This is a genomic window from Brevibacterium sp. CFH 10365, from assembly GCF_009299785.1.
In the GTDB taxonomy this organism is placed as follows: domain Bacteria; phylum Actinomycetota; class Actinomycetes; order Actinomycetales; family Brevibacteriaceae; genus Brevibacterium; species Brevibacterium limosum.
Genome location: NZ_VIGO01000003.1, coordinates 1 through 230,686, shown reverse-complemented (window position 1 = coordinate 230,686; position 230,686 = coordinate 1). Strand labels below are relative to the sequence as shown.

At 66.0% G+C, this 230,686-nt stretch carries 201 protein-coding genes, 5 tRNA genes and 1 pseudogene (1 of these 207 cut by a window edge); 132 read left to right on the top strand and 75 right to left on the bottom strand.

Annotated features, from left to right (window positions below; translation table 11 throughout):
- From FHG09_RS07215 to ilvA, 5 genes are all read right to left on the bottom strand, one after another.
- Positions 1–806 carry the 5' portion of an HAD family hydrolase gene (locus FHG09_RS07215; RefSeq protein ID WP_227492612.1) on the bottom strand. 37 nt of this gene lie to the left of the window's left edge, so the window shows 806 of its 843 coding nt (coding positions 1–806); its start codon is at positions 804–806; the stop codon falls past the left edge of the window.
- Positions 803–1,378 (bottom strand): hypothetical protein, encoded by a 576-nt coding sequence (locus FHG09_RS07210; protein ID WP_152346974.1) that lies wholly within the window; start codon positions 1,376–1,378, stop codon positions 803–805. Before FHG09_RS07210 ends, FHG09_RS07215 begins: the two co-directional genes overlap by 4 nt.
- Entirely contained in the window at positions 1,375–1,986 is a 612-nt protein-coding gene (locus FHG09_RS07205; RefSeq protein ID WP_227492611.1) for a proteasome activator, read from the bottom strand. Before FHG09_RS07205 ends, FHG09_RS07210 begins: the two co-directional genes overlap by 4 nt.
- The gene (locus FHG09_RS07200) at positions 1,983–2,987 is read right to left on the bottom strand and encodes an NAD(P)H-quinone oxidoreductase (protein WP_152346973.1); all 1,005 of its coding nucleotides are present in this window, start codon (positions 2,985–2,987) and stop codon (positions 1,983–1,985) included. The genes FHG09_RS07205 and FHG09_RS07200 overlap by 4 nt, the downstream gene beginning before the upstream one ends.
- Positions 2,988–3,338: 351 nt before the next feature.
- Entirely contained in the window at positions 3,339–4,610 is a 1,272-nt protein-coding gene (ilvA, locus tag FHG09_RS07195) for a threonine ammonia-lyase IlvA (protein ID WP_193627324.1), read from the bottom strand.
- 196 nt (positions 4,611–4,806) lie between these two features.
- Between ilvA and FHG09_RS07190 the strand changes: the two genes are divergently transcribed.
- Both FHG09_RS07190 and FHG09_RS07185 read left to right on the top strand, forming a co-directional pair.
- Complete coding sequence (locus FHG09_RS07190; RefSeq protein ID WP_152346971.1) at positions 4,807–7,509, top strand: maltokinase N-terminal cap-like domain-containing protein; 2,703 nt, start codon at positions 4,807–4,809, stop codon at positions 7,507–7,509.
- A gap of 152 nt (positions 7,510–7,661) precedes the next feature.
- A tRNA-Ser gene (locus FHG09_RS07185) sits at positions 7,662–7,749 on the top strand.
- A gap of 194 nt (positions 7,750–7,943) precedes the next feature.
- On the opposite strand, the gene FHG09_RS07180 is transcribed toward FHG09_RS07185, so the two are convergent.
- Entirely contained in the window at positions 7,944–9,380 is a 1,437-nt protein-coding gene (locus FHG09_RS07180; protein ID WP_152346970.1) for an APC family permease, read from the bottom strand.
- Between the two features lie 427 nt (positions 9,381–9,807).
- Between FHG09_RS07180 and FHG09_RS07175 the strand changes: the two genes are divergently transcribed.
- Both FHG09_RS07175 and FHG09_RS07170 read left to right on the top strand, forming a co-directional pair.
- Complete coding sequence (locus FHG09_RS07175; RefSeq protein ID WP_152346969.1) at positions 9,808–10,890, top strand: MBL fold metallo-hydrolase; 1,083 nt, start codon at positions 9,808–9,810, stop codon at positions 10,888–10,890.
- 28 nt (positions 10,891–10,918) lie between these two features.
- The gene (locus FHG09_RS07170) at positions 10,919–12,151 is read left to right on the top strand and encodes a C45 family autoproteolytic acyltransferase/hydolase (RefSeq protein WP_152346968.1); all 1,233 of its coding nucleotides are present in this window, start codon (positions 10,919–10,921) and stop codon (positions 12,149–12,151) included.
- 28 nt (positions 12,152–12,179) lie between these two features.
- Here FHG09_RS07170 and FHG09_RS07165 read toward each other — a convergent pair whose 3' ends face one another.
- Genes FHG09_RS07165 through FHG09_RS19785 form a run of 3 tightly spaced genes read right to left on the bottom strand, consistent with a single transcriptional unit; the run spans position 12,180 to position 13,998 of the window.
- Positions 12,180–13,160, bottom strand: coding sequence for a hypothetical protein (locus FHG09_RS07165; protein WP_152346967.1), 981 nt, complete (start codon positions 13,158–13,160; stop codon positions 12,180–12,182).
- Between the two features lie 41 nt (positions 13,161–13,201).
- Entirely contained in the window at positions 13,202–13,858 is a 657-nt protein-coding gene (locus tag FHG09_RS07160) for a TetR/AcrR family transcriptional regulator (protein ID WP_152346966.1), read from the bottom strand.
- Positions 13,859–13,860: 2 nt separating this feature from the next.
- Positions 13,861–13,998, bottom strand: a complete 138-nt coding sequence (locus tag FHG09_RS19785; protein WP_193627303.1) for a hypothetical protein — start codon at positions 13,996–13,998, stop codon at positions 13,861–13,863.
- Between the two features lie 69 nt (positions 13,999–14,067).
- On the opposite strand from FHG09_RS19785, the gene FHG09_RS07155 reads away from it, so the two are divergent.
- Positions 14,068–17,010 (top strand): MMPL family transporter, encoded by a 2,943-nt coding sequence (locus FHG09_RS07155; RefSeq protein ID WP_152346965.1) that lies wholly within the window; start codon positions 14,068–14,070, stop codon positions 17,008–17,010.
- Entirely contained in the window at positions 17,007–19,397 is a 2,391-nt protein-coding gene (locus tag FHG09_RS07150; protein ID WP_152346964.1) for a YhgE/Pip domain-containing protein, read from the top strand. Before FHG09_RS07155 ends, FHG09_RS07150 begins: the two co-directional genes overlap by 4 nt.
- Positions 19,398–19,735: 338 nt before the next feature.
- Here FHG09_RS07150 and FHG09_RS07145 read toward each other — a convergent pair whose 3' ends face one another.
- Together FHG09_RS07145 and FHG09_RS07140 are read right to left on the bottom strand one after the other, a co-directional pair.
- Entirely contained in the window at positions 19,736–21,955 is a 2,220-nt protein-coding gene (locus FHG09_RS07145) for an FAD/NAD(P)-binding protein (protein ID WP_152346963.1), read from the bottom strand.
- On the bottom strand, positions 21,952–24,006 hold the full coding sequence (locus FHG09_RS07140; protein ID WP_152346962.1) for an LCP family protein: 2,055 nt from the start codon (positions 24,004–24,006) through the stop codon (positions 21,952–21,954). The genes FHG09_RS07145 and FHG09_RS07140 overlap by 4 nt, the downstream gene beginning before the upstream one ends.
- 804 nt (positions 24,007–24,810) lie before the next feature.
- Between FHG09_RS07140 and FHG09_RS07135 the strand changes: the two genes are divergently transcribed.
- The 9 genes from FHG09_RS07135 (at position 24,811) to FHG09_RS07095 (ending at position 33,669) form a co-directional block, all read left to right on the top strand.
- A tRNA-Ser gene (locus FHG09_RS07135) sits at positions 24,811–24,899 on the top strand.
- Positions 24,900–25,178: 279 nt separating this feature from the next.
- Positions 25,179–26,555: an NAD-dependent succinate-semialdehyde dehydrogenase gene (locus FHG09_RS07130; protein WP_152346961.1), complete on the top strand. Its 1,377-nt coding sequence runs from the start codon at positions 25,179–25,181 to the stop codon at positions 26,553–26,555.
- 172 nt (positions 26,556–26,727) lie between these two features.
- Positions 26,728–27,321: a short chain dehydrogenase gene (locus FHG09_RS07125; protein ID WP_152346960.1), complete on the top strand. Its 594-nt coding sequence runs from the start codon at positions 26,728–26,730 to the stop codon at positions 27,319–27,321.
- A 271-nt stretch (positions 27,322–27,592) separates the two neighbouring features.
- Complete coding sequence (locus FHG09_RS07120) at positions 27,593–28,306, top strand: GntR family transcriptional regulator (protein ID WP_227492610.1); 714 nt, start codon at positions 27,593–27,595, stop codon at positions 28,304–28,306.
- 380 nt (positions 28,307–28,686) lie between these two features.
- Positions 28,687–29,934 carry an NAD(P)/FAD-dependent oxidoreductase gene (locus FHG09_RS07115; protein ID WP_152346958.1) on the top strand — a complete coding sequence of 416 codons (1,248 nt, stop codon included), beginning with the start codon at positions 28,687–28,689 and terminating at the stop codon, positions 29,932–29,934.
- Positions 29,935–30,039: 105 nt separating this feature from the next.
- Positions 30,040–30,942 carry a dihydrodipicolinate synthase family protein gene (locus FHG09_RS07110; protein ID WP_152346957.1) on the top strand — a complete coding sequence of 301 codons (903 nt, stop codon included), beginning with the start codon at positions 30,040–30,042 and terminating at the stop codon, positions 30,940–30,942.
- Positions 30,943–30,982: 40 nt separating this feature from the next.
- A complete protein-coding gene (locus FHG09_RS07105; RefSeq protein WP_152346956.1) occupies positions 30,983–32,074 on the top strand; it encodes a proline racemase family protein in 1,092 nt (363 codons plus the stop codon).
- 30 nt (positions 32,075–32,104) lie between these two features.
- Positions 32,105–32,842, top strand: coding sequence for an SDR family NAD(P)-dependent oxidoreductase (locus FHG09_RS07100; protein WP_152346955.1), 738 nt, complete (start codon positions 32,105–32,107; stop codon positions 32,840–32,842).
- Between the two features lie 50 nt (positions 32,843–32,892).
- Positions 32,893–33,669, top strand: coding sequence for an SDR family NAD(P)-dependent oxidoreductase (locus FHG09_RS07095; RefSeq protein ID WP_152346954.1), 777 nt, complete (start codon positions 32,893–32,895; stop codon positions 33,667–33,669).
- Between the two features lie 77 nt (positions 33,670–33,746).
- Here the strand turns inward: FHG09_RS07095 and FHG09_RS07090 are convergent, their stop codons facing one another.
- From FHG09_RS07090 to FHG09_RS07080, 3 genes are read right to left on the bottom strand one after another with little or no spacing between them, the layout of a single operon-like run.
- Complete coding sequence (locus FHG09_RS07090; protein ID WP_152346953.1) at positions 33,747–34,595, bottom strand: amino acid ABC transporter ATP-binding protein; 849 nt, start codon at positions 34,593–34,595, stop codon at positions 33,747–33,749.
- Positions 34,592–35,323, bottom strand: a complete 732-nt coding sequence (locus FHG09_RS07085) for an amino acid ABC transporter permease (protein WP_152346952.1) — start codon at positions 35,321–35,323, stop codon at positions 34,592–34,594. The genes FHG09_RS07090 and FHG09_RS07085 overlap by 4 nt, the downstream gene beginning before the upstream one ends.
- Positions 35,324–35,348: 25 nt before the next feature.
- Positions 35,349–36,191 carry a substrate-binding periplasmic protein gene (locus tag FHG09_RS07080; protein WP_193627302.1) on the bottom strand — a complete coding sequence of 281 codons (843 nt, stop codon included), beginning with the start codon at positions 36,189–36,191 and terminating at the stop codon, positions 35,349–35,351.
- Between the two features lie 248 nt (positions 36,192–36,439).
- Here FHG09_RS07080 and FHG09_RS07075 point away from each other — a divergent pair, with 248 nt between their 5' ends.
- The 3 genes from FHG09_RS07075 (at position 36,440) to FHG09_RS07065 (ending at position 39,883) form a co-directional block, all read left to right on the top strand.
- Positions 36,440–37,477 carry an Ldh family oxidoreductase gene (locus tag FHG09_RS07075; protein WP_227492609.1) on the top strand — a complete coding sequence of 346 codons (1,038 nt, stop codon included), beginning with the start codon at positions 36,440–36,442 and terminating at the stop codon, positions 37,475–37,477.
- 484 nt (positions 37,478–37,961) lie between these two features.
- The gene (locus tag FHG09_RS07070; RefSeq protein WP_152346950.1) at positions 37,962–38,405 is read left to right on the top strand and encodes a universal stress protein; all 444 of its coding nucleotides are present in this window, start codon (positions 37,962–37,964) and stop codon (positions 38,403–38,405) included.
- Positions 38,402–39,883: an alanine/glycine:cation symporter family protein gene (locus FHG09_RS07065; protein ID WP_227492608.1), complete on the top strand. Its 1,482-nt coding sequence runs from the start codon at positions 38,402–38,404 to the stop codon at positions 39,881–39,883. The genes FHG09_RS07070 and FHG09_RS07065 overlap by 4 nt, the downstream gene beginning before the upstream one ends.
- A gap of 2 nt (positions 39,884–39,885) precedes the next feature.
- On the opposite strand, the gene FHG09_RS07060 is transcribed toward FHG09_RS07065, so the two are convergent.
- Entirely contained in the window at positions 39,886–41,646 is a 1,761-nt protein-coding gene (locus FHG09_RS07060; RefSeq protein ID WP_152346949.1) for a PucR family transcriptional regulator, read from the bottom strand.
- 110 nt (positions 41,647–41,756) lie between these two features.
- On the opposite strand from FHG09_RS07060, the gene FHG09_RS07055 reads away from it, so the two are divergent.
- The 5 genes from FHG09_RS07055 (at position 41,757) to FHG09_RS07035 (ending at position 47,617) form a co-directional block, all read left to right on the top strand.
- A complete protein-coding gene (locus tag FHG09_RS07055; protein WP_152346948.1) occupies positions 41,757–43,241 on the top strand; it encodes a CoA-acylating methylmalonate-semialdehyde dehydrogenase in 1,485 nt (494 codons plus the stop codon).
- 81 nt (positions 43,242–43,322) lie between these two features.
- Positions 43,323–44,756, top strand: a complete 1,434-nt coding sequence (locus FHG09_RS07050; protein WP_152346947.1) for an aspartate aminotransferase family protein — start codon at positions 43,323–43,325, stop codon at positions 44,754–44,756.
- A 301-nt stretch (positions 44,757–45,057) separates the two neighbouring features.
- On the top strand, positions 45,058–46,425 hold the full coding sequence (locus tag FHG09_RS07045) for an inorganic phosphate transporter (protein WP_152346946.1): 1,368 nt from the start codon (positions 45,058–45,060) through the stop codon (positions 46,423–46,425).
- On the top strand, positions 46,422–46,655 hold the full coding sequence (locus tag FHG09_RS07040) for a hypothetical protein (protein ID WP_152346945.1): 234 nt from the start codon (positions 46,422–46,424) through the stop codon (positions 46,653–46,655). The genes FHG09_RS07045 and FHG09_RS07040 overlap by 4 nt, the downstream gene beginning before the upstream one ends.
- Positions 46,656–46,954: 299 nt before the next feature.
- The gene (locus FHG09_RS07035; RefSeq protein ID WP_152346944.1) at positions 46,955–47,617 is read left to right on the top strand and encodes a hypothetical protein; all 663 of its coding nucleotides are present in this window, start codon (positions 46,955–46,957) and stop codon (positions 47,615–47,617) included.
- Between the two features lie 188 nt (positions 47,618–47,805).
- Here the strand turns inward: FHG09_RS07035 and FHG09_RS07030 are convergent, their stop codons facing one another.
- Positions 47,806–49,638, bottom strand: coding sequence for a phosphoenolpyruvate carboxykinase (GTP) (locus tag FHG09_RS07030; protein WP_152346943.1), 1,833 nt, complete (start codon positions 49,636–49,638; stop codon positions 47,806–47,808).
- 375 nt (positions 49,639–50,013) lie between these two features.
- Between FHG09_RS07030 and FHG09_RS07025 the strand changes: the two genes are divergently transcribed.
- Together FHG09_RS07025 and FHG09_RS07020 are read left to right on the top strand one after the other, a co-directional pair.
- Positions 50,014–50,086: transfer RNA gene (locus FHG09_RS07025), tRNA-Arg, on the top strand.
- Positions 50,087–50,183: 97 nt separating this feature from the next.
- Positions 50,184–50,897: a hypothetical protein gene (locus tag FHG09_RS07020; RefSeq protein WP_152346942.1), complete on the top strand. Its 714-nt coding sequence runs from the start codon at positions 50,184–50,186 to the stop codon at positions 50,895–50,897.
- A 34-nt stretch (positions 50,898–50,931) separates the two neighbouring features.
- On the opposite strand, the gene FHG09_RS07015 is transcribed toward FHG09_RS07020, so the two are convergent.
- The gene (locus FHG09_RS07015; RefSeq protein ID WP_227492607.1) at positions 50,932–51,756 is read right to left on the bottom strand and encodes a DNA alkylation repair protein; all 825 of its coding nucleotides are present in this window, start codon (positions 51,754–51,756) and stop codon (positions 50,932–50,934) included.
- A gap of 258 nt (positions 51,757–52,014) precedes the next feature.
- On the bottom strand, positions 52,015–53,436 hold the full coding sequence (gene argG, locus FHG09_RS07010; protein ID WP_152346940.1) for an argininosuccinate synthase: 1,422 nt from the start codon (positions 53,434–53,436) through the stop codon (positions 52,015–52,017).
- A gap of 167 nt (positions 53,437–53,603) precedes the next feature.
- On the opposite strand from argG, the gene FHG09_RS07005 reads away from it, so the two are divergent.
- From FHG09_RS07005 to FHG09_RS06965, 9 genes are all read left to right on the top strand, one after another.
- A complete protein-coding gene (locus FHG09_RS07005; protein ID WP_227492606.1) occupies positions 53,604–54,116 on the top strand; it encodes a GNAT family N-acetyltransferase in 513 nt (170 codons plus the stop codon).
- A 201-nt stretch (positions 54,117–54,317) separates the two neighbouring features.
- Positions 54,318–55,466, top strand: a complete 1,149-nt coding sequence (locus FHG09_RS07000; protein WP_227492605.1) for a CPBP family intramembrane glutamic endopeptidase — start codon at positions 54,318–54,320, stop codon at positions 55,464–55,466.
- 69 nt (positions 55,467–55,535) lie between these two features.
- Complete coding sequence (locus tag FHG09_RS06995; protein ID WP_152346938.1) at positions 55,536–56,024, top strand: DoxX family protein; 489 nt, start codon at positions 55,536–55,538, stop codon at positions 56,022–56,024.
- A 52-nt stretch (positions 56,025–56,076) separates the two neighbouring features.
- Complete coding sequence (locus FHG09_RS06990) at positions 56,077–56,718, top strand: GrpB family protein (RefSeq protein WP_227492604.1); 642 nt, start codon at positions 56,077–56,079, stop codon at positions 56,716–56,718.
- Positions 56,719–56,865: 147 nt separating this feature from the next.
- The gene (locus tag FHG09_RS06985; RefSeq protein WP_152346937.1) at positions 56,866–57,690 is read left to right on the top strand and encodes a siderophore-interacting protein; all 825 of its coding nucleotides are present in this window, start codon (positions 56,866–56,868) and stop codon (positions 57,688–57,690) included.
- An 80-nt stretch (positions 57,691–57,770) separates the two neighbouring features.
- Positions 57,771–58,337, top strand: a complete 567-nt coding sequence (locus FHG09_RS06980) for an isochorismatase family protein (RefSeq protein WP_152346936.1) — start codon at positions 57,771–57,773, stop codon at positions 58,335–58,337.
- A 140-nt stretch (positions 58,338–58,477) separates the two neighbouring features.
- Positions 58,478–60,766, top strand: a complete 2,289-nt coding sequence (locus FHG09_RS06975) for an MMPL family transporter (RefSeq protein WP_152346935.1) — start codon at positions 58,478–58,480, stop codon at positions 60,764–60,766.
- A 190-nt stretch (positions 60,767–60,956) separates the two neighbouring features.
- On the top strand, positions 60,957–62,387 hold the full coding sequence (locus FHG09_RS06970; RefSeq protein ID WP_227492603.1) for a sensor histidine kinase: 1,431 nt from the start codon (positions 60,957–60,959) through the stop codon (positions 62,385–62,387).
- On the top strand, positions 62,384–63,004 hold the full coding sequence (locus FHG09_RS06965) for a response regulator (protein WP_152346934.1): 621 nt from the start codon (positions 62,384–62,386) through the stop codon (positions 63,002–63,004). Before FHG09_RS06970 ends, FHG09_RS06965 begins: the two co-directional genes overlap by 4 nt.
- Positions 63,005–63,069: 65 nt before the next feature.
- Here the strand turns inward: FHG09_RS06965 and FHG09_RS06960 are convergent, their stop codons facing one another.
- Positions 63,070–63,504, bottom strand: coding sequence for a VOC family protein (locus tag FHG09_RS06960; RefSeq protein ID WP_152346933.1), 435 nt, complete (start codon positions 63,502–63,504; stop codon positions 63,070–63,072).
- 724 nt (positions 63,505–64,228) lie between these two features.
- On the opposite strand from FHG09_RS06960, the gene FHG09_RS06955 reads away from it, so the two are divergent.
- From FHG09_RS06955 to gap, 5 genes are all read left to right on the top strand, one after another.
- The gene (locus FHG09_RS06955; protein WP_152346932.1) at positions 64,229–65,719 is read left to right on the top strand and encodes a PQQ-binding-like beta-propeller repeat protein; all 1,491 of its coding nucleotides are present in this window, start codon (positions 64,229–64,231) and stop codon (positions 65,717–65,719) included.
- 273 nt (positions 65,720–65,992) lie between these two features.
- Complete coding sequence (locus FHG09_RS06950) at positions 65,993–67,861, top strand: serine hydrolase domain-containing protein (RefSeq protein WP_152346931.1); 1,869 nt, start codon at positions 65,993–65,995, stop codon at positions 67,859–67,861.
- A gap of 159 nt (positions 67,862–68,020) precedes the next feature.
- Entirely contained in the window at positions 68,021–68,389 is a 369-nt protein-coding gene (locus FHG09_RS06945) for a carboxymuconolactone decarboxylase family protein (protein WP_227492602.1), read from the top strand.
- A gap of 45 nt (positions 68,390–68,434) precedes the next feature.
- Entirely contained in the window at positions 68,435–69,493 is a 1,059-nt protein-coding gene (locus tag FHG09_RS06940) for a GlxA family transcriptional regulator (RefSeq protein WP_152346930.1), read from the top strand.
- 210 nt (positions 69,494–69,703) lie between these two features.
- The gene (gene gap, locus FHG09_RS06935; protein WP_152346929.1) at positions 69,704–70,699 is read left to right on the top strand and encodes a type I glyceraldehyde-3-phosphate dehydrogenase; all 996 of its coding nucleotides are present in this window, start codon (positions 69,704–69,706) and stop codon (positions 70,697–70,699) included.
- Between the two features lie 180 nt (positions 70,700–70,879).
- Here the strand turns inward: gap and FHG09_RS06930 are convergent, their stop codons facing one another.
- Positions 70,880–71,197: an XRE family transcriptional regulator gene (locus FHG09_RS06930; protein WP_152346928.1), complete on the bottom strand. Its 318-nt coding sequence runs from the start codon at positions 71,195–71,197 to the stop codon at positions 70,880–70,882.
- A gap of 267 nt (positions 71,198–71,464) precedes the next feature.
- On the opposite strand from FHG09_RS06930, the gene FHG09_RS06925 reads away from it, so the two are divergent.
- The gene (locus FHG09_RS06925; RefSeq protein WP_152346927.1) at positions 71,465–72,439 is read left to right on the top strand and encodes a hypothetical protein; all 975 of its coding nucleotides are present in this window, start codon (positions 71,465–71,467) and stop codon (positions 72,437–72,439) included.
- 55 nt (positions 72,440–72,494) lie between these two features.
- On the opposite strand, the gene FHG09_RS06920 is transcribed toward FHG09_RS06925, so the two are convergent.
- A complete protein-coding gene (locus tag FHG09_RS06920; RefSeq protein ID WP_152346926.1) occupies positions 72,495–74,351 on the bottom strand; it encodes a bifunctional sugar phosphate isomerase/epimerase/4-hydroxyphenylpyruvate dioxygenase family protein in 1,857 nt (618 codons plus the stop codon).
- Positions 74,348–75,673, bottom strand: a complete 1,326-nt coding sequence (locus FHG09_RS06915; protein ID WP_152346925.1) for an MFS transporter — start codon at positions 75,671–75,673, stop codon at positions 74,348–74,350. The genes FHG09_RS06920 and FHG09_RS06915 overlap by 4 nt, the downstream gene beginning before the upstream one ends.
- 252 nt (positions 75,674–75,925) lie before the next feature.
- Between FHG09_RS06915 and FHG09_RS06910 the strand changes: the two genes are divergently transcribed.
- The 3 genes from FHG09_RS06910 to FHG09_RS06900 are packed head-to-tail and all read left to right on the top strand — an operon-like array spanning position 75,926 to position 78,050.
- On the top strand, positions 75,926–76,675 hold the full coding sequence (locus tag FHG09_RS06910; protein ID WP_152346924.1) for an IclR family transcriptional regulator: 750 nt from the start codon (positions 75,926–75,928) through the stop codon (positions 76,673–76,675).
- Positions 76,676–76,677: 2 nt separating this feature from the next.
- The gene (aroQ, locus tag FHG09_RS06905; protein WP_152346923.1) at positions 76,678–77,193 is read left to right on the top strand and encodes a type II 3-dehydroquinate dehydratase; all 516 of its coding nucleotides are present in this window, start codon (positions 76,678–76,680) and stop codon (positions 77,191–77,193) included.
- A complete protein-coding gene (locus FHG09_RS06900) occupies positions 77,190–78,050 on the top strand; it encodes a shikimate dehydrogenase (protein WP_152346922.1) in 861 nt (286 codons plus the stop codon). The genes aroQ and FHG09_RS06900 overlap by 4 nt, the downstream gene beginning before the upstream one ends.
- A 3-nt stretch (positions 78,051–78,053) precedes the next feature.
- Here the strand turns inward: FHG09_RS06900 and FHG09_RS06895 are convergent, their stop codons facing one another.
- Positions 78,054–78,863 (bottom strand): DedA family protein, encoded by an 810-nt coding sequence (locus tag FHG09_RS06895; RefSeq protein ID WP_152346921.1) that lies wholly within the window; start codon positions 78,861–78,863, stop codon positions 78,054–78,056.
- A gap of 129 nt (positions 78,864–78,992) precedes the next feature.
- On the opposite strand from FHG09_RS06895, the gene FHG09_RS19780 reads away from it, so the two are divergent.
- The 10 genes from FHG09_RS19780 (at position 78,993) to FHG09_RS06845 (ending at position 90,543) form a co-directional block, all read left to right on the top strand.
- Positions 78,993–79,403, top strand: coding sequence for a hypothetical protein (locus FHG09_RS19780; protein ID WP_193627301.1), 411 nt, complete (start codon positions 78,993–78,995; stop codon positions 79,401–79,403).
- Positions 79,288–80,886 carry a sensor histidine kinase gene (locus FHG09_RS06885; RefSeq protein ID WP_227492601.1) on the top strand — a complete coding sequence of 533 codons (1,599 nt, stop codon included), beginning with the start codon at positions 79,288–79,290 and terminating at the stop codon, positions 80,884–80,886. The genes FHG09_RS19780 and FHG09_RS06885 overlap by 116 nt, the downstream gene beginning before the upstream one ends.
- Positions 80,883–81,542 (top strand): response regulator transcription factor, encoded by a 660-nt coding sequence (locus FHG09_RS06880; protein WP_152346918.1) that lies wholly within the window; start codon positions 80,883–80,885, stop codon positions 81,540–81,542. Before FHG09_RS06885 ends, FHG09_RS06880 begins: the two co-directional genes overlap by 4 nt.
- 97 nt (positions 81,543–81,639) lie before the next feature.
- Positions 81,640–82,905: a glycosyltransferase family protein gene (locus tag FHG09_RS06875; protein WP_227492600.1), complete on the top strand. Its 1,266-nt coding sequence runs from the start codon at positions 81,640–81,642 to the stop codon at positions 82,903–82,905.
- The gene (locus FHG09_RS06870) at positions 82,895–84,349 is read left to right on the top strand and encodes a glycosyltransferase family 4 protein (RefSeq protein WP_152346916.1); all 1,455 of its coding nucleotides are present in this window, start codon (positions 82,895–82,897) and stop codon (positions 84,347–84,349) included. Before FHG09_RS06875 ends, FHG09_RS06870 begins: the two co-directional genes overlap by 11 nt.
- Positions 84,346–85,641, top strand: coding sequence for a glycosyltransferase family 4 protein (locus FHG09_RS06865; RefSeq protein WP_152346915.1), 1,296 nt, complete (start codon positions 84,346–84,348; stop codon positions 85,639–85,641). Before FHG09_RS06870 ends, FHG09_RS06865 begins: the two co-directional genes overlap by 4 nt.
- A complete protein-coding gene (locus tag FHG09_RS06860) occupies positions 85,638–87,470 on the top strand; it encodes an ABC transporter ATP-binding protein (protein ID WP_152346914.1) in 1,833 nt (610 codons plus the stop codon). Before FHG09_RS06865 ends, FHG09_RS06860 begins: the two co-directional genes overlap by 4 nt.
- A complete protein-coding gene (locus FHG09_RS06855) occupies positions 87,467–88,771 on the top strand; it encodes a phosphotransferase family protein (protein WP_152346913.1) in 1,305 nt (434 codons plus the stop codon). Before FHG09_RS06860 ends, FHG09_RS06855 begins: the two co-directional genes overlap by 4 nt.
- Positions 88,768–89,907 (top strand): phosphotransferase, encoded by a 1,140-nt coding sequence (locus tag FHG09_RS06850; protein WP_152346912.1) that lies wholly within the window; start codon positions 88,768–88,770, stop codon positions 89,905–89,907. The genes FHG09_RS06855 and FHG09_RS06850 overlap by 4 nt, the downstream gene beginning before the upstream one ends.
- A gap of 9 nt (positions 89,908–89,916) precedes the next feature.
- Positions 89,917–90,543: a hypothetical protein gene (locus tag FHG09_RS06845; RefSeq protein ID WP_152346911.1), complete on the top strand. Its 627-nt coding sequence runs from the start codon at positions 89,917–89,919 to the stop codon at positions 90,541–90,543.
- A 51-nt stretch (positions 90,544–90,594) separates the two neighbouring features.
- Here the strand turns inward: FHG09_RS06845 and mgrA are convergent, their stop codons facing one another.
- Both mgrA and FHG09_RS06835 read right to left on the bottom strand, forming a co-directional pair.
- The gene (gene mgrA, locus FHG09_RS06840) at positions 90,595–91,635 is read right to left on the bottom strand and encodes an L-glyceraldehyde 3-phosphate reductase (RefSeq protein WP_152346910.1); all 1,041 of its coding nucleotides are present in this window, start codon (positions 91,633–91,635) and stop codon (positions 90,595–90,597) included.
- Between the two features lie 63 nt (positions 91,636–91,698).
- Positions 91,699–92,019, bottom strand: a complete 321-nt coding sequence (locus FHG09_RS06835) for a 4a-hydroxytetrahydrobiopterin dehydratase (RefSeq protein WP_152346909.1) — start codon at positions 92,017–92,019, stop codon at positions 91,699–91,701.
- Between the two features lie 270 nt (positions 92,020–92,289).
- Between FHG09_RS06835 and FHG09_RS06830 the strand changes: the two genes are divergently transcribed.
- From FHG09_RS06830 to FHG09_RS06810, 5 genes are all read left to right on the top strand, one after another.
- A complete protein-coding gene (locus FHG09_RS06830) occupies positions 92,290–93,090 on the top strand; it encodes a GntR family transcriptional regulator (RefSeq protein ID WP_152346908.1) in 801 nt (266 codons plus the stop codon).
- A complete protein-coding gene (locus tag FHG09_RS06825) occupies positions 93,087–94,298 on the top strand; it encodes an anhydro-N-acetylmuramic acid kinase (RefSeq protein ID WP_152346907.1) in 1,212 nt (403 codons plus the stop codon). The genes FHG09_RS06830 and FHG09_RS06825 overlap by 4 nt, the downstream gene beginning before the upstream one ends.
- Before the next feature lie 111 nt (positions 94,299–94,409).
- Entirely contained in the window at positions 94,410–95,921 is a 1,512-nt protein-coding gene (locus FHG09_RS06820) for a sodium:solute symporter (protein WP_152346906.1), read from the top strand.
- A complete protein-coding gene (gene murQ, locus FHG09_RS06815; protein ID WP_152346905.1) occupies positions 95,918–97,018 on the top strand; it encodes an N-acetylmuramic acid 6-phosphate etherase in 1,101 nt (366 codons plus the stop codon). The genes FHG09_RS06820 and murQ overlap by 4 nt, the downstream gene beginning before the upstream one ends.
- A complete protein-coding gene (locus tag FHG09_RS06810) occupies positions 97,015–98,133 on the top strand; it encodes a BadF/BadG/BcrA/BcrD ATPase family protein (protein WP_152346904.1) in 1,119 nt (372 codons plus the stop codon). The genes murQ and FHG09_RS06810 overlap by 4 nt, the downstream gene beginning before the upstream one ends.
- Positions 98,134–98,212: 79 nt before the next feature.
- Here FHG09_RS06810 and FHG09_RS06805 read toward each other — a convergent pair whose 3' ends face one another.
- Positions 98,213–98,656 carry a GNAT family N-acetyltransferase gene (locus FHG09_RS06805; RefSeq protein WP_227492599.1) on the bottom strand — a complete coding sequence of 148 codons (444 nt, stop codon included), beginning with the start codon at positions 98,654–98,656 and terminating at the stop codon, positions 98,213–98,215.
- 548 nt (positions 98,657–99,204) lie between these two features.
- Here FHG09_RS06805 and FHG09_RS06800 point away from each other — a divergent pair.
- The 5 genes and pseudogenes from FHG09_RS06800 (at position 99,205) to FHG09_RS20245 (ending at position 102,017) form a co-directional block, all read left to right on the top strand.
- Positions 99,205–100,575, top strand: coding sequence for an FAD-dependent oxidoreductase (locus FHG09_RS06800; protein WP_152346903.1), 1,371 nt, complete (start codon positions 99,205–99,207; stop codon positions 100,573–100,575).
- A complete protein-coding gene (locus FHG09_RS06795) occupies positions 100,572–101,141 on the top strand; it encodes a GNAT family N-acetyltransferase (protein ID WP_152346902.1) in 570 nt (189 codons plus the stop codon). Before FHG09_RS06800 ends, FHG09_RS06795 begins: the two co-directional genes overlap by 4 nt.
- Before the next feature lie 10 nt (positions 101,142–101,151).
- On the top strand, positions 101,152–101,403 hold the full coding sequence (locus FHG09_RS06790) for a PspC domain-containing protein (protein WP_152346901.1): 252 nt from the start codon (positions 101,152–101,154) through the stop codon (positions 101,401–101,403).
- Positions 101,404–101,425: 22 nt separating this feature from the next.
- Positions 101,426–101,704 (top strand): annotated as a pseudogene (locus FHG09_RS20250) (hypothetical protein); the annotation flags it as partial.
- A 127-nt stretch (positions 101,705–101,831) separates the two neighbouring features.
- Positions 101,832–102,017, top strand: a complete 186-nt coding sequence (locus FHG09_RS20245; protein WP_319803254.1) for a hypothetical protein — start codon at positions 101,832–101,834, stop codon at positions 102,015–102,017.
- A 19-nt stretch (positions 102,018–102,036) separates the two neighbouring features.
- Here the strand turns inward: FHG09_RS20245 and FHG09_RS06780 are convergent, their stop codons facing one another.
- Both FHG09_RS06780 and FHG09_RS06775 read right to left on the bottom strand, forming a co-directional pair.
- Positions 102,037–102,516, bottom strand: coding sequence for an RDD family protein (locus tag FHG09_RS06780; protein ID WP_152346900.1), 480 nt, complete (start codon positions 102,514–102,516; stop codon positions 102,037–102,039).
- 162 nt (positions 102,517–102,678) lie between these two features.
- The gene (locus tag FHG09_RS06775) at positions 102,679–103,152 is read right to left on the bottom strand and encodes an FABP family protein (protein ID WP_152346899.1); all 474 of its coding nucleotides are present in this window, start codon (positions 103,150–103,152) and stop codon (positions 102,679–102,681) included.
- A 181-nt stretch (positions 103,153–103,333) separates the two neighbouring features.
- Between FHG09_RS06775 and FHG09_RS06770 the strand changes: the two genes are divergently transcribed.
- Positions 103,334–104,269 (top strand): CPBP family intramembrane glutamic endopeptidase, encoded by a 936-nt coding sequence (locus tag FHG09_RS06770; RefSeq protein WP_152346898.1) that lies wholly within the window; start codon positions 103,334–103,336, stop codon positions 104,267–104,269.
- Between the two features lie 167 nt (positions 104,270–104,436).
- Here FHG09_RS06770 and FHG09_RS06765 read toward each other — a convergent pair.
- A tRNA-Lys gene (locus FHG09_RS06765) sits at positions 104,437–104,509 on the bottom strand.
- Positions 104,510–104,717: 208 nt separating this feature from the next.
- Entirely contained in the window at positions 104,718–105,656 is a 939-nt protein-coding gene (locus FHG09_RS06760) for a hypothetical protein (protein WP_152346897.1), read from the bottom strand.
- Between the two features lie 175 nt (positions 105,657–105,831).
- Between FHG09_RS06760 and FHG09_RS06755 the strand changes: the two genes are divergently transcribed.
- The 3 genes from FHG09_RS06755 to FHG09_RS06745 all read left to right on the top strand — a co-directional run bounded on the left by FHG09_RS06755 (position 105,832) and on the right by FHG09_RS06745 (position 108,396).
- Complete coding sequence (locus FHG09_RS06755; protein ID WP_227492598.1) at positions 105,832–106,419, top strand: hypothetical protein; 588 nt, start codon at positions 105,832–105,834, stop codon at positions 106,417–106,419.
- Between the two features lie 339 nt (positions 106,420–106,758).
- Positions 106,759–107,379, top strand: coding sequence for a DUF47 domain-containing protein (locus tag FHG09_RS06750; RefSeq protein ID WP_152346896.1), 621 nt, complete (start codon positions 106,759–106,761; stop codon positions 107,377–107,379).
- Between the two features lie 3 nt (positions 107,380–107,382).
- On the top strand, positions 107,383–108,396 hold the full coding sequence (locus FHG09_RS06745) for an inorganic phosphate transporter (protein ID WP_152346895.1): 1,014 nt from the start codon (positions 107,383–107,385) through the stop codon (positions 108,394–108,396).
- 82 nt (positions 108,397–108,478) lie between these two features.
- On the opposite strand, the gene FHG09_RS06740 is transcribed toward FHG09_RS06745, so the two are convergent.
- On the bottom strand, positions 108,479–108,937 hold the full coding sequence (locus tag FHG09_RS06740; protein WP_227492597.1) for a DUF4383 domain-containing protein: 459 nt from the start codon (positions 108,935–108,937) through the stop codon (positions 108,479–108,481).
- 130 nt (positions 108,938–109,067) lie between these two features.
- On the opposite strand from FHG09_RS06740, the gene FHG09_RS06735 reads away from it, so the two are divergent.
- Complete coding sequence (locus FHG09_RS06735; protein WP_152346894.1) at positions 109,068–109,295, top strand: hypothetical protein; 228 nt, start codon at positions 109,068–109,070, stop codon at positions 109,293–109,295.
- Positions 109,296–109,319: 24 nt separating this feature from the next.
- Here FHG09_RS06735 and FHG09_RS06730 read toward each other — a convergent pair whose 3' ends face one another.
- Positions 109,320–109,880, bottom strand: a complete 561-nt coding sequence (locus FHG09_RS06730; RefSeq protein ID WP_152346893.1) for a dihydrofolate reductase family protein — start codon at positions 109,878–109,880, stop codon at positions 109,320–109,322.
- Between the two features lie 122 nt (positions 109,881–110,002).
- Between FHG09_RS06730 and FHG09_RS06725 the strand changes: the two genes are divergently transcribed.
- Positions 110,003–110,683 carry a winged helix-turn-helix transcriptional regulator gene (locus tag FHG09_RS06725; protein ID WP_152346892.1) on the top strand — a complete coding sequence of 227 codons (681 nt, stop codon included), beginning with the start codon at positions 110,003–110,005 and terminating at the stop codon, positions 110,681–110,683.
- Between the two features lie 50 nt (positions 110,684–110,733).
- On the opposite strand, the gene pstB is transcribed toward FHG09_RS06725, so the two are convergent.
- The 4 genes from pstB to pstS all read right to left on the bottom strand — a co-directional run bounded on the left by pstB (position 110,734) and on the right by pstS (position 114,961).
- A complete protein-coding gene (gene pstB / locus FHG09_RS06720; protein WP_152346891.1) occupies positions 110,734–111,513 on the bottom strand; it encodes a phosphate ABC transporter ATP-binding protein PstB in 780 nt (259 codons plus the stop codon).
- 55 nt (positions 111,514–111,568) lie between these two features.
- Positions 111,569–112,708, bottom strand: a complete 1,140-nt coding sequence (gene pstA, locus FHG09_RS06715) for a phosphate ABC transporter permease PstA (protein ID WP_152346890.1) — start codon at positions 112,706–112,708, stop codon at positions 111,569–111,571.
- A gap of 14 nt (positions 112,709–112,722) precedes the next feature.
- Positions 112,723–113,745, bottom strand: coding sequence for a phosphate ABC transporter permease subunit PstC (gene pstC, locus FHG09_RS06710; protein WP_152346889.1), 1,023 nt, complete (start codon positions 113,743–113,745; stop codon positions 112,723–112,725).
- Between the two features lie 115 nt (positions 113,746–113,860).
- A complete protein-coding gene (gene pstS, locus FHG09_RS06705; RefSeq protein ID WP_152346888.1) occupies positions 113,861–114,961 on the bottom strand; it encodes a phosphate ABC transporter substrate-binding protein PstS in 1,101 nt (366 codons plus the stop codon).
- A 291-nt stretch (positions 114,962–115,252) separates the two neighbouring features.
- On the opposite strand from pstS, the gene FHG09_RS06700 reads away from it, so the two are divergent.
- A complete protein-coding gene (locus FHG09_RS06700; protein WP_152346887.1) occupies positions 115,253–116,062 on the top strand; it encodes a methyltransferase domain-containing protein in 810 nt (269 codons plus the stop codon).
- 104 nt (positions 116,063–116,166) lie between these two features.
- Here the strand turns inward: FHG09_RS06700 and FHG09_RS06695 are convergent, their stop codons facing one another.
- The 4 genes from FHG09_RS06695 to FHG09_RS20240 are packed head-to-tail and all read right to left on the bottom strand — an operon-like array spanning position 116,167 to position 121,239.
- Positions 116,167–117,141, bottom strand: a complete 975-nt coding sequence (locus FHG09_RS06695) for an NUDIX hydrolase (RefSeq protein ID WP_152346886.1) — start codon at positions 117,139–117,141, stop codon at positions 116,167–116,169.
- Entirely contained in the window at positions 117,138–119,282 is a 2,145-nt protein-coding gene (locus FHG09_RS06690) for an RNA degradosome polyphosphate kinase (RefSeq protein WP_152346885.1), read from the bottom strand. The genes FHG09_RS06695 and FHG09_RS06690 overlap by 4 nt, the downstream gene beginning before the upstream one ends.
- A gap of 11 nt (positions 119,283–119,293) precedes the next feature.
- Positions 119,294–120,343: a mycothiol synthase gene (mshD, locus tag FHG09_RS06685; RefSeq protein ID WP_152346884.1), complete on the bottom strand. Its 1,050-nt coding sequence runs from the start codon at positions 120,341–120,343 to the stop codon at positions 119,294–119,296.
- Positions 120,340–121,239: a winged helix-turn-helix domain-containing protein gene (locus FHG09_RS20240; RefSeq protein WP_413773143.1), complete on the bottom strand. Its 900-nt coding sequence runs from the start codon at positions 121,237–121,239 to the stop codon at positions 120,340–120,342. Before FHG09_RS20240 ends, mshD begins: the two co-directional genes overlap by 4 nt.
- A 114-nt stretch (positions 121,240–121,353) precedes the next feature.
- On the opposite strand from FHG09_RS20240, the gene FHG09_RS06675 reads away from it, so the two are divergent.
- From FHG09_RS06675 to FHG09_RS06580, 20 genes are all read left to right on the top strand, one after another.
- Entirely contained in the window at positions 121,354–122,157 is an 804-nt protein-coding gene (locus FHG09_RS06675) for an ammonia permease (protein WP_227492596.1), read from the top strand.
- A 230-nt stretch (positions 122,158–122,387) separates the two neighbouring features.
- Complete coding sequence (locus FHG09_RS06670; protein ID WP_152346882.1) at positions 122,388–122,987, top strand: FABP family protein; 600 nt, start codon at positions 122,388–122,390, stop codon at positions 122,985–122,987.
- Position 122,988: 1 nt separating this feature from the next.
- Complete coding sequence (locus FHG09_RS06665) at positions 122,989–124,200, top strand: YgfZ/GcvT domain-containing protein (RefSeq protein WP_152346881.1); 1,212 nt, start codon at positions 122,989–122,991, stop codon at positions 124,198–124,200.
- A gap of 207 nt (positions 124,201–124,407) precedes the next feature.
- A complete protein-coding gene (gene gabT, locus FHG09_RS06660) occupies positions 124,408–125,772 on the top strand; it encodes a 4-aminobutyrate--2-oxoglutarate transaminase (protein WP_193627300.1) in 1,365 nt (454 codons plus the stop codon).
- Between the two features lie 103 nt (positions 125,773–125,875).
- Positions 125,876–127,387 carry a hypothetical protein gene (locus tag FHG09_RS06655; protein WP_152346880.1) on the top strand — a complete coding sequence of 504 codons (1,512 nt, stop codon included), beginning with the start codon at positions 125,876–125,878 and terminating at the stop codon, positions 127,385–127,387.
- The gene (locus FHG09_RS06650) at positions 127,387–128,172 is read left to right on the top strand and encodes a response regulator transcription factor (protein ID WP_152346879.1); all 786 of its coding nucleotides are present in this window, start codon (positions 127,387–127,389) and stop codon (positions 128,170–128,172) included. The genes FHG09_RS06655 and FHG09_RS06650 overlap by 1 nt, the downstream gene beginning before the upstream one ends.
- Positions 128,173–128,230: 58 nt before the next feature.
- Positions 128,231–130,093, top strand: coding sequence for a PucR family transcriptional regulator (locus tag FHG09_RS06645; protein ID WP_152346878.1), 1,863 nt, complete (start codon positions 128,231–128,233; stop codon positions 130,091–130,093).
- A gap of 98 nt (positions 130,094–130,191) precedes the next feature.
- The gene (locus tag FHG09_RS06640) at positions 130,192–131,670 is read left to right on the top strand and encodes a diaminopimelate decarboxylase (RefSeq protein ID WP_152346877.1); all 1,479 of its coding nucleotides are present in this window, start codon (positions 130,192–130,194) and stop codon (positions 131,668–131,670) included.
- A 184-nt stretch (positions 131,671–131,854) separates the two neighbouring features.
- Complete coding sequence (locus FHG09_RS06635; protein WP_152346876.1) at positions 131,855–133,675, top strand: ABC transporter substrate-binding protein; 1,821 nt, start codon at positions 131,855–131,857, stop codon at positions 133,673–133,675.
- A gap of 89 nt (positions 133,676–133,764) precedes the next feature.
- Entirely contained in the window at positions 133,765–134,961 is a 1,197-nt protein-coding gene (locus tag FHG09_RS06630) for an ABC transporter permease (RefSeq protein WP_227492595.1), read from the top strand.
- Positions 134,961–135,872: an ABC transporter permease gene (locus FHG09_RS06625; RefSeq protein ID WP_227492594.1), complete on the top strand. Its 912-nt coding sequence runs from the start codon at positions 134,961–134,963 to the stop codon at positions 135,870–135,872. The genes FHG09_RS06630 and FHG09_RS06625 overlap by 1 nt, the downstream gene beginning before the upstream one ends.
- Positions 135,872–137,527: an ATP-binding cassette domain-containing protein gene (locus FHG09_RS06620; protein ID WP_152346875.1), complete on the top strand. Its 1,656-nt coding sequence runs from the start codon at positions 135,872–135,874 to the stop codon at positions 137,525–137,527. The genes FHG09_RS06625 and FHG09_RS06620 overlap by 1 nt, the downstream gene beginning before the upstream one ends.
- Positions 137,520–138,734, top strand: a complete 1,215-nt coding sequence (locus FHG09_RS06615; protein WP_152346874.1) for a S66 peptidase family protein — start codon at positions 137,520–137,522, stop codon at positions 138,732–138,734. The genes FHG09_RS06620 and FHG09_RS06615 overlap by 8 nt, the downstream gene beginning before the upstream one ends.
- Positions 138,735–138,796: 62 nt before the next feature.
- On the top strand, positions 138,797–139,597 hold the full coding sequence (locus FHG09_RS06610; protein WP_227492593.1) for a serine hydrolase: 801 nt from the start codon (positions 138,797–138,799) through the stop codon (positions 139,595–139,597).
- 163 nt (positions 139,598–139,760) lie between these two features.
- The gene (locus tag FHG09_RS06605) at positions 139,761–140,069 is read left to right on the top strand and encodes a DUF3870 domain-containing protein (RefSeq protein ID WP_152346872.1); all 309 of its coding nucleotides are present in this window, start codon (positions 139,761–139,763) and stop codon (positions 140,067–140,069) included.
- A 136-nt stretch (positions 140,070–140,205) separates the two neighbouring features.
- On the top strand, positions 140,206–141,363 hold the full coding sequence (locus FHG09_RS06600; protein WP_152347234.1) for a DUF819 domain-containing protein: 1,158 nt from the start codon (positions 140,206–140,208) through the stop codon (positions 141,361–141,363).
- A gap of 243 nt (positions 141,364–141,606) precedes the next feature.
- Positions 141,607–142,815 (top strand): dipeptidase, encoded by a 1,209-nt coding sequence (locus tag FHG09_RS06595; protein WP_152346871.1) that lies wholly within the window; start codon positions 141,607–141,609, stop codon positions 142,813–142,815.
- Positions 142,812–143,513, top strand: a complete 702-nt coding sequence (locus tag FHG09_RS06590; protein ID WP_152346870.1) for a type 1 glutamine amidotransferase — start codon at positions 142,812–142,814, stop codon at positions 143,511–143,513. The genes FHG09_RS06595 and FHG09_RS06590 overlap by 4 nt, the downstream gene beginning before the upstream one ends.
- Before the next feature lie 105 nt (positions 143,514–143,618).
- Positions 143,619–145,049 (top strand): APC family permease, encoded by a 1,431-nt coding sequence (locus FHG09_RS06585; protein ID WP_227492592.1) that lies wholly within the window; start codon positions 143,619–143,621, stop codon positions 145,047–145,049.
- Between the two features lie 221 nt (positions 145,050–145,270).
- Positions 145,271–145,666 (top strand): universal stress protein, encoded by a 396-nt coding sequence (locus tag FHG09_RS06580; protein ID WP_152346869.1) that lies wholly within the window; start codon positions 145,271–145,273, stop codon positions 145,664–145,666.
- 180 nt (positions 145,667–145,846) lie between these two features.
- On the opposite strand, the gene FHG09_RS06575 is transcribed toward FHG09_RS06580, so the two are convergent.
- Positions 145,847–146,845, bottom strand: coding sequence for an NAD(P)/FAD-dependent oxidoreductase (locus FHG09_RS06575; RefSeq protein ID WP_227492591.1), 999 nt, complete (start codon positions 146,843–146,845; stop codon positions 145,847–145,849).
- Positions 146,846–147,126: 281 nt separating this feature from the next.
- On the opposite strand from FHG09_RS06575, the gene FHG09_RS06570 reads away from it, so the two are divergent.
- The 4 genes from FHG09_RS06570 to FHG09_RS06555 all read left to right on the top strand — a co-directional run bounded on the left by FHG09_RS06570 (position 147,127) and on the right by FHG09_RS06555 (position 152,914).
- On the top strand, positions 147,127–147,735 hold the full coding sequence (locus FHG09_RS06570) for a helix-turn-helix domain-containing protein (protein ID WP_152346867.1): 609 nt from the start codon (positions 147,127–147,129) through the stop codon (positions 147,733–147,735).
- A 295-nt stretch (positions 147,736–148,030) separates the two neighbouring features.
- Entirely contained in the window at positions 148,031–150,385 is a 2,355-nt protein-coding gene (locus FHG09_RS19995) for an HNH endonuclease signature motif containing protein (protein ID WP_227492590.1), read from the top strand.
- Between the two features lie 54 nt (positions 150,386–150,439).
- Complete coding sequence (locus FHG09_RS06560; RefSeq protein ID WP_152346866.1) at positions 150,440–151,555, top strand: LLM class flavin-dependent oxidoreductase; 1,116 nt, start codon at positions 150,440–150,442, stop codon at positions 151,553–151,555.
- Between the two features lie 270 nt (positions 151,556–151,825).
- A complete protein-coding gene (locus tag FHG09_RS06555; protein WP_152346865.1) occupies positions 151,826–152,914 on the top strand; it encodes a C40 family peptidase in 1,089 nt (362 codons plus the stop codon).
- Positions 152,915–153,214: 300 nt separating this feature from the next.
- Here the strand turns inward: FHG09_RS06555 and pepN are convergent, their stop codons facing one another.
- Positions 153,215–156,301: an aminopeptidase N gene (gene pepN / locus FHG09_RS06550; protein WP_152346864.1), complete on the bottom strand. Its 3,087-nt coding sequence runs from the start codon at positions 156,299–156,301 to the stop codon at positions 153,215–153,217.
- A gap of 85 nt (positions 156,302–156,386) precedes the next feature.
- Here pepN and FHG09_RS06545 point away from each other — a divergent pair, with 85 nt between their 5' ends.
- Positions 156,387–157,535, top strand: a complete 1,149-nt coding sequence (locus tag FHG09_RS06545; protein ID WP_152346863.1) for an FUSC family protein — start codon at positions 156,387–156,389, stop codon at positions 157,533–157,535.
- A 12-nt stretch (positions 157,536–157,547) separates the two neighbouring features.
- Here the strand turns inward: FHG09_RS06545 and FHG09_RS06540 are convergent, their stop codons facing one another.
- The gene (locus tag FHG09_RS06540) at positions 157,548–158,336 is read right to left on the bottom strand and encodes a helix-turn-helix domain-containing protein (protein WP_227492589.1); all 789 of its coding nucleotides are present in this window, start codon (positions 158,334–158,336) and stop codon (positions 157,548–157,550) included.
- A gap of 66 nt (positions 158,337–158,402) precedes the next feature.
- On the opposite strand from FHG09_RS06540, the gene FHG09_RS06535 reads away from it, so the two are divergent.
- From FHG09_RS06535 to FHG09_RS06505, 7 genes are all read left to right on the top strand, one after another.
- On the top strand, positions 158,403–159,233 hold the full coding sequence (locus tag FHG09_RS06535; RefSeq protein ID WP_152346862.1) for an AzlC family ABC transporter permease: 831 nt from the start codon (positions 158,403–158,405) through the stop codon (positions 159,231–159,233).
- Positions 159,230–159,664 (top strand): AzlD domain-containing protein, encoded by a 435-nt coding sequence (locus tag FHG09_RS06530; protein WP_152346861.1) that lies wholly within the window; start codon positions 159,230–159,232, stop codon positions 159,662–159,664. Before FHG09_RS06535 ends, FHG09_RS06530 begins: the two co-directional genes overlap by 4 nt.
- A gap of 137 nt (positions 159,665–159,801) precedes the next feature.
- Positions 159,802–160,113, top strand: a complete 312-nt coding sequence (locus FHG09_RS06525; RefSeq protein WP_101554646.1) for a DUF2516 family protein — start codon at positions 159,802–159,804, stop codon at positions 160,111–160,113.
- A 47-nt stretch (positions 160,114–160,160) separates the two neighbouring features.
- On the top strand, positions 160,161–160,970 hold the full coding sequence (locus tag FHG09_RS06520; RefSeq protein ID WP_152346860.1) for an alpha/beta fold hydrolase: 810 nt from the start codon (positions 160,161–160,163) through the stop codon (positions 160,968–160,970).
- 34 nt (positions 160,971–161,004) lie between these two features.
- Complete coding sequence (locus FHG09_RS06515) at positions 161,005–162,390, top strand: glycosyltransferase (RefSeq protein WP_227492588.1); 1,386 nt, start codon at positions 161,005–161,007, stop codon at positions 162,388–162,390.
- A 50-nt stretch (positions 162,391–162,440) separates the two neighbouring features.
- Positions 162,441–163,133, top strand: coding sequence for a YbjN domain-containing protein (locus FHG09_RS06510; RefSeq protein WP_152346859.1), 693 nt, complete (start codon positions 162,441–162,443; stop codon positions 163,131–163,133).
- A complete protein-coding gene (locus FHG09_RS06505) occupies positions 163,130–163,315 on the top strand; it encodes a hypothetical protein (protein ID WP_152346858.1) in 186 nt (61 codons plus the stop codon). Before FHG09_RS06510 ends, FHG09_RS06505 begins: the two co-directional genes overlap by 4 nt.
- Before the next feature lie 13 nt (positions 163,316–163,328).
- Here FHG09_RS06505 and FHG09_RS06500 read toward each other — a convergent pair whose 3' ends face one another.
- Complete coding sequence (locus tag FHG09_RS06500) at positions 163,329–163,955, bottom strand: GNAT family N-acetyltransferase (RefSeq protein ID WP_152346857.1); 627 nt, start codon at positions 163,953–163,955, stop codon at positions 163,329–163,331.
- A complete protein-coding gene (locus tag FHG09_RS06495; protein ID WP_227492587.1) occupies positions 163,952–164,995 on the bottom strand; it encodes a bile acid:sodium symporter family protein in 1,044 nt (347 codons plus the stop codon). Before FHG09_RS06495 ends, FHG09_RS06500 begins: the two co-directional genes overlap by 4 nt.
- A 200-nt stretch (positions 164,996–165,195) precedes the next feature.
- Here FHG09_RS06495 and FHG09_RS06490 point away from each other — a divergent pair, with 200 nt between their 5' ends.
- Positions 165,196–165,939, top strand: a complete 744-nt coding sequence (locus tag FHG09_RS06490; RefSeq protein WP_152346856.1) for a phosphoglyceromutase — start codon at positions 165,196–165,198, stop codon at positions 165,937–165,939.
- Between the two features lie 81 nt (positions 165,940–166,020).
- Here FHG09_RS06490 and FHG09_RS06485 read toward each other — a convergent pair whose 3' ends face one another.
- The gene (locus FHG09_RS06485; protein WP_152346855.1) at positions 166,021–166,938 is read right to left on the bottom strand and encodes a LysR family transcriptional regulator; all 918 of its coding nucleotides are present in this window, start codon (positions 166,936–166,938) and stop codon (positions 166,021–166,023) included.
- 71 nt (positions 166,939–167,009) lie between these two features.
- Between FHG09_RS06485 and FHG09_RS06480 the strand changes: the two genes are divergently transcribed.
- Positions 167,010–167,954 carry an EamA family transporter gene (locus tag FHG09_RS06480; protein ID WP_152346854.1) on the top strand — a complete coding sequence of 315 codons (945 nt, stop codon included), beginning with the start codon at positions 167,010–167,012 and terminating at the stop codon, positions 167,952–167,954.
- A 197-nt stretch (positions 167,955–168,151) separates the two neighbouring features.
- On the opposite strand, the gene phoU is transcribed toward FHG09_RS06480, so the two are convergent.
- Positions 168,152–168,814 carry a phosphate signaling complex protein PhoU gene (gene phoU / locus FHG09_RS06475; protein WP_152346853.1) on the bottom strand — a complete coding sequence of 221 codons (663 nt, stop codon included), beginning with the start codon at positions 168,812–168,814 and terminating at the stop codon, positions 168,152–168,154.
- A gap of 266 nt (positions 168,815–169,080) precedes the next feature.
- Between phoU and FHG09_RS06470 the strand changes: the two genes are divergently transcribed.
- Together FHG09_RS06470 and FHG09_RS06465 are read left to right on the top strand one after the other, a co-directional pair.
- On the top strand, positions 169,081–170,460 hold the full coding sequence (locus tag FHG09_RS06470) for a sensor histidine kinase (RefSeq protein ID WP_227492586.1): 1,380 nt from the start codon (positions 169,081–169,083) through the stop codon (positions 170,458–170,460).
- Positions 170,457–171,140, top strand: coding sequence for a response regulator transcription factor (locus tag FHG09_RS06465; protein ID WP_039208435.1), 684 nt, complete (start codon positions 170,457–170,459; stop codon positions 171,138–171,140). Before FHG09_RS06470 ends, FHG09_RS06465 begins: the two co-directional genes overlap by 4 nt.
- 141 nt (positions 171,141–171,281) lie before the next feature.
- Here FHG09_RS06465 and FHG09_RS06460 read toward each other — a convergent pair whose 3' ends face one another.
- Positions 171,282–171,848, bottom strand: a complete 567-nt coding sequence (locus FHG09_RS06460) for a hypothetical protein (protein ID WP_152346851.1) — start codon at positions 171,846–171,848, stop codon at positions 171,282–171,284.
- Positions 171,849–172,222: 374 nt separating this feature from the next.
- Here FHG09_RS06460 and FHG09_RS06455 point away from each other — a divergent pair, with 374 nt between their 5' ends.
- The 3 genes from FHG09_RS06455 to FHG09_RS06445 are packed head-to-tail and all read left to right on the top strand — an operon-like array spanning position 172,223 to position 175,033.
- Positions 172,223–172,705 (top strand): CarD family transcriptional regulator, encoded by a 483-nt coding sequence (locus FHG09_RS06455; protein ID WP_025779034.1) that lies wholly within the window; start codon positions 172,223–172,225, stop codon positions 172,703–172,705.
- The gene (gene ispF / locus FHG09_RS06450; RefSeq protein ID WP_227492638.1) at positions 172,699–173,997 is read left to right on the top strand and encodes a 2-C-methyl-D-erythritol 2,4-cyclodiphosphate synthase; all 1,299 of its coding nucleotides are present in this window, start codon (positions 172,699–172,701) and stop codon (positions 173,995–173,997) included. Before FHG09_RS06455 ends, ispF begins: the two co-directional genes overlap by 7 nt.
- A 16-nt stretch (positions 173,998–174,013) precedes the next feature.
- Positions 174,014–175,033, top strand: coding sequence for a hypothetical protein (locus FHG09_RS06445; protein ID WP_152346849.1), 1,020 nt, complete (start codon positions 174,014–174,016; stop codon positions 175,031–175,033).
- Between the two features lie 72 nt (positions 175,034–175,105).
- Here the strand turns inward: FHG09_RS06445 and FHG09_RS06440 are convergent, their stop codons facing one another.
- From FHG09_RS06440 to FHG09_RS06420, 5 genes are all read right to left on the bottom strand, one after another.
- Complete coding sequence (locus FHG09_RS06440) at positions 175,106–176,515, bottom strand: amino acid permease (RefSeq protein ID WP_227492585.1); 1,410 nt, start codon at positions 176,513–176,515, stop codon at positions 175,106–175,108.
- Between the two features lie 171 nt (positions 176,516–176,686).
- The gene (locus FHG09_RS06435) at positions 176,687–177,358 is read right to left on the bottom strand and encodes an MBL fold metallo-hydrolase (RefSeq protein ID WP_152346848.1); all 672 of its coding nucleotides are present in this window, start codon (positions 177,356–177,358) and stop codon (positions 176,687–176,689) included.
- Entirely contained in the window at positions 177,358–178,449 is a 1,092-nt protein-coding gene (locus tag FHG09_RS06430; RefSeq protein WP_152346847.1) for an S-(hydroxymethyl)mycothiol dehydrogenase, read from the bottom strand. The genes FHG09_RS06435 and FHG09_RS06430 overlap by 1 nt, the downstream gene beginning before the upstream one ends.
- Before the next feature lie 309 nt (positions 178,450–178,758).
- Entirely contained in the window at positions 178,759–178,872 is a 114-nt protein-coding gene (locus FHG09_RS06425; protein WP_152346846.1) for a methionine/alanine import family NSS transporter small subunit, read from the bottom strand.
- Between the two features lies 1 nt (position 178,873).
- Positions 178,874–180,433: a sodium-dependent transporter gene (locus FHG09_RS06420; RefSeq protein ID WP_152346845.1), complete on the bottom strand. Its 1,560-nt coding sequence runs from the start codon at positions 180,431–180,433 to the stop codon at positions 178,874–178,876.
- Between the two features lie 247 nt (positions 180,434–180,680).
- On the opposite strand from FHG09_RS06420, the gene cysS reads away from it, so the two are divergent.
- Both cysS and rlmB read left to right on the top strand, forming a co-directional pair.
- Positions 180,681–182,132, top strand: coding sequence for a cysteine--tRNA ligase (gene cysS, locus FHG09_RS06415; protein ID WP_152346844.1), 1,452 nt, complete (start codon positions 180,681–180,683; stop codon positions 182,130–182,132).
- 61 nt (positions 182,133–182,193) lie between these two features.
- On the top strand, positions 182,194–183,132 hold the full coding sequence (gene rlmB / locus FHG09_RS06410; RefSeq protein ID WP_152346843.1) for a 23S rRNA (guanosine(2251)-2'-O)-methyltransferase RlmB: 939 nt from the start codon (positions 182,194–182,196) through the stop codon (positions 183,130–183,132).
- Positions 183,133–183,198: 66 nt separating this feature from the next.
- Here the strand turns inward: rlmB and FHG09_RS06405 are convergent, their stop codons facing one another.
- The 4 genes from FHG09_RS06405 to FHG09_RS06390 form a co-directional block, all read right to left on the bottom strand.
- Complete coding sequence (locus tag FHG09_RS06405; protein ID WP_152346842.1) at positions 183,199–184,704, bottom strand: APC family permease; 1,506 nt, start codon at positions 184,702–184,704, stop codon at positions 183,199–183,201.
- Positions 184,705–184,840: 136 nt separating this feature from the next.
- Entirely contained in the window at positions 184,841–185,752 is a 912-nt protein-coding gene (locus FHG09_RS06400) for an SDR family NAD(P)-dependent oxidoreductase (protein WP_227492584.1), read from the bottom strand.
- Positions 185,753–185,887: 135 nt separating this feature from the next.
- Entirely contained in the window at positions 185,888–187,129 is a 1,242-nt protein-coding gene (locus FHG09_RS06395) for a DUF4032 domain-containing protein (protein ID WP_152346841.1), read from the bottom strand.
- Positions 187,130–187,204: 75 nt separating this feature from the next.
- Positions 187,205–187,903, bottom strand: coding sequence for an ABC transporter ATP-binding protein (locus FHG09_RS06390; protein WP_227492583.1), 699 nt, complete (start codon positions 187,901–187,903; stop codon positions 187,205–187,207).
- Between the two features lie 200 nt (positions 187,904–188,103).
- On the opposite strand from FHG09_RS06390, the gene FHG09_RS06385 reads away from it, so the two are divergent.
- A complete protein-coding gene (locus FHG09_RS06385) occupies positions 188,104–189,165 on the top strand; it encodes a LacI family DNA-binding transcriptional regulator (protein WP_152346840.1) in 1,062 nt (353 codons plus the stop codon).
- Positions 189,162–190,304, top strand: a complete 1,143-nt coding sequence (locus FHG09_RS06380; protein WP_152346839.1) for a LacI family DNA-binding transcriptional regulator — start codon at positions 189,162–189,164, stop codon at positions 190,302–190,304. Before FHG09_RS06385 ends, FHG09_RS06380 begins: the two co-directional genes overlap by 4 nt.
- 45 nt (positions 190,305–190,349) lie before the next feature.
- Here FHG09_RS06380 and FHG09_RS19990 read toward each other — a convergent pair whose 3' ends face one another.
- Both FHG09_RS19990 and FHG09_RS06370 read right to left on the bottom strand, forming a co-directional pair.
- Entirely contained in the window at positions 190,350–191,390 is a 1,041-nt protein-coding gene (locus tag FHG09_RS19990) for a trehalose-phosphatase (RefSeq protein ID WP_152346838.1), read from the bottom strand.
- 10 nt (positions 191,391–191,400) lie between these two features.
- Positions 191,401–192,990 (bottom strand): alpha,alpha-trehalose-phosphate synthase (UDP-forming), encoded by a 1,590-nt coding sequence (locus tag FHG09_RS06370; RefSeq protein ID WP_152346837.1) that lies wholly within the window; start codon positions 192,988–192,990, stop codon positions 191,401–191,403.
- Positions 192,991–193,055: 65 nt separating this feature from the next.
- Here FHG09_RS06370 and FHG09_RS06365 point away from each other — a divergent pair, with 65 nt between their 5' ends.
- The 3 genes from FHG09_RS06365 (at position 193,056) to FHG09_RS06355 (ending at position 196,581) form a co-directional block, all read left to right on the top strand.
- Positions 193,056–195,155 carry a serine/threonine-protein kinase gene (locus tag FHG09_RS06365; RefSeq protein WP_152346836.1) on the top strand — a complete coding sequence of 700 codons (2,100 nt, stop codon included), beginning with the start codon at positions 193,056–193,058 and terminating at the stop codon, positions 195,153–195,155.
- A 231-nt stretch (positions 195,156–195,386) separates the two neighbouring features.
- Complete coding sequence (locus FHG09_RS06360; RefSeq protein WP_152346835.1) at positions 195,387–196,247, top strand: DsbA family protein; 861 nt, start codon at positions 195,387–195,389, stop codon at positions 196,245–196,247.
- Between the two features lie 258 nt (positions 196,248–196,505).
- A tRNA-Thr gene (locus tag FHG09_RS06355) sits at positions 196,506–196,581 on the top strand.
- Positions 196,582–196,856: 275 nt separating this feature from the next.
- Here the strand turns inward: FHG09_RS06355 and FHG09_RS06350 are convergent.
- On the bottom strand, positions 196,857–198,869 hold the full coding sequence (locus tag FHG09_RS06350) for an ABC1 kinase family protein (protein WP_152346834.1): 2,013 nt from the start codon (positions 198,867–198,869) through the stop codon (positions 196,857–196,859).
- Between the two features lie 125 nt (positions 198,870–198,994).
- The gene (locus tag FHG09_RS06345; RefSeq protein ID WP_227492582.1) at positions 198,995–200,320 is read right to left on the bottom strand and encodes an MFS transporter; all 1,326 of its coding nucleotides are present in this window, start codon (positions 200,318–200,320) and stop codon (positions 198,995–198,997) included.
- Positions 200,321–200,436: 116 nt separating this feature from the next.
- On the opposite strand from FHG09_RS06345, the gene FHG09_RS06340 reads away from it, so the two are divergent.
- From FHG09_RS06340 to FHG09_RS06325, 4 genes are all read left to right on the top strand, one after another.
- Positions 200,437–201,708, top strand: coding sequence for a low temperature requirement protein A (locus tag FHG09_RS06340; RefSeq protein ID WP_227492581.1), 1,272 nt, complete (start codon positions 200,437–200,439; stop codon positions 201,706–201,708).
- A gap of 63 nt (positions 201,709–201,771) precedes the next feature.
- A complete protein-coding gene (locus tag FHG09_RS06335) occupies positions 201,772–202,878 on the top strand; it encodes a M4 family metallopeptidase (protein WP_152346833.1) in 1,107 nt (368 codons plus the stop codon).
- A complete protein-coding gene (locus tag FHG09_RS06330; RefSeq protein ID WP_152346832.1) occupies positions 202,875–203,195 on the top strand; it encodes a protealysin inhibitor emfourin in 321 nt (106 codons plus the stop codon). Before FHG09_RS06335 ends, FHG09_RS06330 begins: the two co-directional genes overlap by 4 nt.
- A gap of 17 nt (positions 203,196–203,212) precedes the next feature.
- Positions 203,213–204,190 (top strand): tryptophan 2,3-dioxygenase, encoded by a 978-nt coding sequence (locus FHG09_RS06325; RefSeq protein ID WP_152346831.1) that lies wholly within the window; start codon positions 203,213–203,215, stop codon positions 204,188–204,190.
- A 9-nt stretch (positions 204,191–204,199) separates the two neighbouring features.
- Here the strand turns inward: FHG09_RS06325 and FHG09_RS06320 are convergent, their stop codons facing one another.
- Positions 204,200–204,964 carry an alpha/beta hydrolase gene (locus FHG09_RS06320; protein ID WP_152346830.1) on the bottom strand — a complete coding sequence of 255 codons (765 nt, stop codon included), beginning with the start codon at positions 204,962–204,964 and terminating at the stop codon, positions 204,200–204,202.
- Positions 204,961–205,857, bottom strand: coding sequence for an SGNH/GDSL hydrolase family protein (locus tag FHG09_RS06315; RefSeq protein WP_152346829.1), 897 nt, complete (start codon positions 205,855–205,857; stop codon positions 204,961–204,963). The genes FHG09_RS06320 and FHG09_RS06315 overlap by 4 nt, the downstream gene beginning before the upstream one ends.
- Positions 205,858–206,094: 237 nt before the next feature.
- On the opposite strand from FHG09_RS06315, the gene FHG09_RS06310 reads away from it, so the two are divergent.
- Entirely contained in the window at positions 206,095–207,375 is a 1,281-nt protein-coding gene (locus FHG09_RS06310; protein WP_152346828.1) for an amidohydrolase, read from the top strand.
- Positions 207,372–209,321: a threonine/serine ThrE exporter family protein gene (locus FHG09_RS06305; RefSeq protein ID WP_152346827.1), complete on the top strand. Its 1,950-nt coding sequence runs from the start codon at positions 207,372–207,374 to the stop codon at positions 209,319–209,321. The genes FHG09_RS06310 and FHG09_RS06305 overlap by 4 nt, the downstream gene beginning before the upstream one ends.
- On the opposite strand, the gene FHG09_RS06300 is transcribed toward FHG09_RS06305, so the two are convergent.
- Positions 209,312–210,013 carry a uracil-DNA glycosylase gene (locus tag FHG09_RS06300; RefSeq protein ID WP_152346826.1) on the bottom strand — a complete coding sequence of 234 codons (702 nt, stop codon included), beginning with the start codon at positions 210,011–210,013 and terminating at the stop codon, positions 209,312–209,314. The genes FHG09_RS06305 and FHG09_RS06300 overlap by 10 nt on opposite strands.
- 509 nt (positions 210,014–210,522) lie before the next feature.
- Between FHG09_RS06300 and FHG09_RS06295 the strand changes: the two genes are divergently transcribed.
- The 6 genes from FHG09_RS06295 to FHG09_RS06270 all read left to right on the top strand — a co-directional run bounded on the left by FHG09_RS06295 (position 210,523) and on the right by FHG09_RS06270 (position 216,584).
- Complete coding sequence (locus FHG09_RS06295) at positions 210,523–211,989, top strand: aldehyde dehydrogenase family protein (RefSeq protein ID WP_152346825.1); 1,467 nt, start codon at positions 210,523–210,525, stop codon at positions 211,987–211,989.
- Between the two features lie 187 nt (positions 211,990–212,176).
- The gene (locus FHG09_RS06290; protein ID WP_025780444.1) at positions 212,177–212,443 is read left to right on the top strand and encodes a DUF3263 domain-containing protein; all 267 of its coding nucleotides are present in this window, start codon (positions 212,177–212,179) and stop codon (positions 212,441–212,443) included.
- A 2-nt stretch (positions 212,444–212,445) separates the two neighbouring features.
- Positions 212,446–213,009: a LytR C-terminal domain-containing protein gene (locus FHG09_RS06285; RefSeq protein WP_152346824.1), complete on the top strand. Its 564-nt coding sequence runs from the start codon at positions 212,446–212,448 to the stop codon at positions 213,007–213,009.
- A 414-nt stretch (positions 213,010–213,423) separates the two neighbouring features.
- A complete protein-coding gene (locus FHG09_RS06280) occupies positions 213,424–213,627 on the top strand; it encodes a cold-shock protein (protein WP_152346823.1) in 204 nt (67 codons plus the stop codon).
- 695 nt (positions 213,628–214,322) lie between these two features.
- Positions 214,323–215,966: a chaperonin GroEL gene (groL, locus tag FHG09_RS06275; protein ID WP_152346822.1), complete on the top strand. Its 1,644-nt coding sequence runs from the start codon at positions 214,323–214,325 to the stop codon at positions 215,964–215,966.
- Between the two features lie 234 nt (positions 215,967–216,200).
- Positions 216,201–216,584, top strand: a complete 384-nt coding sequence (locus FHG09_RS06270) for a nuclear transport factor 2 family protein (RefSeq protein WP_152346821.1) — start codon at positions 216,201–216,203, stop codon at positions 216,582–216,584.
- A gap of 9 nt (positions 216,585–216,593) precedes the next feature.
- Here FHG09_RS06270 and FHG09_RS06265 read toward each other — a convergent pair whose 3' ends face one another.
- Positions 216,594–217,361 (bottom strand): DUF1707 domain-containing protein, encoded by a 768-nt coding sequence (locus FHG09_RS06265; RefSeq protein WP_152346820.1) that lies wholly within the window; start codon positions 217,359–217,361, stop codon positions 216,594–216,596.
- A 76-nt stretch (positions 217,362–217,437) separates the two neighbouring features.
- Between FHG09_RS06265 and FHG09_RS06260 the strand changes: the two genes are divergently transcribed.
- The 3 genes from FHG09_RS06260 (at position 217,438) to FHG09_RS06250 (ending at position 219,329) form a co-directional block, all read left to right on the top strand.
- The gene (locus tag FHG09_RS06260; protein ID WP_152346819.1) at positions 217,438–218,187 is read left to right on the top strand and encodes a sulfite exporter TauE/SafE family protein; all 750 of its coding nucleotides are present in this window, start codon (positions 217,438–217,440) and stop codon (positions 218,185–218,187) included.
- A 102-nt stretch (positions 218,188–218,289) separates the two neighbouring features.
- On the top strand, positions 218,290–219,111 hold the full coding sequence (locus tag FHG09_RS06255; protein ID WP_152346818.1) for a hypothetical protein: 822 nt from the start codon (positions 218,290–218,292) through the stop codon (positions 219,109–219,111).
- On the top strand, positions 219,111–219,329 hold the full coding sequence (locus FHG09_RS06250) for an RNA-binding S4 domain-containing protein (protein WP_152346817.1): 219 nt from the start codon (positions 219,111–219,113) through the stop codon (positions 219,327–219,329). The genes FHG09_RS06255 and FHG09_RS06250 overlap by 1 nt, the downstream gene beginning before the upstream one ends.
- Before the next feature lie 183 nt (positions 219,330–219,512).
- Here FHG09_RS06250 and pspAB read toward each other — a convergent pair whose 3' ends face one another.
- The 10 genes from pspAB to FHG09_RS06195 all read right to left on the bottom strand — a co-directional run bounded on the left by pspAB (position 219,513) and on the right by FHG09_RS06195 (position 229,393).
- Positions 219,513–220,112: a PspA-associated protein PspAB gene (gene pspAB, locus FHG09_RS06245; protein ID WP_152346816.1), complete on the bottom strand. Its 600-nt coding sequence runs from the start codon at positions 220,110–220,112 to the stop codon at positions 219,513–219,515.
- A gap of 46 nt (positions 220,113–220,158) precedes the next feature.
- On the bottom strand, positions 220,159–221,070 hold the full coding sequence (gene htpX / locus FHG09_RS06240) for a zinc metalloprotease HtpX (RefSeq protein WP_152346815.1): 912 nt from the start codon (positions 221,068–221,070) through the stop codon (positions 220,159–220,161).
- Between the two features lie 85 nt (positions 221,071–221,155).
- Complete coding sequence (gene pspAA / locus FHG09_RS06235) at positions 221,156–221,440, bottom strand: PspA-associated protein PspAA (protein WP_152346814.1); 285 nt, start codon at positions 221,438–221,440, stop codon at positions 221,156–221,158.
- Complete coding sequence (locus FHG09_RS06230; protein WP_152346813.1) at positions 221,437–222,186, bottom strand: PspA/IM30 family protein; 750 nt, start codon at positions 222,184–222,186, stop codon at positions 221,437–221,439. The genes pspAA and FHG09_RS06230 overlap by 4 nt, the downstream gene beginning before the upstream one ends.
- Before the next feature lie 179 nt (positions 222,187–222,365).
- Positions 222,366–222,653 carry a WXG100 family type VII secretion target gene (locus FHG09_RS06225; protein ID WP_035321190.1) on the bottom strand — a complete coding sequence of 96 codons (288 nt, stop codon included), beginning with the start codon at positions 222,651–222,653 and terminating at the stop codon, positions 222,366–222,368.
- A gap of 181 nt (positions 222,654–222,834) precedes the next feature.
- On the bottom strand, positions 222,835–225,018 hold the full coding sequence (locus FHG09_RS19770) for a trypsin-like peptidase domain-containing protein (RefSeq protein ID WP_193627299.1): 2,184 nt from the start codon (positions 225,016–225,018) through the stop codon (positions 222,835–222,837).
- Positions 225,015–226,964: a sensor histidine kinase gene (locus FHG09_RS06210; protein ID WP_227492580.1), complete on the bottom strand. Its 1,950-nt coding sequence runs from the start codon at positions 226,962–226,964 to the stop codon at positions 225,015–225,017. The genes FHG09_RS19770 and FHG09_RS06210 overlap by 4 nt, the downstream gene beginning before the upstream one ends.
- A 30-nt stretch (positions 226,965–226,994) precedes the next feature.
- Positions 226,995–227,753 carry a response regulator transcription factor gene (locus FHG09_RS06205; RefSeq protein WP_152346812.1) on the bottom strand — a complete coding sequence of 253 codons (759 nt, stop codon included), beginning with the start codon at positions 227,751–227,753 and terminating at the stop codon, positions 226,995–226,997.
- Between the two features lie 212 nt (positions 227,754–227,965).
- Positions 227,966–228,766, bottom strand: a complete 801-nt coding sequence (locus tag FHG09_RS06200) for a hypothetical protein (RefSeq protein WP_152346811.1) — start codon at positions 228,764–228,766, stop codon at positions 227,966–227,968.
- A 15-nt stretch (positions 228,767–228,781) separates the two neighbouring features.
- On the bottom strand, positions 228,782–229,393 hold the full coding sequence (locus FHG09_RS06195) for a CGNR zinc finger domain-containing protein (RefSeq protein WP_227492579.1): 612 nt from the start codon (positions 229,391–229,393) through the stop codon (positions 228,782–228,784).
- A 311-nt stretch (positions 229,394–229,704) separates the two neighbouring features.
- On the opposite strand from FHG09_RS06195, the gene FHG09_RS06190 reads away from it, so the two are divergent.
- Positions 229,705–230,673: an EamA family transporter gene (locus FHG09_RS06190; protein ID WP_152346810.1), complete on the top strand. Its 969-nt coding sequence runs from the start codon at positions 229,705–229,707 to the stop codon at positions 230,671–230,673.
- The last annotated feature ends 13 nt before the right edge of the window (positions 230,674–230,686 follow it).

Sequence of the window (230,686 nt, the reverse complement as noted above, 5' to 3'; positions counted from 1 at the left end):
CGGGCGAGGCCATCGTCGTCGACGGCCTCGGTCACGGCTGCGGCGATCGCCTTGACCGAACCCAGAGCATTGCCCATCGCCACGCCGTGTCCGGCCCACGAGAGCATCTCGATGTCATTGGGCATATCCCCGAACGCCATCACCTGCGACCTCTCCACACCGAGGTGGCCGCACAGGTCCTCCAGCGTCTTCGCCTTCGTGATCCCGAACGGCGCAAGTTCGACGAGCCCGTTGTCCGGCTCGGAGAACGAGGCATGGCAGGTGCCGTCGACGAGGGGATCGATGAGGTCGTGCATCGCCTGAGAATCGCTCGTGTCCAGACGTACGAGCACCTTGACGACGTCCTCGCCGGCGAGTTCGGAGACATCGTCGATGATCCGGGCCTCGCGCGGTCGGCCGGTGACGAACTCCCGGTCGATGAAACCGCCGTTGAGAGTCTCGTAGGCGAACCGGGCCTCGGGATGGTCGGCTCGCACCGCTGCGGTGATCTCCGCCATCGTCTGCGCATCGATGCTGTGAGCATCGACGACGGATTGGGAGGCGATGTCATAGACGACGGCGCCATTGAGACACACGACCCGACGAAGGTCCGGGATCTGCTCGGCAATCGGCGTCAGCCAGCGCATGGGTCGCCCGGTGACGAGGACGAAGGGGATTCCCGCGTCCTGGCAGCGGTGGATCGCATCGATCGTGGCCGTCGAGATCGGCTTCCAGTTCAGCAGCAGAGTGCCGTCGATGTCGCTGGCGACAAGACCGAGATCGAAGTCATCGGGCGGCAGAATATCGGGGCTGATCGGAGGTCTCATGATGCCTCTACCCTAGCGAGAATCTCCTGCGCCCGCCCCAGCAGCTCCCCGGCGTCGGAGATGAACCGCACCGTGGCCTCGGCGCTCGAGTCGATCGGCCGCCCGGACGGGCCCTCCGATCGTGCCATCGATGCCGTGAGCACCGCCTCGCCGACTTTCGATGAGGCCTTCGTCAGCAGCTCCGGCACGTCGCCGACGGCCCGCCGCGCGGGCCCGGGGACCACCTGGCCGGTGACGGGATGACGGGTGTGGAGGGCCGCGGTCAGATCATCGACGACCTCGACGAGTGCGTTGAGCCGGTGGGTGCCGTCGACGATGACGTCGATCGGATCCTTCGCCGAGGCGGCCATGGCCTCGTCGTCGATGTCGGGTGACCCCGCCGAGGCGGCCCCCGACGCGGTGCCACCGGAGTCCCGTGCCTCGTGGAGGGCCACCGCAGTGGAGTAGTAGCGGTCGACTGCGCGGATGAAGCGGTCACGGTTGTGCCGCCACAGCCCGGTGCCGAACCGGTCATCGTCCTTGACAGCGGTCTTGCCCGCCTTCTTGCGCAGGCCGGAGAAGAATCGCTTCACAGATAGTTGCCGGTGCCGCGGTCCGATTCCTGTGTCTCTTTCTCGCCGGGCTGTCCCTCAGCTGGTGTCATCCCGGGCGGGACCATGCCCGGTGGCAGCTGACCGCGACCGGCCATCTGCTGGGCCATGGCCTGCTGAGCCATGATCGCAGTCTGGATGCCGTGGAAGAGACCTTCGAGCCAGCCGACGAGTTGGGCCTGTGCGATCCGCAGCTCCGAGGTCGTCGGGGGACCGTCGGCCGAATCGAAGGGCAGATCGAGGCGTTCGAGCTCGTCGATGAGATCCTTCGACAGGCCCTCTTCGAGTTCGTCGATGGAGCGGCGGTGGATCTCGGCGAGGCGTTCGCGTCCCTTCTCATCGAGCTCGGTGCCGCGGACCTCCTCGAGCAGCTGCTTGACCATGGTGCCGATGCGCATCACCTTCGCCGGCGATGAGACATCCGCCTGATCCTGCTGTGCCCGCGCCAGCCCCTCGGCCCGTGCATTGTCGCCTGACTGAGCTGCGGCATCGGCCGACTCACCGCTGCCGTCCGGCGTACCCGCCCCAGTGGGAGCAGTCTCGCCGTTCTGAAACCCGTCTCCCGTGTCGTGGCTCTCGGTCATTGTCATGCCCCTTCCTCATCGACGATGAGCAGAACCTTGCCGATGTTCGCCCCGTCCTCCAGCGTCTGATGGGCCCGGACGACGTCGGTCAGCGGCATGGTTTCGTGGATGATGGGGCGAATATTGCCCGAGATCACGGCCGGCCACAGCTGCTCGGCCACCTCGGCGACGATGGCGATCTTCTGTTCCTTCGGTCGCGCCCGCAGGGTCGTGGCGGACACGGATTTGCGGGGCTGCATGAGCCAGCCGAGGTTGATCTCGGTCTTCGTTCCGCCCTGCATGCCGATGATGACGAGGCGGCCGTCGGTGTTCAGGGCCTTGATATTGCGTTCGAGGTACTTCGCGCCGATGATGTCGAGGATGACATCGGCGCCGGTCGATCCGTCGTCGTGGACGCAGATCTCGCGCACACGTTCGACGAAGTCCTCTTCGCGGTAGTTGATGACCGCGTCGGCGCCGAGCTCGCGGCAGAATTCGGCTTTCCGTTCGGACCCGACGGTCACGGCGATCTTCACGCCGAGGTGGTTCGCGATCTGGATCGCGGCCGTGCCGATTCCGGATCCGCCGCCGTGGACGAGCAGCCATTCGCCTGCCTTCACCTGCCCGCGTCCGACGATGTTCGACCATACGGTGGACAGAACCTCGGGCAGGGCGGCCGCCTCGGTGAGGTCGAAGTCAGCGGGGACGGGAAGCAGCTGACCTGCGGGGACAGGGACGGATTCGGCGTAGCCCCCGCCGGAGAGCAGGGCCGCTGCTCGGTCGCCGACGGACCAGCCGGTCACGTCTGCGCCGAGCTTCTCGATCGTGCCGGAGATCTCGAGGCCGGGGATCTGGGTGGCCCCGGCCGGAGGATCGTAGAATCCGCGGCGCTGCAGCAGGTCGGCCCGGTTGACGCCGGCAGCATGGACGCGGATGAGGACCTCGTCGGCGGCGATGTCGGGCGTGGGTTCGTCGGAGACCTGCAGGACCTCGGGGTCACCGGGGGAGGAGATCGTGATAGCGCGCATGCTTCCACTCTAGTGGCTGGGCGCGGAGGAGGGCAGGGGAGTCCGGGCGGTGGTGCTGGGGCGTCTGAGTGACTGGGCGCGGTTGTGCAGAGAGTTTCTGCTCAAATGTAGGTCGCAATCGGACATCGGAGCTCAAACAAAGGTCACTATCGGATAGTTCTGGGGCGGCTCAGAAGTATCCGATAGTGACCTCTATTTGGCGGCGAAGGCGGGCTTCCCGCACTGTTTCGCGGGGCAAGGGGGCGCTCATGGCACTCAGCCGAAGCGCACCGCGGTGCCTGTCCAGACCGCTACCGAGCCGAATTACGCGGTGGCAAATGCACCCAGCCCGCCAGCCCGCCGCCCAGCCCCTCAGGCGAAGAGACGGAACATCGGTGAGTTCTGGTGCACGCGCTCGACCTCGATCGATGAGGCTTCCATCCGCTCGAGCAGATTCGGCAGGTCTTCGGCATAGCCGAGCTGAATGCCGACGAACGCCGGTCCGGTCTCCCGGTCGGAGCGTTTGACGTACTCGAACATCGCGATATCGTCCTCGGGCCCGAGCACCTCGTTGAGGAAGCGGCGCAGCGCCCCGGGCTCCTGCGGGAAGTCGACGATGAAGTAGTGCTTGAGGCCCTCGTGGACGAGTGAGCGCTCGAGGATCTCCGGGTAGCGGGAGATGTCGTTGTTGCCGCCGGAGACCAGGCACACCACGGTCGACCCCGGTTCGATCGTGATCGGCTTGTCCGAATCCGGTCCGCCGATTCCCGCCGAGGCCAGGGCTCCGGAGGGTTCGGCGATGATTCCGTCGACCTGGTACATATCGAGCATCTCGGTGGCCACCGCGCCCTCGGCGACGGGACGCAGGTCGAGGCCGAGTTCGGCGATGACGTCGTAGGTGATGTTGCCGGCCCGGCGCACAGCGGTGCCGTCGGCGAAGCGGTCGATGTTCTCCAAGGTCACGGGGTGGCCGGCCTTGAGAGCTGCGATCATCGAGGCGGCACCGGCGGGTTCGGCGCCGATGACCTTCGTGTTCGGCATCCGTTCGGCCGCATAGGCGGCGACTCCGGCGAGCACGCCGCCGCCGCCGACGGGCACGATGATGTAGTCGGGGTCGGTCTCGAGCTGAGCGTGGATCTCCGCGGCCACGGTGCCCTGACCTGCGATGGTGCGCATATCGTCGAAGGCCGATACCAGGAGAGCTTCGTTGCGTTCGGCGAATCGGTGGGCCAGCGCCGAGGCGTCATCGTAGGTGGAGCCGGCGATCTCGATCGTCACCTGCTCCCCGCCGAAGTGGCGGACGCGCTCGATCTTCTGCTTCGGCGTCGTCTTGGGCACGAAGATCGTGCCCTGGATGCCCAGCTCCCTGCAGGCGCGGGCGAAGCCCTGGGCATGGTTGCCTGCCGAGGCGCACACGACTCCGCGAGCGCGCTCGCCGGCATCGAGCTGGAGCATGAAGTTGAAGGCCCCGCGGATCTTGTAGGACCGCACCATCTGCAGGTCCTCGCGCTTGAGGTAGACCGTCGAGCCGGTTGCGGTCGTCAGCCGCTCGCAGATCTGAAGTGGCGACAGGATGACGGAATCGGAAATTCGCAGCGCAGCCGCCTCGACCTCGTCGGCGAGTGTGAGCTTCTGGGGAGTCATGTCTGTTTCAACCACCAGACTATTGTGCGCCCTTTGTCTTGCCATTTGGCAACTCGTATCGACATGAGGACGCCTCGTGCCCGCCCATCCTGCGTGATTCGGCTCCCGACTTCGGGGTTTCGGGTGCGCCCTGGACCGCCTATACCCCATATCATGATTGGATGGAGGATGCCCGTAATCCCTTCTAGGAGACGTCATGGCCATCAGCAGTGAGCTCGAACAACTGTTAGCCAGCTGGATACCCCGACAGCCGTGGTTCCCCAAGCTCGCAGCAGATTTCGGGACCGACCCCGACATCACGCCCATGTCGGTGGCCCGCGCGTTCACTTATACCGCCGAGGAGCTCGGAGGCTTCGCCGGTCTCGTGACCGTCATCTCCGTCGGCGACGGCCCCACCCTGCGTCGCCTCAACATCCCCCTGACCCTGCGCGGTGCCGAGGACATGCACCTGCGCCACGCCCTTATCGGACGCGTCGACGACCTCGCGCTCGGCACGGTCTACGTCTATGACGGCGCCGCTGATCCAGTCTTCGTCAACCTCATGGCCGACGCGATCACGAAGCGCAAGGTCTTCGACGGCGGGCAGCTGTCCACCGAATCCCTGCGCCACAGTCAGGAGAAGACCGAGGCCCGGGACCGAGCGCCGATGCCGTTCCCGGTGACCGCGAACGGGGCGGCCGCCTCGGCGAATTCGACTGACCACACCGCCGCCGAGGCGGTCCCTCCGAAGCCATCGATCGGTGACCTCACAGTGGGGGCGGAGGACGTCATGCCCGTCGAGATCCGACCGATCGAGGTCTCGGACTCCGGGCCGCACAAGTCGACCGTCATCATCCACGACGAATACGAGCCGATGGAGCTCTCTTTCTTCCGTGTCCTCGAGAATGGGATGCCGTCATCGCTGACGATCCCCGTCCTGCTCACCGAGGCGGGTTCGCGCAGCGTGCCCGAGGTCATCGGCTGGGGCTCGGGTCGCTGGTACGACATGTTCGAGGTCCAGGAGATGGAGGCGCCGATGGCGCTGCTCTCCCACGTCGATGTCGACGCCGAACCCGCGTGGCGAGAGGCCGTGAACACGGTGTGCGCCGTCGATTCCGGTTCGATCGGGGCGTATAACGCCCATGCCGCGGAGATGGGTCGGCGCATCGGCGAACTCCACACTGACATGGCCGCCGAGTTCGGAGTCGTCGAAGGTGCCGGCGAACCGACGAAGCAGCTGGTGCAGAAGTGGGTCGAGCGCATCGACTGGGCGCTGGGCCGGGCACCTCTGGCACTGGATTCGCTGGTCCCGGAGCTGCGCGGGCACCGTGCGAGGCTACAGGGACTCGAGACCATCGGCACCCTGCAGAAGATCCACGGCGAGCTCACGCTGGACCATGTGGTCAGCTCCTCGACCGACGGCTATTCAGTCGTGAAGTTCACGGATTCGACGAATTCGGATCCCAAACCGGCCGCCTTCGACCTCGTGGCGCTGCTGCGCAGCATCGACTACGCCGCCGGTTTCGCTCGTCTGCAGCGCACCGACGCCTTGGACTCCGAGGACGGCTCACTGGTCGTCAGCGGCTTCGGCAACGATCCGGGGGCACTTCGCGCGATCTTCGACTCGCCCGAATACCTGTGGGCCTCGCAGGTGCAGAACTCGCTGCTGTCCGGGTATTCGCGAGCTCGCGGCGACAGCATCGGGCTGAGCGATCCGGTGCTGCGGGCGGCACTGATCGACCGACTCCTCGTCGAGGTCGTCACCGAGCTGCGCAACCGCCCGAACTGGCTGTCCGTCCCGCTGGCCACACTCTCCCTTGTGCTCAAGGGCAAGCCGTCCCGCGCCGAGGAGGCCGCCGCCGAGCCCGCCCCGGGCTGGGCCGGTTCCGGTGAGTCGGGTTCCGGCCAGGCCGATTCTGATCAAGGCGAAGAGTCGCGCGCCTCCGGCCCCGCAGTCGGTGCCGCGGCTGCTGGGGACTCGGCCGCTGAAGGTGAGTCGGGTGATTCGTTCGCTGTGGCGCCGCCTGCCGACGAAGCGACGGCCGCCGATTCGGAGTCGGTCGGTGCTGCTCCCCGAGGTACGTCCGGTGCCGTCGCGGCAGCGATCGCGAACTCGGACGTCGAAGACTCGGACTCCGAGGATTCTGGCGCCGAAGTGCCGACGGCGAAGAGCGACGAGGCTTCCGACGCGGAGCCCGAAGCTGCTGAGGCACCCGGAGCAGAGACCGTGGTCGGCGAGGATCCCGCGGCAGAGCACGTCGCCGGTGAACCCGAGACCGGCGAGTCCGACGTTGGTGAACTCGAAGCTGACGAGTCTGAAGCCGGTGATCCCGAAGCCGAAGAGGTCGCCGATACCGCCGAGAACACCGTCGACGCGGTCGCTGATCCCGACATCGACGATGTCGAGGACTCCACTGTGGTTCCGCCCCAGGACGACGTGCCCGAAGCAGCTCCGGCCGCCGGGTCCGAGAAGCCTGTGGAGGCGTCAAAGCACACGGACGCCTCGAAGCAAGCGGATGCATCTCGGTCTGCGGAAGCCGCGAACGCACCTGAGTCTGCGGAAGCTGCGAAGCCCGCGAACGCTTCGAAGCCCGCTGGCGACGAAGAGTTCGTCGACGAGGAAGAGGCTGAGGTCCCCGTCCAGCGGGTGCCTGCGACGTTCGCGGCGCGCGGTGCCACCTCGGAGGACGCCGACAGCACCGGACATCAGGCGCAGCCGTCCAAGCCGAAGGACGCGCCGAAGCTCGGCAAGACCTGGAGCGATCGCCTCGAGGAAACGGCCAGCGCTTCCGGCAAGCCCAGTGGCCGCGCCGCCGACAAATCGGGCGCCGGCTCCGAGCCGGAGAGCCGTTCGGTCTTCGACGACCTTCTGGGCACGGAGCGCAAGCGCAATCGAGCGAAGAAGCGCAAGAAGGACTGACCCGGTCGCGCGCCGGACCGCACTGATGTCGGTCGGGCGCTGAACGACCAATTGGCAGATGCTGATCCAGTTGTGAGAAACTATGGTGGCTCAGCCTTGTGCTGGGCAGGCCGGGTTCTCATCGTTGCTCTCACATGCATCGATGAACCGAGGGAAGCGTGTCCGAGCGGCCGAAGGAGACGGTCTTGAAAACCGTTGTGCGGCAACCCCGCACCGTGGGTTCGAATCCCACCGCTTCCGCCCAGTGAAGAGCCCCCGAATTCAACGTCATCAGCGAAGAGTTCGGGGGCTTTCGCTCGTTCAAGGCCAAGTGCGCTTTTCGCTAGGCAGACCTACCGATAACCGCGCTTGGCCTTGAACGACGGGATTTCTGCGATGCAGCGCTTGAACGACGGTCCGAGTGGTGCCGCTGCCGCAGGCCCAGTCGCGCAGCCTCAGTCCCGCACGGGCGCTCCCTGCTCAGGACCGCCGGAACCGTCGTGTGTCCCAGCGCCTTCGCCAGCCTCGGTCACTTCGGGTTCGGACATCTTCGCGTCGGCCTCGGGGTCGTCGAAGCTGCGCACTGAGCGGCGGAATCCGCGGGTCATGATCGCCAGGTAGATGACGCCGATGGTCAGCCACACGAGGCCGCCGATGAGTGCCGTCTCGTGCAGGCTCACCCACAGCACGCCGGTGAGGATCGCACCGATCGCCGGCATGACGACGAAATCGAACGCCGTCTTGAAGTCCTTCACCTGCCTGGTCCGGAACGCATAGTGGGCGATGACCGTGAGGTTGACGAAGGTGAACGCGATGAGTGCACCGAAGTTGATGAGCGCAGAGATGAACTCGAGACTGAACGACATCGCGAGCAGGCACACGGCGCCGACGAGCACGATGTTGAACACCGGCGTGTGCGTCTTCGGGTTGATGTAGCCGAAGGCCCTGCGCGGCAGCACGCCGTTGCGCCCCATCACCAGCAGCATTCGCGAGACGGATGCGTGTGAGGCCAGCCCCGAGGCGATCGTGGCCGCGAACGCTGCGGCCAGGAAGAAGCCCTGGAAGACGTGACCGCCGGTGAGGAAGCCGATCTCCGGCAGCGGGTCGTCGACGATGGTGAACTGCGAGTTGTCCGGGAAGAGCAGCTGCGCGAAGTAGCTGGCGATGAGGAAGATGGCACCGCCGGCGACGACGGTGAGCATGATCGCCTTGGGCATGAGGTTCACGTGCTTGGCCTCGTTCGTGTACATCGTCACGGCGTCGAAGCCGATGAACGAGAAGCACACGACGGTGGCGCCGGTGAGCAGCGTCGAGAGCTTGACTCCCTCGTGGACGAACGGTTCGGGGCTGAATACGACTCCGGCGCCGTCGCCGTTGGTGAGGTTGACGACCGCGAAGATGCAGAAGAGGGCGACCATCGTGACCGCGAAGATGAGCAGCACGGCGTTGAAGTTCGCCGTCCCCCGCATAGACGAGGTGACGATGCCGGTCATGACGACCGTATAGACGACGACCCACACCCACGGCGGCGCATCGGGCACGAGCGACTCCATATAGAGGCGAGCGATGAGGCAGTTGACCATCGGCAGCAGCAGATAGTCCATCAGAGATGTCCATCCGACGAGGAAGCCGAGCCCCGGCGACATCGTCTCCCGCGTATAGGTGTAGGCCGAGCCCGCGGTCGGGAAGATCTTGACCATCTTGCCGTAGCTGAACGCCGTGAAGATCATGACGACGAGAGCGATCAGATACGCCGAGGGCACGGCTCCCGCGGTCTCGTCGGACACGATTCCGAACGTGTCGAAGACGACCGTCGGCGTCATGTAGCCGAGCCCGAGTCCGACGATGGACCACAGCCCGAGGTTGCGCTTCAGTGAGCCAGAAGCAGCCATATCAATCCTCCCCAATGAGTCTTGCTGCCTGCCGGTCCGCGATCATCGGCGTCGACGAGGGCCCGGCAGTGATGTGCGTCATGATCTTAACGCTGAAAGTACTGAAAACGAAAGCTGTCGAGGAGAATCTGCAGACAATCAGTACTGATTAGATGTCATAGCGACGAAATCGATCATGGCGATCGACGATATCGGTAGTGCTCAATCGCGGATCCGAATCCTTCCCTCGCTGAGGCGGCTAGCCACTCACCGTTGCCCAGTTCGCAGCCGCGCAGACCGTCGTCCCCTGCGCTTCGCCGACCGACTGCACCTCAGGTGCGGCCCACCCGCCTCGGCCATTGATCGAATGCTTTTTCAGCAACGATCGGAAACGGAGTAGATTGCAGTCAACGGACAATGTGGCCCCAGCGAGAGGTGTGAGAGAAGTATGGCGATCGAATCGCTCAGTTCCCAGCAGTCGGCGGCATGGAAAGACCGAGTCCTGCCTCCTGTCGAACAGGTCGCCGAGGGTGTCTGGGCCCTTCCGGTCCCGATCCCGAACAACCCTCTCGTCTTCACCTACTGCTATGCCATCGCCGACGGCTCCGGCGTCGTCCTCATCGACCCGGGCTGGGACGGCAAGGACCAGTACCTGGCGCTCACCTCGGCGCTGGCCGACCTCGGCTTCACCGTCGCCGATATCCGCGGGATCGCGATCACCCACTACCACCGCGACCACATCGGACTCGTGCCCGCACTGCTCGCGAAGAACCCCGACGCCTGGGTCGCCATGCACGGCGAGGACCTGCGCGCGATCAGACGCTTCTACACCGACGCCGTCGACCTCGGCACCGGCATCGACCCCAACCTCAACATCGCCCGCGCCTACGGAGTCCCCGAGGACCGCTGGGCCGAAGTCGAAAGCCTCCAGGTCGGATCGAGCAAGGGCGGGGCCAAACACGACTCGATGAGCCTGTACAAGCAGGCGATGAGCCGGCTGCCCGAGAACATCCACGTCCTCGACGACGGCACCGACCTCCCTCTCGACGAGGGCCGAGTGACGGCAATGTGGACGCCAGGGCACACCTACGGGCACTCGGCGTTCGTCCGCGACGAGGACAAGCTGTTCTTCTCCGGCGACCACGTGCTGCCGACGATCACCCCGAACATCGGCCTCGATTCCGGCGCGATCACGCACAGCCTCGGCGACTATCTGCGCTCGCTGGAGAAGATCGGCGGGCTCGACGAGGATGTGGCGGTGCTGCCGGCCCACGGATTCCGCTTCAGCGGACTGCACGACCGCAAGGTCGAACTCGTCGAACACCACCACGAACGACTCGGCGAGATCCGCGCCCGCATGGAGTCCACCGACGACCACAGCGTCTTTTCGATCGCGGCGGGCCTGCACTGGTCACGCGGCTTCGAGAGCCTGCACAACTTCAACCTCTTCGCCGCCCTTGCCGAAACTGCCGCGCACATGCATTATCTCGGTATCGACATCGGCGTCGGCTCGCTCGTCGGCACGGACTGAGCCGATTTCGACTGAAGGAGGAGTCGTCATGAGCACCGAATTCGTTCCCGCCGCCGAGGTGCGGCCCACGACCTTCGCCGTCCGCGCGAGCGACCATATCGAGCGCGGTCACCGCCGCGGCCAGGAGCTGCGCACGGGAATCGAATCCACCCGCAGAGCCTATCGCCGTTACTTCTCGCATCTGTCCATCCCCGAGGCGGCCGTGGAATCCGCGACCGTGGCGAGTCTTGAGCGACTCAGGCAGTGGTGGCCGACCGGCGCCGAGGAGGTCGAAGCCGTGGCCGCGGGTGCGGACATCGATGTCATAGAGCTCATGGAGATCATCGCCCGCACCGAGATCATGACCCAGGCGAAGGCCGCACCGACCGAATGCTCGACCGTCAGCCACACGAGCCCGGGCGCCTCCGTGGCCGCGCAGAACTGGGACTGGGCCGCGGACTTCTCCTCGCTGTGGCATTTCAACGACGTCGGTTCCGTGCCTGGTCAGCACCGACATGTGGGCATCGCCGAGTTCGGAATGCTCGGCAAGATCGGTCTCAACGAGGCCGGTGTCGGGGTGCTGCTCAACATCCTCAAACACGCCGGCGACGAGGCTGGGGGAGTGCCCATCCATATGATCCTCGCCCGGGTCCTGGCCGAAGCCGGCACTCTCGACGAGGCGCTCGAGATCATCCGAAGCGCCGCGACCTCGTCCTCGTCGGTGATCACCGTCATCACCGCCGAGGCGGCCGTCCAGGTCGAGATCGCCGGTGCACTCAAGCGCGAGCGGCGGGCCCGCGCGGGCAGTGCGGCCGACGGAGAGACGGGGGAGTCCGGGTTCCTCCTCCACACGAACCATTTTCTGCACCCGGATCTGCTCGACGGTGCGCTTGAGCTGCGCCCCGATTCGACCTCGCAGGACCGCTATCGGCACCTCGAGGGCGCCGTCGCCGACTTCGAAGCCGAACGTGCCCGGGCGCGTACCGGCGAGGCCGCACCCGACGAAGCCGCTGCACCCGACGACGCCACTGCACCCGACGACGCCGCCTCACCCGGCGTCGGCGAAGGGCACGCGGCCGTCACGGTCGGCGACCTCACGAAGTTGCTGACGACGGGACCGGGACAGGCACCCGTGTGCTGCATTCCGGCACCCGGCGCCGCCTACGGGGATCGGTCGGCGACGCTGGTGAGCGTGCGCATCGATCCGGCGCGCAGGCAGATCGACCTTGCTCCCGGGTCGCCGGCCGAGGGTCTGCGCGGAAACCGCCGCTTCCAACTCTGAGCCGGCGGCGGTCCCACACGCGGTCGGTTCAGTCGGACTTCTCGGTCGCCTCTGCGGCTTCCTGCTCGCGCATCTCGATGACCGCGTCGAGGGCGGAGGCGATCGCATCATCGTTCTCCAGCGCTGCCTGGATGAGGCGCCATGGCACGAGGTCGAGGTTCTGATCGCCGATGACGAAGCGGATGAACGGCTGCTTGCTGCGCGGATCATCGGCTTCGAGTCCGGCACCGTAGCGCCACTGACCGAAGGCGGTTCGGCGCACCGTCTCACCGATGAAGCGCATGGCACCGGCGGTGAAGGGAGTCTCGTCCTCGGCGATCATGTCATCGGGGCCGTCGTAGCGGACCGCGACCTGTCTGCCCAGGCGGGCCAGGCTCTCCCGGTCGAAGCCCCACGAACTCGGGTCGGCCTGCTCCTGGGTCCAGGCGGCGATGCCCGGTTCGACGGTGCCGATGAAGCGAGAGAGGAATTCGACTTCCTCCTCGCTGGAATTCTCAGCATTGAGCACGCCGAGTGAGAGCCCCGTGCCTCTGCGCCGCGGCCGGCCGTCGCCGCCGAGGAGCTCCCGGGCCTTTTCGAGCACTGCGGTGAATACCTCGGCGCTGCGCTGATCGACGGCGGTCAGCACAATGCCGACCAATGGGATCGGCTCACCGGCGGCCGGGCCGTCGGCGTTGTCTGGCCGGATGAACGGCATCCCGCTGCCCGTCGACTCGTCGTGGTCCCAGACGCCGCCGATCGCGCGCAGGTAGGTTTCGCCGAGGTAGCGGATGAGTCCCTCGAAGAAGCGGCGGTGCTCCGGTTTGAGGATCTCTTCGGTGTTCGGGAACTTCGAGAGCACGAAGAGTTCGAGCATCGGCAGCGATTTCGGCCCGAAGTCCTTCGGGAACGCCACGGTCTCCCCGTCCTCCTTCTCGAAGGTCTCGGGCAGGTCGGCGAGGACGAACGCGCCGAGGCGGACGTCCATGTTGTTGATGAAAGCAGAGAATTCGCGCTGGAGTTCGTTCACGGGCACCACCTTAGTGCCTCGAACCACGTCGGTGAGCCTGCTCAGTCCCCGTCGCCGGGACAGAAGTCGATGAGATGCATGAGCACCTCGACGATGAGACCCGGGTCGATGTCGACGTGTTCATCCATCGCCTTGCCGGCCGCCGCGGAGAGCGCGATCCGGTTGAACACGGAGATGATGACCGTGAGGAAGTCGCCGATCGGCTGCTTCGGTGTGGCGCCGGCGACGTCGAGGGCCGTGGTCACCAGGGCCGCCAGCCGCTCGAACTGAGAGGCGTTGAGCTCGACGTAGCGGGCGTGGAGGTGGGGCACCCGCAGGCAGTAGAGCTCGATCTCCTGCTCGGTGATGGTCTCGGCCACGGTCTGCTTCTTCTCGTTGAAGACATCGTCGATGAACGTCGTCATCAGCGCCTTGATCTCCGGCGCCTCGGTCGTCGCGGTCAGCTGCTCTGTCCAGCGCTGAATCGTGGCGTCGAGACGATCGAGATTCTCCGAGGTGCGCATCTCGATGATCGCGAGCACCAGATCGTCCCGGCTGGAGAAGTTCGAATAGAACGCCCCGCGGGTCAGCCCGCCGGCCTCGCAGATCTCCTCGATCGAGGCGCCGTCGATGCCGCGCACGGCGAAGACCGAGGTGCCGGCTTGAACGAGGGTGGACCGGGTCTGGCGTCTGCGGGGACTGAGTTCGTCTGTGTTCATCGTCATTTCGTTGCAGTGGTCTCGGCGAGGGCCATGGCGGTGCAGGTTGCGGCGCCGGCGGCAGGGCCGGCCGTGATGGAGGGTCGGCGGGCAGGGCGGCTGAGCATCTCATGAGAATCCCCGCTCAATCTGGGATCCATTTGCATGGAGGGTGGGTATTGCACAACAATACAATACTGTATCCAATACACTTTTGTATCGAGGTCATCGTGTCAACTTTCCTCTATGCCCTGGGGCGCCGTGCGTATCAGGCACCCTGGCGGATCATCGCTGCCTGGCTTGTGATCTTCGCGCTCGTCGGCGCCGGAGTCGCCGCGTTCGCCAAGGACTTCGACGACGACTTCACGCTGCCCGGGTCCGAAGCTCAGACCGCGCTCGACTCGATGAAGTCGACGTTCCCCGAGGCGGCCGGTGTCGCGGCCTCCGTCATCGTCGTCGCCGATGACGGGGAGAAGGTCACGGACGAGAAGTACAGGGACGCGATCGCCGAGGAGGTCGAACGGCTCGAAGACCTCCCGCACGTCGACACGGTGACCTCCCCGTACTCCGACCTCGTCGAGGGCGCCATCAGCCAGGACGACTCGGCGGCCATGATCTCCGTCCAGTACGACGGCACTCAGCAGGACGTCGGCGAGGATGCCGGCGACAATCTCCTCGACGCCCTCGACCCGCTGCGGGCCGACCTGCCCGGGGCGCAGGTCGAAGGCGGCGGCGAACTCTTCCAGATCACCGGTGTCGAGATCTCCTGGGTCGAAGGCATCGGCGTCGTCATCGCCTTCATCGTCCTCCTGCTCACCCTCGGCTCCTTCCGCGCGGCCGGCATGCCGCTGATCACCGCGCTCATCGGCGTCGGCATCTCCGTGCTGCTCATCGTCGGGGGCACCGCATTCGCGACGATCAACTCCTCATCGATCATGCTCGCGCTCATGCTCGGACTGGCCGTGGGCATCGACTACGCCCTCTTCATCGTCTCCCGAGCCAGAGACCTCCTGGCCGAGGGCCACGACCCCGTCGAGGCGGCCGGACGAGCCGTCGCCACCGCCGGATCCGCCGTCGTCTTCGCCGGTATGACCGTGATGATCGCTCTGTTCGGACTCGCCCTGGCCGGTATCCCCTTCCTCACGATCATGGGCATCGGTGCCTCCGGCTCCGTCGCCGTGGCCGTGATGATCTCGCTGACGATGGTCCCCGCCCTGCTCGGCCTCGTGAAGTCGAAGATCACCCCGAAGCCGACGAAACGCTATCGGAAGGCCCACGCCGCGGCCGCTCGGCGGGCGAAGAACGGCACAGCCGCCTCGGCGGAGGACTCATCGACCGGCACCGAGGCGACCGCCGGTTCCGCGTCCCCCCTCGCCGAGGTCAGCGACCCGGCAACGCGGGAGCAGATCGCCGCGGAAGCTCGCGCCGAGGCCGGCGACCCGTACCCGCCGACGATCATGAACAAGTTCTTCGCCGGGTGGCTCAGGGCGGTGACGAAGATTCCGCTGCTGACGATCATCGTCATCGTCGGCGGGCTCGCGCTCTTCGCGATCCCCGCCACCCAGCTCCAGCTGTCCCTGCCCACGGCCGGCGACCAGGAGGAGGGCACGCCGGCTCGCGCGACCTACGAGCTCATCGACGAACACTTCGGACCCGGCTACAACGGGCCCCTGGTGATGACGAGTCAGATCGTGACCAGCGACGACCCGCTCGGCGACGTCGAGGACATCGAGAAGCGCATCGAGGACGTCGACGGCGTCGAAGAGGTCATCATGGCCACCCCGAACCGCGACGCCACGACCGCGCTGTTCCAGATCATCCCGACCACCGCCTCCGATGACCCGGCCACCCTCGACACCGTCGACCGGCTGCGCTCCCTCAGCGACGAGATCGAGGACGACTTCGACTTCGACACCGCCGTCACGGGTGCCACCGCGATCCAGATCGACGTCTCCGACCAGCTCGGCAAGGCGCTGCTGCCCTTCGGCATCTTCGTCGTCGGACTCTCCATCATCCTGCTGATGATGGTCTTCCGCTCGATCGCGGTGCCGCTCAAGGCCACCGGCGGCTTCCTCCTGTCCGTCTTCGCCTCCTTCGGCACGGTCGTCCTCGTCTTCCACGACGGACTCTTCGCAGCACCGCTGGGCATCGACTCGACGGGGCCGGTCATCAGCTTCCTGCCGATCATCGTCATGGGCATCCTCTTCGGACTGGCCATGGACTACGAGGTCTTCCTCGTCTCCGGAATGCGCGAAGCCTATGTCCACGGCTCGTCGGCCAAGGACGCCATCAGGGCCGGATTCGCCTCCTCCGCCCGCGTTGTCTCAGCCGCGGCGATCATCATGTTCTCGGTCTTCGCGGCCTTCGTCCCCGCGGGCGAACCGATCATCAAATCGATCGCGCTCGCTCTGGCCTCGGGCATCTTCGTCGACGCCTTCCTCGTGCGCATGTCGCTCGTGCCGGCGATCATGCAGCTCCTCGGCGACAAGGCCTGGTGGCTGCCGAAGTGGCTCGACCGGCTCCTGCCCAGGCTCGACGTCGAGGGTGAGGGCCTCGCCCACGAGGTGGCCCTGCGCGATTGGCCGGAACCGGACTCGGACTACCGGGTCTACGGACGCGGAATCGGCGTGTACTCCGGTGACCGCGGCTTCGCCCGCGTCGACATCTCCCTGCTGCCCGGGCAGATCCTCGTGGCCAGCGGCGCCGCCCGCCGGGCCCTCCTGCTGGCCGTCTCCGGCCGCGTCGGACTCACGGCCGGAGAGATGAAGATCGGAGCGCACGTCCTGCCCGAGCACGCCGGACGGGTCCGCCGTCAGGTTCCCTACCTCGACCTCAATGCCGGTGACGGCAACCGGGGGATGCGTTCACGGGACCTGTCCCGGTGGGCCGCCTCGGCGCCGGATCTCATCGTCATCGACGGTGCGCAGCACCTCACCGAGGAGGCCGGACGCGGGCTGCGCGACCTCCTGCCCGATCTCGCAGCCGACGGCACCACCGTCGTCCTCGGCCTGCCCGACGGGGATGTGACCGGGATCCTCAGCTCCGAAACGAACTACTTCCACCTCGACCTCGACGAGGCTCGACCCGATGAGCGAGGCGGAACCGACAGCGAATCAGGCGGCGAACACACTCACGCCGTCGACAGCACCAACATGGAAGGCGTGCAGTCGTGAGACTCGAACGTGCGAACTCGAAGCGGCCGGTGAACTGGCTGTCCCTCCTCGGCCTGGTCCTCATTCCGATCATCGTGGCGGCCGGATTCATCCTCGCCACCTGGAAGAGCGGCGATCGTCTCGAGACCATCGAAGCCGCCATCGTCAACAACGACGACGGGGCGAAGGTCGACGGCGAGACCGTTCCGATCGGACGGCAGCTGACCAGCGGACTCGTGGGTGAGGACGCGAACAACATCCACTGGGTCATCACCGACGAAGAGGATGCGCAGAAGGGGCTCTCCGACGGCTCCTACGCCGCGCAGCTGACGATCCCCGAAGGTTTCTCCCGCGCTGTGACCTCGGTCGACGATGCACAGTCGGCGACGCAGACGCAGCTCGACGTCGACGTGTCCGGCACCGCTCCGGCGCTGGATACGCAGATCTCCCGCTCCGTCGCCGAGGTGGCCCGGACGACGTTCAACACGGAGATGACAGAGACCTACCTCGACAACATCTACCTCGGCTTCAACAAGATGGGCGAGCAGATGAAGGACCTCGGCGACGCCGCCGGGGAACTCGACAAGGGTGCCGAAGGACTCAAGGAAGGCACCGGAGAGTCCGCCGAAGGTGCCGGTGAACTGTCCAAGGGCATGGACGAGCTGGGCCGGTCCGGCGGCGAACTCAAGACCGGTGCGACCGACCTGTCGAAGGGCGCCGGAGACCTGTCGAAGGGCGCCTCGGAGATGTCCGGGGGGCTGAACAAGCTCGACGAGCAGACGTCGAAGCTGCCCGACAGCACGCAGAAGCTGGCCGACGGGTCCGGTGAGCTCTCCGACGGTGTCGACGAATACACGAAGTCCATCGACCAGATCATCAAGGGCTTCACCGGTTCCGGTGACTCGGGTGAAGGCGGCCTCGGCGAGATCACGAAAGGCGGCAAGGAGCTCGAGAAGGGCGCCGAGGGCGTGTCCGAGGGAGCCACCGGCCTCTCCGACGGACTGCACCAGTACCGTGACGGTCTGCAGGAGGGCGCCGACCAGGCCGACCAGCTGGCCGGTACGAAGCCTGATCTCGACGGGCTCGTCAAAGCGGGCATCATGACCGAGGCCGAGGCGAACCAGGCGCGGGCCGAGATGTGCCCGACCGGCACGCCCGACCAGGTCTGCAAGGGCATCGAACAGGCCTATGCTCAGGGTCTCCTCAACGGCACCTCGGGCGGTCTGAACCAGGCCGTCGACGGTCTCGAACAGGAGAAGGACGGTTCCTCCCTCCTCGGCGGGTCCGATGACCTCGCCAAGGGTGCTTCGGAGCTCTCCGACGGTGTCACCAAGTTCGTCAAGGGACTCGAGGACGGCCTCGGCGACCTGATGAAGGGCATGGAGGACATCTCGAAGAACGCCCCGAAGCTGCTCGAAGCCTCGAAGGGTCTGCGGCAGGGTGCCGCCGGAGTCGCCGACGGCAACGAGCAGCTCGCCGACGGCATGCCTGCCCTGTCCAAGGGCATCGGGAAGGTCGCCGACGGTTCCTCCGAACTCTCCGACGGCGCCGGTCAGCTCAGCGATGGGCTGAACGAATACAGCACCGGGGTCGGCAAGTACACCGACGGCGTCTCCGAAGCCGCGACCGGCACCTCCGAGCTGGCGGCGGGACTGGACAAGCTCGATGAGGGCACGGACAAGTACGCGAAGGGCGTGAGCAAGTTCGCCGACGGCGTCGAGGACGGCGCGGACGAGGTGCCGTCCTACACGGCTCCGGAACGTGACCGCTTGGCCAAGGTCGCCTCGGCGAACATCGAAGCTCCCGACACGGACAGCGTGACGGATGTGCTGGCCGGATCGACGATCGCCCTGCTGATCATGCTCGCTTTGTGGATCGGCGGGCTCGTCACCTACACGGTGCTCAAACCGATCCCGGCCTGGGCGCTGCTGTCGACGAAGTCCTCGTTCGCCGTGTGGGCGCGCGGACTGCTGCCCGGACTGGTCGTCGGCGTGCTGCAGGCACTCGTGCTCTCGATCCTCGCGGTCACCGTGATGGACATCGACGCAGTCCAAGGTTTCGACATCGCGGTGCTCACCTTCGTCTCAGCGATCGTGTTCATGATCCTGAACTTCGCTCTCGTGGCGTGGTTCGGAGGAGTGGGTCGGTTCCTCTCGGTCATCGCCGTGGTGTTGGCCGTGGCGGGTCGGACGATTGGAGCGGTGCCGCAGTTCTTCGATCTTCTCGCGCCGATCCTGCCGCTGACCCCGGCGATGAACGGCTTCGCTGCGATCGCCGCGGGCACGACCGGACAGGCTGCCGCCTACGGCGGACTGTTGGCCTGGGCGGTCATCGGCATCGTGATGTCGCTGCTGGCCATCGTCCGAGCCCGGACCACGAAGCCCGAAGCCGCCCTCGAAATGGCGTAGCCGCGCGGGGTGCGGGTCGGCGCGGCCCGGCCCGGCGCGTCTGCGAACAGCCCAGTGTGAGTTGAATAGCCCACGTTTGAAGCTGGGCAGTTCACCTAAGACTGGGCTGTTCGCGTTTGGTGCTCGGCTGCTGAAGGCTGTTGTGGTCCGGGTTCCTCTGGACGCATCACGTTCTTCGGTGAGCAGTTCAGAGGAAGATGTACCTTTTCCACTCCCGAGCCTTTCGCCCCCGAGCCATCGGGCAACACCGGCACGGAGGCCGCGGGTGGAGCTTCCCGAATCGGTGCCCTGCCTCGCATCGTCTCAGCCCCTGGTACCCGGTGAGAGCCTGCGGGACTTCAGAGGAGGTCGAGGATCGCCTGGGCGGCGGCGTGCGAGTCGTGGAGCGTGGCCGCATCGGTGCCGGGGTTCGCGGCGATCGCCAGACCCCACTGCTTCGACGACAGTTGGATCGACAGTGCGAATCGGCGCGGGTGGACGTTGCCTTCGACGTCGATCGTGCGATAGGGCCGAGGCGTGAGCGCGAGCCCGTTGAGGAACTTCTCCCGACCGTCGTCCAAGGTCAGACGGGCTGCGGTGAGCTGACCGCGCTCAAGCATCCCGTACAGCAGGACATCCGCTGCGCGCGAGACGGAGTTCGTCGGGGACGCGGCATCGATGACGACGCTGCCCGTGATCTCGCCGGCGGCCTGCGCCGAGGTGACTGTGAAGATCTCCGGTCGCGGCCCTTGCGCCTTCGCACCGGGCACCGCATCGGCGTCCGGTTCAGGCGCGACGAGCGCATCCGGGTTCTCCTCAATGCGCATATCGGGGCCGATGAACGACACGATTCCCGCCTCGGCGAGGGCGAGCAGTTCGGCGATCCGCTGCGGGGGAGGCCCATCGCAGATGCCGGAGACGAAGCCCTCGAACCAGCCGAGGATCTCCATATCGATGCTCACGCGGTCGATGTGACCTGCGACGATGAGCTCCTTGAGCAGCAGCCGCGACTGCCACAGAACAGTGAAGAGCGCCTTCTCCGGGCTGCCGGTCGGACCCGCCAGGGAGCTGCGCAGGTCGGTGCGCAGGAAGTCGAGCATCCACTCGTGCAGAGACCCGGGCTCGCCGGGTTCGCGGCTGGTGAACAGCTCACCTTCGAGCGGGTTGAGCAGAGTGTGCAGGGACATGCGGTCGGCGGGATCGGGCACGAGTGCCTCTTCGATCTCCGACCAGGCGAAGGCTTCGCGGGTGACGCGACCGTGGCGGGCGGCCTCCTCGGTGGTCGTGGCGCTCGCCGCTGCACGAACGGCTGCAGCGGCCCGAGCCTCGGAGGCACCGCCTTCACCCGCTGCTTGCGGGTGCGTCTCCTGCCAGGTGCGGCGGGTCAGGTGGCGCGAGACCGCTTCACCGATGGCTTCGCGCAGCTGGCCGGGATCATCGGTGAACGCTTCGGGGCGGACCTGTGAGAGCGTGTGATAGTACGCCAGGCGCAGGTCGGCGAGGATGAGCGGCCACAGCTGATCGTTGAACCGGGCACCGGCCCTGCGTTCCCCGTCGAGGTCCTCGAGCCCGGCGAGCAGCGCGATGTTGTCCTTCGTGAAGTACCGCAGCGGCCAGTCTCGGCGCGGGTGTTCGTGACAGATCGGTTTGCTGCGATACGGGATTCCGCGTCGCGAACCCAGCGCCAGCCGCGGTTCTTCACCGCTGGGCACATAGCGCAGCTGACTGCCGGGTTCCGGTTCGAAGCGACCGCCGCGCTCATGAGTGAACAGGGTCTGCAGGTCGAAGTAGTTGAGCCCCATGCCACGGACGATGACCCGCTCCCCTGGGGCCACCTCGGCGACGGGGGTCTCCGCGGGCAGACCCTGCGGCAGGTAGAGCCCGCCATGCAGTTCGGCGAATGCGGCGAGGCGGGCACGCTCCTCCGGCTGGGCGCTGGGAATGTGGCCGACGGCGAGCACGACGGCGCCGGCCACGATCGTCGTGCCGTTCTGGCAGCGCACGAGCTGTTCGGGAACCGTGGCCCGCGATCCCTGAGACGCCGGCTCGGGGAGGTCCATCGTGGGCAGATCGATGACGGATTCGGCCCTCGTCGGGTGTTCGATGATCTCGATGAAGTCCGGTGCACCGGCGCGGATGCGCCGGTAGGCGTCGCGGAGGTAGCGACCGTAGAGGCTGCGGCTGGGGAAGGTCGAATGGAGGGGTTCGGTGCCGCCGTCGGCGAGGTACCACTCGCCCATGGACGGCCCAGTCGGTGCTTCGCCGGGGTCGAGGAAGGTGCAGCTGGAGTCGGGGAAGACGGTCTGCTCGGCGATGGTGGTGTTCATCAGCAGGGACTCGGGCTGGTCGGTGCGCCACACGATGCCCGCACCTGGTGGGTACGGATCGATGAGGTGGATGGTCAGCGCGGGCTCGGCGGTGCCGTCAGCTGAGCGGCGGGACACGCCGGATCCGCTGCCTGCGGGCTCGGCGCGGTCAGCGAAGCGTCTCGTCGCCAGCGCCACGAGCCGCTCCAGAACGGTGAGACCCCGCGGTCCGACCCCGATGATCGCGACCGCGGGGACGGGAGATTCGTTCACCCCTGCTCGCCGGTTCCGCCGTTGGGCCCGGGGTAGCCGGGGAAGTCGTCACCGGGCTTGAACCCCTTCGGGTAGCACTTGCCTTCGGCGTTGGGCTCACCCGGCGTCGCCGCTTCGGTGGCGTCCGCCTCGGCGCCGGACTCATCGGTGGAACCATCCGCGGAATCGGCCGTGTCCTCCGTGGTGCTGTCCTCAGCGGCGCTGTCCTCGGTCGAATCCGCGCTGTCCTCGGACTCCTGGGACTTGCTGCCGTCGTTCGTCGGCTTCGGGGTCTCTTCGCCGTCGGATGCGCCCTTGACCTCGCCGCGGATCCAGTCGTGGAGGACGTCGTAGTCGGGGTCGTAGGTGGGGGTGACGTCGTTGTTGATCTGCACCGTGGTGACGTCTCCCTTCTGCATCATCATGGCGAGTTCGATGAACGCCGGGATCTCGTTCTGCGGAATCGAGGTGGCGATGTTCCGCGTCGCGGAGTTCGCGAGCTTCGGATAGGCCGTGGCGATCTCCTGCGGGTCGACCTGCTCGAGCGTGGTCTTGAGCATGCGCTGCTGGCGGCACATGCGGTCGTAGTTGTCGCTGCCTTCGCGGGAGCGGACGTACCAGAGTGCGTCCTTGCCCTTGAGTGTCTGCGGGCCCGGATCGACCCAGCCGTAGACCTCGTTCTTCACACCGGACATCGACTTTCCGCCGCCCATGGGGATCGGGCGTTCGACGTCGATCTTGACTCCGCCGATGGCGTCGACGACGTCTTCGAACCCGGCCATGTCGACCGAGGACCAATAGTCGAGTTTGAGGCCCAGAGAGCCTTCAACGGCCTGCATCGTCGCCCACATTCCCGGTTCGAGCCCGTGCGGGTTGCCGATCTGGTCGGGGTTCTGTTCGCCCCACTGCCATACGGCGTTGATGAGGTCTTGGGACGAGTCACCGGAGGGTCGGAATCCGTCGGGCCAGGCTTCTTCGAGTTCGCTGCCTTCGGGGAAGACCGGGAACGCGAGGTTTCGGGGGACGGAGATGAGCGCGGCATTGCCGGTCTTCGTGTCGATGGAGGCCACGAGCATCGTGTCCGGGCGGGTGCCCTCACGGTCGTCGCCGTTGTCGCGGCCCATGAGGAAGACGTTGATGTAGGGCTTGTCCGCCCACAGGTCCTCGGCACTCTCGGACTTCCCGGTGCTGTCGCCGAAGAGGCTGGCCACCGTGTCGGACTGCACGCGGGCGAAGACGGACCCGACGCCCAGCGGGATGCCGATGATGAGGGCCAGGGAGACGACGAGGACGCCGGCCAGCTTATTCTGCCAGGGCCGGTATCGGTGCCCGCGGCGCAGCCCGAGGTGGGACACGATCATCACGAGGATCCAGATCACGGCCACGAGCACGGCGGCAATGGCGAGGAAGTTCAGCAGCGAGGGGCTCGCGACGACCGTGGCGACCGCGCGAACCGGTCCCTTGACCAGCAGATAGACGAGACCGACGAGCAGAGTGAGAACGAAGAGCCCGAACACGACGAGACCCGCGGGCCGGAAGCGTGTGCGCAGCAGTCCGACTCCGGGCAGGAGGGTGCTCAGCGAAGTCCAGCCGACGAGGCTGGGGAACGTCTCGCCGAGGCGGGAGGAATGACGGCGTGCCCGTCCCGGTGCGCGACCGGTCGGCTTCCCGTCGGAAGTCGAGTTCGCGCCCTCGGAAGCGGTTCCGGCAGATGATCTCCCGGCAGAGGCAGCTGTGGTTCCCGCGCCGGCCGCTGCTGCGCCGGCCGCTTTCCGGCCTGCCCGTGCCCCGGACGCCGATCTCCGGCCTCGGCCCCGGGACTCGGCTGAGCGCTGCTGACGGGCATCGCGGCGCGTCGTCGGAGCGGAGGCTCTGTCGGCACCGTCGTCCGAACGGTCGGAGTCGTGGGAATCCCTCGCCGAGGCGGCCGATTCGTCCCCCGCGAATGTGCGCGGGGCGTCGTGCGCAGAATCAGGGTCCGAACCGGTGCCCGATTCGTCTTGTGTGTTCGAGCTTGCCGCGGCGGCCACTCCGGCTGCCGAAGCGCCGCTGGCGGCGGCAGCACGCAGCATGCGGGCTTCGCGGCGAGTGCGCGGAGCGATAGGGCGCGGCGGCGGAGCGTGCGGCGACCGGACCGGTGATCCCTCCCCGCGGCTGCTCTCGCCGAGCCTGTAGCCCGACGAGTCGCCGGATGGGCGAGAGTCCGTCCGGGAGGAGCGGTCGGCACGTGTCTCGGAGGTCGTCTCGGGGGTCCGGTCGGAAGACTGGCCGGAATTCGTGCGGGACCGGCGAGGATTCACTGCCGAGGTGGGCCGCTGCTGCGAGTCACCGTGCCGGGAATCCGGCCCCTGAGGGTTCGACTGCGGTGTCGAGTCACTGTCACTGGCGGCGGTGTCGCCGCGGAAGCGAGGGCGAGAGGAGGCGCGGAGCCGACGACCTGTCGTCCGGGAATCGGGGTCGCTCCCATGCGGTCCGCGCTTGTCAGGGGGAAACTCTGGCAAGTTGTCTACTCCTCAAAAACTGTCTACTCGTGCAGTACGGCCCGCTCGCCGTTCTCGTTTCCGGCGCAGGGCACACCGCGGCAATCGGATTTCCGACCGGTGTTCCTGCGGGAAAATGAGTTCAGACCGCAAAGCACTTCACGCCGATTTTACGCCCGGACATTGATGAATGCTGGAATTCCGGTGTGGGGGAGCGGTACAAAGGGGACGTTCGGCCCGAATTCGCGCGCGTCACAGGTCGACTCGACTATGACGAAGCCCACTCTCGGCGTTCGCGCTTTGCCCTGGATGGCTCCTTTCCCTTAGGCTGTATTCCGTAGTGCTGGAGGGTCTGTTACCGCGCATTTCGCCGGAACGGATCACTGCATTGCAGATGGAGTCGTGGCTGAGCGGCCGAAAGCGTCACCCTGCTAAGGTGAAGTCCTCCAATAGGGGGACCGTGGGTTCAAATCCCACCGACTCCGCGTTGTGCAGAACCCCTGCGATCCGAATCAGATCGCAGGGGTTTTTGCGTGCCCGACTGTCTTCGCCGGGCCGTGGCCTCCTCGCCCGGTTCCCTTTGAATCCAGTTTGTCATACAATGCTTGGAAGAGCGTGCCATAGTGTTCGCTGATTCCACCGAAACGATATCTCGCGGTCGGCCGTGCTCGCGACTGCCGCATCAAACCGCTGTATACGACCACCGCGCGACCGATCTGAACCACCGGACAGCGATCGCGATGACTTCCGAGGAGCCGAATTCAATGTCGAACTATCGCGTCCAGAATCCCGCGACCGGGCAGGTCCTCGAGACCTTCCCCGAGGCCACGGACGCTGAGATCGAGTCCACCGTCACCGCCGCTCACACCGCGTACCTGACGTGGAAGGACACTGATATCCAGGAACGGGCGGGGATCGTGCGCCGGGCCGCGGAGATCTTCCGCGAACGCAAGGACGAGCTCGCGAAGACGATCTCTGCCGAGATGGGCAAGTCCTATGCCGAATCCGTCGACGAGGTCGAGTTCGCCGCCGACATCATCGACTACTACGGAGTCCACGGTCCCAGCCTGGCCACGGACTACCAGATCCCGTCGACGATTCCGGGCACTGCTCGGATCGAGGCTCTGCCGATCGGCGCACTGCTGGGTGTGATGCCGTGGAACTTCCCCTACTACCAGGTGGCCCGGTTCGCGGCCCCGAATCTCGTGCTGGGCAACACGATCATGCTCAAGCACGCCGACATCTGCGGGCGTTCGGCGCTGCTCATCGAAGACATCTTCGGCGCCGCCGGTGTGCCTGAGGGCGGATACTCGCACCTGTTCGCCAACCACGACCAGATTGCTGCGATCATCGCGGACCCGCGGGTGCAGGGCGTGTCTCTGACCGGATCGGAACGTGCCGGTGCGATCATCGGTGCCCAGGCCGGCCAGAACCTCAAGAAGGCCGTGCTCGAGCTCGGCGGGATCGATCCGATGGTCGTTCTCGACGCCGACGATGTCGCCGCGGTCGCCCGCGGGGCCTGGGAGTTCCGGACGTACAACGCCGGGCAGGTGTGCAATTCGAACAAGCGGCTGATCGTCATGGATGACATCTATGACGACTTCGTCGCCGAACTCGTCAGGCTCGGCTCCGGGCTCACCCCGGGCGACCCGGCGAACCTCGGTGAGGGCGAGTATGTGCCGCTGTCGTCCCGTGCTGCCGCGGAGACGGTTGATGCGCAGGTGCGTAAGGCAGTGTCCGAGGGTGCCCGGGTGCTCATCGGCGGGGAGCTGGGTGAGGGTCCGGCTGCGTATTATGCGCCGACGGTGCTCGTCGACGTGCCCAGGGATTCCGAGTCGTATGGGGAGGAGATCTTCGGCCCCGTGGCTACCGTGTATCGGGTGGCCAGCGACGAGGAGGCTCTCGAACTGGCCAACGATTGTGCCCTCGGCCTGGGTGGTTCGGTGTTCTCGACCGATGAGGGTCGTGCCGATCGGGTGGCCGCTCGGTTGGAGGTCGGGATGACGCACGTGAACACGATTGCCGCGGAGGCTGCAGAGATCCCGTTCGGTGGGGTGAAACGGTCCGGGTTCGGTCGCGAGATGGGCCCGATCGGAATGGGCGAGTTCGTCAACAAGCGCCTCCACTTCATCGCGAAGTAGACCCCGGCGATCGACGTTCGGCCGCCGGCACGGGAGGCGACCGGGGAGAGGGCTGGTCGAACCGAGAAGCATCCCCTAAACTCAGGATTGTCAGTCAAAATGCCGATGACTGACAATGCAGCACATTGACCGAACGGTTGATGAGACGTCTGAACCAAGCAAGGAGGTCAGGATGAAGATTCTGTTGGTAGGATCCGGCGGGCATGTCGGAGGCGTGGCACGCGACGAATTCGAACAGCGCGGTCACGACGTCATCAGCGCCACCCGTTCGACCGACCCGGGAGTCGACACCTCGGACGCCGAATCGATCTCGAACCTTCTGCGGTCGGTCGGCGCCGTGGATGCGATCGTCATCGCCGTTGGTGCGGCTGCATTCAAGCCGGTCACCGAACTCACCCGCGAGGACTACGTCGCAGCGTTCACCTCGAAGACACTCGGGCAGATCGAATTCGTCACCCAGGGTCTTGATCACCTGACCGATGGCGGTTCGATCACTTTCGTCACCGGAGTGCTCAGCCGCGAGCCCATTCCGACCGCCTCCGCTGCGGCCATGGCCAACGGCGCAGTCGAATCATTCGTCATATCTGCAGCGCCCGAGCTTCCGCGCGGGATCCGCATCAACGCGGTCAGCCCGAATGTGCTCGCGAACTCTCCGCACTATCACGACGCCTTCGCCGGAATGACCCCGGTGACGGACGAGGCGGTGGCGAACGCCTTCGTGCGCTCTGTCGAAGGCAACGTCACCGGTCGCATCCTGACTGTCTGAGCCGGTCAGGCTCTTGTCGACAGGTCGTTCTGCGCTCAACAGACGAACTGTTCCTTCTGGGGCCGGTGAATTGCTCCGACGCTCTCGAGGTCCTCAGCCTCAGCGTCGGGGCGATCTGCCGAAATCCGTCCGATCGGCAGCAGTTCAGTACAATTGCTTTCGGGCGGTCAGACAATGTGCAGGAAGACGCGCGCCGGTTGAGTCGGCGTCGCATTCCTGAAGCGACACCAGCCCGATATCGGATCAGCCGCAGCGAGAAAGCAGTCGAAGAGTGGAGCCGCTGGACACAGAGAGAGGCGCGACAGACCGTGTATCCTCGCGTCGTCCCGCGTCGAACACCGAGCGCCGACAGCGCGTGATCGACGAGATCAAGCGCCGCATCGTGCTCGGCGAGCTCACTCCCGGTGAGAGGATCATCGAGGCCGACCTGACGTCATCGCTCGACGTCAGCCGCCCCACCGCTCGGGAAGCGCTCAACCAGATGGCTCGCGACGGTTTCCTCATCCAAGAGGCCTACCGAGGCCTGCGGGTGGCGAACATCGAGGTCGATTCGATGCTCGAGATCGCTCGCGTTCGCGTCGCCCTCGACACCGAAGCCATCGACGAGATCCTCGATGACCCCACGGGGGAGCGGATGGCTCGCCTCGAGGAGATCTGGGAGCGCTTCGAAGGCGAAAGCAGCGAAGCCGATCCGCTCGCCGTCCATGAGGCGCACATCCGATTCCACCGCGGCATCTGGGAAGCCGCGGACAACTATCTGCTCATGCGCATCTGGCCGGTCGTCGAAGCTCAGATGACGATCATCCTCGCCTACGACCAGTTCACCAGACGAGATTCCGGACGTGCCCACGCCATCCACGCAGCGCTGATGCGCGCGATCCGCAGCGGCGACCGCAGCCGCATCCGCACCGCGCTCGATGTCCACACGATGGACAGCGCGCAGGAGCTCGCCCTCTTGGTCTCCGGCGCCGCCGACAAGGACTGATTCCTGACCGCGCGATCGCCGCATTCCTGACATTGCCGTCCACACCGGTGCTCCTCTTCCCTCTTCGCAGACTGGCGAAGGAGGAGCGCATGTCGCCGGCGAGAGCTTCGGAATCAGCGGACCCCACCTCGCCGAGGCGGGTCCTCCGGCACGTCGCTTCATCGTCTGTGCCGACTCTTCGCGCCCGACCGGGTCCGCTGTCCGCCGACCCGCCTCCGCACTGCACGGGACTCGCCCGGACAATGCCCATCATTCACAGAGGCGAGAGGGATTGACGCTTCTGTGAACTGTGCGTAGCGTATTCCTCAAGAGATTGTCATACAATAATGGCATAGACAGCGTGGCTGAATGACAGCCAGGACACCAATGGAGGGAACCGAATGAGGACTGTCATCGTCGGAGGAGGCGTGGTCGGGCTGACCACGGCCTATGAGCTGGCCAGGCGCGGCCATGACGTCACCGTCATCGAAGCCGGACGCTGCGGAGCCGGCGCCTCCCACGGAAACGCCGCGAAGATCGCCATCGCCGAGAGCACCCCGGTTCCGGCCCCAGGGGTTCTGCTCCAGGGAATTCGGTGGATGCTGAAACCCGACAGCCCGCTGTCGATCCGACCGTCGCTTGCTCCCGGCTACCTCAAGTTCCTGCTGCAGATGGCCACACACTGCAACGCGCGTGACTTCGAAGCCGGGCTGGACCTCCACCTCCGCCTCGGCGAAGACGCGAACGATCTCTTCGACGAGTACCAGACTCAGGGCATCGACTTCGAGATGCACGACCGCGGTGTGCTGCTGGCCTTCGAGACTCGGGAGCGCTTCGACGAACACTGCGCGAGCCTGCCCGCGTTCGAGGCCGCTGGTCACCGACCGCAGCGACTGCACGATGACGAGGTCCGCGAGGCCGAACCGGCACTGAGCGACCGGATCCGCCACGGTCTCTTCTTCCCCGCCGACCGGCAGATCGAACCCGACTCCCTGACGGCGGGCCTGCTCGCGAAACTCGCTGATCTCGGCGTCGTCGTGCGGGAGAACACCCGTGTCGGACGCTTCATCCGCTCCGGCGACGCCGTGACCGCCGTTGTCACCGCAGACGCCGAGGTCATCAGCACCGACGCGCTCGTCATCGCCGCAGGTGTCCCCTCGGGTGCCATGGCGGCCGAACTCGGGCAGAAGCTCCCGATCTACTCGGGCAAGGGCTACAGCATCGACTACTCACCGGCCCCGATCCAGCTGCGCACATCACTGACACTCGAAGACGCTCGCGTCGCCGTCACACCGCTCGACGGCATGCTCAGGCTGGCCGGCACGATGGAGTTCGGCAGCAAAGACGACGGGGTCAACGACGTCCGTGTCGGCGCGATCCGCCGGTCTGCTCAAGAAGCTTTCCGCGACTGGGGCGAGGGCGCCGGCGAACAGGCCCCGTGGGCCGGGTCGCGGCCCATGACCCCGGACGGCCTCCCCGTCATCGGCCGGATCGATTCCGTGAACAATGCGTATATCAACTCCGGACACTCGATGCTCGGCCTGACGCTGGCACCCGGCTCTGCCCGGCTGCTCGCCGGACTCATCACCGACGGCGGCTCGACTCTGCCCGACGACCTTCTCGATCGCGTGTCCCCGAACCGCTTCTGAACGCAGACTGCTTCGCCTCCTCGACGACCCAGCCGCCACCATCACCCGGTCCCATCGCCACTTGACCCCAACACCGCACATTTCCGAACAGAGCAGGAGAGATCCATGACCACACAGCAGTTCACCGGCGTCCTCGCCGCCGTCGTCACCCCGTTCACCGCCGACGGATCGGCCATCGACGTCGACGGCATCCGCCGCCAGGTCGATCACATCGTCGCAGGCGGAGTCCACGGCCTCGTGCCCGGCGGATCCACCGGGGAATTCACAGCCCTGACCGTCGAAGAGCGGAAAGCCTCCAACCGCGCCTACATCGACGCCGCGGCGGGACGCGTGCCTGTCGTCGCCGGCACCGGAGCCCTGAACACGGCTGAGACGATCGAGCTCACGCGCGACGCGAAAGACGCCGGTGCCGACGCCGTGATGATCGTCCCGCCCTTCTACGACGCTCCCGACTTCGACGCTCTCATCGCCCACTACGCGTCCGTCACCGAGGCGGTCGACATCTCGATCATGTACTACAACATCCCGGCCGCGACCGGGGTGGAACTCAGCGCCGAACAGCTGGGTGAACTCGGCCGTCGCACAGGTGTGACCAGCTATAAGGACACCGGCGGAGACTTCCCGAAGTTCACCGAGGTCCGATTCGACCAGGCCGAGGACATCCAGGCGCTCAACGGCTGGGACACACTGACCTTCGCCGCCTTCGCCCTCGGTGCAGAAGCGGGAGTCTGGGGCGCCGCCAGCATCATCCCCGGTCTCTGTGCCGAGCTCTATCAGGCCGTCGTCGTCGATAAGGACCTCGATCGCGGTCGTGAGCTGTGGGCGAAGATCAATCCGATCTGTGTCTTCCTCGAGTCGCACAACTATGCTGGCGCCATCAAGACGGGAACGGCTCTAGTCGGCGTCGACGCCGGCCCGACCCGGTTGCCGATCCTGCCGCTGGCCGACGAATACGTCGACGAGCTGCGCGGTCTGCTCCGTGACGCAGGCGTCACAGTCGTCGCCTGAGACGAACAGAGACCGGCAGGAGCTCCTGAATCGAGGAAGCGTGAAGAACAGACAGATCATCCAAGCCGTCGATGTCCATGCCGCGGGAGAACCGGGCCGAGTGCTCCTCGGCTCGAACCTCAGGGTCAAGGGTTCGACCATGGCCGAGAAGCTGCGCTACTGCGAACAGAATCTCGAGGAGTTCCGAACCCTCATCCTGCAGGAGCCGCGCGGCTATCCGGGTCTGTGTTCGCCGATCGTCGTCGCTGCGACAGATCCCAGCTGTGACTTCGGGATGATCGTCATGGAGCAGGGCGGGTTCAAACCTATGTCCGGGTCGAATCTCATCTGCACTGTCACGGCCCTGGTCGAAACCGGCTCCGTCGACGTCACCGAGCCTGTCACCGAGCTGCGTGTCGACACGGCGGCAGGCGTCGTGACCGCTCGCGCAGAGGTGGTCGACGGCCGTGCGAAGAAGGTCACTTTCGACAATGTGCCGGCCTTCGTCCACGGACTGGATCTGCCTCTCGACGTGCCCGGCTACGGAACGGTCCCCGTCGATGTCGTCTTCGGGGGTCAGTTCTACGTGCAGACCGCGGCGGAGAACCTCGGAGTGGATCTGGAAGCGGAGAATGCGAAAGAGATCATCCGGGCGGGCAGCGTGCTGCTGCAGGCGGCGAACGAGGCGTTCGACGTCCGGCATCCGCTCATCCCGGAGATCGACAGGATCGGGCTGCCGATGCTCCACGGTCCCGCCCGGACCGCCGGCACCGATGGTCGCAATGCCGTCGTGCTGCCCAGCGGCGTCGTCGCTCTCGACGACCCGAGCACGTGGACGGGCACCCTCGACCGTTCTCCGTGCGGAACCGGCACGAGCGGTCGCGTGGCCGCCAAACATGCTCGCGGTGAGCTCGCTGTGGGACAGGAGTTCGTCCACGAATCGATGATGGGAACGACGTTCACCGCCGAGGTGAAGGAGACGACGACACTCGAAGGACTGCCCGCCGTGATCCCGTCGATCAGCGGTCGCGGATGGATCACCGGCTTCCAACAGCTTGTCGTCGAGGCCGATGATCCGTTCCCCGCCGGTTACACCGTCGGCGACATCTGGGGCCGTGGGGTCGGTCGGACGACGGCCGGCACCGACGGCTGAGGACACTGAACGGCAGGAGAAGAGCCACTCATGGAACTGCAGAATCGCACGATCATCGTCACCGGGGCGGCCGGCGGCATCGGCTCGGCCATCACCGCCGCCTGCGCCAGGCAGGGAGCTCGGGTGGCCGCAGTCGACCGTGTCGAACCCGCGATTCCGGACGATATCCCGGCCGACACGGTCGTACCGTTCCTCGCGGACCTGTCCGAGTCCGCCGGCTGCGCGGATCTGATCGCCGAGGTGGCCGACCGCCTCGGCGCCGTCGATGGGCTCGTCAACTGCGCCGGGGTGATGCGCAGAGGTGACCTGCTCGAGATCGACGAGGATGACTGGGCGGCGACCTATGCCGTCAACGTCGACGCCGTCATGCGGCTGTGCCGGGCGGCGCTGCCCTCGCTCAAGACTGCCGAGTCTGCGTCGATCGTCAACATCGCCTCGCAGTGGGGACTGCAGCCGGCCGGCGGGCACATCGCCTACAACAGCTCGAAGGCCGCTGTTGTGTCGCTGACTCGCAGCCTGGCCCGGGATTTCGGCGCACACGGGGTGCGGGCCAATTCGATCTGCCCCGGTGAGATCCTCACCCCCATGCTGCAGCAGAAGCTCGATGACCACGGCATCGCAGAATCGGAACTCGCCTCGTCGATTCCGCTCGGGCGCCTCGGTCGACCCTCCGAAGTCGCCGAACTCACGACGTTTCTGCTCAGCGACCGTGCCTCGTTCGTCTCCGGTGCGGCAGTCGAAATCGCCGGAGCTGCGCAGGTGGGCTGAACCGCGGCCTCACACGGTGGGGCAGTCATTCCCCGGGAACAGGAGAGACCATGTCTGAACACACGACCGGGCCCTTGCAGGGCAGACGGATCCTCGTCACCGGAGCGTCGAAGGGAATCGGCGCCGCGATCGCCCGCGCCGTCCATCGTGACGGCGCCGAGGTGGCCGTCCATTTCAATTCGGACCGAACCGGCGCCGAGGCGCTCGCCTCCGAACTCGGCGATCGAGTCCACCTCGTCCACGGCGACCTGTCCGACCGCGAAGCTGCGACCCAGGTCTGGTCCGCAGCATCCTCGGCGATGGGCGGAGTCGACACCCTGGTCAACAATGCCGGTGCCTGGATCGCCTCACCGCTCGAAGCGGAGGACGCCCGAGCCGATGGGAAGGATGCGTGGGCAGAGGGGTGGGATGCGAACATGCAGCTCAACCTGCTCTCCGCCGCCGATCTCTGCCGGGAGGCCCTGCTGACGTTCCGTGAGCAGGGCGGGGGAGCGGTCATCAACATGACGAGCCGCTCGGCCCATCGCGGCGACGACGCCGAGCACCTGGCCTATGGTGCGGCCAAGGCCGGTCTGCTCAGCCTGACGAAGGGGATCGCGCGAGGCTACGGCCGCCTCGGTGTGTGTGCCTATGCGATCGCACCGGGCTGGGTCGATACCGGACTGGCGGCCGGAGCGGTATCGGACGAAGTGCTGGCGGGGCTGCCCCTGCGCGAAGTCACCCCGCCGGAAGATGTGGCCGAACTCGTCGCGTTCCTCGCCTCGGGCCGGGCTCGCCACCTGACCGGCCCGACCATCGACGTCACAGGCGCGGACTACGTGCGCTGACTTCGGCTCGTGAGCGACCTGCCCGCCTGAAGCGCTTGGGCCCCGAGACCGTCCGGTCCCGGGGCCCAAGCTGCGGTTCAGAACCGCACCGCTTCGACGAACTTCTTCAGTTCGGGGTCTTCGGTATGGTTGAAAGCCTCGTCCGGCGTCGCGTTCACCGCGATCTCTCCCTCGTGGAAGAACACCACACGGTCTGCGGCCTTCGAGGCGAAGGCCATGTCGTGGGTGACGAGTGCGACGGCGATGCCCTCCTCTTCCTTGAGCCGGCGGAGGACATCGAGGACCTCGGCGGCGACCGGAGGATCGAGCGCCGAGGTGATCTCGTCACAGAGCAGCAGCTTCGGCTGCATCATCAGCGCCCTGGCGATAGCCACCCGCTGGCGCTCACCGCCGGAGAGCTGGACGGGCTTCGACCGGATGTGATCGGACATCCCCACCTCGGCAAGGGCCTTCTCGGCGCGTTCGAGAGATTCGCTCTCGGACATGCCGAGGCGCTTCCTCGGCGCCAGTGTGAGGTTCTTGAGCACGTCCATATGGGGCCACAATGTGTAGCTCTGGAAGATCATGCCCACATGGGAGTCGACCTGTTTCCAGGCCGGTGTCCGCTTCTGCTCCGAGAAGACCACTTCACCGTCGAAGGTCATCTCCCCATCGTCCGGGTCGGTCAGACCGGCGATCGCGCGCAGCAGAGTCGACTTCCCCGATCCCGAACGGCCGATGATGACGGTGATATCGCCCGCGCGCATATCGAAGTCGATGCTCTTCATCACCTCCCGATCGCCGAAGCTCTTGCGCAGACCACGGCAGGAGACGAGCACATCGCCGATGTTCGCCGAGATCGCTCGGCCGGCATGTGCGCGAGACGTGCTCGTCTGACTGTCGTCGCTCGGACGCGAACCCGCAGCGGCAGTCGAGGTCTCGTTCATGGCTTCACCTTCACTTTCCCGCCGGGCATCATCTGCACTGCAAGTCCCTTCTTCTTCCTGACGCTGCTTCCGACCATGAGATTCCGTTCGATCTTGCTGAGGATGAGCGATGCCGGGAACGCGATGACGAAGTACATCAGCGCGGCCACGGTGAGGATCTCGAGCGCCCGGTACGACTCGGTCGAGATCTTGTTCGCAGTGAACATGAGATCGGCGACGGCGATGGTCGAGACCAGAGCCGTGTCCTTGAACAGCGAGATGTTGAGCGAGAGGATCACGGGCAGCTGCTGTTTGAGTGCCTGCGGCACGATGATGTAGCGAATCTGTTGGAACCGGGAGAGCCGGAGCATCTTGCCCGCCTCGACCTGTTCAGGCGGCACCGCCTGGAACCCGCTTCGATAGGCCTCGGCCATGAAAGCGGTGAGGTTGAGGGTGAGCGCGATGATGGCTGAGATCGTCCCGGGGATGGTGATGCCAGTCAGTGTCGGCAGGGCGTAGTAGACCCAGAACAGCTGAACGAGCAACGGTGTGCAGCGGAATATCTCGATGTAGAGCTGGGCCAGCCAGCGCACCACTTCGATGTTCGACATCCGCAGGAATGCCACCGGGATCGCCAGGATCATACTCAGCGCGATGACGATGACTGCGATCTCAAGAGTGAGCACCAGACCATCGAGCAGCCGGGGGAAGTTGCTCGTGACGACGGTCCAATCGAATTGGTAGTTCATGATGACTCCTCGTCGAACCTGCTGATCACTTCATCTCAAGGTCGCCGAGGTCGTTGGGGTCCACAACTCCGGCCTTGTCGAGAGCAGCCTGGAAGGAACCGTCGTTCTTCGCGTTCTGGATCGCGATATTGATCACCTGCAGCGAACGGTTGTCGATGTCGGGACTGACCCCGTAGTTCGAATCGCTCTTGAAGATGACCGGCTTGGGGCGCACGATCTTCAGGGACTTGTTCTTCTGGGCGGCATCGGCGAGAGTCGGGAGATCGCCGAAGGCGGCCACTGCACGGCCGGCCTCCATCGCCGAGATCGACTGCGGAATCGCTTCGGCATTGACGATGTCGACACCGAGATCTTCGACCCGTCGTTCATAGGAGGTGCCGGTGGCCACGGCGATGCCCTTGCCCGAATCGACGATGTCTTCGGTGGACTTGAGGCCGGAGTCGGCCTTGACGATCCAGACTCCTTCATAGGTGTAGACCGGATCGGTGAATTGTATGGCCAGAGATCTCTCCGAGGTGGCGTCGAGGTAGGCGCCGACATCGAAGCGATCGGCTTGGAGGCCGGAGACCATCTTCGACCACTCGGCGGCCACCGGGGTGAACTTCACACCCATCTCCTTGGCGAGATTCTGCAGCGGCAGGACGTTGGGACCGCCCATCTTGCCGTCTTCCTGCTCACCGGTCATCGGCGGGGCGGAAGCGATGCCGACCCGCAGCTCGCCCTGGTCTTTGATCTTCTGAATCCACGCACCGTTCTCGGTGCCGCCTGCTCCGGAGCCTGAACGGAAGCCGGCGCCGAAGTAGCCACCGGCGAGGGCGAGGACTATGACCCCGACGATGGCAATGATGATCTGACTGGTTTTGGACATCGTTGTCTCTTCGTCATGCCCCGGTACGGTCATCGGACCAGGGTGCCGGATGTGTCGACGGGACTCCGCGTCGGTGCGAAGCGACACTTCAAACCGTCAAGTGTCATACAATTCACTCTATAGCGAGTCTTCGTGATTTGCGACACATGTGAGCCAATTTGACACACAACAGTTACATTGAGGGCGCCGCGCTCAATCTGACGGCGCCTTGTCAGACAATCGACGTCGAATGTGGTGGAGGCCCTCGAGTGAATGCCAGCGGAATGACCGGCTCGACCGGGGAAGCCTCAGGGACGAATCGAATCGCCTTCGACGATCTCGTCGCGGCCATCGAAGCCGAACTCACCGCGGCAGGAGCCTCCTCGGCTGTTGCGAGAGTGCTGGCGACCAACTGCGCCGCCTGTGAACGGGACGGTACTCTCAGCCACGGTGTCTTCCGGGTGGCCGGCTACCTCGATTCTCTGACCCGCGGCTGGGCGGACGGTGCTGCGGAGGCGAGTGTCGACGTCGTAGGTCCCTCCTATATCCGCATCGACGGACGCAACGGCTTCGCCCAGCCGGCATTGGCCGAGGCGCGGCCGACGATCGACCGGGCGCTGACCGACACCGGCGTCGCCGTCATCGCCCTGTGCAACACCCACCACTTCAGTGCCCTGTGGCCCGATCTGGAGTCCTTCGCTCGAGACGGTCGGGTGGCGATGGGCATGATCGCCAGCGGCAAGCTCGCCGTCGTCCCCGAGGGGGCGACGCGGCCGGTCTTCAGCACGAATCCCTTCGGCTTCGCCACCCCTGTGGCAGATGGGGACCCCATCGTCTTCGACTTCTCCACTTCGTCGATGTCCCATGGGGACCTGCAGCTGCTGCGCGCCGAGGGCCGGGAGGTTCCGATCGGGACCGGAGTCGATTCGACCGGCGCGGACACCACGGATCCGAACGCCATCCTCGACGGCGGCGGCATCCGCCCGATCGGCGGGCACAAGGGCGCGCTGCTGTCGTTCATGATCGAAACACTGGCCGCAGGGCTGACCGGCGGGGCCTTCACCTACGAGGTCGACGCGGAGGCCCCCGCGGGCGCCCACACCTTCCGCACCGGCCAGCTCTTCATCGTCATCGACCCCGAACGCGGCGGCAACGACGCCTACCTGGACCGAGTCCGCGATTTCGTCGACATGCTCCGCGACGCGGGCATGGACCGTCAGCCCGGTGACCGTCGCTACGCCAATCGCGCCGAGGCGGCCGACCGCGGAATCCCCGTCACCGACACGATCCGCTCCCTGTTCGATTGACCTGCGCCGACTTCAAGCCGCGCGCTTCTCAAGTGCCCTCGAGCCGCGTGCCCCTCGGCTGACTTGCGCCTTCGAGGGTCTCGATGCCGCTTTCCTGTGGCCTTGGAGCACCTCATTCGGTCGATGTCGGCGCCGTCCCGTCGAGCTGTTCGGCGGCGCCGCCTCGTGCCCGCGCTCCGATGTGGCGCAGAGGACGCTTGTCGGACAATCGAGTGAGGTCCGGCAAAGCCGTGCTCCGGTGCGGGCTCCCGCCTTTTCATGCCGTCTGATCACGCGAATCGGCTGATCGCGACAGTTCTCACCCATAGCAACGGGCCTGTGCGCCGCCTTTGCGGAAGACGGGTGGGCGCTGGGTGGTTCCTCCATTTTGCAGGATCCTCTCGTCTTCACGTCGATTGTATGACAAACTGTCTACCGGTTCCTTGACCTGGACGCCGGCAGAACATGCCGTCGTCAGTGTTCGACGAAGAGACAGGGAGTGAACATGGAATCGATATTGGTCGGAGTCGACCACAGCCAGGATTCGGTCCGAGCGGCGCGGTTCGCCATCGAGCGTGCAGCGCTGACCGGAGGCAGAGTCGCCATCGCACACGTCGTCTATTGGTCGAAGTTCGCCTTCCCGACCACTGTCGAGAACGAGGCGCGTCCCGGGCAGGTGGTCCGCGAACGAGAGCGCGCCAGAGCCGAGACCCTCGACCCGATCACCGAATGGGCCGAGGCCGAGGGGCATCTGGACAAGATCGAACTCGTATCCAAGGTCCTTCACGGGCGCCCGTCCGAGGTGCTGGCGGATCTGGGGCAGAGCGGTGACTACGACATGATCGTCGTCGCCCGCACCGGAGAGTCCCATCTGCGCAATGCGATCTTCGGCTCAACGGTCGATCGTCTCGTCCGCCACGCGCCGGTGCCGGTGGTGGTGGTCCCGTGATACAGGCCTCCAGCACTCCTCCTGCCGGGATCGATGCCTTCCTCGAGCAGCATTTCCGCCCCTTCGCCGAGGCGGTCGAATCCGTCGTGTTCTTCCCGCTGCCGGTCTTCGGCACCGAGGTCCCGATCATCGTGCTGTGGCTCGTGGCGCTCGGTGTCTTCTTCACCCTCTGGTTGAAATTCCTCAACGTCCGCGGGATGAAGCACGCCATCGACCTCGTCCGCGGCCGCTACACCACCGCCGATGCGGTCGGCGAAGTCAGCCATTTCCAGGCCCTGGCCACCGCTCTGTCCTCGACCGTGGGCCTGGGAAACATCGCCGGCGTGGCCGTCGCGATCAGCATCGGCGGGCCCGGGGCGGCCTTCTGGCTCGTCGTCGCCGGCTTCTTCGCCATGTCGACGAAGATGGCCGAGTGCTTCCTTGCCGTCAAATACCGCCGCGTCCACTCCGACGGAACCACCTCGGGCGGGCCGATGTACTACCTGCGGGACGGCCTCGCCGAGCTCGGCAAGGCCAGGCTGGGTAAGATTCTCGCCGCACTCTGGGCGTTCTTCATGATGCTCGCGGCTCTGGGCACCAACGCCTTCCAGACGAACCAGGCCGTCGCCCAGCTCGTCGAGGTCTCCGGTACCGGAGCCTTCGGCACGTGGCTGTCGGACAACCGCTGGCTGCTCGGGGTCATCCTGGCCGTCATCACCGGACTCGTCATCATCGGCGGCATCCAGTCCCTGGCCAAGGTCACCGGAGTTCTCGTTCCGGCCATGGCGGTCCTCTACATCGTCGGCTGCCTTGTCGTCCTCGTTGCGAACTTCACCGCGATACCGCAGGCCATCGGCGAGATCCTCGGCGGTGCCTTCAACCCGCAGGGCGTCGCCGGCGGCGTCATCGGATCCCTCATCGTCGGCTTCCAGCGGGCGGCGTACTCGAATTCGGCCGGCGTCGGCGATGCTCCCATCGCACACTCGACCGTGCGGACGAACCGCCCGCAGACCGAAGGCTTCGTCGCCTCACTCGAACCCTTCGTCGACACCGTGATCGTGTGCACGATGACCTCGCTCGTCGTGGTCATCACCGGAGTCTGGAGGTCGGCCGATCCCGATACCATCAGCGGCGTCACCCTGACTTCGCAGTCCTTCGCGACCGTCGCCGACTGGTTCCCCTACGTGCTCGCCGTCGCCGTCGTCCTCTTCGCGTTCTCCACGGTGCTGAGCAACACCTTCTACGGGATGAAGGGATTCGGCTACCTCTTCGGCGATCGAAAATCCGCGGAGAACGTCTACAAGATCGTCTTCCTCTGCTTCACCGTCATCGGAGCATCGGTGTCGCTGGGCCCGGTCATCGTCTTCACCGACTCGGTGTTCTTCCTGCCGGCGATCTGCAACGGCATCGGCCTCTACCTGCTCGCGAAGGTCATTCGCGGAGACTTCGACGACTACTGGCAGAAGCTGCGGGCGGGAGAATACGCACGAGTCGCCTGAGTTCAGCCGTACATCCGCCACCACAGCAGAGCCAGGTGCAGCGCCGTGCGCGACTCCGCGTCATCGAGCGAGACGCCGAGGCGGTCCTGCAGTCGCGTGATCCGGGCGTAGAGTGCGGGCCGGGACAGGTGCCCGGCCCGCGCCATCGCCGACTTGTTGCCACCATGGGAGAGATAGAGCTCGAGAAGATCGAGCAGCTCCTCGTCTGCGGAATCCGAGGGTGACTGCAGAACACCGCCCCGACGTCCGTCATCACCGGTCGAATCGGCGAGCAGCGGTCCCAGCTCTCCCTCGGCGAAGGCCCGGACCCGCGAGTCCTCGGCCAGCAGAGAGAGCAGTCCGCGAATGCGAACGTCGGAGGAGCGATAGAACGAACGCTCGCGCACATCGAGAGTCGATGCGACCTCGGCGACGTGGGAAGCCGTTTCGAGACCGGCGACCGCACGAAGCAGGGAGGTGCTGCTCCGACCGACGCCGACCACCCAGCTCGCGGCGATTCCCTCGAGCTCGGTGAGGAGGCGGTTGAGACGGTCATCGGCGTTCTCGGCAGCGAACGGACTCGCCTGCGCGGTTCCGTGCCCATCGGAGTCAGTTCCTGCCAGGGGAGCCCGCCGCTGTGGTCGTCGGTTTCTCCCGAGAGCCGGTGCCAGGACGAACCCGAATGCACCCGACTGCAGGCTCGTCATGAGCAGGCACATGTTCAGACGCGAGGCGGCGGAGGCGATCTCCTGCGTCAGACCCCGCTCCTGCAGCTGCACGCGAGTCGGATCGGTGTCGGTCTGCCGAACGATGCGGACGACCACCGGGGTCAGCTCGGCCTTGTCGGCGGGAGTGAATCCCAATGAGCGGGCGCGCTGACGTGCCGAGCGTTCGTCGAAGCCCTCCGAGTCCGTGATCTCGCGGATCAGTCCGCTCTGGGCCTGCAGCAGCAGATCCTGCTCATCACGATCGGCCATTCGAGTCAGCGTCAGGGCTTCACCGGCGCGTTCGATGACCTGATCGAGATCGGCGAGGGACTCAGACGCGGCGGGCACGACGAGCCGACCCCACCTGCGTGAGCGCAGACCGACCGGCGTCTGCCGCCACTGCGCCGAGCCATGCTCACCGGGTGCCGTGCTCGCTCCGGTGACGAGATCCATCCACTTCTGCGTCAGCGTGTGCGAACCACGCCCGGAATGAGCGAGAACACGATGCGAAACATCCTCGAGGACCACCGCTGTGCCCAACAGCTCGGCCGTACGGTCGACGATCGTCTGAACCCCTGCCCGATCGAGGCTCAGCTGTGTATAGGTCTCATGGATCTCCCGGGCATGTTCGAGCCGCGAGATCTGCTGCGCGAGAAGGCTCCGGTGCGCGAGCTCGGTGATTCTGACGAACTTCACCCGGCGAAAGAGCACGACGACAGGCAGGTCGCGCTCGGAGGCGGCCGCCCGGACGACTGTCCCGGCCGCCGCATCGGGCTCGGAGTCGTCATCGACGAGTTCGATGATCGTCCCGGCAGCCCCTGCTCGCTCGAGCTGGTCGAGGAACTCCGACATCGCCGCTTGCGAGTGGCGGAAGGTCGTGGCGGTGGTCAGCACGAGTTCCCCGCCCTCGAGGAAGCGTTCGACGTGTTCGGAGTCGGCGATGTGGACCCACCGGATCGTCCGACCGAGACCCGCGTCGCCGGCGAGCACATCAGGCTCTGCGGCCCTGATCTCCTCGAACTCGAGCAGACCGGCGATGCTCAGCGCTTCTCCACTCGACTCCTGCGCAGTATCCATTGACACAGTGTAAAGCCAGGGCGGAACTTTCTGACATTCTGACACTTTCGGGATCGGCGGTACGGACAGAGGATGGACTCAACCTACACATCGACGACGAAGGACACTCCATGGCAACGCTCTCTCACTGGATCAACGGACAGACCGTCACAGCGGACACCGACACCCGCCTCGGCGATATCACGAACCCCGCCACCGGCGTCGTCAGCGGACAGGTGGCACTCGGATCGAAGGCGACCGTGGAATCGGCGATCGCCGCTGCGGCTGCCGCATTCCCCGGCTGGCGCGACACATCCCTGGCCAAGCGGACCGCTGTCCTCTTCAACTTCCGCGAACTGCTCAACGCCCGGAAGCAGGAGCTGGCCGAGATCATCACAGCCGAACACGGCAAGGTTGTCTCTGACGCCCTCGGGGAGGTCGCGCGCGGCCAGGAGGTCGTCGAATTCGCCTGCGGCATCGCCGGACACCTGCGCGGCGGTCATACGGAGAACGCCTCGACGAACATCGACGTCCACTCCCTGCGTCAGCCGCTCGGCGTCTCCGCGATCATCTCGCCGTTCAACTTCCCGGCCATGGTCCCGATGTGGTTCTTCCCCGTCGCCATCGCCGCCGGCAACACCGTCGTGCTCAAGCCCTCGGAGAAGGATCCGACGGCGGCGAACTGGCTCGCAGAGCTGTGGAAGGAAGCCGGCCTGCCCGACGGCGTGTTCAACGTCGTCCACGGTGACAAGGAAGCCGTCGACACGATCCTCGACAGCCCCGACGTCGCCTCGGTGTCCTTCGTCGGGTCGACCCCGATCGCGAAGTACGTCTACGAGAACGGCACCGCCGCCGGCAAGCGCGTCCAGGCGCTCGGTGGAGCGAAGAACCACATGCTGGTCCTGCCCGATGCCGATCTCGACCTCGCCGCGGACGCCGCCGTCAACGCCGGCTACGGTGCCGCCGGTGAGCGCTGCATGGCGATCTCCGTGGTCGTCGCCGTCGATTCGATCGCCGACGCGCTCGTGGCGAAGATCGCCGAGCGCACCCGCACCCTGCGCATCGGCGATGGAGCGACCGAGCCCGATATGGGGCCGCTGGTCACCGCCGCCCACCGTGACAAGGTCGCAGGCTACATCGATGCCGGCGCCGAGGCGGGTGCGACGGTCGTCCTCGACGGTCGGGAGAACACCCCGGCCGACGGGTTCTTCCTCAACCCGACCCTGTTCGACGACGTGACCACCGACATGTCGATCTACACCGACGAGATCTTCGGACCCGTGCTCTGCGTCGTCCGCGTCCCCGGCTACGACGAGGGCCTCGACCTCATCAACGCCAACCCGTACGGCAACGGCACCGCGATCTTCACCAATGACGGCGGCGCCGCCCGCCGCTACGAAAACGAAGTCGAGGTCGGCATGGTCGGCATCAACGTCCCGATCCCCGTTCCCGTGGGCTACTACTCCTTCGGCGGGTGGAAGAACTCGCTGTTCGGAGATACCCACGCCTACGGCGACGAAGGCGTTCACTTCTTCACACGCGGCAAGGTCGTGACCTCACGCTGGCTCGACCCCAGCCACGGAGGACTCAACCTCGGCTTCCCGACCAACGACTGACACCCACGCCACACAGAACCACCTTGGCGGCCGATGCGCTCAACGGCGGGCGCATCGGCCACTGACGAAAGAAGGACTGACATGACCACTATCGACACCACCCCCGCCGAGGCGGCCGCCTCGGCGCGTTCGACAGCGGAGTCCCAGCCGCGGATCGGTGAGGACGTCCTCGCCGCCGGGCGACGGGCCCATGAGCTCGACCGCGCCCACGTCTTCCATTCCTGGCAGGCGCAGGGACCGTTCCAGCCGATGACGATCGTCGACGCGGAAGGCTCGTACGTCTGGGACGGTGAGGGGCGGAAACTGCTCGACATGTCCTCGCAGCTGGTCAACACCAACATCGGGCACCAGCACCCGACAGTCGTGGCGGCGATCCAGGAGCAGGCAGGCAAGCTGTGCACGATCGCCCCGCAGCACGTCAACGACGCTCGTTCGGAGGCAGCCCGGCTCATTGCCGAGCGCACCCCGGGCGACCTCGACCACGTGTTCTTCACGAACGGCGGCGCCGACGCGAACGAGCACGCGATCCGGATGGCCCGGCTGCACACGGGCCGGACGAAGGTGCTCTCGGCCTACCGCAGCTACCACGGCGGCACGCAGCTGGCCGTCAACGTCACCGGCGACCCGCGCAGGTTCGCCAACGACTACTCCGCTGAGGGCATCGTCCACTTCATGCCCGCCTACCCCTACCGGTCGTACTTCAACTCGACGTCCGAGGCCGAGGAGACACAGCGGGCGCTGGCCCATCTCGAGGACATGATCACGCTTGAGGGGCCCGGCAATATCGCGGCCCTCATCCTCGAGACCGTTCCTGGCACAGCGGGCATCTATGCCCCGCCGGCCGGTTACCTCGCCGGTGTGCGCGAGCTGACTGCGAAGTACGGGATCGTCTTCATCGCCGATGAGGTGATGGCCGGGTTCGGTCGCACCGGTCGCTGGTTCGCCCTCGACCGCTGGGACGTCACCCCGGACCTCATCACCTTCGCCAAGGGCGTGAACTCCGGATATGTCCCCCTTGGCGGGGTCGCCATCTCCGAGGCGATCTTCGAGACCTTCCGCGATCGGGCCTACCCGGGCGGACTGACCTATTCGGGACATCCGCTCGCCTGTGCGGCAGCGGTCGCGACGATCACCGCGATGGAATCCGAGGGGATGATCGCCAACGCGGACCGCCTCGGCGAGGACATCATCGGTCCGGGTCTGCGGGAGATCGCTGGGCGTCACCCCTCGGTCGGGGACGTGCGGGGAATGGGGTGCTTCTGGGCCGTCGAACTCGTGAAGGACCGAACGACGAAGGAGCCGCTGGCGGCCTACGGCGGCAGCTCGCCGGAGATGAACGAGGTCATCGCGGCACTCAAGGCCGAAGGCGTGCTGCCGTTCGCGAACTTCAACCGGATTCACGTCGTGCCGCCGCTCAACACCCCGGATGAGGATGTCAGGTTCGGGCTCGCCGCCCTGGGCCGGGCACTCGACGTCGCGGATCGGTACGTCACGGAGCAGATTCGGACCGCCTGAGGGAGGCGCCGCCTCGGTGAGGGCGGGCCGCGGATTCCGGAGAGCGGGAGCCGGCGGCCGCCTCGGCGAGGGGACTGCTGGGTTCGGGCCCCCGTTCGGAATGTGAGAGGAATTGCACTCTCAGCCGGGCGGGGCCCGTTTGCGCACGTCAAAAGTGAACAAAAGGTGAATGAGGTGGAGTAGGGTCGAATTGCGGGTGAAGAGCAGTTGAATCTGTGGGTAGACTTCTGCGGGATAGTGATGGCTGGCCGTCAGCTGCATCATCCACGGTCCGAATAGTGTCTACACCCAAGGTCGATTAGTGGAAATCATCTTCGTCGTCGTGCTCGTCATCGCACTGGCACTGTTCTTCGACTTCACCAATGGCTTTCACGATACGGCCAATGCCATGGCCACCCCGATCGCGACCGGGGCCATCAAACCGAAGACCGCGGTCACGCTCGCCGCGATCCTCAACCTCGTCGGCGCCTTCCTCTCCACCGAGGTGGCCAAGACCATCTCGGGCGGCATCATCAAAGAAGGCGGCGGGGGAGTGCAGATCACTCCCGACTTCATCCTCGCCGGCCTCATCGGCGCCATCATCTGGAACATGGCGACATGGCGCTTCGGCCTTCCGTCCTCCTCGTCCCACGCACTCTTCGGCGGCCTCATCGGCGCGGCCATCGTCGGTGCCGGACTCAACTCCGTCGACTACGGAGTCTTCCTGTCCAAGGTCGTCATCCCGGCTCTGGCGGCCCCGCTCATCGCCGGCTTCAGCGCCTACCTGTGCACCCGCATCGCCTACGCGATCACCCGCCGCAACGAAGAGGGCAAGACCGCTCGCCGCGCACCGTTCAAGTACGGACAGATCTTCTCGTCCTCGCTGGTGGCACTCGCCCACGGCACGAACGACGCACAGAAGACGATGGGCGTCATCACCCTCGTGCTCGTCTCCGCGAACCTGCAGGAGCACGGAACCGGCCCGCACATCTGGGTCATCACCGCGTGTGCTCTGGCGATCGCACTGGGCACCTACGTCGGTGGCTGGCGCATCATCGACACCCTCGGCACGAAGCTGACGACGGTCAAGGCTGCTCAGGGGCTGTCGGCCGAGACGTCGACGGCTGCGGCCATCCTCGCCTCCTCCCACCTCGGCTTCGCCCTGTCGACGACGCAGGTGGCCTCCGGCTCGGTGCTCGGTTCGGGACTGGGCCGCAAGGGCGCCGACGTCCAGTGGTCGACGGCCGGCCGGATCGCCTCCGGGTGGCTGCTGACGATTCCCGCCGCCGCCATCGTCGGTGGGATCGCCGCCGGAATCGCTCATCTGGGAACGATCGGCGTCATCGTCGACACGGTCATCGCCGTCATCGTGGTGCTGTGGATCTACCTCAGCTCGCGGCGGGTCGAGGAGACCGATATCTCGAACTTCGACACCGTCGGCGAAGCCGTCAACATCCGCGGTCGCAAGCGCAAGCTGCGCAAGGACCGCAACCGCAAGCGTGCTCAGGTGAAGAGGGAAGCCCGCTACGCAGCCTGGGAAGAGAAGCGGGCAGCCAAGGAGAAGCGCCGCGCCTCGCGGGGTGCGGAGAAGAACGGGGCAGTGCCGGCCGAGGCGACGAAGACCGGATCGGCTTCGACTGGAGCCGATGCGAGCCGGGCCGATGCGAGCGATAAGGGAGACGCGAGATGATCGAGTGGAGTTCGTTCGCCATCGTGGCGGCCGCGACATGGATCTCGGCCATCATCGTCATCACGCTGTTCTCCATCGCCGTGCGGATGCGCGCCACGCACCTCGACCGGATCGACGAGGGCCGCAGCGGTTCAGCCCTGCCGGTCGCCTACTGGACGGTCTTCGGCATCTGCGGAGCCGTCGTGGTCCTCGGCGTCTACCTCATCGTCCCGGCCCTCCACGGCGCCTGACGCTTCGTGCGGATGGGTGCCGGGGTGCATCCCCCACCGCTCGTGTCATAACGCACCGCTGGTAGGCCATCGGTCACCACTAGTGCCAGCTCCTACAGTTGCACCGAGGCGATATGGCACTGCGACGGTGTTTTGCGACTGCCGCGTGGGTGTGAGACTCACGCGAGGGAGTGACGCTGCCGCGTGGGTGTGCCGCCGCCGGTGTGGGATGCCCAAGGGATTGCGCTGGGGTGTTTCGGGCAGAGGAGCTGCGTGACGCTCCTGATGGGCAGCCGGCGGCTTCGGCTTAGACTCGTGCTGTGAGAACTCCGCCGCACAATCCTCGACATGCCGCCGATCTGCAGAAGGAGATCGCCAAAGCCGATCGCCTACGCGTCGAGCAATGGCATGCAGCGATGCGACGCGATGGACGCGTCGTGCTGCGAACGAACCTGTTCAAGACGTTCGCAATGGGACTGATCTGCTGGCTGTTCGTTGGAGCGATCATCCTCATGTTCTCCGTCACCCCCGGCTCGACCTGGAACCCGCTGTCCCCTGACTTCGGCGGATGGCCGGTGTTCTTCTTCATGCTGGTCTTTGCCTTGGCCTTGCTGATGTTCGGCGTGGGCGCGGTGGCGTGGACATTCATCTTTCCTTTCGTACGACCACAGGTAGTCGTGTCGCAGTGGGGTGTGGAATCCTCATGGTGGAAGCCGGGCGGACGCGTCAGGCAGTTCGCAGCCCCATGGTCAGGCATCGTCGATATCGGGGGAGAATTCCAGTGGAGGAAATGGCCGCTTCCGGACGCGCTGATCGTGACGATCACCGCCCACGGGGCGACCGCTCATCAGAACGCGCTGATCGGCAACGTCAGGAAGCCGGAGATGGTCACCTACCGTGTCCTCAGAGAACTCAAAGCGCGGCCGCGTGATGTGCTGGTGTTTCTCATGCAGATCCGAGGAGCGCAGACGGCGCACTGCTGAGTCCCCGCTGCCTCATTGGTATAGTCGCGAACCAACCATGGAACTCAGGCTGGCCCTCAGACGGGACAACCCCGCACCCTTCACGGAACATGACAATCCCCCAACCACCTCGGCGGCGGTTGGGGGATTGTCATCGGTCGGACGGCTCGGGCCGTCGGCGACTCAGGCGAGGGCCTCGGTCAGGAGGCTCAGGCGAGGCCGAGGCGCTGACGGAGGTTGTCGACCTCGGCGCGCAGTTCGGCTGGAACCGAATCGCCGAGCTCGGCGTACCATTCCTCGATCAGGCCGAGTTCGGTCTCCCACTCTTCGGGTTTGATGGCGAGAGCCTTGCGCAGCTGCTCATCGGTGAAGTCGAGGCCCTCGGTGTCCAGACCGCCCTCGACCGGGGTGAGGCCCAGCGGTGATTCGACGGCCTCGGCGGTGCCGGTGACGCGCTCGAAGACCCACTTGAGAACGCGAGAGTTCTCGGAGAATCCGGGCCACAGGAACGAGTTGTCGTCGTCGCGGCGGAACCAGTTGACGTAGAAGATCTTCGGCAGCTGGGCGCCGTCGGTGTTGCCGATGTCGAGCCAGTGCTGCAGGTAGTCACCGACGTTGTAGCCGATGAACGGACGCATCGCCATCGGGTCGCGGCGGACGACACCGACGGCACCGGTCGCGGCGGCGGTGGTCTCCGAGGAGAGCACCGAGCCCATGAAGACGCCATGGGTCCAATCCTTGGTCTCGGTCACGAGCGGCATCGTGGTCTTGCGTCGACCGCCGAAGAGAATGGCCGAGATCGGCACGCCGTTCGGGTTGGTCCACTCGGGTGCCAGGGTCGGCACGTTCGCGATCGGGGTGCAGAAGCGCGAGTTCGGGTGAGCGGCGGGGGTGTCGGACTCGGGAGTCCAGTCGTTGCCCCTCCAGTCGGTGAGGTGTGCCGGCGCCTTGTCGGTCTTGCCTTCCCACCACACGTCACCGTCGTCGGTCAGGGCGACGTTGGTGAAGATGTTTCCGCCTTCTTCGATGGCGCGCATCGCGGTCGGGTTCGTGGTGTATCCGGTGCCCGGAGCAACTCCGAACAGCCCGAACTCGGGGTTGACGGCGTAGAGCTGACCGTCCTCGCCGAAGCGCATCCATGCGATGTCGTCACCGAGGGTCTCGGCCTTCCAGCCGGGGATGGTCGGTTCGATCATGGCGAGGTTCGTCTTGCCGCAGGCCGAGGGGAATGCGGCGGCGACGTACTTGACGACTCCTTCGGGGTTCGTCAGCTTGAGGATGAGCATGTGCTCGGCCAGCCAGCCTTCGTCGCGGGCGATTGCGGAGGCGATGCGCAGCGCGTAGCACTTCTTGCCCAGCAGAGCGTTGCCGCCGTAGCCGGAGCCGAAGGACCAGATGGCGCGATCCTCGGGGAAGTGGGTGATGTACTTGGTGGTGTTGCAGGGCCAGGCGACGTCGTCCTGTCCCTCTTCCAGCGGAGCGCCGACGGAGTGGACGCACTCGACGAACTTCGCGTCCTGGGCATCGATCGCGTCGAGGGCGTACTTGCCCGAGCGAGCCATGACGAGCATGGAGAGCACGACGTAGGCCGAATCGGTGACCTCGATGCCGAACATCGGCTGATCCGCCTCGGCGTGGCCCATGACGAAGGGGATGACGTACATGGTGCGTCCGCGCATCGAGCCGTCGAACAGCGGATTGAGGGTTTCCTTCATCTCCGCGGGGGCGACCCAGTTGTTGAGCGGACCGGCATCCTTCTCGTCCTCGGAGCAGATGTAGGTCCGGCCCTCGACGCGGGCGACGTCCTCGGGGTCGGAGGCCGCGTAGTAGGAGTCCTTGGTGCCGGTCAGGCGCTTGATGGTGCCGGCCTCGACGAGCTTCTCAGCGATCTCGTTCTTCTGTGCTTCGGAACCATCGATCCAGACGATGTCGTCCGGGGTGGTCAGGGCGGCGATCCGGCCGACGAATGAGAGCACCGACTCGTTGTCGGTCGGTGCGTTCTTCAGCTGGTCAGCGACGACATCATGGTCGAGGACAGTCATGAGTGGTCTCCTGGTCAATCGGGTGTGGGGTTTTCGTCTCAGGCGGCTGGCGTCCGTCGAGCGGTTGATACATATCCACCGTAGGATGGGAGCGGAAGCGAAAAACGCCGGTTTCGGTCACTCAAAGATGTGCATTGGATCACAGCCGGAGGGTGATTGACGTGAATGGAACAATGTCGTGACGTGTTGTTTCAAGTGATTGACGGTTTGTTTCACCGGTGATGCACGGCTGAAATCTGCGATTTCATCCCCTCTCGCCGAGGCGGCATCGACCGTTCGTGTGAATGTGGCGAAGCGCACGTGGGTGCGATTTGGGCTTCGGTGAAACGGGTGTGTATAGTTGTTCGAGTTGCAGGGCGTGAGTCCGAGCGACATGCGCCACTAGCTCAACGGATAGAGCATCTGACTACGGATCAGAAGGTTGGGGGTTCGAATCCCTCGTGGCGCACCGAAAGAAAGTCCCTCACCTGGCAGGTTCGCTGGTGAGGGACTTTTTCGTGTGCGGATGAAACGCCGAACTATTGATCCGAAGGTTGGGTTCTGTGATGAGAAAGGCCCGTCGTCATCGTGAGGAGCTCGGCGACGTCATCGAAGTCTTCGCCGATCGCCCAGGGCCGAAGACCGTGACGGCGTTCGTCCTCGGCTGGGCGCTCTTCACCGGTCTGACGTTCATCAAACCGGGGGAGACGCCGCTGCTGACGATTGCTCCGGGCATCATCTTCGCGGTGATGTTCGGTCTGATCCTTCTCTATCTCTCGGGTGAGCGGCTCATCGTCTGCGAACGAGGGATCCTAGTCGGTTCCATTGCTCCGGGTATTCATCCCTACGCCATTCCCTATGGGCAGATCACGCCCGGCAGCGTTGCCGGGGTCGCCGGCGCGAACAGATACCTCAAAGAGGTCGGACTCCAAGGACAGATCGCGCAGTCAACGCTGCGAGCGTCCTGGTGGACGAAGAACGGTGTCCACTTCGTCGCCTGCTCGGCCGAGGACGCCAGGCGCGGGCGCAGGCGTTTCACACTGGCCCTCGACCCGATTCCACGGTCGATCGACGGCCGCTGGATCTGGTTCGCGGGCACGGGGAGGCAGTCCCCGAGGCGCGCGGTCGAGGCCATCGCCCGGGCCGCCTCGGCGGCTGGGTATCCGCAGTTGGCTCAGGCCGCGCTCGACCGCGGAGTCGTCGAGCTGACCGGCAACCCCGCGGATGCGGCACGCCAGCTGCCGGGCCACCCGCCGGTCGGCAGGGGTGGAGTCAGATAGTCGGGACTCGGGTCACCTGCGGCCGAGGCTTGTGTCACCTGGCGTCGAGCACGGCTTCCCGCTGTTCGGCGGACAGGCGCTTGACCGCCTCGCGGATCGTCACACTTGAGGTGCGGTGAGCGCGCGGCAGGATCCATTCGAAGACGAGATCCGGGCGTTTGCGTGAGGTGTCGCGCAGGACCCAGCCGATGGCCTTGCGGATGAAGAACTCCTTCTCCTCGAGCATCGCGTCGGCGAAGCGGGAGAACCGCCCGAAGTCGCCGCGGCCCTGCCGCAGGGGCACGAGATGTGCCAGAAGAGCCGAGCGGCGGATCCAGAAATCTCTGTCGGCTGCCCACCGCTCAAGTACGGGGTCGACGGCGGCGTCACTTTCGCTCAAGGGACCGATGAGGTCTCCGGCCAGTGGATCGACCAGCGCCCAGGTCTTCGCCCCGCGAAGCATGTCCTCGATGAGGTCGGCATCCCCGGCGCCGAGGCGGTCCTTCGACTGGATGAGCACCATCGTGGCCGCGGCGCGACGTTCGTGGACTGGCGCGGATGCTCCTGTCGGCGGGGTGGCGTCAACAGCCTGCTGCGCTTTGCCAGCTGATGTGTCGTCGCCGGAGGAAGAGCCTTCCGGTGTCGGTGCGGCCCAGAGGAGTCGTGTCAGCTCGATGACCTCGTCGTGGCACAGTGCCGTCCCGCGCAGAGCCTCACGAACGACGGCGCGAGTGTCCGGGACACTCACTCCAAAATGGATGAGTTCGCTTTTGAGATAGGCCTTTTCCTTCTGAGCGCGTTCGCTGCGGCCACGGGCACGCAGATCTCGGTCGACCGCCTCGGCGAGGGTCTGGACGTTGTTCCGGGAATCGGAAGTCATGGAACGAATCATTCCATGGCCGCGCCACCTGCGGGTACGCGCATTGCATCGTGCGGTGAATGCGAAACGGCCGACAGGTGGACTCCGTCGATCACGCTGATCGTGGAGCCACCTGCCAGCCGTTCTCTGTTCTCAACCGGAGGCCGCGAGTCTCATGCTGCGCGGTACCTCCGGAAGTTCTGGGGACCTCCGGCGCGGGAGGGCCTCAGCCCGACCGGGACTATCGTCCGGCGCGGTACCTCAGCCCAGGCGCGGACCTCAGTCCGTACCGGCGTCGAAGGCGGCGGACAGTCCGGCGAGGTCGCCTGCTTCGTCCACATCGGCGTTGGAGTTCGCGATCTCTTCGGCGCCACCGGCCTCGAGCGAGCCCACGAGCTCGGATGTCGGGCCGGACACGATGCCCATGGCCGCGTACTGCTCGAGGCGGGCACGCGAGTCGGCGATGTCGAGGTTGCGCATGGTCATCTGACCGATGCGGTCCTCGGGGCCGAAGGCGGCGTCGCCGACGCGCTCCATCGACAGCTTCTCCGGGTGGTAGGACAGGTTCGGACCGGTCGTGTTGACGATCGTGTAGTCGTCGCCGCGGCGCAGGCGCAGGGTGACCTCGCCGGTGATCGCCGAGGCGACCCACCGTTGCATGGATTCCCGCAGCATGAGCGACTGGGGGTCGAGCCAGCGTCCCTCATACATCCGACGGCCGAGGCGGCGGCCCTCTTCGTGGTAGAGAGCGATGGTGTCCTCGTTGTGGATGGCGTTGAGCAGGCGTTCGTAAGTCACGTGCAGCAGGGCCATGCCCGGAGCCTCGTAGATGCCGCGGGACTTCGCCTCGATGATGCGGTTCTCGATCTGGTCGGACACGCCGAGCCCGTGGCGGCCGCCGATCTCATTGGCCTTGAAGACCAGGGCGACAGGGTCGTCGAATTCTTCGCCGTTGATGGCGACGGGACGGCCGGCCTCGAAGCGGACCGAGACCTCTTCGGACTTGACTTCGACGTCATCGCGCCAGGCGGCGACGCCCATGATCGGTTCGACGATGTCGAGTCCGGCGTCGAGGAACTCCAAGGTCTTCGCCTCGTGGGTGGCGCCCCAGATGTTCGCGTCCGTCGAGTAGGCCTTTTCGGCCGAGTCGCGGTAGGGGTAGCCGTGCTCGACGAGCCATTCGCTCATCTCCTGCCGACCGCCGAGCTCATCGACGAACTCCGAGTCGAGCCAGGGCTTGTAGATGCGCAGCTTCGGGTTGGCCATGAGGCCGTAGCGGTAGAAGCGCTCGATGTCGTTGCCCTTGTACGTCGAGCCGTCGCCCCAGATGTCGACGCCGTCTTCCTTCATGGCCCGCACGAGCATGGTGCCCGTGACGGCGCGGCCCAGGGGAGTGGTGTTGAAGTAGGTCTTGCCGCCGGAGCGGACGTTGAACGCACCGCACTGGAGGGCGACGAAGCCCTCTTCGACGAGCAGGCGCTTGGCGTCGACGAAGCGCGCGATCTCGGCGCCGTATTCCTTCGCGCGTTCGGTCACCGAGTCCAGGTCGGGTTCGTCGTACTGGCCGATGTCGGCCGTGTACGTGCAGGGGACGGCACCCTTGTGGCGCATCCACGCAACCGCGCAGGAGGTGTCCAATCCGCCGGAGAAGGCGATTCCAACGTGCTCACCGACTGGGAGCGAAGACAGTACTTTCGACATGGCACCAGCGTAACGTCATTGAGCGACGATTGTCGAATTGTTATACATAGGAATGTATTTTTATGTGAGTGGTGCGGGTGGACGCGGTGCTGAATGGGGACAGTGCCGCGGCCCACGCTCCCTCAAGGCCTCGCCGAGGCGGCCCTGCCGATTGCTATCGTGTGTGGGTGACGAATCCTCCCGCGCCTCAGCTCACCGTCCGCCCCGAGACTTCCGGCGACATCGACGCCATCCGCGTGCTGACGACCGCCGCGTTCGACCGGACCGATGAGGCCGAGATCGTCGACGCCCTCCGCACATCCGGCAATGGCCTCGAGGGCCTCTCGTTCGTCGGTGTCCTCGATAGTGAAGTCATCGCCCACGCCATGCTCTCCAGGTGCTTCGTCGGCGGAGTCCCGGGAGTCTGCCTTGCGCCCTGCTCCGTGTGGCCTAAGCGTCAGCGCACCGGTGCCGGCACCGCCGTCATCGAGGCGCTCCTCGCCGAAGCGGCCCGCCGCGGTGAGGCATTCGCCGTCGTCCTCGGCCACGCCGACTACTACCCGCGCTTCGGCTTCACCCCGGCCTCAGGCTTCGGCATCACCCTGCACGTCGACGTTCCCGAAGAGGCGCTCATGGCGATGCCGCTGGCCGGCAAGGTGCCCGCAGGTGGCCTGGCCTTCGCCCCCGAATTCGGGGTCTGAGGCTCGTCCCCACCTGCCCTGCCCCGTCCTGTCTGCCCCGAACTGCCTGCCCGGGGCGTGTTCGCACGATCCTCGTCCGCGCGGCTGATCACGATTTCATCCTCGCGGCGGAGGTGCCCGACGACGGCGGGTCATAGCGTGGAATCACAGGCACGGACCATCGCCGAACCGGTGATCACAGTGCAGGAACGAGGAGGAACCGTGAACACGCAGACGCACAGTCAATCGGGATTCGCCGAGGTGGCCGGACCGGCCGCCGAGACGCCGGGTTCGAATCCGGCTGAGTCCGGCCCGGCCGCATCCTCGCCCGACCAGTCCACCCTCACCGAGTCCCCGTCCGACGGGTCCGTCCCCACCGAGGATGTCGACGCGAAGGGGCGGCCGCTCGCCGTCGTGCCCGCCCGGGTCCCGTGGCTCGAGATCGGCATCTTCGCCGTCACCGCATTCGGGCTCGCTTGGCTGGCCTGCCTGCCGCTGTGGTTCTCCGCGGAGGGGATCGGAGATCCCGTTCTGCTTCTGGCCTGCGGCAGCGCCATGATGTTCACTCCGCTCATCGCGAGCATCATCGCCTCCATCGTCCAGCGCCGCCGCGCCCGTGCCAGGGGAGAGGTCCTGGCCAGTGCTCCGCGCTACTTCGGCTTCTGGCCGGTGCGCAGCTTCGGCCGAGTCATCGGGATGACCATCGCCGCCTTCTTCGGAATCATGGTGCTCGTCGTCTTCGGCTACCTGGGCAGCGCGGCCATCGGATGGCTCGCCCTCGATCTCGACGGGCTGTCCGGGTTCAAAGCACAGCTGGAGTCGATCCCCGGCACGGACTCACTGCCGACTGCCGCTGCCATCGCCATCTACCTGCTGCTCATGTTCGTCAGCTCGGCGGCCAATGTCGGTGTCACGATCGGCGAGGAATTCGGCTGGCGAGGATGGCTGCTCACCAGTCTGCGTCCCCTGGGCACCTGGCCCGCACTGCTCACCATCGGCGTCGTCTGGGGACTGTGGCACTCACCGCTCATCCTGCTCGGCTACAACTTCGGCCGCCCCGACATCGCCGGTGTGGGTCTCATGGTCGGCGGCTGCATCATGGTCGGCATCCTCTTCGGCTGGCTGCGCCTGCGCACCGGATCCGTGTGGCCGGCCGTATTCGCCCATGCCGCACTCAACGGCTGCGGGGCCATGTTGCTGGGCCTGTTCGTCGATGCAGGTGCGCCGACTCCGGATCCGGCACTTGTCGCGTTCCTCGGAGTCGCAGGCTGGATCATCTCCGCGATCGTCATCGCAGTACTCATTGTCACCGGCCAATTCCGCAAGCAGCCGGAGCTGGGCCTCAAGGCGAAGGCCGGCCGCGAATCTTGAGGCTCGGCCCCGGCGTCGGCTAGGCTCAAAACCCGATCAACCGGAATCCCAAACTCACAGGAGCCTCATATGACCTTCGGACCTTCGCTGCTGCAGACCGCCGGACGCGTGTTCACCGCACCGATCTTCATCAGCGGCGGATACTCGGCCGTCACTGATCCGGCAGGCAAGGCGGCGATGGCCGAGTCGACCCTGGACACCATCCGCGAATACGTGCCCGGGCTGCCCGATGACAACGAGCTGCTCGTGCGCATCAACGGCGGCGTCCAGATCCTCGCCGGCACCACCCTGCTGTTGGGAATCAAGCCGCGCCTCTCGGCACTCGCACTCGCCGGGTCCCTCATTCCGACTACGCTCGCCGGACACTCCTTCTGGGAGATGGAAGGCGGAGAGGCGAAGGCTCACCAGACCCAGTTCTCGAAGAACCTCGCCGCGCTCGGCGGACTGCTGCTCCTCATCGGAGCCGGTGAGAACCAGAAGGCCATCGACAAAGCGGCCGCCAAGGCTGCCAGGAAGGCTGCAAAGAAGGCCGAAAAGCGCGCCCTCAAGCAGGCCTGAGGCATGACACAGCCGTCCGCCGATGGCGCCTCCGCGCAGAATGCCGCGGGCGGTGTGTCCGCCGATCCGATGTCAGTCAGCCGCTATCGCTGACATCATCACCTTCAACGACGTCAAAGATCCCGAGCTCTGGACGCGACCGACCGAGCCGTCGGCCGCGATCGAGATCGTCGACCACGACCCCGCCTGGGCCGACCAATTCGCCGAGGCGGCCCACCAGATCCGCGGCGCGCTGACCCCGAGCGGTGCGTTCGGCGGCATCGACCGCGTCGGGTCCACCTCAATGCCGGGATTGCCCGCGAAGCCGATCATCGACATCGCCCTCGTCGTCGCCGACCCCTCTGCCGAAGACGACTATGTCCCCGCGCTCGCCGAAGCGGGATCCGGTCTCACCCTCCGCGAACCCGTCTGGTACGAGCATCGGATGTTCAAACAACTCGACTCGGATCCCGGGCAGCCGGGATGCAATCTCCACGTCTTCGGACCCCGGTGCGCGGAAGTGGCACGGATGCGGCTCTTCCGAGATCGGCTGCGGGAGCATGCGGGCGAGCGCGGGGCCTACCAGTCGGTGAAGCGGACCTCGGCCGCGGAATCAAACGCGGTCGGGGAGACGGTCATGGGCTACAACGCCCGCAAGCAGGCCGTAGTCCGCGAGATCTACCACTGCATCTTCGAAGCTCGAGGCTGGGTCTGATCCACTCCACTGATGCACCAGTTCCGATGGGTCTGATCCACTCCACGTATACGCCCATCCCGAAGCGTCTGATCCGCTGACTCACACACCCGTCGTCAAATGCTTAGGGTAGGCTAAGCAAAGACTTGCGAACGATGGGTGGAGCGAATGGTCAACTGGCAGCGCGGCGTGATGCGGCTGATGCGCATCACGAATCACGAAGTGGTCGTCACCGGGGTCAAGGACTTCACGCCGACCTACCGGCGGATCCATTTCTCCGGTCCCGAGCTGCTGACCCAGCTCGATGAGGTCTTCCCAACGCTGTGGACCCGTCTGTGGTTCCCGCATCCGGAGAAGGGTGAAGGCCACCTGAGCCAACGCGGCTACACCTTCTCGGCCGTCGACCTCGAAGCCGGGACGTTCAGCCTCGACTTCGTCCTCCACGGTGACCTCGGCGAAGCCGATTCGGCGGACCCGGCAGCCTCGTCAGACCCGGTCCGGGCGGAATCCAACGCCGACATCGGTCCCGCGGCCCGCTGGGCGGCGCATGTCCGCCCAGGTGACACCATCGAAGCCGCTCTTACCCCGGCCCGTCTCGACCTGCCCGACGACACCTCCCACCTACTCCTGGTGGGGGACCTCACCGCGCTCCCGGCCATCAATTCCTGGTGCGAAGCCGTCCCCGCCGACATTGCCATCACCGTGGCGATCACCGCCGACCCGGCCGAGGTGACAGGGCTCCCGCAGTCCGAGCACCCCAACGCGACATGGCACTGGGTGAATCACGCCGCGGCCCCGCAACATCGAACGGTTAGACCTGTGGCCGATCACCTGCGCGGACTCGACCTCGATACCGCCGGACTGTACGTCTGGGCGGCGGGGGAGAGCAGCATGGTCAAAGAGGTCCGTCGCTTCGCCAAGGGCGATCTGGGGCTGGGGCGTTCGCAGCAGTTCTCCCAGTTCTACTGGTTCGCCGACAAACCCACCGGCTGATCCGCGCCGACACGAATCGCTCTACCCTCCCGATCCGCCACACCCCTGGAATTCCGCGCAGAAGCGCCTATGCTCGAGACATGGCCAAGGCACTCCTCATCGTCGATGTCCAGAACGACTTCACCGAAGGCGGCGCGCTCGGCGTGACCGGAGGTGACGCTGTCGCTGAAGGCATCAGCGCCTACCTCTCCGCCCACGCCGGGGACTACGATGCCGTCATCGCCTCCCGCGACTGGCACGATGTCGACAATGACAACGGCGGCCACTTCAGCGACACCCCGGACTTCGTCGATTCCTGGCCCGTCCACTGCGTCGCAGACACCGACGGTGCGGCTTTCGACCCGCTGCTCGACACCGCTCCCATCACCCACGAGGTCCGCAAGGGCCAAGGCAAACCCGACTATTCGGCTTTCCAGGGAATCACGGAGACGGGGAGCCGCCTCGGCGAGCTGCTGGGCGATCTCACCATCACCGAGGCGGACGTCGTCGGCATCGCCACCGACCATTGCGTACGCGCCTCCGTCCTCGACGCAGTAGGCTCGGGGGTGCTGGTTCGTGTCTTCACCGACCTCGTCGCCGGAGTCGGCGAGGACTCATCGCGGGCCGCTTTGGCAGAGATGGAGTCCGCAGGCGCCGAACTGGTCTGAGGCCCGCGAAACTCGATCGCGGCCTCCATCGAGGAAGCGAACGTTATAGCTGGTCAGCGCGTTTTCTCCATCGAAAGTTGCAGATCGAATCCGAACTCACAGGCGATGTGTGTGACTCCTTAGATTGATGGACTGGAGTCATGAACTCACCACTGGCGAAAACCGCACATACGCTGACATCGAAGCGCGGTTCGTGGCTCGTCCTCGGCGGAATCGTCGTCCTCGTCGCTCTGATCTTCGGACTCCTGTCCGGGGCAGGGGAGGACAGGGCCAACGAAACCGCACCGGCCGACTCCGAATCCACTCAGGCACAGAAGATCCTCGACAGATTCCCCGAGGCGGACAAGCAGTCCGTCATGGTAGTGGCCTCGAACCAGGACGGATCCGAACTGTCCGCCGACGACCAGGCCGAACTGAAGACGCTCGGCGGTTCGCTCGGCGACTCCGTCGGTGACGAATCCACCGAAACCGTGACTGGGCCGATCCTCAGCGACGACAAGCAGGCCGCGCTGCTCATGGTGCCGATCACGGTGGGTCTGACGAATTCGGACACCGCCGAGACCGTCGACGAGCTGCGCACCGCCATCGCCGACGACCCGACCGCCTCCGGACTCACAGACGATGGTGTGTCCCTGCTGGTCACCGGCGGTCCCGCGATCGGCGCCGACATCGCCTCGGCGTTCAATGGCGCGGACTTCACCCTGCTCATCGTCACCATCGTCATCGTCGCACTCCTGCTCATAGTCACCTACCGCTCGCCGATCCTGTGGCTGCTGCCGCTCATCGTCATCGGCACCGCCGACGGACTCGCCTCAACCGTGACCGCGGCCGTCGGCGACTGGCTCGAACTGCAGTTCGACGCGGGCATCATCAGCGTCCTCGTCTTCGGCGCCGGCGCGAACTACGCACTGCTGTTCATCTCCCGCTACCGCGAGGAGCTGCGCCGCTTCGCCGACCACCGCGTCGCGCTCGCCGAGGCCTGGACGCATACCGCGACGACGATCCTCGCCTCGAACCTCACCGTCGTCCTGTCCCTGCTCAGCCTCGTCTTCGCGATCATCCCCGGCACCCGCGGCTTGGGCATCACCGCGGCCGTCGGCCTCCTCATCTCCGCAGCCGCCGTGCTGTTCGCCCTGCCGCCCGTGCTCGCGATCTGCGGCAAGAAGATGTTCTGGCCCTTCATCCCGACGCTCGAGCGGAGCTCGGAGGAGGAGCTCACCCTCGCCGAGGCGGCCAAGCCCTCGATCTGGCGCACCATCGCCACTCGCGTGGTCCGCCGACCCGGGCTCCACCTCGGTGCCGGAATCGTCATCCTCGGCGTCATGGCCACCGGCTTCATCGGCGCCTCGATCGGCCTCGACCAGACCGAGAAGTTCCGGGTCCAGTCCGAATCGGCGCAGGGCCTCGACGTGCTGGCCGACCACTTCCCGCCCGGCGAATCCCAGCCGATCTGGATCCTCGCCGACACCGACCACGCGGATGACGTCGTCGATTCGGTCAGTGATATGAATGGCGTCGTCCGCGCCTCGGCGATCGAGGACACCAACATCGACGGCACCTCGGTCACGAAGATCATGGTCACAGGCGTTTACGAACCCGACAGTGCGAAGGGCCTCGACCTCGTCGCGGACATCCGCAGCGACGTCCACGCCATCGACGGAGCGAACGCCCAGGTGGGCGGTGCCGCGGCTACGGAGCTCGACGCGCGCGACGGAAACCAGACGGACTTCTTCACGATCGTCCCGATGATCCTGGCGATCAGCTTCATCATCCTGCTCGGCATCCTCCGCGCCCCCATCGCGGCGTTCACCCTGCTGCTCGTCAACGTGGTGTCCTCGGCTGCGGCGATCGGCCTCGGCGCGTTCCTGTCGAGGACGATCTTCGGACAGTCCGCACTCGATGCGCAGGTGCCGATCCTCGCATTCCTCTTCCTCGTGGCGCTCGGCATCGACTACTCGATCTTCCTCGCCCACCGAGCGAAGAAGGAGGCCGTCCTCCACGGGGGACGTCAGGGCATGATCGAAGCCGTCGCCCACACCGGCGGTGTCATCACCAGCGCCGGCATCGTCCTGGCCGGAGTGTTCGCAGCCCTCGGTATGCTGCCGCTCATGGTGCTCGGCCAGCTCGGCCTCATCGTCGGAGTCGGCGTGCTCGTCGACACGATCATCGTGCGCACCGTCATCGTGCCCTCGATCTTCGGGCTCGTCGGCAATCGGATCTGGTGGCCGAACACGTCGATCACCCACTTCGGTCGGGGTGGCGCCGCGGCCGATGCCGGTTCGGTGAGCGCCGAACAGGCGGGTGATGCCGGCCGCGCAGCCGGTGCCGGTGAGTTCGACGGATCGGCTGTCGACTCGGAGCCGACACACCTGCTCGCCGAGAAGGAACACGCGATCAGCGGCTTCGACTCGCACCACGGCAGGCACTGAAACCGAATGCCGGGGCGGGGAGGCGTCGAGCCGCACCTCGAATGAGGAGCCCGCGCAAGGCCCGCCCGACACCACGGCCACGCCGGTGTTGAGACGCGAGGCTCGGGCGACGAGGAGACTCGTCCCCCGAGCCTCGCGCTTGTCATACCGCAGCAGCCCGGGATGTGGTTGAGTTGGCAGGGAGAGAATCGTGAGTTTGGAACAGCATCGCTTCGGCCACCTGGCCGCCGAGGCGGATCTGCAGGAAGGTGGCGGCGTGGGCGCGCGCAAGTGGACAGAGCGGACGATGGAGATCGGCCAGCACGCCATCGCGCTCGTCCTTACGATCATCTCCTGCCTGCGCGCCGTGACCACTGGGGCCCCGATGCTCGCCGCGATCACCGTGAGCGTGGTCTTCCTCGCCTGGTACGCCCTCGGCGCCGTCCGTGCCGCCCGCACCGGAGCGCTCGTGCTCGCGAAATGGTGGCTGATCGTCCTCGCCGCTGCCTGGCTGTGCACCCTGCTCGTCTCCGCCGAGTTCATCTGGGTCGCCTTCCTCCTCTGGCTGCTCGCCGGTCACCTCTTCTCCCTGCGCATCGCCATCGTCTTCACCGCACTCACCTACATCGCGACCATCGTCGCCCCGCTCGCCCACTACGGGCAGGTGCCGACGCCGAGCATCATCGGCTCCCTCATCGGCGCCGTCTTCGCCCTCGGGCTCTCCCGCGGCTACATCGAACTGCTGCGCGAGGGCCGCCGCAGGGAGGAGCTGCTGCGTTCTCTCGAACTGGCCCATCAGAACCTGCTCGACCTCCAGGACGAACTCGCCCTGACCCAGCGGCACGCCGGCGAGATCCAGGAACGCACCCGCGTCTCCCGCGATATCCACGACACGATCGCGCAGTCGATCTCGTCGATCCGTCTCATCGCCCACGCCGAGGCGGAACGCACCACCGATGATCACGCCGGTCAGGTGCTCGCCCAGGTCGAGGATCTCGCCGCGCAGAGTTCCCGGGACGTCCGGCGCATCATCGCCGCCCTCGCCCCGGCCGAACTCGAGGACGGGGCGCTGACCGCGGCCATCCGTCGGCTACTCGCCCGTCTCGAGGACGACAGTTCGATCCGCGGCAGCCTCGATGTCGACGAGACCCTGCCGACCCTGTCCGCCGAGGTGGAGGTGGCGCTGCTGCGGACCGCACAGTCGGCGCTGGCCAATGTCCGGCAGCACTCGCAGGCCACACGAGTGATGGTCAGCCTCATGGATCTCGACGGGGCGATCAGAATGGACATCGTCGACGACGGGGTCGGGATGGCCGATCCGCACAATCGGCAGCGGAATCCGGAATCGGGCTTCGGTCTCGACTTCATCGGCTCCAGAATGCGCGAACTCGGCGGTGAACTCGTCATCGAATCGAGTCAGGGAGCCGGCTTCGCGATCTCCGCCACCCTGCCCAGCCAATCACAGCTGCACACCCGGGGTGAGGGACTCGGCGGCGCCGTCGAGGGCACGAGGAACGGCAGTGAGAGCCGCCTCGGTGAAGGAGAGGGAACACGCACCGAGGTCACGGACGCGGATTCGGCGGGCAGCCTCGGCGAGGGCGAGGTCACGGGCGAGAACACCGACACCGGAGAAAAGGCATGAGCATTCGAGTCATACTCGTCGACGACCACCCGGTCGTGCGGGCCGGTCTGAAGTCCGTCATCGAGGCGCCGGACAATATCGCCGTCGTCGGTGAGGCCGGCAGCGGCGAGGAAGCGCTGACGATCGTCGACGAGCTCGACCCTGACGTCGTCCTCTGCGACCTGCGACTGGGGGAGGGGATCGACGGCATCGAAGTGACGAAGCGGCTGCGAGCGAAGCCGAATCCACCGGCGGTGCTCATTCTCACCACCTTCGATCTCGACTCGGAGATCATCGCCGCGATCAATTCCGGGGCCTCGGGGTACCTGCTCAAGGACATCGACCCGGGTGACATCTCGACGGCGATCGAGAAGGCGGCGAAGGGGGAGACCTATATGCCGCCGGAGATCTCGTCGAAGGTCTTCGCAGCGATGCGCAATCCCAGTCCGAAGCTGACTCGGCGGGAGCGCGATGTCGTGAAACTGCTGGCCACAGGGGCCTCGAACGTACAGATCGCCCAGGAGCTCTTCGTCACCGAGGCGACCGTGAAGAGCCACCTCGTCAACGTGTTCACGAAGCTCGGTGTGGATTCGCGGGCCCGCGCGATCCGCGTTGCGGAGGATCAAGGGCTGGTTTAGGGGCTGGGCGTTTCTTGCAGTCTCCGCCGAGAATCAGGTGAGTCTCGCACGCTTGCCGAGTTCGTTTATTCTTTTGCGAACCGAGTGAACTGCGCTTCATCGTTGACCGAGGTCCCTGGGTATTCGGCTTGTTGTCCGCTCGGAACCAAGTCTTGGTAGTAGCCGAGCTGATTGCCCCAGGGGTCTGCGAAGTCAACAAAGGCGACGACACCAGGCAGCTGTGTCGGTTCGGACCGCTCTATCCCGGAGGAGTCGAGAAACGACAATGTCTCGCCCAGATCGAGTACACGAAAGCGGACCCTATTGAGCAATGGGGGTGCTTGGTCTTTCCCCGACACCTGAAACCAGCATTCCTGGCCGGCGATTGGCGACCACTCGAAGAAGTCGTCGTGAGGCTCGAACTCCGGCTCGCGACCAAACAGCGAACTGTAGAACGATCGCGCTGCGGCGGTCTCGTCGGTCGGCACGTAGACCTGCAAAGTGATTCCCGTGGTCTTCAAGGTAGAAACTCCCGAATCATTTCTCATGGCTCAGCTCAGGTCGTTCGCTCATCGAGTGCGTCTCCGAACCAGGCTCGCGGAACGGCGTCCTCCAGCCTCGTCAGGTCAAGGTATCGGAGGATGATTCCTTCCCGGCGTGATGCGGCATAATTGCCGACCGGCACCTCTACTGGTGAAATGATCCAAGAGGCGGCGTCATCCTGGCTGATCGTCGCTACATCGTTGACCAGCAGTACCGGACCTGACCCTAGCGCCATTTCGGATGAGTCGTCTTCAACCATTACGCAGGCGCGGTCGTTGACTCCCAAAAGCGCAGTCCGCGGATCAGGCCGCCAATAGACGTTGAGCCCGCCCGCTACGTGGGCGGAAACTGCACCAGCTAGATCATCCGTGGGACCATGGTGAAAGCGTGCGCGAGAATCTTCATATCTCTGTCCTCATCATGCTGAACAGGGAATCGACGTTGACATCCCAGTTCTCAGGGTCATTGTACGTCGAAGCTATCTAGCCGGCTCCGTCTACAGCCGCCTGGCAACACCACGAACCTAGGTCATTAACGGATACTTCTGAGCGCAGAAAGTATCCGATAGCGACCCATTTTTGCTGGAGAAGTCCGCTGTCCGATGAGCGGGTGATGTCTGATCGGACTACCCATGGAGTGAGACGGAGGGATCGCCGCATATGATCGAGCTATGAATCGGGGTATGAGCAGGAGAAACGCATCATGAAGCGGATGTGGGCAGCGGTCGCAGCGGCGGGCTTGGTGGCATTGAGCGGCTGCAGTGACGGAGCCGGCGAGCCGGAGGGGACACCGTCGCCGACGACAACCCCGACCCTGGCCGAGCCGGTCGAGCTCGACTACTATGCCTCGGTGATCACCGACAACGGAGCGGACCTGGCGCTCGTCGGAGACTGGATGAGCCAGAAGCTGCGAGTCGTCGACGCCGAGGGCGACGAGAAGTGGAGCATCGACTCCAACACCAACGAAGACGACGGAGGTGGCACTGAAGCCTACTCGGCAGGCGAGAGCATCATCGTCCACGACTACTCGGGTACGACCACCGCCTACTCGTGGGCCGACGGTCAGGAAGTTTGGTCCTTCGACCTCCCCGGCAGCGCTGGCTCCTGTCGCCCGGCCCAATCCTTCGGATCACAGTCGACGAGCGGGGGCAGCCACCTCGGCGAGGGTGACCTCATCCTCCTCGAGAACATCTGGATGGACTCCGAGGAGAACTGTGAACCCTCAGCCGAAGGGGACATCGTCCTGTATGCGCTCGACCCGGAAACGGGGAAGGAAGCCTGGCCGGCACTGTCGGTCGGTGAGGACGGACGGACCTTCGGCGGTCGCCTCCTCGAACTGGCGCCAGACCGGAAAACCGGGATCATGTCCTGGATGGACGGCGATGAGTCGATGATCACGCGGATCTCCTTCGACAACGGCACGCACGGGTCGATCCCCATCACCGAGGCGCGCGAGATCAACGACGCCGGAGGCGACTACTTCACCGTGTACCCGACGGCCGATCCCAGCAGCCTGACCTACGTCTACGGATCCACGGAACCCGACGACCCGATGAGCTCAGCAGTGACGCGGACGGCGAAACTGAGCGTCCCCGCAGATCTGAAGGCATCCGACTCGGCCACGATGGCAGCCGCCGAACACTCCGCCGACGTGAGCATGGAAGACACCTTCGACGCCGTGTGCAGCACCGAACTGCGCTTCACGGCCGAAGGGAAGCCGGCGTGCCTGCAGACCCAGCTGTTCGCCTCGGCGGTGAAGTACCAAGGATCGGACGGCGCCGTCGACGGGTGGCATGCAGACGCTCCCGAGGCCGCAGTCGCTGTCATCGGCGGTCTCGGCGGTCCGCAGTGGGAGCCGGTCGACCACGGCGATCAGACACTCGTCGTCGTGCCGGCCCCACGGGACGGAATCGCCGCACTCGACGCGGCCACCGGCAAAACAGTGTGGACGACAGACGGGCCGAGGCTGAAAGAAGAAGGCGAAACGGGCCGCTGGGGCGGGCAGGGGATTCTGCCGGACCTCGGGCTGATCGTCGTCACCGACAACAAGAAGACGACGTTCTTCGACGCGAAGACGGGCAAACCGGTCAGCGACCATCCGGCCGGGGACTATTCCGACCAGAGCTCGAGCGGGCGTTTCGTCATCGCGACGAATGAGGACACGAGCACGATGTGGGCCGTCGTCGACACATGAGAGGTGTCAGGGAGGAGCTCGGGGCCCTGCCGCCTCGCCGGCCCGGATCCGCCCAGTTGTTCCGCCCAGATGTCAGGTGAATAACTGATTGGTAATGATCTGTATCATCGCACCTGGTGAGGACTTCAGAGCGCCCGCGCGATTCATACGATGTCGCCCGGATCGACCTGTTTCGACTACGGAGTTTCACCTCCTCCAGGTAGTCTGTTCCCTGCGCATCGGGACAGTCCCGCGCATTCGCAGAGACGTTCGGACCGAGACAGTGGAGGTGACATGGCAGGCGAGGACGAGTCGTTTCCGCCCCGCCCGGTGACCTCGCCGAACCGTCGTATCGGTGCGCTCTCCGGCAACACCAGAGGCATCGGCACCGGCTCGGATGTCGGTGCCGAACGACCTGAGAAGACTGCCCGTGGCAATGCTGAATCAGCCGCGGCAGAGACTGCCCCCGACGCGGCCGGCACAACGGGCTCTCGTGTGCCTGGCCCCTCTGCAGCAGCTGCGCCCGGCGAGCCCGGCATGCCCGACGAGCCCGGTACGCCCGACGGATCCGACAGTCCCGCCTCGGCGCCGGATATCACTCTCCCGCACGTCGGGGAGCTCGCATCGGCGAGCGAAGACGCCATCGTCGACCCCTCCGAAGCGGTGCTCGAGAGCATCGACCTCGACACCTGGAAGTGGTCGGAGTTCTTCGCCTTCGCGCTGACCCGGATGCAGGAGATCTTCCCGACCGGCGGCATCCCGCGGGGCATCGGACCGGTGCGCGAATTCGTCACCGAAGACAACGATTTCCGCCCCTTGGCCGTCGACCGTGAGAAATGGCCGGCGATCGACGAGGACTGGGCCACCGTCGGCGACGTGCTGGCCAATACCCATACAGACGCGTGGCTCGTCACCCGCAATGGGGTCGCCCTGGCCGAGGAATACGCGTGGCCGATGAAGCCGGCCCGCCAGCACATGCTCTTCTCCGTGAGCAAATCCATTGTCGCCACCGTCATCGGTGCCCTCGCCGACGCCGGACTGCTGCGCCCCACAGACCTCGTCACCACGCATGTCCCTGCCCTGGCGAAGAGCGGCTACGCGGGAGCGACCATCCGCGACCTGCTCGACATGCGCTCGGGCATCAAGTTCTCCGAGGAATACCTCGAGGATGGCTCAGAGATCCGAGCCCTGTTCGAAGCGGTCGATTTCGCGCCCCGGACAGCCACCTCGGCGAAGGGGATCAAGGACTTCCTCACCGGGCTGACCAGCGAACGCGACCACGGAACGGCGTTCGTCTACCGCAGCTGCGAAACCGATGTGCTCGCCTGGATCGCCGAGGCGGTCACCGGCCAGCCGTTCTCCATCGTCGCCAGCGAATACGTGTGGTCGCAGATCGGCGCCGCCCATGCCGCCCAGGTCTGCCAAGACCGGTGGGGCGGGTCGATCGCCGACGGTGCCATCAGCGCCACCCTGCGTGACCTCGCCCGCTTCGGCGAGATGATCGCCCGCGGCGGCACGACCTCGGGCGGCGAACGCGTGCTCTCGGCGGAATGGGTCGATGACATCTTCACCGGTGCCGAGGACTCCGCGAAGGTCTTCGCCGCATCCCCGTCGGGACGCTCGTATCCGGGCGGAATGTACCGCAGTCAGTTCTGGCTGCCCTCGGCCGACCGCGACGTAGTCATCGGCATCGGCATCCACGGGCAGATGCTCTACATCGACCGCGCCACGCAGACCGTCGGCATCAAGCTCTCGAGCGACCCCGAACCGGTGAGCCTCGCCGCCCAGCACGGCACTCTGGCCATGTTCGAGGCCATCGCCGAGGCGGTCCCGCCGATCCCGTCGGAACCCGCTTCCCCTGCACCCACCGAGGCGACTTCCCGAGAAGGTGCCCCCGTTGCTCCATCTGCCGTGCCGACTGCGGGACCCAACGAGCAGAGCTTCGGCACACCCGCAACTGAGACCGCCGAGGCGATGGCCGCCGAAGCCGGACCCGCGGCGCACGTCGAAACAGTGACAGTCGAACCTGCGGCGTCGGCCGAAGCACAAGTCGCTCCTGCCCCGGCGGCCCCGATCGTTCCGGAATCGCCGGCGGCGCCGCAACCACAGCCCGTTGCCCCGCCCGCCCCGGCGCCCCTCATCGGTCAGAACGCGCTCTACTGAGCCCGTGCCGCGAGTTTCTCCAGCGGGCAGATAAGATCTGCAGATCCGGCGCGAAACAGCGCGGATGATCGAGGCGGAGCCACCCAAGAGGACAAGCGGTGTCCTCATATGACGAAACCGGTGCGGCCGAGGAACGATATCGGTAGCGTGAGGATCGGAATGACACCGATCACAGGAGGCATCACGATGTCCGACTTCTTCGACCGCGAGAACGACGCGAAGTACGACAAGGCCTACAAAGAGACCACGCCCGACATCCTCAAGGCGTTCGGCGGATTCAACGACGCCGTCTTCGCCGCAGAAGGCCGCGAGATCCCGCTGAAGTACCGCGAGCTCATCGCCTACGCCGTCGGCCTGACCACCCAGTGCGCCTACTGCATCGACGCACACTCGAATGCCGCCGTCAAGGCCGGCGCCTCGGAGACCGAACTGGCCGAGACCGCCTGGACCGCCTCGGCGATCCGCGCCGGCGGAGCCTTCGTCCACGGTCGTCTGGGCTTCAAGTTCACCGGGGTCCACGAGCACTGAGTTCGCCCCGGGGTGAGTCCCGATTGCCTAGACTGAGAGGCGATCATGACTGACGAGCCCCGCACCCTTCCGCGCAGAACACCCCGTTCCCGCCCGCACCGTATCCTCGTGCTGGCGTTGGACGGGGTGTCTGCCATGGACCTCGGTGTCCCCGTCCAGGTCTTCGGCCGTGAGTCGAATGCCGCCACTGCCCGCACCCGAGCCGAGGTGCCGCCGGCGATCCAAGACCGGCCCACGGCAGTCCCCACCGGGATCTGGCCCTACGAGGTCGAGGTCTGCGGCATCACCGCAGGCAGGATCACCGGATCGGACGGGCTCGACTACTCCGTCGACCAGGGACTCGAGGCGCTGGAGACCGCGGACACAGTCATCCTGCCAGGTGCCACCTCGGCGGTGGCGGAAGAACCGCCCGCCTCGGTCGTCGGGGCCCTGCTCTCGGCCTTCGAACGCGGTACGCGGATCGCCGCGATCTCCACCGGCACCTTCGTCCTCGCGCGCACGGGACTGCTCGTGGGACGACGAGCCACCACACACTGGTCGACGGCGAAGGAACTCGCACGACGGTTCCCCTCGATCAAGGTCGACGAGAACGTCCTCTTCATCGACGAAGGACAGCTGCTGACCTCGGCCGGAGCAGCCTCGGCGATCGATCTGTGCCTCCACCTCATCCGCAGCGATCACGGAGTCGGCCTGTCCAACCAGGTCGCCCGGCGCCTCGTCGCCGCCGCCTACCGCAGCGCGGGCCAGGCGCAATACGTTCCGCGCAGCGTGCCCGACCCACTCGGCGAAGACTTCGCCGACACCCGCGAATGGGTGCTGCAGCACATCGGCGAGAAGATCACCCTGCGTGACCTCGCCGCCAACGCCGGAGTCTCCGTGCGCACCTTCTCCCGACGTTTCGTCGAAGACACCGGCTATACGCCCATGCAATGGGTGCTCAGAGCCCGAGTCGACCTCGCCAGGGAGCTCTTGGAGAACTCCGACCTGGGCATCGAACAGATCGCTGACCAGGTGGGACTCGGAACGGGTGCGAATCTGCGCATGCACTTCCAACGCATCCTCTCGACCTCCCCGAACGATTACCGTCACTCCTTCCAGGGCTGAGAAGACGCCCTTCCGCACCACATTTCCGGGCCTCCTTCGTTCCTTTTCGGCGACCCAGATCACAGTGGCGAGAAACTTTCGGCATCTGGCAATACAACTGGCGAGAACCTTGCGTAGATTGTCTGTCTGGCCACTGTTGCCGCGCGTGCAGATCGCCCATGATGGAGATATCAAGACGAATCCCGTGTTCAACGTGTACAAGGAGTGACATTGACTCGCATCGCCATCAATGGTTTCGGTCGCATCGGACGCAGCACCCTGCGGGCCCTGATCGAGCGCGGCAGCGAGCTCGAGGTCGTTGCCATCAACGACCTCGGCCCCGTCGACGATCTCGCTCGGCTGCTGAAGTTCGACACCACCCTCGGACGCTTCGACCACAGCGTCGAGGCCACCGAAGATTCCCTCGTCATCGACGGCAAGACCATCAAGGTCTTCGCGAAGAAGGATCCGGCCGAACTGCCCTGGCGCGAGCTCGACATCGACATCGCGCTCGAATCCACCGGACGCTTCACCAAGGCCGAAAAGGCCCGCGCCCACATCACCGCCGGCGCGAAGAAGGTCCTCGTCTCCGCTCCCTCGAAGGGTGCCGACGTCACCCTTGCCTTTGGCGTGAACAGCGAGGCCTACAAGCCCGAGCACACCGTGATCTCCAACGCCTCCTGCACGACGAACGCCTTGGCCCCGCTGGCCAAGGTCCTCGACGACCTCGCCGGAATCGAGCAGGGATTCATGACCACCGTCCACGCCTACACCGGTGACCAGATGGTCCAGGACGGTCCCCACAAGGATCCCCGCCGGTCCCGTGCCGCCGCCGAGAACATCATCCCGACCTCGACGGGTGCGGCCAAGGCCATCGGCCTCGTCCTCCCGCAGCTCGACGGCAAACTCAGCGGCGATGCCATCCGCGTGCCCGTCCCGGTCGGTTCGATCGTCGAGATCAACACGACCGTGTCCCGTGAGGTCACCCGCGACGAGGTGCTCGACGCCTATAAGAAGGCCGCCGACGGCGAACTCAAGGGCATCCTCGACTATGAGACCGAACCCGTGGTCTCGTCCGACATCGTCGGACAGGCCGCCTCGTCGATCTTCGACGCAGCCCTCACCCGCGTCGACGGCAAGCACGTCAAGGTCGTCGCCTGGTACGACAACGAGTGGGGCTTCTCCAACCGCGTCGTCGACAACCTCGAGTTCATCGGCAAGAACTGATCTTCACCGGCGATATCCGCCGGTGACTTCGAACGTCGCCGAGGTGGTTGCTCGGTGCCGACGGATGCACCTGTGGCCTCGAACCTGCATCGAGCAGGTTCGAGGCCACAGTCGTCTTGCCAGGATTTCGGAACGGGGATTCCCCGCGCCGAGGCGGCTGTCCGGTCGTCGCGAGTGTGTTCAGACGTCATCGGCGCCGGGGGTGCCGCCTTCGTCCTCCCAGCGTTCGATCGCCCGGACCTTGGCGCGGCTGAACTTCAGGCGAATGCCGTAGCCGCCCTCTTTGCCGTCGGGAATGAACCGTGCGCCGTACTGCTCGAGCGCGAGAACGAGTCGACGCTCCTGTTCGGCGGTGAGGTCGGTGATCCCCTTCTCATAGTCCTTGAGTTCGGACTTCTCGATCTCGGCCTTGTCCGCCACATGCTTGGCCGCGACCTGGCAGAGTGCCCGCGTCGCGCGCACCAGGGGTCCGTCGATGATGATCTCTTCTGTGCTCATGGCTCCACAATGCCAGAGGCCATCATGACTGCCAAGGCTGGGGTTGCCTGCAGCTCCCACTTCGGTGTCCGCAGCGAGGCGGGATCGGTGGGTGCGCTGTATTTCGAGATTTTCTGTTGTCGCAGGTGAACTCATAAATTACTGATATTCGATTCTGTGGCGAGCAGGCTATGTCAGTGCCTTCGTCTAATGTTCGTCTCATGCTTCCGCCATCGGAGTCGGAAGCGGCGCGTCGCAGGGTGCGGCGCATGACGGAAGGTCAGAACAATGGAGATCAAGACCAGAAGCATCCGCAGCCTGGCGTATCGCTGCGAAGAGTTCCTCGATGAGAGTGGGCGGCCGCGCTCGATCAGTTACCCGAACAGCCTCGCGCTGTGCATCCTCGACGCGCTCTTCATGACGGGCTCCCATCCGACCGCGATCGACAACGTCGTCGACCGGTACACCGCCAGGCATGGCGGTGCCGACGGTGCGAAGTCGCTGCGCTATTCGATCGCCGCGGCCGGAGGATCTGAGCGGTGGGCGCGGGAGGTGATCTGCAACCTCAAACCCGCCCATACCCAACCCGGGGCGATGCTCAGAGCCGAGGTCGTCGACCGTGCCACACGGGTGATGGCCGATCACGGCATCGACACCGTCGACGACCTCCTCGCGGCGGTCGGTGACGAACCGTCGACCGGGCGGCATGCCAACGAGGTGGCCCGTGCCTGGAAGGAACTGCCGAGCCAGAAGTCGGGGATCTCCTGGCGGGCACTGCTCATGGTCGCGGGGTCCGATCACTTCGAGATCGGCTACCGGGTGAGAGGATTCTTCGACAGGCCGTTTGGCAGCTTCCCTCGGATGACGGACGACGAGGTGCTCGAGCTGATCTCAGCGACGGCCGACTACCTCGAGGTCGACGACAGGGTGGTCAAGCAGATCGTCTGGCAGGTCTCGCATCGTCGTCTCCGGCCGGACCCGAAGCGCAAGGAGTTCTACCTGCCGTATCCCCTGGATGACGAGCTCGACGAGGAGCCGGATTGGTGGCTTGGGGTGTACGCCCCCGAGGTTCGCAATGAAGCTGGTGAGTGGTCGTCGATCTTCGAACCCGAATTCAGAACTGCCTCCTTCGAGTCCGAGGAGGCGCTCGAATCCCAGCGAGCGTTCGAACCCAAGGGAGAGTTCGCGCCAGCAGACGAGGACGAAACTGACTGGGCAGCGCCGTATCCGCTGTCGGGCACGACCGGTGCTGCTCCTTTCTGACTAGGACGAACGGCTGGTCGCCGACCGGGTTCGGTATCGTTCCGACCCGGTCGACTCAGCCGCCCTCGTTGCGCCGGTGCTGTGCAGCCAGCCGCACCGGCGCATTCGGGGCACCGTAGCCCTGGTAGTCACCTCGGCGTTCGACCATTTCGAAGAACACCGACCCGATCGTCGACGTGTAGAAGTGGAGGAATGCGCCGACGTCGTCTCTGTCGTAGAGGATGTTGTTCTCACGCAGCCGCTCGAGAAGGTCGGGGGCGAGATCGAAACGCGCCTCGAGGTCTTCGTAGTAGTTCTCAGGAACAGGGAGGAAGTCCAGCCCCCGCGAGACTGCGGTCGCGGCCGCAGTGAAGATGTCGTCGCAGGCGAGGGCGACATGCTCGGGATAGCTGCCGGTCGCCGGGGATTCGGCCGCGCGCGGAGCCAGGTTGAGAGGCATCCGGATCGCCCCGTCGGAGCTCGCCATCACCTGAGAGCGGATAAGGCCCGAAGGGCTGGGCACATCGTTCGAGGACTGAGCGTGGAGAGCGAGGAGCGAGGTGTAGAAGAGCACCGCTTCGTCGTAATGGTGCGCGGGCTGCGCCAGGTTCACGTGATCGATTGCCGAGAGTCGGTCATCGGGGACGTTGCCGAACTCCTCGGTCCATGTCGGATCGATGCCGGTCCCATCGCCGAAGAAGACCTCGGAGCCGTCGGGAGCGAACACGCCGCGCAGAACTTCCTCGTCGTGGGCCTGATCGCGGGGCACTTCCGCGGCCTGGAGCAGGATCGCCCGCTCCATGGCGGCGTCGGCATCGGCGACGGCGAAGCCGATGCCCCGCAGATGGGTCCCGGATTCCGCGGATTCTGCTGTCGGATCGGTGGGTACGACAGCCGGATCGGTGGATTCGGTGACGACGATTCGAGCTTGGCCGCGTCGCCACAGCTGCACATGCGGCTTCGTGCGATGGAAGCCGACGAAGCGGAAGCCGAGCTGGTGGATCTGCCGAGTGAGCGCGCCCAGATCATCGGTGTTCAGTTCGACGTAGTCGACACCGCGCGGTTCCGCGACCTGCGGCAGCGGCTGCAGGTCGAGCCTCACACGGTCGCCTCCGGAGTGAGCGGCGGACACATTGGCTTCGAGCCACCGCAGCGAGCGCAGGCCGTCGACGGCGGTGCGCTGAGTATCGGCCTGCCGGAACGAGTCATTGAAGACCTCGAGTGAGACCGGCCCGGCATACCCGGTGGCAGCGACACGAGCGAGGAAGTCGGTGAGATCCCACGAGCCTTCGCCGGGGAAGACTCGGTGGTGGCGGGACCAGCTGAGGACATCCATCGACAGGGCCGGGGCGTCGGCGAGCTGGAGGAAGAAGATCTTCTCACCCGGAATCTCGGCGATGCGGGACAGATCCGTGCTGCGGGAGAGGATATGGAAGCTGTCGAGGCAGGTGCCGATGCGCGGATGATCTGCGGCCCTCACCAGGTCCCACGCGCGATCGTACTCGGAGACGAACCGGCCCCAGGCCAACGCCTCATAGGCGACGTCGATGCCGTATCTCTCAGCCAGATCGCCGAGGCGGCGCAGCTGATCGACGATCACCTCGTCATCGCCGATGGTCGCGGTGGCGACGTTCGAGCACAGCAGGATCATGGTCATGCCGAGTCGCTGCATCAGCTGGAACTTCGCTTCGGCCCGGACCAAGTTGGCGGCGAACTGCTCATCATCGACGCCTTCGAAGTCACGGAAGGGCTGATAGAGATCAAGACTCAACCCGAGCTCTGCGGCCAGCGCCGCGATCGCCTCAGGGGAGTGGGGAGAGACGACGAGATCCTGCTCGAAGATCTCGACCCCATCGAATCCTGCCCTCGCGGCAGCCTGCATCTTCTCTTCAAGCGTGCCCGACAGGCACACTGTGGCGATCGAGGTTCTCATCGTGACCTTTCCTCATGGACGACATCGATCTCTTCCAAGCTCAGTCCCTTCGTCTCCTTCGCCGTCATCGCGACTAGACCGACGACGATGCAGACGCCTGCGGTGAACGCAGCGACCGACACCCAATTCTCTCCTCCCGCGCCGGCGACGGCGGAGGCGAGCACCGGAGCCAGGCCGCCGGAGACCGCGAATCCGACCTGAGTGCCCAGGGCCAGGCCGGTCACTCGTGCCGTCGTGGGGAACATCTCGGCGTAGAACGAGGGCCAGATGGAATTGGCCAGAGAGTACGCGCAGCCGGACATCAGGGCGCCGAAGACGAAGATGAGCGGCCAATTCCCGGCCGAGACCGCACCCAGGTACGGGAACATCATCAGTCCTGACCCGACGGCGCCGGTGATGAAGACCGGTTTCCGACCGAACCTGTCCGAGAGCAGCGCAGCCGCCGGAATCGCGAACAGCGCGACACCGTTGGCGATGACCGAGACGAGCAGCATCGTCGAACGCTCGAGTCCGACGATCGAGGTGGCGAACGACAGCGACCAGACGGTGAAGACCATGTTCACGGTATTGACCATGGCGCACACGGCCACACGGACGACCGCGGCCTTGTGCCACCGGAAGACCTGCATCAGCGGCGGGTTCTCGACCCGGGACTCCTTGAACGCCGGCGGCTCCTCGAGTCCGCGGCGGATGAGCCAGGCGGTGAGCACGACCAGCGCCGACAGCCAGAACGGCACCCGCCAGCCCCAGCTGAACAGGGCCTCATCGGGCAGGAGCGCGGTGAAGGGGATGAAGACCGCGGTCGCGAGCAGGGTTCCGGCCTGAGTCCCGTGCAGGGTCCAGCTCGTCGTCCACGACCGCTTCTCCTCTGCCGAGTGCTCGAGGGAGACGGAGATCGCGCTCGCCTGTTCGCCCGAAGCCGACAGGCCCTGGATGACTCGGCAGAGTACGAGCAGGATCGGAGCCAGCATGCCTACCTGCTCATAGGTGGGAAGGCAGCCGACCACGAAGGTCGAGACTCCCATCATGAACAGAGTGAGCATGAGGACGAACTTGCGGCCGAATCGGTCACCGAGCGGTCCCATGATGAGCGCACCCAGCGGACGCACGACATAGGCGACTCCGACGGTGCCCATGGCCAACAGGATGGCGATTCCCGGTGCAGTGGTCTCGGGGAAGAACAGGGTATTGAGCACCAGGGCCGCGGCGGTGCCATAGACCGCGAAGTCGTAGTACTCCAGCGCGGAGCCCGTCCAACTCGACAGGGCTGCGCGCAGCGGTGTCTTCTTCGTGGGGCGAGCTTCCTCGGTCGCGTTGCTCATGCTTCCTCGCATCTCTCACTCTCAGGGACAGTCGACGGCCTCAGCGCTGTCGAGCGCTCATCGGACCGATGCTGTATTGCCATACTGTGGCAATCGTTGTTACATTGTGGTTTACAGTGTGATCGAGATGACATAGCCTGTCAACGTGGAACGCAGAGATCATGCTCCCGGACATCACACCCGTCCCGGACACTCGGCCTTCCGCACGGCCCAGCACCAACGACCTGCCACAGCAGCGCAAGGAGGCGAAGCATGCCGCCCAAGGGTTCGAACTCGGTGACGAAGACCTTCGAGATGCTCGAGCTTCTCGGTCAATCACCCGAGGGGATCAGCGCCGCCCAGGCCGCCGAGACCACCGGATACCCGTTCTCGACGGCCTACCGTCTCCTCGGCGGGCTCGTCGAATCCGGCTATGCCAGCTTCGATGCGCGCACGAAGATCTACACCCTCGGGATGGAGGTCTTCCGCCTGGCGCAGAAGGTCGCGCACCGACAGGGGCTGTCCGGAGCGACGAAGGATCTCCTGCAGGAGCTGACGAGGTCCACCGGCGAATCGAGCATCCTCGCCGTCCGCCGCGGCAACGCCGCTCTCACCGTGCTCACCGTCGACGGCCCCCAGTTCCGCACGACCACCGATCCCGGAGACGAATCTCCGCTGCACACCTCGGCGCTCGGCCAGGCGCTGCTCGCCCACGACCCGCACGCCGATGCCACGGTCGATGCCCTCGAACTCGTCGCCCGCACTCCGAGCTCGATCACCGATCCCGAGCAGATGCGCAAACGCCTCGAGAAGATTCGCACCGACGGGTGGGCAGGGCAGTCCGAGGAGAACGACATCGGCATGAACGCCCTGGCCGTGCCCGTCTTCGACCTCGACGGAACACTGCTGGCCTCGCTCGCTCTCGCCGCTCCGGTCTTCCGCCGCAGCCTCGACGAGCTCATCGAGTTCGTCCCCCAACTGACCGAGACCGCGGCCTCCATCGCCGCCCGATTCCCGAGGTGAGCATGCCCGAATCGCACACCACGCCCGAGCCGGCCGATCGCGAGGCGATCGATCCCGAAGAGGCCAGCCCCGAGATCCTCGTCCTCAACGGACCCAACCTCAACCTCCTCGGTGAGCGCGAACCGGAGATCTACGGCCGCACCACCTTGGCCGATATCGAGGCCATGTGCGCCGACACCGCCGCCGAGGCGGGGCTGAGCGTCCGCTGCCTCCAGACCAACCACGAGGGCGGGCTCATCGACGCCGTCCACGAGGCCCGGCACACCACGGTCGGGGCGATCATCAACGCCGGAGCGTATACGCACACCTCCCTGGCGCTGCACGATGCGCTGAAGTCCTACGACCACCCGATCATCGAGGTGCATCTGAGCAACCCGCATGCGCGGGAAGCCCTGCGGCACCACTCCTACCTCTCACCAGTGGCGGCGGCCGTCATCGCCGGAGCCGGCGCCCAAGGCTACGTCCACGCGGTCGAGATCCTCATCGACCACCTCACGAACGCGAAAGCGAGACAATGACCTCATCCCTCCTCCTCGGCCTCATCGGCGACGGCATCTCCGCCTCCCGCACCCCGCGGATGCACGAGAACGAAGGCGCCGCTCACTCCATCCCCACGATCTACCGCACTATCGACATCAGCAGCCCCCGCCTCGCCGAGGTGGGACTCGACGAGCTGCTCACCGCGGCGATCCGGCTCGGCTTCAACGGACTCAACATCACCCACCCGTTCAAACAGGAGGTCATCGGCCTCCTCGACGACGTCGAACCGGTGGCCGCGCGCATCGGTTCGGTCAACACCGTCGTCATCGACAGCGCCGGCCGGACGACCGGATACAACACCGACGTCACCGGTTTCGCCGCCGGGTTCCGCGCCGGATTGGACGGCGCCGCCACCGAGGCGGTCGTGCAGATCGGTGCGGGCGGAGCCGGCCGTGCGGTCGGGTTCGCCCTCGCCGAACTCGGAGTCGGCGACCTCATCATCGCCGACACCGATGTGCGACGTGCCGAAGGTTTGGCCGCAGATATCGTCGAGATGAGTGCGGTCGGCACTCGGGCGCGGGCGACCGGGCTCGATGAGCTCGAAGGGGCGGCCGCCTCGGCGCAGGGGATCGTCAACGCCACCCCGGTGGGGATGACGGCCTATCCGGGAACCCCGGTCGACACCTCGGTGTTCGGGTCAAAGACCTGGGTGGCCGACGTCGTGTACTTCCCGCTCGAGACTCAGCTTCTCGCGGAGGCCAGGGCGAAGGGGTGCCGCACGCTCGACGGATCGGGGATGGCGGTCAATCAGGCCATCGACGCGTTCGAACACTTCAGCGGACAGAGGGCGGAGCCGCAGCGCATGCGCGAGACGTTCCTGTCCTTCGGCGCCTGACGTTCAGCCCTGCTCCTTCTTCTGTTTGCGGTATTCCTTGAAGTAGCTGAAGGCGAAGATGCCGACGATCAGGGCCAGGGTCAGCCACAGCGCGTACTTGTCGATGATCTTGAGGATGTCGACGGCGGCCTCCCCGAGCTGATACCCCAGGAACGTCCAGATGAGAGTGAAGATGAGGCAGCCGAGGAGGTCGGCTATGAGGAACAGCGACAGACGCATCCGCGTCCACCCCGCGACGATGTAGACGAGCGTGCCGGGGATGCCCGGGCAACGCGAGATCAGTGTCATGAGGAACAGCGCCCAGTTCGGGATCTTCTTCAGCTGGTTGATGCGTTTGAGCTGGCGTTCGTTCTGCGCGAAGAGCCGCAGCACTCCGTCGCCCCACCGGCGACCGGCCAGCCAGAACGCCCAATCGAGTTTGGCCATGCCGACGAAGCCGGCGACGATGACCAGCCACAGCGGGATCTCACCGACCCGGGCATAGGCGGCGGCCGCGACGATCGAGGTCTTCGCGCCGTTGATGAATTCCTGGACGACCGGGGCATTGACGAGCATCCACGGCCGCAATGGCATGAGGCCGAGGTAGATGAGCGGGACGCCGATGATGATGAACAGCAGCAGCTTGTCGAGGCCGGCCGCCTTGCCCTGCCAGGGTTTGAGCGCCGCCCACGGGTTCTCCTTGGGCTCCGCATCAGTGCCGGCGGCGTCTGCCTCGGTCACGTCAGGGGGCGATTCTGCCTCGGCACGGTTCGTCGATGAGGAGTCTGCGGATACGGGTTCGGCCTCGTCGCGGTCCGCGCGATCGTCGCTCATCGGTGGGCTCCTGCGGGTCGTCGGGGCGGTCGGCGCTTACGGTATCACAGGCACCCGAACACCCCACTTAAGAAGACTCTCATCGCCTCCGGCTCGACTTTGCCGCAGGCCTTGGGCAATGTGGTCGGTATGGGTGGACGATCGAAGATCCTCGGCTGGGTCGTGGCTTGTCTCGTCATCATGCTCGCAATCCTCACCGTGCTCATCGTGCGCAACACCACCCAACCGGAACAGCCGGATCTCAGCCCGGTGGAAGTCACCCCCGGGCCGACGGAGACATCCGAGCCGAAGAAGACCGCCCCCGATGCCGACAGTTCTGCAGACGATGACTCCGGCGGCAGCCCGGCCGACGGCAGGGATGACGCGGACTCGAGAGAGCCGCAGGAGATCGAGCATTCCTACGAACCGGTGCCGAACCCGCCGCGTGAAGTCCCCGACAGCGACGACGACGGGGACGACGACGGCGATGACGCTGTCGGCGATGACGGCGACGATGACGATGATGACGACGGCGATGACGGGGACGATGATGACGACTGAACGGCGCGTCGGGCTGACCGTTCAGAATCGCCTGACACTGGCCGTGGCCGCACTGTCGGTGGTCACCCTCTCCGTCGTCGGTCTCATCCTCTATACGGTCGAGTCGAGCAACGTCTCCAGTCGAATCACCGCGTCCATGGCCCAGGAGATCGGGGAGATGCGGACCTTCTCCGAGAACGGGATCGACCCGCAGACAGGCAGACCATTCACCTCCGTCGATGAGATCCTCAGCAATTTCCTCGCCCAGAACAGACCCGATGAGGATGAGGCGCTTTTCGCCTTCCTCACCGACGGGCGAGTGCTCTATCAGGGCGAGCCCGAGGGCCTCCTCGGCGGTTCGAAAGCCTTCGAGGAAGCAGTGGCCCACGTGGCCGAAAAAGGCGGGGAGATCAGCCTGACCGTCGGTGACGTCGAGTACGAAGGGTTCGTCCTGCCCATCACCGGCACCGAGGCGGGTGCGAACACCGACACCCGGGCCGCGCCCACCGATTCGACGACCCGGACCAAGGGCGTCGGCGAAGTCGCCGGCGGGACGGCGGCGACGAACGGGCTCGGAGCCTTCGTCGTCGTCCACAATGTCTCGGCCAGCCAAGGCGACCTGGTCCAGATCATGCAGATCTACGTCGTCGTCGCCCTCGCGGCAGCGCTCCTCATCTCAGGGATCTCCTCACTCCTGGCACGTCGGCTGCTGTCGCCGGTGACCGAGCTGCGGCGGACGGCCCAGTCGATCTCCGGCGGTGATCTCAGCAGCCGGCTGGCCACGAAGGGCCACGACGACATCGCCGAACTCGGACACACGTTCAACGACATGCTCGACCGGCTCGAAGCGGCCTTCGAGGCCCAACGCCGTTTCCTCGACGACGTCGGACATGAGCTGCGCACCCCGCTGACCATCCTCGGCGGTCATCTCGAGACGATGAACGCCGAGGACGTCGACGATGTCGAGGAGACCCGCACGATGCTGCTCGATGAGACGGACCGGATGGGCCGCCTCGTCGAGGAGCTGCTGCTGCTCGCGCGTGCCCGGCGTCCTGATTTCGTGCGCCTCGCCGAGGTGGATCTCAGCGGAGTCGTGTCCGACTCCCTGGCGAAGGCGAAGGGACTGGGGGACCGGGAGTGGGGCCTTGAGGTGCCCGAAACGCTGAGCTTCCGCGGAGACCGACAGCGCCTGACGCAGGCGCTCCTGCAGCTGGCGGCCAATGCTGTCGACCACACCGAGGACGGACAGAGGATCGTCTTCGGAGCCGGGGAAGACTCGGAGTCCGTGCACATCTGGGTGCGCGATGAAGGCAAGGGTGTGCCCGACGAGATCGCCGAGGACATCTTCGACCGTTTCTGCCGCGGGTCGACGGACGGGGCCGGCTTCGGTCTGGGACTGTCGATCATCACCGCCATCGCCGAGGCGCACGAAGGGACGGTCGTCCTCGACCAGACCACCGTCGGCGCACAGTTCCGGATGATCCTGCCGAAAGGACAGAAGTGAAGAGCATTCTCGTGATCGAGGACGAACAGCGGATCTCCGCCTTCATCTCGAAGGGGCTGACCGCCGCCGGATTCAGTCCGCAGACCGCCGCCGACGGCTTCACCGGTCGGGACCTGGCGTTGACGGGAGACTTCGCGCTCGTCATCCTCGACATCGGTCTGCCCGGTCTCGACGGCTTCACCGTGCTGGAGCAGCTGCGTGAGCGGCGACCCGAACTCCCGGTGCTCGTGCTCACCGCCCGGGACAACCCGGACGACACGATCTACGCGCTCGAGTCCGGGGCGGTCGACTATATGATCAAGCCCTTCCGGTTCGCGGAGCTGCTGGCGCGGGTCCGCCTGCGGCTCAAGGAGAGCCCGCAGGGGCAGGAGGTCACGGAGCTCATCCGCGACGAGGTGCGCATCGACCTGCTCAAACGGCAGGTGTGGGTCAAGGACAGCCTCGTCGAACTCTCGGCTCGGGAGTTGTCCCTGGCCGAGATACTGCTGCGCAACCGCGGCAACGTCCTCTCACGCGAACAGCTGCTCTCCCATGTGTGGGGATTCGACTTCGACCCCGGCTCGAACGTCGTCGACGTCTACATCGGATACCTGCGCAAGAAGCTCGGCACCGATTTCGTCACCACCGTGCGCGGCTTCGGGTACCGAGTGGACTGAACCCCGGAGCCTCAGCGGCCCAACCTAAGATCTTTCTCATCCGCGTCTTAATTCCATCTTAATCACAGCCGACAAGCTGAGATGTATGAGAAGACGATTGAGAATCGCACTGTTCTCCCACGACTCGCTGGGACTGGGCCACCTCCGCCGCAACCGGGCTCTGGCCTTTGCGCTGGCCCGGGACCTGCCGGCGTTGACCGGCCGGGAAGTCTCCGGTCTGCTCATCGCCAGCAGCCCCGAGGCCGCGCGATTCGACCTGCCGACAGGATGGGACTGGGTGATCCTGCCCGGAGTCACCCCCGCCGCCGGCGGTTATGCTCCGCGTGCGCTCGCCTCCTCGATGCAGGGGCTCAGGGCACTGCGGGCGGCAGCGATCTCGGCGATCCTCGACCAGCAGCGCCCGGAGCTCTTCATCGTCGACCGGCATCCGTTCGGCATCGGCGGCGAACTCGCCGAGGCCATCGACCAGGTCCGCGGCCACGGCTGCCGGACCGTGCTGGGCCTGCGCGAAGTCCTCGACACCCCGTCCGTCGTCGATGCCGAATGGGAGAAGGTCGGTGGGCCCGCCCACGTGGCCGATTCCTTCGACGAAGTCTGGATCTACGGCGACGCCGACGTCTACGATCCCCGGTCCACCGGTGAAGTCCCGGCATCGCTGGCTGCCAAGGCCGTCACGACCGGCTACCTGTCACAGGACCGTGCCGATGACGGCGGCGACAAACCGGCAGGCGTCGAGGCGGCAGGGATCGGGGCCCAGCTTTTCGTCCTCACCTGCCTCGGCGGCGGCTCCGACGGCGGCAGCCTCGCCACCATCGCCGTCGACGCGAGACCGCCCGACGGGCACCGCCACCTCATCGTCACCGGTCCGCAGATGGATGCCGAAGAGTTCGACCGACTGCGTGCGCGTGCAGGTGCGGACACCACCGTCATCCGCCACTGCGACGACATTCCCGGCCTCGTCGCCTCCGCCGAGGCGGTCGTGTGCATGGGCGGCTACAACACTCTGGCCGAGCTGATGTCCACGACCACCCCCGCGCTCGTCGTCCCGCGCAAGGGCCACCGAGCCGAGCAGCCCAGACGGGCATTCGCGCTCTCCGCGGCCGGAGCCGTCGACGCCCGCACGATCGACAGCCTCAGCGCAGACGTGCTCAGCGAATGGTTCGCCGGTCGAGCCGGACGGCTCACCGACCGCTCCCACATCGACCTCACGGGACTGGCCACCGTTCCCCGCCTGGCGGCCGAACTCATCGCTGGCGCCAACACCGAACGGCACTCGACGGTCGCTGACCTCACCTCCGAACCGGCCGCCGGAACGACCACTAGTTTCCCTACCAAATCCGAGGAGACCAGCCATGCTGTCTGACACCACCCCGGCACGCCGATCTGCCGGTCGCCGCGCCTATGTGCTCAAGATGTACCCGCGGTTCTCCGAGACCTTCATCGTCTCCGAGATCCTCGCCCGCGAAGCCGCCGGAGAAGACCTCGTGATCTTCTCCCTGCGTCCGAGCACCGACACCCGCTTCCACCCCGAACTCGGCCGCGTGCGTGCCGAGGTCATCCACATCGACCGCCCCTCGAGCGCACGCAGCTTCTGGCAGACCTTCGCCGAGGCCGCAGCGGAACCGCGCGTGGCCGCGGCACTGTCGGGCCGCCTCGGCGAACTCATGGAACTGGGTCACGACGATGCGATCCAAGCGCTCAGCCTTGCCCGGCTGGCCCTCGACCACGAGGTGACGCACCTGCACGCGCACTTCGCCTCAGTGGCGACGACCGTGGCCCGGGCCGCCTCGGCGCTGACGGGAATCCCGTACTCTTTCACCACGCACGCGAAGGACATCTTCCACGAGGATGTCGTGCTCACCGACCTGGCCCGCAAGACCGCCGACGCCGATCATGTGATCGCGATCAGCGCATTCAATCGTCGCTACCTGTCGACGGTGCTCGGGCCGGAGTTGGCCGACCGCATCGTCGTCGTGCGCAACGGCCTCGAACTCGACCGCTTCCCCTACCGGCCCAGGCAGGGCGCACCCGACGGTGCTAAGTCCGATCGCGCACCGAGCACCTCGGGGGAGGTCCCCTCGCTGCTGGCGGTCGGCCGCCTCGTCGAGAAGAAGGGATTCGCCCACCTCCTCGACGCGCTCGCCCGCCTCCGCAGCGAGGGAACGGCCTGCCGTCTCGACCTCGTCGGCACGGGCCCCCTCGACGAGGAGCTGCGGGCACAGTCGCGCAGGCTCGGACTCGCTGACCTCGTCACGTTCCACGGAGCGCTGACCCAGGCCGAGGTGCGCGAGATGCTCACCGACCACGACATGCTCGTCTCCCCGTTCGTCATCGGCTCCGACGGCAACGCCGACGGCCTGCCCACCGTGCTCCTCGAGGGCATGGCCACCGGCATTCCCTGCATCGCCGGGTCCGTCACCGCCGTGCCCGAGATCATCGACCACGGCCGCACCGGATGGCTCGTCGACGGCACCGATGAGCAGAACCTCGCCTCCACCATCGCCGAGGTGGCCGCCGACATCCGTACCAACCCCGCCGACATCCGAACCGTCACCGATGCCGCCCGTGACCGCGTGTGCCGCATGCACGATTCGGCCGCCCAGGCCCGCGAACTCGCGGATCTGGCCGACAGAGCAGCGATCGCAGCGGGTACCGCAGCGCCCGGTGCGCCCGCAGCGCCCGCAGTCCCCGGAGCGCCCGTGGGCGCGTCCGCCGCATCCGGTGCCGCCGGGCGCTGCGCCGAGGCGACGGAGACCGACGCAGCCCCTGCAGTCCCGACGATCCGTGAGATGGAGTCAGTGTCATGAGAATCGCCTATGTCCTCCTCGACCCCGGCATCGGGGTCTTCGGTACGAAAGGTGCCAGCGTCCACGTCCAAGAGGTCGTGCGCACCTTCCGCGCACTCGGCCACGAGGTCAGCGTGTTCTGCACCCGCACCGACGACGACATCCCCGCCGACCTCGCAGACCTCGACGTCACCCGGCTCGAGGTGCCGCGGGGACTCGACCGCTCCCAGCGTGAGATCGCTCTGCTGCGCCTGTCCGATATGCTCGCCGACCTGGTCACGGACACGGTGGCCGCCTCGGAGCAGGGATTCGACCTCGTCTTTGAGCGGTATTCCCTGTTCTCCACCGCCGGTGCGCGCATCAGCCAACGACTCGACGTGCCAATGATCATGGAAGTCAATGCGCCTCTGCTGGACGAACAGCGGACCCACCGGGGACTCGTCCACACAGAACATGCCGCCCGTGCCACCGCGGCGAGCTTCGCCGGAGCCGACCGCATCGTGTGCGTGAGCGAACTCGTCGCCGACTGGGTCCGCACCGACTATCCCGGGCTCGACGACGTCAGCGTCGTCCCGAACGGAGTGAACACGGAACGGATCACACCACGCAGCCGTCACGACCACCTCGGCGATGGTGCCTTTCAGGAACACAGGCCGGTGCGGATCGGGTTCGTCGGCACACTCAAACCCTGGCACGGCACGGATCGGCTCATCGCCGCCTGCGCGGGACTGGTCGGTGACTTCCGCGTCGACATCGTCGGCCACGGCCCCGAAGCCGATGCGCTTGAGGAGCAGGTGCGTGCACTCGGCCTGAGCGGTCGCGTGCGCTTCCACGGGGCGGTGGTGCCGGAAGCCGTGCCGCAGACGCTGCGCGAATTCGACATCGCGGTCGCCCCGTACCCGGCAGGGGAGAACTACTTCTCACCCCTCAAAGTCTACGAATACCTCGCGGCGGGGCTGCCCGTCGTCGCCTCGGCGGTCGGCGCGATCCCCGGCGTGCTGGGAGGCACCGGGGCCGCGATCCTCACCGACCCGGCCGACACCGCGTCTCTCACCGGTGCCCTGCAGCAGCTCATCGACGATTCCGAACTGCGCGCGGACATGGGCGTTCGGGCCCGGGCCGAGGCTGTGGCCCGGCATTCCTGGACGCAGCGATGCCGACAGATCCTCGCTCCGGTGACAGGAGCTGGTCCCGTCGAGGCCGGCACTGCCCCCGTGCATACCGGCGCTGATCCCGCCGGACCCGACGCCGCCTCCGTCGCCACGGAACAGTCCGTGTCGGGACGGCGTCCCACCTCGGCGGTGAGAGCATGAGTACGAAGAAGCTGTCGGCCTCGGCGCTGCGGCGGACCCTGCGGATCATCCGCCCCCACCTGCGCCGACACACGTGGCTGATCATCGGCGGAATGGCCGCACTGCTGGCCGACGTCGTCTTCCGCATCCTCGAGCCCTGGCCGATCAAGATCGCCGTCGATGCCGTCACCGCCGCACTGGGCGCACAGATCGCACCGACCTTCGGCCTCCACGCCGGAGTGGGCACGACGCTCGCGGTCGTGGCCATCGGCCTGGCCGTCATCGTCGGCGGACGAGCTGCGGCGAACTACGCAGCGACGATCTGCTTCGCCCTCGTCGGGGCCCGCGTGGCCACCCGGCTGCGCTCACGCGTGTTCGACCACGTCCAGTCCCTGTCGCTGCGCTACCACTCGAAAGCCTCGATCGGAGACACCTCACAGCGACTCGTCGGGGACATCGGACGGCTGCAGGAAGTCGCCGTGACCGCTGGGCTGCCGCTGGTCGGCAATGTCATCACCCTCGCCGTCCTCCTCGTCGTCATGGTCATCCTCGACCCCGTGCTCAGCGCGATCGTGCTCGCCACCGCCGCCGTCTACGGGCTGCTGTCGAAGGTCACGACGCCGAAGATCACGAAGGCCTCCCGATCCACCCGCAGGGGCGAAGGCCGCCTCGTCGGATCCGCCGCCGAGGCGCTCGGAGCCATCCGCGTCGTCCAAGCCTACGGACTCGAGAAGACCGTGGCCCGCGACTTCGCCGACGGCAACGAACGCGCACTCAAGGCAGGAGTCAGGGCACGCCGACTGGCCGCCGGACTCGAGAGATCCACCGATGTCCTCGTCGGCATCTCGCAGGCCCTCGTGCTCGCGTTCGGCGGGTGGCAGGTGCTGCGCGGGGCGATGTCGCCGGGCGACCTCGTCCTCTTCCTCCTCTACCTCAAGATCGCGATGAAACCGCTGCGGGACATGGCCAAGTACACCGGCCGCATCGCCCGCGCGGCCGCCTCGGGGGAGCGGATCGCCGACCTCCTCGACGAACCCGTCGAGATCGCCGACGCCCCCGACGCCGTGGCCATGGGACCGGTGGCCGGTGACGTCGTCTTCAACCGCATCACCTCGACCGATGCGCATGGTCGACCCCTGTTCGACGAGTTGGATCTGCTCATTCCGGCCGGACAGAAGGTCGGCATCCTCGGTGCCTCCGGGGCGGGAAAATCGACCCTGATGAGCTACCTGCTGCGGCTGTCGCAGCCGGACTCCGGGTCGATCTACCTCGACGGCTACGACACCCACAACGTCACCCGCGCCTCCCTGCGGCAGAACGTGTCGGTCCTCCTCCAGGAGTCCGTGCTGTTCGCCGCGAGCGTGCGCGAGAACATCCGCTACGGTCGGCTCGACGCCACCGATGCCGAGGTGGTCGCCGCCGCCCGCGCGGCCCGCGCCGATGAGTTCATCCGCTCCCTGCCCGACGGCTACGACACCGAACTCGGCAACCGCGGGGACACGCTGTCCGGCGGACAGCGGCAGCGCCTGGCCATCGCCCGGGCCCTGGTCCGCGACGCTCCGGTCGTCGTCTTCGACGAAGCCACGACCGGGCTCGACCCGCAGACCCGCGCCGAGGTGGCCGACTCCGTCTCCGCGCTGACACGGGGACGCACGAGCATCGTCATCAGCCACGACGTGGCGATGATCCGCGGGCTCGACCGCGTGGTGTGGCTCGAGGACGGACGGATCGTCGAGGACGGAGCACCGAGTGACCTGGCCGCTGCTGCCGACTCACGCTTCTCCCGGTGGATCCGCTCGCAGGCCGACGAGACCGGCAGCACACCCACCTATGCAGGAGCCTCAACATGACCGCATCGACGTTCGGGTCCGTGGACGACCCAGTGGACACGAGGTTCGCAATGCTTCCCTACATCGACGAGCTGCGATCGGCGGAAGGACTCTCCCGACGCCTGGGCTTCGCGGTCCGCCCCCGCCGGATCCGCGTGAAACCGGGACGCAGCGCCATCGTCGCCTGGCAGCGGGAGAAACCCGGCCACCTCGGTGAGTTCGCCGACTGGGGGTTCACCGCGGCGATGACGAGCCCGGACAAACTCGCCAACGCACGGCGGCGGGCCGCCCGCCATGGGCAGGAACTGACCGTCCACGAGGCGATCGACCCGCGTGCGGCAGGCGCGACCGGTGCCGTGCTGGTCAGCGGCAGCGTGCTGGCCGACCCCAGGATCGGCAAGCATGTCGCGCGGACGCTCGACCACCTCGGCGGCGACATCGACATCATCGGATACAACCCGGCACGGCGGCTGCTGCTCAAGCACACCCCGGTCCAGGGGGTGCCGGAATTCGTACGGATCGGTGCGGAATCCCAGCGCCACCTCGCCGAGGCGGCCCATCGTTGGCGGCAGGCACAGCTGCCGAGCCTGCCGGTCGAGTTCATCGGACGGCGTCACACCGCCACGCGTTCGCCGTGGTGGGGGACCGGTGACCTGCACGGACACCCGGACCCGAACGTTGCCGAAGAGGTCGGCGTGATCATCGCCGAACTGCACCGGGATATGCCGGACCTGGTGAGCGGACGGGGCAGCGACGCAGACAGGCGGGCGCTCGGCGTCGACGCACTCGCGGTCGGCGAACCGATCGAGCAGGTCGAGACCGTCAGTCGGTCACTGGTTCGTCTGCTGCCGGAGCGAGCGACGGACGTCGCTGAGCTGCTCCTTGAACTGACCGGACGCATCGGATCGAGCCGGGAGCTGCGGGAGATCCACGGAGATCTCAGCCCTGACCAGGTGCTTCTGGCGAACTCCGACTGCCGGATCATCGACCTCGACCGGTCAGGACTCGGACCGATCGGGATGGATCTGGGCCGGTGGATCGCCGCCTGCCGCACCAATCCCGGGCTGGACGAACTCGAGCAGCCCTTCCTCGACGGCTACCGTTCAGCCGGCGGCGAGACATCCGACCTCGGCGCTTGGACGGCCTGGGCGATGCTCACGGCCGCACTCGAACCCTGGCGCAGCTGCTCCGAGACCTGGAGGGACGAGACGATGCAGACCGTCGACGCGGCACTCAGCGCACTTGCCGGCGAATCACACAGTCCGGGAAGCGGAACACAGAGCCCGGGGAGCGGCACCCACGTCGAAGGAGCGACGGTATGAGCGCGCGGAATGAAGACATCGCGCTTGGCATCCCTGCGGCGATCACCATCGACGGTCTCGACTGGCAAGTGCGTCGAGCCTGGCCCGCAGGACCGGGCCGCATTGCCTGGGAAGCAGAGCACTCAAATCGCGGGATCCGGGTCGGCTACCTCGACGAAAGCGGAGTGAAGGTCCTCGATGCCGATCGCGACCCAAAGCTTCCGGGTCTCGCAGGTCTGCTCGAGCAAGGAGGCCGACTCATCTCGCACCGATCGGGCAAGCGCGCCGTCGTCCGTCTGTCCGACGGCAGCTTCGCGAAATGCGTTCGTTCGGGCCGAACTGCGGCAATCCTCGCGGGGCAGCGCCGAGCACAGGCGTTCGCCGTCGGGTTCGCACTGCCGGAGGTCCTCGCCGCCGACGACTCGACTGTCGTCCTCTCCCGACTGCCCGGAGTCGAACTCCACGATCCGGCCCGCCTCGGTGAGGACTGGAAACGGGCGTGGTCCGAATGCCTCGAGGCCTGGGCCCGGGCCGGCTCGGGTGACCAGAGCTGCGATGCAGCGCATGCCGAAACCGCGACGGGCGCCGGGTTCAGAGGAACCGAGACGCCCGTGCACACTGCGGGCTCGGAGATGCGTGTGCTCGCGGAATGGCGAGAGCGGGCCGCGGATCTTCTCGGTTCCCTTCGCCGCCGAGTCGATGGACTCATCGCCGAAGTGAGCACTGAGCTGATCGACCAGGTACCCGAAACAGTGGAAGGGCGCGAATCTGGCTGGGGCCCGATCCATAGGGACCTCCACGACAAGCAGCTGATGTGGGACCCGGTCGCGGGCCCGGGCCTGCTCGACGTCGACACGGTCTGCCTCGGGGAGCGCGAACTCGACCTCGGAAATCTCGCGGCCCACGCCCGCTGGCGATGTGCGCAGGGGATCTGGACCGATTCGGAAGCCGAGGTCGTGCTCGAAGCCATTCGCGCGACTGCCTCGGCGAGCGGATCGGACACAGCACGGGTGCGCACCTATGAGCGGGCTGCCCTGCTGCGGCTGGTCTGCGTCTATGCGTTCAGACCGCGGTGGAGCGATCGCACGGGAATCCTTCTCGACGCTGTCGAGTCGATCCCGTTTGAGGCGGTGGGGCGGCAGGCGTCGACCCGCTAGTCTGGACGCATGTTGGTGCGTGACCGGAACGGGTGGGTGCTTCCGGCGGATCCGCGTGCGGTGGGCAGGATCTCACGGTTTTCCCGGGTCGTGGGCATCGGCTGCGCGATCATCGGTGGGTGGGCGCTGCTCTGCGGCCTCGGTTTCCTGCTGTTCGGAGGTCTCATCCTCGACGCTGTCTCCACAGCCGATCCGGGCAACAGGAACATCGCCCGGTGGGGGATCGGCGCAGGGATTACGGTGTCCGGAGTGGTCTTCACGATCGTCGCCATCGTCATTCTCACGCGGCACCGCAGGGCCCCACAGCAGCCGGTTCTCACCGTCGGCGCGTGCGGCGTCTCAGTGGTCGGAATGGGATCGGCCGACTACGCGGATCTCGTCTCGATCCACGCTCGCATCGGACCCAGGCCGATCCATTGGTCCACGACCATGGCCAAGACCGCAGGCAATGAGCTCGCCGCCACACTGGTCGGTCGGGGCCGAATCGTCCACGAGCTCGTCATCCGCCGACGCAGCAGGTCGGATATCCGAGCCGACCTGTCCATGCACACGAGTCCAGCGAGTTTCACGCAGCTGGTCGATCAGCTGCGGGGGCTCCTCGCTCCGTCCTCGATTCCCGTCGAGTTTCGACGCTGAGTGCGGCCGTCACAGGACTGAGGGCGACGTGTGGGCGTCAGTCTGCCGCTCTCATTCGGCGGTGCTGCGGCGAGCATCTCCCCAGATGTCGACGCCGGAGTCGACGGCGAACTCGTCGATCGCCCGCAGCTCATCGACACTCAGCGGTGCCGCGTCGAGGGCCGCGACATTGTGCTCGAGCTGCTCGACGCGGCTGGCCCCGATGACCAGCGAGGACACCCGGTCGTCGCGCAGAGCCCAGGACAGGGCCATCTGCGCCAGGGACTGACCGCGGGCGGCGGCGATGTCGTTCAGTCTGCGGATGCGGGCGAGGTTGTCCTCGGACAGGAAGCCGTCTTTGAACGACGGTTTGGCCTTGCCGGCGCGCGACTCCGCGGGCACGCCGCGAAGGTACTTGTCGGTGAGGAGGCCCTGGGCGAGCGGGGAGAAGCAGATGACCCCGAGGCCCTCGTCGTTCGTGGTCTCGAGCAGCCCGTCGTCTTCGATCCACCGGTTGATCATCGAATACGACGGCTGGTGGATGAGCAGGGGAGTGCCGAAGTCGCGAGCGAGCTGCGAGGCGCGGGCCGTGTCGGCGGCAGAATATGAGGAGATGCCGGCGTACAGGGCGCGGCCCGACCTGACGGCGGTGTCGAGGGCGCCGATGGTCTCCTCGAGCGGGGTCGAGGCGTCGGGGCGGTGGGAATAGAAGATGTCGACATAGTCGAGGCCGAGTCGGCGCAGGGACGCATCGAGGCTGGCCAGGAGGTACTTGCGACTGCCCCCGGGGCCTCCATAGGGTCCGGGGTGCATGTTCCAGCCGGCCTTCGTCGAGATGATGAGCTCATCGCGGTAGGGGTGGAGGTCCTCGCGCAGCAGCCTGCCGAAGTTGATCTCCGCCGAGCCCGGAGGAGGACCGTAGTTGTTCGCCAGGTCGAAGTGCGTGATGCCCAGATCGAAGGCCCGCCGGACGGTGTCGCGCTGGTTCTGGAAGGCGACGTCATCACCGAAGTTGTGCCACAGCCCCAACGACAGGGCCGGAAGGACGAGTCCGGACCGGCCGACCGGGCGGAAGGTCATCGAGTCGTAGCGGTTTTCGGCTGCGTGAAACACACACTCTCCTGGTCACGAGGCGGCTGAGCCTCCAGCCTAGTACGAACCCGGGTGACCGGCCGCTCAGTCCGCGTTCGAGTCAGCCTTCACCCCCGCCGAGGCAGCCAACTTGCTGATCGTGCCCGCGAGGTCGAGGTCGCGTTCGGTCACGGCACCGGTGTCATGGCTGGTCAGCTGAATGTCGACGTGAGGGAACGTCAGAGTGATGTCGGGGTGGTGGCCGGCGTCCTCTGCCGCGGCACCGATCTTGTTGACTAGGTCGAGACCGGTGGCGAAGTCACCGGTGAGCAGACGGGCGGCGATTGAGTCCTTTCGGGCCTGCCAGTCGGCCAGGCCCTTGTCGTTGAGAGTATCGAGCAGTTCCTGTCCAGTATATGCAGTCATGCTTCCATGCTAGGAACCGCAACGGCATCCGTGAACCCCCTGCTCCTGTTTCTGGTTCTCGCCGCCCAAGACGCCCCTCGAGCCGAAAGCACCTCAGGTAACGCGAAGCTCGAAAAAGTCGTCACCGGTGACGACTCTTTCGAGCTTCGCGTTACCTGAGGGGTGTGCGCACGGATTTCGCGAGAGTGGCGACAGAGAAAACGCCTCGAGCCATCGCGAAATAGACCAGTGGTCTTGATTTCGTGATGTGTCTTATGCCTCAATGGTGTCGTGACGAAATTCCACGCCATCCGCGACCAGCTCCTCGACCGGCTCGAGGGCATGGCTGCCGGCGAGCAGTTCCCGCCGGAACGGCAGCTCGCCGAGACCCTGGGCATTTCGCGGATGACCCTGCGCCGAGCCATCGACGAACTCGTCGCCAAAGGGATGGTGCGCAGGCGTCACGGCACGGGAGTCTTCGCCCTCAGCCCGAAGCTCGACCAGCCGCTGGCTGCGAGCTCCTTCACCGAAGACATGCTCGCGCGCGGAATGCGTCCCGGCTCGCACAACCTCAGCTTCGACACCACCCGGGCCGGCGCGCACATCGCACGGCGCCTCCACCTCGGCGAAGACGACGAGGTCATCGCTGTTCTGCGCCTGCGCCTGGCCGATGACGAGCCGATCGCCCTCGAAGAACTCCACATTCCCTCCGCCCTCGTCCCTGGGCTGAGCGCCGGCGACCTCGAGAACCAGTCCTTCTACGAACTGCTGCGCAGCCGCTTCGGCATCCGCCTCAACCACAGCGTGCAGACGATCGAACCGACCCTCCTCGACGCCGCCGAAGCCCAGCACCTCGGTGTAGAAGAACTCTCCCCGGCGCTGCTGTTCGAACGCATTTCCCGCGGTGCCGATGACCGGCCCTTCGAGTTCGTCCGCTCCGTCTATCGCGGCGACCGGTACAAGGTCCGCACCGAACTCACCGTCCCCGGCCCTGCTGCCGCCACTCAGGCAGATCCTGCCGTTGCCGTCCCCGCCACAGACACCGCGCCCGCCACCCCAGCACCGAACAGCACAGGAGGAGAGCAGCCATGATCATCGCCGGACTCATGACCGGAACCTCCGCCGACGGCCTCGATCTCGTCATCGCCGAGTTCCTGCCCGATCCGACCGTCGGCTCCGACCTCGTCGGCGCCGACCCGACAACTCTGACCGTGCGCATTCTCGCCGAACGCGAAACCCCCTTCGACGAGGAACTCGCCGCCGACATCCTCCGCCTCCTCGAACCCACAGACATTCCGCTGTCCCTGGTCAGCAGCGTCGACGCCCGCCTCGGCCGCTTCTGCGCCGACGCCCTGTCCGAACTCTGCGCCGACCACGACCTCTCACCCGACCTCGTCGTCTCCCACGGACAGACCGTCCGCCACGACATCACCGACGGGCAGGTCACTTCGACCCTCCAACTCGGGCAGCCGGCCTTCATCGCCGAGCGGCTCGGTATTCCCGTGCTCTCCGATGTGCGCTCCAGCGACGTCGCCGCCGGCGGCCAGGGCGCCCCGCTTGTCGGGCTGCTCGACTCCCTCCTGCTCTCCGAGGTCGAGGCTCCGACCGCGGTGCTTAACCTCGGCGGGATCGCGAACATCACCGTCATCACTCCCGGTCAGGACCCCATCGCCTTCGACACGGGCCCGGCCAACGCCCTCATCGACATCCTCGCCCGCCGCATCACCGACGGCCGGCAGGGGTACGACCGCGACGGTGCGCTCGCCGCGGCCGGAACCGTCGACGAGGACCTGCTCACAGATCTCCTCGCCGAACCCTTCTATGCACGAACCGCCCCGAAATCGACGGGCAAGGAACTCTTCCACGCCGCCTACCTCGACTCATTCCTCGAATCCCGCCCCCACCTCGGCGACCATGATCGGATCGCCACGGTCACCGCGCTGACCGCGCACACCATCGCCGAGGCGGTCCGCAGCTACGATGTCACCACCGTCATCGCCTCGGGAGGTGGGACGCGCAATCCCGAACTCATGCGCCGCCTCGGCGGGGAACTGGGCGAGAACATCGAGCTGACCAGCACCGACGCCGCCCTCGGGCTGCCCGAAGGAAGCAAGGAAGCACTGCTCATGGCACTCCTCGGATGGCTGAGCTGGCACGGACTCGACGGCACGCAGCCCAGTCTGACCGGAGCGAGAGGCCCGCGCATCGCCGGGCGCTTCACTCCCGGGGACGGGCCGCTGCATCTGCCCGAGCCCCTCCACCGACGACCCACCCGGCTGCGACTGACGGACAGAGGCTGACCGACTGAACCGCGGTCGGCTCCGACACCGCCCGTACGGCCCCACCGACAAACCGACCACGACTCCACAATCGAACCCGACACACTCCACACCCCCAATAAGGAGAGACCAATGCAGATCATCGACGTCCTGGTGATCATCGCCTATCTCGTCGCAACGGCGTGGCTGGGACTGGCGCTGAGCGGAAAGCAGAGCAACCTCAAGGGCTACTTCCTCGGCGGGCGCGACCTGCCGTGGTGGGCCGTCTGCCTGTCCGTCGTCGCCACCGAGACGAGCGCGCTCACCGTCATCGGCATCCCCGTCATGAGCTACCTCGGCGACCTCAACTACCTGCAGCTGGGCTTCGGCTACATTCTCGGCCGCGTCGTCGTCGCCTACTTCATGCTCCCGCGCTACTACGACGGTGAGATGATCACCGCCTACGCCTACCTGGGCAAACGCTTCGGCCAGTCGACGCAGACCACGGCCGGCGTGACCTTCCTCTTCACCCGTCTGCTCGCCGACGGCATCCGCGTGCTCGCCGCGGCCATCCCGCTCAAGGTCATCCTCGACGGGCTCGGCATCCACACGAACTACTTCGTCATCATCGTCGTCCTCTCGCTCGTCACGATCGTCTACACGTTCATCGGCGGCATCAAGGCCGTCGTCTGGGTCGATGTCGCGCAGATGATCCTCTACGTCCTCGGCGGGATCCTCGCGATCATCATCATCTCGGCATCGATCGGCGGCGGCTGGTTCGCCGAGGCGGTCGAAGCCGGGAAGGCGAACATCTTCGTATTCGAAGGCAACCCGATCTCCGCGGATGCGTCGTTCATCCCGTCGTTCCTCGGCGGCGCGGTCTTCGCGATGGCCTCGCACGGATCCGACCAGCTCATCGTCCAGCGCCTGCTGTCGTGCCGGTCGAAGCTCGAGGCGCAGAAGGCGCTCATCACCTCCGGCGTCGTCGTGGTCGTTCAGTTCGCGATCTTCCTCCTCGTCGGACTCGCGCTGTGGGCCTACTACGACCACGCGCTGCCGGCGGATCTCGGCCTGACCCGCGACGACGAGATCTTCCCGCTGTTCATCATCGAAGGTCTGCCCACCGGAATCTCGGGCCTGCTGCTGGCCGGCATCCTCGCCGCCGCGATGTCGACGCTGTCCTCGTCGCTGTCGGCTCTGTCGTCCTCGACGGTCAACGACGTGTACGCGAAGCTCAAGCGCACCCCGATGACCGACGAACAGGGGTTCAAGGTCGGCCGCTGGGCGACGATCGGCTGGGGCATCGCGTTCATCCTGCCGGCCACCGTCTTCCAAACTGACGAGGGCAACATCGTCATCCTCGCTCTGGGCATCGCCGGCATCACCTACGGCGGTCTGCTCGGTGCGTTCGTCTTCGGCATCGTCAACAAGCGGGCCCGAGCTGTCGACGCGAACATCGCGTTCGCCCTGGCCGTGGCCGTCAACGCGTTCTTCTTCGTCATGGAGAAGTACGTCACCGGCGAGGTGTGGGTGGCATGGCAGTGGTACCCGCTGCTCGGCGTCATCGTCACCTTCATCGTCGGCGGGCTGCTCGGCCTGCGTCACAAGACGAAGGTCGTCGAAGAGCCCACCATCGCCGAGGTGGAAGGAAGCACCCGCCCATGACCTCCTCCCAGCCGGGTTCGGCCCAGCCCGCCCCGATCCCGTCGCCGGAGTCGACGACTTCGACGGCGGAACCGACGTCGACCGGACGCCCCCTGTCGCCGACCGAGCAGCGCAATCCGGCCAGCTCCGGCCTCGATGACCTCGACACCCTCGGCGTCCTCCAGGTCCTCAACGCCGAAGACCACGCCGTGATCGACGCGGTCGCCGCGGCCCTCCCGCAGCTCGCCCGCCTCGTCGACATCGCGGCGGAGCGCATGCGCCGAGGCGGCCGTGTCCACTACTTCGGTGCAGGCACGTCGGGGCGGCTCGGCGTCCTCGACGCAAGCGAACTCCTGCCGACATTCAACCTCGAACCTGGCCGGGTCATCGGGCATATCGCCGGTGGCCAGGCGGCCCTGGTCAACGCCGTCGAGAACGCCGAGGACTCCGGGGCCGACGGATCCGCGGCCGGTGCGGAGCTCGGGCCTGACGATGTGGCCATCGGCATCGCAGCGAGCGGGTCGACCCCGTACGTCGGCGGGGCGCTCGACGCGGCGCGGGCGAACGGCGCGCACACCGTCCTCATCTCGAACAACCCGCACGCACCCGTGGCCGAGAAGGCCGATGACCATATCGTGCTCGACACCGGGCCCGAGGTGATCACCGGGTCGACGAGGCTCAAGGCCGGCACCGCTCAGAAGCTCACCCTCAACGGGTTCTCGACCGCGCTCATGGTCGCCCTCGGCCGGACCTGGGACAACCTCATGGTCTCCGTCGTGGCGACGAACGCGAAGCTGCGCGAACGCACCGTGCGCATCCTCCGCGAGGCCGCTGACCTCGACGATGCCGACGCCCGGGATCTGCTCGAGCGCTGCGATGGTGACCTCAAGACGGCGATCGTCGTCTCCTTCACCGAGGCGGCCCCCGCACTGGCAGCATCGACGCTGGAATCCCATGACGGTTCGGTCCGAGCCGCGATCGCCGAACTCACCGGGACAAGTGCGTCAGGCAATTCCGACCGGTCCGCCGCCCGCGCTCCGGGTGGAACCGGTGGATCGGACGACGGCGGTCCGGGTGGAAGCACCGGGTCCGACGGTCCGGGTACCGTGGGCGCATGAGTCTCATCCTCGGCATCGACATCGGCGGCACCGGCAGCCGGGTCGCGCTCGGCGAAGTCGATGTCGTTGCCGAACCACTTGGCAGCATCGACAGCGAGCCGACCGTGAAACTTGGAACTGCCGTCGGCACCGGCTTCGTCCCGCGCATCATCGACCAACTCACCGGCTCGCGCATCGAGATCGGGCCGAGCGGCAGCAACGTTCTCCGGGTGGTTCGGGAACTCGTGAGGACGGCCGCGGAGACCTGGCCCGACCGCTTCTCCGAGGTCATCGGCATCGGCATCGGAGCCACCGGCATCGCCTCCCTCGCCGAGGACCCGTCGGATGCGCTCGCCGCCGTCTCCTCGGAGTTCGGGGTGTCGACAGTCGCCGCCATCGATGCCGTGACCGCTCACCTCGGCGCCCTCGGCGGAACCGGCGGGGCGATCACCGTGCTCGGGACCGGAGCCATCGCCATCGCCCACCCGGGTCCAGGCGATGAGGGAATCTGGTCATCCGACTGGTCACGTGCCGACGGCTGGGGCCACCTCTTCGGCGACCGCGGGGGAGGGGCGTGGCTGGGCCGCCACGGCCTCGAACTCGCTCTGCGCACCCATGACGGACTCGATGAGCGCGGGCGTGCACTGCTCGAGGCGGCCACGCGTCGTTTCGGACCACCAGCATCCTGGCCGAGCCAGTTCTACACCCGCAATGACCGAGCCGGACTGCTCGCCGAGTTCGCCGTCGACATCGCCGACTGCGCTCGCGCCGGTGACGTTGCTTCGGCCGAGCTGCTCCGCGGTGCCGGCCAGGAAGCCGCCTGCAGCGCCGTCGCCGCCGCACGCGCCGACTCCGGTGGCAGATCATTCCAGGCCGGCCAGGGCGGCTCAACCAGCGCCGACGTCGTCTCGGAGCACGGCCGGACTGCCGATTCGCCGATCCGCATCGCGCTCACCGGGGGAGTCGCGGCCGCGGGCGGCCGCCTCTTCGAGGGATTCCGCACCGAAGCCGCACGTCTGCAACCGAACGTCTCCATCGTCGAGCCCGCCGGCGGGCCGCTCGATGGTGCACTCACGCTCGGCCACCTCGGTGCCGGTGGGAAACTGCGCGGCCAGAGTCGGATCGTCTGGACCTGACACGGGCTCAGGTAACGCGAAACTCGAAAGAGTCGTCTCCGGCGACGACTTTTTCGAGTTTCGCGTGACCTGAGGCGAATTAAGCCCGTGCCGGCCGCACCATCCTCACTTCGCGCACGCCGTCGTACTCGTCGGTCTTGACGGTGCCGTCCGCGACGAAGCCGTTCTTCGAGTAGAAGGCCTGAGCACGCGGATTCGGGTCGGCCACCCACAGCGCAGTCGTCACGGTCGGGTCGATGACGGCGTCGAGGAGGTCCTGGCCGACGCCCGTTCCGTGCATGGAGCGGTAGGCGTAGAGGACGTAGAGGTGGCGGGCTTCGGGGCGCGCAGTTCGGCTGAGCCCGCGCTCGGGGTCGCCGGCGAGGATCTGCGTCCACATCCGCTGTCGGCGATCGAGGAGATCGGGAGCATCGAGGAGGTCGTCGGGCATGATCCCGCGGTAGGTCTCGAGCCAGGTGTCGACGTGGACGCGGGCCATGGCTTCGGCATCGGCGGGTACGGGTGGGCGGACAGTATGTGCCATGACTGGATGCTACCGGCCGATCGATCCTGTGGGTGCGGTCATCGGCACGAAATATTCATCTGACTCCGACGGTCCGACGGTGCATGCGACGTGGGTACCGGTGTTTGCCTGCTCACCGCCTGTTACCGCGAACGCTTCGACGGCACGGAGAAGAGGGCCGGCGGGCAGCCTCGCTGACCAAGTGCCGATCCGCGGCATGTCATCGACAGCACACCAAACTGGCGCATCGACAGCACACCAACTGGCTCAAAGTGTGAGTGCCCAGCTTTAATGTTGCTCCTGCGCTTTGAACCAGCTGTCACCTCCGCCACCGAGGCAGCGGGCAGCGAACCGGTCGGCATTAGCGCGCATCCCATTTCCTCCGTCGGGATCGAGGTCTACGCTGGGAAACGAGCCCCAGCGCTCACTGAGTCAACGGCGCCGCCGGGCCCAGCGCTCACTGAGTCAACGGCGCCGCCGGGCCCAGCGCTCACTGAGTCAACGGCGCCGCCGGGCCCAGCGCTCACTGAGTCAACAGCGTCGAAGCGCCGAGAGCCGAGGAGAGTGTCATGTCCGACACCGACAGCACGCACGCCACCCGACACGACACCGAACACGTCGATTGCGTCATCTCCGGAGGCGGCCCTGCCGGGATCGTCGCCGGTCTGCTGCTCGCTCGCGGCGGGGTGAAGGTCGTGGTGCTCGAGAAGCACGAGGACTTCTTCCGCGACTTCCGCGGTGACACCATCCACCCCTCGACCCTGCGACTGCTCGACGAGCTCGGTCTCTACCACGAGTTCGCCCGCATCGCGCATCGTCGCGTCGAGGGCGTGACCCTGGCCGGGAGGGACGGCGAGGACGTCCTGCTCGCCGACTTCACCCGCCTCGATCTGCCCCATCCGTTCATGACGATCGCACCCCAGTGGGACTTCCTCAACCTGCTTGCGAAGGCAGGGGAGTCCGAGCCGAACTTCGACCTGCGGATGGGTGTCGAGGCCGCCTCGTTGATCTGGGACGGCGGCCGTGTGGTCGGTCTCCGTGCACGGAATTCCACCCTCGCCGAGGCGGCACCTCCGACTGCGGACACCGTCGGTCCCGGCGTGGAACCGACCACCAACGCCACCGCTTCTGCCCAACCAGCCACCCCGCACACCCTCGAATTCCGCGCCTCGCTCGTCATCGCCGCCGATGGGAGGTGGTCGAAGGTCCGCGCCGAGGCGAGGCTGTCCATGAGAGAGCTGCCGTCGACGATCGACGTGTGGTGGTTCCGCATCGACACCGAGGCGGTCCTGCCCGATTCCGTCGCGCCGCGGGGAGGTGACGGAAAGGTCTTCGTCGCGATTCCCCGCGACGGACACGTGCAGATCGCCCGCCTCATCCCGAAGGGTGCGGACGAGCGCCTGCGCGCCGAAGGCATCGAATCGCTGCGTGACGCAGTCGCCGCGACCTATCCGCAGCTGGCCGACGACGTCGACGCCGTCGACTTCGATGATGTGAAGCTCCTCGACGTTCGGCGCAATGAGGCCAGACGATGGTTCGCCGACGGTCTGCTGTGCATCGGCGATTCCGCACACGCGATGAGCCCGCTCGGCGGGGTCGGGGTCAACCTCGCGGTACAGGACGGAGTCGCCGTCGCACGGATGCTCGCCGAACCGCTGCGCTCAGGAACGGTGAACTCGTCGGATCTGCGGCGCCTGCAGCTGAGACGACTCCCGACCACCCGCGCCGTTGAACTCCTGCAGTCAGGCATCCACCGGATGGTCGAACCCGCCGTCCACGGATACCGGCCCATCCGACCGCCGGCACCGCTGGAGTGGCTGCTGACTACCTTTCCCGGGCTCACCCGAATACCGGCGCGCATCCTCGGCGTCGGCATCACCGCCGAACACGCCCCGGAGTTCGCCCGGCGCGAGGAACCGACCTTCGAAAGAGCACGATGAGCGAAATTCTGCGATTGCGTCCATTGGCGCCCACCGATGAGGCGGAGCTGCGCAAGTTTCATGAGCAGCTGCGCGCCGACGACTTCGAATTCCTCCAGGCTGAGGGCACGTGGGACGACATCATCGCCTCGCACGAGCGCGAGGCCGGCGGAATCGACCTCCCACCCGGGCGGGTGCGCGCGGAATTCCTCGTCGCCGAGGTGGCCGACCGTCCCGTCGGCCGTACCTCCATCCGGTACGAACTCAACGATTTCCTTTTCTCACTGGGCGGGCACGTCGGCTATGCGGTGGCTCCGGAATTCCGTGGCCGAGGCTACGCCCAACAGATCCTGTCACGCTCGGTCGAACGTCTGCGAGCGAGCGGAATCACAAGTGTGCTCGTCACCTGCGATGAGACGAATGCCGCCTCGGCGAGGGTGATCGAGCGCTGCGGAGGAGTTCTCGAGGACGTGCGCGAAACCGGTGACGGTCCGGCCAAACGTCGCTACTGGATCGGCGCGGATTCCGGTTTTCCTCAATCGGTCTCGACGGTCACCACTAGTGCGACGGGGACGGCGGATCCGTAGAGTCATAGACATGAACTCACTATTCGACTCCATCCGCAAAATCGGCTTCCGTCGCGGCCCCGACCGCATCCTCGGTGGTATCGCCGGTGGCCTCGCCGAGGTGACCGGCATCAATGTCTGGATCATGCGACTCATCGTCCTCGCCTCGTTCCTGCTCCCCGTGCTCGGAATCGGTGCCTACCTCGTCGCGTGGATCCTCACCCCGTGGCAGGACAATTCGATCCCGCTGCAGCAGGTCTTCGGCGGTCGTTCGCTCGAGTGACAACCGCGGCAGTGATCGCTCGATGCGTCAGAATGAGTGCATGAGCGAACGCGAACCCTCTGCGCCGGTCAATCGCTATCCGGCAGCCGAAGAATGGCAGGCGGTCGCCGGTTACCTCACTGAGATGCTCGTCGGCGAAGACGCAGCCTTGGCCGCAGCACGCAGGTCCGGTACGGCGACGACTATGCCGAATGTCGAAGTCGCGGCCAACCAAGGGGCGTTGCTCGGGCTCCTGGCCAAGATCGCCGGTGCGAAACGCGTCCTCGAGTTCGGCACTCTGGCAGGCTATTCGACCATCTGGCTCGCGCGATCAGTGGGAGCGAGGGGACACGTCGTTACGCTCGAACTCGAACCGCAGCAGTCGCCCAGCAGAACTTCCTCGCCGCGGGCGTCGCAGAGCGCATCGAGACGATCGTCGGCCCGGCGCAGTGATCGTCATCGACAATGTCGTCCGAAATGGGGCAGTCGTCGACGGCGGCAGCACCGATCCGCGGGTCTACGGTGTGCGAAGCGTCTCCGACGCCATCGCGGCGAATCCCGACCTGGACGCCACAGCTCTCCAGACCGTCGGCGAGAAGGGATGGGACGGACTCATCATCGCGCGTCGGCGGTGATCGGCGTCGAGATCCGGATCTACCCGACCTGCGGCGGCCTCCGGTAGTACACATCGATCGGATCCAGGTCCATCGTCGGCGCGTCGAAGAACATCCAGACGGACAGCACGATGGTGATCGGGAAGAACGCCACCGCCACATAACGCGTCATTCCCCTCCAGAACCCGACGCGCCTGCCGCTGTGCTTGAGAGTGACGACTCCGCACAGCGCCTGGCCAGGGGAGAACGTGCAACCGTAGAAGGCGCCGAACACCAGTGCCATCAGCGGGTAGCTGATGAGGGCGACTTTGGTGGCATTGTCGATCGAGATGATGTTCACCGCGGTGAGGGCCAGCGCAATGCCGATGACGACACCGGTGAAGAAGAGGACGAAGACCGCGTCGAGGATCCTCGCCCACCAGCGTCGAACCGATGGCGCCGGCTTCAGCGGGCCGCGGTTGCGCCAAGGGCCAGGGCCGTGGATGGCAAGCCCAGCTGGGGTGCGGTGATTCGAACTCATGGGGCTGGTCTTCCTTGCCGTGGCAGCGGTTGAGCTGGAGGGAGTGTCAGGAGAAGTCTATCCGTCTGGCAGGATTTCCTCCCGAATCAATCCGGCAGGGAATCACCCGGGCCGATTCCGAGCCGAGTTCGTCAGCGGCCGCATTCGGCAGACTCAGAGGTATCAGCTGACTCTGCACATCTCCGACGCCAGATGATGAGTCATCGGGACCCCGACGGCGGCCATCGCGAAACTCGTCGTGAGGACGTCACCAGCCAGTTCGATCGTGCGGCGGGTCTCGTCGACTTGTTTGGCCGACGCTGAGCTCATCACTCGAGAGTGCAACTCGCAGCTGAAGCCATCGGCCGCAGGAATCAATGTCCCCTCCGCTAGCTCGGTCTGTCCGGTCGGCTGAGAGAGGACGAATTCCAGTGCCGAACCGTCAGTGACTCGCAGATACCCGGTCTCCGTGTGCATCGGGGTCCCCTCGGGTGACCACGTCTTCTGCACATAGAGGAGGAACGGCTTCCCTACCTCGGTGAAGGTGACCTCCTCTGTGTACTCGAACGAGTCGATCGTCGGGTACTCCCCACGGCCGTCACCTCGCCAGGTGCCGATCAGTCCCGATGCGGGACTCAAAGCGGGATGCGGGGTCATGACAGTTCCTCCAGAAGTGACCGACCGCCGTCGGCCTCGATGCAGATCATTCGATAATCCTGTCTGCAATGTATCAGTACTGGTCACTGCATCTTCGACGCACTGAGGTTCTGAGTTCCGAAAGCTGTCGCATGAGGCGATAGTCTGACCGCGGTCAGACTCTACGACAAGGAGAGGTGCTTTGAACGCAGATACTCAATCGAATCGGCTGAAGACCGTTCCGTGGCGCGCTGTCGGAATATTCGTTCTCGTGTCGTTCGGCCTGGCATGGCTGATCATTTTGCCGTTGTGGCTCAACGAAACCGATTCGTCTGCGTTCGGCGAGCTGTCCGGGATTCTGCCCTCGGTCATGATGTATTCGCCGCTGGTGGCGGTCGTGGCGGTGTACTGGGTGCGAGCACCGCGCGGTCAGCGTCTGAGATTCCTTGGGATCTGGCCCCTGCGACCCGCAAAGCGGGTCGTATGGTTCATCGTCACTGCGGCGATCGTGCCATTGATCCTCGTCGTTGCCAGCCTCGGAGTATCTGTGTTGTTCGGCTGGATAAAGCTCGACTTGACTGAATTCTCGGGCATGCAGTCGCAACTGGATACCCCTCTTGATGGCGAGGTTGTGCGTGCGGTCGTACTGATGCAACTCGCGATGATTCCGTTGGCAGCGGTCTTGAACTCAGTCGCCACCTTCGGTGAAGAGATCGGCTGGAGAGGATGGCTGCTTCCAACACTTCGTCCGCTGGGCATGTGGCCGGCGCTGCTGCTCAGCGGGGCGATTTGGGGACTGTGGCACGCTCCGGTGACATTGCTCGGGCACAACTTCAATGAACCGAACGTCTCGGGAGTTGTGCTTATGACGGTCGGCAGCATCGGATGGGGAATCGTGTTCGGCTGGTTGAGGCTGCGCAGCGGTTCTCTGTGGCCGGCAGTCGTCGGACATGGCGCGCTCAACGCAGCGGGCGGCCTCGTCCTCATCGTCGGTGATGCGGATACTCCGCTGGAGCTTGCTCTGGTCAACCCGCTAGGTGTGTCCGGATGGTTCGTGCTTGCTGTCATGATCGCGGTCCTCGTCCTCACCGGGCAGTTCAATAAAGAACCGCAGCTTGCGGTGAAACCGGCGGAGTAAGTTGTCAGGGCAGTCAATTTCCGGCCGGCACATATTCTGAGTATTCCCCCCATTGGTCCGTGGTCGAAGGGAAAGCTGAATCGCCTGTGCAGAATCTGTTCAAAATGATGCAACCCCAAAGCGGTGAGCTTCGGGGGTTGCGATGTCTCATGCCTGGTCAAACTGGGTGGGCCCCGTGGGGATCGAACCCACGACCCGCGGATTAAAAGTCCGCTGCTCTACCAACTGAGCTAGAGGCCCCGCCCCACCACACGCGCACGAAAGGCCAGATAATGCATGGTGGAGACGAGTTAATAGTAGAGGCAGGCGCCCAGATTACTCAAACCAGGCCCCGCCGTCGCTATGAGTCCGCCGGCCGCCGAAATCCGGCCACCGAATCCCGACTACCGAAGTCCGTCAGCCGAAACCCGGGCTTGCCGACCGCCACCCCCGGCCAACACCGGCGGCCCTACTCCTCCAGTCCGCGCCGATCCTCACCCGTGTAGGTGCGAGGCAGCCCGTCCGGTGCTTCGAGCTCCTCGGGATCCGTCGGCTCGATGACGGTGGATTCGATGGCCTTGTTCTTCTTGACCTTCCCGAGCAGAGCCGAAACGTACTTCAGGCTCGACAGCAGCTTCCGGTCCTTCTTCGGAGCAACGTATTCGGGATCGGTCTCGATGGGGAAGATCGTCGGCGAGGCACCGAAGGCCTCCTTCGACTCCGCGGCGACCTTGCGCGCCATCTGCCCGTTCACCACGGCACCGATGACCGCACCGACGCCGAAGGGCAGCAAGCGTCCGACCAGAGAACCGCCGGCGCGAGTCGCGAACTTGCGGATGAAGGTCTTGCGCAGCTTGCGCACGAGCAGATCGACCAGGGGAGCAGGCAGCTGCTTGGTCACGGTCGCACCCCAGCTGCCTAACATCGACTCCACGCCGCCGTTCTGCTTGCTGAACTTCTGGATGAGGTTCTTCCCGTCCTTGCCCAGCATCAGGCCGAGCACCAACGCGTTCGCCCGCTTGGCATCGGCCACCGGGAGGCCGTGGATCTCTGCGATCGCCTGTGCAAACAATGCAGTGCCTTCAAGGAAGCCTGCGGTCTCGACGCTGGCGACACCCAAGGCGGCCGTCGTGCCCAGACCCGGAACGGCCGCGGTCGCACCGACAGCGGCGCCGCCCGAGGTCGTCAGGGTCAGGTAGTGCCGGCGAATGATCGTGATGAGCTCTTCGGGGGTGGCGTCCGGATGCCTGCGGCGCAGACTGCGCACGTATGCCAGCGCGACGGGCCGCTGCACGGACAGCAGACGCGACAACATCGACTGGGCGCGGGGATTGAGGGTGCCGTCGTCATTGACTGCCAACTTCGCAGCCTTGTCGAGGCCCTTCTTCGCCACTGATGATTTTGCCACGAGAGTTCCTCCTCGTTTCGGTCACTCGCGACTGCGGGTCGCAGACGCGAATCAGACCTAAGTTTAATAGCGGCCGTTGTGAGTCAGGGGAGCGGAACCTGACTGCGCGGCGAAAGCCCGAATGTGCTCCACGTCCTAGTCCTCGCACCCTCGCAAGGACTAAACTGCCCTGACCATGTCACAGCGCGCATTCCACCGTCCCGTCCCCTTGGCCGACCTCGACTCCGTCGGGGCCGTCGATGACCCCGTCGCCCGTTCGGAGACCTCGCACGCCACCGCGGCACTGCTGCTCGGCGATTCCGAAGGCAACCGCGACGAGGCAGCCACCAGGCGCTTCGTCGAACTCGCCGATGACATCGGATTCGAGATCATAGCCGAGATGTGGTCCGCCGCCCCCGCGGTCTCCGCACCTGGCGCACTGTGGCGCCTCTACGCGCTGCGCCAATGGATCAGATCCGCACCCCGCGAACTCTCCGAGATGTTCTCCGCCGGCCAGCGCCGCATCACCGAGGGCATCGGCTACGACGAGATCCTCGCCGGCGTCGAACTGCCCGCCGGGCCCGATGAAGTGGCCCACGCCATCGACGAGATCCTCGTCGGCGCCTTCCGTGGCGACGTCGTCATCGCCCTGCTGCGCGCCGCCGCCTTCGTCGGCATCTGCGCGGCAGGCACCGACGACCACGGCACCGGTGCCCGCCTGCGCCAACTCTCCCAAGATCTGTCCGACGCCGCCGTCGCCCATCGCCGAGGTGGCCTCGACTGATCGTCGGATCACCGACCTTGCCCACACCGAGGCGGCCGCGACCGATCGCGTGGGCCCGATCCCCGTCGGGACCGGATATTCCCACCCGACCCGTCATCGACTGTGAGATTCTCAACGACCGTCAGGCCGCCTCGGCGGTGGATTCATGAGCGTGAACGAGTATCGTAGGAGGTGGCCTTCGGGCCACCGGACGCTGGATCGCTGAAGCCCCGGGCTCCAAATTCAGCCGCTTCGAGCGGCCTTTCGCCGAGAGGCGCTCTCGGTCCAGCGTCCGGCACATACCACCTAGGCAACATGCATATTCGTCCGGCTCGTCCGGGCCCCGGGCAGGAGGAGCGCATGCGGCTCAAGCGGGTACCGCAGGACACTGTCTTCTACGAGCGATTGTCCGATCTCGTCTCTCAGATGCGGCAGTGCAACTTGGTGCTCGCCGAACTCTCCGGAATCGAAATCAGCGAACGACGCGACGTCGCTGACCGCCTCCGCGAGATCGGGGACAAAGCCGATGAGGATATGGGCGCGATGCTGCGTGCACTGCGCGAGAACTACATCACCCCCTTCGACCGCTACGACCTCTACCTGCTCAGCCACCACATGCGCGAGATCTGCCACCGGCTCCACGGAGTCGGATACGTTCTCGCCTCCGGAGCCTTCGACCCGCTGCCCTCCGGCGTCCCCGAAACCCTGGCCGTTCTGTCGAACCAGACCGACCACACCTCGCGGATGATCACCCGGCTGCCGGGCAAACTCGACCAGTGGGACTACGTCGACGCGATCAACCGGCTGACCTATCAGGTCGAAAGTCTGCAGTGGCGCATGTCGGACGCGGTGCCGAACTCCAAACGCGGGCTCACCTACATGGCGGCCGTGTCCCAACTCGGTCAGGCCTTCGTCCGAGCTGCCCACGGGTTCACCGAACTCGGCAAGGTCGTCGCCGCCATCGCGATCAAGGAGTCGTAGTTCGTGGAGCTGCTCTTGGCGGCCGTCATCGTCGCCGCGGTGATCTTCGCCGGCTCGAACGGTTTCCATGACGCCGCCCTGACCGTCGGCAACGCGGTCGTCGGACGGGCGATGCGCCCCGGCTGGGCGCTCAGCCTGGCCGTCATCTTCAACTTCATCGGGGCGCTGCTCGGTGAGGGGATCGCCATCGTCGTTGCCAACCAGATCGTGCTCTTCTCCGGTTCGGCCGACCTCATCCTCACCAGCCTGATCATCGCCTTCGTGGCGGCGACGACCTGGAGCCTGTTCACCTATTACTTGGCGCTGCCGGTGTCCTCGACCCACTGTCTCATCGGCGGTCTGCTCGGCGCGGGAATCGTCTTCGGCTTCTCCGTCAACACCGGTGAGGCGATGGACTCCGTGGTGTGGCCGCTGGTGCTCTCACCCATCCTCGGATTCATACTGGCCTGGGTGCTGACGCTCGTCATGTCGAAGGCACTCGCCTCCACCCCGCCGAAGCCGCTGTTCCGCGGCGCACGCATGGTCGACTCCGTGCTCACGGCGGCCCTGTCGCTCGTCCACGGAGTCCAGGACGCACAGAAGGTCGCGGCGCTGGTCATGGTCGGCATCCTCGCCGTCGAGGCGACCCCGCAGGACGGTCTGTCCATCGTCGAGATCTCCTGGCCGGTGCGCCTCCTCATCGCCGCGGCGCTGGCTCTGGGCACCGGACTGAGCGGATGGCGAGTGGTGCAGACGCTGTCGGTGCGCATGGTCCGACTCGATCCCCTCAAATCCTCCGTCGCCGACGGTGCGGCCACGATCCTCATGTACACCGCAGCTTTGATCATGCGAGTTCCCGTGTCACTGACCTTCGTGCTCGGCTCATCGATCCTCGGCACCCAGTACGCCGGGCGCAGAGGCCACGCCAGAGCCCGGTACTTTCTGCCGATGTTCGGTGTCTGGCTGCTGACGATCCCGGCCGCAGCACTGCTTGCGGTGGTGCTCGGATGGGTCGTCAAGGCCGCCGTCGGGCTCTGACCTCCCGTGCGCTGCTGCGAAACGGGGCCCGGTCCCGGAGCTCGGAGGAGTCCGGGCCGAGCCTGACGAGATCGCTGACGAATCAGCTGCGCGCTTTCCGTCCGAAGACGAAGCCGGTGGTGATCATGGCCGCGGCGAGGACGAAGTGCAGCCAATTGTCCGCGGTGTTGAGCCCGACGAAGTTGCCCATCGACTCCATCGGAATCACCATGCCGTAGATCCACAGCACCGCATAGATGATGCCGCCGACGATGAGATAGTTCTTCGCCAGTGCGCGCGAGCGGAGTCCGAGCATTCCGACGATTCCGAAGAGCAGGTGGACGATGTTGTGGAGCACCGTGACCTGGAAGAGACCGAGCAGCGCCGCATCCGTGTGATGCCCGGCGAAGCTGATCGAGCCGAGATTCGCGGTGATCCCCGGGACGAATCCGAGGATGCCCACGAGCAGGAAAACAGCGCCGAAGAGCCCGGCGACCATCTGCAACTGCGAACGCGCACTGCGTGAGGCGGCGGGCGACTGCGACGACATCGAGATATTCATGACGATCCTTTCCCAAAGGTGACTGGTATCGATGATTCGGAGCAGAAGTCGATCCGGATGGCTGCTGCGCGCAGATTCTCGGCAGCGTCCTCATGCCAGTCGATGGCTCGGTCCTCTGGGCGGGAAACGGGTGCCGATCACTCTGGAGACGGTTCCTGCCACGGTCGTGTCACTGACGATCGTCACCCGCGGAGTTCGACTGGTGCGCAGAGTCTTCGCAGTCACACCCGAGGTCTTCGCCGACAGCTGGTGGGTGACGATCGGGCCGACCCTGCTCTTCCCTGTCTGGGCCGTGGGCCTCGGCTGGGCGACCTTTGCCTACCGGGAGCGCGGGCTGCCTGATGAGGCGGAGAAGTGACACACGAACAGGGAGCTCTCACGGTCAGTCGGCGAAAGGTCCGTACGTGGCCAGCAGATTGCCTCTGCTGGTGCGCTGCACGTCCTTGAGTGCCAACCGAGTCGTCGTTCCTCCTTCGAAGAGAGATCGTCCGCTGCCGGCGAGGGCCGGATGGATGGCCAGAGTCAGCTCGTCGACGAGGCTGGCTTCGACGAGCTGGCGGACCACCGACATCGACCCTTCGACGGCGATCTTGCCGCCGTCGGTGCCTTTGAGATCACGGACGAAATCGACGAGGTCTCCTTGGATGAGCGTGGAGTTCTCCCATCGGAGATCCCCCTGCGACAGAGTCGTCGAGGCCACGTGCTTGGGCGTCGAGTTGATGAAGTCGGCGAACGGGGCGTCCTCGCCTTCGGTGTGGTTCGGCCAGTAGTTCTCCCACTCCTGGTAGGTGACACGGCCGAGAAGGCAGTCGTCGACTCCTCCGATGGCCGTGGTCATCCATTCGCCCACCTCGTGATCGAATGAGTTGAACTGGAACTTGAACGGGTCGGATGCGATGCCGTCGAGCGACTGGAACAGTGCGGCGATGACGGTGCGGCTCATGATGATCTCCTCGTTGAGTGTCGTGCTTGAGTCTCGTGCGTGCCGAGCTTGGAGCAGCCCATATCAGTATAAAAAATGAACTGCAGTTTCAATAGTGAACTATCGCTGTTAGGCTGTCAATCATGAAGTCGTACGGACAGTACTGCGGTTTGGCCAGGGCGGCCGAGGTTCTGGGCGAGCGATGGTCCCTGATCATCCTCCGCGATCTTCTCGTGGGCGCGAAGCGCTTCAATGAACTGCGTCAGGGCATCCCCGGCATTCCATCGAATCTGCTGACCACTCGATTGCGCGAACTCGAAGCTGCCGAGATCGTCGAGCGCAGCATCGATGGGCGCAGCGTCGTCTATCGACTCAGCGAGTACGGTGCGGATCTCGGCCCGGTCCTCATCGAACTCGGCCGCTGGGGGGCACGCCGCCTGGCCGCTCCTCGCGAGGATGAAGCGCCCACCGACAGCTCGCTGGCAGCGGCTCTGCTGACGTCCCGCACCGAGGCGAGAGTGCGGCCATTCACCGTGGAGGTGACCGCGGGGCCGGCAGTGGCCCATGCAGTCGTGCACAAGTCGGGCGTGGACGTGGCCGAAGGCGCTGATCCGAGCGCACGGCTCTTCATCGGTGGCCCGGGCCTGCGGGGTCTGCTTGCCGATGGCGAAGCGGAGTCGGCCGTGGCAGCTGGAACGGTGACGGTCGCCGGTGACGAAGCCCTGCTGCCCGAGTTCGTCCGTGCCTTCCGAGCACCACTCGACGACCCGGCCAGGTCGACGCAAAGTGGTCGTTCTGGTCACGCCCCACTGAGCAGAGCGTGACCAGAACGACCACTTAGCGACGCGAAGCGCCACAGCGACGCAGCCTCAGATCATCCGAAGCGGCCGGAGATGTAGTTTTCGGTCTCTTCCTTGTCCGGGTTCGAGAAGATCGTCGAGGTCTCGTTGAACTCGATGAGCTTGCCGGGCTTGCCGGTGCCGGCGATGTTGAAGAACGCGGTCTTGTCGGACACACGAGCGGCCTGCTGCATATTGTGTGTGACGATGACGACCGTGTACTTGTCCTTGAGGTCGTTGATGAGGTCCTCGATCGCCAGGGTCGAGATCGGATCGAGAGCCGAGCACGGTTCGTCCATGAGCAGGACCTGCGGCTCGACGGCGATGGCACGAGCGATGCACAGGCGCTGCTGCTGACCGCCGGAGAGCCCCGAACCGGGCAGGTTGAGACGGTCCTTGACCTCGTTCCAGAGGTTCGCGCCGCGCAGGGCACGCTCGGTGAGATCGTCGGCTTCGGACTTCGACAGGCGTCTGTTGTTCAGGCGCACACCGGCGAGCACGTTCTCCTTGATGCTCATCGTCGGGAACGGATTCGCGCGCTGGAAGACCATGCCGACCTCGCGGCGGACGTTGACCGGGTCGACGCCGGTGCCGTAGATGTCGTTGCCGTCCATGAGCACCTCACCGGAGACGCTGGCACCGGGGATGACCTCGTGCATGCGGTTGAGGGTGCGCAGCACGGTGGACTTGCCGCAGCCGGAGGGGCCGATGAAGGCGGTGACGGAGCGGGGCTTGATCTGCATCTGCACTCCGTCGACGGCGCGGAAGTCGCCGTAGAAGATGTCGAGATCCTTGATGTCGATCTGCTTGGACATTGTGTTTCCTATCCGTGGAAATGGGTGAGTCTGAGAGTCTGTGGGCAGTCGCCGGTCAGCGTCCGGCCTTCGGTGCGAGCACCTTCGCGATGATGCGGGCGAGCAGGTTGAGCACCATGACCAGGGCGACGAGCACGAGGGCCGCGGCCCAGGCGCGTTCCGAGCTGGCCAGGGCGGCGGCTCCCGGCGAGACCGGGCGCAGCTGCGAGTCGTAGATGAACGTCGGCAGCGTCGACATCCAGCCGGAGAAGAGGTTCCAGTTGAGTGTCTTGGCGAATCCGGCGGTGACCATGATGGGTGCGGTCTCACCGATGACGCGGGCGATGGCGATGGTGACGCCGGAGAGGATTCCCGACACCGAGGTGGGCAGAACGATCTTCACGATCGTCTTCCACTTCGGCACGCCCAGAGCATAGGAGGCCTCACGCAGATCCATCGGCACCAGGCGGAGGATCTCCTCCGTGTTGCGCACGACGATCGGAATCATCAGCACCGACAGCGCCACGGCCGCGGTGAAGCCGGTCTTCGCAATTCCCGCAGACGAGGGCATGAGCACATTCGCGATGGTGGAGAACAGAGCGAAGGCGAAGAGGCCGGCGACGATCGAGGGGATTCCGGTCATCACGTCGACGAGGAAGGTGATCGCCTTGCCCAGGCGGTTCTTGTTCGAGTACTCGACGAGGTAGATGGCGGTGAGGACGCCGACCGGGATCGAGATGATGCAGGCGGCCGCGGTGATGAGCACGGTGCCGACGATGGCGTGGTAGAAGCCGCCGGCCAGCGTCGCCTCACCGGCGACGTACTGCTGGTCGAGGACGCCCTTCATCCCGAGCATGGTGCGGGTGAGCAGGTCGCCGCTGATGGCGGCCCCGCCCTTGGACGCGGTCAGCCACAACAGCGATATGAGGGGAACGCATGCGAGGACGAACGTCGAGGTCACGACGGTCGTCGCGATCCGGTCGACGGCCTTGCGGCGGCCTTCGTAGGCCGCAGAGACCGCGAAGATCGCGAACGCGTTGATGAGTCCGGCGAGGACGGCCACGACGGGGATGTTGAATCCGCCGAACGCGATGAAGCTGATGAGGATCGCAACGAGGACCGAGGCGACGGCGACGATCCACGGGGTGGCTTTCGGCAGCTGCTTCGAGGTCAGCTTCCGCGGTTTCGATGCAGCTGCCTCGGTGGTGGTGTTCATGGTGGTCATCGTTCTCAACTTCCCTTCACCGAGGTGCGGGCGACAATGGCGCGGGCTCCCATGTTCACCAGCAGGGTGATGACGAAGAGCACGAGGCCGACCGTGATGAGCTCGGACAGGCGCAGACCCGCGGCCTCGGGGAAGTTCTGCGCGATCTCGGATGCGATGGTCTGATTGCCGCTGACGACGAGCGAGGCGGTGAGGACGCCGGGCGAGAGGATCATGGCCACAGCCATGGTCTCACCGAGGGCGCGGCCGAGTCCGAGCATGGTGGCCGAGACGATTCCGGACTTGCCGAAGGGCAGCACAGCCATGCGGATCATCTCCCAGCGGGTGGCGCCGAGGGCCAGGGCAGCCTCTTCCTGCAGGCGCGGGGTCTGGAGGAAGATCTCCCGGGTCAGAGAGGTGATGATCGGCAGAATCATGATCGAGAGCACGAGTGAGGCGGTGAGCAGCGTGCGTCCCGTCTGCGACACGGATCCGTCTTCGGCCGGAGCGAAGATCGGAATCCAACCGAACCACTTCGACAGCCAGAGGTAGAAGCCGGTGAGGTTGCCGGCCAGCGCGATGCCCCACAGGCCGTAGACGACCGAGGGGATGGCCGCGAGGAGATCGATGACGTAGCCGAGCACCGGGGCGAGCCTGCGCGGGGCCATATGCGTGGTGAACAGTGCGATGCCCAGTGAGAAGGGGGTGGCGACGATCAGCGCGAGGGCCGCAGAGATGAGCGTGCCGATGACCAGCGGCCAGACATAGGAGAGGAAGCCCTTGCCGCCGGTGATCTGGGAGGGGTCGCTGATCTGCGCGGCGATGGTGTCCTTCGACTGTGCGAGAAGGAACAGGGCGACCCCGGCGAGGATCACCAGGATCAAGATGCCGGCGATGAGCGTGGCCGCGGAGAAGACGCGGTCGCCGGGCCGGACGACGGCCTTCTGCTGCCGAGGCGCGGGACTGCTGCTCTGCGGCTTCTGCCCGGACTCGGGCGTGGAGCCCGGCCCTGTGGGGCCCGGCTCAGTTGTCTGTGTGCTGGTCGGCACAAGTGCTCCTCATGTGACTTGTGGTGGAACTGGGGTGGTGCCACAGGCGCGGAAAAGCGGCGCAGGGCTTCTGCGCCGCTCCCGACTGGCTATGTCTCCAGGTCAGAGGCCGAAATCAGCCTGCGACCTTGATCGAGTCGATGACTTCTTCGATCTGCGTGCGCAGGTCGTCCGACAGCGGGGCGGACCCGGCGGAATCGGCGGCGGACTGCTGTCCCTCCTCCGAGACCACGAACTTCTCCCACGCCTTGACCATGTCCACGGTCTCCTGGTCCTTGTAGGACGAGCAGACGAGGTGGTACGACACGAGCACGATCGGGTAGGCACCCGACTCGGAGGTGTCGCGAGCCAGGTCGAAGGCGAGGTCGCCTTCGCTGCGGCCTTCGACCTTCTCCGAGGCGTCGACGACCTTCGAGGCCGCCTCGGGGGAGAGCTCGACGAACTCCTCGCCGACCTTGACCTTCGCGGTGGACAGCTCGCCGACCGCCGAAGCATCCGCGTAGCCGATGGCTCCGTCGGTGTCCGAGACGGTCTGGATGACACCGTCGGTGCCCTGCGCAGCCTCGCCGCCGTACTCCTTCGGGAAGTTGCCGTCGACCTCGGCGTCCCAGTCCTTCTCGGCGGTGGCCTTGAGGTACTCGGCGAAGTTCTCCGTCGTGCCCGAATCGTCGGCACGGTGAACGGCGGTGATCTTGAGGTCCGGCAGGTCGGCGTCCGGGTTGTCGGCCTTGATGGCCTCGTCGTTCCAGTTCGTGATGTCGCCCTTGAAGATCTTCGCGATCGTGGCGGGGGAGAGGTTGAGCTCGTCAACGCCCTCGACGTTGAAGGTCACGGCGATGGGGGAGATGTAGACGGGGAACTCGTAGGCTCCGTCGGCGCCGCAGGCTTCCTCTCCGGCCTTGACCTCGTCGTCGTCGAGGTGGGCATCGGATCCGGCGAACTGCGCGTTGCCGGCGAGGAACTGTTCACGGCCGGCGCCCGATCCGTCAGGGGAGTAGTTGACGGTCACGCCGGAGTTCTGCGAGGTGAAGTCCGCTGTCCAGGCATCCATGGCGGCCTTCTGCGAAGAGGCGCCGATGCCGGTCAGGGTGCCCTGCAGGTCGCTGTTGCCGCCGGAGGCCTCTTCGCCGGTGGCGGAGGTTCCGCCGCAGGCCGAGAGGGTGATGGCGCCGACCGCGAGGATCGCGGCGGAGGGGGCGAGATGCTTCATCTTCACGAAGATGCCTTTCATGTTGTGGACACAGCTCGAGAGTTCTCGATTGCTCGTCATCAACGCTAAGGATCACGCGTGAAGTGCAAGGAGTTGGAACGTGAATGGGAAGTGAACGAGCGGCGAAGGGTTGGAACCGCTTTGAGTGCTTGATCACAGACGGCCCCGGTTTCGTGAAAGGATCGTTGTCGGGACCGGCATTCCCTCGCCGAGGCGGCCCGCCCGGTACGCGTGCACGCTCGCTGAGGTTCGTCGATTCCTTGCCCCCGACCGACCCCGATCTCTACGGTCGCTTCCATGACCGAACAGAACCGCTATGTCCTCGGAGAATCCGCGGGCGAACATTCACGGCTGCGCGACCAATCGGTCGTGTTCGACCCACTGACCAGACAGCTGCACAGCGAAGCGGGAATCGCTGCGGGCATGAGCGTCCTCGACATCGGCACCGGCGCCGGAGACGTCGCTGTCATCGCCGCCGATCTCGTCGGCCCGGACGGACACGTGCTCGCCGTCGACCGTGACCGCACCGCCCTCGACGGGGCCCGGAGCCGACTGGGGCATCGGCCGGAGATCGAGTTCGCCGAGGCGGATCTCGGCTCCCTCGACCTCGACCGACAGTTCGACGCGATCGTCGGCAGGGCAGTGCTCATGCACCTGCGCAGCCCCGTCGAGGTGCTCGAGCGTCTCGCACGGCATCTGCACCCCGGAGGTCTGCTGGTCATGCACGAACTCGACCTCTCTCACGACTGGGCGAGTGCGGACACGCCGCTGCTGGAGCGCGTGAGGGAACTGGTGCTGCAGGCCTTCGACTCTCTCGGGATCCACAGCAGGATGGGACGCGACCTCTTCGCGGGCTTCCGCGCAGCCGGGCTGCCCGACCCGCACCTGACCGTGAGCGCCCCGGTGGGAGGCGGGGCGGAGGCACCGAGCTTCGGCTGGGTCAACGCCCTGGCCGCACTGCTGCCCTACCTCGAAGGGCAGGGGATCGTGAACGGCGACGAGCTCGGAATCGACTCACTCACGCAGCGGCTCACCGACGAGTTGGACGCCGAAGACGCCACGCTCCTCGGACCGGTCATGTACGGCGCCTACTGCACCGTCGCCTGAACCCGGCCCTCGCCAAGGCGGACCACCGTCGGCTGAACCCGGCCCTCGCCGAGGCGGACCACCATCACGGGCCGATCGGTTCGTTCGCGATGTGAGCCTCCCGGCTAGCTGTCGATGGGGCGGACGCGTTCGATCTCGACGATGCGCGGCACCGGTCCGGGCCGCACATAGGCGATGAGGACCTCACCGGGCTTGAGGTACGGGTCGTCCTTCGGCAGCTGCGCCACCACCCGTTTCGGGGCATGAGCGGCGTAGACGGCGAAGATGGTCGGCAGCACCGGCCGGTGCGTGCAGTAGATGACGGGTCTGCCTTTCGCCAGCAGCTTCTCGATGTAGCGGGCGGTCTTGTCCGGGTTCGCCGCGGTCGCCTTCTCGCTGAGCGTCGACACCTTCTTGATCGGCTTGCCCGTCGCCGCAGACAGCGGCGTCAGCGTCGCCATGCACCGCTTCCACGGACTCGAGACGAGCTTCGGCACACCCCAGGCTCCCAGCAGCCCGGTCAGTGCCATGGCCTGCCGGGTGCCGAGCTTGAGCAGCGGCCGCACATGCTCGGTCTCGTACCACTTCGAGCGCGGGAACGCCTTCCCGTGGCGGACGAGGATGAGCGGCCACGCCCGCAGCGCATCCGTCTCCGCGAACTTCTCCAGCGCATCGAGCTGCTCCCGATCGGCGAACGAGGTCAGCTTCGACCGGGCTCTGTCGACCGGGAACCATTCGGCAGTGTCGACCTCCCGTCTGTTCATCGGGGCGAAGGCGGACTCATCCTTGACCTCGGCCGACCAGTAGAAGACCTTCTTCAGCGTGTTCTTGCCGACCGTGTATTCGGCAGACGGCAGGGGGATGCCGAGGTGGATGTCGAACCCCGTCTCCTCCTTGACCTCGCGGACCGCGGTCTCCGGAAGAGTCTCGCCCGGGTCGACCTTGCCTTTGGGCCACGACCAGTCGTTGTACTTCGGGCGGTGGATGAGCACCACCTCGAGTCCCTCCGGCCCGCGCCTCCAGCACACGGCCCCGGCGGCGAGGACGTCGGCCGTCACGCGCGATGACGCCTGGGCCGAGGAGACCTCGGAGCGACTCACGCCTCATCCCCGATCCGCCGACGCTTCCGGTGCCGACGGATGAGCTCCGTCTGATAGTCGGCGAGGAGGCCGCCCTCGTCATCGTGGGTCCGTCGGGTCCACTTGCCGTCACCGGCGAGATCGAACGCCGAGGTGGTGGGGGCGAAGGCGAGATCGAAGAGTTCGATGATCTCTGCCCGGTGGCCGTCGTCGACGATCTGCACGAGTGTCTCGACCCGACGGTCGAGGTTGCGGTGCATCATATCGGCCGAACCGATGTAGACGATCGGGTCGCCGTTGTTGCCGAAGACGAATGCGCGGGAGTGTTCGAGGAAGCGTCCGAGCACGGAGCGGACGGTGATGTTCTCGCTCAGCCCTTCGATTCCGGGGCGCAGGGCACAGATCCCGCGGACGAACACCTCGACGGCGACTCCGGCCTGAGACGCCCGGTAGAGGGCATCGATGATGGCCTCGTCGACGATCGAGTTGACCTTGATCCGCACCTGGCCCTGACCGCCGGCCTTCGCGATCGCGATCTCGGAGTCGATGAGGTCGGTGAGCCCGGAGCGGACAGTGCTCGGAGCGACGAGGAATCGTGAGTATTCGGACCGGGGCGCGTAGCCGGAGAGCTGGTTGAACAGCTTCGTCAGATCATCGGCGACGGCCCGGTCGCGTGTCAGCAGCCCGAAGTCCTCATAGCCGCGGGCTGTCTTCGGATGGTAGTTGCCGGTGCCGACGTGGCAGTACCGGACCAGCCCCTCGGCCTCCTGACGGACGACGAGGGAGAGCTTCGCATGCGTCTTGAGTCCGACGATTCCGTAGACGACGTGGACGCCGGCGCGCTCCAGCTTGCGGGCCCACGTGATGTTGGCCTCCTCGTCGAACCGGGCCTTGATCTCGACGACGGCGAGCACCTGGATGCCGGCCTGTGCGGCATCGACGAGGGCGTCGATGATCGGCGAGTCGCCGGAGGTGCGGTAGAGCGTCTGCTTGATCGCCAGCACGTTCTTGTCCGACGCGGCCTGCTCGAGGAAGGCCTGCACACTCGTGGAGAACGAATCATAGGGGTGATGCAGCAGGATGTCCCGGCCGGCCACCGCGTCGAAGACATCGACCTGGTCGCTGGACTCCCGCAGCGACAGGTCCTTGTTCATGTGCGGGACCATCTTCGGGTAGTGCAGATCATCGCGCGGCACATCGGCGATATCGGACATGCCCGACAGGTCCAGCGGGCTGGGCAGATGGTAGATCTCGGAGTCGTGGATGCCCAGTTCGTCCTTGAGCATCTCGAGCACGCGGGGGTGGATGTTCTCCGTGATCTCCATGCGCACGGCCGGACCGAACCGGCGTCGCAGGAGCTCCTTCTCCAGAGCCTTGAGCAGGTTCTCCGCATCGTCCTCTTCGACCTCGAGGTCCTCGTTGCGGGTGACGCGGAAAGTCGAATGGTGGACGATCTCCATGCCTTCGAACAGCGTGCCCAGGTGTTCGGCGATGATGTCCTCGAGGGCGACGAAGCGGGCCGGGACGTCGCGTCCGGCGGGTCGGTCGGTCGCCTCGGCGACGTTGAAGAACCGGGGCAGACGCGGGGGAACCTTGACGCGGGCGAAGAACTCCTTGCCCGAATCCGGCGACCGCAGGAGCACGCCGAGGTTGAGCGAGAGGCCCGAGATGTAGGGGAACGGGTGCGCCGGATCGACGGCCAGCGGGGTGAGGACGGGATAGACGTGGCCGAAGAAGAATTCGTCGACGCGATGCTGCTCATCCTCGGTGAGATCCTCGACCTGGACCTTCGTGATCGATTCCGAGTCGAGGCGGGGGCCGATATCTTCCTTGAGCAGCGCGGCGTGCCGGCTCATCAGCTCGAATGCGCGCACCCCGATATCGTGCATGACCTGCGCGGGCATGCGGCCGGTGACGCTGGGCACGGCCAGGCCGGTGTTGATGCGGCGTTTGAGGCCGGCGACGCGAACCATGAAGAACTCATCGAGGTTGGTCGCGAAGATCGAGAGGAACCGGACGCGTTCGAGCAGCGGGATCTCCGGATCCGAGGCGAGGTCGAGGACGCGTTCGTTGAAGGCGAGCCAGCTGAGTTCGCGATCGAGGAAGCGATCGGCCGGGTCGGGCAGACCCAGTTCTTTCCCGGACGCTGCGATGTCGTACAACGCTCTACTCCTTACTCGTTCGACGCCGTGCTCGCAGAATCAGTGCCGGGGGCCTCGGCGGAGGCCGGTGCATAGGCCACGTGCGCGACCGCGACGTGGAATCCCAGTCGCTCGTACAAGCCTAGCGCCGGGGCGTTGTCCGATTCGACGTAGAGTTCGATCGTCTCGGCTCCGGCGGCCACCATCCGCCGCATCCCCTCGATCGTCAGCGCCTTGCCCACGCCCTTGGCGTGGATGCGCGGATCGACGCCGACGACATAGACCTCGCCGAGGCGGCCCTCGGCATCCGTGTCCGTGATCTTCGTCTGGTGGAACCCGATGATCTCACCATCCCGGACGGCGATGATGAAGGTGTCCGGGTCGAAGTCCGCGGCGGTGACGACGGCGTCGATGTCGGCGCGGGTCTGGCCGCCCTGTTCGGGATGCCAGTCGAAAGCGGCGTTGTTCACGGCCAGCCAGCCGTCCTCGTCGCCGGGCGCGAAGGAGCGGATCTCGACTCCCTCGGGGCTCTGGGCCGCGGGGAGACCGTCGAGGCTCAGTCCGGTGTCGGTGCGCATCTGGTAGAGCACGCGGTCACGGCCGAGCCCGTGCTTCTGTGCGAGGTGCGCAGCGGCCGGATGGTCCCCGTGGGACCAGCACCAGGCCTCGGGCTCTTCGTCCAGGATCGTCGTCAGCAGCTGCTCGCCGAGCCCTCGGCCGCGTTGGTCGGGGGCGATGAGGAATTCGGCGGCGTGACGATCACCCTGCAGAGCACGGATCCCGAACCCGATGAGTTCGCCGGACGAGGCTCCGACATTCGAGGGGGCTCCGGCGTCGGAGGTGCCGTCTGCGGCGGCGTCGGCGGAGGAGCCCTCTGCGGCGACGTCCGAGCAGATGCGCCACACGCTCGCGGCGGTCTGCGCCTCGTGGGCGGTGTCCTCACCGGTGGCGATGGCCATGAGCCCACCGGAGATCTCGGGGGCGCCGTCGGCTGCCGCCACGTCATCGAGGAACGTCAGCTCATCCTCGGTGAGGGTGTCGATCGGGGTGGAGGTGATTGCTCCGCTGGCCTGGATTCTCATGCCGTCACGTCCTCTGAGTCTGTGTCTGTGACGCTGTCGGCGCTGAAACGGTAGCCGACGTTGCGTACGGTGTGGATGGCGTTCTCAAGGTCTTTGCCGAGTTTCGCACGGAGGCGGCGAACATGCACGTCAACCGTGCGGGTGCCGCCGAAGTAGTCGTCGCCCCACACGGTGAGCAGGATCTCGTCGCGGGTGAAGACCCGTTCGGGGTGCATGGCGAAGAACTTCAGCAGGGCGAATTCTCGGTAGGTCAGGTCGAGGCTGCGTCCGCCGAGCTCGGCGGTGAACGCGGTCTCGTCGATGCGCAGGGCTCCGGTGACGACGATCATCGGCTCGCCGTCGGCATTCCACGGGCCGCCCTCGCCGAGGTGGCTCGACGGTCCGAGCCCGCTTCCGCGGGCCGTGCCGATAGGCCCGCGCCCGGTGCGGACCGGCCCCCATCCGCCGGCACCGCTCGCCGCGCCGAGGCGGCCGGTGCCTGCGTGCGCCGCGCCGGGGAATCCGCCGCCGGAGGAGGCGGACGAGGATGCGGCGTGACGGTCACGGGCCACGCGCAGCCGTGCTTCCACCTCGGCGGGGCCGGCCGTGGTGAGGATGAGATCGGCCACGTTCCATCTCGCCGAGGCCGTCGCCAGTCCGCCCTCGCCGAGGACGACGATGACGGGTGCGGTGATCCGCGCCTCGGTGAGGAGTTCGGCGATGCGCGGGGCCAGGGACAGGTCGAGGCAGGCATCGGCGATGACGACATCGATCTCGGCGGACTCGGACGCGTGGTCGGGCAGCTCGTCGGGATCGCAGCGGTCGATCCGGTGGCCGAGGTACTGCAGGGATTCGGGAGCGATGGGAGCCTCGAGTCTGGCTGCGGGGCAGATGTGCAGAATCCGCATGTGCTGCATCCACCTCCTCGGCGCCCGTCGTCTGAGCCAGATTATAGCGAGAGTCGGCCGGAGACAGGGACGTCACCGACGCGGGGTTACCGCGGGTGTCGCCGGATGAGGCACGATAGTGCTGTGATCAGATGGATTCGAGTAGCCGTCGCCCTGGTGCTGGTGTTGGCCCTCAGCGCCTCCGTGTACTGGGGCTATACGCTGTTCCTGTTCGCGACCGGGCTCATCGTCCTAGGCGTCGCCTATGGGTGGCCGCGCCTGACGGACTCCCCGCAGCCGCGGGCGACCTCGATCATGCTCGCCCTCTTCGGAGTCGGCGGACTCTACGCCGCCTGGCAGGACTCAACGGCTCCCTACCTCGACTGGCTGCCCGTCCTGGCGGGCCTGGGTCTGCTGTGGACGTTCGTGCAGAACCTCACCCGCGGAATCGGTGCCTCCTATGCGGTGGCGAACGTGTCCGCGCAGGTCTCGGGTCTCGTCATCGTTCTGTCCGCGAGCACCTGGGTCGCGGCGATCACGGTTCCCGGGGACAAGGAGGCCATCGTCATCGGTCTGGCCTCGCTCATCGTGGCGCAGTGCATGACCGCGCTGCCGTGGCCGGCGATCTACACCTCGCCGTTGGCCATCGCCATGTCCACAGCCGTGGCGGGGATCCTGTCGGTGCTCGTGTTCTCCGCGGCGATCTCACTGACCGCCGCGCTCGTCCTCGGTGTCGTCATGGGTCTGCTCGTGGCCGCGGTCGACCGGATGCTCGGGCTCGTCGCCTATGCGAAGTTCCAGGCGGCCAACCTCGAGGCCTCACAGAACATCGAGGTGAAGAAGAACGTCGAGAAGGCCCGCAGCTTCGCCGTTCAGCTCGCCCTCGGTGCCGCTCCGATCGCCCTCGGCGGGGTCGTCGTCTACGCTCTTGAGCGCGTCGCCTCCTGAGCTGCATCGCGAGGGCCGCTTCCGAGGGCCGTTCCCTGAGTTCGCGGCCAGGGTCGCGTCCGTGGGCTGAATGCACATCGCTGTGCCGGGAACTGTAGACTGGGAGCATGGAAAATCTCGTTGCTCTCGAAATCGTCTTCTCCAGCCTCGTCGGCCTCGCCGCTCTCGGTGCCCTGGGCGTCGGGATCAAGGTCGTCACAGCGCTGTTCAAAGACAACCGCTGATCTCCCATGATCGAACTTGATGCCTCGGTTCATCCGGAGCTCGTCCCCCTGTCCTGGCTGATCGGGTCATGGGAGGGCGTCGGCGTCGTCGGCTATGCGGACACTCCTGAGAAGCAGTTCGGACAGCGCATCGACTTCGTCGCCCATGAGGGCACACCGTTCCTCCAGTACAACGCGCATGCGTGGCTGCTCGACGAATCCGGTGAACTCGAATCGACCCTGACTCTGGAGACCGGCATCTGGCAGCTCGTGCGCCAGCACGACGCCGGAGACGTCGGCCCGGGCATGATGGTGCCCACCGAACCGCAGAGCTTCACCTCGGCCGCCGCGGTCGAGACCCTGCGCACGAACGACGACGCCTTCGAGATCGAAGCCGAGATCGTTCACCCCCACGGAGTCATGGAACTCTACGCCGGCACCGTCAGGGGCCCGCGCATCGATTTGGCCACCGACGTGGTGGCTCGGACGAAGACAGCGAAGGAGTACACCGCCTCGACGCGGATGTACGGCCTGGTCGGCGGCGAACTCATGTGGGCCTGGGATATGGCAGCCATGGGCCACGAACTCGCCTCCCACTCCTCTGCCAGATTGAAGAAGCTGTCCTGAGATGACTGATCCCGTGTCGCCGAATTCTGATGTCTCCGATTCGCCGTCGCCGGAGAACACCGACGCCCCCACCGCGGCGGCTCGGCGCTCGTCCCTTGCTCGCGGATTGAGCTCCACCGCGGTGCTCGGGGCCGGCGAACTCGCCGAGACTCCCATCCACTACGGGGCCTCCCTGCGTGAGCAGCGCGTGCTCGAGGAGAAGGACGGTCTCGTCGACCTCGCCCATCTCCGCGTGCTGCGTCTGAGCGGACCTGACCGCCTCACCTGGCTGAACTCGATCACCACGCAGAAGATCGACACTCTGGCCCCCGGTGTGTCCACCGAAACCCTCGTGCTCGACCCGAACGGTCGCATCGAGGGCTGGCTCAGGCTCGTCGACGACGGTGAGGCGCTGTGGGCGATCAGCGATCTCAGCACGGATGGGACCCTGGACTTCCTGCGCAAGATGGTCTTCATGATGCGCGTCGAGATCGAGGATCTCAGCGACGACTATCAGTGCTTCGGCGCCGTCACCTCTCTGCCGGAGGCGCTGCCTGTCGCCCGGACCTGGTCCGATCCGTGGCCGCACATCGGAAGCGGTTCGGCCTCCTATGCGCAGATCGACATCGGCCGGGAAGTCGCCGGCACCGACCATCCCGGCCTCGAGACTCCGTTCGTCATCGGCATCGTCAAACGCTCGGACCTGCAGGGGCTGTCTGCGAAGAACTTCGACATGGCCGGCTTCGACGCCTGGGAGGCCCTGCGGATCGCCGCCTGGCGACCGGGTCGGAACGAGATCGACCACAAGGCACTCGTCGGGGAACTCGACCTGCTGCGCACGGCCGTGCACCTGGCCAAGGGCTGCTACCGCGGTCAGGAAGCGGTGGCACGCGTTCACAATCTCGGTCAGCCGCCTCGTCGATTGACCTTCGTCCATCTCGACGGGTCGGGGCATATCGCCCCGGATCCCGGCACCGAGGTGCTCGCCGAAGTCCGCGGGTCCGAACGCCCAGTGGGCACCCTGACCTCGGTGACCGTGCACTGGGAGCTCGGACCGATCGGTCTGGCCGTGGTCAAACGGAACCTGTCCCCCGAGGCGCAGCTGAGCTTCGAAATCGGCGACGGGGAACGCGTCGTCGGCGCTCAGGAGACGATCGTCGTGCCCATGCGCGAACACGAGCGCGTGCTTCCGGAACGGAACAGGGACGTCGACGCCCGCAGCCAGAACCGCTGATCCGGGCGGTCGTCGAGCCGGGCCGGGCGCTGATTCCGCTGCCGGTCCCCGCAGTCCGAAGAGAGGATTCGGCTGCCGGTGCACGGCAACGGATTCCGTACTCTCTCTGCGCCGAATCCGTGGGTTTGTCTCTCCGCGGAAGGCGATTCTGCTCAGCCCTCGGACGGTAAGTGACAAAAAGCGTCGAATACCCCTATTCTTCCCCTTATGACAGCTTTGGAAATTGGCGGCGAAGCTCTGCCGCAGGAACGTAAGATCGTCACCGAGATTCCGGGACCGAAGTCGCGTGAGATCGAGGAACGTCGCAAGTCAGCCGTGGCGACCGGTGTCGGTTCGAGCCTGCCCGCCTATGTGGTGGCGGCCGGCGGCGGCATCCTCAAGGACGCCGACGGCAACCAGCTCATCGACCTCGGATCGGGCATCGCCGTGACCACCGCCGGCAACTCGAACCCCCGCGTGGTCGAGGCCGCGAAGGCCCAGCTCGAGGCCTTCACCCACACCTGCTTCATGGTCAACCCCTACGAGAGCTACGTCGAGGTCGCCGAAGCCCTCAACCGCCTCACCCCCGGTGACCACGAGAAGCGCACCGTGCTGCTCAACTCCGGTGCCGAGGCCGTCGAGAACGCCGTGAAGATCGCACGCGCCCACACCGGCCGCGACGCTGTCGTCGTCTTCGACCACGCCTACCACGGTCGGACGAACCTGACCATGGCGATGACCGCGAAGGCCGCCCCCTACAAGGCCGGTTTCGGTCCCTTCGCCGGTGAGGTCTACCGCGCACCCATGTCCTACCCGTACCGCGACAACGATGCGGCCGCCACGAAGATCAGCGGTGAGGACGCAGCCAAGCGCGTCATCACGATGATCGAGAAGCAGATCGGCTCCGAATACGTCGCCGCGATCGTCATCGAGCCCATCCAGGGTGAGGGCGGCTTCATCGTCCCGGCCGAGGGCTTCCTGCCCACGCTCGTCGACTACGCCCGGGAAAAGGGCATCGTCTTCGTCGCCGACGAAGTGCAGGCCGGATTTGCCCGCACCGGCAAGATGTTCGCCTCCGAGTGGGAGGGCATCGTGCCCGACCTCATCACCACGGCCAAAGGCATCGCCGGCGGTCTGCCGCTGTCGGCCGTGACCGGTCGCGCGGACATCATGGATTCGGTCGGACCGGGCCGCCTCGGCGGAACCTACGGAGGCAACCCCGCCGCCTGTGCCGCATCACTCGGCGCCATCGCCGCCTATGAGGAGGACGGACTGCCCGAGCGTGCACTTGCCATCGGTGAGATCATCGTCGACCGTCTCACGAAGCTGCAGTCGAAGTACCCCGAGGTCGGCGACATCCGCGGCCGCGGCGCCATGATCGCCGCCGAGTTCGTCGAGCACGATTCGATCGAGCCGAACGCGGACCTGGTGAAGAAGATCGCGGACCACTGCGCGAAGAACGGTGTCCTCGTGCTCACCACGGGAACCTTCAGCAACATCCTGCGCTTCCTGCCGCCGCTGACGATCTCCGACGAGCTCCTGAACGACGCCTTCGACGTCATCGAGGCCGCCCTCGCCGAACTCCTGGCCTAACCCCACCCCAATTACTACCTGACGGCGGCCCAGCAACCTCGCGCGAGGTTGCTGGGCCGCCGTCAGGTAGTTCGGGGGATGCAGTTGTAGCACAATAGGGGCCATGACTTCAGAAATCGACGGATCGACCGGCTCGTCCGCGAGCGTCCCGGCCCGAGTGTGGAACTGCCTCAGGGGACCGCGCTTCATCGATCTGCCGATCCGCCTGCTGGCTCTCATCATGGGTCTGACGATCCTGGTGCCCGGGTCCTTCGAGATCACCGAACCCCGCTACTCGGCACTGCTCATCCTCGCCTACGGGCTCATCGTCTTAGCCAGCTTCCTGCCGCTGAGCATCGTCGTCGCGACGACCGGACTGGGCATCGTGTTCTCCATGCTCTACCCGGATCTGGAGAACATGTTCCCCGAGGCGCTCATCCTCGCCACCGCCGTCCTGATCAGCCGCCGCCGCTGGATCGGCTTTGCGCTGGGCACCATCGGACTGGCCGTCTACCTCGGCGCATCGACAAGGCTCGGATCCTATGACGCCGGTTTCGAAGGGCTGACCGACCTCGGCTACGGCTGGCTGACCTACTCGATCCTCGGTCTGTGCGCGTCCTTCGTCGAAGCTCGGATCCGCAGTGAGATCGACCGTCGCGAACGTGCCGCCGTCGACCACCAGAAGTCACTCGACGCGATGCGTGCCCGGTTCACCAGCGATATGCACGACACCATCTCGCACTCCCTGACCACCGAATCCGCGATCATCCGCACTCTGGCGAAGCAAGGCGATGCCGAGACCGCCGACCGCCTCCTGGCCGAGCTGGCGCTGGTCAACGCCGAAGCCACCAAGCGGCTCCGGCAGCTGGTGACGAGCCTGAGCAAGTGGGAGACCGAGAGCTGCACCGGCAACTCCGCCGCCTCCCGGATCCGATTCCGCGCCGAGGCGGAGCAGCTGACGACCGCGATCGAAGACGGGTGCTCGGCCGGTTCCGTTCCGCTGAACACCGAACTCTCCGTCCTGCCGACCTATGCGACCGGCACGCTGTCGCACCATTTCCGGGCCGTCATGCTCGAACTCGCCACGAACGTCATCCGCCACTCCGCCCCGGGCACTCCGGCCACCCTCGCGGTCGAAATGCGAGGTGAGAGCGGCGACCGGGCCGAACTGATCTGCCGCAGCACGAACGAATCCCCGACCGAACTGACCGAGGCCCCGCGGTCGCTGTCCCGCCGTGCCACGGCCGTGGGCGGCGTCTGCCGGGTCAGCGCGGAGGACCGGAAGACCACCGTCGTCGAGGTGGCCCTGCCGATCCGATTCATCTCATCTTCCGCAACGGCTCCCTCCACCGGAACATCGGCTCCCTCCACAGGAACCGCAGACTCGCTGGGCTCCGCACCGTCCATGGGCACTGCCGCTGCGGGTGACATGATCGACGTCGTCGATGACGACTTCGACACCAGCACCGAGACAGCTTCTTCTTCGACAGTCGGCACCGGTCGCACCATCTCCCGGGACGAGACCACGGACGGCGCAGACACTGCGAAGTCGCCCGACTCCTGCACCGGCTCCGAGCCCCAGGGCACGGAGGCCGAACACCGCCGCAGCGGTGACCGCAACAAGGTCGACGTCTGATGTCTTCGGCCCCGGAAGCGAACCCGCCGGCGACCCCGGAGGCAACGCCGGAAGCGAACCCGGAGGCGACCCCGGAGGCGACCCCGGAGGCGACGCCTTCACCGGCTGGCCAGGACGAGACCCCGGAGTCCACCGAGCGCACCTCCGTCCTCGTCGTCGACGACGATTCCTGGACGACGCGAGCAGTGGCAGCGACGCTCAGCGATGCAGGTACCTTCCGCGTCCTCGCTCCCGTCCACTCCGGCGAAGAGGCCGTAGCCGCCTTCGCCGGAGAGCGTCCCGACCTCGTTCTCATGGACGTCAACATGCCGCCGGGAATGAGCGGCGTCGACGCAACGGCAGCGATCATGGACCTCGAACCCGACGCCCGCGTCGTGCTGCTGACGACCGTGTCACCGGGGCCGGGCCTCGCACGCGGGCTCGAGGCCGGCGCACTCGCCGTACTCAACAAGACGGCAGGGGAGAGGGAACTCGTCTCGATCGTGCGGGCCGCCTCGGCGGGGGAAAGCCCCGAACTGCTCACAGGCCTGGCCGAGGACCTCGTCATCAGCGGCGACCACCTGCCCGACGCCCCCGGCGCGGCACCGCAGCTGACCGCCCGCGAAATGGACCTGCTCGCCCTGCTCTGCCAGGGCCACGGCTACGAAGAGATCGCCGCCGCCCAATCGGTGGCCATGTCCACCGTGAAATCGCACGCGCGCAACCTGCGCACGAAACTGGGCGCGCGCAACCTCGCCCAACTCGTCGTCCGCGCCCTGCAGTTCAAATTCTTCTCCCCGGAATAGCCGATCCCGCCGAAACGGGTCCTCCCGACCGAGGTCGGTCGTTGACTACAGTGGGAGCATGACCGAGACTGCGAGCCCGCGACTGTCCCGCCTGATCCGGGACACGGAGGGGTTCCTCCTGCCGCTCACCGAGGTGGCCGACGACGTCGCGATCACCCGAGTCGAATTCGGATTCGATCTGCCGACGACTCCTACCGAAACGCCGGCCGCGACGGTCGGCCGCGGCTCCCTGGCCGGAACGGTCGTCCTCGTCACCGAACCGATGCGCGGCCCCTCCGGGCTCGACGCCGTGCTGACCGACTATGCGGGAGCCGCGGCGCTGGTCGTCGCGTCCGGAACGCACAGCCACCTCGGTGAGGGGATCGACCTGCGAGGGAGTGCGGACCAGGCTCCGGTCCTCCTCGAACGGTCGCCGCATGTGACGTGGTCGGAGATCCTCGTCCATCTGCGACAGCTCACGGAAGGCGCAACGAGCGCCCTGGCCTGGCCCGATGTCGACGATCTCAGCGCCCTGGCCGCCGTCATCGCCGAGACCACGGGTGCGTCGATCACGATCGAGGACCCAGCCTCCCGCGTGCTCGCCCACGCCAACCTCGGTGACGAGCTCGATGAGATCCGACGCGAGACGATCCTGTCCGGGGCCATCCCCGAGTGGCGGATCGCCGAGCTCGAGGAGTCCGGGTTCCTCGGCACGATCCGCGGGTCGACCGACGTCGTCGAACGCCCCGCCGAGGGAACTTCGCCGGCCCGGTCGGTCATCGCACTGCGCAGCGAGGGCGAGCTCATCGGCACGATCTGGGCGGCCTACCCGGCCGAGGTCGACCCCGAACCGCTGCGTGAGGTGCTGCGCGACGCAGCCCGCGCGGCACTGCCGGTGATGCTGCGGACCCTGCGCCGGTCACCGTTCGAAAAGCGCATCCGCCGGGAGGCACTCGGTGCGATCCTCGCTGGTTCGGCCGACCTCGGACCGTCGGCGACCCTGTTGTCCCTGCCGTTCTCCGGGAACTTCTGCGTCCTCGCCTTCACCGAGGTGGCCCCCGATCGGGAACCCGTCCTGCGGTTCCATCTGCGGGCCGCCTTCGCCGATGCCGTGCTCGCGCATGTGAGTTCCGCGCGTGCCGGGTCGGCCGGTGGCGGTTCCGCACGTGTCGGTTCGGCAGGTGTCGATGTGGCAGGTGCCGGGTCGAGCGGAGGGCGAGTCGGTGAGCGGACGCACCTCGCGGCGTTGGTGCAGATGAGCGAACCGATGAGCGGCGAGCAGGTGCGCGCTCATGTGATCGCCGCTCTGCGGAGGTCTCTGCCGAAGACGGAGACTCTGTGTTTCGGAGTCGGCTCACCGGTCGATCGACTCGATGCCGTGCACCGGTCGTGGACGGAGGCCGCGTATGTCGTCGACGCCGTGCGAAGCGACACTGGCGACGAACAAGGTGCGGGTGACGCTCGAGGCGCGAAGACACGCACGCGTTCGGACGCGGACGGACCCCTCGACACCCAGGGCCGGATCGTCGGCGCGACCACCCGTGACGTCGCCGCAACGGTCGTCGGTCTGCAGGTCGCCGATGTGCTGCTGGCCGCAGACCGCCGGGCGATCGGTGCTGGGCGCCCGCGGGGCGGTGAACGCGTGACCGCAGACGGTCGGGCACCTGCGGACGCACGGGTCCCCGCAGACGCCGGTGTGCTCGGCCCGGCACAGGCGCTGGCCGCTCACGACGGACAGCACAACGGCAGCCTGCTCGAGACCCTGCGCGTCTACTTCGCCACGGTCGGCAACTCGGCCGAGGCGTCCCGCCGTCTTCATGTGCATTCGAACTCGCTGCGACACCGTCTCGGTCGCATCGAGGAGATCACCGGTCTCTCGACGGCAGAACCGGCCGAGCGGCTCTGGCTCGAACTCTCGGTCCTCGTTCACGACCGGTCGTGAGAAACCTACAACCAGCCCCCATGAAGATTGGCGAATAATCGTCCGTTCTCCGAGGTCAGCCGTCCTAAAGTGACAACAGACTTCGAACAGAGGACGTTATGCCCAGCCATCACCATGCGATTCCGAACCGTCGCGCCCGAGCAATCCGAACGATCGCCGAGAACAGCGTTTCGTCTGCTCGCTCTGCCGATCCCGTGCTGTCGGACAATGCTCCCGCACTGCCGGACAATGCCGCTGCGCAGTCCGGCGCCGTTCCCGCGCTGACCGATGAGTCACCCGTGCTCGGGCTCATGGATCTCGACTGGGTCGATACCGCCTTCGACCGACTGACCGCGGCGTTCGCATCGGATCGCGAGGTGCTCCACGCGGTGGCGTGCAAGGCCGTCCCGCTGCCGTCGCTGCTGCGCCGCTTCGCCGAGGCGGGGGCCGGCTGCGAGGTCGCCAGCCCCGGCGAACTCGAACTCGCCCTCTCGGCCGGGTTCACGCCCGACCGCATCGTCTTCGACTCCCCGGCCAAGACCTGGGCCGAACTGCGCCGGGCCGTCGACCTCGGCGTTTCGATCAACGTCGACAACTTCGACGAACTCGCCCGCCTCGACGAGCTCCTCGACGATCGGGACGGCACGGCCGCCTCGGCGAGGATCGGATTCCGGATCAATCCGCAGTCGGGCACGGGCGCGATCGGCGCCCTGAGCACCGCCACCGAGACCTCGAAATTCGGTGTCGGGCTGGCCGACCCCGGCACCCGAGAGGCCCTCATCGAGGCCTATCTCGACCGCCCCTGGCTGGGACAGATCCACGTCCACTCCGGCTCGCAGGGCATCAGTCTCGACAAGGCCGCCGTCGGAATCCGCGCCGCCGTCGACCTCGCCGAGGAGATCAACGCTCGGGCCTCCGGTCGGCAGATCACACGCATCGACATCGGCGGGGGACTGTCGGTGAACTTCGACGGCGAGGACATCACCCCGACCTTCGCCGACTACCGCGCCGTGCTCGAGACACAGGTGCCGAGCCTGTTCGACTTCGACATCGTCACCGAATTCGGCCGCGCGCTCCTCGCCAAGTCCGGCACCGTCCTCACCCGCGTCGAATACGCGAAGACCACCGGCGGCCGCCGCATCGCGATGACCCACGCCGGCGTCCAGGTCGCCACCCGCACCGCCTACGCCCCGAACGACTGGCCGCTGCGGATCCTGCCGTTCACCCCGGAGGGAGACCCCAAGATCGCCGAGGCGGCCGACACCGAGATCGTCCCGACCGATGTCGCCGGTCCCGCCTGCTTCTCCGGTGACCTGCTGGCTCGTGATCAGCTGCTGCCGCGCCTCGACGCGGGTGACCTCGTGGCCGTGCCCGAAACCGGTGCCTATTACTTCTCGAACCCGTTCTCCTACAACCTGCTCCCGCGTGTGCCCGTCTACGGATACCGCACCGCGGCCGACGCAGGCACTGAGTTCTACCTCATCCGCCGCGGGCAGACGATCGCCGATGTCCTCGCCGAGGCGGGGGAGACCGAACTGCACGCGCTGAGCCCGGACGACCGGAAGACTCCAGTCGAATCCATGGCGCCGGGCAGCTGACTTTCGCGGGACCTGTGGCATCTGCACAGTGACCTGCAACCAGATTTGTGTGTTGTGGTGCCGAAATCACGTCACTTCGAACGTAGAGTGATGAAGAGCACATCTGTCCTGACCCGGGCGAATACCCAGATTCGCCGGGTTCAGGGGATGACAAGTGAATTACCGCACGAGAAGAAAGACAAAGATGTTGACTTCACACTCAATGCGCAGAGGCTGGCAACGGTGCCTGGCCGGCGTCGCAGCACTGGCCCTGGCCGGATCGATGGCCACCTCACCGGCGCAGGCCGCCACCTCGGAGGCCCCGGCCTCCGAGAACGTGCTGCGGATCGCCACCGACGGATTTATCGACTCCTTCAACCCGTTCACCTCCTTCTACCTCGTACCGACGAACACCTTCCGGTACATGTACGAGAACCTCGTGGCCAACGACGCCAAGGACGGCTCGGTCACCGAGGGACTCGCCACCGAATGGAACACGGACTCCGAAGGCAAGGTCTGGACATACACGATCCGCCCGGACATGAAATGGTCCGATGGTGAACCGCTCACGGCCGACGACGTCGCCTGGACCTACAACCAGATGATGGAGAAGGAAGAGATGGCGGTGGCCAACGGCAGCCTCGTCGAGAACTTCGACAAAGTCGAGGCCCCCGACGAGGGCACCGTCAGGATCACCCTGAAGAAGCCGCAGGCGAACAACCCCGGCCAGGAGATCCCCGTCGTGCCCGAGCACGTGTGGTCGAAGGTCGACAAGCCCGGCGAATTCAAGAACGACGAGAAGTCCGTGGGCTCGGGGCCCTTCCAGCTCGAGAGCTACGAAGCGAACAAGTCGATCACCCTCAAGGCGAACCCGAACTTCTGGCGCGGCAAGCCCAAGCTCGACGAGATCCAGTACCGCTACTACACGAACTCCGATGCGCAGGTGCAGGCGATCCGCTCCGGCGAAGTCGACTTCATCACCGGTCTCACCCCTGACCAGTTCACGGCACTTGAGGGGGCTGACAACGTCGAACTCAACGACGGCAACGGCCGCCGCTTCAACGGCATCTCCATCAACCCGGGAGCCGCCGACGCGAAGGGCAAGGAATTCGGCACCGGCCATGAAGCGCTGAAGGACAAGAAGGTCCGCCAGGCCATCCGCGCCGGCATCGACGCAGAGACCCTTCGCAAACAGGTCATGCAGGACTATGCGCAGCCGGCCACGAGCTTCATCCCCGCCGTCTACCCGAACTGGGCGCTCAAGTCCGACAACTCCGTCATCAGCGGATTCGACGTCGACCGTGCGAAGAAGCTCCTCGACGATGCCGGTTGGAAGGAAGGATCCGACGGCATCCGCGAGAAGGACGGCGAGAAGCTGCAGCTGCGCTTCCTCACCGACGCCGACATTCCGACCGAACAGAGCACCGCGAAGTTCCTGAAGCCATGGATGAAGGACATCGGCATCGATCTCAAGAACGAGTCGACCGACGCCGACACCGAGTCCGAGCGCACCACCAAGGGCGACTATGACATGTACTTCTCCGGCTGGTCGATCAACCCCGATCCCGACTACCAGCTGAGCATCAACACCTGCGGGCAGCGCCCCGACGCCGAAGGCAACGGCGGCACCAGCCAGGACGGCTGGTGCAACAAGGAATTCGACGAGCTCTATCAGGCCCAGCACGTCGAACTCGATCAGGCCAAGCGTCAGGACCTCGTGCAGAAGGCCCTGGCCATCCACTACGAGGAAGCTCCCTCGGTGACGCTGTGGTACCCGAACCAGCTCGAGGCCTACCGCTCCGACCGGTTCGACAACTTCACCAAACAGCCCACCGACGGCGGCGCCATCGCCAATCAGGTCGGCTACTGGGGCTACACCTCGGTCGAACCCGTCAGCGACGAAGAAGCCACGAGCGGCGGAATGGGCGCCGGCGGTTGGATCGGCATCGCGGCCGCGGTCATCGTCGTCCTCGGCGGAGGCGGGTGGCTGCTCAGCCGTCGCAAGAAGTCCGACGACCGCGAATAGTCCCAACGCCCACAGCTCGGGTGCCGCACAATCCGCACCACCTGCGGCACCCGGGCCCACGGGCCTGTCCCACCACCTGGAGCACCACAGTGAGCACACCCACCCACGATCCCCATTCCGGGGATCGCCCTGCCCGGGGAACGGCCTCGGAGAATCCGGGCGCGGGCCCCACGAATCCGCCCGGACCGGGCACGGGCCCCACACCCGCCCCACCGGGCACTGACCCCACGAACCCGAGCCCCACCTCGGCGAGGGGATCCGCCGGCGCCGCCCATGCGAACACTGCCGCCGATATGGACGAACCACCGGCCGGTGGATCGTTCGCCCGCTACTTCCTGCGCAAGCTCGGCGGGGCTGCGACCTCGATGATCCTCGTCATCGTGCTCGGCTTCTTCGCCTTCCGCATGCTGCCCGGCGACCCCGTGCTCAAGATCGCGAAGGAACGGCCGATGTCCCCGGCGCAGATCGCCGAACTGCGCAGCCAATACGGACTCGACAAACCCGTCATCGTCCAGTTCTGGGACTACCTCGTCGGCATCGTCACCGGCGATCTCGGCGAGAGCTACGTGTACCGGAAATCCGTGTCCGCGCTCATCGGCGAATACCTCGGACCGACCCTGCTGCTCACCGCAACAGCGGCCGTCATCGCCATCGTCCTGGGCCTGTGGCTCGGGCAGATCTCGGCCTGGCGGCGCAATTCGCTGTTCGACAAACTCGCGTCCTCGACCTCGCTGATCTTCTGGTCCGTGCCCACGTTCTGGCTCGGACTCATCCTGCTCATGATCTTCGGCGGCACCCTCCAGTGGCTGCCCACAGGCGGCATGATCACCCCGGGCCTCGACCCGTGGTCGTTCGCCGGGATCATCGACGTCGTCAAGCACCTCATCCTCCCGGTCGTCTCGCTCGTCGCCGTCGTCTACGCGCAGTTCCTCATGATCATGCGCGCCTCCCTGCTCGAGGAGATGAGCGAGGACTACCTCACGACCGCCCGCGCGAAAGGGCTCACCGAGGATGAGGTCCGCCGCCGTCACGCCGTACCCAATGCGCTGCTGCCGACCGTCACCGTCGTCTTCCTCCACATCGGCGGACTCATCGCCGGCGCGGTCACCGTCGAAGCCGTGTTCTCCTGGCCGGGGCTGGGCAAACTCACCTTCGAAGCCATCCGCGGCCCCGACCTGCCGCTGCTGCAGGGCACCTTCGTCGTGTTCTCGGCGATCATCATCGTGATGAACCTCGCCGCCGACATCGTCTACCGATTCCTCGATCCCCGCGTCAGGAGGGCCTGATGAGCGCGAACACCCCCGCCGTCGACGGCGCGAAGCTCGTGCGCGAACGCCGGCTGAACAACGCGAAGAAGAACTGGGCGCTCTTCCGCTCCGACGTCCCCGCACTCATCGGCGCCGTCGTGCTCCTCTTCTTCGTCGTCATCGCGATCGCCGCCCCGCTCATCGCCCCGGCCTCGATGCTCGATGTCACGAAGCAGCTCGACGTGCCCCGCTATGCACCGCCGAGCCTCGACCACCCGCTCGGCACCGACGACCTGGGACGGGAGATGTGGGTGCGCATCCTCTGGGGAGCCCGCGTGTCGATCCTCGTCGGCGTCGCCGCGACCGTCATGTCGATGGTCATCGGCACCATCATGGGTCTGGCCGCCGGTCACTTCACGGGACTCTTCGGCGGGATCATCATGCGCATCGTCGACTTCTTCATCGTCCTGCCGTCCCTGCTGCTCGCGATCGTGCTCTCCTCCGTGCTCGAACGCGGGGTCTTCACGATCGTCGTCGCGATCGGGCTGACGTCATGGGCGTCGACCGCACGGATCGTGCGCTCGCAGACCCTGAGCGTCGAATCCCGGCTCTACATCGAACGGGCGCGCATCCTCGGTGCCGGTCATTCCCATATCCTGTTCCGGCACCTGCTGCCGGCCGTGATGCCGCTGGTGCTCGCGAACACGACCCTGACCGTCGGTGGGGCGATCATCGCCGAATCGACGCTGTCGTTCCTCGGCCTCGGCGATACGTCCAAGGAGTCGTGGGGCACCATCCTCAAGAACTCGATGGACGTGTCGGCGGCGACCTCGGGCTACTGGTGGTACGTGCTCACCCCGGGTATCGCGATCCTGCTGGTCGTGCTCGCATTCACGATGGTCGGGCGCGCATTCGAGGCCATCATCAACCCCGCCCTGAGGAGCCGCTGATGACCGATCTTCAGTTCGAGAACGTCTCGATCACATACCGGTCCTCCTCCGACCGCGGCGATGTGGTCGCCGTGAAAGAGGTCAGCCTCGACCTGCCCGCCGGGGCCACTCTGGGCATCGCAGGGGAGTCCGGTTCGGGGAAGTCGACGCTGATCATGTCGGCTCTGCGCCTGCTGCCGAAGTCGGCTCGCCTCGATGGTCGGGTCCTCCTCGGCGGGCAGGACATCCGGGAGCTGAGCTTCGGCCAGATCCGCGCGGTCCGGTGGGCGCAGGCGTCGATCGTCTTCCAAGGCGCCCTGCACTCGCTCAACCCCGTCCGCGAGGTCGGGCAGCAGATCATCGAAGCCCTCGAACACCACTCGAAGGGCACGTGGACGACTCCGCAGAAACGCCGGGACCGGATGTTCGAACTCCTCGCCGAGGTCAACCTCGAGGCGGAGAAGTCGAGTGCGTATCCGCACGAGCTCTCCGGCGGGCAGAAGCAGCGGATCATGATCGCCATGGCGCTCGCCTGCGAACCCGATATCATCATCGCCGACGAACCGACGACGGCACTCGACGTCATCGTGCAGAAGCAGATCCTGACCGGCCTGGCCCGCCTCGTCGCCGAACGCGGGATCTCCCTGCTGATGATCAGCCACGACCTCGCCGTGCTCTCGTCAGTCTGTGCGGATCTTGCGATCATGCGCCACGGCCGCCTCGTCGAATACGGACCCAGCGACGACGTGTGCCTGTCCCCGCAGGAGGACTACACGAAGCAGCTGGCCGGTGCGTTTCCGCAGATCGGGGACCCCGAATCCCGGCTGAATCCGAAGACCCAGAGACCCGCCGAGGTGGCCCGGGCCGAACCGTTCGCCATGACCGACGAGGTGGTGCTCGAGGCGAAGGATCTCAGCGTCTCCTTCGACACCCGGCGGGGCCGTGAACGGGCGGTGCGCGGGGTGGACCTGGTGCTGCGGAAGGCGGAGATCCTCGCCGTCGTCGGCCAGTCCGGCTCAGGGAAGACGACTCTGGCGCGGTCGCTGCTCGGTCTGCAGGAGGTGGAGGCGGGTTCGCAGCGCTCGTTCGCGGGCAAGCCGCTGCCGCGGAAGGCGAAGGAGCTGCGGATGTTCCGGCGGCGGGTGCAGATGATTCTGCAGGACCCGGCCGGATCGCTCAACCCCAAGCGGAGTGTGTACGAGGCCGTGGTCGAGGGCTTGAGGGTGCAGGGGATCAAGGACCGTGAGTACGAGCGCGTCGTCGGCGCCCTCGACGCCGCCGAACTCACTCCGGCCGCAGACTATCTCGAATCGATTCCGCAGGAGCTCTCGGGCGGACAGCGGCAGCGCGTCGTCATCGCCGGAGCCCTGGCTCTGGACCCGCAGGTGCTCATCGCCGATGAGCCCGTGGCATCGTTGGACGCCTCCGTGCGCGGAGAGATCCTGTCGCTGTTCCTCGCGCTGAAGAAGAACCTCGGGATGAGCGCACTCATCATCACCCACGATCTGGGACTGGCATGGAACATCGCGGATACGGTGGCCGTGATGAAACGAGGGGAGATCGTCGAATACGGTGAGGTCGACAGGGTGCTGTCCGATCCGCAGCACGAATACACGCAGGAGCTGCTCGCTGCGGTTCCCCGACTGGGAAGTCAGAGCTTGGTGAGGAATGAGTGAGTCCCATGAGGCCAGTCGCACGGCCGAGGTTGAGTTCGTCGGTGTGAGTGCGTCGAGCCCTTATCTGAGCACCGCGCCCTTGGCCGCAGGTGACACCGTTCGGCTGATCGCGCCGTCGGGCCCCACCGATGAGGAGTCGCTGCAGCGCGCGATCGCCCAGCTCGGATCCTGGGGCCTGAACGTCGTGCCTGGTGGCAACGTCCGCGCCCGCCACCCTCGAGTGAAGTATCTGGCCGGCACCGACGCTGAGCGCCGCTCCGACCTCGTCGATGCCTGGTGCGATCCGGACACGGACGCGGTCATCGCGCTGCGTGGAGGGTTCGGGGCGATGCGGCTGCTCGACGGCATCGACTTCGACCTCATGCGCCGGCACATGCTGCGCCGAGACGGCCGTCCCAAACTGCTCACCGGCTCCTCGGACATCACCGCACTCCACCAGGCATGGGAGCACCACCTCGGGGTGGCGACCCTGTTCTGCCCGATGGTCGGAAACGACCCGTTCAAGAACTCGGCAGTGGTCCCCGACGAGGTGGCCTCCTGGCTGTTCCGCCCCTGGGGCGGCCGCGAACTCGGCTTCCCCGCAGAAGACGAGACGGCGGAAGTGGGCGCTGCTCCCTCTCCACGCGAACAGTGGTCGCAATCGGACATTTCCGGACGGCGGCCCGAGAAGTATCCGAATGTGAACACTTCTCTGCCGGAGGAGACCGCTGCGACTCGTCCGCTCAGCCGGGCGCAGACGCTCGTCCCGGGGACGGCGAAGGGCCGCCTCGGCGGGGGAAACCTCAGCCTCATCGCCGCCGGGATGGGCAGTCCCGAGCTCATCGACGTGCGGGAACGGCGGGAGCGGCGCGGCCCGAGCATCCTGCTGCTCGAGGACGTCGACGAGGAGCTGTACCGGCTCGACAACCTCATGGTGCAGTTGGTCCGCGGTGGGTGGTTCAACTCGGCGGATGCGGTGGTGCTCGGGTCATGGAAGGACTGCGCACCCGTCCACGAGGTGGAGGCGCTGATGATCGACTATCTCGGGGGCTCAAGGATTCCGATCGTGTCGGAGATGGGTTTCGGCCACGATCCCGATGCTCCGAGTGCCCCGCTCGGCGTCGACGTCACCCTCGACGCGGAGCCCGGGGAGCGGCCGCGACTGTGGGTGGATGGAGCGGATGGACAGACAAGACGGGACGGCCGCTCCGCGGACGGTCCGGCATGACTGAGCGACGGGCGCTCCGCGGATGAACAGACAAGATTGAAACGAGACTGACAGGAGCGATGATGAGCGAACTGAAATTCGATGGACTGCCCGGAGTGCGCTTCAGTGCTCTGGCCTTCGACGTCGACAGCGGGGAACGGGTGTTCGCCCACAACGAGAACGACGAACTCGACACCGCCAGCATGGGCAAGGTCTTCCTGCTCCACACGGCCCTGCAGATGTATCAGGACGGCACGCTTGACCTGGAGGAACGACTGCACCGGAGGCCGTCGGAGAGAGTCGACGAATCCGGGATCTGGTACCTCATGGAGCAGGACGACCTGAGCATCTTCGACGTCGCTCTGCTCATCGGTGCGTTCAGCGACAACTTCGCCACGAACGTGCTCATCCGCCGGGTCGGTCTGGCGAATGTCGCCGGTCAGGTGGAGAAGCTCGGGTACCGGAACTCCGGCCTGCACGACTTCCTGCGCTGGCCGCGACCGGCCAATGCCCCGCGGACCCTGTCGACGGGCACGGCCGCCGAGATCAGCGACTTCATGGCCCGGCATGCCAAGGACGAGTTCTGGGACGAGTCGACGAACGAGGTCTTCCGGCGCTGGTTGGGAGCCGGTGCGGACACCTCGATGGTCGCCTCGGCGTTCGATCTCGACCCGCTCGCGCATTACAACTACCAGCGCGACGTGTGGGTGTGGAACAAGACCGGCACGAACGGGACGATCCGGGCCGATGCCGGGATCGTCATGACGCGGACGCGCCGAATCGCCTTCGCGGTGTTCGCGAACTGGGAGCCGGGCACCGACCGCGTCGTCGACGTCATGCCGGTCATGCGCGAAGCCGGCGACGCGATCCACCGGTTCCTCTGATCGTGACTGCCGTCGAAGGGGCTTCGCCTGTCGCCGCACGACCGTCGTCTCCGGTCGAGCGGACCTCGTCTCCGGTCGAGCGGACCTCGACTGCGTCCGATCGACGTTCGACTCCCACTGCACCACCCCCGGCGCGGAGAACCGTGGGGTAGTCTGGTGGGCGATGTCCGAAACGATCTTTCTCACAGGCGAAGCGAAGGCTCCGTCGAACAACCCGATCACCAGTCAGTTCGGTCTGTTCTACGTGGCTTTCGAGATCGAACCGGACACCCACCGCATCCTCGATGTGGACTGCACGGCGACGTTGGCTCTGACCCGAAACTTCATTCGGAGCCTGTTCGTCGATGCCGACATCACGGACCCCGGTCGACTGATCGAGCGCATCCAGCGCCGTTACCACGGTTCCTCGCAGAAGGCGCTGATCACAGCAGTGAACAACGCCGCGAAGAAGTACCGCGAGGTTGCCGCTTAGGCAGCGCGTCCGACCACCGCGATTGCCCGGCCCCTCACCGGACCGGATCCGATCGACAACTGCACATTGCTTCATCCCCGGCACCGCCAGCGGTGCCGCTGTCGGGATGGACGAATTCAATGAGGAAGTGTCGTTTGTGATCACCGACGGTTATCTATTCATCAGCCTGCTTCTGGCGATCTCCGCAGCGCTCGTCGTTGCGGACCGGAGCGGGCGTTTCAAGCTCTTCAAGTATGTGCCCGGCTTCGTCATCCTCTATATCGTGGCCGCGCTGCTCAACACCATCGGCGTCTTCGACCACACCGGCGGGGACATCGACGACGTCGGCGACACTCTGCGCACGGCGCTGCTGCCCGCGATGATCCTGCTCATGCTGTTCAAGTGCGATATCCGGCAGATCATCAAGCTCGGACCGAAGCTGCTGCTGACCTTCGCCGTGACCGCGGCGAGCATCATCGCAGGCTTCATCGTCAGCTACCTCATCCTGCACTCGAGCCTCGACCCGGAGGCGTGGAAGGCCCTCGGCGCGCTCAACGCCTCCTGGACGGGCGGTTCGGCGAACATGGTCGCGGTGCAGGAAGTCCTCCACGCCCCTGAGGACGTGTTCGGCTACGTCCTCATCGTCGACACCGTCCTCTACTCGTTCTGGCTGCTGCTCATCTTCTCCTCCGTCACGGTCTCCGACGCCTTCAACCGGTGGACGAAGGCCGATATGTCGAAGCTCGACTTCACCGACCGCGTCGACGCTGAGGAGGAGAAGCCGATGACCCTGTCGTCGACCTTCGGCCTCATCGGATTCGCGCTTCTGGCCTCGGCACTGGCGATCCGCCTCGGCGAACTGCTGCCCGAGGTCGGAGTGGTCATCAACGCCACGGCCTGGACGATCCTCATCGTCAGCATCCTCGGCCTCGTCATCGGATCGACTCGCTTCGGCAAGACCGCCGGATCCAATGAGCTCGCCTCGATCCTGCTCTACCTCATCATCGGAATCATCGCCTCCGGCTCGGACTTCACGTCTCTGGCTGAAGCACCGCTGTACCTGGTGGCCGGAATCATCGTTCTGGTCGTCCACATCGCCATCATGCTCATCTACGCGAAGCTCACCCGCACCGAACTCTTCAGCCTCGCCGTGGCCAGCACCGCCAACATCGGCGGCATCGCCTCGGCACCGGTCGTCGCCGGTGCCTTCAACCGGCAGCTCGTCCCGGTCGGTGTGCTGTTCGCGCTGATGGGAACGTTCCTCGGCACGTTCCTCGGTCTGTGGTCGGCACAGATCCTGTCCGGACTGGCATGATGGACGGACCGACACACCTCCGCCGAGGAGGCCGACCTCCCCATCGCGGGCGCGCGGATCCGTGCACGCCCCGACCATCTCGCACCGGCCCGTCCGCACCTGCACCGACCTCACCCGCTCGCGTCTCACGCGCCCTGACCGCACCCGCCCGTATCGCACCTGCCGTGACCGTACCCGTCGTGACCCCACCCGCCTTGACCGCAGTCGCCTTGACCGCAGTCGCCCGACCGGAAGGACCCAACCATGACCGCATCCGCCACTGATTCCGCACCCGCCGCCGTCGACGTCTTCGACGGACACAACGACCTCGCCTGGTACCTGCGCGAGGAACATGACTACAGCGTGGAGGGGCTCAACGACCCGAGCGTCTCCCCGTTCACCACGATGGATCAGCTGGCCGCGGGAAATGTCGCCGCACAGTACTGGTCCGTCTACGTCCATTCCTCGATCACCGGGGCGGACGCGATCAAGGCCACCTGGGAGCAGATCGACGCGGTCCAGCGCTTCGTCACCGCCTACCCCGAACGACTCGCCTTCGCCCGCACCGCCGCCGATGTCCGTGCCGCTCGCGCCGTCGGCAAGGTCGCCTCCCTCATGGGCGTCGAGGGCGGACAGCAGATCGACGAGTCCCTGGCCGTGCTGCGCTCCTATGCCCGCGCAGGGGCCCGGTACATGACTCTGACCTGGTCGACGACGCATTCCTGGGCCGACTCGGCCACCGACGAACCGGTCCATGGGGGCCTGAGCGAGTTCGGCCGCGAGGTCGTGGCGGAGATGAATCGGGTCGGCATGATCCTCGACCTCTCCCATGTCGCGCCCACCGTCATGCACCAGTCGCTCGACCAGTCGACCCTGCCGGTGCTCTTCACCCACTCCTGCGCGTTCGGGCTCAACCCGCACCCGCGCAACATCCCCGACGACGTCCTCGACCGCGTGCCCGGCAACGGGGGAGTGGCGATGATGACGTTCGTGCCCTCCTTCGTCTCGAACGCCCGCCGCGAATGGGTCGACGCAGGAGAGCAGGGGACCGCCCCCGAGGTGACCGTGGCCCAAGTGGCCGACCACTGCGATTACGTACGCGAGCGGATCGGCATCGACCATCTCGGCCTCGGCGGCGACATCTGCGGAGTCGACGAGCTGCCGACCGGACTCGGCAACGCCGGCCAGTACCCGAACCTGTTCGCCGAGCTCACCTCCCGCGGCTGGTCGCAGACCGACCTGCGCAAGCTCGGCTTCGACAATGCGATGCGCGTCCTCGACGCACACGAGGACGCGTACACGGCATTCCTCGGCTCCGCGGACGACGCGCCGTCCGCCACGGGCGGCGCAGCTGCCGACGCACCGTCCGCGGTCGCCGGAACGGCCGCCTCGGCGAGGGAAGACGAAGGCGTCGCAGGCAATTCCGCTTCCGGGGCCGCCGGGACGGCCGCCTCGGCGAGGGCGGAATCATGACGCGGCTGCTCGTCATCGTCAATGACATCGACTCCCAGCCGGGGCTGCTGACACGGTGGATGATCAGCGAAAACGTCGAGTTCGATCTGCGCATCGGCGGGGTCTCACCACTGCCGTCCCCGGCCGAGCTCGACGCCTACGACGGGCTCATCATGCTCGGCGGCGGGTACATGCCCGATGAGACCGACCGGGCACCGTGGCTGGCCGACGAGGCCGAACTCGTCCGTCGTGCGTTGGACACGGACCTGCCGCAGTTCGGGATCTGCCTCGGCGGGCAGCTCATCGCCCACGTCATCGGGGGCGATGTGCGCGCCCGGACCGGGGCGCCGGAGAAGGGGTACACGCGGATCGACACCACCGCCGAGGCGGCCGCGGACCCCGTGTTCTCGGCGATCCGACCGCGGACGTCGTTCGTCGAAAGCCACGTCGACCGCATCGTCGCCCTGCCTGAGGAGGCGACCCTGTTGGCCACGAGCGAGGCCTGCGAATTCCAGGCGTTCCGCGTCGGTCGGGCGTGGGGCACGCAGTTCCATCCGGAGTCGACGCGGGCGAACATCGAACGCTGGAATGCGGAGAAACTGCAGACATTGGGGTTCGATAAAGATACCCTGTTGGCAGAGGCGACGGAGCTCGGTCCCGAGAGCGAATGTGATTCGAAGGCTCTGTTCTCGGCGTTTCTCACAGTGGTCCGAGACTGAAGCTTGTGTCTGAGGCTCGTGTCTGAGGCATACTGGGCGAGGCTCTGACCACAGTCAGGGTTGCCAGGCATGCGGCACAGCCGCCGCAGTGGACACGGAGGAATCGTGAGCGACAAGAAACCCACGACCACAATCGACCCCGGTGACGGAGACCAGCCCGAGACCCTCAAGCGGGTCATGGGGCCGAAGCTGCTGCTTCTGTTCATCGTCGGAGACATCCTCGGAACCGGTGTCTATGCGCTGACCGGCAAGGTGGCCGGGCAGGTCGGCGGTGCCGGTTGGGCACCGGTGATCCTCGCCTTCCTCATCGCGCTGATCACCGCGTTCTCCTATATGGAGCTCGTGACGAAGTACCCGCATGCCGCGGGTGCCGCGCTGTACACGCACAAGGCGTTCGGGATCCACTTCGTGACGTTCCTCGTCGCCTTCGCCGTGCTCAGCTCAGGAATCACCTCGGCCTCGACGGCATCGAATGTCTTCGCCGCCAACCTCGTGGCCGGCTTCGGTTGGGACGTATCGGGCAGCGGGGTGATGTGGATTGCGCTGGGCTTCCTCACCCTCATCGCGCTGATCAACCTCCGCGGTGTCGGCGAGAGCGTGTGGTTCAACGTCGTCCTCACCCTCATCGAACTCAGCGGTCTGCTGTTGGTCATCGTCGTCGGGTTCTTCGCACTCGGTTCGGGCGATGCCGACTTCTCGCGCGTGATGATCTTCGAGACCGAGGGTGACAAGAGCGTCTTCCTCGCGGTCACCGGTGCCACTGCGCTCGCGTTCTTCTCCATGGTCGGATTCGAGGATTCGGTCAACATGGTCGAAGAGACGAAGGACCCGCGGGTCTTTCCGAAGATCATGCTCTCGGGCCTGACGATCACCGGCATCATCTACGTCCTCGTCTCCCTCGTCACCGTCGCGGCAGTGCCCATCGGCGTGCTCACCGAGAGCGAGACGCCGCTGCTCGAGGTCGTCCGCGAGGGTGCCCCCGGACTGCCGATCGATACGATCTTCCCGTTCATGACGATGTTCGCCGTCGCGAACTCGGCACTGATCAACATGCTCATGGCCAGCCGTCTGCTGTACGGAATGGCCAAGCAGAATGTGCTCCCGCCCGTGTTCGCGAAGGTCATGGCCGGCCGCCGTTCGCCGTGGGTGTCGATCATCTTCACGACGCTGATCGCCTATGCGCTCATCTTCGTCGTGACCACGATCCTGCCCGAGACGGTGACCGCGTCCCTGGGCGGCACCACCTCGCTGCTGCTGTTGGCCGTGTTCGCCGTCGTCAACGTCGCGGTGCTCATTCTGCGCAAGGACAAGACCGTTCACGATCACTTCAAGGCGCCGACGGTTCTGCCGTGGATCGGCGTCATCACCTGCGTGTTCCTCGTCGGTCCGTGGGCCCGCCTCGATGAGCTCATCCAGTATCAGATCGCAGCGGCGCTCGTCGGCATCGGCGTCGTCCTGTGGGGTGTGACCTGGTTCTGGAACCGTTCGACGAAGGGTACGAGCACCCGGTTCCGCAATCCCGAAGAGCTGACGTGAGCCCATCCCCTCGCCGAGGCGGTGCTCCGTCCCGTGCGGATGTGCACCGCGGTGGCGGTGCGCTGTCCCGCATGTGCGCTGCCTTACCGAGGGGTGCGGCTCCTCGCCGAGGCGGGCGGGGCCGCCCGCCGTCCCATGTCCGTATCGCTCGATATGCTGGGACGGTGGGTACTCGACCTGCGTACTCGGATCTGTACAGCTCAATCCAATGAAGGTGAAAAATGACAGTACTCGTCGGTTACGTCAACAATCCCGCCGGACATGCTGCTCTCGATGCCGGCATCGCGCAGGCGAAGAAGGACGGGAGGGAACTCGTCGTCGTCAATGCGTCACGGTCGGCGCAGCGCAACGATTCCTACCGCCTCGGCGAGGGTGAGCTCAAGTCGGTCAACACCTATCTGGCCAGGGCGGACGTCGAGTTTCGCGTGCTGACTCTGGGCAGCGAATTCGACCCGGCCGAGCAGATCCTCGACACCGCCACCGAGGTGGGAGCCGAGCTAATCGTGCTCGGCACCCGGAAGCGCACCCCGGTCGGGAAGTTCCTGCTCGGGTCGACGATCCAGAAGGTCATCCTCGACGCCGAAGCCCCGGTGCTGTGCGTGAAGGCCGCGCACTGAGGACTTGACCGCAGTCGCCGTGGCCCGCGGAAACGGGCCACGCCGCGAGTGCGTGGCGCCCGCGCTCGCTCCGCTGTGGGGCGCATGAGGACGCGCCAGCCAGACCCGCCTCGTCATGATGCACCTGCTTACGGCTTGCCCCACCCGAGCGACTCCGTCCTCACCCGAGCAACTCCATCCTCACCCGAGCGACTCCATGATGAGGTCGGCGTTGACATGCGCGCCGGCCAGCACGCCGCTGGCGGTGCTGGCCACGACCATCGCCGATACGTCTGCGGCGTTGCCGACCGCCCAAACTCCGGGCACATCGGTCTGCCCGGCCATCTGCGTGGGGATATAGGTGCCCATTCCGCTCGGGTGCGCGACGACTTCGCCGCCGAGCTGGGAGAACAGATCGGCATTTGCTCGCGCATACGCACCGACGGCGAGTGCATCGAAGGTGAGCGCGTTCGCTCCGTCCACGGAGTCGCCAGCCGCGAGTGAAACGACGGTTCCGGACTCGGTGCGGGCCGCCTCGGTGACGGTGGAATCGATGTACTCGATGCCGAGCGTTTCGAGCATCGCCTCCTGTTCGGAATCAGGAGCGGGAGCGTTGTGGCGGATGAAGCTGACTTGGTCGCTGAGCTGGGAGAACAGCATCGCCTGGTGGTATGACATCGCCGTCGTGCCGATGACCCCGATGCGCTGTCCGCGCACTTCGTAGCCGTGGCAGTAGGGGCAGTGCAGAACGGTGTCGCCCCAGCCATCGGCGAGGCCCGGAACGTTCGGAAGCTCGTCGCTCAGACCGGTGGCGATGATGATGCGGCGGGCCGCGACCTCAACTCCGACCGAAGTGGACAGTTCGAACCGATACTGCGGGGCCTCCTCGGCGGGGCCGGCGTCTGGATCACGGGTGTGGACTGTGGTCACGGTCGCTTCGATGAAGGTCACCCCGTACTCTTCGGCCTCGGTGCGCCCCTTCGCCACGAGATCCTGCGGTCTGATGCCTTCGTGACCGAGGAGGTTGTGTGCATGGGCGCTCGAGGAATTGCGCAGCTGACCTGCGTCGATGACGATGACGGAGCGCAGCGACCTGGCCAGGGCGATCGATGCGGCGAGGCCCCCTGCGCCACCGCCGATGACGGCGACATCAAAGGTGGTCTGCGCAGATTCGGGGGGCGAATCGCGTGCGTCGGACACGGAAGGCCGCGCACCTTCTGATGCGGACGGTCGTGAGTTCTTGTGTGCGGAAGGTCGTGAGTTCTCGGGTGGGGTTGGGGCGGTCATGATTCTCCTGAATGCAGATGAATGGTCGGAATTCGGTGCCGATTCGAGTCTGTGGCCCTCTTGCTCGGAATTGCAAACGTCTTTGCAGAAACAGCAAATTCTGCCATGCTGTGGATATGGAAGAGCCACAGGACTCAGATGAACGGGTGACTCGCGGCGCCTTGAATGAGCGGGGAGCTCATGCGGCGGGCCGAATGTCAGAGATTCTCGCCGAGGGGCCTGCGCCGATCGAAGCACAGGAAGCCATCAGGCAATCGTTGGCGGGGGTCGGCGCCCGCCTGCGAGGACTGCGGCAGGAGCAGAAACGCACCCTCGACGAGGTGGCCGAGCAGGCCGGAATGTCGTTGAGTACGCTGTCGCGCCTGGAGTCCGGGAAGCGCAAGCCGAGCCTGGAGCTGCTGCTGCCGCTGGCCGGTGTCTATGGGCTCCCGCTCGACGAGCTCGTGGGGACTCCGCCGATCGGGGACCCGCGCATCCACATCTCACCGCGGAAGTTCCATGGTCAGACCATCTTGCCGCTCAGTCGTGGAGCGATAGGAGTTCAGGCCTTCAAACACATCGTCGATGGTCGGCAGACTCCGAAGCTCGGTTCGCTGAAAACTCATCCCGGGTTCGAGTGGGTCTATGTGATCCGAGGTCGACTCACCCTCATCCTCGGTGACCGGACGATGGTCCTCAGCGCCGGCGAGGCCGCCGAGTTCGATACTCGCACTCCTCATTGGTTCGGGGGAGCTGACGACGACGGGGTCGAATATCTCAGCCTCTTCGGTCCCGAGGGGCAGCGCGTGCATATGAAGAGCTGAGCCGGGCCGCTGCTGATCTCGCGTCAGCGGCGCGCCGTAGCCTGTTGTCGTCAGCAGATCGACCTGTCTTTCAGTGGTCGAGCTGCACTGGATCCGGATCACTGCGCAGTCGTTGCCGCGGATCAGCGGCGCACACTGAGTGGAACACCTCATTTGACCTCGACAAATAGAAACCAATAGTACACAAAGAAATTAAGCTGAAATAAATAGGACAGAACTGTGGTTTTTGTTCTAATGATGAATTAGAATAGAGACAAGCCGAACCCATCAACGATGATGAACGGACACAGAGAAAATGGCTCTCATCCCCGACCGAAGGCACGACGAGCACAACAATCCCGAGGTAGGAAAGCCCTCGCCGGAACCACCCCCACCGATCTCTCCGCCTGAATCCTCGCCACCCAAATCCCGACTTACCGATTCCCCACCGGCCATTCCCCGGCCAGCGGCAGATCCTGCGTCTTCGCCTCCTGACGGCAGGAACGAATCCGCCGGGCAGACCTACCGAGAGCTGCTGGCAGAAGCCGGTCTTGATCTGACCGGCCACCCCCTCGCTGATCGGTTCGACGGCATCGCCGAAGACCCGTTCGACGACGAAGATGCTGAAGGTGGCGATCTCGCTGCGACAGTCGCAGTCGCCGAGAACAGCAACGAAGCGAGCGCCGGCGAGGCAGACGCGACTGGATCATCTCTTCCCGGCGGCGTTGTTCGCAGCGGGCAGGGACTCTGGTCGAGCAGGACGACGCTGCCGGAGACCGAAGAGGAAGTCCAAGCGTGCATCAAAGAGATCGAAGCACGCCAGAGCGCGTGGATGAAGGCGAAGCGCGAAGAACGTGAGGCGCAGCGTGCCGCAGAGCGTGAGGAATATCTGCGGAAGAACCCTCAGGATCGCGGGGAGAGCGAGGAACTCGAACGCGAAAGAGCCGAGTGGAAAGCACGCGTCGAGCGCTACGAAGAGAGGAAGAGGGCAAAGGAGGAAGCCGAACGTATCGCCGAGGCTGAACGCGCTGAACGGCACAGAGCGCTTGCCGAACGCTATGATTCGGCAGCCGACGCCCACCCCCTTCTCGACGAGTATCGCTGGTCGGACCTCAGACATGCAGCTCCAGAGGTCACTGAAAGCATCGACAGCCTGCAGAGTCTGCTCGAAGGGCTTCACGACTTCACTCGTCCCATGGGGCCTGACGATGCGGTGACGCTCCTCGACGGTCTCGAGACCTTGAACCGTCTGACGGAATCGCTGTCGGTCGTAACGCTGTCAGTGTTCGAACGTGTCGGTACGCCCCGTGACTATGGCGCGAAGACGACGAAGGCGCTGGTCCAGCACCGGCTCAAGCTGTCTTCGCAGGAGGCCGGCCGTCGCACTCAGCTCGCGGAGTGCTTGGGGAAGCGGACCAGCCTGAGCGGAGAGTCGATCGAAGCGCAATTTCCCGTCCTCGCGGCTGCTCTGCGGGAAGGAGCACTGTCGGCGAATCAGGCTTCGACGATCTCCAAGTGTTTGAAGAACCTGCCGGCGAACGTGTCGGAAGACGACAGGATCAAGGCTGAAAGTCTGCTCGTCGAGAAAGCTCAGGTGGTTCGCGTCTGCGATATCCATGCACTGTTCCAAGAGATTCTGGGCTGGATCGATCCTGACGGGCAGGAACCGAAGGAAGCGGCAGACCGGGACGATTTCAATGTCAACCTGCGGCAGATGAAGGACGGAACGTGGACTCTCAAAGGCCGCCTCGACGAGGAGACCGGAGGCGTCCTCAACGGGCTGCTGACCTCGCGCATCAAAACCGGTTCACAGTCGGACGAGGAAGGCTGCGCGAATGCGGCAGGCGTCGATGGCGGTGCCGATCCCGTTGACGGTGCACGCCCAGCCGCCGGAGACGGTGCTGAGAGCGAGAGCACCTTCGACCAGGAAGTCGTGACTGCCTACAGGGAAGTTCTGCGCGGTGACCGCTCGGACTGCCTCGACCCCTCGCTCGACTTCACCCAGCCGCAGATCGGTGCGAATGGAGAGGTCCCGCAAGGAGCCGGTGTGAAGCAGGACGGCACCCTGGTGGCTATGGCCGCTGAACAGCCGAGTGTCCGCCGTCGTATCTACGAGCGCTTCTCCAGCGTCATCGGCAGCATCGAAATGAACCGCATCAAGGCCGGAGCGGCCTACGCGCTGGTTGTCACCGCCAAGGCCGAAGACCTGGCGAACCGGACGGGCCAAGCCGTCACCGGAGCAGAAGCACCGTTCCCGATCGACTCCGCTGCTCTGGAGGGGCTGAACGGCTCGGTCTTCTTCCATCTCATGAGCGAGCAGACGAAATCGATGGCTCTGGCGACCGAAAGACGTTTGGCCACCGAGAAACAGCTGGCGATCCTCGCCAGCCGCGACCAGGGATGCACATTCCCCGGATGCGACACTCCTCCCGGATGGTGCGAAGCGCACCACGTCGTCCCGTGGGCGCGAGGAGGCAAAACGAACGTCAACAATCTCACGTTGGCGTGTTCCGCTCATCACCACCTGCTCGACAACACCGAGTGGGATTGCAGGATGCTCAAAGACGGCCGCCCCGCCTGGGTGCCGCCAGCCGTGATCGACCCGGCGCAGGAGCCGGTGCTCCACGCTCGGTTCATCGCGCGCGAGATCGGAGAGACTCTCTTCGGCTGACCGCCACACCGGTGAGGAACGGAATGTTCCGTTCGCGCACGCTGTTGCTTCGGTATGAAGCTTTCCATCCTTGACCTCGTTCCTGTCCGCGCGGGACAGACCACAGCAGATTCGTTCGCCGCCTCAAAGCAGATCATCGACACGGCAGACAAGCTCGGCTTCACTCGCTATTGGGTGGCCGAGCACCACAACATGCCATCGATCGCCTCGACGATGCCTGGGCCCGAACTCATGCACCTCGGCCAGGGGACACGGCAGATCCGCCTCGGCTCCGGTGGAGTCATGCTTCCCAACCACGCCCCACTGGCAGTCGCCGAGCTCTTCGCCCTGCTGGCGGCGGTCTACGGCGACCGCATCGACCTGGGCATCGGACGTGCACCGGGGACGGACCCGATCACCTCGGCGGCAATGCGGGGCCACCTCGGTGAAGGAAGGATGGTCGATCGTGAAGGGCGCGCCATCGACCCCGTCGAACAGTTCCCCCAACATGTGATCGACACTCTCAGCCTCATGCAACCCGAAGGGATGCGAGTCCCACTCCACGGAGGGCGCGAACATGTGCTCAAAGCGACTCCCGCCGCAGAGCCGGGAACGCAGCCCCTGCCTTGGCTGCTCGGGTCATCCGGCTACTCGGCCAGACTGGCAGCTGAACTCGGCATGCCCTATGTCTTTGCCAACCACTTCGCATCCGGTGCCACCACCGGAATGAAGATCTACCGCGACAATTTCACTCCTGGAGCCTACGGCGACAAACCGCAGACCTTCGTCACAGTCAACGTCGTCGTCGCACCCACTGAAGAAGAGGCACAGCTGAGATCGGAGCCCTTCATGCTGCAGATGTCCCGAATGCGCACCGGCGGACCCATGGAGAAGCTGCACCTGGCCGGTGACGACGTGCGTTCGGTGATGACCGACCAAGAGCGCATGGTCGGCGAAGAACTCTCAGGGAACTGGATCATCGGGGACCCGAAATCCGCGGCCGCGCAGCTCGAAGAGCTCGCAGAGCGCTTCGATGTCGACGAGATCATGATCCAGCCGATCGCCGGTGCCATGGAGGGCGAAGACGTGCGAGAAGACCCGGGGCGGATCCAGACGATCGAGCTGCTCGCCACCGAATTCCTCGGTGCCTCCGGTGCTTCCGGTACCGCTGATGCAGACGCCGATATCTGACATACGCTGCTGCTCGAGTCTCAGCTCAGCATCGATTCGAGCAAGTGGGCTTCAATCCACGGCCAGTCCGCGCTATCCTGTCACAGTGTCATGAATGCTGACAGTCGCGTGACAGCCAGTAGAATCGACACCGTTCAGAATCTCGTTTCAGGCGGGCCGCTTCTTTCGGAGCGGTCGAACCAGTAACGAAGACTGGACGCCGAATGCGCTCGCGCACCTTCGGAGACTTCCCCCACGCGGGCCTGCCGCCCGCAGACCGAAAGAGAAATAATGCGTACCAAAATTGCTGTTTCGGCAGCACTTGGGGTCGGACTGGTTTTCGGCGCCGGTGCTCCCGCACTGTCGAGCAATCTGTCCTCGACCGACGCCGCAAAAACGTCCGGCATCTCCGCTGATGTCGTTCCCGGCCAAGAACTCGAACGAATCACCGACGGCAAGATCGAAAAGGGCGAAACCGCCTACGTCGATGTCACCGTAGCGACGCTGTGGACCGACCCGAAGGCTCCGCGCAAGGTTGACAAGCCTGCGCTCCAGCACCCCGTCGACCTCAAGAAGTGGAACAAGAACCTCGAATCCACCGACGTGCGCCGAGGTCTGACAGGCAAAACCGAGACCCAAGCAACCTTCGGTTCGGAAGTCTCCGTGCTCGACATCAAGGGCAGCTGGGCCAAGGTTGCCGTCACCGACCAGAAGACCCCGAAGGACAAGAAGGGCTACCCGGGTTGGCTGCCGAAGAAGCAGCTTGTCGAAAACGACCGGTTCGGAGAACTCCGCGAAGACCAGCCCCGCGCCGTAGTCACGAAGCCCAAGAGCGAACTCGAAGGCATCGAATTCACCAAGGACACCGGTGCTGACGTCAGCTTCAACGTCGACCTGCCCCTCATCGCCCAGGACGTCGACGACGTCCGCGTGGCTCTTCCCGGAGGCGGTGCCGCCTGGATCGACATCGATGACGTGGATGTCTACGACGTTGGCGGCAAGCCCGAGAAGCCCAGCGGCAAAGACCTCGTGAAGACCGCGAAGCAGTTCGAAGGCCTGCGCTACCTGTGGGCCGGAGTCTCCGCCTACGGATTCGACTGCTCCGGATTCACCTACTCCATCTACAGGGCCCATGGCATCGACCTGCCCCGCGACTCGGGCGAACAGGCGAAGGCGGGCAAGGCCGTCTCCTCGTCGAACCTCAAGCCCGGAGACCTGCTGTTCTTCTCGACCAGCTCGGGAACGGTCCACCACATCGGCATGTACGTCGGCGACGGCAAGATGATCCACTCGCCCAACGCGTCGAAGGATGTCTACGTCACCGACTGGAAGAAGTGGGACTCCGGAAACGAATTCTCCGGAGCCCGTCGGATCCTCTGACCTCGATCGAGTCGGTCCGACCCAGTTCTGCTCCGAGTCAGGCGGTTGATCGGTCCGACTCCGACCGAGTCAGGCGGTTGATCGGTCGACTCCGCTCGAGTCAGTCGAGGGGCTGGTCGGACGCGGTCGAAACGACGACCAACCGACACACTGATGGCCGGTGCCCAACTCAGGGCACCAGCCATCAGCATGTTCAACCCCGTCGTGCCCTATTGGCTGCTGGGCAAGAGGTCTGATGTGTACACGCACTCTGACCATTGCCCCGGTCCCATCAGGGCCCACCCGCCGAGGCGGTGCCGGTCAGTGACGCGAACTCTGCGTCGACTTCAGGAAGATGGCGCGGGCCAGGTCGTCGCGACGTTCGATGACCAACCGACGCAGAGCCGCGGGCGCATCTACGTTGGCAGCCAACCAGGTGTCGGTCTTCTCGACCACCGCCTCCTCGTCGACGGACCACCGCGGATAGAGACCGAGCACCAGGCGGCGGGCGATCTCAATGGAATTGTCCGTCCAGAATCCGAGCAGACCGTCGAAGTACTCATCGACATACTCCTCGATGAGCGGCAGCGCACTCGGCGCGATGAACCCGGAGATGATCGCCGACAGCACATCATTGCTCAGCGAGCCCGCCTCGCGGATGGCCTCCCACGCGCGGATCTTGACGATCGGCAGAGGCAGCGCGGCACTGGCCGTCTCAGCATGGAGCCGACCCGAAGAGCTGGGATCCGAATGATTCTCCCGCGCGATATCCGTCTGATCCGCCCATCCGAGGCTCACGAGCGCGGTCAGCGCGTTCCACCTCAGCGCATGATCAATGATGAGACCTCGGAACGGCAGTGACGCGGTCGAATGCTCGGCACCTCGACCCGCGCGAGCGCTGCCGGAAGCCTCCACCGACTGTCCCGCCTGCCCGGACTGACCAGTCTGCCCCGACTGCCCGGGAGCGTCGGGATACATCCGGTCGATCTCCTCGCCGACCGGCACCGTCAGAATCTGGCTGGCGAATCCACGCCCCATGGCCACCGCAGAACTGCCGGCCGCGCATCGTGCCGTCCGCGACGTCAGCGCCAACACCAGATTGGCCAGGTGCAGCTGCGCATCGGAGCCGGCCTTCGCCGCGGCCAGCGCATCCAGCGCAGCTCCCAGCAGCCCCGTGATCGCGGCATCGAAATTCCGGTCCGCCACCCACTGATCGATGCAGGTCAGGGCGGTCTGGCTGAGCCCCGCCATGATCCCGGCATGGCTCTCCTTGCCCAGGCTGCGGGCATAAGCGGTCAGGTACTTCTGCACCGGCATGAGCCCATCGCGCACGGCGTTGTCCAAGGCCGACCACACCAGCGCCCGCGACAGCGGGTCCGTGATCCGCGACGCCGAGGTGACCGCCGCCTCGGTCGACTCCGGATCGAGGCGCACCCGAGCATAGTCCAGATCGTTGTAGTTGAGGAGAGTGATCACGCCGGCACTGCGACCGATCAGCTGCTCGACCTCCGCCGACTCGGTCGAGAACTCGAAACGGAAGGAATCGAGCGGGACGATTGCCCGCCCCGACCGCCCGAGCGTGGCGATCTCGATCGTATGCGGCCGCAGCAGGGCCGTGCCCTCGCCCGAATCGGCCTGAGTGATCGTGGCACCCGTGACCTTCTCCGCCCCGGACCGGCGCCGAGGCGCGTGAACGCTGCGGTCCTCCCCGGACCCGGGCTCGTGCTCGGCTTCGGTTGCCCCGTCGAAACTGTCGTCGACGGCATCCGGGCTGCGCAGCCTCGCCCCCGAGCTCGAAGCCACGAGCCTCCCGGCGCCTGCGCCCTGCGCGGCGACGTCGGAAGCGGTCGAAGTCCCCTCGTTCGAGACACCGGCCGACCCGGCGGAGGACTCGGTCGACCCCGCGGAGGAACCGACCGAGGACTCAGCCGAACCATCCGAGGTAGTGAGCTGCAGGGACAGCTCCGAGACTCCGGACGTCCCCAGCCACGCGGCCGCCCAGTTCGCGATGTCCCGGTCGGGAGCCGCCTCGGCGAGGCATTCGAGGAAATCCGCGAGCTCGGTGTTGCCGTACTCGAACCGTTTGAAGTACAGCCGCGATCCGGCGAAGAACGCCTCCCGGCCGACGAATGCGACGAGCTGTTTGAGCACGGACGCGCCCTTGGCATACGTGATGCCGTCGAAATTGAGCTTCGCGGCCTCGACATCGGGGATGTCGGCGACGATCGGATGCGTCGTCGGGTACAGGTCCTGTGTGTACGCCCACGCCTTGCGACGCAGCGCGAAGGTCACCCAGCCATCGGTGAACCGGGTCGCCTCGGCGAGGGCCAGCCCACCCATGAAGTCGGCGAAAGACTCCTTGAGCCACAGGTCGTCCCACCACTTCATCGTGACGAGATCGCCGAACCACATGTGCGCCATCTCATGCAGGATGACGTTGGCGCGTGACTCGTAGTTCGCGTCCGTGACCTTGTCGCGGAAGATCAGCGTGTCCGTGAACGTGACCAGGCCGGGGTTCTCCATCGCGCCGAGGTTGTACTCCGGCACGAAGATCTGATCGTACTTGCCCCATGGGTAGGGGTAGTCGAATTCGCTGGTGAAGAAGTCGAGGCCGGCCTTCGTGACGCCGAAGACATCGTCCGCGTCGAGGTGTTCGACGAGGCTCGCGCGCGTCCACGCACCCAGCTGCACGGTCTGCCCGGTGCGCGGATCCGTCCACTCGTCCGTCGCTCCTTCGTAGGGGCCGGCGGTGATGCAGGTGATGTAGCTCGACTGCTTGAGCGTCGGTTCGAAGTAGTGATTGATCGCCGCCGGTGATTCGGATCCCGCTGCTTCGGATCCTGTCGACGTCGCTGCGTTGGATCCCGCCGAGGCGGCCCCTGCCGAGCCGTCGGCCGGTTCCGTCCTCGTCGCGGATCGGTTCGACAGCACCTGGAAATGTGCGGGTGCTGTGACCGTGAAGACGAACTCGGCTTTGAGGTCGGGCTGGTCGAAGTTCGCGAACACTCGCCTGGCATCGGTGGGTTCGTACTGCGTATAGAGGTAGACCCTGCCGTCAGCGGGGTCGGTGAATCGGTGCAGTCCCTCGCCGGAGGTCGAATAGCGGGCCCGCGCTTCGATCGTCAGGGAATTGCGGCCGGCGCGAACAGGGAATGTGACGCGGGCACCGTCGAACACCTCGGCGGGGGAGAGGGACTGACCATTGACCTGCACGGAGGAGACGGAATCGGCGATGAGGTCGATGAATGTCGAATCGGCGAAACGAGCGGTGAAGTCGACGACGGTGCGCGAATAGTAGGTGTCGTCATCGGTCTCGGCGTTGCTGACATCGATATGAACCGTGTAGGCATCGACCTCGAGCAGCTGTGTCCGGCTCTGCGCTTCGTTCCGTGTGAGATTCGTTGTCATCAAATAGCCTCCTCGGCGCACAGACTTTAGCATGCCACATTTCCGGTACTCTGAGTACAGCACCAGCGAACGGCAGAGGGGACTGATGGCGGAGACTCGGGTCAGCGAACTGCCTCGGCGGGGGTTCAACGTCGTCGCCCACCGCTTGCGTCTGGGGCTCAAGCGGGTGTGGGTGAACTCTGGTCAGCTGATCCAGATCCCCATCGCCGCGACCGCCGCCTACGCTTTCTGCGTCTACGTGCTCGACCACCCATATCCGTTCCTCGCCGCGGTCGCCTCTGCCGTCGGCATCGGCCCCGTCGTCGACCGTCGCCTGCGCCGTGCCCTCGAAATCGGCATCGGGGCGACGTTCGGGGTGCTCGTGGGCGAGATACTCGTCAACCTCTACGGCACCGGCATCTGGCAGCTCGCCCTGACCCTGATCATCGGTCTGACCATCGGCACGATCCTCAACTCCGGCGGCATCTTCATCACCCAGATCGCCGTCCAATCCGTCTACGTCGTCGTGGTCCCTGCCACCGCCACCACTCAGCCTTTTCCGCGCACCCTCGACGCACTGACCGGATCCGTGTGCGCGATTCTGCTGGCCCTGCTGATCCCGCGCGACGCACGAAAGGTTCCGCGGCGCCTGGCCGCGGACATGCTCGAAGAGGTCGACGCGGTCCTCAGGATGATGAAACGGGCCCTGCGCGATGCCGATGTGACGATGGCCGGCCGCGCCCTCGAACGTGCTCGTGAAACCCAGGACATCATCGACTCCTGGGGCTCATCGCTGCGGATCTCCCGGGAAGCCGCGAAGATCAATGCGCGTGCCCGTCGGCATGCCGCCGAGGTGACCCGGCTCTCCCGCGCCCATACCTTCTCCGACCGGGCGATGCGCACCATGCGGGTGATCGCCCGCCGCGTCGTGGGCGTCACCGAGCTCGGCGTCGACAAACCCGTCATCGCCGATTACGTCGGGTCCTTGGCCGACGGGGCGAAGAAGCTCGAGATCGCCTTGCGCCGTGGTACCGATCGCTCCCTCGCCGAGGCGGACCTGTCCGAGGCGGCGGGCGCGCTGGATCCGCGGGCGAAGTCCGATTGGGATATCCACGACGAGTCGATGGTCCTGCTCCTGCGGACAGTCGCCGTCGACTTGCTGCAGGCCGCTGGGCTCACGCGTGAGGAAGCCCAGTCGAGGCTTCCGCCGCTGGCCGAGAACGCCGATGACGACGACGGGCCGAGCGTCGAATAGCTTTCGAGGCAGTCAGCTGCTTTCGACGACGAAGACGGCGTTCGTGCCCGGTGCCAGAGCTGTGAAGCGATGAGGCTGATCGCCCGGGTGGGTGAGGTAGTCGCCGACACCCAGGTCGTAGGACTTCCCGAGCACCTCGATGCGAGCGGCCCCGCGGCCGAGGATGACATGTTCGATCGTGCCCTGAGGGTGCGGCTGCGACTCTCGCGGTTCGCCCGGTTCGGCCTGAATGAAGTAGACGTCTCGTCGAGCATTCGTCGGCGACGGCGAGATCAGGGTGGCCACATAGTTCGCCGTCGTCGAGGGCAGGCTCGGCATATCGCCGACGTGCTGCAGCGCCACCTCGTGCGGGGGAGGGTCGAGCAGGCGAGCGAGAGGGATGTCGAGGGCGGCGGCCAGCGCCCACATCGTCTCCAGGCTCGGATTGCCGCTGCCGGTTTCGAGCCCGGACATCGTCGACTTGCCGATGCCGGCCCGCCGAGCGACCTCCGACAAAGTCAGCCCGGCCCGCAGTCGTTCGCGCTTCAGCGCCGCCGCGATCTGCTGACTCGGCGAGAGCGCAGTGCCGGAGGCAGAGTGGCCGGAACCGGAAGCGGAGTGGGCGGAACCTGAAGCGCCGGAACCGGATGCACCGGAAGCGGAGTGGGCGGAACCGGAAGCGGAGTGGGCGGAACCTGAAGCGCCGGAAGCGGACGGGCCGGCCTCATCGCCGGCTTGCCCGTCGACTGCCTCGGCGGGCGAGTCGGGGTCGGAGCCGCCCTGTGAGTCGTTCAGCGAATCAACGTTGCTTCGAGAAGTCATGAGTTCACTATAGCGGGTAGGCCGTTCGGGTTGACGAACGATCGCCGAGAGTGCACTGTATAGAACATGGGTTCATTATTTCGCACGGCTGAGCGGAAGCCTCGAGTCGAACGGGTTCTCCCCGGTTCGACGTATCGTGCGGTCGCCATCGTCACCATCACGATCATCGCAGTCGCGCTCTCCTACGGGGCGATCTCCGCGGTCTCCGGCTTCGCCTGGTGGCAGACGCTGCTGCTGGCGATGTTCGCCCTCGGCGGCGCCGCCGAATTCACCTTCGTCGGTGTCATCGCCGCCGGCGGTGCCCCGATCCTCGCCGTGCTCGCAGGACTCCTCGTCAACTCCCGGAACTTCGCCTTCGGCGTTGCCGTCGGCCCCTTCTTCCCGCAGGACTGGCGAGCACTCATCGCCTCCCACTGGATCAACGACGAATCCACCGCTATCTCGCGCACCGGGCACAGCGACCGCGCTAAGTGGCACGCGTTCCTGCTCATGGGAGCCGCGATCGCGATCATGTGGCCCGGCGGCGCCATGGTCGGACAGTGGCTGGGCAATGTCATCAACGCGGACCTGCTCGGTCTCGATGCGGCCTTCCCGATCATCCTCTTCTGCCTCATCCGCGGGGATCTGAAGAATCGAGTCACGCTCTCGCTGACCGTCATCGGCATCCTCGTCGCCGTGGGCCTGACTCCGCTGCTGCCGCTCGGGCTGGGGGCAGTGACCTCACTGTCCGTCTTTGTCTTCGTCGCAGCCGGATGGGGTGTGCGCTCATTCATCCGTCGCCGCTCCGGTGGTGCGGGTGCATTCGCCGACACTGCTGACGCAGACAGAGCCGGCGCTGACAGCGTTGCCGCAGACGAACACTCGCAATCCATGACTCCAGGGGAAGGACACCGATGAGCGCCCTCAGCTTCCTCATCGCACTGGCGGGGCTGAGCCTCGGAACCTATCTCATGCGCTTCGCCGGGGTGAAAGTCGGAGCCGCCATCGCGACGAAGGGGCGTCGACGCATCCGGTCGACCGCCTCGGCGGGGGTGGACGGACGCGAGGAGAACCGCGCAGTCGGCGTCGGAGGAGACCCCGGCGAATCCACCGCACCTGCCGACTCGACCGAGCGCGTGACGATGTGGATGGACCGGGCCACGGTCGTGCTCATCGGCGCCGTCTTCGCGACGACCGCGGTCTTCGACGGGAAGGACATCGCCGACCCGGCACGCCTCCTCGGGGTCGGTGCGGGCGTGCTCGCCGCGATCCTGCGCGTGCCGATGCTGCTCGCCGTGGTCATCGGCATGGCCGTGTGCGCACTCATCCGCACGACCGGGATCCTCTGAGCCGAGGGGAGCGTCCGTCCGTCCCGAGGCCGAGACAGCTCCCGCGCACTGAGAAAGCCGTGGGACGCGGGTGGGCAATTGCCGAGGATCTCCGGCCCGGAACTGCCCCGAAAGCACGAGATTGCTAGGCTGGGACCATGGAATACATCGCGGGCTTTCAGCGTCTCGTCTTTCTTGCCCTGACGGTGGCCGCATTCATCGTCCAGCTCTGGGCGTTCATCGACTGCCTCCGCTTCAAGGACGAGAACTACCGTGCGGTGGACAAACAGAGCAAGAAGTTCTGGGTCATCCTCCTCGGCGTCGGACTCGCGCTCGCCCTCATCGCCCTGCCGCCGATGGGCATGAGCATGATCTTCCTCAACATCATCGCCCTCGTCGCCGGAATCGTCTACCTCACCGATGTGCGCCCGAAGGTCCGAGCCGTCGACCCGCGCTACCGCAACCGCTGACGCACCGGACCGATCGAGCACCCTCCCCGTATGAGCACACCCAACGCATGAGCACAGACCTCAACCTGCCGGGTCCCGAATCCGGCTTCATCGCCACGTTCGGAACCGGTGAACCGCACACGCTCTTCGGCCACGGATTCGCCGGCGCGATCCGCGACACCCGCCCCTTCGGCACCGGCATCACCGGCACCCGCCACTTCCTCCATCTGCCCGGCCACGGCGGCCGCCCCTCACCCGGCCCCGGATGGACCTACCCGCAGATCGCCGAGGTGCTCGCCGACGCCGTTGCCGTCACCTCGGCGAGCCGGACACTGGGCGTCTCGATGTCCGCCGGAGGACTCCTCCACCTGCTGAGCATCGCCCACCCCGTGACTCGCGGCCTCGACAAGGTCGCCCTCGTCCTCCCCGCCTCCTTCACCGGATTCCCCGCCGAGGCGGCCGCCGCCAACCGCTCCCACCTGGAGAGACTGCAGGGTCTGGTCGCGAACGAGGACATCGACGGAATCGTCGGGCTCATGCTCTCCCGCGAACCCGCCGAGGTGGCCCAGATGCTGCCCGCGCAGGCGTGGACGAAGGCGAAAGCCGAGAACCTCGTCCGCACCGACATGTCCGACGGACTCGGACTCGCCCTCGAAATCGCCGTCGCGGACACCGCCGAGGCCGCCGAGAATCTGCGCTCCTTCCCCGGCGACGTCCTCGTGCTCACCCACGAAGACGACCCGGCGCATCCTGTCACCGTCGCCGAGGACATCCACCGTGCGATTCCGAGTTCCCGCCTCGAGGTGCTTCCCGCCGGATCGATCCTGTGGCGCGGACGACACGTCGTTCGGCGCATCCTCGGTGAGTTCTTCGGCTAGGCACTAGACCGAGGTCGTTGGCTAGACTGTCTCCGTGCGCATCTCTGTCCTCTCCCTCCACACCTCGCCCGCCGCCCAGCCCGGCCAGGGCGACGCCGGAGGAATGAACGTCTACGTCGACCAGTCCGTGCGCGCGCTCGCCGCGGCCGGACACCGGGTCGACGTGTTCACCGCCGACCCCGGCGGCCCCGACGGCATGGGAGGCAGCGAAGGTGGGGGCGCCGACGGATCGAGTGCCGACGCCGACGCCGACGCGGGCGCGGGTGCGAAGCTGCAGATCACCGATTCCATCACCCTCCATCATCTGCCGGTCGGTGCGACGACGAAGGATGAGCTCGCCGATGCGATCGACGCGCTCGCCGAAATGCTCAACGACCATCCCGACTTCCGCGTTGCCGATTTCATCTGGACCCACTATTGGATCTCCGCCGAGGCGGCCCTGCGTGCCCGCGAAACGACCCTCGCCATCGGCTCCGACTCCACCGGCCCGGTGCTCGGAGACGACCGGCAGGTCCGTGCACCGATTGCGGTGAGCATGCACACGATCGGCGCCGTCAAGAACCGTGATTCGGAGACCAGTCACGAACGACCCCAACGACTCGACGCCGAAGAGCGCATCGCCGCCGAGGCGGATCTGCTCGTCGCGGCCACCCCCGCCGAACGCCGCGACCTCATCACCGAACTCCACACCGACCCCGACTCGGTCGTCGTCGCCCGACCCGGTGTCGACCACTCGCTCTACACACCGGATTCGCAGTCGGCGGCACGCGCACGTCTGGGATTTGCCGAGGACGAGGCGATCGTCCTCTACGTCGGGCGGATGCAGTTCATCAAAGGCACGGACGTCGCCGTCGATGCCCTGGCCGAATTGCGGGAACGCAACCCGCACCTGGCTTCCCGCACTCGCGGAATCCTCCTCGGTGCGGCCTCGGGGGTCGGTGTTGACGGGGCCGGGGGAGCGCTCCGACCCTCTTCGACGTATCTGCGGGAACTGACCGCTGCGATCGCGAACGAACCCAGCGTCGAGGTCCGCCCGCCCGTCCCCTCCCACGTCCTCGTCGACTACTACCGCGCCGCGGACGTGCTCATCGTGCCCTCCCGCAGCGAATCCTTCGGACTCGTCGCCGCCGAAGCGGCGTCCTCAGGTCTGCCGGCGATCGCCTCGGCGGTGGGGGGACTGCCCGAGATCGTCGAACACGGACATTCGGGACTGCTCATCGCCGACCACAACCCGCATCACTGGGCGACGGCGATCGAAACCCTGCTCAATGACACGGATCTGCTGGCCGAACTCGCCGGCCACGCCGTCGACCGTGCCGAACGCTTCGATTGGGGCCGGACCGTCGCGGCCGTCCTCGACGCACTGCCGGACATCTCCGGTGCCTCAGCACGGGAGTCGGAAGCGCTCGGAGCGTGCTGAGGGGCTAGAGTCGGCGGTGAGCATGAGAGCCGAGCGAAAGGCGTGAGAGCATGAGCACCGACACCGAGACGATCCTGGCCGGAGTGCGCGCCTGGGCCGAGGACAACGACGTTCCAGTCGACTCGATCGAGGACTCGGAGATCGTCGTCACTCTGCCGGGAGAGAAGAAGCTCAAGACGAATGTGGCGGTCAGCGTCTTCGCTCGCACCGCTCACCTGCAGGCGTTCGTCATCCGTCATCCCGATGAGAACTCGGCCGAATTCAATCGGTGGCTGCTGCAGAAGAATCTCAAGCCCGGGCCGGTGGCATTCGCGATCGACAGCCTCGGCGATGTCTATCTGCGGGCGAGCGTGCCGCGTGAATATCTGCTCGATGAGCTCGACGGACTGCTCGGGGCGATGCTCGCCGCGGCGGATTCCTCGTTCAACGAACTCCTCCTCATCGGATTCCTCACCGGGATGAAGAAGGAATGGGCCTGGCGGGTCGGTCGAGGCGAGTCGACGCGCAACCTCGCCGCCTTCGAGAAGGTGCTCAGCGGAGACGACAACGAATTCCTCGGTACCTTCGGCGAGGCCGACGCCGAACCTCCGGAGGTGTCGGCCGATCGGGAGAGTGAGTCGGCTGGGCAGGCGAGTCGGGCGCCCGGGCAATCAGGCGCGAGACTTGAGCAGATGAGTGAGGCGCCCGGTCAGGGCGCTTCGGATGCCTCCGCCGACGATCAGCGCCGAGGCCCGCGCCGATGAGTGCGGAGACGTCCAAGCCGACGACTGTCGATGGGTACATTGCATCATTCGACGACGAGCGGCACACCGGAAAGGGCTCGATCAAGCTGCCCTACGACGAAGAGATTCCGGCCGAGCTGCTGACCGAGATGATCGCCCATCGGATCCGCGAATTCGCCGTTGACGGAGTGAAGTGGATGTGAAGCCGAACCCGGTTCAGGTCAGCGGGAGCTTCATTCCCTCATGGCTGGCGACATAGCCGAGTCGGGCATAGAAACGCCGTGCGTCGGTGCGTGATCTGTCGGTTGTGAGCTGAGCGAGTCCGGCGCCGAAGCGACGCCCGCATTCGTGAGCCCACTCGAAGACCGCTGTGCCGAGCCTGATGCCCTGGGCCGCGGCACCGATTCGCACCGCTTCGATCTGCAGCCGGAGCGTGCCGCGGCGAGACAGGCTGGGCAGCAGGCTCAGCTGCAGGGTCCCGACGACGGTCGACGCATCGTCGGTCTGATTCCGGTTCGCGACTTCGACGACGGCGACGAGGAGCTGATTGGGATCGGCGGCGATGAGTGCGAAGGCGCGGGCATAAGGGCCCGCCTCCTCGGCGTCGGTGGTTGCAGTGTCGGCGGCGGCGGGTGCGGAACCGGCTGCGGCCTCGCCCGCACGGCCGACCGTCTCAACGCCATTCTCGCGGGCGGCGCCGAGGACGTCATCACGCAGCAGCGCGACGAGGGCGGGGACATCGGACTCGGCGGCGCGGCGGATGATGAACGTCCGACCAGCCAGCACCACGGTCTCCGGGGCGAATCCGTCGAAGCCTCTGCCCGCGGACGCCTCGGCGGTCATCGGCTCGTGGCCCCACCGGATGACGCATCGGCGGTTGCAGGCTCACCGCCGGACGCATCGACCGGCGGCTTGCCGTACGGGCGGCGGGCGAAGATCGAGGCCACCAGGGCACCGGAGACGTTGTGCCACACGCTGAAGACCGCTCCGGGCAGTGCCGCCAGCGGCGAGAAGTACGTGGTGGCCAAGGTCGATGCCAGCCCGGAGTTCTGGAGTCCGACCTCGAAGGACAGGGCGCGACGCGTCGGAGTGTCGAGGCGGCAGGCCGCGGCCACACCATAGCCGACGCCGAGCCCGAGCAGATTGTGCGTGACGACCGCCAGCAGCACGAGCACGCCGGCGGTGGCGATCGAATCGGCCGAACCGGCGACGACGATCGCGACGATATAGGCGATGGCGATCGAGGCCAGCCACGGCAGCACCGGTGAGATCCTGTCGATGAGCTTCGACGCGAACACGCGGACGATGACACCGACGATGACCGGCACGAGCACCGTCTGGCAGATCGAGACGAACATCGACCAGAACGGCACATCCATGTACGAACCGGCCAACCACAGAGTCAGCAGCGGGGTGAGCACGGGAGCGCACAGCGTCGACAGAGTCGTGATCGACACCGACAATGCCGTATCGCCCTTCGACAGATAGGTCACGACATTCGACGCGGTGCCGCCGGGAGCGCAGCCGACGAGGATGACGCCGACAGCGATCTCGGGCGGAAGCGCGTAGACGGTCACGACGAGGAGGCCGAGCAGCGGCATCGCCACGAACTGAGTGACGACGCCGAGCACCGCGATCCACGGCCGCTTCGCGATGCGAGCGAAGTCCGGCAGGGTCAGCGTCAGGCCCATGAAGAACATGACCACACCGAGCGCCCACGTGATCGACGGCGCCAGAGGCGTGAAGGCGTCGGGCAGCAGGAACCCGAGCACCCCGGCGATGACGACGAGGACCGGCAGAGCCGTGACGGCGATGATCGAACTGCGGTCGGCCGCAGGAGCGGCATTGCCCCCGGAAGCCTGGTGTGCTGGCGTGTGTGACATGCGTCCAGGCTACGCCGACCATTTTGTCATTCGAGACACATAGCCGGATCGTGAGACTGGGCCGCAGCCCCGGCCCAAGCCCGCCGCAGTCCCGGCACAAGCCCGGCGCAGCGGCGGTGCATCGACAGCGCCTTGTGCATGGACCGCCTCGACGACGGTCGGCGGCGACCCCATCTGAGCGATCGTGCCAAAATGGAGCCATGACGTATAACCTCATCCTGCTGCGCCACGGCGAGAGCGAATGGAACCAGAAGAATCTGTTCACCGGATGGGTCGACGTGACCCTGACCGACAAGGGCCGTGCCGAAGGCGAACGCGCCGGTGAGCTCCTGCGCGAGCAGAGCCTCATCCCCGATGTTGTCTACACGTCGCGACTCAAGCGCGCGATCCTCACCGCGAACATCGCGCTCGAAGCCGCCGACCTGTCCTGGCTCGACGTCCACCGCAGCTGGCGCCTCAACGAACGTCACTACGGCGCCCTGCAGGGCAAGAACAAGAAGGAGATCCGCGACGAGTTCGGCGAAGAGCAGTTCATGATCTGGCGCCGCTCCTTCGACACCCCGCCGCCGGCCCTGGCTGACAGCTCGGAATTCTCACAGGCCGGTGAAGCCCGCTACGCCAACCTCGGTGACGCGATGCCCCGCACCGAATGCCTCGCCGACGTCATCGACCGCCTCCTGCCCTACTGGTACGACACCCTCGTGCCTGAACTCACCGTCGGCAAGACCGTGCTCGTGGCCGCCCACGGCAACTCGCTGCGCGCACTGGTCAAGCACCTCGACGGGATCTCCGACGCCGACATCACGGGACTGAACATCCCCACCGGCATCCCGCTGCACTATGAACTCACCGAGGAATTCACCCCGGTCACCCCCGGCGGAACCTACCTCGACCCCGAGGCGGCTGCAGCAGCCATCGGGCAGGTCGCCAACCAGGGACGCTGAGCCACGCCGCGTCCTGTTGCCACCGTGGACGGGGCGGGACCCGTCCACGGTGGGAACAGGACGGGCAGCCTCGGTCCGGACTCATGCGCTGATCGTGTCGGCCCGCCCGGCGATCGCCTTCATCTCCTCGAGCAGAAAGGCGATCGCGGGGGAGGCAGACATCGACTTCCGCCACACCAGCGAGATCGTGCGGGCAATGCTCGGATCGTCCAGCGGCACCGCCACGACATCGGCCGGCAGGTGCGGCCTGCCCAGCCGCGGCACCAGCGCCAACGCCCCGACGGCACGGACGAACTCGATCTGCGTGTCATATTCGATGGCCCAGTAGTCGATTCTCGGCTTGCTGTGCAGCTCCTCGAACAGCGCCGTCAGCCACCGATGGCACACGGCATTGCGTGGAGCCGAAACGAACATCTCACCGAGCAGATCGCTGCGGGTCACCTCGGCGCTGGCGGCCAGACGATGGTCGCGATGCATGACGATATCGGCCCGATCCACAGCGATCCGCTCCGAGATCAGAGTCGCAGGCAGGTGCAGTGAGGACGAATCCCAGCCGAAGATGAGCGAGGCGTCGATCCGGCCGGCCGAGACCATTTCGATGAGCTCATCCGGCTCCTCCTCGAAGTTCGACACCGTCAATTCCGGCGCCGAGGCGGCCAACCGCGGCAGCGCGGGCACGAGCAGTCCGCGGATCCCCGTTGAGAACCCGCCGACCGTGATCCGTCCCCGCGGCTCACCCGATTGGGCGCGGGCCGCGGTCTCAAGACTCTCCAGCTCCTCCAGCAGGCCGGCCCCGCGCCGACTGAGCTCCCGCCCCATCGGAGTCAGCGCAATGCCGCGGCCCGTGCGCTCGGTCACCGGCGCACCGAGGTAGCGCGAGAGCTTCTGGAGCTGATGGCTCACGGCCGCCGGCGTATACCCCAGGGACTCGGCCGTCGCCGTGACTGAACCGAGCGAATCGAGGGCGACGAGGGTGCGGAGCGCAACAGTATCGATCATCAAATTATCTTAATGAAACAATGGATAGACTTTCAATGGAAATTTGACGACGTAACTGGAATGCTTGAATCATGCGCTCGGTCCACTACATCCTCGCTCTCCTCGTCGTCGTTCTCTGGGGCGTCAACTTCATCTTCATCGACTTCGGTCTGCGCGACTGGCCGCCGCTGCTCCTCGTCGCCGCTCGCTTCACCTTCGTCGTGGTGCCCGCGATCTTCTTCGTCCGCTTTCCCCGTGGCTCCTTCGGCCGCATCCTCCTCATCGGCACCTTCATGTCGGCCGGCCAATTCGGCCTTCTCTACACCTCCATGGCACTCGGACTGCCCGCCGGCCTGACCTCGATCGTCATCCAGATCCAAGCCGCGTTCACCGTCATCGTCGCGGCCTTCGTGCTGCACGAGATCCCGAGTCGCCGCCAGATCATCGGCATCCTCATCGGGCTCGTCGGCCTGGCCGTCATCGGCCTGAGTCTGCAGGCCTCCGTGCCGATCGTCGCGTTCCTCGTCGCCGTCGGCGCCGCCCTGTCCTGGGCGACGGGCAACGTCATCGCCCGCGGCGTCAAACCCGGGACGAACGGCGTGCAGATGACCGTGTGGTCGGCTCTCGTCGTCCCGATTCCGATGGTCGCACTGTCGACGCTCATCGACGGACCCGCCGAGGTGGTCCACGCTCTCACTCACCCGACCTGGGGAGTCGTCGCCTCGGTCGTCTACACCGCCGGGCTGGCCTCGCTGGTCGGCTATGTCATCTGGAACTCGCTGCTCGCCCGCTTCCCGGCCTCCCAGGTGGCGCCGTTCTCGCTGCTCGTCCCACCGGTCGGAGTGATCTCCGCCTGGATCGTGCTCGGAGACCGGCCGAGCATCGCCGAACTCATCGGCGGAGTCCTGCTGCTCCTCGGAGTCGCCGTGACGACGGGAGTGTTCAAGACCCTGGCACGCGGCATCAGGAACGGGTCACTGAGGCGCCGAAGGGTCGTCGTGAGACAGACGCCGGAGGAGGTCTCGGCATCCAGCTGAAGTCCGACCCAGCCGAGGTTCTCCAGCTGAGGCCCGGCCCGGCTGAGGTTCAGCCCGGCTGAGGTCCGGCTCAGCCGAGGTTCAGGCCGGCTGAGGTTCAGGCGGCCTCTGACTGACGGGGCCGAGACGCACGAAGCGCCCCGGCACCTGCTGTGCCGGGGCGCTTCGCTGGGCGTCTGCCTCTTCGCGCTGGGGTCTCACTTCTTCGACAGGTAGGGTTCCCAGTTTCCGGTGAGCAGGTACTCGACCTTCTGCGACACCGACACCGCATGGTCACCGAAGCGCTCGTAGTAGCGCGAGAGCAGGGTGACATCGGCGATATGACGGGGAGCCAGCGAACCGGCCGGAACCTCGGCGAGCTTCGCGAACACACTCAGGTGGAGCTCGTCGAGCTCCTCGTCGATGGCGTTGATCGTGGGCACATCGGACAGGCCGGGATTCGAGAGCAGACGCTGCGTCGCCTCGGCGATCTTCTCACCGGACTCACCCATCCGCGTGAACGTCGGTCCGAAGACATCGGGGATCGCGGACTCCGGATAGCGGATGCGCACCTGCTGTGCGATGTGACGGGCGAGGTCGCCCATCCGCTCGAGCGAGGCCGACATCCGCAGCGAACCGATGACAGCGCGCAGATCCGCGGCCACCGGAGCCTGCAGGGCGAGCATCTCAGCGGCCTGCTGATCGAGGGTGAACTGCATATTGTCGATGACGGAGTCGGCCTCGATGACCTGCTCGGCCAGCTCGAGATCATTCGAATGCAGCGACTGATTGGCCAGGCTGATGGCCTCGAAGACCTTGGTGGACATGCCGACCAGCTGGGTGGCCAGATCGTCCAATTCGTTTCTGAAGACTTCGCGCATGAACTGCGGTTCCCTAACTCTTGGTCGTGACAATCGGAGGTGACTGTCGGCGGTGCGTGGTGTCGGAGGGGTGCCGGCGCTTCCGGTCCGCGCCCTCGGCGGGGGAAAGCGGAAGGCAGGAACGACGGGGAACGCAGGCACACAGACGTCAGCATCGCATGATCGAGTGAACGGCTCCAGACGAGAAGGTGAATTCCTCGGCAAATACAGCCAGCAGAAGTGAATTCGGTGCACCGCGACGATGGACAACGCCTAAGCTTGAGGCTGTGGATCTCTTAGTAGTGGCGGTCCTGACCGGCGTCGTCGGCCTGGGCCTGGGTATAGCGGGAATTCTTGCGTTCCGATTCAGCGAACGCTCCCGCGATGCTGCCGATCTGCATTCCGAGGACGACCTGCCCGAAGGCATCGCCGAAGTCCTGGCCGTCCTGCCCTCGGCCGCGATCGTCATCGACGCCGGTGACGACGTCGTCAAAGCCTCCCCGGCCGCGTACACCTTCGGCCTGGTCAGGGGGCATTCGCTGGCGTCTCCCGAGATGCTGCGGGTGGTCGGCCGCGTCCGCGCCCGCGGTCTCATCGAAGAGATCGACCTCGAACAGACACGTGAGAACTCCGACTCCGTGCTCCGCTACCTCCACGCTCGCGTCGCCCCCTTGGGCACCTCCTTCGTCCTCGTCCTCTGCGACGATCAGACCGAATCCAAACGCGTCGACGCCGTCCGTCGCGACTTCGTCGCCAATGTCTCCCATGAGCTCAAGACGCCGATCGGGGCGATGGCCCTGCTCGCCGAGGCGGTCACCGACTTCGCGAACGACCCGGCCGCCGTCGAACGCTTCGGCGGGCGGATGCAGCGGGAGTCGAAGAGGCTGACCCAGCTGGTGCAGGAGATCATCGACCTCTCCCGGGTCCAGGACCACGCCGCTCCCGCCACGACCGAGAAGATCTCCGTCGCCGAGGTGGTCGACGATGCCGCTGACCGCGCTCGGACCGGGGCGGAAGGCAAGAACATCCACATCGAGGTCTCCCCGCCGAGCGATCTGCTCATCGAAGGCAACTACGAACTGCTCGTCAACGCGGTGCGCAACCTCATCGACAATGCCGTGAACTACTCGCCGGAGGGCACCCGCGTCGGAGTCGGAGTCGACCTCGTCGACGAGCGCATCGAGATCACCGTGACCGACCAGGGCATCGGCATGACCGCTCAGGACACCGAGCGCGTCTTCGAACGCTTCTACCGAGTGGATCCGGCTCGTTCCCGGATCACCGGAGGCACCGGGCTGGGCCTGAGCATCGTCAAGCACATCGTCGCCACCCACGGCGGCGAGGTGCGGGTGTGGAGCCAGCTGAACAAGGGATCGACATTCACCATCGTGCTCCCGCTGGCCGGAACCGCGGCCGATGCCTCCGCCACCGATTCGGCCCCGGCCGGGGTGCTCATCGAGCACTCCGCGGATCCGACCGGAACCGCCTCGGTGGACGATGACGGGCACGGAGCTGCCGCGTCCGACGTCGACGGCGCCGCCGGCGACGATGACGGCCCCGCCGGCGACGATGACGAGTCCGCCGGAGATAATGGAGACGGCGGGGCGACCGCCGACTCGACCAAGGATCTGACCGAAGAAAGCGAACAAAGGAAGCTCACAACGTGACTCGTATTCTGCTTGTCGAGGACGAAGATTCGTTCTCGGACCCGCTGTCGTACCTGCTCGGTAAGGAAGGGTACGAGGTGACGGTCGCCGATGACGGGCTCAAGGCTCTGGCGGAGTTCGACCGCACCGGCGCCGATCTGGTCCTCCTCGACCTCATGCTGCCCGGTGCCTCCGGAACCGAGGTGTGCCGCGAACTGCGGGCGAAATCCAATGTGCCGATCATCATGCTCACGGCCAAGGATTCGGAGATCGACAAGGTCGTGGGGCTCGAGCTCGGGGCCGATGACTATGTGACGAAGCCGTACTCCTCACGTGAGCTGCTGGCTCGCGTGCGGGCGGTGCTGCGACGCAATGTCGAGACCGAGGAATTCGAGGACGAGTCCGTGCTCGAGGCCGGGGGAGTGCGCATCGACGTCGAACGCCATGTGGTGTCCGTGCGTGGTGAAGAGCAGTCCATGCCGCTCAAGGAGTTCGAGCTGCTCGAGATCCTCGTGCGCAACTCCGGGCGCGTGATGACTCGCGGTCAGCTCATCGACCGGATCTGGGGTGAGGACTATGTGGGCGATACGAAGACGCTCGATGTCCACGTCAAACGTCTGCGTGCGAAGATCGAGGAGAACCCCTCGGAACCGCGCCTGCTCACCACAGTGCGCGGACTCGGGTACAAGTTCGAGGCATGATGCGCCGGCCGGCAGCGAACGAACCGGCCGGCGGTGAAGGCAGCAGCCGACGCTGAATGCAGAAGGAGCCGCTCACATGTTGTGAGCGGCTCCTTCTGTGCTCTCGCGCGGGATTGAGTACGTGCGCTTGACGAGGCCTGTTCAGCCGTTGGCTGCCGCGGTTCCCTCTGCGGCGGAACCGGCATCCTCGCCGGGCATGTCCGACGGCGACTCGGAAGGCGACTCCGACGGCACGTACTCTTCGTAGTACGGCAGGGCATCGGTGAGCAGCTGAGTCTCGAAGACCTTCTCGTCGCTGCCGTTCTTGACGGTGATATCGACGAGGTCGCCGGGATCGGCCTTGAGGCTGTCGACGGTGACGACTTCCTTGGACGAGGTCTCGGGACTCATCGGGTCCTGGACGAAGGTGTCGCCGGCCTTGATCGATTCGCTCACCGTGGTGCCGCTGACCTCGATGGACACCTCGGCGGTGGAGTCACCCTTGTTGATGAGGGTGAAGAACAGCTGAGCCGGGCCCGAGGCTTCCTGGTCCGTGATGAGCATGAGCCCACGGACTTCGACGTCACCGACGGAACCCGAAGCTCCATCGCCGCCGTTGTAGTGGTATTCGGCGGTCTGATGGGGAGACAGCAGGCTTGCACATCCGCTGACGGGGATAACGAGAGCGAGTGCGGCAACGGCGAGAGCCGCGCGGTTGTGCCGTTTCATTATGCTCCTTGAAGTGGCAATACAAGATCAGTCTGTATACTACCCGGTTTTTGACCTGCTGTAGAACCGGGTGGTCGGTGCGGACGGACTTCTGGGACGCTCGGGCGCGTCGCGGCTGAAGTTCCGGTGAAAAGCGAGCGAAGTTCGGTCTGCGTCGCAATCGGTCGAGGTTCTCTTCCGCTCGTAGTGCCGGTGCTCCCTGTCGCGGATGTTCTCGCTGGCAGAGGCGGCGGCAGGGCCGGTCCCGGTGTGCGGGGCAGCGGTTCCGGCGACCGGGGGAGGCGGAGCCTAGCATGAAGATTCGTTACCCTGAACGATTTCTGTGGCGAGCCTCATGGTAAACTGGTATTCCGCGAAAGGGGTTTGAAGAGAATATGAGTTTCCAGGTCGGCGACACTGTTGTCTATCCACATCACGGTGCAGCGACAATCCAAGAAATCAAGAAACGTGCCATCAAAGGTGAGGAGAAGCTGTATCTCAAGCTCCAGGTCGCCCATGGCGATCTCGTGATCGAAGTCCCGGCAGAGAACTGCGATCTGGTCGGTGTGCGAGATGTCGTCGGCGAAGAGGGCGTCGAGAAGGTCTTCAACGTCCTGCGTGCCGAATTCGTCGAAGAGCCCGCGAACTGGTCACGCCGGTACAAGGCCAACGTTGAGAAGCTGCAGTCCGGTGACGTCATCAAGGTCGCCGAGGTCGTCCGCGATCTCTGGCGTCGCGAGCAGGACCGCGGCCTGTCGACCGGCGAGAAGCGCATGCTCTCGAAGGCTCGCCAGATCCTCGTCTCCGAACTCGCCCTGGCCGAGAAGAAGGAAGAGTCCGAGGCAGAAGCCCTGCTGGACGAAGTGCTCGCATCCTGAGCACCTGTGTCATCATCCCGGCCGCCGGGTCGGGATCGCGTCTGGGCTGCAGTGAGCCGAAGGCTTTCGTCCGTGTGGCAGGACGGAGTCTTCTGGTCCGCAGTCTCGAGACGATCATCTCCTCGGGAGTCGCCTCCGCAATCGTGGTGGCCGCTCCCGAGGAGTTTCTTTTGCGCGCACGAGAAGAAATCGCCGGTGTGACGGCAAAGACGAAATGCGAAATTTCAATTACAGCCGTAGCAGGTGGAAGAGATCGCATTTCCTCAGTACAAACAGCCTTGAAACATAGCGGTGATGCGGAATTCGTCCTCGTCCATGATGCGGCGAGGTGTCTGACCCCGCCCGATGTCTTCACGCGAGTGGTCGCCGCGCTGCACTCCGGCGCCGAGGCTGTCGTCCCGGTCCTGCCGATGATCGATACCGTAAGGCGGGCCATTTCTGATTCTGCAGGGGCTGTGGGCGCCGGTTCTCCCGAAGTGGTGCGGGGAGACCTCGATCGGGCCGAGCTGCGACGGGTCCAGACGCCTCAGGGGTTCTGGGCCGAGGTGCTCCGGCAGGCCCATGAGCAGTTTGCGACCGGTGGCGCTGGCCCGACAGGAGGAGCCGCATCGACAGGAGGTGCTGGCTCAACCGATGGTGCTGGCCGGGCAGGCAGTTCGCCTTCGACGGACGATGCGGGCCTGGTCGAGCGACTCGGCATCGACATCGTCGCTGTCGACGGTGACGAAGAAGCACTGAAGATCACCTACCCGCTCGACCTCATCCTCGCCGAGAGGCTCGCTCGGGTGCGCGACGAAGGAGCCGCGATGAAACAGATCATTCCCCACACCGGAATCGGCGTCGACGTTCACGCCTTCTCGGCCGATCCCGCACGCGAACTCTGGGTCGCGGGACTGCTGTGGCCGGGAGAACCCGGGCTCGAAGGACATTCTGACTCCGATGTCGCCGCCCACGCCTGCTGCGATGCACTGTTCTCTGCGGCGGGGCTCGGCGACCTCGGCGAGCACTTCGGCGTCGATCGACCGGAATTCGCCGGTGCCCCAGGTGCGGTCCTCCTCGCCGAGGCGGCCCGCATCGTCCGCGAGACAGGCTTCGAGATCGGCAACATCTCCGTCCAGGTGATCGGCAATCGGCCGAAGATCGGCACCCGCCGTACCGATGCGCAGCAGACTCTGTCGGCCGCCGTCGGAGCACCGGTGTCGGTGTCGGGCACCACTTCTGACGGCCTCGGGCTGACCGGCCGCGGCGACGGAGTCGCCGCCGTCGCCACCGCACTGATCCACTCGAACTGAGTCAGGAGAGGCAGCAGTGAGAATCCTCTTCCAAGGAGCCGGTGCCATCGGCATCGCCGGGGCCGCTCTCTTCACCGATGCTCATGAGGTCGCCGTCGTCTCCCGTTCGGCTGGCGCCCAAGGTTGGGCCGCCTTTCCGCGACGCGTGAGCACCATTGACCCGACCGGGTCCGATCAGACGAGGGGCGGGCACAGCAGCCTGTCGGTGACTCGAGTGGCCGCGACTCGGCGGGTGACGGTCACAGGCTGGCCCGAGGCGGCCGCTGCGGGAGGCTGGGATCTCATTGTGCTCACGACCCGACCGGGCGATCTCGACCCCGCGATAGCCTCGGCGATCCGGGACATCTCACCCGCGTTCATCGCGACCACGAGCCAGGTCGATGGAGACCTCGAGCGTGCGCGTGCAGAATTCCCCGGCACCGAGGTGGTCGTGTTCGGGCCCGCGTTCCTCTCCGAGCGGCTGGAGCCGGGTGCGCCGATCGATGGTGAACGCGAAGCTGACGGCCGCGATGCTGCGGCCGTTCGGGAAGTCGAACCGGGGCGAGAAGTGAGGTTCTGGGCACCGGCCGGCGCACCGAGATTCCTCGCTGCCGGTCGACCGAGCACGGTGCGTTCGCTTGCCCGCGGGCTGGGTCGGCTCGTCCTGCCTGTGCCGATGGATGCCGTGCTGCTCCCACCGGCGGTGTTCATTCCCTTCGTCGCCGAACTGAGTATCCGCGACGGGAACTGGGTCGCACTGAAAGCACATCTGGGCCGCCCGGCAAAGGCCGCCGGTGAGGCGGTGCGCGCCCGGCTCGGGGTGCCGATCCCTGTATTCGGGCCCGCCGCTCGGGTCGTGCTCGACGCCATGGAACGGATCGTGCCGATCGACGTCACGAGCTATGCGGGCAGACACTTCGCCCGACATGTGGGCCAGACCCGGGACATGCTCGCGGGCTGGGCCGAATCCGCAGATTCCGCGCACGCTCTGCCAGAGCTCATCGCAGAGCTGGACGAGAACGGCCCTGGACACTCGGACGCGCGCCGCTCCGCCTGAATGTCGGAGGTCAGGACCCGGCTCGGCGATCATGTTTCGGGTGGGCCGCCTCGGTGACGGTGAACGGCGGCCTCAGACCTTGGCGTTGGGGTGGCGCTTCGTGACGACGAGGCCGACGAGGTAGAGCGCGATGACGAAGATGAGCGTGCCGACGATCTGGAAGCGCACGGATTCGACGGTCAGGCCGAGCCCGATGATCACGGCGATTCCGGCCAGAGTGACATACGACAGCCACGGGTAGCCCCACATGCGCAGGGGCAGGGACCGGCCGGCCACCTCGGCGCGACGGCGCAGGACGATCTGCGAAACGAGGGTCGCGACCCAGGTGACGATGAGCGTCGAGCCGACGATGTTGAGCAGGACTCCGAGGACCTCGGCGGCCCAGAAATAGTTGAGCGCGACCGCGACGAAACCGAACGCCGAGGTGGCCAGCACCGCAGGCACGGGCACGCCGCGACGATTGGTGCGGCCGAGCCCGCGCGGAAGCATGGACCGCTGTGACATCGAGAACGACATCCGGGACGCCCCGTAGATGTTCGCGTTCATCGACGACAGCAGCGCGATGACGATGACCGCGGCCAGCAGCGAGGCGATGAACGGCAGCCCCGCGGTCTCGAGCACGGCGACGAACGGGGATTCGGCCAGGCGGTCATCCGTCCACGGCAGGACGAGGACGATGACGGCCACGGACCCGATGTACAGGAACAGGATGCGCCACACGATCGTCTTGATCGCCTGGGAGACGCTGCGCTCGGGATTCGCGGTCTCGGCCGCGGCGACAGCGACGATCTCGATGCCGCCGAAGGCGAAGGCGACGACGAGCAGACCGGCGGCGATGCCGGAGATGCCGGTGGGCATGAACCCATCGGCGAAGACCTGCGCGGGCGGTTCGGCCGGGGTCCACCCGAACAGGTACGCGGCACCGAGGACGACGAAGAGGACGACGAAGGCGACCTTGATGAGCGAGAACCAGAACTCGAACTCACCGAAGCTGCCCGAGGTGGTGAGGTTGATGGCCGTGAAGACGAGCATGATCGCCAAGGCGATGACCCACTGCGGGACGGACGGAATATAGGAAGCCGCGATCTGTGCGGCGGCGGTGGCCTCGGCGGCGACGACGAGACACAGCTGGACCCACCACAGCGCACCCACGGCGAAGGCCGCGGCCGGCCCCATCGCCTTGCCCGCGTAGTGGGAGAACGCTCCAGGGTTGGGGTCGGCGGCGACGAGTTCGCCGAGGGCCCTCATGACGAAGATGACGATGAGACCCGCGACGACATAGGAGATGAGCACGGCGGGACCTGCCGCCTGGACTCCGGCACCGGAGCCGACGAAGAGACCGGCACCGATAGCCGAGCCGAGACTCATCATCACCAGATGGCGGGGCTTCATCCCCACCTTGAGGCCGGTGGACGTGGCGGCGGAAGCGCCGGACGAGTCGGACGCTGACTCGGCGGGCTGTGAAGACTGTGATTCAGGCACCCGATGAGTCTATCCGTCAGGGGCGGAAAGCGCAGACGCGGGTCGCGAACCCGTGTGGGTCGCGACCCGCGTCTGCGAGTTGCATCGGTCGGCCAGAGACCGATCAGCGGCCGGTCGGTGACGCGATCTGCGTCAGGGCCGGCGGACCGTCAGCGGCTGGCCTGCGGTGAATCAGTGGCCGCGCTTGATCCAGTCCTCGAGGGCCGGACTCTCGGCACCGATCGACGTCGAATCACCATGCCCGGTGAGCACGACGGTCGCCTCGGGCAGCGGGAAGAGCACGTCGCGGATCGATTCGATGATCGTCTCGAAGCTCGAGTACGAACGCCCCGTGGCTCCGGGTCCGCCGTTGAACAGCGTGTCGCCGGAGAACAGCACCGGACCGACCGCGCGACCGGCACCCGCCGACGGGGGGACCGGCAGACCGGTCTCGACGAAGAAGCACGTCGAACCGGGGGAGTGGCCGGGAGTGTGCAGCGCCTTGAGCTTGACCCCGCCGATGGTCCAGGTGTCGCCGTGGGCGATCTGTCCGTCGGGACGATAGTCCTCGTAGGTCATGTCCCACAGCACGTAGTCCTCGGGATTGAGGTACACAGTGGGATTGCCCACCCGCTGTGCGAAGTCGCGGACGACTCCGACGTGATCGTCGTGACCGTGCGTGAGCAGGATGGCCTTGACGTCTCTGGATCCGACCGCCTCGGCGATCGCATCCACGTCGTGGGCGGGGTCGATGACGATGACCTCGGAATCATCGCCGATGATCCACACGTTGTTGTCGACGTCGTGCGTCTCACCGTCCAGAGAGAACGTACCTGAAGTGACGAGATGTTCAATAGCAGTCATTACAGCTCCACCACCGATCGCAGGACCTGGCCCTTGGCCATCTTCTCAAAAGCCGATTCGACATCGGCGATGCCGATGCGCTCGGACACGAACTTCTCGAGCGGGAAACGTCCCTGCTGGTAGAGGTCGACGAGCATCGGGAAGTCGCGGTCGGGCAGGCAGTCGCCGTACCAGGAGGACTTGAGCTTGCCACCGCGACCGAACACGTCGAGCAGCGGCACCGTGAGCTCCATCTCCGGGGTCGGCACACCGACGAGGACGACGGTGCCTGCGAGGTCACGGCCGTAGAAGGCCTGCCGCCAGGTGGCGGGGAGTCCGACGGCGTCGATGACGACATCGGCGCCGAAGCCTCCGGTGCGCTCCTGGATCGCGGCGACGACCTCGTCCTCGCTCATGCCCTTCGTCGACACCGTGTGCGTGGCACCGAAGTCGCTGGCCCAGTCGAGCTTCTTCTCATCGATGTCGAGAGCGATGATCGTGTTCGCCCCGGCCAGAGCGGAACCGGCGATCGCAGCGCAGCCGACACCGCCGGCACCGATCACGGCCACGGTCTTGCCGCGGGTGACCTCACCGGTGTTGATGGCGGCGCCGATTCCGGCCATCATCCCGCAGCCGAGCAGACCCACGACGGCGGGATCCGCCTCGGGGACCTTCGTGCACTGACCTGCGGCGACGAGCGTCTTCTCGGCGAACGAGCCGATGCCCAGAGCGGCCTCGAGCTCGGTGCCGTCGGTCAGTGTCATCTTCTGCGAAGCGTTGTGGGTGTCGAAGCAGTACCAGGGCTCGCCGCGCTTGCAGGCACGGCAGTCGCCGCAGATGGCGCGCCAGTTGAGGATGACGAAATCGCCGACCTCGACTTCGGTGACCCCGTCGCCGACCTCGGAGACGACTCCGGCGGACTCGTGGCCGAGCAGGAACGGGTAGTCGTCGCTGATTCCGCCTTCGCGGTAGTGGAAGTCCGTGTGGCAGACGCCGCACGACTTCACATCGACGATGACCTCGCCAGGACCCGGATCCGGGATGACGATGTCGGTGAGTTCGACTGGGGCTCCCTTGCTGCGGGAGATGACGCCCTTGACGGTCTGTGGCATTGCGTCTCCTTCATGTCTTCGACGACGGGGTCCAGCTGCCCGGAGCACCCGAAGTGGACTGAGTGCACCCCCGGACGGAGTGCTCACAATCCCCACCCTAACCAAGCACGCTGGGCTCGACCAGTGGCGACCCGGTGGCGAGACGGTGTGTGTGACATGGGCGGGGTGAGGGTGGAACGACGAAGGCGGCCCGATGCTTGTGATGCATCGGGCCGCCTCGGTGAGGGTAAGCCGATCCGCGTCGCCGAGGCGGCGCTGCGGATCCGACTCGACCGGACGTGATCAGGGGTGGGGCTCACCCCGGCATGATCAGTCGGCGACGTCCTCGTCGGGGTGCTTGCGCAGGTGCAGCATGGCTGCGATCAGGCCGCCCCAGACGGTGACCATGGCGATGACCATCATGACGATTGCTGAAGTGCCCATGTCAGGCTCCCTTGTTCTCGGTGCGGAGGTTCTCTTCTGCGACGGAATCGGCGATCGCCGCTTCCATCTCATCAATGGTCTCCTTGGGCCATCTGATGAGGGTGAGGATGATCGAGCCGACGATGAGCAGTCCGATCATGCCCCAGCCGTAGACGCCGGTGATGAGCGGCGGGTAGCCCTCGTAGCCGTCGGAGACGAATGTGATGATCTGCGTGATGAGCATGTAGACGAGCACCACGCCTGTGATCGAGATGAGCGTCATCCAGATCGGACCGAGCCTGAAGCTCGAGACCGCGTTGAGGTGACGGCTGAAGACCGGCAGCTTCCGCATGGCCCAGCCGACGACCACGATCGACATGATGGCGGAACCGACGATGCCGACGTTGTTCGCGAACGCATCCATCGTATCGAGCGCATACAGGCCGGTGACGGTGGGCATGAGCAGAATGGACACGACGCCCATTCCGCCGACGATCCACGCTGTTGAGGCCTTGTTGCCGACGCGGAACTTGTCCCGCAGCGCCTGGATGGGCACCTGGATGATCGAGATCAGCGAGGTCAGGCCCGCGAAGACGAGGCAGGCGAAGAAGACGAATCCGAAGATCGCGCCTCCCGGCATCTCCGAGATCAGCGTCGGGAAGCCGACGAAGGCCAGGCCGATGCCCGAGGACGCGACATCTGCGACCTCGACGCCCTGAGCGGCGGCCATGAAGCCCAGTGCCGCGAAGATGCCGATGCCGGCGAGGATCTCGAACGCGGAGTTCGAGAAGCCGACGACGAGGCCGGCGCCGGTGAGGTTCGTCTTCTTCTTCAGGTACGAGGCGTAGGTGATCATGATGCCGAATGCGATCGACAGAGAGAAGAAGATCTGGCCATAGGCCGCGATCCATACGCTCGGATCGGCCAGAGCCTTGAAGTCCGGAGTGAACAGGGCGTTGAGTCCCTCTGCGGCACCGGGCAGGAACAGAGACCGGACGACGAGTGCGAGGAAGAGGACGATGAGCAGCGGGATGAAGATCTTCGAGAAGTTCGCAATGCCGTTCTGAACACCCATGAGCAGGATGATGAGGACGACCACCCAGACGAGGATGACCGGGATGAGCACACCGGGAACGAACTCGAGCGAGATGCCGGGATCTCCCATCTTGAGGAATTCGCCGAAGAAGAATCCTTCCGAGTCGTCACCCCACGCTTCGGTGAGTGAGAAGAACATATAGGAGCCGGCCCAGCCGATGATCGCGGCGTAGTAGATGCCGATGACGATCGCGACACCGGTGGCGAACCAGCCGATGGGTTCTGCGCCCTTGTGTGCCATTCGGTGGGCCAGCGGTGCCGAACCGCGCGAACGGTGCCCCATCGCGTAGTAGAAGAACAGCAGCGGGATGCCTGCCGTCAGCAGTGCGACGAGGTAGGGGATGATGAACGCGCCGCCGCCGTTGTCATAAGTGATATAGGGGAAGCGCCAGATGTTGCCGAGGCCGACCGCCGAGCCGATGGCCGCGAAGATGAACGCGCCGCGGGAGACGAAGACCTCCCTCTGGGGTGATGACTTGGGTGACATGATGTCCTTTCTTGACCGGTCGCGGATCATCGCGACCGAGTGTGGCCACCGAAGTTTCGTCTGCGAGACCGGTGGGCCGGTGTGAAGTCCGAATAGCGAGAAGGACTCGCGAGCCGAGCTTCATTGCTTGATCCCATTTTACTGGGAATTCACTGTGCGATGTGCCGCGCATCACGTGAGCCGCATAACAGTCTAGTATCGAATTCGCAGAAACCGTGAAAACGGTCGGGCCCGGTAGACTTGGGGCGTGACTATCTCGCTCTATAACACCGCCAGCCGCACGACCGAAGAACTGCGCCCCGTCAACGACGGTCAGGTCGGTATCTATGTCTGTGGTGCCACGGTGCAGGGCGAACCGCATATCGGCCACCTGCGCTCGGCCTCGGTGTTCGACACTCTGCGGCGCTGGCTGCTCTACAGCGGCTACCGGGTGACCATGATCCGCAATGTCACCGACATCGACGACAAGATCCTGTCGAAGTCCGTCGAGGAGGGGCGGGAATGGTTCGCCCACGCGTACAAGTACGAACGCGCCTTCACCGCCGCCTACGAAGCGCTCGATGTGCTGCCGCCGAGCAGCGAACCACGCGCGACCGGGCACATCACCGAGATGATCGAACTCATCTCCCGCCTCATCGAGGCCGGTCATGCCTACCCCGCGCTCGACGGCAGCGCCGATGTCTACTTCGACGCCGCCTCGTGGAGCGACTACGGGGCGCTGACGAACCAGAAGCTTCAGGACATGGAACTGGCCGAAGGCGCCGAGCTGCGCGGGAAGAGGGACGCCCGGGACTTCGCGCTGTGGAAGGCGCACAAGGACTCCGAGCCGATCACCGCCTCCTGGCCCTCGCCGTGGGGACGGGGCCGGCCGGGCTGGCACATCGAATGCTCGGCCATGTCGACGAAGTATCTGGGGTCGAACTTCGACATCCACGGCGGCGGACTCGACCTGCGCTTCCCGCATCATGAGAACGAGCTGGCGCAGTCCCGTGCCGCCGGAGACCAGTTCGCGAACATCTGGATGCATTCCGGCCTGCTCAATGTGGCCGGGGACAAGATGTCGAAGTCCCTGGGCAACTCCGTCTTCGCCTCCGACCTGTTCGACACGTTCAGCCCGCTGGCCGTCCGCTACTTCCTCACCGGCGCCAGCTACCGGTCGATCCTCGACTTCTCGAACGAGGCAATGGAACGTTCCGCGGCCTCGCTCGAGCGACTGCAGAACTTCCTCCAGCGCGCTCGCCAGGCACTCGGGGCGGACGCGCCGAGGTTGCCGGACGTCAGCTACTCCTATGCCGGACGCGGCGTCGACGTTCCCGCCGAATTCGCCGCCGCCCTCGACGACGACCTCGGTGTGCCTCGTGCCCTGTCCGTGGTCTTCGCCTCCGTGAGCGAGGGTGCGAAGCTCCTCGACTCCGGCGCTGATCGGGCGGGGCTGGCGCGGATCGTCGCCGAGGTGGAGCTCATGCTCGACATCCTCGGAGTCAACCCCAGCGCCGCGGTCTGGTCCGGATCGGCCGCCGACGACAAGGCGGAGTCCGCACTCGACTCCCTCGTGGCCACCATGGCCAAGCGCCGGGCCGAGGCGAAGGCGGAGAAGGACTTCGCCACCGCGGATGCCCTCCGTGACGAACTGGCCGCGGCCGGCGTCATCATCGAGGACACGGCCGACGGGTACCGCTACCACCTCGGCGAGGGCTGAGGTCGACGAATTTCGGCCACGGGCATGAGCCCGCGGCCCCAACGCACCTGATAGGAATCATATGGCTTCCAATCCCCGCTCCGGCGGTTCGAAGAAGGGCCCGACCAAGGGGTCGGGCGGCAAGAACAGGCGCAGTCTGCGCGGCAAGGGTCCGACGCCCAAGGCCGAGGACCGCGTCTACCACAAGGCGCACAAGGCCGCGCAGCAGCGCAAGAGCTCGAACGCCTCGGCGCAGGCGAAGCGGAAGAAGAAGGAACTCGGACCGAACATGGTCGCCGGGCGCAATTCGGTCCTGGAGGCTCTGCGCGAAGGCGTTCCGGCCACCGCGATGTACGTGTCCGGTCGCATCGACTCCGATGACCGTGTCCGCGAGTCGATCACGCTGGCGACCCAGCGCGGCATCTCGATGCTCGAGGCGAGCAAGCCCGACCTCGACCGGCTCACCGACGACGCGATCCATCAGGGCATCGCCCTGCAGGTCCCGCCGTACGACTACGCCGACCCCTCCGACCTGCTCGAATTCGCGGCCGAACGCGCAGAGACGCCGCTGCTCGTGGCCCTCGACGGGATCACGGATCCCCGCAACCTCGGTGCGATCGTCCGGTCGACTGCGGCCTTCGGCGGTCACGGTGTGATCATCCCCGAACGTCGCGCCGCCTCGATGACGGCCGCTGCGTGGAAGACCTCCGCCGGCGCCGCTTCGCGCATCCGCGTGGCACAGGTCGTCAATCTGGCGCGGACGATCGATGAGCTGAAGAAGCAGAACGTGTTCGTCGTCGGTCTCGACATGGACGGTGACGTCGATCTGCCCGAACTGACCTTCACCCGCGACCCGCTGTGCATCGTCGTCGGCTCCGAGGGCAAGGGGCTGTCGCGGCTGATCTCGGAGAAGTGCGACCAGATCGTGTCGATCCCGATCGCCGCGACCACCGAGTCGCTCAACGCCGGCATCGCCGCGGCCGTCTCGCTCTACGAGGTCGCCCGAGCCCGCCGCCCCTGACCCCTCTTACTACCTGACGGCGGCCCAGCAACCTCGCGAGGTTGCTGGGCCGCCGTCAGGTAGCAATCAGGAGTCTACGGTGGTGCGGTAGTCCTTTTCGCTGAGGTGACCGACGACCGAGTGGCGGCGGCTGTAGGTGAAGTAGACCAGCGCGCCGACGGCCATCCACACGCAGAAGACGATCCAGGTCCGCCCGCCGAGGTTGACCATGAGGAACGCACACGCCAAGGCTCCCAGCGCGGGCACGACCGGCCCGAACGGGACCTTGAACGAGCGGTCGAGGTCGGGGCGCTTGAACCGCAGGTAGATGACGGCGATATTGACCAGGCAGAACGCGAACAGGGTGCCGATGCTCGTGGCGTCGGCGAGTTCGCCGAGCGGAATGAGCGCCGCGGTGATCGCGACGAGACCGCCGACGATGAGGGTCCCGACCAGGGGAGTGCCCGTGCGCTGCGAGACGACACCGAAGATCTTCGGCACCATTCCGTCCCGGGCCATCGTCAAAAGGATCCGCGACTGACCGTAGAGCACGGTGATGACGACGGAGAAGATCGCGAGCACCGCCGCCACGGCGAAGAGAAGGACAGCGATATTCGATCCGGTGATCTCCTCGACGATCTGGACCAGCGGCGCATGAGCGCCCTCGAACCACTGCCACTGCCTCGCCCCGATCGCGGTGACGGCGACGAGGACGTACATCGAGGTGACGATGAGCATCGAGAAGATGATCGCCCGCGGCAGGTCCCGCCGCGGATTCTTCGCTTCCTCACCTGCCGTGGACGCGGCATCGAAGCCGATATACGAGAAGAACACGCTCGAAGCGGCCGCGGTGACACCGGCGGCACTCATCGGCAGCATCGGCGCGAAGTTGCCGGCCTTGAACGCGGTGAAGGCGACGATGGCGAAGAACACGAGGATGCCGATCTTGACGAATACGAGCAACGTGTTGACGACACCGGACTCGCGGGCTCCGCGCATGAGCAGCACGGTCGCCAGGGCCACGACGACGAGGGCCGAGACGTTGATGACCCCGCCCGGGTTCTCGGCCAGGCCCGGCCCCGTGGTCAGGGATGCCGGCAGCTCGAGACCGAAGACGCGCAGGGTCTCGTTGACATAGTCGGCGGCGCCGACTGCGACCGCGGCGACCGAGACCGCGTATTCGAGGACGAGGCACCAGCCGCAGACCCAGGCGACGCCTTCACCGAGGGTGGCGTAGGAATACGAATAGCTCGACCCGGACACCGGCACCATCCCGGCCATCTCGGCGTAGCTGACCGCCGACAGCAGCGCCGTGATGCCGGCGAGGACGAAGGCGATCCAGACGGCGGGACCGGCCACGGGAACCGCCTCGCCGAGGATGACGAGGATGCCCGTGCCCAAGGTGGCGCCGACGCTGATCATCGTCAGCTGGAACACGCCGAACGTCCGCCGCAGTCCACCCGACTGCGCGGTCTGCGCATCGGTGTGGGCTTCGGCGGTCATGGCGCTGATCGACTTGCGCCGCCCCAGCTGCCGCAGCACCCCTGTGGGAGTGGACGTCGGCGGGGTGGACGGTGTGCGCGAAACGGTCATTTGAATATTCTTGCATAAGCATGAATATTGTCTCGCCGGGTCTCCGCGTGATCACGGGCGAATCCGGCCCGCGGCGTCGCCGATCTCACACGGCGATGGCGGAGATTCGCCACGCCGATTCCACACGGCAGAGTGCTCACACGTCGGGGATGAACCGACCGTCATGCGCCATCCACCCGCCGTCGACGAGCTGCGAATGCCCCGTGACATAGCTCGACGCGTCCGAGGCGAGGAACACGACCGGCCCGGCGATCTCGTGCAGGCGCCCCCACCGGCCCAGGGCGGTCTTGTCCGCATACGCGTCCCACCATGTCCCGTCGGCCTTGATCTGCTGAGTCAGGGGAGTGTCGAAGGGCCCGGGCAGGATCGCATTGACCCTCACGCCCTGACCGCCCAGCTCGCTGGCCATCGTCTTCGTCAGCTGCACGACCCCGGCTTTGGCCGCCGCGTAGAGTCCCTGGCCGGGCTCGATGGCCAGAGCCCGGAACGAGGCGTAGGTGACGATCGATCCCCGGCCGCGGGAGCCCATCTCCCGACCGAAGCCGCGCATCAGCCGGTACGTGCCCTTGAGGTTGAGGTCGATGACCCGATCGAATTCGTCATCGGTGGTGTCCGTGAGGCGTTTGCGCACGTTCGCGCCGGGAGTGATGACGAGGATCTCGGCATCGGCCCACGCGGAGACGAGCGCGTCGACGGACGCCGTGTCCGTGATGTCGACGGCCACCGCCGTGGCAGTCCCGGCAACCCCGTCGGCCCCGGCAGTCCCGGCAACCCCGTCGACCCCGGCAGTCCCGTCGGCCCCTGCGGCAGATTCCGTGGCGGCGGATCCGGAGCGACGCCCGGCGATGAGGGCGGCGGTCTCCTCGGCGCCGGTGAGGTTGAGATCGGCGACGACGACATGCGCACCCGCGTCGGCGAGCCCGATCGCGCTGGCCTGCCCCAGCCCGGAACCGGCCCCCACGACGACGGCGGTGCGGCCGCTGAGGTCGAACAGGGACGGGATCGACGGGTTGTTCACATTCGTGGGCATCGGCTCGTTCGTCGACATCGGGAATCCTTCCAAGCGGGGTTCGGTGCAGGAGCGACACCGGTGTCGTCTCCGTGGACTTCAAAGGTATGCCCGCCGAGGCGGCCCTGCCGACCCCGTTTCACCTTGTGGAACATCGGCTGGGCTGGGGGAGGGTCAGAACTTCTTGCTGTCGACGTAGCGGATCTCGTCGGGGAGGTTCGCCAGGTAGTCGACGATGAAGTACGCGATGGCCTCCATCGTGGGGATGTCGCGTTGGCGGGCACGAGCCATGGTGCGGCGGTGTTCGGCGAACTCGTAGAAGATCTGCCCGGGTTCGAGTTTGCGGGTGAGGTTCTCCGGGATCGCCTGGATGAGGGGTTTGTACACCTCGTCGAGCCAGCGGCGGGCGGCCTGGGATTCGTCGAGTTCGTCGAATTCGGCGATCTCGGGAGCCGATCGGAACGAATCGAGGTCGTTGAGCATCGCTCGGGCCTGGTTCTCGTTCGCGCCGATCCCGGTCAGACGCAGCAGACGCCTCGAATGATGGTTGGGTTCGACGACTTTGGGGGAGACGAGGAGGCTGATGCCGTCGATATCGGTCGTCACCGTCAGCTCGCCGAGGTCGAAGCCCAGATCGTTGAGGCGGCGGATGCGTTCGTCGATGCGCCAGCGTTCGTTGACGCTGAATTCCTCGACCCGGGTCAGCTCCGCCCACAGGGCGCTGTACGACTCGCAGAGTCGCTCACCGGCCGCCAGCGGATCGGTCTCGGGGTCGACGAGTCCCGCGGCCTGCAGGTCGAGGAAGTCCCCGGCGATGTTCATCCGCGCGATCCGCAGGTCCATGTTCCGCTGCCCGTCGGAGAGCTGCTCGTGCAGCTCACCGGTCTCGGCGTCGACGACATAGGCGGCGTAGGCATCGGCGTCGCGGCGGAAGAGCGTGTTCGACAGGGACACGTCTCCCCAGTAGAAGCCGACGAGGTGGAGGCGGACGAGGAGCACGGCCAGAGCGTCGACGAGGCGGACGCCGGTGTCAGCGGCGAGATCCCGGGAGAACAGCGCACGATAGGGCAGGGAGAACTCGAGATAGGCGGTGATGAGGGCGCCCTTGAGAGTCTCGCCCGATTCGGTCCGACGGCCGTTGACGATGGCACGGGGTTCGACGAGGGGGACGTCGAGGTTGCCGAGCGCACCGAGGATGTCGAACTCACGCAGGGCTTGTGCGTCGTCGGTCTCCTTGATCGCAAGCACTTCGTCTCCGATCTCGACATATCTGACGACGTGCCGGGAGATTCCGCGGGGCAGCCCGCCGAGCAGCGTCTCCGGCCACTCGGCCAAGGGCAGGTGCCAGGGGAGTCCGGCCAGGGCCGCACGATCGGCGTTCCGGATCGTGTGGATCTCCGGCGCGGGAACAGCCACGTCGCCCGCGGTTGTCGGCGCCGGCGGGGCGGCCTGCGATGACGGGTCCGGCGAGGGCAGGGTTCCCGGCACGGTTCAGGAGTCCGTGTCGGTGTTCGAGGCCACGAGCGCCTCGGCGAGGTCGGGTGTCTCCACACCGATGAGCCGTCCGCGATCGAGGAAGGCGATCCGGTCGCCGAGGACCTTCGCATCCTCGAGATCGGAGGTGGCATAGATCGTCGTCAGTCCGAATTCCTGCTGCAGGCCCTTGATCAGCGACAGTGTCTCCGTCTGCTGTTCGGGGACGAGGTTGACCACGGGCTCGTCCATGATCAGCACCTTGGGCCGGCGCACCACGGCGCGGGCCAGGGCCACGGTCTGGCGCTGCAGCTGGGTGAGATCGCCGGGGACCGAATCGAGGATGTCGCTCAGCCCGATCTTGGCCATCACGGATTCGACGCGTTCCCTGATCTCGTCGGCCGGCAGACCGTCGACGCGCAGCGCAAAGCCGAGGTTGTCGCGCACGCTCATATGGGGGTAGAGCGCGTAGCTCTCCAGCGCCAGGGTCACATCGCGGTCGTTGACGGCGGCGTGGGTGATATCGGCGCCGTCGATGAGGATGGTGCCGGTCTTCGGGGTCTCCAGGCCGTGGAGCATCCGCAGGATCGTCGATTTGCCCGAAGCAGTGGGGCCGTAGAGGACGAGGAACTCGCCGTCGTCGACGAAGAGATTGAACGGGTGTACGGATTCGGACGTCGTGTTCTCGTAGACATGACTGAGGCCATTCAACGACACCGTTGACATAAGTCCTCCTAAAACTTCTGAATAACTCCGTGAGCAGCTGGTCGTCGGTGACCTGGCGGGGATGCTCAGTCACTCTCATCCTAAGGGGTGGAGAGTCCGGGTGCTCTGTGAATTCGACAAAGTGTAGAGTGATTCTCAGCACGATGGCTCTGCGCCGACGCATACCGCGGTGCGAAAGTAGACTGACGACTATGAAGGTCACGTTGGACGAGGTCGCCGCCCGGGCCGGAGTGTCCCTGGCCACGGTCTCCCGGGTGCTCGGCCGCCGCGGTGCCGTCGCCGCATCGACGCGGGCGAAGGTGCTGGAGGCGATGACCGAGCTCGGCTATTCGCGTTCGACCCTGCTCCATGATGCGCCGAGGCGGCTCGTGGCCGTCAGTGCCCCCGGCAATCCCGAACATTGGCAGGTCCAGGTCTGCACCCGTGTGGCCAAGGCTCTGCAGGCTCATGATCTCCTCGTCACCCGCCCTCTGGTCGAGACCGACCCGGAACCGCTGCAGACCGCGATCGACGCCGGTGCCGTGGCCCTGGTGACCACGACGCTGACGAGCCTGAACACGGAGATCCCCTGCATCCGCGTCGCCGAACAGTCCGCCGGCGCCGAGGAGGCCGGCGGGTCCGGGACAGGTGCGGCAAGGTCGGATCGTGCTGAAGCAGGACCGGCCGGCTCGGGTGCGGCCCGAACAGGTGCGGGCAGCGGCGATGTCATCGCCGCGCGCCTCGACCTCGGCGGGGGGATGACCACGGCCTTCGAACATCTGCGGGCGATCGGACATCGCAGAATCGGTCTGATCTGCAATGACAGCGGAGAACTGGCCGTCCAGCTCATCCGCCGCTTTCTCGCCGAACATCCGGCCAGGAACCTCGGTCTCGACCTCGAGGACTGGATCTCGCGGGTGCCGAAGTCGTTCTCCGGAGGATCCCGGGCGGTGCTCGAGCTCAAGGATGCGACGTGCACCGCGGTGATCGTCCAGTCCGCTCTGCAGCTGCACGGTGCTCTCTACGGGCTGCGGAATCGGCATCTGCAGGTGCCGCGGGACATGTCGGTCGTCGGTTTCGGCGATTCCCCGACGATGAAGTTCACGGGCCCTCCGGCCACGGTGCTCGGCCTCGACGTCGAGGGACTGTCGAATGCCCTCATCGAGGCGACTCTGCAGACCCTGCGGATCTCGACGACGGGTCTGCCGTCGGTGCCGCCGGTATTCCGCCCCCGGCTCATCGCCCGCACCTCGACGACGGCGGCCCGCCGATGACCGGGCAGAATGCCGGCCGGGCGAGCAAAGGAGGTCCGGGCGCCGGCGGTGCGGGCCACACTGTCGGCCGCCCGCCCGAGCACCGTCACGTGCGTCTCGCCGAGATCGCCGGCACCGCGGGAGTCTCGAAGGCCACCGCCTCCCGAGCCCTGCGCGATCCGGATTCGGTGTCGGCCGCCTCCTCGGCGAAGGTGCGGCAGGCTCTGGCGATCCTCGGCGCCGCCGGGCAGGCCCCGGCCCCGGAATCCCCGGACGCATCCGGGCCGGGTTCCGGCGCAGGAGCCGGCTCACCGCTCGTCGCGCTCATCAAACCCGCGGTGTCGTCGGGCAATGTCGACCCGTACTCGCGGCTCGCGGAGATCCTGACGAACCGGATGTTCGCGCTGGGCATCGCCGTCGTCCACGTCGAAGCCATCGCCGAACGCAACGAGGCTCTGCTCGAGACCATCCTCGGCAGCGAGCACGGCGGTCCGACGATCTCCGGAGCCATCGTCGTCGGCGGCGGTGCGGCCGGTGTGCTCGCGGGAATGCTCGCCGAACGCGGGCTCCCGCTCATCCGCATCTCGAACGCCCGCCACGACGACGGGATCTCGCGCATCTATCTCGACGCGACCGGCGGAATCGAGACCGCCGTGGCCCATCTCGTCCACCTCGGCCACAGACGCATCGGGCTCGCCGTGCTGCGCGACTCGGCGGCCCCGGCCCGCATCGCCGGCTTCCGCAGATCCATGGCCGGAATCCTCCATATCCCCGCCACCCGTGACCAGGCCCCAGTTGTCGAGGCCGCCGGCGGTGCCATGGCCGGAGTCGCCGCCGCCGAGGAGCTGCTCGATCTGCGCTGCACCGCTGTCATCGCCTGCGCTCCGTCCCTGTCCTTCGGCATGCTCGAGGCCGCCCAGCGGCTCAGGCTCGACGTGCCCCGCGACCTTTCCCTGCTCACGGTCGGCGACGTCCCCGACGCCGATGTCGTCCAACCGCCCCTGTCGCAGGTCGTCTACGACTGGGCGACCGTGGCACAGTCGGCCATCGACGAGATCCGGACGATGATCGCCGGCGGTGACACCCGCGTGCACGTCGACTACACGGTCGACCCCGACCTCGTCCTCCGTGCCAGTGCCGTGCCCCCGCAACGCCGTTGACCTCGGGTTCCACCCCGGGCCCATCCTCGCCGAGGCGGCCCGACCTCAGTCGTGATCGCTGCCGAGGAATTTCCTGCGGTCCGCCACGAGGCGGCCGAGCATTTCGGCCACGGCGCCGGGATCGGCGATCCGCCACGAGGCACGAGTCTGCGCGGGCCCGACCTTGACGGTCAGCGCCGCGTCGAGGACACGAGCGTTCGTGAGTTCGTCGAGGGCCGCGAAGGCATCCTCATCGGTGACATCGTCACCGAGGTAGCCCAGAGCGGTCGGTCGGCCGGCGCGGGCGAGCAGCCGGACCCCATCACCTTTCGTCGCCTGTTTGACGGCGAGTTCGGTGATGTCGTGTCCCTCGATCACACGGATGTCGGGAAACTCCTCGACCACTTCAGTGGCGTGCTCGTGGAGAGCCGCGGCGGCCTCGGGGGCGATTCCGCGAGTGTGGACCGTCCGCGAATAGGGTTTGGCCTCGATGAGGAAATCCGAGGTGCCGTCTGTGCTGACTGCGCCGCCTGTGCGGCCTGTGCTGACTGCGCTGACTGCGCCGCCTGCGTCGTATGCGCTGCCTGCGCGGGCCGTGGCGTTCGCCGCGGTCGAACCGGGCGTGCCATCGGTGTCCGGAAGGGCGTGTTCGAAGGCGTCGAGGTGCGCATCGATGGCGGCGAGCATTTCGGCCTCGGCCGGGGTGAGCTCGGGAGAGCGGATCACGCCGGAGCCGTGCCTGCTTTCGGTGCCGCCGCCATCATGCTCAGCACCAGCGTCATGAGCAGAATCATTCCCGAGTTCGGCCTCCGCCCCGTGCGAGCCGACCAGCCAGACCGAGTCAGGAGCCGCGGACAGGCGTCGCAGAGTCGCGATATCGCGACCGGACACCAATGCCACCCGAGTCCGCGGCAGACTCGCGAGCGCCTCAACGGCGGCGGCCGATTCGGGGACCATCCGCGAGGTCGACGGATCGTCTTGGAGGGGTGCGAGCACCCCATCGAAATCAAGGGCCAGCAGCAGGGATTCGGCGGTGGCGAGGTCACGCAGAGCCACCTCGGCGGGAGTCGAGACGGCGGGTGCGGAAACGGTCGGTTCGATCGTCACTGAGATCCTCCTATCGGGAGGTGGAGATCTCGGAGACCCACTCGGCGTCCTCGGGACGATCGGCCCGACCCGAAGGCGCTGCGGGGGCGTCCGGCGGGGGAGCGGTCCGGCTCTTCTGCACGACCGGGCGGTCGGGGACGACGGCCTCGGGATTGTGCTTGAGGTGGTTGAGCTCGGCGAGGAAGTTCTTCGACCACAGGCTCACGGTGTCCGTGGCGACCTTCCGCCGCATCTGCCGCATCCGCCGGGCACGCGTCTTCTCATCCATCTCGACCGCCTCGAGGATGCCGGCCTTGAGATCGCCGATATCGTGCGGATTGACCGTCACCGCCCCCGTGAGCTGCTCGGCGGCACCCGTGAACTCCGAGAGCACGAGCGCCCCGTCGTCGTTCTGCCGGCACGCCACATACTCCTTGGCCACGAGATTCATCCCGTCGCGCAGGGCCGTCACCAACATGACGTCGGCAGCGAGGAAGAACGCCGTCATCTCATCGCGCGGATAGGAATGGTGGAGATAGCGGACGGGAATCGACCCGACGTCGACCTGCTCGCCGTTGATCCGCCCGACCGCGAGCTCGACATCGTGCCGGATGATCTTGTACTGCTCGAGCCGCTCCCGCGACGGGGTCGCGATCTGGATGAGCACGACGTCCTCGACGGCGAGGCGGCCTTCGGCGATGAGTTCGCCGTAGGCCTTGAGCCGGTGCCGGATGCCCTTCGTATAGTCCATCCGATCGACGCCGAGCATGACGACCTTCGGATTGCCGACGTCCTCGCGGATCTGCCGAGCCCGTTCGACGATGTCCGGATCCTTCGCGAGCTCCTCCAGATAGGGAGTGTCGATGGAGATCGGGAATGCCTCGGCGCGGACGACGTGCGCGGCCACGGCCTCACCCGCGGGCACGAGGACCGTCGATCCCTTCGTCGAGAAGTTCAGCCGACCGCGCACTGCACGCCGGAAGTTCGCCGCATCCGCGGGACGTTGGAAACCGATGAGATCAGCGCCGAGGAGGCCCCGCAGGATCTCATCGCGCCACGGCAGCTGCGCGAAGAGCTCGTAGGGTGGGAAGGGGATGTGGTTGAAGAAGCCGATCGCCACGTCGGGACGCATCCGGCGGACCATGAGCGGAACCAGCTGGAGCTGATAATCATGGATCCACACCGTCGCGGACTCCGCGGCCACCTCGGCGACCTTGTGCGCGAAGCGCTCATTGACCTGCACATACGCATCCCACCAGGTGCGGTGGTACTCGGGTGGGACGATGACATCGTGATAGAGAGGCCACAGCGTCGCGTTGGAGAACCCTTCGTAGTACCTGAGGACATCCTCACTTGTCAGGGTCACCGGTGTCAGGTGCATTCCGTCGATCGTGAAGGGTTCGAAATCCTCATCGGCGACTCCCGTCCAACCGATCCACGCACCCTCCTGGGCCTTCATCACAGGAGCCACAGCGGTGACCAAACCCCCAGGTGAGGTACGCCATCCGTGGTTCTCGTCGGCGGGATCGCGGTCGACGGGAAGTCGGTTGGCCACGACGACGAAATCGCTGTCGCCGAAGGTGATTTCGGTGCTTGGCTCGGCAGAGTTGACGGTGCTCATCTGCGCCTCCTCCTGAGTCGGTCCTTGGAATGAACTCTACTCGCTCGACTAGGCTTGGCCAGGTGATGGATCAGGAACTGGGAGGCTACCGCCTCATCGAGGAGCTCGGCTCGGGCGGCATGGGTGTCGTCTACCTCGGTGTCGACGGCGGAAACAACCCGGTCGCGGTCAAGGTCCTCCATCCGCACATCGCCAATGACGAGACCGCGCGGAAGCGTCTGGCCCGCGAAACCCGCACCCTGCGCAGGATCCGCCACCCTCGGATCGCCGAGGTCCTCGACGCCGAACTCGAATCCGCGCAGCCGTTCATCATCACCGAATTCGTCGATGGGCAGACCCTGTCCGATGACGTCCGCGACAACGGCCCCTTCGCCGAGGATGAGCTCGTCCACTTCGGCCACGCCCTCCTCGACGCCCTCAACGCCGTCCACGATGCCGGCGTCATCCACCGCGATCTCAAACCCGCGAACGTGATGATCATGGACGGTGAGCCCATGGTCATCGACTTCGGCATCGCCCAGGTCGCCGACGAAGTGCGCGTGACCGCGACGGGTCTGGTCATGGGCACACCCGGCTATCTGTCGCCGGAGATCGCCGACGGCAAGACCTCGAGTGAGAAGACCGACTGGTGGGGGTGGGCTGCGACGATGGCGTTCGCCGCCACCGGACGCAACCCCTACGGGTCCGGACCGCTGGAGGCGGTGCTCGGTCGGGTGGCGATGGGCAAATTCGATCTCGACGGGGCGCCGAAGAACTTCGCACCGCTCATCGCCGCCTGCCTCGACCCGAAGCCCGAACGTCGCCCGTCGGGGCAGATGATCCTCGATGCGCTCGTCGACATCGAGTCCGGGCGGATGCCGCAGCTCGGATCGGGTCCCAGCGGCGGGGCCGGTGCGGGTGGTCCGCAGCGGACACCGAGCGGAACCGCGGTCATGCCTGCCGTCGACGACGGCGCCGACGGCCGTGGCGGTGCCGGGGCTGCGCTGGGTGGTGCGGCGCTGGGTGGTGCGGCTCTCGGCGGTGCGGCCGGTGCCGCCGCCGGATTCGGTGCAGCAGGGGCTGCCGGTCATGGCGGTCCTGCCGGTCATGCCGGTCAGCGCGGAGACTATTCGGCAACGGGCTACCCGGGAGCCGGTCCGTCCGGCACCGGGCAGCCGCAGTACCCCGGTTCCAGCCGACCGACCAATCATGCCGGGTCCGGTCACGGTTCGGGGCCCGGGCAGGGGCCGGACTATGGTGCGGGACGGATACACGGACAGTCGCCGCAGCAGGCGACCGCACCACCGATCAGCAATCCCAACGGCGGCATTCAGGCGGGTCCGGGATCCCCGATGGCCGGCGCCGACCTCGGCCGCTCCGGATTCGTCCAGCCCGGTCAGGGACAGAACCTCGTCGGACCGGGCGGGGCCGGCGGACCGAGCGGGACGGGCGGACCGAATGGTCAGGTCGCTCAGGGACAGTGGGGCGGCCAAGCCGGTCACGGCGGCCAGCTCATGGGCCCCGGCGGTCAGCCGATCCAGTCCGGCGGCCAGCCGATGCAGCCGGGCGGCCAGCCGTGGGCGCCGATGGGCTACCGGCGAGTGCAGTCCGGTGGCTGGGTCGTCTTCGGACTCGTCGCTCTGGCCGTCGCCGTCATGCCTCTCGGTCCTCTGGTCATCTGTGTCGTCGCCCTGGTCTGGTCGGTGCTCGCTCGCACCGGCACACGTCTGGATCGGAAGGTCCAGCGCCACCGGTTCGACCGCGGAACGGACTCGGGGGGATTCTTCCGGGCGCTCGCCTCGGCGCCGGGGGCCGTGCTGGCCTCGATCCTGACCTCGGTGGCCTCGATCATCCTGCCGGCGATCGCGGCCGCCGCCGCGCTCGTGCTCACGCGACTCGACATCGCCGGGATCGTGCCCAGCGGTGCCTCCGAACAATGGTCGGTGTGGGCTGCGGGCGCCGCCGGTTCGCTGGTGCTGTGGGTCGGGCCGGGAGCCTCGAGCCTGCGCTTCGGCTCACGGCTGCTCGTGTCGGGAGCCACTCGCAATCAGCTCGGCCGCCTCGTCGCATTGGCCGTGATCGCGCTGCTCGTCATCCTTGCCGTCATGGTCATCCAGTCGGGGGCGGCCATGTCCTGGTGGCCGCTGACGGTGAACCCCTTCGACTACCTGCCCGGACCGGTGTGAGCCGGCCCGCGCGAACGGACGGTGCGATCAGGGCGGTGTGCCCGGCTCGGACGTCCCGAAGCTGCCGGAGCCGAGGTGCAGGTAGTTGAACGTTGTAGTTGAACCTTGAATGTTTCTGGGAGTCGGCCCAGCACCTGTTTCGGTACAGTGGTGCCGTCGGGTCGCGGAAGCCGTCCCGCACCGTTCGGGCCTCAGCCCGCACCGATGTCAGACGATCCAACGTGAGGAACAATGGCGAAGAACAACTCCGCGGACGACAAGCGGAACCGCGCACGCGAGAACGCCCGCCAGATCGCGGCGAATCAGGCGAAGAAGGAGAAGACCGCGAAGACGATTCTGTACGTCGGCATCGCTGTCGTCGTCGTCGCGGTGCTGGCAGTGGTCGGTGTGCTGGTCTTCCAGCAGAGCAAACCTGCTGTCAATCCCTCGAACTATGTCTCCGACGGAATCACCGTGGGCAAGGACAACACACTCGTGCAGCCGTTGCAGATGCCCGACGGTGAGGAATCGGATCTGCCGGCTCCGACCGAAGCGGGTGCGAAGAAGGGGGCCGCCACGGTCACCGTCTACCTCGACTTCCAGTGCCCCGGCTGCAAGGCCTTCGAGGAAGGCAACGCGAACATGCTGCGCAAACTCGCAGATGAGGGCTCGATCGTCGTCAACTACAAGCCGGTGTCGTTCCTCGACCGCATGTCCAGCGGCAACGAGTACTCGACCCGCGCTGCCAACCTCGCCGCCTGTGTCGTCGACAGCCAGCCCGAGGTCGCCGTCGACCTGTTCGACGCGCTCTTCGCTCAGCAGCCGGAGGAGGGCACCGAAGGCCGCACCGATGAGGAGCTGCTCAAGGTCGCCGAGGAGGCCGGTGTCGACACCTCGAAGAAGCTCAAGGCCGATCCCGAGCAGACCGTGAAGTCCTGCGTCACGGACCGGACCTTCGACAAGTTCGTCGAACAGTCGAGCCAGACGGCTCTGGACGACGGCGTCGAGGCCACCCCGTGGGTGCTCATCAACGGCAAGCACACCGACAAGACCAGCGACTCGCAGGCCCTGGCCACCGAGATCCTCAAGGCCACCGGAGAGTTCAAGGGCTGATCGTCTGAGGCTCCCAGTCGGTGCTGGGGCAGTCCCGGGAGAGCCGGGGACTGCCCCGGGGTGGTGACGCAGGAGAGAAGGCCGGACCTCGCCGAGGTGGGGCCCGGTTTTCGCTGTCCCTGCGGGATGGGCGTGGTCAGGGTTGAGGCGGGGGCCGCCTCGGTGAGGGTGTCCTGCAGGTCACGTCCCCTGCGGTTTTGTGGCCGGGCCCGGCCATGGACTACTATCATGTAGGCGCGCACGCTCGATGCGCACCACGCCTCCTTAGCTCAGTTGGTAGAGCACCGCTCTTGTAAAGCGAAGGTCGTCAGTTCGAGTCTGACAGGGGGCTCCACCCGAAGAAGCCCCGCGCACCGCTGGAACGAGCGGAACGCGGGGCTTCTTCTATGCCAGCGTATGGCGGCGTGCCCACACTTTCCCGCACTTCAGATCGCCTCGGTCCTCGACCGTTCAAGCGCAAGCTTCTCCCGTTCAAGGCCTAACCCGCTTATCGCAGAGAAGACGGCGCTATAACCGCGCCAGCGCTTGAACGAGGTCGCGGTGACGCTGAAGTGGCGACGGTGGAGATCGGTGAACGAGGTCGGAATCAGCGCTGCGGTGGACGACCGGCTACCCGTCGCCGTCGCGTCTGAACACGAGCATGAGGGATCGCATGCTCAGCACGAAGCCGCCGAAGAGCAGCACGAAGCCGAAGAACGAGTACAGGTGGATGTCCTTCGTCAGGAGCGGGCCCTCATCGCTGGTGATGAGCATGATCGCTCCCACCACCGCGGCCCCGGCGAGGACTGCGACGATGAGCTGCTGGAACAGGCTGGTGAGGAAGCTGCGATCTGAAGGGTTCTCGAGCACCCGCATATTCATCGAGAACCGGCCCTGCTCGAGGTCCTCGGTGATCTTGTTGATCCGGCGCGGCATGCGGTCGATCATCGGCATCAGCTGCAGCGCCCGACGCTGGAGCTCATCGGTGATCTTCGTGCCCTTGAGCTTCGACCTCACGAGCCTGTTGCCCTCCCGCCGGGACACGGCGACGACGTCGAAGTGCGGATCGATCGTCAGCAGCGCACCCTCCACGGAGGCCATCGCCCGGAAGGCGGCGCTGATCGGCGCCGGAACGGAGAAGCGGTGAGCGAGCACGAGATTGAACAGATCGTCGAAGAGCTTCTGCCCCTGTGACGCGCGGGTGCCGCCGCCGTAGCGCAGCAGGAGTTCGCCGACGGCGCGTTCGACTTCCCGGTCGTCGAGTCCGTCGGGTCGTCCGAGGAGTTCGATGAGGGCATCGGTGGCACCGGCGCTGTCGTTCTGATCGATCGAATAGAGCATGAGGCCCAGAGACGTCTGCGTGGCCGGGTCGAGCCGACCGACGGCACCGAAGTCGAGAAGACCGAGTTTCCCGTCGGGAGTGATGAAGATGTTGCCGGCATGCAGATCGGCGTGGAAGATTCCGTCACCGATGATCTGCTCGAGCGTGGCTCCCAGCAGCGTGGTCGCCAACCGGGACCGCTCGGCACCGCTGAGCTCGGTCAGCAGCGCCCCCGCCCGCGAGACCGGCTGACCGGGCAGTCGATCCATGACCAGCAGGCGTTCGCCGCTGAGCGCCGGATAGCCGTGCGGGACGGTGACGTCGAACTTCCCCGACCGTGTGAGAGAGGCCTCGATGCTGGCCATATTGTCCAGCTCGATCCGATAGTCGAGCTCTTCTTCGAGAGTGTTCGCGAAGCCCGCGGCCAGCGACTTCACGCCCAGATCTCTGCCCCACGTCGTGGTCTTGTTCAGCCACGCCGCCAGCCGCAGGATGATGTCGAGGTCCTGCGTGACCTGATTGAGCGCCTTCGGTCGCTGCACCTTGACGATGACCTCCGTGCCGTCGAGCAGCGTCGCCTCATGCACCTGCGCCACCGAGGCGGCCGCCAGCGGCGTGGAGCCGATCCGTGCGAAGACCTCTCCGATCGGTCGGCCGAGCCGCTCTGTGATGGCCGGTTCGATGACCGACCAGGGTTCGGGAGTGACCTGGGTCTGGAGCGTCTCGAGTTCACGGACGAACACCGGCGGGAGGATGTCGCGGCGGGTCGAGAGCATCTGTCCGAGCTTGACGAAGGTCACCCCCGCCTCGGCGAGGGATTCCTTGAGCGCCCGCGCGGTCTTGACCTCGCGGCCCGGCGAATCCCCGCCGAAGCCGCGCAGCTGGGAGCCGAGCCCGTGCCTGACCGCAATGGACACGACCTGGGCATAGCGGCGGCCGCGGCGACGGCGGGACTTCCACCCGAAGAACAGCGACTGCGGGCCGGGCAGGGATCCGGTGGGAAAGGCGGCTTCGAGCATGACGAGGGCACCGACGCCCAGGGCGAAGATCCACCCGAGGGCGAGCACCATGAACAGCACCGCCACTCCGGGTGAGACGTCGAGACCGGTGGTGTTCTGCCCGGTCCCGGCCCGGTAGAGGTACTGGACGGTCACGGCCACGACGGCGCTCATGACGAGGCCGACGGCGAGCGTGCGCGGCCAGCCGACGGGAACGCCGACGACGCGACGGACCACGGTGGCGGCGAACCATGACTGGAGGAAGAGGAAGACGAGCGCGGCCAGGCTCACCAGCACATATCCGCCGACGTCCAGTGCTTCCATCGATGACTCTCCTGATCCTGTTCGGGCTGTCAGCTTCGGGCGCTCAGCCGAACATCGTCGAATCGGTCATCCCCAGCCTAGTCCGTTCGCCGAACGCGGTGCTGAGAGCCGGAGCCGGCCCGCAGTCAGCCGGTGTGCGGTGGGTCGAGGCGCCGCCTTCCTGGCAGGCCGACCTGGCGGGCCCAGATGAGGATCCACACCGCGCCGAGGAGGGCGAGCAGACCGGGGAAGAGCACCCCGAATCGCAGGGTGGTCACGGTGATGATGAGGGACAGCAGCGTCGGCCCGCCGAGTTTGCCGCCGTTGTTGAAGATCGCCCAGATGCCGAGGAAGCGGGGGCGACCGACCGCGGGGGAGAGGTCCGCCCCGATCGTCATATTCACCCCCGCCCCGAGGCCGTTGCCGAACGCCATGACCGCGGCGGCGATGACCATTCCGGCGAGATCCGGTTTCGCGACCATGATGATGAACCCGGTGCCGAAGATGGACAGGCACGCCACGAGGGTCGCCACCCGGCCGAGGTGGTCCTTGATATACGCGCCGAGGAACATGACGATGAGCTCGAGCCCGGCACCGAAGGCGATGATGAGCGAGATCGATGACTTGTGCAGCCCGATCTCCACGCCCCAGAGCTGGACGACGACCGGTTGGGCGGCGCGGGCTGCCGCCAGCGCGATGATCGTGACGCCGGTGAGCACGACCGATTTCCAGGCCACGTCGAGAGGCGGCCGGCGATCTCTCCTCTTCCTTCGCCGAGGATGGGCGACGTCTCCGTGTGCGGGCTCGCTCGCCTCGGCGGGAGAAGAATCATCGGCGGGGGACGGATCGTGATCGTCCGCAGGGGAGGTCGGGGCCGCCTCGCGGTGGGGGTGGTCGTCGAAGCCGGGGATCTGCGCGATCGGCAGAGCCATGATCACGATCGCGGCGACGGCGGTGAGCGCGGAGAAGACGAACACGGACCAGATGGGGAAGACGAGCATGAGGCCGGCGCCGATCATCGGGCCGACGAGGTTGCCGACCCGCTGCGTGCCGCCGAGTGCGGTCATCGCCTTGGCGAGGTCGGCCGGCGGCATGACCTCGGCGACGACGGCCTGCCGGGCCAGGCTCCACACGTCGGAGACCGGGCCGAAGATCATGAGCGCGGCCGTATAGACGAGCAGCGAATACGGCGAATCCCAGATGAAGGCGGCGACGATGGAGCCGAGGACGATGATCGCGGCGATCGTGGCCACGGTCATGGCCCGGAAATCGCCGAGGCGGTCGATGAGGATCCCCGCCGGCACCGTGGCCATCAAGGACACGGCCCCCATGATGCCGACGATGGCCGCGGCGAACGCCTGCGTCGAACCCAGTGAGAGCGCCCCGAGCACGAGAATCGGCATGATCGCGCCCAGGCCGACGGCGAAGAGGGCGAACGGGACGAGCACCGGCCACATGATGGGTTTGAGCACGTGGCAAGCTTAGTTGAGGTGCCGGCGGGACGGGTCGCAGTCGGCCGTGGCGGCGGGCGGTCTGCGGTTCTCGGTCATAGACTGTTCGAACGCAGCGACCGACCGTCTGGAGGGCCATGGCCACGTCGAAGACGCCGAACGGCGACAGCGCACCGCACGGCGACAGCACATCGAACACCGGCAGCGCACCGAACGCACTGTCCGCACCGGCGCGCTTGCGTCTCAGTCCGATGCGCCCACGCGATCCCGGCGAAGAGGGCCGGGCGGCGAGCACCCTCGAGCTCTTCTTCGACCTCGTCTTCGTCATCGCCGTCTCGATCGCGTCCTCACACCTGCATGACACGATCACGGCGGGCCGCCTCGGCGAGGGGGTGGTGAGCTATCTGCTCGTGTTCTTCGGGATCTGGTGGGCGTGGATGAACTTCACGTGGTTCGCGACGTCCTTCGACACCGATGACTGGCTCTACCGGCTGCTGACGATCGTGCAGATGGGCGGGGTGCTCATCCTCGCCGCGGGCATCGGGCCGGTCTTCGACGACGGCGACTTCCGACTGCTCATCGCCGGCTACGTTCTCATGCGCATCATCATGATCTCCCAATGGCTGCGCGCCTCCCGCGGTGCTGGACGGGCACGGTGGACGACGATCGTCTACGCCTGTGGGATCGGCATCGCCCAGATTCTGTGGGTGGCGTGGCTGGCCATCGACGATCCCGTCTTCCGGGCTGTCGGCCTCGGTATGCTCATCCTCGCCGAGGTGGCGGTGCCGGTCGTCGCGGAGACTCGCGGCACGACGCCGTGGCACCCGCATCACATCACCGAACGCTATGGCTGCTTCACGATCATCGTCCTCGGCGAGAGCCTCCTGGCCTCGGCGAACACGATCTTCGACGCGCTGGGCGAGGTCGAGGACATCGTCCCGCTGATCTCACTGGGCGTCCTCAGCCTCATCGTCACCGCCGCGATGTGGTGGATCTACTTCTGGCCGCCGCACCACCGGGCGATCGGCAGCCTCGGCGGGTCGCTCAAGTACGGCTACGGCCACTACTTCATCTTCGCCGCCGCCGGTGCGTTCTCCGCCGGAGTCGGCATCGAAGCCGATTCCCAGCTCGGTGCCAGCGCCCTCGACCCGGCGCTGGCGACGTTCACGGTCTCGGTGCCGATCGCGGTGTTCGTCCTCGGAGTGTGGGTGCTCGCAATCCGCGCCAACGCCGATGCCGTCGTCAACACCGTCGTACCGGCCTGCGCGCTGCTCGTCCTCCTCGACCCGATCATCCCGGTGCCGACGTTCCTCACGACGTTCTTCATGGTCATCATCGTCATCACCCTCGTCGTCTTCCCGCCGAAGGACGAGAACGGCGAGACCGGCGCCGAGGCGATCGTGCGGTGACCGTGTCCCGCTGAGGACCTCGCGGCCCTACCGCATCCGAGGTGAACGTGGGACGCTGGAGTCATGACTTTCCACAGCGTCGTCCCGCCCTACCTCCTCGATGCGATCGCCGAACGCGGCACCGAGCGTTTCCCGAAGGCCGCGGCCGCCGCGGCCAGCTGCCGGATGTCCGATGAGAGCTGCCGGAACCTGCGCCTGGCGGGTCTGCGCTACACCCCGCCGGCCGACCTGCGCAAGGACGAAGACGAGCTGGCCGCACCCGCCCCTGCTGGATTGCAGCGACTCATCCACGACGCCGGGAACACCGAGGTGCTGCCAGGCACGCTCGTCCGCTCCGAGGGTGAGGAGCCCGTCAGCGATGAGCCGGTCAACGAGGCATACGACGGACTCGGCGCTTCGTTTGCACTGTTCTCGGAAGTCTTCTCCCGCGACTCCCTCGACGGGCAGGGAATGCCGCTCATGGCCAGCGTCCACTACGGCAAGGACTACGACAATGCCTTCTTCGACGGTCGGCTCATGGTCTTCGGTGACGGCGACGAGGAAGTGTTCACCGGGTTCACCGGTTCGCTGTCGATCATCGGCCATGAACTCTCCCACGGCGTCATCAGCCACACCGCCGACCTCGAATACTTCGGCCAGCCGGGAGCACTCAACGAGCACTGCGCCGATGTCTTCGGTGCCCTGACGCAGCAGCACGATGCCGGACAGGACGCCGAGGACGCCGACTGGCTCATCGGCGCCGGAATCTTCACGCCCGAGGTGACCGGCCGCGCCCTGCGGTCGATGATCGAACCCGGCACGGCCTATGACGACGACGTCCTCGGCAGGGATCCGCAGCCGGCGCATATGGACGATTTCGTCACCACCGACTCCGACAACGGCGGGGTCCACCTCAACTCCGGGATCCCGAATCGTGCCTTCGCTCTCGCCGCGACCAGCGTCGGCGGTCCGGCCTGGGAGAGCGTCGGACAGGTCTGGTACGCCGTTCTCACGGGATCGGAGATCACGAAGCGCACCGACTTCGCAGAGTTCGCAGAACTCACCATCGCCGAGGCGGCCGACCAGTTCGGAGCCGGATCCGACGTTCACGATGCGATCGTGGCCGGGTGGGAGACCGTGGGAATCTCCCACGCCGGATCGGCGCGCGGAAACCAGGGGAGCAGCTGGTGAACGAACAGCCGGCCGAAGGGTTCGGGCGTCTGCTCGTCGAACGCTCGGGCGGGATCGGCGGGATGCTGCTCGTCTGGGAAGTCGACGTCGACGCGAGCACCCGGCGCGATGACCTCGGTCCGCGCATCGCCGAACTTCCGTGGTCCGACAGCGGGCAGAGTGATGAAGCGCCGCCGGGTGCCGACCGGTTCGCCTACCTCATCGAGAGCCGGTTCGGGCGAGTGCGCTTCGGTGAGAGTCAGATGCCGCCGGAGTGGAAGCAGCTGGTCGACGAAGTGCGGGACGTCGCCGAACCGCAGAGGCGACAACCCGGCTGACCCCTATGCTGGACGTCATGACCGACACCAACCAAGACCCGAGCAACGAAGCTCGACCGAACTCAGGCGCTCGCACACGCAGCGGCACCCAGCAGACTCCGACCGATGCGAGGACGACGGCCGAGAAGAACGAACGTGACCTCGAAGCCGGGGTCCACACGGACCTCAGGGAGTCGATGACGTACGGGTCGTATCTCGACCTCGACCGGCTCCTCGGAGCCCAGCACCCCGTCAGCAGCCCCGAACATCACGACGAGCTGCTGTTCATCATCCAGCACCAGACCACGGAACTGTGGTTCCGGCTTGTCATCCACGAACTCCTCGATGCCCGCCGGCTCATCGCCCATGATGAGCTGCAGACCGCGCTCAAGCGCATCGCCCGCGTCAAACACATTCAGAAGACCCTGACCGAGCAGTGGTCCGTCCTGGCAACGCTGACGCCGAGCGAATACGTCGGATTCCGCGACCAACTCGGCCGGGCTTCGGGCTTCCAGTCCTGGCAGTACCGGGCCGTGGAGTTCCTGCTCGGCAACAAGAATCGCGCCATGCTCCCGGTCTTCGACGGAGAGCCCGAGGCACGTGCGGCTCTGGAGCAGTACTTGGAGGAACCGAGCGTCTACGACGAATTCCTCGCCTGCTTGGCCCGCCGCGGACTTCCGGTGCCGCAGCGGCTCCTCGATCGGGACAAATCGGTCGCCCACACCTTCGATGAGGAACTGTGCGATGTCTTCCGCATCATCTACGAGAATCCGCAGAAGTACTGGCAGGAATACGAAAGCTGCGAAGAACTCGTCGACCTCGAGGAGAACTTCCAATTCTGGCGCTACCGGCACATGCGCACGGTGCTGCGGATCATCGGCATGAAACGAGGAACAGGCGGGTCCAGCGGAGTCGGATTCCTGCAGAAGGCGCTCGATCTGACGTTCTTCCCCGAACTCTTCGATATCCGCACCGGCATCGAGAACGGACCCGGCATCAGTCCCGAAGGGATCTGAGCGCCGTCCTCAACCGAGCAGGAGGTTCCTCACCTGCGGGAAGAACGGAGATTCGGGGTCGATGACATCGGCATGGTTCGCTCCGGCCAACTCGGTCAGGGCGGCGGGGAAGACGCGGGAGAACCCGATGTCGACGGTGGCATCGGCATCCCCGTGGATCGAATGCACATCGACGCGAGCTGGGATGAGCGCCGCCCGCGACCTGGGATCGTGACGCAGGTACGCCTCCAGGTCGTCCTCGGGGCGCACGCCCATATAGTCGAGGACCGCTCCATCGCCGAGGTCTCCCTCGACTTCCCGCAGCAGATCGGTCACCGGCGCCAGAGGACGCAGACGGATCCGCGGACCTTCCTCGGCCAGGTGCGAGGCCCAGGCGAGGACGAGGCAGCCACCGGCCGAATGACCCGAGACGACCAGATTCTCCCTCGCCTGTTCGCTGACACCCCAGCGGGGCAGCTCGGCGCACACCGAATCGATGGCCGCAGCGACATCGTCGAGCAGGAGCGGCTGACCGCCGAACCTCCGATACTCGACGGAGGCGACGAGCACTCCCGACTCGGCCAAGGCTTGAGCCGACGGCCGGGCATGGGACAGGTCGGTGCGGGGGCGGAAGTAGCCTCCGTGGACGAAGATCACCGTCGCCGAGGCGGTCGCCGGGTCACCATAGACCTCGACGAACTGCTCCGGGCAGTCTCCGTAGACGTGCCGGAACGCCGGGGCCATGGCCGCCCCGGCGGCAGAGAGCTCGGGAATGCGCACGGACTCGACACTCATCCTTCGGAGCCGCCCGGATGGTTCACCCCGCCGGCGTCGACCCCGCCGGCAGCGTCGGCCTCGCCGGCTTCCCGTGCACGGTCGACTTCGCGCGAGCGTTCGACAAGGTCACGGACGCGTGTGAGCTCCGGCAGCTTCGGGTCGAGGGTGTCACCGGAGGACTGCCCGCGCAGTCGGCGACCGACCCAGGGGGCCAGGTACTCACGGGCCCACCGCGACTCCTCGCTCATGACCTCACGGATCGCCCGCGTCGGACGTGCCGGAACGCCGAAGCCCTTGACCGGCAGGGAGCGACCGCTCTCCAGAGTGGCCAGCGCCTGCTCGGCGACGAGGTGGTGGCCCTCCGTCGACAGGTGGATGCGGTCGGCGGCCCACATCTGCGCGGCGTAGAGCGAACGCAGCCCCCACAGATCGACCATATGGCAGCCGTGCCGCTGCGCAATCGACCACAGATGGGCGTTGTAGACTCCCACACGAGGACGCACCGCACGGATGAGCGGAGTGCTGAACTCGGTGTCGAAGCCATTGCACATGAGCACTTCGATACCGGCCTCGCGCATCGCGACCACGGCACGTTCGAACTTCGCCGCCAAGGCATCGATATCGGCCTTCGGACGCAGGCAGTCGTTGCCGCCGGCACACAGGCTCACCAGGTCCGGCTTCAATTCGAGGACCTGCGGCACCTGGTCATCGACGATGCGGTCGAGCAGCCGACCGCGGATGGCCAGATTGGCATAGGACAGGTCCGGGCTGCCCACCGAGGACTCGGTGAGCATGAGCGCGAGCCGGTCGGCCCAGCCGCGATACCGGTTCTCGACCCGCGGGTCGGAATCCATCAGACCCTCACTGAACGAGTCTCCGATTGCGACGTATGAGGTGATCGGCTCAAGCATCAGGGATCCTTCTCTCTTCGGGCGACTCATCCAGACTATACGCCGGACCTGACACGGCCTACCCTGCGGTAATGTTCGTGCGCGCAGAATCGCCTGCGCCCTCCCCGGACCCGGGAGAGAGCCATGCCCGTCGGAGTCCGTCTGCCGACGCGGCGAGGTCACCCGCCGGAAACATCGAGTGGCGTAGACTCGACACCGCAGCCAGACGTCGTCGCCGACCCCCTCGCTAGGAGCAGAATGTATCGGTCAGTTCCGGTCCCCGCCGCCACAGATTTCGTCATCACGAACGCGCGGATCGTGCCCGTGGCCGACGCATCGGGCAACCGTGCCGAGGCGATCGAATCGGGCACACTGACGGTCAGGGACGGCCGCATCACCGAGGTGGCCCCCGGCTCCGTCGACACCTCCTCCCTGACCGCGGACACCGAGGTCATCGATGCCGGCGGACGATGGGTCCTGCCCGGCTTCATCGAGGCCCACGGCCACCTCGGCGTGCATGAGGACGGCGAAGGCTGGTCCGGTGACGACACGAACGAGATGACCGATCCCAACGGGGCGGGCCTGCGCGCGCTCGACAGCATCGACCCCTCCGACCTCGGATTCAAGGATGCGCTGCGCGGGGGCGTCACCTCGGCGCTGATCAAACCCGGGTCCGGCAATCCCATCGGCGGTCGCACCGCCTTCCTCAAGACCTGGGGTCGGATCGTCGACGAAATGCTCGTGACGCAGGATCTGTCCGTGAAGTCCGCGCTCGGCGAGAACCCGAAACGCGTGTACGGGGAGAAGAAGGTCACCCCGTCGACGAGGATGGGCACCGTCAAGATCATCCGCGACGCCTTCGTCGAGGCGCGGAACTACCAGGCCAAACGTGCCCAAGCGGAATCCGAGGGCACCCCGTTCGACCGCGACCTGGTCAAGGAGACCCTGGCCGACGTCCTCGACGGCAAGCTCGCCTTCGACCAGCACTGTCACCGCGCCGATGACATCGCCACCGCCATCCGCCTGTCCGAGGAATTCGGGTACCGCCTGGTCATCAACCACGGCACCGAGGGGCATAAGATCGCCGACTTCATCGCTGCCAAGGGCATCGACGTCATCCTCGGCCCCCTGATGACCTCCCGGTCGAAGGTCGAACTGCGCGACCGCACCCTGGCCACCGCGGCCTCCCTCGCCGAGGCGGGAGTGCGGATCGCGCTGACGACCGACCATCCGGTCATCCCGATCAACTTCCTCATCCACGAAGCCTCGCTGGCCGTGAAGGAGGGACTCGACCCGGTCGTCGCGATCGAAGCGCTGACGATCAACCCGGCCGCGATCTTCAACCTCGACGACCGCCTCGGCTCCCTGGCCGTGGGTCGTGACGCCGATATCGTCATCTGGTCGGACGATCCGCTCGAGCTGGACTCCCGCGCCGAGACCGTCTTCGTCTCCGGCCGCCGCGTCTTCGACTACGACGCCGCCGCAGGAACCGCGAACATCGCCGACCCACTCGGCCCGACACTCATCAGCGAGCCGTGAGCGACAGAGAACTCGAAGACGCCATCACCGCCGAGGTTCGGGTCGAGGATCCGACCGAGCCGGGTCCCGTCCGTGGTTCGTCCCCGGCCCCGGTCGAGGGCGGCAACCCGGAGGCCGGGTCCCAGGCCCTGCGAGAACTGCTCGAACGCACTCGCCTGCAGCGATTGGCCGAACTGCGGGAATCCTCACCGGAACCCAAGCCGGAGGACGTCGCGAAGGCCGCGGCGGCGAAGGCGGCGAAGCCCGAACGCAGCGTCGGACGGTCGAAGCCCCGGGCCGACCACCTCGGCGCGTCTCAGCGCATTGCCCAGAGAGTCGCCCGGCGCACCGTCGGCAAACTCGTCTCGGGCACGACGGCGAACACACAGCCGGTGCCGATCGTCACCGCGCTCAAGGGCACCCCGTACCAGGCGCCCGTGCAGGCGACGGAGCCGAGCGAAGACGAAGCCCGGATGATCCTCGACCTCGCCGCCGATATCGCGGCGATGATGATGCGCGCCGGTGCCGGCACCAGCGATGTCGAGGTCTCCGTCATCGCCGCCTGCACCGCGTGCGGTCTGGCCACCGTCGAGGTCGATCTGACCTCGAACACCCTCGTCGTGCACTATTCGACCTCGGACGGACGTCTGCTGACGGTGATGCGGGTCAACCGCGGTGAGTCCACGCATTTCGCGAAGCTCGCCTCGGTGCACAAGCTCGTCACCGACCTCGTCGACGGGCGTCTGGAATTCCATGAGGCACGCAGCCGTCTCGACGCGATTCGGACGCAGCGACGACCGTTTCCCGAATGGTTCACCACCGGAGCCTGGGGTTTCATGGTCGGTGCTCTCGTCCTGCTGCTCGGGGGAGGCCCGGTCGCGATTCCCCTGGGCATCACGATGGCCATCGTCGTGTTCCAGTTCGGCAAGCTGCTCGGGCGGACCCACCTGCCGTCGTTCTTCATCACGGCGCTGCAGGCCGCCTCGGCGACGCTCATCGCCACCATCGCCGGCGACGTCGGCATCATCAGCTCTCCGCAGTACCTCGTGGCTGCCGGAATCGTGCTGCTGCTGCCGACGCAGTCGCTGTATTCGGCGGTTCAGGACGCGCTGACGAACTTCCCGCTGACCGCGGCCGGACGGGTGGTCGGAGTGTTCATGACTCTGGCCGGCATCGTGGCCGGCATCGCCTTGGGCATCGTGTGCGGTCAGGCCATCGGGCTCAGCCATATCGAAGTGCTCGTGCCGAAGACGAGCCCGCATGTGGTCACGGCGATCCTGTCGATGGTCGCGGCGGCCGTGGTGTCGATGGCCGGCGCTGTGGCGATGTCGGCCAGGCGCCGGTTCATCCTGCCGGCGGCGCTCGTCGGCCTCGCCTCGCACATCACGATGATGTCGCTGACGCTGCTGGAGATCGACAATGTGCTCGCCAGTCTGCTGGCGGCCACCGTCACCGGTTTCCTGTCACGGCCTCTGGCGCTGCGGCTGGGCGCACCGGCGATCGTGCTCATGATTCCGGGCATCTACACCCTGCTGCAGGGGCTGTCGATCTTCACCGCTGTCTATCAGATCGCTTCGGATTCGGAGAATGTCACGTTCGCTGTGGGCCTGTCCTCACTGTTCACTGCGATCCTGGCGAATGCGGCCCTGGCCGTCGGCGCTGTGCTCGGCAGCTATCTGGCGCTGCCGCTGAAGAACCTCAAGAGCCAGAGCTCGGCCGAGGAGAAGGTCGAGTCGGTGCGCAGCGGCGAGACCTCGACCGCCGTCATCGACTCGGTGCAGCCGGGAGGCGCGAAGACCCAATCGAGCGGGCCCGGAGGATCGGGAGCCTCGAGCGCGACCGGTGCCTCGGGGGCGATCGGCACCTCGACCTCGACCGGTGCCTCGGGTGTGTCGGCCTCGTCTGGCGCATCGGGCTCGGCAGAGACGGGGAAGCCGTCGACGGATACCGGCCCGATTCAGTCCTGATCCGGCAGGGCCCAATCGATCGGTGTGATGCCCTTCTGAGCGAGCAGATCATTCGTGCGTGAGAACGGGCGGGAGCCGAAGAAGCCCCGTCGGGCCGACAACGGAGACGGATGCGCGGATTCGATGAGGGCCACCTCGGCGGTTCCCGATGTCAGCAGGGGAGCGAGGTTGCGGGCATCGCGGCCCCAGAGGATGGCGACGAGCGGCTGATCGCGTTCGATCAGCGCAGTGATCGCCCGTTCCGTGATCTCCTCCCAGCCTTTGCCGCGGTGGGACGCGGGCTCGCCGGGGGCGACTGTGAGGGCACGGTTGAGCAGCATGACTCCCTGGCGTGACCAGGCGCGCAGGTCCCCGTGCTGGGCAGGCGGGATGCCGAGGTCGGATTCGAGTTCCTTAAAGATGTTGCCCAGTGACCTCGGCAGGGGGCGGACATCGGGGTCGACGGCGAACGACAGGCCGATGGCGTGGCCGGGCGTCGGGTAGGGGTCCTGGCCGACGATGAGGACCTTCACCTCGGACAGCGGTTCGGCGAAGGCCCGGAACACGAAGTCCCCGGTGGGCAGGTATCGGCGGCCGGCGGCGATCTCGTCGCGGAGGAAATCGCCCATCGAGTGGATGCGCTCCTCCACTCCGGTCAGGGCGTTCGCCCAGTCGGGGGACATGATCTCGGTCAGCGGAGGCGTCGACGTCATGGGCACGAGTGTAGCGATGCTCCGTCGTCGAGGTCGCCCTGGTACGGGGGCCGGGACTCTGTCGCCGCGTTCGGGCGTGGAGGTCGCCAGTTCCTCGGTGTGAGGGCGGACCGCAACGTCAGCGCCGCCTCGGCGGATGGAGACGCAGGCGGGAAACCGCTACGGACATGATTGTTGGGTCGATCCACAGTGGTTTCCTCACCGTAATCACCGCGGATCGACCCAACAATCCTCCAAACGCTGCGCAGCGAACGGCGAGCAGGAGCGACGCGAACGCCGACACCTCCTCCGCGGAGTCATGCAGCGATGCCGGCGCCGCCTCTGCGACCTCAGCACCTCCTCGGTGAGGGCGGACGACAACGTCAGTGCCGCCTCGGCGAGGGCCCTGCGCGGATGTGCACTAAGTGCAGATCGGGTGTGCGCGATCGCCTATCGAACGGGTGTATTGCCGTTCAGCGCCACGCGTTATGCTCGGCCTAAGGAGTTCATCGTTGAACGAAAGGACCGAAATGTCGGAATTCCCAGAGGCCAAGAACTGGAAGATGCTCATCGGCGGAGAATGGGTCGACGCCGCTGACGGCGACACCACCGATGTCATCACCCCGATCGACCGCAATGTCGTCATCGCCACGGTGCCCAACGGCAAGGAGGCCGACGCCGACCGCGCCGTCAAGGCCGCACGGAAAGCTTTCCCGGAGTGGGCCGCCCTGCCGTTCAAGGAACGCCAGAAGAAGCTTCTGGCCTGCGCCGATGCGCTCGAAGCCGCGTCGGAGGAGCTCGCCCAGCTGACCGCGCTCGACACCGGAAACGCGATCCGCACCCAGGCTCGCCCGGAGACGATCACACTGGCCGACCTGTTCCGCTACATGGGCGGGGTCGCCGGTGAGGTCAAGGGCAACACCCTGCCCGCCGGAGACAAGCAGCTCCAGTACACCAAGCGCGTGCCGCTCGGCGTCGTCGCCGGCATCCTGCCGTGGAACTCGCCGCTGATGATCGCCGCCTTCAAGACACCTGCCGCGATCGCCGCCGGCAACACGATCGTCCTCAAGTGCGCCGAGGATGCGCCGCTGACGATCCTGAAGATGGCCGAGATCATCGCCGACATACTGCCCGCCGGCGTGCTCAACGTCGTCACCGGCAAGGGCTCGGTCATCGGTGAGGCCCTCAACGTCCACGCGGACGTCGACAAGGTCTCGTTCACCGGTTCGACCAGCGTCGGCCGTCACGTCGCCGAGGTGGCCGGCGGTCGTCTCGCGCATTCGTCGATGGAGCTCGGCGGCAAGAGCCCGAACATCATCTTCCCGGACTCGAACGACGACGACACTCTCGAGCAGGTGCTTCTGTCGACCCGCTTCGCCCGCCAGGGACAGTCCTGCACCATGGGTTCGCGGCTGTTCCTCCACGAGGACATCTACGACGACTTCCTGTCCAAGCTCGTCGACGCGGTCTCGAAGATGAAGGTCGGCGACCCCCGAGACGAGTCCACCGACATCGGCTGCATCATCAACCAGAAGCAGTATGACCAGGTCGCCAGCTACATCGAGATGGGCAAGTCGATGGACGGCGTCGAGATCGCCTACGACGGCTCCGATTCGCTGACGGTCGGCGAACCCGGCTTCTATCATGCGCCCGTGATCTTCTCGAAGGCGAAGAACGACTGGCAGACCAGCCGCGAGGAGATCTTCGGCCCCGTCCTCTCGGTCATCCCGTGGAAGGACATCGACGAGGTCATCGACTTGGCCAACGATTCCGACTTCGGCCTCGCGGCCTTCGTCTTCACCAAGGACGTCGACGCGGCCCTGACCATGGCCAACCGCATCGAATCCGGCTGGGTGCAGGTCAACCAGGGCGGCGGCCAGCTGGCCGGCCAGTCCTACGGCGGCATGAAGACCTCCGGCTTCGGCCGCGAAGCCTCGCTCGAGGGCATGCTCGAGGGCTTCACCCAGATCAAGCAGGTCAACATCCGCATCCGCTGATCCGGATTCCCTCCCACTCACCCCGTCGTCACGGTCACCGATTCGGTGCCGCGCGGCGGGGTGATGCGGTTGGCTGCGGCGGTTCAGGGACCGACCTCACATCCGCAGCGGCGCGCCGGAAATTTCGGTCCCGCCGATCGGGCGATAATATAGATGCACAGACACCTCTCGAAGGAGCACAACCTCTATGCCGCCGAATGACGACACCTCAGAACTGAGCGAGCTTGAGGTGGCCGTTTTGGAGTTCGAGCGGCGGTGGTGGAAATACGGAGGCGCCAAGGACCACGCGATCCGTGAGCGCTTCGACATGTCGGCCACCAGCTACTTCCAGATTCTGAACTCGCTTCTCGACAACCCTGCAGCTCTGGCCAGCGACCCCATGCTGGTCAAGCGCCTTCGCCGGATCCGCAGCACGCGGCAGAGCGAACGCGCCCAAGCCCGCGTCTCGAGGTAGACATGACCGACGAATTCGACGAGATCGAGCCCGGCCGGCGCAGCGGTGCCCATCGACAGGAGTCCGCAGCGTCGTCGAACATCGGTGCCATCTCGCTGGTCATCGTGCTCGCGCTGGTCGCGGTCCTGCTCGTCGTGGCCGCCATCAACATCATCTTCTCCTCGATGGGCAACCCTGAGTCGAAGATCGCCGACCCGCCGGCCTCCGAGTCGGCGTCGGCTGAACCCTCGCCGAGCGAGAGCGAAGTCAGCGTCGCAGACGACTCGATCACCGTCGATGTCCTCAACGGATCCGGCGTCTCCGGTGCTGCGAAGAAGTTCTCCGAAGCGGTCGAGGAGAAGGGGTGGAAGCTCGGCCAGGTCGGCAACTACTCGACGAACCTGACGGATTCGACCGTGTACTACAACGGCGAGGAGAACGCCTCGCAGGCGAAGCTCGTGGCCGAATCGCTGGGCGTCTCGGCCACGGAGGCCTCCACGGACTTCGAAGCCGACATCACCGTCGTCATCTGCTCGGACATCGCCGATCGCGGACCCGAACCCAGCGAAGGCGGGGACTCGGAGTGATCCGGGCCGCGGTTGTGCGGCAGCACGGCTGAGTCGGCGGTAGCAGCTCGGACTCGGCCGCCGCGGTTGCGGGGAGCTCATGGATCGGCGGGCCGCCTCGGCGAATTTCTGACCGAACGGTCTGATTTCGCTCGCGACAATCCCCGCTGTGAACAGGGAAGAAACCCTCAGATAACGAATCTATAACAGTATTGAACCGCTCTAGGCGGGATGCGTGCCTGCGGTAGAGTTGCACCAGCTAGGCAAGCACAGCACCTTGTGTTCTAATCGTGCTTCACCGAGATTATTCTCTAGAGGTCAATGAGAGAAGTCGCGGGGTCAGTTGAGTTTTACTAGCTTCCGCATCCCAGATGGGGTCATCTGATCGCGGCTGTGATGCGGGATTTCAATGGCACTGCACTGTATGGAGAAGTAATGGCACAAGGTACCGTCAAGTGGTTCAACGCTGAAAAGGGCTACGGATTCATCACCCTCGAAGGCGAAAACCAGGACGTGTTCGTTCACTGGAGCGCAATCCAGATGGATGGCTACCGCTCTCTCGAAGAGGGCCAGCAGGTTCAGTTCGAAGTTGGAGAAGGACAAAAGGGTCCTCAGGCGGAGTCCGTCACCCTCCTCTGAGACTGGCTGCTATCAGCACAGTTTTCTGATCCGCTGCGGTGGGTCGTCGGAATGACCTGCGGGCCGACCGGCGTCAACCGCACGGGGAGAGCGCCGAGCAGGCAACTGCTCGGCGCTTTTCAGTGCGCGCGGGCAGTAGGCTGCCCGTGGACGGCAAGCCACGGGGTCGTGGCCCATCCGATTCCTGCGACTTGCCGGTCATGGATCAATCGGCGTGATTGACCACCTTGTTTCGCAATGCTCAGTTTCCTCGGTGTGCTTTTCAGAGTAGGCAGTACCGAATGCCGAAAGTGCGGAAAGGGAGGCCTCTGACGTCGACCTGCGGGTCGCGGGCGGAGTCTGTTCGCAGGCTAGGGCGCGAGTCGAGGGCAGGATTTCGGGCCCGCACCGCCCTGGGCGCGCCGCCTGCGCCAAATGTTTCGCGCTGGGCCGAACTGTGCTGTTCGCCTTCACCGCGCGCCGACAACTCGCGGATCTGAACTGCCCTCGCCCATCTTGGCGGGCGACAAACATTTGCACTCGCATGGGTAGAGTGCTAAATCTAGTACTGGTGAAAACCGACGGGTTCCCACCAGTCGTCTCGAGAGCGTGGTCCATATGTGGAATGGAACATGCGGACACACTCTCTGCCGTCGCGGGCGTTGACGACTGCTCTGGATTCCCACTCCACTCCATCAGGGAGGATCTAAGCCGCTATGGCAAAGATGATTGCATTCGACGAAGAAGCTCGTCGAGGACTCGAAGCTGGCCTCAACCAGCTTGCGGACGCGGTCAAGGTGACCCTTGGACCCCGCGGTCGCAATGTCGTGCTCGAAAAGCAGTGGGGCGCACCGACCATCACCAACGATGGCGTCTCCATTGCCAAGGAGATCGAACTCGAGGACCCCTACGAGAAGATCGGCGCCGAGCTCGTCAAGGAAGTCGCTAAGAAGACTGACGACGTCGCAGGCGACGGAACCACCACCGCTACCGTGCTCGCTCAGGCCCTCGTCCGCGAAGGCCTGCGCAACGTGGCAGCCGGTGCTGATCCGCTCAGCCTCAAGCGCGGCATCGAGAAGGCCGTCGAGGCAGTGACGCAGGTTCTGCTGAACAACGCCATCGACATCGAGACCAAGGAACAGATCGCCGCCACCGCAGGCATCTCCGCTGGAGATCCCGCCATCGGCGAACTGATCGCCGAGGCCATCGACAAGGTCGGCAAGGAAGGCGTCGTCACCGTCGAGGAGTCCAACACCTTCGGACTCGAACTCGAACTGACCGAGGGTATGCGCTTCGACAAGGGCTACATCTCCGGTTACTTCGTCACCGACACCGATCGCCAGGAAGCTGTCCTTGAGGATCCCTACATCCTCATCGTCAACTCCAAGATCTCGAACGTGAAGGACCTGCTGCCCGTCCTCGAGAAGGTTCAGCAGTCCAACAAGCCGCTGTTCATCATCGCCGAAGACGTCGAGGGCGAAGCCCTGGCCGTCCTGGTGCTGAACAAGCTCAAGGGCACCTTCAAGTCCGTGGCTGTCAAGGCTCCGGGCTTCGGTGACCGTCGCAAGGCTCAGCTCGCCGACATCGCCATCCTCACCGGTGGCCAGGTCGTGTCCGAGGAGGTCGGGCTCAAGCTCGACAGCGTGACCACCGATCTGCTGGGCACCGCCCGCAAGGTCGTCATCACCAAGGACGAGACCACCATCGTCGAGGGCGCAGGAGACGCCGAGGAGATCGCCGGACGGGTCGCTCAGATCCGCGCCGAGATCGAGAACTCGGACTCCGACTACGACCGTGAGAAGCTGCAGGAACGTCTGGCCAAGCTTGCCGGCGGAGTTGCAGTCATCAAGGCCGGAGCCGCCACCGAGGTCGAGCTCAAGGAAACCAAGCACCGCATCGAAGATGCAGTGCGCAACGCCAAGGCTGCTGTGGAAGAGGGAATCGTCGCCGGCGGCGGCGTCTCGCTCATCCAGGCTGGCAAGGCCGCATTCGCCGACCTCGCACTCGAGGGAGACGAGGCCACCGGTGCCAACATCGTCAAGGTTGCCATCGAAGCCCCGCTGAAGCAGATCGCCACGAACGCCGGCCTCGAAGCCGGTGTGGTTGCCGACAAGGTCGCCAACCTCGAAGCCGGATTCGGTCTCAACGCCGCAACCGGTGAGTACGAGGATCTGCTGGCCGCAGGCATCAACGACCCGGTCAAGGTGACCCGCTCTGCTCTGCAGAACGCCGCCTCGATCGCCGGTCTGTTCCTCACCACCGAGTCGGTCGTCGCCGACAAGCCCGAAAAGGCCGCCGCAGGTGCAGACGCAGCTGCCGGCATGGACGGCATGGGTGGAATGGGCGGCATGGGCTTCTGATAGTCCCCGCTCGTTCGATCGGCCGTGCCGGTGCCCGCAAGGGCGCCGGCACGGCTTTTCTCATGCTCGCCTTCTCCAGCCGTGTTTCCGCCGTTCCCGGGGCAGAGGGTCCCGCATTCCCCGGGCAGAGCGTCTCGCATTCCCGGGCAGAGCGCCCGGCACTCTCGAATTCTCTCGCCGAGGCGGCTCACCGAACCGTTGTTCCGCCGCCCGCGCTCCGCATAGGCTGGGTCCATGACCTTCACCGGCACCGATGCCTGCGGAAACAGTCCGAAGAACGTCTTCGTCGCAACGTTCGAAGAGAATCTCTTCAACGGGGACGGAGATGCCCTCGCCGAGGCGGTCGCTGACGACTGCGTCCTCCAGATGGTCCACCCGACCGGCGTCGAAACCCACACGGGTCGCGAAGGCGTCCTCGAGGCGCTGCTGACGCTGTCCGCTCATTCGCCCGAGGTCGGACACCTCGAAGCAGCGATCACCCACGGCAAGGCTGCGGCCGCGTGGGGGTACTGGCAGGCCGAGGCAGACGGCGACGATCTGCGGCACTTCTCGCACACGATGTGGTTCACCACGCACAGAGCGCAGGACTTCGGGCAGATCCGGATCTTCCAGGACTGAGCCGAACCCTCAGTCCCACGGGTTGTCACGGTGATGACGGCGCTGCGCCCTGCGCCGGTTCCGATCATCCCGGCGTGAGATCTGCCCGGGGGAGAACGGCGGGTGGGGCGGGTGCGGCGGCTGCAGCCCCGTACCGAAATCGGATTCGAAATCGCGTTCTTGCGGTTCGCCCTGCTCGAGCTGTCGTTTGGCTTCAGCATCGCCGAGGTGGGCCCGAGCCCGGCGAGTCAGCTCCTTCTTCCGGTTGCGGATGATCTCGTCCTTGTGCGCGATGCGCCCCAATCCGCCGAAGAGCATGGGGACGATGACGAAGATCGGCCAGAAGAAGATGAACTGACCTGAAGCGATCGACGAGATCGCCCAGATCGCGAGCGTGATCCCAACAGGACCTGCGACGGCGCCGAGCAACGACCTCCGCACCCGATCCCGGTAGTATTTCTGCGACGCAGCATCGATCTGCTCGGGAGTGATCGGCACCCGGTCGTCCTCGAGACGTGCCAGAGCCTGCGCGCGCCCCGCCTCGTCGAGCCTGCTCGGTTCGACATCGGCGGGATCGGAGAGGACGAGATCCTCGATCAGCGTTGGGACTTCACCGAGCGTTTTGATCTTCGCGGCCGCCTCGGTGCGCTCATCGAACTCCTCCACATCGAGCTGACCGAGGGCATAGCCCTCCGAGAGGACATCACTGACGATCGCGCGATCGGCATCAGAGGCTCGGACCTGCCCATACGACCGCGGATCTGCGCTGAACCGCGACCAGAGGGGACTGGCGTTCATGGTGAATACTCTAACCCCGCGGTCAGTGGTGAGACTGAGCGTCAGCCGGGAATCGGGCTGAGCTAAACTCGACCGGGTGGAACCCGTCGTCGTGCTCATCCTCTTCGCCGTGTTCCTCGGTGCATTGTCCCAGCGCGTCACCGGGATGGGATTCGGCCTGGTCAGCGGCCCGTTCCTCGTCCTCCTCCTCGACCCGTTCAGCGGAGTCATCCTCGTCAACATCTGCGGAATCGTCGCCTCCTTCTCCGTCTTCGTCCGCACCTTCGCCGAGGTGGAATGGCCTCCGTTCCGCCACCTTGCCCTGGGTGCGGTGATCGGAACGATCCCCGGCGCGCTCCTCTCGTCATCGATGCCCACCCCACCCCTGCAGATTCTCATCGGTGCGCTCATCGTCATCTCTCTCATCAGCTCACTGACCTTGGGGAAGCTGGGGCGGGCGATACCCGCGAACCTCGGCACCAGGCTGACGGCCGGGCTCTTCTCCGGGGCGATGTCGGCGGCAGCGGGAGCCGGGGGACCGGCGGTCAGCGCCTACGCTGTGCTGACGAACTGGGAGCAGCGGTCGTTCGCGGCCGCCCTGCAGCCGTTCCTGGTCGTCGGGACCGCCTCGGCGGTGGTGATGAAGGTGATCATCAACGGAGGGACCTGGCCGCATCTGGAGGTCGGGGTCTGGATCGGGCTCGGAGCCGTCCTCCTGGCCGGGCTCGTCGGCGGTGATTGGCTCTCCCGTCACATCGATGCGGCGATCGCGCGGATCGGGATGCTCGTCCTCGCGTTCGGCGGAGGAATCGCGGCCTTGGTCAAAGGCGTCGTGGGACTGGTCTGAACGAGCTTCGGGACTGAGCGGATATGGGGCACAGGTTCAGACGCCTGTCAGTTTCATCGGGCATACTGTTCGAGGACAAAGCTAGCCTGGGAGGCATGGATCGTGACCGAAGTATTTCTGTTGCTGCTCGTTGTTCTCGGGGCCGTTTTCTTCATCGGTCACCGCAAGGAGAAGCAGCGGCAGCGGGAATTGCACGCCGCCGAACTTCAGCAGGTGAAGAAGACTGCTGAAGAGGACGTCACCTCATTCGGTGAGGAAGTCGCCGAACTCGATGTCATCACCGCCGGTGTCGACCTCGACACGGGCGGTGCGCAGGACTACAAGCAGGCACTCGACTCGTACGACGTCGCCAAGGAGACCCTCGAGAAGGTCTCCGAACCCACTGACATCCGCCACGTCACCGAGGCGCTCGAAGACGGCCGTTACGCCGCCAAGTGCGTTCGCGCCCGGGTCGAAGGCAAACCCCTTCCCGTGCGTCGCCCGCCCTGCTTCTTCAACCCTCAGCACGGCCCCTCCGTCGAAGACATCGACTGGGCTCCGGCCGGCGGTCAGCTGCGTCCGGTGCCGGTATGCGCAGCCGACGCCGAGCGTGTTGCGGTCGGCGCCGATCCGCTGGTGCGCAAGGTCGTCACCGGCGACGGACACACCCGTCGCGCCTACTGGGAGGCCGGACCGGCCTACGCCGAATACAACCGCGGCTACTTCAACTCCTATGCAGGCTCCGGTCTGCTGCCCGGCGTCCTCATGGGTGCCATGCTCTTCGGCGGAATGGGCGGGGGCTGGGACGGCGCCTACGGAGGCGACATGGGCGATGCCGGCGGAGACGCCGGTGGAGACATGGGCGGCGGTGACGGCGGCGGCTTCTTCGGAGGCGACGGCGGTGACGGCGGAGGCCTGTTCGACGGTTTCGGCGACCTGTTCTGATGGAGACGATCGAGATCCGCGGCGAGTCGATCAGGCTCGGTCAGCTGCTCAAACTCCATGGAGTCGCCGAACACGGCGCTATGGCCAAAGACATGATCGCCGACGGTGAGGTCAGCGTCAACGGTGAGGTCGAGACCCGACGCGGTGCCACGATCCGTCCCGGCGACCGCGTCGAAGCCCTCGGCGAAGTCATCGAGGTGGCTGCCGAACAGGACTGACAGCTCTGCCGTCTGAACCGACTGCCGGTCCGGCAAGCAGAACTGTGCAAACAGAGCTGACTGCTTCATATGCGCATGGAGGGCGTCCCCGCGGGGACGCCCTCCATGACTCTGTCCGGATCGGATTGCTCACTGCAGCCGGGATTCCCGCTGCGACGGGATCGGCTACTGCAGCGGGGGCGCCTACTGCAGCTCGGGGGCACCGGGGGTGTCGTTCATGCCCGGGGCATCCCACAGTGCCGACCAGTTCGAGGTGTCCTCTTCGAACGGCAGCTCACCGGAGAGGACGCCCTTGACCTGAATCTCCAAGGGGTTGTCCCGCTGCTTCGGACCCGACTGGACGAACGGGTAGAAGGTCCCGCGCTTGTACTGGTAGACCAGCGCCATCCGACGCCCATCGGGATGGACGAAGTACACGGTCGTGCACAGCAGCATCGTGTCGAAGCCCTGGCTGACCAGCGCCGAGTTCACGGCATGGATATTCGTGACGAGGTTGACCACCTCGGCGTTCGCATCTGCCACGACCTGCCAGGTGAACCCATAACCGTCGTTCTCCTGCCGCACCGAGGCGGCCGGGTCGGAGCCGATGAGGGCGATGCTTTCGGACTCGGCCGACTGGAACGCGGCCCCCTCGACCTGACGGAAAGCGACCGCCCCGACGCCAGTGGGGGTGAAGCCGGTCGCTGCCTGCAGAGTCAGTGCGGCCGGGGGCAGGGCGAACAGGTCGTCGAGGTTGGCCCGTTTCGGTTTGGATCGACCGAGCAGTGCGTCGAAGAATCCCATGGAGCTCCTAATTCGGTGGTGCGCAGTTCAAGGGTGCGGCGGATGCTCACTCGGGGCGAGAGAGCTGACCGGAGATCTTCGCCAGCTGGTCCAGGCGCTTCTCGAGTGAAGGGTGGGTGGAGAAGAGCTGACCGAAGGCGGCCTTTCCGCTGATGGCGGGGATGAGCGCCAGATGGTTCGCCGAGGCGGACGACCGCAGGTCCTTCTCCGGGATCTTGGCCATGTCCCCGCTCAGCTTCGTCAGTGCCGACGCCAGCGTCGACGGAGCGCCGGTGAGGATGGCTGCGGCGCGGTCGGCGGCAAGCTCACGATACCGGGAGAGGGCACGGATGAGGACGAAGGACAGACCGTAGACGACGGCTCCGACGAGGATGAAGAGCAGCTGGATCGGGATGCCGTTGTTATTGTTGTTCGACCGTCCGAAGCTCATGTAGTACCCGGCGCGCATCATGAGTGCAGCGACCACACCGGTGACGCCGGCGACGGTCATCACGGTCACGTCGCGGTGGGCGACGTGGGAGAGCTCGTGGGCGAGGACGACCTCGACCTCATCGCGGTCGAGCTTCTCAAGCAGACCGCGGGTCACGCACACCACCGAGCGCTCGGGGGAGCGGCCGGTGGCGAAGGCGTTGGGAATCGACGAGTTGGACACGGCCACCCGCGGCTTGGTCGAATCAGACAGCTGGCAGAGTCGGTCGATGATCGTGTGCAGCTCCGGAGCCTCCTCGGGGGTGACCTCCCGGCCGCCCATGGCTCGCATGGCGATCTTGTCGGAGAAGTACCACTGGAAGAAGAACGCACCGGCGCTGACGACGACGGCGAAGATCACGCCGGGGATGCTCTGACCGAACATCCACCAGATCGCGAGGATGAGGATGACGTAGATGAGCCCGTTGAGGAAGATCGTCCATCCCATCCGCATGGTCAGTCCGTTGTCTTTGACGAAGCGATTCTTCATCGTAGTTCCTCTCTGGGTGTGGCAGAACCGGCCCACCGTCTCAAGCGAAGACAATGGGCCGGGTGCATATGGGTGCTCAGTGGTTTCAGGCCGGGTCCGGGATGAAGCCCTCGCCGGTGAGCAGTTCGGCAATCTCGGCCAGGGTGGCGTCGACGAATGGGATGACGACATCGGAGGATCCGAGGTAGTCATCGGCGACCGGCTGCCCGTTGGCCGTGACGTAGTCGTGCAGGGAGTTCAGCGCGGTGCGAACGGCCTCCTCGTTTCCGGCATTGACGGCGTCCTCGACCTGGTTGTCGAATTTCTGCAGCAGGTCCTGGTCGACGTGGGCGACGTCGAACTGTCCTTCGCCCATGATGCGGATGATCATTGCTGGTCCTCACCTTCGAGCGACTTCTGGTCCTGTTTCTCGGACCCGGCAGGCAGGGATTCGCGCATCCGCTGGAGTTCCATCTCCACGTCATTGTCGCTGGAGAGGGAGTCGAGCTGGGCGGTGATGTCGTCCTTCTGGGTTCCCGTGACATCGTCGAGGGCTCCGGATGCGAGAAGCTCGTCGACGGCACCGGCACGCGCCTGCAGAGACGCGGTCTTGTCCTCGGCGCGCTGGACGGCGAGTCCGACGTCGCCGAGTTCTTCCGAGATGCCCGAGAACGCCTCGCCGATCTTCGTCTGTGCGTCGGCGGCGTTGTAGGTGGCCTTGAGCGTCTCCTTCTTCGTGCGGAAGGCATCGACTTTGGCCTGGAGGCGCTGCGAGGCGAGAGTGAGCTTCTGCTCCTCACCCTGGAGTCCTTCGTGCTGGGACTGCAGGTCGGTGATCTGCTGGGTCAGCCCGGACTTGCGGGTCAGAGCCTCGCGGGCGAGGTCCTCGCGGCCGATCTGCATGGCTTTCTCGGCCTGACCGGAGAGCTTGTTCTGCTGCTGTTCGAGCTGATTCATCTGCAGCTCGAGACGCTTCCGGCTGGTGGCGACATCGGCAACACCACGACGGACCTTCTGCAGCAGCTCCAGCTGCTTCTGGTACGAATAATCAAGGGTTTCGTTGGGGTTCTCGGCCTTGTCCAGAGCTTTGTTGGCCTTGGCTCCGAAGATCGTCGCGATCCGTTGGAAGATACTCATCCGTAGTCGACTCCTGCATTGGTTTGACCCGACGCTGCCAACCCGATCCACCCCGGTCCGGAGATTCTTGGCCAACACCGCCGCGAACTATCGTTCTCAAGTCTACTGAGAAAGGCTGATAGTTTGCCAGACGCCCACTACGAGAACGAACAGACTCCCGCCGCGGAATCTCGGGGGTCTCAGGGAGCGAAGAGACGCGAGTTCGCCGCCTCGACCTCGGAGTACTGTCGGGCCGCCGTGTGGAGTGCGCCGTGGACGGAGTTGAGCGACTCCATGAGCTGCTTCTGCGCGCGCTCCCACTGGTTGACCACGGCCTGGAAGTTCTGTGCTGCGCTGCCGCGCCAGCATTCCTGGAGCGCGAGCAGATTGCGCATCATCGTGTCGGACTCGGACACGAGGTTGCGGGAGGTGTTCGCGGCGGCTGTGGCGGCGGATTGGACGCGTTCGGCGTCGACTTCGAAACTCATGATCACTCCTCTTGGTCGAAAACGACCCGCCGCGGTCGGGCGAGACGAGATCAGTGTCGACGGTGCTGCTCGAGGAGTGGAAGAGCACGGAAAGAGGGTGTGGACAGCGTTCGGCTGTCCACACCCTCCAGGTGGCCCAGTCGCGGCAGCATCCTCAGGTTCGGACGCTTGAGTCGCGGACCTACTGCAGCACGAGCGTGACGTCGAGCTTCTGCTCCTGTCCGCCGCGGACCACAGTGACCTCGACCGGAGTGTTCACCGGCTGAGCGCGGACGAGGGCGCGCAGGGCGATGGCGTTGTTCACCTTGGTTCCGGCCACCTCGATGATGTCGTCTCCGTCTTTGATGCCGGCCTTGGCCGCCGGGGATCCGCCTGCCACGGACTGCACCTTGGCGCTGCCCCGGCTGATCCCGCCGCTGTTGATGTGCCCGTCGGTGAGCGTGATGCCGAGGAACGGGTGCTGGGCCTTGCCGGAGGAGATGAGCTGATCGGCGATCATCACGGCCTGATTCGCGGGGATCGCGAAGCCGATGCCGATCGATCCGGACTGTCCGCCCTCACCCTGGCTCAGCGATGCCGCCGCCGAGTTCACACCGATGAACTCGCCGTCACCGTTGACCAGCGGTCCACCCGAGTTGCCGGGGTTGATCGCGGCATCCGTCTGGATGGCGTTCGTGATCGTCATCTCCTTCTCCTGTGAGGAGGCATCCTCACCGATGTTCTCCGTCGACACGGGACGGTCGAGTGCGGAGACGATGCCGGTGGTCACGGTGTTGGCCAGACCGAGCGGATTGCCCAGAGCCATCACCGGATCGCCCACGGTCAGCTTCTTCGAATCACCGATGACCAGCGGTTTCACGCTGTCGGGAACCTGTTCGAGCTTGATGACGGCGATATCGGTCGAGGGATCGCGGCCGACGATCTTCGCCTCCGTCGTCTCACCGTTCTTCATCGTCACCGCGATCTCGCCGTCGGGGGTATCCGCAGGTGCGACGACGTGGTTGTTCGTGATGACGTGGCCCTGATCGTCGTACAGCGCACCCGAGCCGAGGCCCTGCACCTGGCCGCGGGTGCCGACCTGGATCGACATCACACTGTCCGAGGTCTTCTCCGCCACCTGCGTCCAGTCCGGAGTCTCGATCGTCTGCTCGGCGACCTTGCGCGGTTCGTCATTCTGCAGCGCCGAGAGCGCATAGTTCCCGCCGAACGCCAGGGCCCCACCGAGGAGGGCGGCCACGAGCGCGATCGCGACCGTCGCACCCCAACCGGGCCCCTTCTTCTCTCGCCGAGGCGGCTGCTGAGCTCCGTACGGTCCGAACCCGTCCGGCCCGACTGGGCCGCCGGGACCACCGGGTCCGCCGGGGCCGGTGGTCCCGGCGGCTGCGAATCCCGAGGAATAGGGATCCGATCCGGCGGCTGCCGAATAGGAGTCGGAGCCGGTCGGTTGGCCCGGACCGTTGTACTGGCCGGGACCATTCTGCTGGTCCGGAGCGTTCGGGTAGCCGGGATCACTCGGGTAGCCGGGACCATTCGGGTGGTCAGGGCTGTTCGGGTGACTGGGGTCATATGGATAGCCGGCGGAACCTGTCTGCCGGGAGCTCGCACCGCCCTGATAGGCGCCAGCACCGGCTGCCGCGGCACCGGCTGCAGCTGCTCCGGCTCCGGAGGCAGAAGCGCCTGTGCCGTACTGACCGTTGTTGTTCTGACCCGGATACGCCTGCGGCCCACCCTGTTGGGCCACACCGTACGGGGAATGGTGCGGAGGCTGGTTCTGCTGGACGTCCGGCTGACCAGGCTGCGGTTGACTGCCGCAGCTGCCCTGGGCGCTCTGGTGTCCCTGGTAGCCCGGCTGGCCTCCCTGCTGTTGGCTGCCGGATTGATACGGCGAGGACGGCTGCCCGCCTGCCCGATACGGCGACGGCTGCCCGCCTGCCTGATACGGCGCCGGCTGCTGGGGGTGGGCCTGCTGGCCGCCAGGTTGGCCCGGCTGGCCATGCTGCCCGTCCGATCGTTCGCCGTATTGTCCTCCCTGCTGCCCACCGGGATGGGAGGGGGCGGGCTGCGGGGAGGGGAAGCCGCCTCGGTGAGGGGATGCGGCCACAGGGTTCTGTGTTTGAGTCGACGGAACGTCGGGGCGTCTCTCGGGCGGGGCGACGGGTGGACTGACCCGAGCAGGGCCGTTGGGCTGGGACGGGAAGGTGCGCGGGACCTCGGTACCGGATCCGCGGTAGCCTCCGGCCGATGGGCTGCGGCGCCCCCCGGCGGAAGCGCTGTCCTGATCCGCTGACGTGCGCGGAGACTGATCGCCCGGTCCGGAGCTGCGGGACACCTCACCCGGATTCTGAGGGTCGTTGTTCTCGTTCATCGCTCGTCCTTTCGTGTGTCCGCAGCGGTTTCGCCGTTTTCAGAGATGGGCAGGTCGATGCGGAACGTTGCACCGCCGCCCGGAGTTTCGTGGACGGAGATCGAACCATGGTGGTTCTCCACGATCGCCTTGACGATCGACAGCCCGAGGCCCGATCCGCCGGTGTCCCGGGTCCGGGAGACGTCGAGACGGTAGAAGCGCTCGAAGATGCGCGGGACCACCTCGGGATCGATTCCGTCGCCGTGGTCCCTGACCTCGAAGCGGACCCGACCGTTGGGGAATCCGCGCAGAGACTCATCGACCGTGATCGATCCGGCCGCTGTGACATCGGGGACGATGTTCGCCGGCTCGGAGCTTTCGGGCCGGTCCCCGGACTGCAGGTCGGGTTGTGGTCCGGTCTGCGGTCCCGTCTGTGCAGCGCTGTGCGAGTCTGCCTGTTCTTCGGCCTGCGGTCCGGTCTGGGGGTTCGGCTGGGTGTCGGCTTGGTCGCTTCCGGCAGAGTCGCCTCGGCGGAAGATGCGGACCCCACCGGTGACGAATCCGCGCTCACGCGGTTTGTCCTTCGCCCCGTTCTTCGCCCCGTTGCGGCCGTTCTGACCTCGGGCGCCGCCTTCACGGATCTCGCCGGTATCAGCGGAATCGGGGTCGACCGACTCGGGCAGACCGACGACGCCGACGGCGAATTCGATCGCCGTGTGCTCAGGCGTATGGCGTACGGCGTTGCCGGCGAGGTTGACGATGACCTGTCGGATCTTCGACTCGGAACCGCGGATCATCGGCACCGGCTGGGCATCCTCGCCGTCGAGTCCGATGAAGCTGATATCGCGGTCCGGGGCCTGCGCCGCGGCATCGGCGGCGGCATCGCGGACGACCTTGTGTAGGTCGATCGGACCGATCTCGGCGGCCCGCTGCTCATCGAGGCGGGCGAGGACCACGAGATCGTCGACGAGGACGCCCATGCGTTTGGCCTCGGACTCCATCCGCTCCATCGCATTCCCGATGTCCTCGGACTTCGTAATCGCACCCTGCCGGTACAGCTCCGCATAGCCGCGGATCGTGACCAACGGGGTCCGCAGCTCGTGGGAGGCATCGGAGACGAACTGGCGGATGCGCTTCTCCGAGCGGGTCTGTCCGTCGAAGGAGTCCTCGATGCGTCCGAGCATGGTGTTCAGCGCCGCCGACAGACGACCGAGCTCGGTGTTGCGCGGATAACTGGGCACGCGTTGGGACAGGTCGCCGGCGGCGATGCGGGAGGCGGTCTTCTCGATATCGCGCAGCGGCCGGAACGTGTTGTTGATCGCCCAGTAGCCGACGCCGGCGACCATCGCCAGGGCCAGCAGACCGATGCCGATCATCGTGTTCCGGGCCCGCTCGTTGATGTTGTCGACCTCGCGGTCGAAGGGCACCGCGATGGACACGAGCACGTCGGTGTTCTTGACCTTCATCGCCCGCGCTCGCCACTTCGAACTCGTCCCGGCGACGGTGAAGGGCTCGCCGCCGCGTGCATAGACTTCCTGCTCATCGACCTTCGGCAGGATCGGATGGTTCTGCGGCTCCGGGGCGACGGGATCGCGGATCGGATCACCGTTCGTGTCGTAGAACTGCACATAGAAGCCTCCCGGCAGGAGGCTCTTGAGCTGATCCCAGGAATTCGAATCGATCGTCGTCGACGACGGCGCATCCTCGCCGCTGTCGGCATCCTCCCCCGATTGGAGTTCGGCCTGTTGGAACACATCCTGGTAGGCCTGCTTCGCCAGGGTCTCGGAGGCGCTGATGAGACGTTCATCGGTGCGCTGGACGAGGCTGTCGCGCAGGTTCTCCAACACCCACGCGCTCGTCCCCGTGAGGACGAGCAGCATGAGCAGCATCATGATGGCCAGCAGCTTGGTGGTCAGAGACCATTCTTCCCAGAAGCCGGGACGGGAGGGACGGGATTCTATTGCCACGTATGTAATCTATCGTCCTTGCATGGACGACTACTTGGATTCCGGTGTGCGCAGCATGTAGCCGACCCCGCGCTTGGTCTGGATCATCGGGGTCCACTCCATCTCGACGGGGTGGCCGGCGGCATCCGTCTCCGGAGTGACGTCGATCTTGCGGCGCAGGTAGGAGATATAGGACTCGACGATCCCGGTGTCGCCGCCGAAGTCGTATTCCCACACATGGTCGAGGATCTGCGACTTCGAGAGCACACGGTTCGTATTCAGCATGAGGTAGCGCAGCAGCTTGAATTCGGTGGGGGAGAGGTCGATGAGGATGCCGGAGCGGCGGACCTCATGCGTGTCGTCGTCGAGTTCGAGGTCGCCCGCCACGATGACGGCGTTCTCCTCGTCCTCGAGATTGCGGGTGCGGCGGAGGACGGCGCGGATGCGGGCGACGACCTCTTCGAGGCTGAAGGGCTTCGTCACATAGTCATCGCCGCCGACAGTCAGTCCGGTGATCTTGTCCGAGGTGTCGTCACGGGCGGTGAGGAACACGACGGGTGCGTTCATGCCGATCTGGCGCAGACGGCGGGTGACGGTGAAGCCGTCCATGTCCGGGAGCATGACGTCGAGGACGAGCAGATCGATTTCGGTCTGCTCGGCCAGGCGGAGGGCCTCGGCGCCGTTGGCGGCGGAGACGACGTCGAAGCCGGCGAAGCGGAGACTGGTGGACAGGAGTTCGCGGATATTGGGCTCATCATCGACAACGAGCAGTGTGGCTTCGATGTCGGTGTCGTTCTGTGCTGTAGTCATGAAACCAGTCTGAGACCCATTTCTGGGAGTGTGCTGGAGGTTACCTGAATGCGAATGTGATGCGGGTCACTCGAAAACTCTCAGGAAAGTCCTTTTGGGCCCCTGATCGCGCATTCGTACTCAGGAACGAAAGCCCGATTTCAGTGAAATATGTGGTCGTGGCCAGTTCGTGCTCAGAAATGCTCGCCGAGGTGGGCGTAGGTGGGTTCTGCTCAGCGTGGGCGGTTCGATTGTCTTCGTCCTTCCCGCGGCGAGCAAGGGCCGGGAGGCATCGGGAGGATGGTGTGCGACCGAGATGTCGGATTCTCCTGGATCTCGCGCGGCGGGCGGAGATCGAAGAGCTGCTGGGTGACGGCGAAGCGTTGAACTCTTTCAGGACGACGACGGTCATAGACCACCTGGCCGCGCGTCCCGGCCAGCGACGGGCTCTGCTGGACGAGGTGCCGCGCCCACCGCTCTCGCCCCCTGTCGTCGACGAAATGAACCACGGTCAGGCTCGGGCCCCTCGTATGGGCTTCGGACCAGTAGTCGATGACACTGCCTTCGGTCAGGCCCAAGTGCGGAAACGGGGGACGACTGAGGATCGGGTGGCGGGCCTTGCGGAAGGCGAGCAGGGAGACGGCGATGAGTCCGACGCCGGCGGCAATCGAAACCACCCACCAGGCCGGAGCTGCGTCGGTCATGGCTGGAGCGAAGCCGAGGCCGAGCCCGCCGCCGATCCCGAAAGCTGCCAGTTGATATCGGAAGAATCGAGACAGGCTGCCGCCGGTGCGGATGCGGCCGAGTGCCGCACGCACGAGTAGAAAGCTGACGGCCATAGAGATGGTGGCCACGACAACGGCGAGGGTGCCGAAGAGGAGTTTCTGGCTGAGCGGTTCCGCAGGGCCGGTGGGGAGGAAGATCAATACTGAGGTGGCGAAGCCCGACGTCAGTGTGATCGACATGGTGATGATGCCTGCAAGGCCGGCGGCGAGCTTGCGTCCGGCGCTGATGCGCAGCGGCTCAAGTGACATGGTCGGGTCCTCGGGTCAGTCGTGGGAATCGGCGTCGGAGTGGCGGGCGCGGAAGGCCGCGACGTGGGTGCGAGTCGCACAGCTGCCCGTATCGCAGAAGCGCTTCGAACGGTTGCGGCTGAAGTCGGCGAGGTAGGCGCGGCAGTCCTCGGCGGCACAGCGGCCGAGTCGGTCGAGGTCCCCGGAGCGGATGAGGTCGATGAGGACGAGGGCGACATCGGCTGCCACTCGGTCGGCCAGGCTGGCTTGAGCGCCGGTGGCGTGCAGGTGCCAATCCCAGTGGTCGTGTTTGACCAATTGCGGCACGGAGCCCGAGTTGCTGAGTGTGAGATTGATCTCATCGACGACTGCGATCGTCCCCGCTTCGAGCTCGTCATCGGTCTCAGAGTCGATGCTCGAGTCCAGGGCTGCAGCGAATCGGCGGCGCAGTTTCAGGGTCTCGTCGACGTCGTTTCTGGTGGCGGTCAAGGGGCCGGAGAAGTCGTGTCGGGCCGCGAATTCGCGGAGTTTCGCGGTTGTCGTCAGTTCATCGTCGCCGTCGGTGATGTCGCCGGAGGTGTTGAGGAGGTCGACGAGCATCGTGAGGTTCGCGCGAATGTCGTAGGTGAAGGCCATGGCGGGAACCATTCTGCCACAGGATGTAAGGACCAAAATGCACTTGACCCATTTCAATTTCAGGGTCGATACTGAAACCGGACATTCCACAGGACCCGCTGAGGTCCTGCACAGCCCGACGACGCGCAGGCACGGCAGAACGACGAAACGGTCACGCCGATGTCGACGTCGGGCCGCCTCGGCGAGGGGAACTGGCGATCGTCGGGCCGCCTCGGCGAGGTCATGATCCGGCACCGCACCACCAACTCAACACCGCACCACTGCCTCGGCGGACATCTGTCCCCGAACACCACTCGACGTTTCACCACATCAGGAGGTCAGGAATGAATCGCACCGTCATCGCAGGGTTCCTGCTCACTCTTGCCTCCGCGTTCTTCTTCGCGGTGTCGGGGCCGATCGCGAAGACGATGTACGCGATCGGGTGGACGCCGGGCGCGGTGGTGCTCATCCGCCTGGCCGGTTCCGCCATCCTGCTGCTCATCCCCACCCTCATCGCCCTTCGCGGACGCTGGGGCGAAGTGCTCACGCACTGGCGGACCGTCGTCACCTACGGCCTGGTCTCGATGGCCGGTGTCCAGGGGTTCTACTTCGTCGCCGTCGAACACCTCACCGTGGCCGTGGCGCTGCTGCTGGAGATGACCGCGCCGATGCTCATCGTCTTCTGGATCTGGGCCCGGACGCGGACTCGGCCGGCGACCGTGACGTTCATCGGTGTCGTGGTCTCGATGATCGGTCTCCTGCTCGTGCTCAACCTGCGCGGGTCGTCGATCAGCATCTTCGGCGTGGTCATGGCCATGGCCGCGGCGGTCTGCCTGGCCAGCTATTTCCTCGTTTCTGCGAAGGACACGATCACGATCCCGCCGGTCGCACTGACCGGCCTGGGCATGGGCATCGGGGCGCTGGCGATGTCGGCCATCGTGCTCGCCGGCGTCATGCCGTGGAACGCGGTGACTGCGGACGTCGACTTCGGCGGGGTGTCGATGTCGTGGGTCGTGCCGATGGCGATGATCGTCGTCTTCACCGTCGGCGCGTACATCACCGGCATCCTCGGTCTGCGCTATGTCGGGGCGACCGTCGGATCGTTCGTCAATCTCGTCGAGGTCCCGTTCTCCGTCATCGTCGCCTGGCTGGTCCTCTTCGAGATGCCCGCCCCGATCCAGCTCTTCGGCGGAGTCTTCATCCTCGGCGGCGTCGGCTTCATCAAGTGGGGCGAGTCCCGCCTGGCTCGTCGCGTCGCCCGCCGCGAGGTCGTCGCCAAATCGAGCGCCGACTCCTCCCTTATTACTACCTGACGGCTGTGAGTCT

Excerpts from the sequence above, each read along its gene's own strand:
- FHG09_RS06530 (WP_152346861.1), top strand. The coding sequence starts at position 159,230 with ATGAGCGCCCTCAGCTTCCTCATCGCACTGGCGGGGCTGAGCCTCGGA.
- FHG09_RS06350 (WP_152346834.1), bottom strand. The coding sequence starts at position 198,869 with ATGGAAGCACTGGACGTCGGCGGATATGTGCTGGTGAGCCTGGCCGCG.
- FHG09_RS06700 (WP_152346887.1), top strand. The coding sequence starts at position 115,253 with ATGACCGAACAGAACCGCTATGTCCTCGGAGAATCCGCGGGCGAACAT.
- FHG09_RS06485 (WP_152346855.1), bottom strand. The coding sequence starts at position 166,938 with ATGATCGATACTGTTGCGCTCCGCACCCTCGTCGCCCTCGATTCGCTC.
- FHG09_RS06320 (WP_152346830.1), bottom strand. The coding sequence starts at position 204,964 with ATGAGTGTCGAGTCCGTGCGCATTCCCGAGCTCTCTGCCGCCGGGGCG.
- FHG09_RS06930 (WP_152346928.1), bottom strand. The coding sequence starts at position 71,197 with ATGAGCACAGAAGAGATCATCATCGACGGACCCCTGGTGCGCGCGACG.
- FHG09_RS19780 (WP_193627301.1), top strand. The coding sequence starts at position 78,993 with ATGGGTGGACGATCGAAGATCCTCGGCTGGGTCGTGGCTTGTCTCGTC.
- murQ (WP_152346905.1), top strand. The coding sequence starts at position 95,918 with ATGACCTCCTCCCAGCCGGGTTCGGCCCAGCCCGCCCCGATCCCGTCG.
- FHG09_RS06425 (WP_152346846.1), bottom strand. The coding sequence starts at position 178,872 with ATGGGCACTTCAGCAATCGTCATGATGGTCATCGCCATGGTCACCGTC.
- FHG09_RS06820 (WP_152346906.1), top strand. The coding sequence starts at position 94,410 with ATGCAGATCATCGACGTCCTGGTGATCATCGCCTATCTCGTCGCAACG.
- FHG09_RS06250 (WP_152346817.1), top strand. The coding sequence starts at position 219,111 with ATGGAGACGATCGAGATCCGCGGCGAGTCGATCAGGCTCGGTCAGCTG.
- FHG09_RS06190 (WP_152346810.1), top strand. The coding sequence starts at position 229,705 with ATGAATCGCACCGTCATCGCAGGGTTCCTGCTCACTCTTGCCTCCGCG.
- FHG09_RS06835 (WP_152346909.1), bottom strand. The coding sequence starts at position 92,019 with ATGACTGCATATACTGGACAGGAACTGCTCGATACTCTCAACGACAAG.
- FHG09_RS06285 (WP_152346824.1), top strand. The coding sequence starts at position 212,446 with ATGACCGACGAATTCGACGAGATCGAGCCCGGCCGGCGCAGCGGTGCC.
- FHG09_RS06270 (WP_152346821.1), top strand. The coding sequence starts at position 216,201 with ATGACCTTCACCGGCACCGATGCCTGCGGAAACAGTCCGAAGAACGTC.
- FHG09_RS06340 (WP_227492581.1), top strand. The coding sequence starts at position 200,437 with ATGGCCACGTCGAAGACGCCGAACGGCGACAGCGCACCGCACGGCGAC.
- FHG09_RS06360 (WP_152346835.1), top strand. The coding sequence starts at position 195,387 with ATGGCGAAGAACAACTCCGCGGACGACAAGCGGAACCGCGCACGCGAG.
- FHG09_RS06545 (WP_152346863.1), top strand. The coding sequence starts at position 156,387 with ATGGCGGAGACTCGGGTCAGCGAACTGCCTCGGCGGGGGTTCAACGTC.
- FHG09_RS06740 (WP_227492597.1), bottom strand. The coding sequence starts at position 108,937 with ATGAATATCTCGATGTCGTCGCAGTCGCCCGCCGCCTCACGCAGTGCG.
- FHG09_RS07020 (WP_152346942.1), top strand. The coding sequence starts at position 50,184 with ATGAGAAAGGCCCGTCGTCATCGTGAGGAGCTCGGCGACGTCATCGAA.
- FHG09_RS06315 (WP_152346829.1), bottom strand. The coding sequence starts at position 205,857 with ATGCTTGAGCCGATCACCTCATACGTCGCAATCGGAGACTCGTTCAGT.
- FHG09_RS06825 (WP_152346907.1), top strand. The coding sequence starts at position 93,087 with ATGATCATCGCCGGACTCATGACCGGAACCTCCGCCGACGGCCTCGAT.
- FHG09_RS06405 (WP_152346842.1), bottom strand. The coding sequence starts at position 184,704 with ATGACCGTTTCGCGCACACCGTCCACCCCGCCGACGTCCACTCCCACA.
- FHG09_RS06850 (WP_152346912.1), top strand. The coding sequence starts at position 88,768 with ATGAGCGCGCGGAATGAAGACATCGCGCTTGGCATCCCTGCGGCGATC.
- FHG09_RS07080 (WP_193627302.1), bottom strand. The coding sequence starts at position 36,191 with ATGTCCAAAACCAGTCAGATCATCATTGCCATCGTCGGGGTCATAGTC.
- FHG09_RS06230 (WP_152346813.1), bottom strand. The coding sequence starts at position 222,186 with ATGAGTATCTTCCAACGGATCGCGACGATCTTCGGAGCCAAGGCCAAC.
- pstB (WP_152346891.1), bottom strand. The coding sequence starts at position 111,513 with ATGTCCAAGCAGATCGACATCAAGGATCTCGACATCTTCTACGGCGAC.
- FHG09_RS06525 (WP_101554646.1), top strand. The coding sequence starts at position 159,802 with ATGGAATACATCGCGGGCTTTCAGCGTCTCGTCTTTCTTGCCCTGACG.
- FHG09_RS06870 (WP_152346916.1), top strand. The coding sequence starts at position 82,895 with ATGCTGTCTGACACCACCCCGGCACGCCGATCTGCCGGTCGCCGCGCC.
- FHG09_RS06535 (WP_152346862.1), top strand. The coding sequence starts at position 158,403 with ATGGGTTCATTATTTCGCACGGCTGAGCGGAAGCCTCGAGTCGAACGG.
- FHG09_RS07140 (WP_152346962.1), bottom strand. The coding sequence starts at position 24,006 with ATGCTGCGTGCTGCCGCCGCCAGCGGCGCTTCGGCAGCCGGAGTGGCC.
- FHG09_RS06580 (WP_152346869.1), top strand. The coding sequence starts at position 145,271 with ATGACAGTACTCGTCGGTTACGTCAACAATCCCGCCGGACATGCTGCT.
- FHG09_RS06725 (WP_152346892.1), top strand. The coding sequence starts at position 110,003 with ATGAAGTCGTACGGACAGTACTGCGGTTTGGCCAGGGCGGCCGAGGTT.
- FHG09_RS07055 (WP_152346948.1), top strand. The coding sequence starts at position 41,757 with ATGGCAACGCTCTCTCACTGGATCAACGGACAGACCGTCACAGCGGAC.
- gabT (WP_193627300.1), top strand. The coding sequence starts at position 124,408 with ATGACAGCTTTGGAAATTGGCGGCGAAGCTCTGCCGCAGGAACGTAAG.
- FHG09_RS07125 (WP_152346960.1), top strand. The coding sequence starts at position 26,728 with ATGAAGATTCTGTTGGTAGGATCCGGCGGGCATGTCGGAGGCGTGGCA.
- FHG09_RS06400 (WP_227492584.1), bottom strand. The coding sequence starts at position 185,752 with ATGTCGACGAACGAGCCGATGCCCACGAATGTGAACAACCCGTCGATC.
- mshD (WP_152346884.1), bottom strand. The coding sequence starts at position 120,343 with ATGAGAATCCAGGCCAGCGGAGCAATCACCTCCACCCCGATCGACACC.
- pspAB (WP_152346816.1), bottom strand. The coding sequence starts at position 220,112 with ATGGGATTCTTCGACGCACTGCTCGGTCGATCCAAACCGAAACGGGCC.
- FHG09_RS06590 (WP_152346870.1), top strand. The coding sequence starts at position 142,812 with ATGACGCGGCTGCTCGTCATCGTCAATGACATCGACTCCCAGCCGGGG.
- FHG09_RS19770 (WP_193627299.1), bottom strand. The coding sequence starts at position 225,018 with ATGAACGAGAACAACGACCCTCAGAATCCGGGTGAGGTGTCCCGCAGC.
- FHG09_RS06335 (WP_152346833.1), top strand. The coding sequence starts at position 201,772 with ATGACTTTCCACAGCGTCGTCCCGCCCTACCTCCTCGATGCGATCGCC.
- FHG09_RS20240 (WP_413773143.1), bottom strand. The coding sequence starts at position 121,239 with ATGCAGCACATGCGGATTCTGCACATCTGCCCCGCAGCCAGACTCGAG.
- FHG09_RS07170 (WP_152346968.1), top strand. The coding sequence starts at position 10,919 with ATGAGCACCGAATTCGTTCCCGCCGCCGAGGTGCGGCCCACGACCTTC.
- FHG09_RS07030 (WP_152346943.1), bottom strand. The coding sequence starts at position 49,638 with ATGACTGTCCTCGACCATGATGTCGTCGCTGACCAGCTGAAGAACGCA.
- FHG09_RS06435 (WP_152346848.1), bottom strand. The coding sequence starts at position 177,358 with ATGACTGCTATTGAACATCTCGTCACTTCAGGTACGTTCTCTCTGGAC.
- FHG09_RS06895 (WP_152346921.1), bottom strand. The coding sequence starts at position 78,863 with ATGAGCGACGATCGCGCGGACCGCGACGAGGCCGAACCCGTATCCGCA.
- FHG09_RS06925 (WP_152346927.1), top strand. The coding sequence starts at position 71,465 with ATGGAGATCAAGACCAGAAGCATCCGCAGCCTGGCGTATCGCTGCGAA.
- FHG09_RS06865 (WP_152346915.1), top strand. The coding sequence starts at position 84,346 with ATGAGAATCGCCTATGTCCTCCTCGACCCCGGCATCGGGGTCTTCGGT.
- FHG09_RS06915 (WP_152346925.1), bottom strand. The coding sequence starts at position 75,673 with ATGAGCAACGCGACCGAGGAAGCTCGCCCCACGAAGAAGACACCGCTG.
- rlmB (WP_152346843.1), top strand. The coding sequence starts at position 182,194 with ATGGCTTCCAATCCCCGCTCCGGCGGTTCGAAGAAGGGCCCGACCAAG.
- FHG09_RS06430 (WP_152346847.1), bottom strand. The coding sequence starts at position 178,449 with ATGCCACAGACCGTCAAGGGCGTCATCTCCCGCAGCAAGGGAGCCCCA.
- FHG09_RS06635 (WP_152346876.1), top strand. The coding sequence starts at position 131,855 with ATGTTGACTTCACACTCAATGCGCAGAGGCTGGCAACGGTGCCTGGCC.
- FHG09_RS06325 (WP_152346831.1), top strand. The coding sequence starts at position 203,213 with ATGACCGACACCAACCAAGACCCGAGCAACGAAGCTCGACCGAACTCA.
- FHG09_RS06460 (WP_152346851.1), bottom strand. The coding sequence starts at position 171,848 with ATGAAACGGCACAACCGCGCGGCTCTCGCCGTTGCCGCACTCGCTCTC.
- FHG09_RS06520 (WP_152346860.1), top strand. The coding sequence starts at position 160,161 with ATGAGCACAGACCTCAACCTGCCGGGTCCCGAATCCGGCTTCATCGCC.
- FHG09_RS06280 (WP_152346823.1), top strand. The coding sequence starts at position 213,424 with ATGGCACAAGGTACCGTCAAGTGGTTCAACGCTGAAAAGGGCTACGGA.
- FHG09_RS07070 (WP_152346950.1), top strand. The coding sequence starts at position 37,962 with ATGGAATCGATATTGGTCGGAGTCGACCACAGCCAGGATTCGGTCCGA.
- FHG09_RS06200 (WP_152346811.1), bottom strand. The coding sequence starts at position 228,766 with ATGTCACTTGAGCCGCTGCGCATCAGCGCCGGACGCAAGCTCGCCGCC.
- FHG09_RS06800 (WP_152346903.1), top strand. The coding sequence starts at position 99,205 with ATGTCCGACACCGACAGCACGCACGCCACCCGACACGACACCGAACAC.
- FHG09_RS07180 (WP_152346970.1), bottom strand. The coding sequence starts at position 9,380 with ATGGCTGCTTCTGGCTCACTGAAGCGCAACCTCGGGCTGTGGTCCATC.
- FHG09_RS06195 (WP_227492579.1), bottom strand. The coding sequence starts at position 229,393 with ATGGTTCCCGCCATGGCCTTCACCTACGACATTCGCGCGAACCTCACG.
- FHG09_RS06650 (WP_152346879.1), top strand. The coding sequence starts at position 127,387 with ATGTCTTCGGCCCCGGAAGCGAACCCGCCGGCGACCCCGGAGGCAACG.
- FHG09_RS07200 (WP_152346973.1), bottom strand. The coding sequence starts at position 2,987 with ATGCGCGCTATCACGATCTCCTCCCCCGGTGACCCCGAGGTCCTGCAG.
- FHG09_RS06775 (WP_152346899.1), bottom strand. The coding sequence starts at position 103,152 with ATGACCCCGCATCCCGCTTTGAGTCCCGCATCGGGACTGATCGGCACC.
- FHG09_RS06570 (WP_152346867.1), top strand. The coding sequence starts at position 147,127 with ATGTCAGAGATTCTCGCCGAGGGGCCTGCGCCGATCGAAGCACAGGAA.
- FHG09_RS06310 (WP_152346828.1), top strand. The coding sequence starts at position 206,095 with ATGTATCGGTCAGTTCCGGTCCCCGCCGCCACAGATTTCGTCATCACG.
- FHG09_RS06625 (WP_227492594.1), top strand. The coding sequence starts at position 134,961 with ATGAGCGCGAACACCCCCGCCGTCGACGGCGCGAAGCTCGTGCGCGAA.
- FHG09_RS06560 (WP_152346866.1), top strand. The coding sequence starts at position 150,440 with ATGAAGCTTTCCATCCTTGACCTCGTTCCTGTCCGCGCGGGACAGACC.
- FHG09_RS06505 (WP_152346858.1), top strand. The coding sequence starts at position 163,130 with ATGAGTGCGGAGACGTCCAAGCCGACGACTGTCGATGGGTACATTGCA.
- FHG09_RS06370 (WP_152346837.1), bottom strand. The coding sequence starts at position 192,990 with ATGAGCACCGTCAACTCTGCCGAGCCAAGCACCGAAATCACCTTCGGC.
- FHG09_RS06645 (WP_152346878.1), top strand. The coding sequence starts at position 128,231 with ATGACCGAGACTGCGAGCCCGCGACTGTCCCGCCTGATCCGGGACACG.
- FHG09_RS07100 (WP_152346955.1), top strand. The coding sequence starts at position 32,105 with ATGGAACTGCAGAATCGCACGATCATCGTCACCGGGGCGGCCGGCGGC.
- FHG09_RS06920 (WP_152346926.1), bottom strand. The coding sequence starts at position 74,351 with ATGAGAACCTCGATCGCCACAGTGTGCCTGTCGGGCACGCTTGAAGAG.
- FHG09_RS06620 (WP_152346875.1), top strand. The coding sequence starts at position 135,872 with ATGACCGATCTTCAGTTCGAGAACGTCTCGATCACATACCGGTCCTCC.
- FHG09_RS07160 (WP_152346966.1), bottom strand. The coding sequence starts at position 13,858 with ATGAACACAGACGAACTCAGTCCCCGCAGACGCCAGACCCGGTCCACC.
- FHG09_RS06945 (WP_227492602.1), top strand. The coding sequence starts at position 68,021 with ATGACACCGATCACAGGAGGCATCACGATGTCCGACTTCTTCGACCGC.
- aroQ (WP_152346923.1), top strand. The coding sequence starts at position 76,678 with ATGCCCGAATCGCACACCACGCCCGAGCCGGCCGATCGCGAGGCGATC.
- FHG09_RS06790 (WP_152346901.1), top strand. The coding sequence starts at position 101,152 with ATGAACTCACTATTCGACTCCATCCGCAAAATCGGCTTCCGTCGCGGC.
- ilvA (WP_193627324.1), bottom strand. The coding sequence starts at position 4,610 with ATGACTCCCCAGAAGCTCACACTCGCCGACGAGGTCGAGGCGGCTGCG.
- FHG09_RS19785 (WP_193627303.1), bottom strand. The coding sequence starts at position 13,998 with ATGGATCCCAGATTGAGCGGGGATTCTCATGAGATGCTCAGCCGCCCT.
- FHG09_RS07085 (WP_152346952.1), bottom strand. The coding sequence starts at position 35,323 with ATGAACTACCAATTCGATTGGACCGTCGTCACGAGCAACTTCCCCCGG.
- FHG09_RS06510 (WP_152346859.1), top strand. The coding sequence starts at position 162,441 with ATGAGCACCGACACCGAGACGATCCTGGCCGGAGTGCGCGCCTGGGCC.
- FHG09_RS06900 (WP_152346922.1), top strand. The coding sequence starts at position 77,190 with ATGACCTCATCCCTCCTCCTCGGCCTCATCGGCGACGGCATCTCCGCC.
- FHG09_RS07130 (WP_152346961.1), top strand. The coding sequence starts at position 25,179 with ATGTCGAACTATCGCGTCCAGAATCCCGCGACCGGGCAGGTCCTCGAG.
- FHG09_RS06955 (WP_152346932.1), top strand. The coding sequence starts at position 64,229 with ATGAAGCGGATGTGGGCAGCGGTCGCAGCGGCGGGCTTGGTGGCATTG.
- pepN (WP_152346864.1), bottom strand. The coding sequence starts at position 156,301 with ATGACAACGAATCTCACACGGAACGAAGCGCAGAGCCGGACACAGCTG.
- FHG09_RS07050 (WP_152346947.1), top strand. The coding sequence starts at position 43,323 with ATGACCACTATCGACACCACCCCCGCCGAGGCGGCCGCCTCGGCGCGT.
- FHG09_RS07175 (WP_152346969.1), top strand. The coding sequence starts at position 9,808 with ATGGCGATCGAATCGCTCAGTTCCCAGCAGTCGGCGGCATGGAAAGAC.
- argG (WP_152346940.1), bottom strand. The coding sequence starts at position 53,436 with ATGTCGAAAGTACTGTCTTCGCTCCCAGTCGGTGAGCACGTTGGAATC.
- FHG09_RS07205 (WP_227492611.1), bottom strand. The coding sequence starts at position 1,986 with ATGACAATGACCGAGAGCCACGACACGGGAGACGGGTTTCAGAACGGC.
- FHG09_RS06385 (WP_152346840.1), top strand. The coding sequence starts at position 188,104 with ATGAAGGTCACGTTGGACGAGGTCGCCGCCCGGGCCGGAGTGTCCCTG.
- FHG09_RS06860 (WP_152346914.1), top strand. The coding sequence starts at position 85,638 with ATGAGTACGAAGAAGCTGTCGGCCTCGGCGCTGCGGCGGACCCTGCGG.
- FHG09_RS07090 (WP_152346953.1), bottom strand. The coding sequence starts at position 34,595 with ATGAACGAGACCTCGACTGCCGCTGCGGGTTCGCGTCCGAGCGACGAC.
- FHG09_RS07110 (WP_152346957.1), top strand. The coding sequence starts at position 30,040 with ATGACCACACAGCAGTTCACCGGCGTCCTCGCCGCCGTCGTCACCCCG.
- FHG09_RS06295 (WP_152346825.1), top strand. The coding sequence starts at position 210,523 with ATGTCGGAATTCCCAGAGGCCAAGAACTGGAAGATGCTCATCGGCGGA.
- FHG09_RS06555 (WP_152346865.1), top strand. The coding sequence starts at position 151,826 with ATGCGTACCAAAATTGCTGTTTCGGCAGCACTTGGGGTCGGACTGGTT.
- FHG09_RS06640 (WP_152346877.1), top strand. The coding sequence starts at position 130,192 with ATGCCCAGCCATCACCATGCGATTCCGAACCGTCGCGCCCGAGCAATC.
- FHG09_RS06205 (WP_152346812.1), bottom strand. The coding sequence starts at position 227,753 with ATGACTACAGCACAGAACGACACCGACATCGAAGCCACACTGCTCGTT.
- FHG09_RS06500 (WP_152346857.1), bottom strand. The coding sequence starts at position 163,955 with ATGACCGCCGAGGCGTCCGCGGGCAGAGGCTTCGACGGATTCGCCCCG.
- FHG09_RS07015 (WP_227492607.1), bottom strand. The coding sequence starts at position 51,756 with ATGACTTCCGATTCCCGGAACAACGTCCAGACCCTCGCCGAGGCGGTC.
- phoU (WP_152346853.1), bottom strand. The coding sequence starts at position 168,814 with ATGCGCGAAGTCTTCAGAAACGAATTGGACGATCTGGCCACCCAGCTG.
- FHG09_RS06615 (WP_152346874.1), top strand. The coding sequence starts at position 137,520 with ATGAGTGAGTCCCATGAGGCCAGTCGCACGGCCGAGGTTGAGTTCGTC.
- FHG09_RS06795 (WP_152346902.1), top strand. The coding sequence starts at position 100,572 with ATGAGCGAAATTCTGCGATTGCGTCCATTGGCGCCCACCGATGAGGCG.
- FHG09_RS06380 (WP_152346839.1), top strand. The coding sequence starts at position 189,162 with ATGACCGGGCAGAATGCCGGCCGGGCGAGCAAAGGAGGTCCGGGCGCC.
- FHG09_RS06940 (WP_152346930.1), top strand. The coding sequence starts at position 68,435 with ATGACTGACGAGCCCCGCACCCTTCCGCGCAGAACACCCCGTTCCCGC.
- FHG09_RS06750 (WP_152346896.1), top strand. The coding sequence starts at position 106,759 with ATGCGGCTCAAGCGGGTACCGCAGGACACTGTCTTCTACGAGCGATTG.
- FHG09_RS06495 (WP_227492587.1), bottom strand. The coding sequence starts at position 164,995 with ATGTCACACACGCCAGCACACCAGGCTTCCGGGGGCAATGCCGCTCCT.
- FHG09_RS06845 (WP_152346911.1), top strand. The coding sequence starts at position 89,917 with ATGTTGGTGCGTGACCGGAACGGGTGGGTGCTTCCGGCGGATCCGCGT.
- FHG09_RS06595 (WP_152346871.1), top strand. The coding sequence starts at position 141,607 with ATGACCGCATCCGCCACTGATTCCGCACCCGCCGCCGTCGACGTCTTC.
- FHG09_RS06855 (WP_152346913.1), top strand. The coding sequence starts at position 87,467 with ATGACCGCATCGACGTTCGGGTCCGTGGACGACCCAGTGGACACGAGG.
- FHG09_RS06910 (WP_152346924.1), top strand. The coding sequence starts at position 75,926 with ATGCCGCCCAAGGGTTCGAACTCGGTGACGAAGACCTTCGAGATGCTC.
- FHG09_RS06975 (WP_152346935.1), top strand. The coding sequence starts at position 58,478 with ATGAACTCACCACTGGCGAAAACCGCACATACGCTGACATCGAAGCGC.
- FHG09_RS06420 (WP_152346845.1), bottom strand. The coding sequence starts at position 180,433 with ATGTCACCCAAGTCATCACCCCAGAGGGAGGTCTTCGTCTCCCGCGGC.
- FHG09_RS06540 (WP_227492589.1), bottom strand. The coding sequence starts at position 158,336 with ATGACTTCTCGAAGCAACGTTGATTCGCTGAACGACTCACAGGGCGGC.
- FHG09_RS06610 (WP_227492593.1), top strand. The coding sequence starts at position 138,797 with ATGAGCGAACTGAAATTCGATGGACTGCCCGGAGTGCGCTTCAGTGCT.
- FHG09_RS19995 (WP_227492590.1), top strand. The coding sequence starts at position 148,031 with ATGGCTCTCATCCCCGACCGAAGGCACGACGAGCACAACAATCCCGAG.
- FHG09_RS06265 (WP_152346820.1), bottom strand. The coding sequence starts at position 217,361 with ATGAACGCCAGTCCCCTCTGGTCGCGGTTCAGCGCAGATCCGCGGTCG.
- FHG09_RS06655 (WP_152346880.1), top strand. The coding sequence starts at position 125,876 with ATGACTTCAGAAATCGACGGATCGACCGGCTCGTCCGCGAGCGTCCCG.
- FHG09_RS06665 (WP_152346881.1), top strand. The coding sequence starts at position 122,989 with ATGACTGATCCCGTGTCGCCGAATTCTGATGTCTCCGATTCGCCGTCG.
- FHG09_RS06670 (WP_152346882.1), top strand. The coding sequence starts at position 122,388 with ATGATCGAACTTGATGCCTCGGTTCATCCGGAGCTCGTCCCCCTGTCC.
- FHG09_RS07095 (WP_152346954.1), top strand. The coding sequence starts at position 32,893 with ATGTCTGAACACACGACCGGGCCCTTGCAGGGCAGACGGATCCTCGTC.
- FHG09_RS07190 (WP_152346971.1), top strand. The coding sequence starts at position 4,807 with ATGGCCATCAGCAGTGAGCTCGAACAACTGTTAGCCAGCTGGATACCC.
- FHG09_RS06605 (WP_152346872.1), top strand. The coding sequence starts at position 139,761 with ATGTCCGAAACGATCTTTCTCACAGGCGAAGCGAAGGCTCCGTCGAAC.
- FHG09_RS06300 (WP_152346826.1), bottom strand. The coding sequence starts at position 210,013 with ATGACGTCGACGCCTCCGCTGACCGAGATCATGTCCCCCGACTGGGCG.
- FHG09_RS06995 (WP_152346938.1), top strand. The coding sequence starts at position 55,536 with ATGACCTTCGGACCTTCGCTGCTGCAGACCGCCGGACGCGTGTTCACC.
- pspAA (WP_152346814.1), bottom strand. The coding sequence starts at position 221,440 with ATGATCATCCGCATCATGGGCGAAGGACAGTTCGACGTCGCCCACGTC.
- FHG09_RS06950 (WP_152346931.1), top strand. The coding sequence starts at position 65,993 with ATGGCAGGCGAGGACGAGTCGTTTCCGCCCCGCCCGGTGACCTCGCCG.
- FHG09_RS07115 (WP_152346958.1), top strand. The coding sequence starts at position 28,687 with ATGAGGACTGTCATCGTCGGAGGAGGCGTGGTCGGGCTGACCACGGCC.
- FHG09_RS06980 (WP_152346936.1), top strand. The coding sequence starts at position 57,771 with ATGGCCAAGGCACTCCTCATCGTCGATGTCCAGAACGACTTCACCGAA.
- FHG09_RS06755 (WP_227492598.1), top strand. The coding sequence starts at position 105,832 with ATGTCACAGCGCGCATTCCACCGTCCCGTCCCCTTGGCCGACCTCGAC.
- htpX (WP_152346815.1), bottom strand. The coding sequence starts at position 221,070 with ATGAAGAATCGCTTCGTCAAAGACAACGGACTGACCATGCGGATGGGA.
- FHG09_RS06480 (WP_152346854.1), top strand. The coding sequence starts at position 167,010 with ATGCGCTCGGTCCACTACATCCTCGCTCTCCTCGTCGTCGTTCTCTGG.
- FHG09_RS06290 (WP_025780444.1), top strand. The coding sequence starts at position 212,177 with ATGCCGCCGAATGACGACACCTCAGAACTGAGCGAGCTTGAGGTGGCC.
- FHG09_RS07060 (WP_152346949.1), bottom strand. The coding sequence starts at position 41,646 with ATGGATACTGCGCAGGAGTCGAGTGGAGAAGCGCTGAGCATCGCCGGT.
- FHG09_RS06365 (WP_152346836.1), top strand. The coding sequence starts at position 193,056 with ATGGATCAGGAACTGGGAGGCTACCGCCTCATCGAGGAGCTCGGCTCG.
- FHG09_RS06730 (WP_152346893.1), bottom strand. The coding sequence starts at position 109,880 with ATGAGCCGCACCGTCATCGCCGCACTGTTCCAGTCGCTCGACGGCATC.
- FHG09_RS06780 (WP_152346900.1), bottom strand. The coding sequence starts at position 102,516 with ATGAGTTCGAATCACCGCACCCCAGCTGGGCTTGCCATCCACGGCCCT.
- FHG09_RS06490 (WP_152346856.1), top strand. The coding sequence starts at position 165,196 with ATGACGTATAACCTCATCCTGCTGCGCCACGGCGAGAGCGAATGGAAC.
- FHG09_RS06985 (WP_152346937.1), top strand. The coding sequence starts at position 56,866 with ATGGTCAACTGGCAGCGCGGCGTGATGCGGCTGATGCGCATCACGAAT.
- pstA (WP_152346890.1), bottom strand. The coding sequence starts at position 112,708 with ATGAACACCACCACCGAGGCAGCTGCATCGAAACCGCGGAAGCTGACC.
- FHG09_RS06455 (WP_025779034.1), top strand. The coding sequence starts at position 172,223 with ATGAGTTTCCAGGTCGGCGACACTGTTGTCTATCCACATCACGGTGCA.
- groL (WP_152346822.1), top strand. The coding sequence starts at position 214,323 with ATGGCAAAGATGATTGCATTCGACGAAGAAGCTCGTCGAGGACTCGAA.
- FHG09_RS06225 (WP_035321190.1), bottom strand. The coding sequence starts at position 222,653 with ATGAGTTTCGAAGTCGACGCCGAACGCGTCCAATCCGCCGCCACAGCC.
- FHG09_RS06805 (WP_227492599.1), bottom strand. The coding sequence starts at position 98,656 with ATGGCACATACTGTCCGCCCACCCGTACCCGCCGATGCCGAAGCCATG.
- FHG09_RS06965 (WP_152346934.1), top strand. The coding sequence starts at position 62,384 with ATGAGCATTCGAGTCATACTCGTCGACGACCACCCGGTCGTGCGGGCC.
- FHG09_RS06810 (WP_152346904.1), top strand. The coding sequence starts at position 97,015 with ATGAGTCTCATCCTCGGCATCGACATCGGCGGCACCGGCAGCCGGGTC.
- FHG09_RS07040 (WP_152346945.1), top strand. The coding sequence starts at position 46,422 with ATGATCGAGTGGAGTTCGTTCGCCATCGTGGCGGCCGCGACATGGATC.